This window comes from Micromonospora sp. NBC_01796, from assembly GCF_035917455.1.
Classification (GTDB): Bacteria; Actinomycetota; Actinomycetes; order Mycobacteriales; family Micromonosporaceae; genus Micromonospora_G.
In genome coordinates, this window is record NZ_CP109078.1 from 4,792,319 (window position 1) to 5,021,482 (window position 229,164).

Here is a 229,164-nt window from a genome sequence, read left to right on the forward strand (position 1 = left end):
TACCGCCCGCGCCGGCAGGCAGAGGACGAGTCGGACCTGGACTACCGGCCGCGCCGGGGTGCCGACGACGAAGCCGAGGCGGACTACCGCCCGCGCCGGCAGGCGGAGGACGACGCCGATCTCGACTACCGGCCCCGGCGAGGGGCGGACGACGAGGACGCCGACCTGGACTACCGGCCGCGCCGGGGAACGGGCGATCCGGCACCGGTGACCGACGACACCCCGACGCTGGTCAACCTGGACCTGCGGCGGGCGCTGCGGAAGGCCGGCGGGGACGGCTCGGGCCGCTCGGGCAAACGCAAGCGCGGCGCCGGGGACAGCGTGGACGAGGCGTACTGGCGGGAACTGCGGGGTGAGGCCAAGTGAGCAGGGCCACCGTGCCCCCGGTCGCCACCTTCGGCCCGCCCCGACTGACCGCCGGCTTCAGCGAGTACGGCCGGTTGGACCTGCTCGCCCACGAGGACGTACACGGTGAGCTGGAGTGGTTGTCGGTCGACGGGCTGATCAAGCTCGCCGAGGAGATGCAGCTCAAGGGGAAGGGCGGTGCGGGTTTCCCGTTCGCCCGCAAGGTCCGGGCCGTACTCGACTCGGCCCGCAAGCAGGCCCTGGCCCCGGTCGTGGTGGTCAACGCCACCGAGGGTGAGCCGGCGAGCTGGAAGGACAAGGTCCTGCTCACCAGGGCCCCGCACCTGATCCTGGACGGGGCGGCGATGGTCGCGTACGCCCTGGACGCGGACGAGATCGTGATCGGGGTCGCCGACGACGGGATCGGGGAGGCGTCGCTGGCCGCCGCCCTGGCCGAACGGCAGATGCCGGTGCCGACCGGGATCGTCACCGTCCCGCACCGGTTCATCTCCGGCGAGGGCGGCGCGCTGGTCAAGGGGATCAACGGCGAGGCGCACATCCCGCCCGGGGTGAAGAAGCGGGCCAGTGACTCGGGTGTCGCCGGCATGCCGACCCTGCTGTCCAACGCGGAGACGTACGCCCAGCTCGCCATCGCCGCCCGGCTCGGACCGTACGAGTATGCCGCGGTCGGGACCGACGACGAGCCCGGCACCGTGCTGCTCACGGTGACCGGCGCGGCGGCCCGGCCCGCGGTGGTGGAATGCCCCGCCGGTACGCCGCTCGCCGACATCCTCCGGCTCTGCGAGGTGCCCGAGGGGCCGGGTGTGCTGACCGGCGGTTACCACGGCCGGTGGATCACCGCCGAGGCGGCGGCCAAGGCGGTCATCTCCCGCAAGGGGTTCGCCGCGGTCAACGGCACCCTCGGCGCCGGCATCATGATCCCGCTCGGCCAGGACACCTGTCCGCTCGGCGAGGTCGCCCAGGTGGTCCAGTACCTCGCCGGTGAGTCCGCCGGCCAGTGTGGACCGTGCCGGCTCGGCCTGCCGGACCTGGCCCGGTCGGTGGACCTGATCGTCGCCGGCACCGCCGCCGCCGACGTCGTCCGGGCCGCCGCCGGTGCGGTACGCGGACGCGGCGCGTGCAGCCACCCGGACGGCACCTCCCGGTTCGCCACCTCCGCGATGGAGGTCTTCGCCGAGGATCTCGCCGCCCACGCCACCCGGGACGGGTGCGGCCGGCGGGTGAAGGGCGTGCTGGGGCTGCCCGCGAGTCCGGAGACGGTGTCGTCCAGCCGGCTGACGGTGGACTGGTCCCGGTGCGACGGGCACGGGCTCTGCGCCCACGTGGTGCCGGAGTTCATCCGGCTGGACGGCAACGGGTTCCCGTCGTTCCCGCCCACGCCGGTGCCGACCTGGCTCGAAGCCGGTGCCCGCAAGGCGGTACGGATGTGTCCCGCGCTCGCGTTGCGGCTGACCGACCCGAAGTAGTCCGGCCGTGCGGCACCACCCCCGTGGCGGTGCCGCACGTCGCTGGAATCCGGGTCAGCAGTAACGGTTCACGTGATCGGCCATGTTGCGGTACGGCGACACGTCGTTGTCCGTACGAATGCTCGCGCTGACCGAGAACAGGTACGGGTCGCCGCCGTGGCCGGCGGTGGTGTGGTTGAGGTACGAGACCGACCCGATCGAGATGTTGAAGTGCACCGACTCGGTCCGGTCGTGCCAGCCGTAGCTCGCCAGGTCCTGCCAGCCGCAGTCGGACAGCCGCCCGCGCGGGTAGCCGTAGTTGACCCGGTCGTAGAAGCAGAACCAGCCCGATTCGCAGTTCGGGCTGGCCAGGGTGCCGACCGGCGGTTCGAAGGTCAGCACGAACTTGCCACCGGCATAGCTGAGCTCGGTGGGGCCGATCTGCCGGCCGCCCGGATACGCGGCCAGGTGCTTGTCGATGTCGACCTGTACGGCGGTGGATGAGGCGGGGCCGTCCGATGGTCCGGCGGTGGCCGGGGGTGCGGCGGCGATGAGGGCGACGATCGCGATGATCGTGGCCATGACGGTGGCCGATCTGCTCCATTGGCGGGGGGTGGTTGCCATGGCAGCCTCCTCGGGTACGGGATTCCGTGCGGTGAGGGAGATCGGTCGGAGCCCGGATCCGACCTTCATCATATTGTGGCAAAGATGACGGTGAATGACTTGTCACGATTCATCTTCATGTTCTCGCAGGTCATGGCCGTTTCTCCGGGTCGAGATCGGTCATTTGTCGGATAGCCGACGCACGATCCGTCGGATTCTGTGCCGATGCCGCCTGACCAGGACGGTCACATCGGCGCCCGTACGGACATATTCATGGTGGGAGGAACGACATAGATCGTCGCCGGTGCTGTCCGTGCCGGCTGGCGAGAGGCATCGATCCCTCGAGGAGAGTCGGTGGGCGGCAACGGCGGCCGGGACGAGGCGTGGCACGACGCACTGCACCGGCGATTCTGGCCGGACGTGGTCCGGATGCTGGCGCGTGCGTTGGGCGGTAACGAAGGCGAGGCGGAAGACCTGGCACAGCAGACCTTCATGACCGCTTGGGACCGGCGGTCGTACGTACCGGACGAACCGAGGGCCTGGCTGTTCGCCACCGCGAACAACCACCTGCGCAACCACCGGCGGTGGAGCCGTCGGCACCCGATGGCGCTGGTCGAGATGGAGGTGATGGAGGTGGTGGCCGGTGCGGCCGAGGGCGAGGAGAGCGCGACCGTCTGCGACCGGCTGGACCTCGGGCGGGTCTGGGGACAGCTCAAGCCGGCCGAGCGCGAGGTGCTCCAACTCGCCTACCTGGACGGCCTGGACACCGCCGAGATCGCCCACGCGCTCGGCCTGTGGCAGGCGACCGTACGCAAGCGACGCTCCCGGGCACTGAGCCGGCTGCGCGGCTGGATGGTGGGGACCGCCGACCCGATGCTCACCGGAGCGGGTCGCCGAGGCGCGGGGGAGAGCAACGATGGCTGAGCACCACGACGAACAGACCGAGCGGCTGGTCCGGCGGCTGGTCGAGGCGAACGACCCGATGCGCGGCAAGCAGATCGGGCCGCCGAGGCGCAGCGCGGCCGAGTTGCGGCGGCTCGTCGACCAGCGCCGGGTCGACGGGCGGTGGCGGGCGACCAGCCGGCCCGGCGTACGGCTCCGGCTGGTCGCCCCGGCCGCCGCCGTGGTGCTCGGGATCACCGCGCTGGTGCTGGTCAACGCGCTGCCGGATGGGGCTGCCGGCCGTGGTGAGCGGACCGTGGTGGCGATGGCCGTCGCGCCGGCCGCGCTCGGGCTCCAGTTTCCCGGTCCGGCCGATCCGGCCGCCCCGTGGCTGCGGGAGCTGGCGGAACGGACCGCCGGGCTGGAGGAGACGGCCGGGACCGGGCGCTACACGTACCAGCACAGCCAGACCTGGTCGATCGAGGACACCGGCAGCGACCCGGACCGGGCGAACGCGGTGATCGCCCAGGACGAGCGGCTGTGGTGGGCGGAGGACGGGTCCGGCCGGGAGGAGATCACCGCCCTGCCGCCACAGGCGGGCAACACGGACGCGGCGCAGTGGCTGGACGGGCCGCCACCCGGCTCCGACGCCAACCTCGCCCGCACCGACTACCGCCCGGGGGAGATGGCCCTGGTCGTGGACGACCCGGCCACCGACCCGGCGGTGCTGACCCGACAACTGTCCGCGCACGAACCCTTCAGCAACGGCCCACAGGCCGTGATCCGGGCGGTGGCAGACCTGTACCGATTCCACGAGATGAGTCCCGCCTTGCGCGCCGCCGTACTGAACGTGCTGACCGAGACGAACGGGCTGGTGTACCGGGGGAGGGTGGTGGACAGGGCAGGCAGGACGGGTGTCGCGGTCAGCGTGGACAGCGACGCCGGTGCCACCCGCGACCTGGCCGTGCTGGACCCGGACACCGGCACCCTGCTCAGCTACGAGCAGGTGGCCCTGATCAGCCCGCCGCGTTCGGCCGTACGCGCCCCCGCGGTGATCTCCTATGTGCTCTACCTGGCCCACCAGCGCACCGACCAGCTCGGCTGAACCCCGGTTCGGGGCCGGGCCGCGTACGGCGGCCCCGCCCCGCCTGGATTGGAACGGGGGATAGACGGGTATCTCCGGCTGTCACGGGAGGTGGGCGCCATGACGGGGACAGAGGCCAACGTCGGACGGTTTCAACTGAGGGAACGCGCCCGGCATCGGCTGGGGCGCAGGATGGGACTGATCATCCTGCTCGTCGGACCGCTGGCCGGCCTGGCGATCATCATCGGCGGCCTGGTCGCCCTGGGGGACACACCGCCCGTCAACCTGATCCTGATCGGGGTCGGCGTGGCCCTGGTCACCTCGGCCCTGACCGGCGTCGTCTGGCTGGTGCAGCGGCGCAGAACCGACCCGCCGCTGATCCTGGGCGCCGACCCGGAGACTCGGCGGGCGGTGCACCGGGCGATCCGGGCCGGGCACAGCGACGACGCCCGGATCGACCTGCTGGCCCGCGACCTGATCGCGCGCAGCCCCGCCCAGACCTGGGTGCCCTGGGTGTACGTCGTACTGGCGCTGCTCCAGGTGGTGTTGCTCCTGCTCGGTGACCGGAGCACGGGGGATGTCATCCGTGCCCTGGTCACCGTGCCGTTCTTCGCCGTTGCCGCCGGCTACTTCTGGCAGCACCGCCGTCGGATGCGCCGGTACCGGGGCCTCTCCGCCTGAACCACCGCCGTCTGCCTGAACCGCCACCGCCACCGACCCCGTACGCGGGTCAGCGGCGGATCGGCATCAGGAGCGAGAACGAACGCTCGTCGTCCGGCTGCCGCAGCAGCAGCGGCCGGATCGGCCCGTCCAGGTCGAGTACGAGTTGCCCCCGGCCACCCGCGTCCAGCGCCTCCAGCAGGAACTCCCGGTTCACCCCGATCGACCCGGACGGGCCGTCCACCCCCGCCGGTGCGCCCGAGCCCGACGGTTCGGCCGGCGACCGGTCCGGATCCAGCACCGCCAGCGACCCGTCGGCGCCCACCGCCAGCATCGCCACCTCGCACGGGACGCCGTCGTACTCGCGTACCACGGTGGTGGTGTTCGCGGCGGTGAGCGCCGCACGCAGGGCCGGTACGTCCACGGTCACCCTGACTCCCCGGTCCCCGCCGAGCCGGTCGCCGAGCAGTCGCCGGTAGTCCGGGAAGTCGTAGTCGAGCGGTTCGCCCTGCACGGTCAGCCCGCCGGCCCGGATACCGACCTCGGAGCCGCCGAGCACCACCGTCACCGGTTCGTCGGTGCCGGAGCGCGCCCCGGCCAGCAGGCTCCGGGCCTGGTCGACGAAGGCGACCGGGGCGAGGACCCGGCGGCCCGGCCCGTCGACCACGCTCACCGGCGCCACGGCGACCGCGAGCCGGTACCTGTCGGTGGCCACCAGGTGCAGCACCGACTCCTCGATCTCGAACAGCACCGACCCGAGTACGGGCAACTCGGGGTCGTCGCCGACGGCGAACCGGACCGCGTCGAGCCCGGCGGCCAGCCCGGCGCGGGTGAGGGTCAGGTGGGTGGATCCGGTCATCAGGTTCTCCTCGTGGTCGAGCAGGGCATGGACCCGGGAGAGTTCACGGCGGGCATCGGTGAGACCGGCTTCCAGTCGGCGCAGGTGCCCGTCCAGCAGCCGGCGTACGACCACCGGCTCGGACCAGTGCCGGAGCACCAGGCCGATCTCGGCCAGCGGCAGGTTGACCCGGCGCAGGCGGGCCACCAGGCGGGCGGGTTCGAGCTGGTGTTGGGCGTACCAGCGGTAGCCGGTCTCCGGGTCGACCACGGCGGGCACCAGGATGCCGGCGCCGTCGTAGAACCGCAGGGCGCTGACGGTCAGGCCGCTGGCCCGGGCCATCTCCCCGATGCTGCGCATGTCGCTCTCCACGTCCGCTGATCCTGGGGGCTCGACCAGGTCGAGGGTCAACCCGCCGAACCTAGCCGGCGGCGGCGACCGCCCGACGCGCGGTCCGGTCCGGCGGGGGAGAGATTGTCGAGGTCAGCGCCTCGGCGGCCAGTAGACGCCGAGCACGTCGTAGCCGTCCGGGCGGTTGCCGGAGCGGCCGAGGTAGAACGCCGGGTCCCGGTCCGGACCACAGATCCGGCGCAGGAAGGCGGTGGTCAGGGCGTTGCGGAGCCGGTCGTCGGGGAGTCCGGCCAGCCGGTGTTGCAGGGCCGCGAACTCCCAGTCGACGATCGTGTGCTGGTGGCCGGGGCAGTCGTACCCGTTGCACCGGTAGCGGTACGCCCCGGTGAACCGGGGTGCGCAGAGCGGGCCACGGTCCTGGCGCCCGGTCGGGTCGAGGCGGTCGGCGTACGCGTCGAGCCGTCGGCGCTGTTCGATGGTCCAGTCCGGGTGCGGTGCCAGGACGAGCCCGTCGACCTGCCGGGGCCGGACCAGGGCGAGCGTGGGCCCGTCCGGTTGTGCCCGGCACACGGTCTCCCCGACGTACGGGTCCAGCCACGGCTGACGCCACTGCCACCGCTTGAGGTGGTGTTCGCGGACCAGGGTGTCCGGTACCGGCTGCCAGCTCTCCCGACCGAAGTCCGGGTCGGCCGGGCGGGCATCGACGCTGATGATGTCGTACGTGCCGAAGGCGGCGGCGGGGCCGAGTTCGCCGATCGGGATCGGGGCGAGCCGGATCCAGCCGGGGCGGTCCGGGTCCGCGCTGATGCCGGCCGCGTAGACCGTCCGGTCGGACCGGTCGGTGGGGCGGGGGGCGGTCTTGACGGTGACCAGGAGGCGCAGCCGGGTCACCTGCTCGGTGGTCCGCTGTGGGGCGGGGTGGGCCGGCGCGGGACCGGGGAGGTCGAGTTGGGTCACACGCACCCTCCGCCGGAGCCAATGTAGTCGTATGGGTACAACGATCCGAGCATGACATGGGTAACGGGTTTCGGCCACACGACAATTCGTCGGTACGTTAGCCGATTACCGGCAAACCGGGAACGGTCCCACGTATCCGGATTTCCGGCGGTGGATTCCGTTACCGCCCCACCATCATTCGACGATAGGTGGAAAGCGATATCACCAACATTCATTGACATGGATTTAACGAACGATAAGGTGCCCTTGGATCCCTTCTCCGCCCCCGAAAAGACAAGGACCAGGTGACCATGAGAGCCTCCCTCCTGTTGGCCCGCGTACTGTTTGTCGCCGGCCTCGTCGCAGCCGGCCTGACCTCGCCAACCGTGGCTACGGCGGCAACCGGCCCGCACTACGGCGCGGCCCCCGGCGCCACCTCGTCCGCCCCGGACGGCGTCGGCGTCCAGGTCGTCAATGGTCGCCCGGCGACCGAGAACTACTCGTTCATGGTGTACGTCTCCGGCTGCACCGGATCGCTGATCAATGCCAACTGGGCGGTCACCGCGAAACACTGCCCGACCCCGAGTTCGGTACGCGTCGGAAGCGTCAACCGCAGCAGTGGCGGCACCGTGGTGAGTGTCCTGCGGGGGGTCAACCACCCGACCAGTGACGTGAAACTTCTACAACTCGCGAGTTCGGTCAGCCACGCCCCGGCGCCGATCCCGACCACCTCCGGCGCGGTCGGTACGGCCACCCGGATCATCGGTTGGGGCCAGACCTGCCCGACCCGCGGCTGCGGTTCGGCCCCCCTGGTCGCCAACGAACTCGACACCTCGATCGTGGCCGACAGCCGGTGCAGTGGCATCAACGGCACGCTGGAGATCTGCACCAACAACACGAACGGCAACGCGGGTGCCTGCTACGGCGACTCGGGCGGCCCGCAGGTACGCAGCATCGGCGGCCGGTGGAACCTGATCGGGGCGACCAGCCGGGCCGGCAACAACAACCCGACCTGCGCCACCGGTCCCTCCATCTACGGTGACCTTCCCGCCATCCGCTCCTGGATCAACACCCAGGTCGGCGGCCTCCCCTCCTGACCCGGCACCCCGCACACGACCGCGGGCACGGCACGGCACCGGCTCAGGACAGCGACAGCACCCGGAAGGTGATCCCGGCACGGCGCAGACGCGCGGTCAGCGCGTCACCCATCGCCGCTGCCGGGGTCACCTGTCCGGCGGTGGGCGGCAGGTTGTCCAGGGTCAGGCAGAGAGCCGACTCGGCGAGCATCTTGGCGGTCTCGTCGTACCCGGGGTCACCGCCGACGACCTCGGTGACCACCCGGCGCCCGCCGCCGACACCGACGAACCGGAACGAGAACCACCCCCTGGCCCGCTGTTCGGCCGTCGGGCCCGCACCCGGGGCGGCCCGGCGCAGCAGCCACTCCCGGACCGGGGGGATCCGGACCAGGACGGCCAGTCCGGCGACCCCGACCACCGCGCCGACCAGCAGCGGCAGCCGCAACACGAGATGGTGCCGGAACCGGAAGTCGGGACCGTACCGGTCCAGGGCGGTGGCGGAACGGCCCACCACCACCGGGTCGAGCGAGGGCAGCGGCAGGACCCACCGGCGCAACTCGGCCGACCGGCCGGGGCGACCGGCGCCGGCGCGTACCCGGCGGGACCGCACCACCGGCTGGGCCCGCCGCCGGGCGCGGGCCGCTGCCGCCGCGCTCCGGCGCCGCGCCAACACCAGCAACACCGTCCGGTACGTCCCGGACGACGGCACCCCCCACGCCCGCAGATAACCGTCCACTGTGACCGGTACGTCCGCCGGCAGCTCCCCGACGGTGAGGTGCACGCCGAGGTCGGCGGGTACGCAGTCGAAGCCGCAGGCGTGCACCAGCCGCGCCCCGGTCCGGGTGGCCCGCTCGTGGTGGCGGACGTACATCAGGTCCACGAACTCCGGCTCACCGGTGATGTCGAGGTAGTCCGTCCCGGCCTCGGCGCAGGCGGCCACCACCGGCTCCCCGTGCTGCACGTACGGGCCGACGGTGCTGACCAACGTACGGGTGCTCGCGGCGAGCCGGTGCAGCGATCCGGGGTCGGCGGCGTCGGCCGGGAGCAGGGGCAGGTCACGCCAGGCCGGGTCGATCGCGGCGAGGGCGTCGCGCACCTCGGCCAGCCGCCGCGGGTTGCGCCCGGCCAACGCCCAGCGGAGCGTGTGCGGGGCGTGGCGGGCCAGGTACCGGGCGGTGAGGCCACCGGTGAACCCGGTCGCGCCGAACAGGACGATGTCGTACGGACGGGGCGTGGACACCCGAGCAGTGTCGCACCGGACACCGGGGGTCATCGCCGCCGTCCGGGCGGACCGTCGCGGGGCAGTGGGTGAACCGGTCTCCTCCGTCAGGGGTGAACTCCGGCGGGCCGGGTATCCGGGTCGCGCCCCGGGCGGAAGTCCGGGTCCAGGCTGTGCACGAACCAATGGATGTTGTCGTGTCCGCGGGGGTGGAACAGGATGCCCGAGGACCGGATCGGAGCCGGCGCCGCCGCGCCGCGCGGTCGTACCGGTGTGCTGGGGGAGGACAGGGTGGCCGTGGCGCCGCTGCTCGCCTCCAAGCTGGCGGTCGCGTCGCTGCCCGGCGCGGTGGTCGCCCGCCCCCGGCTGTTCGCGCTGCTGGAGGCCGGTGCCGCCGGCCCGGTCACGCTGGTGTCGGCCCCGGCCGGCTGGGGCAAGACCACCCTGCTCGGCTCCTGGTACCGGGCCCCGGACAACAACGGACACCGGGCCTGGCTCTCCCTCGAACCGGGCGACGGGGGAAGCCGGCTCTGGTCGTACCTGCGGGCCGCCGTCCGTGCCACCGACGACCCGCAGGGCGGTTCGCCGGCACCGGCCGTCGAGGGGGCGGACGAGCCGGTGGACCGGGACTTCCTCGACCACCTCGCCGCCGAGCTGAGCCGCCGGCCGGAGCCGGTCACGCTGGTCCTCGACGACTTCCACCGGATCGACGACCCGGACGTGGCCGACGGGCTCGAATTCCTGCTCCGGCACACCGGGGACCGGCTCCGGCTGGTCATCGGTGGGCGTACCGACCCGGCACTGGCGCTGCACCGGTGGCGGCTCAGCGGTGAGCTGACCGAGATCCGCGCGGCCGACCTGGCGTTCACCGCCGCGGAGGCCGCCGAACTGCTGACCGCGCACGGCATCAGCGTCCCCGCCGACCAGACCGAGGAGCTACGCGTACGGACGGAAGGCTGGCCGGCCGGTCTCCGGTTCGCCGCACTCGCCCTGCCAGGCCACCCCGACCCGGCCCGGTTCGTCGACGCCTTCGGGGGCGACGACTCCGCCGTGGCCGACTACCTGTCGGTGGAGGTGCTGGCCGGGCTGACCGACGAGGCGCGGGACGTGCTGCGCCGCGGGGCGGTCGCCGACCGGGTCACCGGTGACCTGGTCAACGCCCTGACCGGGCGGACCGACGGGGAACGGGTCCTGGCCGAGCTGGAACGGGACACCGGATTCGTGGTCGGCCTGGGCACCCGCCCGCCCGCCTACCGCTACCACCGGATGCTCGCCGAACTACTCCGGGCGCAGCAGCGGCTGCGTCCCGCCGACGAACTGCTCGACCTGCACCGACGGGCGGCCGGCTGGGCTGTGTCCCGGGAGTTGCCGGCCGAGGCACTCCGGCACGCCCTCGCCGCAGGGGAGTGGACCCGGGCCACCGGCGTACTCGCCGAGCACTGGCCCGAGCTGGTTCCGTACGCCCCGGCGCGGCCGGGCCCGCCGGCACCGAACCCACCGGCGCCCGAGGCGGTACGCGCCGAACCGGAACTCGCCCTGGCGTACGCCGTCGACGCGTTGGACCGGGGCAACCGGGCGGCGGCGAGCGGGTACCTGCGGCTGGCCGAGCGGCAGGGGTCCCAGCTCGACGGGGGTCGCCGGGACCGGTTCACGCTGATCGCCGCCGCGCTGCGGCTGGCCGGGGCGCAACTCGGCGGGGAGGTTCCGGAGGTGCTCGCCGCCGCCGCCCGGTTACGCGCACTGGCGTCCCCGCCCGGTGCGGGTGCCGGTCGCCCGCCGGTGGACCTGCGGGCGCGGGCGATCGCCCGTACCGCCGCCGGTGCGGTCCAACTCGCCACCGGGGACCTGGTCGCCGCCGAGACCGAGCTGAGCGGGGCACTGGCCGACGCGCACCGGGCCGGACTCGCCCGTACCGAACTCGCCTGCACCAGCCGGCTGGCCCTGGTCCGGGCGGTACGCGGACGGCTCGCCGCCGCCGAACGGGACGCCCGCCTGGTGGTCGGCGGCGCATTCGACGGTGACGTGCCGACCGACCACGGGCACGCCTACCTCGCCCTCGCCCTGATCGCCCTGCACCGGGACCACGCGGGCGACGCCGAGGCGAACCTGACCCTCGCCGGTAACCGGATCGAGCAGGGTCGTGAACCCGCCGTCGCCGCCGTCGCCGCCTGGATCCGGGCCCAACTCGGCCGGGACCGGGGCGACCTGACCGGCGCGTACCAGCTCCTGCTCGCCGGCCGGGCCCGGCTCGGTGAGCAGCACCGGGCCGAGCGGTTGTCGGACTGGCTGCTCGCGGGCGAGGCCGACCTGTGCACCGCGCACGGCGACCTGGGCCGCAGCCGGGAACTCCTGCTCGCCCCGCTGGACGAGGCCACCGGGCCGGCGGAGGCGCTCGCCGTCGCGCTGTCCCGGGCGTACCTGCACGCGGGGGACCTGGGTGCGGTGGCCCGTACGCTGCCGGACTGGGCCGGGCCGGACGCCGACGCCTGGCTGCTGCCGGTACGCCTGGAGGCGGGGCTGCTCGACGCGCTGACCGCCCGTGCGGCCGGCGACCACCGTCGGGCCGCCCGTACGTTGGAGGAGGTCCTGGTCCTGGCCGCGCCGGACGGGTTCCGCCGGGTGTTCACCCGGTCCGAGCCACCGGCCCGCGACCTGCTCGCCGCGCACCTCGACTCTGGTACGGCGTACTGGCCGATGGTCCGGGAACTGATCGCCACCGGTGCGGAGCAGAGCGGGCGCGACGCGATCACACCCACCGGCACCGACCGGCGGGACCGGGGCGGGCGGTTGGCCGCCGCGGTGCCGGGTCTGGGGGAGCCGCTGACCGACCGGGAACTCACCGTCCTGCGTTACCTGCAGAGCATCCTGTCCAACGTGGAGATCGCCGGTGAGCTGTCGGTCTCGGTCAACACGGTGAAGACGCACGTGCGCAACATCTACCGGAAGCTGGACGCGACCCGGCGGCGGGAAGCCGTCCGCCGGGCCCGTGAGCTGCGCCTGATCTGACCACTAACACGCGGATCGAGGGTCAGGTCGACGCCGCCTGGTCGACCGCCGCGAGCAGCTCCGGCAGCTCGTACGAGCCGTCGTAGCGGACCCCGTTGACGAAGAACGTCGGGGTGCCGTTGACCCCGCTGCGGATCCCGCCGACGAAGTCGCGCCGGACCCGGTCGAGGTGGACGTGCCGGGCGACCTCGTCGGCCACCTCGTCCTCCGGCAGCCCGAGCTGCTGGCACCCCATCGACAGGTGCACCGGGTCGAGCTGGTCCTGGTGCTCGAATATCCAGTCGTGCATGGCCCAGAACTGGTCCCGTACGCCCGCCGCCTCGACCGTCTCCGCCGCCAGTTCCGCGTACGGGTGCACGTTGCTGAGCGGGAAGTGCCGGAAGACCAGCCGTACCGTCTCGGGTCGCTGGCGGAGGAGTTCGTGCAGCCGGTGGTACGCCTGCCCGCAGTACGGGCACTGCAGGTCGGCGTACTCGACCAGGGTCACCGGTGCCTCCGCCGGCCCGCGTACGTGATCGTCGTCGGTGATCGGCACCCGCAGTTTGCTCGACGTGACCTGCATCGGTGTTGTCATCGGGCCTCCCCGTCGTGCTCGGTGTAACCCTGCCCGGCCACCACGGCCGGATCAGGAATGCTGCGTGACCACCGCGTCAGGCCCGCGCCTGCTGCCGGCTGGTGAGGGCGTCGAGCGCGTCGAGGATCCCGTCGGCGCCCGGGTTCACGTCCGTCGGCGAGACGTAACTCCAGCTCACCTGCGCCCGGGTGTCGAGCACGAACAGCGCCCGCTCGGCGTAGCCGTCCGGGCCGTAGACGCCGTACCGGCGGGCGACCGCGCCCTTCGGTTCGAAGTCGGACAGCAGGGGGAATTCGATCCCGGCACTCGCCGCGAAGGCTTTGTGGCACCAGACGCTGTCGACCGAGATGCCCAGCAGGGTCGCGTCGTACTGGTCGAACGCGGGCCGGGCGGCCTGGTAGAGCGCCATCTGGTCACCGCAGACCGGGCTCCAGTCCGCCGGGTAGAAGGCGAGCACCGTCGGCCGCCCCCGGGAATCCGCCAGGCTCACCCGCCGATCGAGCCCGGCCGGCAGGGTGAACTCCGGAGCCGGTTGTCCCGGTTGGAGTGCGCCGCTGGGATCAGTCATGTCTCTCATCCTCGCCCCGGGCCGGGTGACCCCGACTCACCCGATCCGGGTGGTACCCGCGCCCGCGTCCGGTGGAGTCTCACACCCGTACGGTGATGTGGTTGTCGACGGCCGCGACGCCCGGCGCGGACCAGGCCACCCGCTCGGCCTCCTGGCGTTCCAGCCACGAGTCGACGGCACCGGTGAGCACGATCAGGTCGCCCTGCACCTCGATGTCGATCCGGTCGACGTCGGTTTCGGCGCTGCGGATCAGCGCGTTGACCACGAGCTGTTCCAACTTGTCGGGCGACGGCAGACCGATCGGACGTACGTTGATCCCGTTGGTCACGCCACGGACGCTGGCCAACCGGCGGACCGTTCGTTCCGCGGCCCGCTTCTGGTACTCCCACCCGACGTCGCCGCGCAGCACCACCCAGCCGTTGGAGACGGTCACGTCCAGGTTCCCGACCGGCACGAAGGCGTCCCACTCCAGGGCACGGGTGGCAGCCAGGGCGATGTCACCGTCGCTCCGCTCGGCCGAGGACGGGAGCCGGACCTCGATGTCGTTGGCCACCGCCCGGACCCGGTTGATCCGGTGCGCGGACCGTTCCGCCGCCCACTTCTTGGCGTAGTTGTCCACCCACCCGGTGAGGGTCACCACCCCTTCCTGCACCGTCACGCCGATCTCGTTGGGCTGGACCCGGGGCTCCCACTCCAGTTCGTCGAGGACGTCGCGCTGGATTTCCTCGTCGCTGCGGGTGATCGTCCTCGCCGAGGTCATGGTCGTTCCTCCCGCGGGATAGATTGCGCATCGGCGAACCGCCGGGGTGTGCCGGTGGTGGCCGCGCTGTCACGGCCGATGTTCCGGCGTACCCGGGTGACGTCCCATCACCCGGGAAAGGTGAGGCCCGCCGGACCGGGCACGTGACAGGTCGCCGGCCGGTAGGGAATCATCGACTGTCGATCCGGCAGGTGTGTTGACGTGGGTGGAGGAGAGCGGATGACGACCGACGAGGTGACTGCGGGGGACCGGACGGCCGTGTCGGCCCCGGCGCCCGAGCAGCCGGTCGGGCCGCCGCGCGGCCGTGCCGTGTCACAACGGGTCGTACGCCTGCTGCGGCACGAGTGGACACTCGCCTCGCTCGGCGGGCTGCTGCTGGCCGTACTGCTCACCTGGCCGACGTTGCGCGACATCACCCAGACCATCCCGCAGGACACCGGCGACCCGGTCCTGCAGGCGTGGCAGGTCGCCTGGGGCGGGCACGCCCTGCTCACCGACCCCGTCCAGCTCTGGCACTCGAACACGTTCTTCCCCGAGCGCTACACGTACGCGTACTCCGACACCCTGCTCGGTTACGCCCCGCTCGGCATGATCGGTGAGGGGCCGGTCGCCGCGATCGTCCGTTACAACATCCTGTACGTGCTGGTCCACGCGCTCGCCTTCGTCGGTGCGTACGCCCTGGTCCGGCAGCTCGGTGCGAACCGGATCGGGGCCGCGCTGGCCGGGGTCGCGTTCGGGTACGCCCCGTGGAAGCTGGCCCAGGCGGGGCACCTGCACGTGCTCTCGATCGGCGGCATCGCCCTCGCCCTGGCCATGCTCGCCCGCGGCCACGGCTGGTCCCTGACGTACGGCTACCGGCCGGAGCTGCGCCGTCCGGGCTGGGCGGTGGCGGGTTGGCTGGTCGCCGCCTGGCAGATGACGCTCGGCTTCGGCATCGGCCTGCCGTTCGGGTACGCCCTGGCGGTGCTCTGCCTCGTGGTCGTGATCGGTTACCTCTGGTCCTGGTGGCGGCGCTCGGCCCGACCGGTCTTCGGCCGTCGGCTGCTCATCGCCGACCTGGTCGGTGGGGTGGTCTTCGCCGCGATCACGCTCGCCATGGCGTTGCCGTACCTGAAGGTGGTCGAGCAGAACCCGGACGGCCGCCGGACCCTGGCCCACCTGGAGCAGTTCTCCCCGCCGCTGCGGGGTTTCTTCACCGCGCCGCCGGAGTCGTGGCTCTGGGGGGAGCGGCACGCGGCGGCCCGGGAACTGCTGCCGTTCGCCGGTGAGATGACCCTGCTGCCCGGTGTGGTGCTGATCGGGCTCGCGTTCGCCGGGCTCTTCTTCTCCGCCTGGCGCGTACGTCACCGGGTGCTGCTCGCCGCCGGGGTGCTGGTGAGTGTGGCGCTCGCCGCCGGTACCAGCTTCGGCGGCGACGGCAGTCCGGGTTACGCCACCCTGTTCCTGCACCTGCCCGGCTGGGACGCGATCCGTACGCCGGGTCGGCTGATCCTCTGGACCACGCTCCTGCTCGGCATCCTCGCCGCCGGTGTGCTCAGCATGCTCGGCCGGGTCGAGTCGAGCGATCCGTCCCCGCCCGACGGTGTCGACGGCGACGCATCCGCGACGGACCGGGTCGACGGCGACGCATCCGCGACGGACCGGGTCGACGGCGACGCGTCCGTGCCCGACCGGGGCGCGCCCGACGGTGACGGTGACCGCGACCGATCCGTGGCGGAGGACGAGCCCGTGTCCGCCGCCGCCGTGCCGGCTCAGCAACCCGTGGCTGTCGGTGCCGGTGTTGCCAACGCGGTCATCCGGCCCGCGGTGCCGGTGGCGCAAACGGTGTCGGCACCGGAGCGGGTCCGGACGGTCCGGCCGGCGCGTCCGATGGCCGGCTGGGTGGTCCGACTCCTGACCCTGGTGCCGCTGGCCCTGGTGGTGCTCGAGGGGATCAACACCACCCCGCACGCACCGGTGCAGCCGCAACCGGCGGTGCTGCGCGGGATGGAGGGCCCACTGCTGGTGCTGCCGAGCGACGGGACGTTCGAGTTCACCATCATGCTCTGGTCGACCGACGGGTTCCCGAAGATCGCCAACGGTCTGGCGTCGTTCGTACCGCCGACGCAGCAACAGATCCGGGCGGTGACGCCGAGTTTCCCCGATCAGACGAGCGTGGCGTACCTGCGGCAGATCGGCATCCGGACAGTTGTCGTGCTACCCGAGTACGTGAACGGCACACCATGGCAGGATGTGCTCAACCGGGACACACAGGGGCTCGGGATCAGCCGTGAGGATATCGCCGGAGCGGTGGTGTTCCGGCTCGGCTGAGCTGGCCGGGGAGGTTTTGCGATGGACCGCCGAGTGGCCGCGCTGTTCGGCGGGATCGTGGCTGTGGGGCTGGGACCGGCGGTGTGGTTGGGTGGCACCCTGCTCCGCTCCGAGCCGTTGCCGGCGGCCCCGCTTCCGAGCGGTTCCGCCAGCGCCACGGCCTCGCCGACCGATTCCGCGTCGCCGGGTCTGCCGACCCCCGACCCCTCGGCGACGGTAGGCGTCCTCCTCCCGCCGGGACCGGACCGGAACCTTCCGGGGCGGACGCCGGCCGCCCCCGGCAAGCCGACCTCACCGACACCGACCGGTACGCGCCCCGCCACCACCGGGCCACCCGGACAGCCGACCTCGCCCCCGCCGGTCGACCCGACGACACCGCCGGAGTCGCCGGAGCCGCCGCCCACCCCGGACCCGACCGAGGGCGATCCCACCGAGTAACGGCAGCCCCCGCAGCCCCTTCACGGGTGTGGCAACACATTGCCGTCCATTCTTTAGTTTAAATACGCAACTATTGACAGCGCTGACCGGCGTGTGTGAGTGTCTGCACGAGACCGGTGCGGGAGCCAATCGTGCCCGGTGCGTGAGCCGAGGGCAGCTCCGCACCACCGTCATTCCTCGCTCATGCACGCGCTCGGCGCGGCAGTCGATGCCCCGTGCCCGCTCACCGGCATCGGCGCGCCCACGCGCTCCGTGCATGGCGGTTCTCCATCCCCAGTAACAGCGTCAGCGCTCAGAGGGAGCCGTACATGCGTAGAAGTCTCGCCAGCGCGCTCGCGGCCGTGGTTGTCGCCGGCGCGGTGGCCGTGGTGGCCCAGGTCGCCGTCAGCCCGTCCGCGTCACCGGCCGCGGCGGCCGCGTCCGAGCCGTACTCCTGGAAGAACGTCCGGATCGACGGCGGCGGCTTCGTGCCGGGCATCGTCTTCAATCCCACCGAACGCAACCTGATCTATGCCCGTACGGACATCGGCGGCGCCTACCGCTGGGAGCAGGGCAGCCAGTCCTGGACCCCGCTGCTCGACTGGGTCGGCTACGACAGGTGGGGCTGGAACGGGGTGCTCAGCATGGCCACCGACCCGGTCCAGACCAACCGGGTGTACGCCGCCGTCGGCATGTACACCAACGACTGGGACCCGAACCCGGGCGCCATCCTGCGTTCCACCGACAAGGGCGCGACCTGGCAGGCGACCGTCCTGCCGTTCAAGGTCGGCGGCAACATGCCCGGCCGGGGGCAGGGGGAGCGGCTGGCCGTCGACCCCAACCGGAACAGCACCGTCTACTACGGCGCCGAGGGCGGCAACGGCCTGTGGCGCAGCACCGACTACGGGGTCACCTGGGCCAAGGTGACCAACTTCCCCAACGTCGGCAACTACGCCCAGGACCCCAACGACCCGAACGGTTACCTGAACGGCAACCAGGGCGTCACCTGGGTCAACTTCGACCGCAGCACCGGTACGGCCGGCAACGCCACCCAGACCATCTACGTCGGGGTGGCCGACAAGCAGAACCCGGTCTACCGCAGCACCAACGGGGGCACCTCCTGGGAGCGGATCGCCGGCCAGCCCACCGGGTACCTGGCCCACAAGGGCGTGGTGGACCACGTCGGCGGCTTCCTCTACATCGCCACCAGCGACACCGGCGGCCCGTACGACGGGAACAAGGGTGACGTGTGGAAGTTCAACCGGGCGACCGGCGCGTGGACCCAGATCAGCCCGATCCCGTCGAGCAGCGCGGACGCGTACTTCGGGTACAGCGGGCTGACCATCGACCGGCAGAACCCGAACATCCTCATGGTCGCCACCCAGATCTCCTGGTGGCCGGACGCCATCTTCTGGCGCAGCACCGACGCCGGTGCGACCTGGACCCGGATCTGGGACTTCGGCAGCTATCCCAACCGGACCAAGCGCTACACGATGGACATCACCTCGGCGCCCTGGCTGAGCTTCGGCGCCAACCCGGCACCCCCGGAGGAGTCACCGAAGCTGGGCTGGATGAACGAGTCGCTGGAGATCGACCCGTTCGACGGCAACCGGATGATGTACGGCACCGGCGCCACCATCTACGGCACCACCAACCTCGGGAACTGGGACACCGGCGGCACCCTCACCATCCGGCCGATGGTCCGGGGGCTGGAGGAGACGGCGGTGCTCGACCTGGTCAGCCCGCCGACCGGCGCCCCGCTGGTCAGCGCGCTCGGTGACATCGGCGGCTTCCGGCACGCCAACCTGGACGCCGTACCGGCGATGATGTTCACCCAGCCGAACATGACCAGCACCACCAGCCTCGACTTCGCCGAGTCGAATCCGTCGATCATGGTCCGGGCCGGCAACTTCACCGACTCGGAACGGCCGAACGACAGCCACGTCGCCTTCTCCACCGACGGCGGGGCGAACTGGTTCCAGGCCCAGGAACCCGGCGGGATCAACAGCGGCGGTACGGTCGCCGCGGCGGCCAACGGGAGCCGGTTCGTCTGGGCGCCCGGTGACTCGGGCCAGCAGGTCGTCTACTCGGTCGGCTACGGCAACTCGTGGACCGCGTCGACCGGCGTACCGGCGAACGCGAAGATCGAGTCCGACCGGGTCAACCCGAACAAGTTCTACGCCTTCGGCGGCGGCCGGTTCTACGTCAGCACCAACGGGGGCGCGAGCTTCACCGCCAGCGCCGCCACCGGGCTCCCGAGCAGCGGGAACGTGCACTTCAAGGCGCTGCCCGGTGTCGAGGGGGACATCTGGCTGGCCGGCGGGGACAGCACCGGCGGCACCGGGATCTGGCACTCGACCAACTCCGGCGCGAGCTTCACCAGGCTGGGCAACGTGACCGGTGCGGTGAACATCGGGTTCGGCCGGGCGGCGCCGGGGCAGACGTACCCGGCGCTGTTCGCGTACGCGACGATCGACGGCAAGGCAGGGGTGTACCGCTCGGACAACGCCGGCGGGGTCTGGGTACGGATCAACGACGACCAGCACCAGTACGGCAACGCGGCCGAGGCGATCACCGGTGACCCCCGGATCTACGGCCGGGTGTACCTCGGCACCAACGGTCGGGGCATCCTCTACGCCGACCGGCTCGGTGGCCCGACCAACCCGCCGACGACTCCACCGACCAGCACACCGACGACGCGGCCACCGACGACTCCGCCGACCACCCCGCCCACCACTCGACCGCCGACGACTCCACCGACCACTCGACCGCCGACGACTCCGCCGACCACGGCACCGGCCGGGGGTTGCTCGGCGACGTACCGGGTGACCGGTTCCTGGCAGGGCGGGTTTCAGGCGGAGGTGACCGTACGCAACACCGGAACCACCCCGACCACCGGCTGGGCGGTGAACTGGACCTTCCCCAACGCCCAGACCATCAGCCAGATCTGGGGCGGTACGCACACCCAGAGCGGGTCGGGGGTGGTGGTCCGCAACGTCGGTTACAACGGCGCCCTGGCCCCCGACGCGACCACGACCTTCGGGTTCCTGGGCAGTTACACCGGCACCAACGGGGTGCCGAGTCCGGTTGGCTGCACCCGTAGCTGACGCACCGATCCGGGGCTGACACGAACCGTGGGGTCGCCCGCCGATGGTGCTGGCGGACGACCCCACGGTCAGCGCTTCCCGGTCCGGTCATGCCGGCCGGGGATAACCCGTTCAGTTGTGCAGGCGGACGCTGGGGTTCGGCGGGGTGACCTCGACGAACTCCACGCTCTCGGTCGTACTCGGATCCGCGCCCTCGCGGGCGATGACGGCGCGGGCGGCCGAGCCGGCGGCCCAGCCGATCGCGGCGCCGAGACCGGCTGCTCCGATGATCCAGAGCCAGGGCAGCCCCGGTCGCCGGCCGGCCAGTGCGGCGGAGGCCGCCGTGGCCCGCCGCCAGGCCTCGTCCGCGACCGAGCTGACCCGGTCGCCGGCCTCGTCGGCGAGGTGTGAGGTGCCCCGCCGGGCCGAGTGGGCGGTGTCCCGTGCGACGTGGCGCACGCTCTCGCCGGCCGAACCGAACGTGGCCTGCAGGTGCTGCCACGCCTGGTCGGCGATCTGTTCGGGCTTGCTGCGACGCGCCACCAGGTTCGTTCCGAACATCGTGGTACCTCCTCGGATGCCGAAAGCAGCGGGCACTTCGGACAGAGCCATCTGTTCGGCGCGGTTTCTGTTGCTTCGGAGGTGCCCGGACATGTTCGACCGCAAACCCGCGCGGACGGTTGGAAGTGGTGATGGAGGTCCGCTCGTCGGGGCGGGTGTCGACGGGAGAAGGGCTAGCGGATCAGGACAATCGACGTACCACGGGCGAAATCGTCATCGTCATCGTCGTCATCGTCGCCACCGGACCCGAATCCACAGGCCAGTACGAGGGCGAGCAGGACACCTACGCCAGCCAGGCCGAGCAACCGCTTCAGCATGATCAGTCCTCTCTCGGTGCACGCTGGTGGAGCGCGCCGGACGAGGCCCCGAGTCTAGGCGCCCACGTCCACCCTCATGAATGTCCGTTTCGCTCGCTGGCAGACGTGTCGCCGCGCACATTCTCCGCCGCTCACCGTACGCGTTAGGGCTGGTGGCGGGCGGGATGAGGGCGGTACGGGAGGGGTTGCGGTGGCGGGTGGGGACCGCGTCGGGGCGGTGGCTGACGGATCGGGGGATACCCTGATGGCCGGACGGCGCTGTAGGTGGCATCCTGGATCGTGAGAACATATGCTGACGAATGACCAGATAAGGACTGTTTTGTCGGACCGGCCGCATAGATTGCCGTGCCGGAGGGGTGGCGACCGGGGCCATCTGAGGAATACTCTCGGTCGCGGCCCGCGTACTGATGAAACGCCCGGATCTGGGCGAGTGGAGGTGCTCGCGTGAGCCTGTCGATCGCCAAGTCGATCCTGCCTGGTGGAGTCGTGGAGATCGCCCCGCGTGGCGAGATCGACGTCGACACCGCGTACGAGGTGCGCGAAGCTGTTGTCGGCCTGCTCGCGAAGGGGCGTCCGCCCCGGATCGAGCTCAACATGCGACTGGTCAGTTTCATCGACTCGGTCGGGATCAGCGCCATGGTCGCCGGTTTCCAGACCGCCGAGGTCAGCGGTGTGAAACTGGTCGTCACCGAGCCGAGCCGGTTCGTTCACCGGCAGCTCTGGGTCACCGGACTGCTCGGCCTCTTCGGCGCCCCCGAACCGTACTTCTCCGGGGCGGCTCCGACACCGGAACCGCAGCTTCCCGGCGCCTGAAACGATCCACCCTCCGTCACCGGCCGGCGTCGAACACCCCGGCCGGTGACGGAAACGGGTCAACCGCGCCGGCCCGACCCGTTCGAACCCGGGAGCTCGTCCGAGCCCGAAAGTCGGCCAGAGCCCGGAAGATCGCCCGAGCCCGACGGATCATCCAGCTCCGACAGGTCGACATCCGTCGCCTCCGTGATCGCCCGGACCGCGGTGACCGAGGCATAACCGGCCGCCAACCAGGCGACATCGGTGCCCGGACGCACCTGCTCGCCGGACTCCTCCAGAGCGGTCCGGACAAAGCCCCGCCCCGACTCGGCCACGGTCATCTGCACCTGCCCGAACCCGGCCAGGGCGCCGGCCCGTACGCCGAGCAGCTCCTCGTACGGCCGGTCCGGAGCGTTGACGTTCAGTACGCACTCCAGCGGTCCCGAGGTCAACCGGGGTAGCAGGTCAACCGCCACCCGGGCCGCCGTCGCCCAGTTGCGTACCTCGTCGCGGAACCGCCCGGACGAGGCCACCGCAGCACCGCCGCTGCCGGTGGTGCCCTCGCCGACGGAGAGCACGTCCAGCGAGACCGCCAGCGCGTGACACCCGTTCGCGGCGGCGGTGAAGGCCGCCCCGACCGTGCCCGAGTGGAGCACCGCCCGGCCCACGTTGGCGCCCCGGTTGACCCCGGACACGACCACCGTCGGCGGCGGCCCGAACGCGCCGTGGATCGCGATCAGGGTGATGAAGCCCGGCGAGCCGGCGACCCCGTACGCCGGGATCCCGGCCAGTTCCTCGATCTCGTGCTCCTCGACGACCACCCGACCCTCCCGCTCGGTCGCGATCATCGCCGCGCTGGTGCCGCTCGCCTCCTCGCTCGGCGCCGCCACCACCACGTCGTACCCCCGGTCGGCCACGGCGCGGGCCAGCCACCGGATGCCCGGCGCGGCGATCCCGTCGTCGTTGGTCACCAGGACCCGGACGGTCACGAGCCGGCCGCCCGTCCGGCGAAGTCGTCCGGTGTCATCCGGTCCTGCCGCCCGGACCCGATCGGGGCCAACTGGACCCGCTCCACCAGCCCGGCGATCGAGTCCTGCCGACCGGTGCCCAGCCCGTGCCGGGTCACGTTCAGCCCACCGGCCGCCGCCCCGGTACGCACCGCCAGTTCGAGATCCCCACCGGCGGCCAGTACGGCGGCCACCCCGGCGGTCATCGAGTCACCGGCCCCGCGCGGATCGATCGCCTCCAACCGGGGCATGTGGACCTCGTACACCTCGCCGTTGACCAGGGTCAGCGCCGGCTCGTCGGCCCGGCTGACCACCACCGACTCGGCACCGGTCGCGTGCAGCTCGTACAGCACCCGGGTCAGTTCGGCCTCGCTGTCGTCGTCGGCCATGCCGTCCCGGAGCAGTTCCTCGTGGCTGACCTTGAGGAACGAGACTCCGCTCTCGAGCACCGCGCGCAGGTGGTCACCGGACAGGTCGACCACCACCCGGCTGCCGTTGCGGCCCAGGTCGGCGGCGAGCCGCCGGTAGATGTCCGGCGGCACCAGGGACGGGTCACCCGGTCCGCTGAGCACACTGACCGGTGCCAGGAGGCCCTCGCCGAGCGCCAGGTTGTAGAGGTCGTCCAGCTCGTGCCGGTTGAGCGCGTGCCCCGGTACGTCGACGAGCTCGTCCCGCCGGCCGTCGCGGCGGTCGTGGACGTACCCGCCGCTGCTCGAATCCCGGCGGACCACCTTCAACTCGACGCCCTCGCTGGCCATCAGCGGTTCCAGCACCTGGCCGATCTCGCCACCGAGGCTGGCGCAGAGCACCACCCGGGTCCCGAGACAGGTGATCATGCGGGCCTGCCAGACCCCCTGACCACCGGGATGCAGATGGATCTCCGGTTCGTCGTTGGGCTGGTCGATCGTCACCGTCAGTTGTGGAGCGGGCGCGAAGACCATGACGTGGGCATTCATGCCCGCTACGTTTCCCTACCCGGCGAACGACAGGCGGCTGATTCGCGAACATCGCTGCACCGGAAGGTGGCGCCCGCGTTGTTCCGGTTCGGCCGTACGGGCTTTTCCGAGTGCCGTTCACGTGGTGCACTGTCCGGCAACCATCGACGCCCAACGCATCGATGCGCACGGAGTCGACGCCCACGGAGGAGAGCCGGTGCCGAAGCAGGACAACTTCCACTACACGGTGCAGGCGCGGTGCAGCCGGGCCGACGCCGTACGGCTGTTCGCCGACCTGAGCGCGCAGGCCGACCTGCACCCGCTGATCATCCGGGTCGAGCCCCGACCGGCCCGCCCCGGAGCGCTGCGCAGTTACACCATCTCCGACCGGCTCGCCTGGGGGCCGTTCACGTTCCGCACCTCGTACCAGGCCGACATCCTGACCGCGAACGAGGACGAGGTGGTGGCGGTCGCCCGGCAGTGGCCGAACACCACGGTCCGCAACCACGCCCGGCTGAGCTCGGAACCGGACGGGATCACCAGGATCGACGTACAGATCACGCTGTCGGCGCCGGGACCGCTGTTCGCGTACGCCTTCCGTCAGGCACGGACCGCGCACCTGGCCCTCGGGTCGCGGATCCAGGCCACGCTCGACGCCACCCCCACCGCCTGACGGCGGTGCCCGTCCCGGTCGGGACGGGCACCGCACGGCTGGCTCACCGCCAGGTGTCGGTCCAGGTGGCGGTGCAGGGCGAGTACGTCGGGGGGTTCCGGGTCCGGTTGGGATCGCTTTCCCAGATCACCTGGGACCCGTCCTTCTTGATGTACTTGTACTGCACGGGGGCGCTCGGCGGCAGGGTGACCGAGGCCCGCCAGACCGGGTACGCGGCCGACGAGAGCGGGACCGCGTTCGCCGGATCCCAGTTCCCGAGGGCCGCCGTGTTGCCGGTGACAAAAACGTTCTGCCCCCAGACGGTGGTGGCGTTGACCTCGAAGGTGACCGTGGTGGCGCCGACGCACTGCCCGGCCGGCGGGGTGGTCGTCCGGGTCGGCGTGGGTGTGGCGGTGGTACGGGCGTTGACGTGCAGCGCCAGCGCACCGTTCGCGGGCACGGTGGCGGTGAACTGACCGGCCGTGTTGACCGTGTACCGCGCCCCGGTGCAGTTGCCGGCGGAGAAGTCGCCGGCCATCACGTCGCAGTAGGTGCCCGCCGGCAGGCTGCTCTGGAACGTACGGGTGAGGGCGGTTCCGCCCCGGTTGAACGCCGCGTACGCGACGTTGCCCCGGCCGAACCCGATCTGGTTCGATCCGTTGCTCCACCAGTTGGTGACACCCGCCCCGGCGGCGGTGTTGCGCAGCCCGACCATGTTCGCCGTGGTCCGCCAGCGGTGCTCGCAGGCCCAGCCGCTGGCACAGTTGACCGCACCGGTGGTGCCGCCGCTCGCCGGGGGACCCGCCTCCGGGTCGGTGAACGTGAAGCTCGACATCACCTGCGGCACCCCGTACGGCCACGCGATCATGAACGCCTCGGCCAGCGCGTACGACGAACCGTTGTGGTAGGTCAGCTTCGCCCGGCCGTTGCGCTGGGTGTCGTGGTTGTCGACGAACGCGACCGCGTCGGCCGAGCCGAGCCGCATCGAGGAGGCGAGGTTGTTCAGGTTCGCCAGGTTCCCGTCGCGGAAGGCGGTGCCGACCACGTCGCCGTACCGGAACTCGGTGACGTCGCCGACCCCGGCGTACTCCTCGGGCGTGGGTTCACCGGCGCCGCCCTCGATGACCTCGGAGAAGACGTAGGGGTCGCCGGTCACCGGATTGACGATCGCCGCCAGGTCCGCGGCGGGCAGGTGCTTGGCCGCGTCGACCCGGAAGCCGTCCACGCCGAGCGAGACCAGGTCATTGAGGTACGCGACCAGCTTGCCGCGCACGTACGACGACTCGGTGTTCAGGTCGGACAGGTCCACCAGTTCGCAGTTCTGGATCTCCCACCGGTCGCCCCAGTTGGCGATGTCGTCGTTGCCGTTGCGCCCGCAGTGGTGGAAGTCGCCCGTCCCGTACGGCACCGCCGGGTACGCATAGTGGCTGTACGTCGACCCGCCGCTGCCGGACCCCGTGGACGCCCCACCGGCCATGTGGTTGACCACCGCGTCGACGTAGATCTTCACCCCGGCGTTGTGGCAGGTCTGCACCATGCTGGCGAAGGCGGCCCGGTTTCCCCGGCGGCTGGTCAACTGGTAGCTGACCGGCTGGTAGTCCTGCCACCACGGGTAGCCCCGACCGGGCAGTACGACGTGCTCCTGCGGTGGGGAGACCTGCACCCCGCCGAAGCCCTTCGGGCCGAGCACGGTGGTGCACTCGTTGGCGACCGACGCCCACGGCCACTGGAAGAGATGGACGATCACATCCTTGCTGCCCGGACTGGCCGGACTCGCGGTGGCCCGCTCGGCGGGTCGGCCGACCGCGCCGACGAGCAGCGCGGCGACCAGCAGGCCGGTGGTGAGCAGGGCGGTGGTGACGACGGCGTGGCTTCTTCGGACACCCATGGTGATCCTTCGCGGGGGAGAGCGACGCGGGACGGGAGGCAACCCTGCCCCAGTAACAGGCAGGACGACGTCGTGTTGCAGTTTGATGAACAATTTACTCCCGACAATGTCCCAAAAGGAAACGCGGCCGACCGGGGGGACGGCTCGTGTTGCCGTCGGGGGAGGGGCGTGAGAGTGTGCTGCACGCGCGGTGGGGTGGTTTCGCCGCTGAAGTCCTGACGTTCGCGGGAAAGTGGGTAATCCATGCGTTCGACCCGGTTCCTCGTCGCGACCTGCCTGGCCTCGGCCACGATCGCGCTCGGCGCCTGCGGAGGCGGATCGTCCGACGACAACTCGTCCGCTCCGGCCTCGCCCAGCGCGAGCGCGTCGACGACCGCCGGTGTCGAGCCCGGTACGTCGGGCAGCGCCATCCCCGGTTCCAGCGGCACCCCGGCGGCCGGCAACGCCATGCCGGCACCCGGTAGCACGGCCCCGGGCGGCGCGGCCCCGGCGCCCGGCGCTGCGGTCAACTGCACGGCCAAGGGGCTGAAGGCGGAGCTGACGGTCCAGCAGGCCGGCATGGCGATGCTGATCCTGACCAACGCCGGACGTTCTCCGTGTCGGGTCGAGGGCTGGGTCAACCTGCGGCTGGAGGCCGCCGACGGTGGTCTGTTGAAGGTCAGCCAGCAGCGGGTCAGTCAGCCCGGTGCGACCGTCGCCGCCGAACTCGACCCCGGAGAGTCCGCGTACGCCGGGATCAAGTGGACGACCTGCGCCAAGTCGGCGGGGGACTGCTCGGTCGCCACCACGGTCCGGGTCGGCCCGGCCGGTGACACCGATGTTGTCGTCGCCCACGTCACCGGCATCGACGGCGGCAACCAGACGGTCACCGAACTGCCGCTGAGCAGCGTGCAGATCGGCACGATCCAGCCCAGCCGGCAGGGCGTCGTCGCCTGGTGACGGGCCCGTCGCCGACGCCCATCGTCACGTCGACCGGTCAGCCGCGCGGGGCGTACATGATGATCGCGACGCCGACCAGGCAGATCGCGGCGCCGGTGAGGTCGTAGCGGTCCGGTCGGAACCTGTCCACGATCACGCCCCAGGCCAGCGACCCGGCGACGAACACCCCGCCGTACGCGGCCAGCACCCGACCGAAGTTCGGGTCCGGTTGGAAGGCGGCGACGAAGCCGTACCCGGCCAACGCCAGGATCCCGGCGGCGACGAAAAGCAGTCCGCGGTGCTCGCGTACGCCCTGCCAGACCAGCCACGCGCCACCGATCTCGGCGACGGCGGCGAGCAGGAACAGCAGCAGCGATCGGACGACGGTCACGGCTGCCATTGTCGGCCAGCCGGGCCGCGGACGGCGGTGGGGCTCCCCGAGACGGGGCCGGAAACGGCGGTGGGGCTCCCCGCGACGCGACGTGCGCGCCGTGGGGAGCCCCACCTGTCCCGGCGAACATCAGCCAGGGACCGGGGAAGCGATGGTCAGCCGGTGACCGTGAACGGGACGGTGACCGTCGACTGGCGGCCGTCGGCGGCGGTCGCGTTGACCCGTACCGTCGTCGCCGCGTTGCCGATGGCGTTCCAGACCTCCAGCTTGACGCAACCGTTCGCCAGGGCGGCGAACCCACCGGTGGCGGTCTTCACCCCGGCAGCCTGGGTGTACGTCTCCGTACCGACAACCGGGTCGGTGGCGAAGTAGTTGTACGTCTCCACCCGGCTGTAGTTGCCCGACCCGGTGAAGTCGTACGACACCCGGGCCTGTACCGCCGCGCCGACCGCGCCGCCCGCGTCCACGTGCAGGCTGAACGCGGTCGCACCCGAGTTGTACGCACCGGTCAGCCCGCAGACCGTGTGGACGACCGGGTTGTGCGGGGTGCCGTCCCAGTTGCCGTTGGCGGCCGGGATGGTGGTGGTGGCCGCGCCGGTGCCGGCGCTGCCGGACAGCGCCCCGCCGGAGCGGACGTAGAGCAGGTTCGAGCGGACCACCGGGCCGGTCGGCGTCGGCGTGACGGTCGGCGGCGGGGTCGTCGGCGGTGGTGTTGTTGTCGGAGGGGTCGTCGGCGGGACCGTCGGAGTGCCGGTGGGGTTGCCGATCCCGCCGTTGGCGTTCCCGCCGCTCCAGGTGAACGCACCCGTGGTGGCCGTCTTGCCGGCCGCGACGGTCAACGTACGGCCGTCGGAGAAGGTCACCGTGATCGGGTTGCGGGTGATGTTCGACGCCGCGTACGTCCGGACGCCGTTCTTGGTGTAGACCGCGTACAGCGGGGTGTTGGCGGTGACCGTGGTGTCCACCTGCCCCAGTGCTGCCAGGTTGCGCAGCCAGTGGAAGGTGTGCGCCCGGCTCTCACCCTCCTCGATCGCGTACGTCGGGTTGGCCCGGAAGCTGGCCAGCGCGGCGTCCGGCTCGGCCATCGCCCGGAACGACCAGAGGACGTCCTGCCACACCGTTGGTGGACCACCGTTGTTGGTGACCAGCTCGTTCCAGTTGGTGGTGACGTACGCGGGCTTGTAACCGAGGTAGTTCGAGCCACCGGTGATCGGGAGCATGTTGATGCCCTGGATCATCTCCGGCTCACCGGAGAACCAGGTGGCGTACGCGCCACCGTCGCCCCAGACCATGCCGACCGTCTTGTGCGCGAACGCGGCCGGGAAGTTGCTGTCGGCCGAGTCGAACCAGTACTCCTGGATCGCCTGCGCCTGGGTGGTGTAGATGAACAGCCCGGCGTCGCGTACGGCGGTGTTGCCGGTGGCCAGGCCCCACTGGATCAGGGCGGAGGCGAAGTTCATCCCCTCCGAGGAGGACTCCTGGTTGTTGCCGGCCATGAACGAGCCGTGTCCGGAGGCCCAGTCGTGCCCGGCGAAGATGTCGAAGTCACGCAGGAACGGGAACATCGGGTCGTTGCGGTCCGGGCTGTTCGCGTCCCGGATCAGGAGGTTGACCATGCCGCCGTACTGGCCGGTGGTGGCCCAGGTCGGGTCGAACTTGGCCAGCGTCGCCGCGGCGGCGATGTAGTAGCCGTAGTGGAAGTGGTGGTCGTTGAGTTCCAGGTCGGACCCGTACGAGGCGGGGTAGCCGACGAGCGTGCCCCAGGCCTGGTCGTAGTGGAACACCCGGGCGGTCTTGCCCGGCGAGGCGGTGAACCAGTCGTTGAGCCGGCTCCGGATCGCGTTCAGCAGGAGGTCCCGCTGGGCGGTCCGACCGAGCTGGTCGGCGATCTCGGCGAGCCGGGCGGCGCGACCGAGGCCCTTGCCGGTCCAGTAGGTGTCGTTGCCGAACCCGGCCAGCGGATCACCGGTGGCGACCTGGTCCAGATAGCCGCCGAGGGTCGCGAGGTCGGCCCCGCTGGAGGTGGCGACCGCCGGAATCTCCGGCAGCACCCCCTGGTAGCGGATGTTGGTGCTGAACGACGTCGCGCCGACCAGCGTCTTCATCGGACCACGCGGCGAGATGTACGTCTGCGCGAGCGGGGTGCCACCGGCCAGGTTCTTCCAGTGGTGCGGGTAGAGCGAGACGACCGTACCGCTGCCGGTGCCCTCGCGGGCGGTGGTGGTGAAGCCGTACGTGGCGGTCACGGTGCTGGTGGAGGCGTTGAAGCCCCACGAGACGCGGGTGCCGGTGACGTGGTTGTGGGCGTACTGGCCGTAGCTGGCCAGCAGGGCGGTGCGGTCGGCGGCCGAGCTGCTCGGGGTGGTCGGCAGGACCGCCACCGAGAAGTAGCCCCGTCCGGCGAGGGTCGAGGTGACCGTGTTCCCGCTGACCGTCCAGGTCGCCCCGGTCGGCGCGTACGCGACGTAGTCGTGCCCGCGTACGGTGAAGCCGAGCCGGCCGGCGGTGTTCGACCACACGGTCGGGGTGCTGGTCAGGCTGAGCTGGGCGTTGCCGCCGGTGGCCTGGGCGTACACGAACGGCAGCCCGTGCCCGACGGTGGCCTTCAGGGTCCGGGTCCCGTCCGACCAGTACGGCGTGACGGTCCAGTCGGTCCAGCCGTCCACCTTGACGTCGGGGGAGTTCAGCCCGGTCACGCCGAGGGTGAAGTCTGCGTTGTAGGTGTAGTGGTACTCGCCGGGTCCGGTCGGTGAACCGGAGATCCCCGCGGTGGTGGTGTACGAGACCCCGAGCCCGCCGGCAACCGGGTCGTACGACGCCGGGTGCGCGTGCAGCGGCTCGGAGTACGCGCAGTCGAGGCGCTTGAACAGCAGCGAGGACCACCAGTCGTTGGTGGGGACCGCGCCGGCCGGGGCGTTGGCGGTGACGTACCGCCGGGGGTTGGTGGAAAGGTCGGCGCAGCCGGACGGCGGTGCCGCCCCGGCCGGTCGGGTGGTGGCGTAGCTGCCGGCGCCGAGCGGGTCGGCGCCCGCACCACCGGCTATGGCGAAGGTGAGCCCACTGGCCACGAGCGCGACGGTCGCGCTGGCGGCCAGGAGTCGGCGGCGGAGGTTCTGGTGGGCCGGTCGCGGCCGGGTGTCCGGTTGGCCGCCGTCGTCGGGTACGACGTGGCGGAGGGACAGGTTCATGGTGCCTCCGGTCGGGGGACGGTCGTGCGCCCAAGGTTTCGCGCACATTAAGGGGGCGTTGCGTCAGAGCATCAGAGATGGTGGCTGCTGTCAATGTCTTGCCCCGTTCTTTGCGGGAGTACCGGTTCGGTAGGGGATCTCTGTTGACACTGCGCGGTCCGGCGGGCTAACTTTGAGAGAGCGCTCTCACGACCCCGCCGAGCGAGGTGGGAGCCTCGCTCGGCGGGTTACTCAGAGCTAGTGAAAGAGCGCTCTCTGCCATGCGCCCCACTTCACGGGATGCACCTGGGGCGCTATTCGCCGTGTACGGAGAACGCATTCTTGCCGCTCATTCCCTTCGGCAACAAGTGATCCGAAAAACCTTTCGAAAAACTGTTATCGGATCACTCGCCGCCGGTCGCCGTGGTCGTCGCCGGTGCCACTCGGGCGTGGTCAGCGCCGGTCGGTCGTGGTCAGCCGTGTGCGGCTGCCGCCGGTGCGTGCCGCTCCACCGGGTCGGCGCGAAGCTGCTCGGGGCGGCGCAGTGCGGTGAGCGTGACAAGGAGGGCGGCGACGAGCAACCCGGCGCCGACCGTGAAGGCCAGCCGGTAGCCACCGGTCAGCGCCACCGCCTCGCTCGCGCCCCCGCCCAGCAATCCGTCCGTACGGGTGGCCGCGAGGGTGGAGAGCACGGCGACCCCCAACGCCATGCCGAGCTGCTGGGTGGTGTTGAACAGTCCGGAGGCGAGCCCGGCGTTGTCGTCGCCCGCACCCGACATGCCGAGCGCGGTCAACGCCGGCAGGGCGAGCCCGAACCCCGAGGCGAGCAGCATCACCGGAAGCAGGTCGGTGACGTAGTCGGCGTGCACCGGGATCCGGCTCAGCCAGCCGAGCATCCCGATCAGCAGCAGGATGCCGGCCACCAGCACGTTCCGCTCGCCGAACCGGCGGTTGAGCCGGGCGGAGACACCGAGCGAGACCGCACCGATGACGGTCGCCGCCGGGAGCATCGCCAGGCCGGTCGCCGCGGCGCCGTACCCGCGTACCCGCTGGAGGTAGAGGGCGACCAGGATCTGGAACGAGAAGAGTGCCGCCACCATCAGCACCTGGACCAGGTTCGCCCCGGAAACGGCACGCGACCGGAAGATCCGCAACGGCATGAGCGGGTGACGCGCGGTCGCCTGGCGGACCACGAATCCGGCGAGCAGGGCGGCGGCGAGCGCACCGGAGCCGAGCGTACGGACCGAGGTCCACCCGTACGCGTCGACCTTGACGACGGTGAAGATGCCGAGCACCAGCCCGGCGGTGACCAGTACGGCACCGATGGCGTCGGCACCCGCGCCCAGCCCGAGCCCACGGTCGGCCGGCAGCACCCGCAGGGCGACCGCGAGCGCGGCGAGCCCGATCGGGAGGTTGATGAAGAAGATCCAGTGCCAGCTCAGCGAGTCGGTGAGCAGGCCGCCGAGCACCGAGCCGATCGAGGCCCCGGCGGCACCGGTGAAGCTGAAGACGGCGATCGCCCTGCCCCGTTCGGCGGGCTCGACGAAGAGCGTCACCAGGATGCCGAGGCTGACCGAGGCGCTCATCGCACTGCCGACGCCCTGGCCGAACCGGGCCGCGATCAGCACCCCGGGCGTGGTGGCCACGCCGGCCAGCAGCGAGGCCGCGGTGAAGACCGCGATCCCGGTGAGGAACAGCCGCCTGCGCCCGACCAGGTCGCCCAGCCGTCCGGCCAGCAGCAGCAGGCTGCCGAAGGGGACCAGGTAGGCGTTGACCACCCAGCTCAGGTCGGTCGGGGAGAAGCCGAGGTCGGCCTGGATCGCCGGCATCGCCACGGTGACGATGCTGCCGTCGAGGATGACCATCAGCATCCCGGTGGCGATGACCCCGAGGGCCAGCCAGCGGGTTCGGGTGGGGGGAGTGGACACGTCGGTCCTCCTGTCGTACGGACGTACTCGTACCGGTGACAGGAGGACCGTAGCAGATAGTTTTGTTAGAGACGATCTGTTAGTGAGCTAGTTCTTGGTCATGCCGTGGGCTAGTTCCCGCGCTGGCGGGCTCGGCGTACCGGTTGGGGGTGCTCGACCGGGCTGGCCAGATGCCCGGTGACCAGGCGGTCCAGGGCGCGCAGGAAGACCTTGCGCTCGTCGGCAGGAAGGGCGCCCAGTGCTTCCTCGTGCACCCGGTCGACGATCCGCTGACTCTGCTCGGCCACCCGCGCGCCCTCCGGGGTGACCGCGATGATCCGGGCCCGCCGGTCGGTGGCGGAGGCCCGGCGCTCGGCCAGCCCCGCCTTCTCCAGCGCGTCGACCGTCACCACCATCGTGGTCTTGTCCATGTCGCCCAGCTCGGCGAGCTGGATCTGGGTCCGCTCCTCCGCCAGGGCGTGCACCAGCACGCAGTGCATCCGCGCGGTGAGCCCGATCTCGGCGAGCGCCGCCGCCATCCGGGTCCGCAGCACATGGCTGGTGTGGTCCAGCAGGAACGACAGATCCGGTTCGGTCCGGGTCGGTGCCATCGCGGTCATGCCGACCAGCATAGCCAACTCGATCCGTGGCAGATCATCCAATAACAGACTTATCGCGGGTCCGGTCGACGCGGCCCACGCGGGTGGGTTGGAAGACCGGGGCGACTCAGGCGGGCGGGCCGAAGGAGAGGGCGAGGCGGACCGCGGCGTCGCGTACCGGGGTGAACCGGCGGGCCTGGGCGACCCGGCCGACCCGGTGCGAGAGCCGGGCCAACCGCTGGGTCGGCCGGCGGCGCAGGTTCTCGTACTCGGCCAGGCCGGCGGCGATCGAGGATCCGCCGATCAGGCACCGCCCGAGCGTCACCGCGTCGACCAGCGCCTCCCCGGCGCCCCGCCCCAGGTCGGGGGTCATCGCGTGGGCCGCGTCGCCGATCAGGACCACGTTCCCGTCGAGGTAAGTCGGTAGCGACGGGGCGAGATGGTAGAGGTCGTGGCGGAGGATCTCCGCGGGTCGGAGCCGGCTCAACACCTGCCGTACGCCCGCGTGCCAGTCACCGAACCTGGCCCGCAGTGCCGCCAACTCGCCCTCGGGGGAGCGTCCACCGGGCGGGGTCAGGGCGCTCGCGTACCAGTTGGTCCGGCCGTCCTCGCGCGGGGTGATGCCGAAGCGCTGCCCGCGACCCCAGGTTTCGTTCACCGAGTCGGTCGCCCCGTCCACGGTGCCCCGCCAGGCGGTGGCGCCCACGTACCGGGCGGCGCTGCCCGGACCGAAGATCGCGGTACGGGTGCGGCTGAACACGCCGTCGGCCGCCACCACCACGTCGAACCCGGTCCGGTACGCGGCCAGGTCGGTCACCGGGCTGTCGAAGGCGACCGTTCCGGGGGCGAGTGCCCCGGCGAGCAGCCCGAGCAGGGCCGGACGGGAGATCAGGTACACCGAGTCGCCGCTGCGTCGGGCCATCGCGCCCACGTCCAGGCGGGCGATCCGGGTCCCGTCCGGACGCAGGAAGTTGCCGTGGTGCTGCCGGGCGCCCCGCTGGCGTACCTCCTCGCCGAGCCCGAGTACGTCGAGCGCACGCAGCGATTCCGGCCACATCCCGAGCGCGGTGCCCGTGCCGACGGGGGTGGGTGCCTTCTCGCAGACCCGTACCGTCCAGCCGGCCCGTTGCAGCATGATCGCTGTCGCCAGTCCGCCGATTCCGCCGCCGATGATGCCCGCTCGCTGTGTCATGACCGGACCGTACTACGGCTGTAGTGTACTGTCACTACGACTGTAGTGAAATAGACTACGCATGTAGTCCGTTAGGGTGAGCGGATGTCGTCCCGGCAGGACCAACTCACCGACGCAGCCATCCGGGTACTCGGCGGACAGGGGCTGCGCCAGCTCACCCACCGGGCCGTCGACGCCGAGGCCGGGCTGCCCGCCGGTTCCGCGTCCAACCACTTTCGTACGCGCGACGCGCTGCTCACCGGCGTGGTCGCCCGACTGGCCGCCCTGGACCGGGCGGACTGGCAGGGGATGACCGGGGCGGTCCACCCCTCCGACCTCGACGAGCTGGCCCGGTTGCTCGCCGACTTCGTCCGGACGGCGGTCGGTGCGGGGCGGCTGCGTACCGTCGCCCGCCTCGCCCTCTGCCTGGACGCCGCGGTCCGCCCGCAGTTGCAGGCCGACCTCGGACAGGGCAACGCGGAGCTGGTCCGGTGGGGGGCGCCCTGGCTGCGCGCGGTCGGCTCACCGGACCCGGAACGGCACTGCCGGCTCATGCTGGACCACATGGACGGCGTGATCATGCACCAGCTCGCCTTCCCCGACCCGGACTTCGACCCCACCCCCGGCCTGCGTCTCCTGCTCGGCGCGATCGCGCCCCCCGCCGTCACGCACACCTGACCCACTGTCGGTGGTGGGCGCGGTCCCGACCGGCCCGGTCACCGCCACCGTGGGCGGGTGGGCGCGACTCGACCGGCCTGGTCACCGCCACTGTCGGCGGTGGGCGCGGCCCGACCGGACCGTGCCGTCCGGCATCCGGTACGGATCTTCCCGCGCAACTTTCTGTTGCGCCGCCGCCCGGGGCGGGTCTCCTGATCAGGAGGGGCGGTTGGTTCCCTCCCCGGCCGATCCGGTTCCGAGCCGACCCGGTCCGAGGCGAGCGGAGGAACCACGATGCGGGTTGCGGGAACCGCCGGTACGGATGTCTGACCTCCGGACCCCCGGCCGCCACAGCACCGAAGCCGCAGCGGCCGACCGTCAGTCACCCGAGCCGGCCCCGGTGCGGGAGTACACCGTTCCCCGGCAGCGCACCGGACACCGCCCCACCCTGCCCGACCGCTCCGACCGCTCCGACCGCTCCGACCGCTCCGACCGCTCCGACCCGGCCACCCGCCGGAACCGCCCCGGACAGTCGAACCAGGCCGCCGGCTCCGGTGCCGCCGTCCCCGCCGGTGCCTCCGGCCCCGCCAACGCCTACGGCCCCGCCGGCCTTCCCCGCCCGTCGGTTACCGCCGAAGGTCGCCGATCGCCATTGCCCGACGATGACGACTCACTGCCCCTCGCCGGCCACCGCTCACCGTCTCCAGCCGCCCACGGCTCGCCTTCCCCGGCCGGTGGCCGATCGCGGTCCCGTGCCGGGCACTCCGAATCGGAGTCCGGCCCGGTCACGGGTTGGCGGGGTGGTCACCGTCGGCCGGCCGGTCGCGGGGCGCGGATCGGCTCGATCGTCGCCGTTGTCCTCGGATGGCTCTTCGTGGTGCTGGTCGCACCGCAGATCACCCTGGGTCCGGGCTGGCGGTCGTTCGCGCTCTTCTGCCACCTGGCCTGTCTCGTGGTCGGCTTCGGAGCCGTACTCACGGTGGACTGGTTCAGCCTGCGCTGGCTGTTGCGCCGGGAACGGCTCGGCACCGTACTGGGGATGGCGCACGGGGCGCACCTGCTGATCTGGCTGGGGCTGCTGGGGCTGGTCGCCAGCGGTGCCGCTCTGCGCCCCGATACCTCATCCGGGCTGGTGCAGCTCAAGCTGCTCGCCGTACTCGCGGTGGGGATCAACGGGCTGTTCCTCGGCCGCGTACGCGACCGCCTGGTCAGCGTCGGCGACGCCCCCCTGTCCTGGCCCCACCTACTCCCCGGAGCCCTGGCCGCCACAGTCAGCCAACTCGGCTGGTGGACCGCAACAATCATCGGCTTCTGGAACGCCAACCCCTGATCCCCACCCCGTCCCCCGTACCCACCGTCGATCTTGCAGTTGTGGCGCCCGAATTTGTGTTGTCGGTCCGGGTTTGCGTACCGCCACAACTGCAAGATCGACGCGCTTTCGCGCCGACGCGCTTTCGCGCCGACGCGCTTTCGCGCCGACGCGCCTTCGCGGGGAGGGGTGGAGCGGGGGTTAGTTCACGGAGAGGTGGACGTGGTTGGTGTGGTTGCTGGAGGGGTCGCCGCCGCCGTTGTAGGCCTTCCAGCCGCTGCCGGGTAGCCAGATCTGCTTGAACCAGATCACGTAGAGCACACCGAGGCGGCTGGCGTTCTTGACGAAGTACGCGGCGAGGTTGTCGCCGTACGTCTTGTCGCCGCCGGTGGCGACCCCGCCGAAGCCGCCCTTCTCCGCCGCGAAGTCGCAGGCCCGGCCCTTCGGGTGTTCACCCGAGCCGCCGGTGCGGTGGCAGGAGACGAAGCGGGTGAAGCCCGCCGCCTTGGCCTGGTTCATGGCGTTCAGGGTGCGCGGGGTGATGCAGCCGGTGGTGGTCGGGTCGTTGACGCTGCACGACTCCTTCGGCCACGAGCCGTCCGAGTTGCGGGGTGCGGGCTTGGCCGTGGCGGCGGTGGTGGTGCCGGTGACCCCGGGGCTGGACCCGCCGCTGCCGGCGGCGGCCAGTGCCCGTTCGGCCTGCTGCTTGCGCTTGGCCATGATGTCGAGCTGCTTGCGCTGTTCCCGGATCTCGTTGTCGATCGCCGCCTTGGCCCGAGCCTCCTGGTCGCGTACCTCGATCAGGTTCCGGAGCTGGCGGTCCTCGTTGGCGGCGACCGTGCCCAGGGATGCGGCGCGGTCCAGGAAACCGTCCGGGGAGTTGCTGTTGAGCAGCGCGGTGAGGGGTCCCAGCCGGCCGGTGCGGTACGCCATGCCGGCCAGTTCGCCGACCGTCTGGGTACGGGTGACCAGCTCGGCCTCCAGTGTCCCCAGGTGTGCGGCGAGCTGCTGCTGTCGCTTGGTGGAGTTGTCCAGTGCCGCCTGGGCGTCGAGATAGCCCTTGGCCGCGACGTCGAGCTGCTCCCGGAGGCTGTCGCTGCCGCCCTCGTCGTCGGTGCCGCCGGGTGCGGCGGCGAGTACGGCGGTGCGCGACGGTGCGGGTGCGGCCAGCGCGGCGGCGGGGGTGAAGGCGCTGGCCAGCAGGGTGAGGGTGATCGCGATCGCGGTTCGGACCGCGCGCGGATAGCGGGGTCGTACGGGCGCCAACAATGGCATTCGGTGCACGTCCTTCCGTCAGCCGCCGACCGGGTTAGCTGACGGGTTCGGGACGGAAGATCCCTACCGCTGACGCGGATGCACCCCAATGACGCGATGGTTCCCCGGCTCGCATGTGCGATTAGGCGACGGTCACCGCAGGCGCCGGAGGGCGCCGCCCGGCGGAGACCGGTGCCGAGCCTACCGGCCGGGTCCAGTACGGACAGTGTTGGCGCGTCGGGCTTGCCAAATGAATCGAAGTGATATGCCGGATATAAACCGAAAATTTCACCCGGTCGGGGGACAAAAATTAAGGGCGAGGAAAGCGAAGAGTGGTCGGGTCCCGGTGCCGGTAAGGAGTGGACCCGATAGGGGCCGCCTACCGAAAGCCGGGCCGCGGTGCACCACCGACGACAGGTGTGAGGCGTACCCGATCGGGGTTCACCAGTCGGCGGGGCCGCAGTTCTCGGTCGCGCTGCCGGGCTCGACCTGGAGGGTGGCGTGGTTGATGTCGAAGTCGTCGTGCAGCGCACCGCGGGCGGCGGCCAGCACCGCGCCCACCTCGGCGCCGGCCGACAGGGTCAGGTGCGCCGAGGCGACCTCCATGCCCGAGGTGAGCGTCCAGACGTGCAGGTCGTGCACGTTGGCGACACCCGGTACGGCACAGAGCCGGGCCGCCACGGTGGGTACGTCGAGGTGCTCCGGCGCGGCCTGCACCAGGATCCGGACCGCGGCTCGGGCCAGTCGCCACGTCCGGGGCAGGATGAACAGGCCGATCGCGACCGCGACCACCGGGTCGGCCCACCACCAACCGGTGTTCGCGATCACCAGCGCCGCGACGATGACCCCGGCCGAGCCGAGCGTGTCGCCGAGCGCCTCCAGATAGGCCCCGCGCAGGTTGATGCTCTCCCGTGCCCCGGCGCGCAGCAGCGCGAAGGCCACCAGGTTGGCCAGCAGACCGAGGATGGCGACCACCAGCATCGGCCCGGCCAGCACGCTCGGGGGGTGGTCCTGGCCGAACCGGCGGGCCGCCTCGACCAGCACGTAGATCGCGACACCGAAGAGGAGCACCGCGTTGGCGAGCGCCGCGAGGACCTCCAGCCGGTAGAGGCCGAAGGTTCGCTGCGGGTCGTCGGTCGCGCGCCGGGTCGCGGTCATCGCGGCCAGCGCCATGCCGATCCCGAGTACGTCGGTGAACATGTGCCCGGCGTCGGAGAGCAGGGCCAGCGAGCCGGTGGCCAGGGCGGCGATCGCCTCGACGATCATGAACACGACGAGCAGCCCGAAGGCGGACCAGAGCCGTCCCCGGTGTCGCTCGGCGGCGCGCATCGACTGCGCGCCGTGGTCATGACCCGCTCCCACGCACACACCCTCCGTCGCCGGTCCCGCTATGGCCCAACATATGCTGATATCGCAATGTGTGCCAGCGGGTTGGCCAGGACCGGCACCGGGGAAGCCGGGCCGGCTCAGCCCTCGTTCGCCATGGCCGCCACGATCGGTGCCCGGCTCGCCCGGCGGGCCGGCAGCACGCCGGCCAGCACCGCCGCGCCGCAGGCCAGGCCCGTGCAGAGGGCGAGCTGCCCCACCGGTACGACCGGCAGCCCGTGCCCGTAGCTGCTGATCAGCCCGAGTGCCGCGGTCCAGCCGACCCCCACCCCCAGGGCGATCCCGGCCAGCGCGCCGACCAGCGCGATCAGCGCCGCCTCGGCGAGCAGCAGGCGTCCGAGTTGCCGCCGGGACAGCCCCAGCGCCCGGAGGGTCGCCGACTCCCGGGTCCGTTCGAAGACCGACAGGGAGAGCGTGTTGCTGATGCCGAACAGCGCGATCAGCACCGACATGCCGAGCAGGGCGGCGAAGATGCCGAGCAACTCGTCCAGCGAGGCCGACAACGCGTCCGCCTGGTCGGCCGCGCTGCTCAACCGCACCACCGGGTACGCCCGCAGCAGCCCGTCCAGCGCCTGCCGGCCGGCTGCCGTACCGACGCCGGGGGCCAGGTCGATCAGCAGCTGGTTCGCCGCACCGGCCCCGTACGCGGCGGTGAACTGGCCCCACTCGACCAGCGCCGCCCCACTCGTCGGCGCGTCGTCGTAGAGCGCGACCACGATCAGCGAGCCCGCCGGGTCCGCGCTGCCGGTGTCGTTCGGGGTGGTGGGAAGGCCGAGCGGGAACCGGTCACCCAGGCCGATGTTGCGGGCCTGGGCCACCCGGCGGTCCAATGCCACCGTGCCGGGCCGCAGGTCGGCCAGGTCACCGTCGGTCACCTCCGGCCGGATCGGCCCGCGCAACTGCTCCGGCGGCACCGACCAGACCCGTACCTGCGGGTCCGCCGGTGCGGGCGCCAACCGCACCTCGGCCACCGTCGCGAACGCCGGATCGGCCCGGAGTACGCCGGCCAGGTCCGCCGGCAGCGGACCGCGGGTCACCCCCGGTGTGCCGTCGACCCGTGCCCGGTCGAGCACGAAGTCCACCGGGAAGTTCTCGGTCAGCTCCCGACCGGTCTGGTCCCGGGCGGTCTCCAGCAGCACCGCGAACATCGACATCAGCGCCACCCCCACGGTCAGCGCCATGGTGGTCGCGGCGGCCCGGCGCGGGTTGCGCCGCGCGTTCACCACGGCCAGCCGGGCGACCGGTCCGAACAGCCGCCCCGGCAGCCATCCCAGTACGCCCACCGCGCGCGGCACCAGCAGCGGAGCCGCCACCACCGCCCCGAGGAAGACGATCATGCCGCCGCCGAGCACCAGCGGCAGCCCCGGAAAGGCCAGCGGCACCCCGACCACGATCGCCAGCAGGCCCGCCCCGGCCAGCCCGGCGGCGACCAGAACCCGGACCCGTCCGCGTCGACCGGTCGAACCACGCAACTCGGCGGTGGCGCTCCCGTGCAGCGCGGCCAGCGGCGGCACCCGCCCCGCGCCCAGCGCCGGTACGAGCGCCGCCAGCACCGCCACCAACGTGCCGAAGCCGATTGCCACCGCCACCGTCGGCCACCGCACCACCGGCGCGTGCAGCGGGATGTCGGTGGCGACCAGCTCCCGCCCCCAGATCAGCCCGTACCCGACCAGGAGGCTCATCGCCAGCCCGCCCAGCGACGCCAGCAGACCCAGCGCCAGCGCCTCCAGCAGGACCGCGGTCCCGACCTGCCGGCGGGAGGCGCCGACGCAGCGCAGCAGGCTCAGTTCGCGTACCCGCTGGGCGGCCAGGATGGCGAAGGTGTTGTAGATGACAAACGCCGACACGGTCAGCGAGACCAGCCCGAACCCGATCAGCACCGCCAGGAAACCGTCGACGTACTTGCCGGCCTGTTCGGCGAGCTGGTGCCGGAGCTGGTCGCCGGTGAGCACCGCCAACCGTGGATCGTCGGTCACCCGCGCCACCCGGTCGGCCAGCGTCTGCGGGTCGACACCCGGCTCGGCCCGGATCACCACCTGGGCGTACCGCTGGGTGCCGGTCAACCGGGTCAGGTCGGGTTCGGCCAGGGCCGCCACCGGGGAGCCGCCGAAGAGGCGGTTCACCCCGAGGTCCAGCACCCCGACCAGGGTCAGCCGGTGCGGCGTACCGGCCTGGTCGAGCAGGGTCACCGGGGCGCCGAGCGTGAAACCGGTGCCGGCCACCGTGGTCTTGTCCACCGCGACCTCACCGGCCGCCGAGGGCAGCCGCCCCGCCGCCACGTCGTACGGGGCGAGCGACGCCGTACCCGGCAGGGAGAGTCCATAACCGACGTGGCCCTGCTGGGTCAGCAGCCGGCCGTCCCGGTCGAGCAGGCCCAGCCAGGCGATCACCCGACCGTCCACCTCGGCCACCCCGTCGACCGCCCGGATCCGGGCCACCGTCTCGTCCGACACCAACGTCTCGGCGGGTTCCACCACCACATCCACGTTCCGGGCCGAGCGGGCCAGGTCGTCGTAGAAGGCGGCCCGCGCGGTGTCGCCGTAGACCAGCGTGCCGGCCAGGAAACTGACCCCGACCACCACCGCGAAGGCGGTCAACAGCAGCCGTACGGCATGGGCCCGCAGCCCGGCCACGGCCAGGCGCAGCAGCGGCCAGCTCACCCCGACCAGCGTCCCGTCATCGGCCAATGTTCCGTCACCGGCCCAATGCTCCGTCACCGGCCGCCCGTCCCGCCACGTCCGGACGTCCCGTCCCGCACAGCCGGGCAGACGGACCGGCCCCTCCGCTGCCCGGTGCCGCTCTGCCGTGCGGTGCCGCTCTGCGGTGCGGTGGCGACGGGCGGATCGACCGGGCAACATCGGACGCGGCACACACCGACATCAGCCGATGCCCGCCATAACGGCGGGGGAGGAGATCGAGGATGCGAGTTCGACCCCGTACCACCGTCCTGTTTGCCGCGATGACGCTGACCGGCGTACTGGTGGCCGCCGCCCCGGCCGCCGCCGCTCCGAGCGCCGAAACCGCGACTCCGGTCGCCACGAACCGAACCGGCACGATCTTCCCCGGTACGTTCGCGCTGCCGGACGGGTTCCAGCCGGAGGGGATCGCGATCGGGGCGCTGCCGTACGCCTTCTTCGGCTCGCGCGCCACCGGCGCCATCTACCGGGTCAGCCTGCTCACCGGCCGGGGTGAAGTGATCAACCCCGGTTCGGGCACCCCGTCCCTGGGGCTCAAGGTCGACCTGCGTGGGCGCCTGTTCGTCAGCGGCGGCAACACCGCCACCGGCGCCACCGCCCGGGTGGTCAACGCGTTCACCGGGGAACTGCTGGCCAGCTACCAGTTCAGCTCCGTACCGAGCTTCGTCAACGACGTGGTCCTCACCTCGGACGCGGCCTGGTTCACCGACTCGACCAACCCGGTCCTGTACAAGCTGCCGCTGAACCGGTGGGGCGGGCTGCCGGACGCCGACGAGGCGGAAACCCTGCCGCTGACCGGCGACATCGTCTACGGCGCCGGGGTCAACGCCAACGGCATCGTGACCACGCCGGACGGGCGCGGGCTGCTGATCGTGCAGTCCGGCACCGGCCTGCTCTTCCGGGTCGACCCGGCCACCGGGGTGACCCGGACCGTCGACCTCGGCGGGGAGTTGCTGACCAACGGCGACGGCCTGCTCCGCGAGGGACGCACCCTCTACGTGGTGCAGAACCGCCTGAACACCGTCGCCGTGTTCGAACTCGACCGCGCCGGCACCAGCGCCCGCCTGGTGGAGAAGGTGACCTCGCCGGCCTTCGACGTACCGACCACGGTGGCCGCGTACGCCAACCGCCTCTACCTGCCCAACGCCCGGTTCACCACCCCGCCGACCGCCACCACCCCGTACACCACCACGTCCATCCCCCGCCCCTGACGACGGCCGGCCCCCTTCCCGTCCCGACGGATGGGAAGGGGCCGTTCCGGGTCACCGTCGGACGTGTGACTAGCCTTCGGGGATGCCCGAGGTTGGTAGCCGCAGGCGGAACCAGCCCGCACCGCCACACGTGATCTTCGAAGCGCTCACCGAGCCGGACCGCGACCCGGCCCGCCCGTGGCTCCTGCTGCTCGACGACGAGCGGCGACCCCGGACCGTACGCGCCGAACGCCCGCAGCTCGTCGTCTGGTCGTCACTGTGGACGAAGCGCCCCGACGCGCTGGTCCGGTTCGACCTGCCCACCGACCGGGGCGGTTACGGCACGGACCTGCGCTGGACGCTGCTCGTCGACGAGCCACCGCCCGAGGCGGCCCTCCTCGGCCACCTGCGCAAGCGACTGAACCAGCTCATCAACGCGAACCTGCGGTACACCTTCGGCCAGTGACCCGCCCCAGGCGGGCGGGGGAGGGGGTCAGGGGCGGGGCGGGGTGTCGATGGTGGTCAGGCGCTGGGTGGCGCGGGAGAGGGCCACGTAGAGGGTGCGTACGCCGGACTCGGAGTCGGTACGGATCTCGGTGGGGGCGATCAGGGCGACCCCGTCGTACTCCATGCCCTTGGCCTGGAGGCTGGTGACCACCTGGAGGCGCGGTTCGGCCAGGTGTTCCAGCCAGCCGGCGACCTCGTCCCGGCGCGGCACCGGCGTGATCACCCCGACCGTCCCCTGGACCTCGGCGAGCAGGTCCGTCACCTCCCGGACGGTCGTCGCGGCCAGCTCCTCCGGCGTCACGACCAGCTCGATCGGCTCGACCCCGGTGGAACGCACCGCCGTCGGCAGCGGAAGGTCGGGGGCGACCTCCCGGATCACCGCGGCGGCCACCTCGAAGATCTCCGCCGGGTTGCGGTAGTTGGTGGAGAGGGTGAAGTCGTGTCGGGGGCGGCGACCGAGCGCCTTGTCCCGGGACTGGGACAGCTCGCGGGCATCCCCGGTCCAGGCGGTCTGGGCCGGGTCGCCGACCACGGTCCACGAGGCGAGCCGACCGCGCCGGCCGAGCATCCGCCACTGCATCGGGGACACGTCCTGGGACTCGTCCACCACCACGTGGGCGTACTCCTGGTAGTCCTCCGGGCGTTCGATGCGGGCCCGCTCGGCGCGCTGCCGGTCGGCGTACGTGCTCAGCTCGCGTACCCCACCGCCGAGCAGGTACGGGTCCCGCCGGCGCTTCGCCGCCCGCAGCGGCTTGCCGAGCAGCTCGTCCAACTCGTCCAGGATGGCCACGTCGGCGATGGTCGGCCCGTCGGCGTCCAGGGTTCGCCACGAGGCGCTCAGTGCCCGGATCTCCCGGTTGGACAGGATCCCCGACGCGTACGCCTGGAGCCGCTCCGGCCGGGTCATCCAGCCCATGACGTGCCACGGGTGCAGTTGCGGCCACCAGGCCCGGATGAAGTCCCGGAAATCGCCGCGTTCGGCCAGCTCGCCCTCGAACTCGCGGCGCTCCGGCAGCCGCCCGGCCCGCATCCGTTGCGCCTGGGTCCAGAGCGCGTTGAACAGCCCGTCGATGCCGGCCCGGCGTACCTCGTTGCGCCGGGCGCCACGGGGCAGCGCCCGGACCCGGATCGCGTCCAGTTCGCCGGCACCGAGCCGGAGCAACTCGCCCCGGTAGAGCAGGCGCAGCTCGTTGGGGCCGCCGGGGACGGTGTCGTGGGCGGCCCGCTCCAGCACCCGGCGCATCCGCAGCGAACCCTTGATCGCCGCGACCGAGGTCGGGTCCGTACGGGTGGCGACCACGCCGGGGAACAGTGACCCGAGCGAGTGCAGGGTGGCGGTCTCCTCACCGAGCGAGGGCAGTACGGAGGCGATGTACTCGACGAAGACCCCGGACGGACCGACCACCAGTACGCCGCCCCCGGCGAACCGGTTCCGGTCGGAGTAGAGCAGGTAGGCGGCCCGGTGCAGGGCGACCGCGGTCTTGCCGGTCCCCGGCCCGCCGGAGACGATCGTGACCCCGCCGGCGGGGGAGCGGATCGCCTCGTCCTGCTCGCGCTGGATGGTGGCGACGATGTCGCGCATGCCCCGTCCGGTCGCCTTGGCCAGCGAGGCGAGCAGTGCCCCGTCACCGACCACCCGCATGTCGGGCGGTGCGGCCCCCGGGTCGAGCAGGTCGTCCTCGATCCGGGTGACCTTCTCGTTGGCGGACTGGATCATGCGTCGCCGGACCACTCCCCGGGGGTCGGCGGGGGTCGCCTGGTAGAAGGCGGCGGCAGCGGGTGCCCGCCAGTCGATCACCAGCGGCTCGGCCCGCTCACCCCGTACGCCGAGCCGACCGACGTGCAGCACCTGCCGGTCGCGCAGGTCCAGCCGGCCGAAGACCAGCCCCTCGTGTTCGGCGTCGAGGGACTGCCGGCGCCGGGCGGCGTGGAAGACCATCGCGTCCCGTTCGACGAGCGCGCCGAAGTTGCCCACCCGGGCGAGCTGGTAACCCTCCTGCTCAGCCTGGACGGCGGTCTGGCGCAGCTGGGCCAGCCGGGCGTAGACCAGGTCGAGATGCCGCTGCTCGGCGGCCATCTCCTGTTGCAGGGTGGTGAGGTCGGTCAACGTGCAGACTCCCGGTTGGTCGGTCGCGGACCGCGACGCCGAGCCCGGTCGGATCGGCCGGGCGCAGGCGCGGACGCGCAGGATTGCCAGGATGCGAGGGTACGGGGTATCCGTCCGGTCGTTCCGCGCCGATCGCCCGATCGTGCCCCGACGGCGGGGCCGGACGTGTCGACCGCGCCCCGGACGAGGCTCCGCACCGGGCCCGTGGAGGGCCCGCACCAAGGCAACGGAACGGGTCCCCGGAATCTTCCCGCCGGGTCGATCAGTGCGGGTGGGGCCGTCGTTGGGCGGGGATCGGCGCGAGCGCGCGCCGGACAACCTCGAGCAGGGCGGCGTTCACCTCGTCCGGGCGTTCCAGCATGAGCATGTGCCCGGCGCCCGGACAGACCGTCAGCTCGGTGTCCGGGAGGGTCTCGACGATAGACTCGGTGCACCGGGGCGGGGTGAGCCGGTCCCGGTCGCCGACCAGGGCCGCCACCGGCAGGTCACCGAGGGTGGCGAGGGTGTCCAGGCGGTGCTGCCGGCCGATCGAGGACCGTAGCCCGCCGATCGCGACCAGCGCCGCGCGTGACACTGCCGAGGTGGTCAGCCGGATGTCCTCCGACGCGCAGTCGTCCCCGAACAGCAGCCAGCGCAGGCTGGGCCGCAGTGCCTGCAACAGCGGTTGCGGCGTACGCAGGCCTCCGCAGCGGGCCAGTACGCCGGCACCGGTGGTCTCGGCGAGCCGGATCAGCCAGGCGACCCGGGTGGGCAGGCCGTAACAGGTGTGGGTGTGGCCCTCGGCGGTGGTGGCGACGAAGACGAGTCCGGCGATCCTGGTGGCGAAGTCGTCCGGGTGGCGGTGGGCGTACTCCATGATCGTCATTCCGCCGAGCGAGTGTCCGACCAGCACCACGGGACCGGTCGGTGCCAACCGGTCGAGCAGTTCGGCGAGATCGTCGCCGAGCCGGGCCAGGGTGGCCGTACCGAGGTTGCTGACGCCGGACCGACCGTGCCCGCGGGCGTCGTAGCTGATGATCCGGACCGCGTCGCCCAGGTTCTCGACCAAGGCGGACACCTGTCGGTGCCAGGTCCGGTGGTCCAGGGTCCAGCCGTGCAGCAGCACCACGGTGATCGGTGCGGTGGCCGGTCCGACCTGCTCGACCTCCAACCGGATCCCGTCGGACAGCTCGACCCCGGCGGTACCGGGTCCGGCGGTACCGGGTCCGGCGGCGGCGAGCGCGTCGGGAGTGTCGAGCGGGGGCTCGGGAGTGTCGAGCGCGTCGGGGGTGCCGGGCGGCTCGGGGGCGGCCAGGGTGGCTGTCGCGGGGGCGGAACCGACCGGCTCGACCGGGATGCGCTGGGTCGGGGGGTGGTCAGACATGGCTACCTCCGGGTCGTCCGAGGGTTGCCGTACCCGCGGGTAACAAGCGTACCCGCGATCTTGGTCGGGCGTTCCGGTTGTTACCCGACGGTCATCCTGGGCAATCGCACCCTGACGAGGTGTCGGGAGCGGATGCATCAGAATGCGCGAAAAGCGACAAACGCCCCGGCCCGGCACGAAGCCGGACCGAGGCGTTCGCTCGGTTCAGTGCGATCAGGCGGTGAAGACGCCGGCCTCGACGAGCCGCTTGTCGGCGGTGTCCCAGCCCTCGCCCGGGAAGGCCGCAGCCAGGCCGGCGATCTCGGCGCGGATCTTGACAGCGTGGCCGGCACCGGCGAGCTGACGAAGCTCCTCGATGAAGGCGTCCGAGTCGGTGCGCACGTGCACGGTCTTGCCGTTGGTCAGGTTCCGCACGTAGGCGTGCTTGCCGCCGTTGAGCGGGATCAGGTACTTGAACTCGCCGAGCACGCTCAGGGCGCCACCCTGACCGGCCTGGCCGGCGCGGACTGACGCGCGCGCGGTCTTTGAGGTGTTGTTCGCCACGAAAGTGCTCCTTGCCAGACATAACGGGAGGACGGAATGCGCGGCGGCAACACGCCGGACGCGCCTTGGTGGCCGGGGGGCCGCCGAACTGCTGTTGGCGGCCTGGGCCACCGGATCCACGAACGCACGGCGACACAGGACGCCGAGTGAACTTTACACGACCGCGAGAGCCGTACGGCGACCGCGGCCTGTCGTGAGGAATGAACACCCCCTAGCGGTACGGCTATTCCGGCATGCCAAAATTCCGATTCTCTGGCGCACCATCCGTCACACGAGTCATCATGTGTTCCAGCATCGCCTGGTGATCGAGGTCGTAGGGGAAGACGCACCTCGCTCTCCGGGAGGTCACCGTGCCAACGCGTGGCGTCGTATACGTCCACTCGACCCCACTCGCCGTGTGTGCACACGTCGAGTGGGCGATCGCGCGCGTCCTTACCGTGCCGGTCAATCTGCACTGGACGGTTCAACCCGTCGATCCCGGCGCACGCCGGGCTGAGTGCAGTTGGTCCGGCCGGCCGGGGACGGGCGCGGAACTGGCTGCTGCCCTGCGGCAGTGGCCGATGATCCGTTTCGAGATCACCGAGGAGCCGAGCACCGGGGTCGACGGTGAGCGGTTCATGTACGTACCCGGACGCGGGCTGTTCCGGGCCACCACCGGCGCCGCCGGTGACATCCAGCTCGGCGAGGACCGGCTGCGCGCCATCATGGCGTCGGCACGGGCTCCCGAGGCACTGGCGCACGCCCTGGACAAGGCACTCGGCACGGCGTGGGACGCCGAGCTGGAGCCGTACCGGTACGCCGGTGACGGGGCTCCGGTGACGCTGCTCACCAGGGTCGGCTGACCGTGCGGGGGCGACCCGGTCAAGTTGCCCTGATAAGGGGGAAACTGATGGGATAGCGGGATGCCGACCCTCCTCCGGCGTACCATCGCCGCGCTTGCCGTACTGGCCGCGCTGACCGCGACCGGCTGTGCCGGTCGATCCGACCAGGGCACCACGGCGGGCGCGAGCCCCACCGTCCCGGCCAGCCCCACGGCCGGTCCGAGCCCCTCCGGCGGCCCGGATCCGGCAGCGCGGGCGGCCGAGCTGGTCGGCCGGCTGACCGACGAGGACCTGGTCGGCCAGGTGCTGATGCCGTACGCGTACGGCAGCTCGGCCACCAAGGTCACCCCCGGCTCGGCAACCGGGAACAAGGCGCTGGCCGGAGTCGAGACCCCGGCCGAGATGATCGCCAAGTACCGGCTGGGTGGGCTCATCCTGGTCGGGTTCTCCGCCGACGACCCCACCGGTAAGAACCAGGTCACCACGAACGTCGACAACGTCGCGCAGGTGCACGGGCTGACCGGCGGGTTGCAGGAGGCCGGCGCCAAGCTCGCCGCCGGCGCCGCCCCGCTCCTGATCGGCACCGACCAGGAGTTCGGTGTGGTCACCCGGATCGGCACCGGAGTGACGGTGCTGCCCAGCGCGATGGCCTTCGGCGCGGCCCGCAACCCCGGCCTCACCGAGGCCGCCTGGTCCGCCGCCGGCACCGAACTCGCCGCACTCGGCATCAACGTCGACTTCGCCCCCGACGCCGACGTACTCGGCGCGCACAGCGCGGTGATCGGGTCCCGGTCCTTCGGCGACGACCCCAAGGTCACCGGGGAACAGGTCGCCGCCGCCGTCCGGGGCCTGCAGGGCGCGGGAGTCGCCGCGACCCTCAAGCACTTCCCCGGCCACGGCCACACCGCCGCCGACTCGCACGACGACCTGCCGCAGCTCACCCAGGACCGGGCCGCGCTCGACAAGGGCGACCTGCCGCCGTTCACCACCGGTATCGCCGCCGGCGCCGGGCTGGTCATGTCCGGGCACCTGGACGTACGGGCGATCGACCCGGGGGTGCCGGCCACCTTCTCGCACAAGGTGCTCACCGACCTGCTCCGGGGGCAGCTCGGCTTCAAGGGCGTGGTGGTCACCGACGGGATGAACATGGCCCCTGCCATGCGCTACCCGCCGGGCGAGGCCGCGGTCCGGGCGATCAACGCCGGCAACGACCTGTTGCTGATGCCGCCGAACCTGACCCAGGCCTACGACGGGCTGCTGGCCGGCGTACGCGACGGGACGCTGCCCCGTACCCGGCTGGTCGAGGCGGTGACCCGGGTGCTGACGCTGAAGTTCACGCTCGCCGGGCGACCGGCCCCGGCGATGGCGACCCTGGACACGGCGGCGCACCGGGACGCCGCCCGGAAGGTGGCGAACGCGTCCGTGACCGCGCTGCGCGGCACCTGCGCCGAGGCGGCCGTGCACGGGCCGATCACGGTCACCGCCGCCAACGGGCGGGAGAAGACCGCCGCCACGCTCACCGACGCGCTCCGGGCCGCCGGTGCCACCGTGGTCGCCCAGGGCGGCACGGTCGTGCACCTGGTCGGGTACGGCGACGCCGCCTCCGACCTGAACACCGCCGCCGGGGTCACCGTCGCGATGGACACCCCGTACGTGCTCGACGCGGCCAAGTCGCCGGTCCTGCTGGCGACGTACTCGTCGACGGCGGTGTCGATGGCGGCACTGGCCGACGTGCTCGCCGGAAAGGCCCGACCGACCGGTCAGTCACCGGTGCCGGTGACCGGCCTGCCGCGCAGTTCCTGCACCGCCTGAGGAGTTCCGCCGGCCGTCGCCGGGGCCCGCTCGGGCGGCCTCGGCGACGTTGGTCGTCGGCCCGCCGGGATGCCGCTGCTGGTAGCGTTCGGAAGTCCGCCGGGTCGACCGGAACGGGGGGTGCGCGGGCCGTGACGCAACCGGGACCGGCGCTGTCCGTGGTCGTGCCGATGTTCAACGAGGAGACCGTGCTCCCGCTGCTGGTCGAGCGGCTCCGGACGGTCCTCGACGGGCTCGGCGAACCGTACGAGGTGGTCGCCGTCGACGACGGCAGCACCGACGGCACCGCCGCCGCGCTGGCCGGACTGCGGGCCCACTGGCCACAGCTACGGGTGCTGCGGCTGCGCCGCAACAGCGGGCACCAGGCGGCGCTCGTCGCCGGGGTGCTCCGGGCCGGCGGCGGGCACGTGGTCAGCCTCGACGCCGACCTCCAGGACCCGCCGGAGACCATCGCCGAAATGCTGCGGGTCGCCCGCGCCGGCCAGCTCGACATCGTGTACGGCGTGCGCGCCGACCGGCGTACCGACACGGTTTTCAAGCGGTGGACCGCCGGGCTGTACTACCGGCTGATGCGACGGCTCGTCGGCAAGCAGGTGCCCGCCCAGGCCGGTGACTTCCGGCTGCTCAGCCGGGCCGCGGTGGAGGCACTGCGGGAGTTGCCCGAGCGGACCCCGGTGCTCCGGCTGGTCGTACCCTGGCTCGGGTTTCCCAGCGGTGAGGTCACCTACCTGCGCGACGAACGGGCGGCCGGGCGGACCAAGTACCCGGTGTCCCGGATGGTCGGCCTCGCCGCCGACAGCGTGACCAGCTTCTCCGCCGCCCCGCTGCGCTTCGCCACCTGGCTCGGCCTGGCCGGCGTCGCGGTCTGCTCGCTGCTGGTGGTGGTCGCCGTGGTCGCGTACTTCTTCGGCGCGACGGTCAGCGGATGGCCCTCCCTGTACGTGGCGGTGCTCTTCCTCGGCGCCGTCCAGTTGCTCTGCCTCGGCCTACTGGGGGAGTACGTGGCCCGGATCTACACGGCGGTGCAGGGGCGGCCGGCGTACTTCGTCGCCAGCGACAGTGCCGACGGCCCGCCGGCAGGCCCGGCCACCGCTCCCACCGGCGGCGAACCCGCCGGCACGGCCGGTGACGGCGGCGTGGCAGCTCTCGCCGACACGCTCCGTTGACCGCCGTCGCCGCCGGGGCGTCGACCCTGGACACCCCGACCCGCCGGTCCACCCGCGCCCTCGACCAGCTCCGCCGGTACGCACCCGCCGTAGCGGTGTTCGTCGTCCTCGCGGCGATCCTGCTCGACGCCGGCACCCCGGCGGTCGACATCGCCCGCTACACCGGTTACGCCCTGCTCGGCGTGGTCCTCCCCGGCACCCTGGTCTACCGGGCGCTGCGGGCCCGACCGCACACCCTGGTCGAGGACCTGGCCGTCGGCGCCGCCGTCGGGCTGATCCTGGAACTGGCCGCCTGGGCCGTCCTCACCGGACTCGGGCTCGAACACTGGCTCCGGTACTGGCCGGTCGCCGTCCTGCTGCCGTTCCTCGCCGTACCCCGGCTGCGCCGGTGTTGGCGGGTACGCGGGTACACCCCGGTCCCGACCGGGTGGGCCTGGTCGGTGGCGGCCGTGGTGGTCGGCTTCACCGCGTACCTCGCCGAGTCGTTCCTCTACCGCAACCCGATCCTCCCCGTCGGGGAGGGCCAGGCGCAGTACATCGACCTGCCGTTCCAGCTCTCCATCGCGGGCGCCGCCACCCACCAGATGCCGCCGGACGTGCCGCAGGTGGCCGGCGAGCCACTGCACTACCACTGGTTCGGGTTCGCCCACATGGCGGCGGCGAGCCTGGTCAGCGGGGTGGACCTGCCGACGGTGTTCTTCCGGCTGGCCGTACCGGCGCTCTGCCTGCTCGCGGTGGTGCTGGTCGCGGTCGTCGGCTGGCGGATCACCGGGCGACCGTACGCGGGTGCGGTGGCGGCGGCGCTCATGTTCACCATCGGCGAGTTCGGCTACGAGAACGGGATCCGCCAGCTCTTCGGCACCCAGGCGACGTTCATCGTCTGGGGCAGCCCGTCGATGACGTACAGCTGGGTGTTGCTGTTGCCACTGATCGCGGTCCTGGCCGACCGGATCGGCCCGGCCCGCGGCGTGGCGGTCCCGCCGCTGGGGCGGGGCGCCTGGGTGCTCGCGGCGCTGCTGCTGGTCGCCTCGACCGGGGCGAAGGCCAGCTCGGTGCCGGTGGTCGTCGCCGCCCTCGCCCTGACCGCCCTGGTCACCCTCGTGGTACGCCGACGCCTGGCCTGGCCGGTCCTCGTCGCCGGGGCGCTGGCGCTGGCCGCCCAGGGGTTCGCCACCGCGATCCTGTTCGCGTTCGAGAGCCACGGGGTGACCGTCGACCCGTTCTCCGGCCTGCGCCCCTTCGTCGGTACGGTCGACCGCCCGGCCGGCACCACCGCCCTGCTCTGGGTCGCCGTCCTGCTCGCCTTCCTGGTCAACCTCCAGTTGCGGCTGGCCGGCATCGTCGCGCTGATCCGGTACCGCCGGTTCCGGCTCGAACCGGTGCAGGTGTTCCTGCTCGGCGGCGCGCTCGCCGGCCCGGCGATCTACCTGCTCGTCGGGCACCCCGGCAGCAGCAACCAGTACTTCATCCGGGCCGGTTTCGCGTTCGGGGTGATCGCCTCCGCCTGGGGGTACGCCGAACTGCTCGAACGGGCCCGGCTCTCGACCCGCAGCCGGATCCTGCTCGGGGTCGGCGCGGCCGGGTTCGCGCTCGTCCTGACCCTGATCCAGCTCGACCACCCGGCCGAGGTGTACGCCGCGCCGACCTGGGACGTGCTCCGGCCCCTGTTCTGGTGGGCGGCGGCGCTGGGCGGCCTCGCCGTACTCGGGGCGCTGCTCTGGCCGGTGCTGGCCGGACAGTGGCCCCGACTCCGGGGGCGGGGGGCGGCGATCCTGCTCACCGGCGTACTCGTCGCCGGGGCACCGGGACTGGTGCTGGACGCGGCGGCGGGGCGGCAGTACCCCAACGGCGGCGCGTACGCGGTGGTCCCGATGCCGCAGTCGCGCGTCGACGCCGCCCGCTGGGTGTACGAGCACAGCGACCCGGACGACATCGTCGCCACCAACGTGCACTGCCGAGCCATGGTCAACGGCTACTGCGACGCGCGCTCGTTCTGGCTGAGCGCGTACACCGAGCGCGCGGTCCTGGTCGAGGGGTGGTCGTTCGCGCCCCGGATGGTCGGGCTGCCCGGCGGTCCGTACGCCCCGTTCTGGGACCAGGAACGGTTGCAGGCCAACGACGAGGCGTTCACCGCCCCGACCCCGGAGGGCCTGGCCACCCTCCGCGACCGGTACGGCGTCCGCTGGCTGGTGGCGGACCGCAGCGTCGAGCAGGAGTCCCCCGACCTCTCCACCCTGGCCACCATCCGCTTCGACAACGGCAACCTAGCCGTCTACGAACTCCGCTGACGCGGGCTGCCATCACCCTGCCGCAGGGCGGTGGGCGCGGAGCATGAGGGAGACGCCGGGTAGGGACTTGACCGGCAGGTAGCGCTCGGCGGTGATCACCGCCCGGAGGCCGAGGTTGACCACACCGGGCAGTTCGTCGAGGTCGCTGCCGGTGGACTTGCGCCGGCGCCAGGCCGCCACCGGGCGGAGCATCACGTTCCAGCTCCACAGCTCGTCGACGACCAGACCGGCCTGCTCCAGGACCGAGACCAGCGAGGTCCGGTCGTAACGGCGTACGTGACCGACCGCGACGTCGTGCGCCGACCAGAGCCGCATGTCGCACGGTACGGCGATCAGCGCCGTCCCGCCCGGCCGGAGCGTACGCCGGATCTCCGCCGCGGCGAGCTGGTCCTCGTCGATGTGCTCGAGGATGTCGAACGCGACCACCAGCCCGAGGCTGGCCGACGGCAGGGGCAGTTGCCGGGCGTCGGCGCGCAGCACGTGCAGTCCGCGTTCGGCGGCCACCTGCGCGCCCTCGGGGCTGTACTCCAACGCCACCGGCCGCCACCCGTGCGCCCGCAGCACCCGGGTGTTGCCACCACCGGCCGCACCGATGTCCAACGCCCGGTCAGAGGTGCTCGTAGCGGCGGCTGCGGTCGGGCCCCGGCCGGCGGCGGCGAGCCGGCGCAGCGATCGGGCCAGCAGGGCCCGCCGCTCCCGGTACCACCAGTGGGTGTCCTCCAGGGCGGCCAGCTTGCGGATCTCGGTCGCTTCCACGGGGGTTCACCCTAATCGGACACCATCCCCCGCGGCGCTCAGCCCCCGGCGCTCCTGAACCGGTGTTTCCGTGATCCGGGAGAGTCCGGCCGGCGACAGCGAGCCGAACCCTTCGGGATCACGGTCGGGTCAGAGGGGGATGTTGCCGTGGGCGCCGCGGGCGGCCGGAGCGGCGGCGAGCGCCTCGGCGATCCGGCGACGGGTCTCCGTCGGCTGGATCACGTCGTCGACCACGCCGATCTCCAGCGCCCGGTTCACCCCACCGGCGGTCCTGACCTGTTCCTCGATCAGTTGCGCCCGCAGGGCGTCACGATCGGCGGGAGGGGTGGCGGCCAGCCGCTTGCGGTGCAGGATGTTCACCGCCGCCGCCGCGCCCATCACGGCGACCTCGGCGTTCGGCCAGGCGAAGACCGCCGTGGCGCCCAGTGCACGGGAGTTCATCGCGATGTACGCGCCGCCGTACGCCTTGCGGGTCACCAGGGTCACCCGGGGCACCACCGCCTCGGCGAACGCGTGCAGGAGCTTGGCGCCGCGACGTACCACGCCGTCCCACTCCTGGCCCAGGCCGGGCAGGTAACCGGGTACGTCGACCAGCACGATCAGCGGTACGCCGAGCGCGTCGCACATGCGCACGAACCGGGCCGCCTTCTCCGCGCTGGACGCGTCCAGGCAGCCGCCGAGCCGCAGCGGGTTGTTCGCGATCACGCCGACCGTACGACCGGCGAAGCGACCGAGGACGGTCACCACGTTCGGTGCCCACTTGGCGTGCAACTCCACCCCGGCGGCGTCCAGCAGCGCCTTCACCACCGGCTTCACGTCGTACGCCCGGTTCATCTCCGCCGGCATCAGCACGGCGAGGTCGTGCCCCTCCGGGGCGGTGGCCGGGACGTCGGCCGGGCTCAGCCGCCCCTGGCGACCCAGGAGGGCGGCCAGCTTCCGGGCCTCGGCCAGGGCCGACTCGTCGTCCTTGGTGGTCACGTGCACCACGCCGGAGCGGCGGCCGTGCGGCTCGGGGCCACCGAGGCGTTCCATGTCGACCTGCTCGCCGGTGACGCTGCGGACCACCTCCGGCCCGGTCACGAAGATCCGACCGGCACCGCTCATCACCACGATGTCGGTCAGCGCCGGCCCGTACGCGGCACCGCCGGCCGCCGGGCCGAGCACCACCGAGATCTGCGGCACCCGCCCGGAGGCGCGCACCATGGCGGCGAAGATCTGACCGACCGCGTCGAGTGCGACCACACCCTCGGCCAGCCGGGCGCCACCGGAGTGCCAGAGGCCGAGCACCGGCACCCGCTCGCGGACGGCGGTGTCGATCGCGTCGACGACGTGCTGGCACCCGACGGTGCCCATCGCACCACCCATCCGGGTGGCGTCGGTGGCGTACGCGACGGCGGGGGCGCCGTCGATCTCGCCCCGGGCCCAGAGCACGCCCGAGTCGTCGCGGGGCACCACCAGGCGCAGCGAGCCGGCGTCGAACAGGGCCCGGAGCCGCACCTCGGGGTCGCGGTGGTCGACGACGGCGGAGTCAGCGCTGACGGAAGTGGTGCTCACGTACGCCTCCGATCACACCCCGGTCGGGTACGCGGGCGTACCCGACCGGAGCAGGCAGTTGGTCTCAGGCCCGGGTGAAGATGAGAGCCACGTTGTGCCCGCCGAAGCCGAACGAGTTGTTCAGCGCCGCGGGGATGTCCAGGGCACGGGGCTTGTGGGCGACCACGTCGAGCAGGCCGTCCTCCGGGTCCTCGAGGTTGATCGTCGGCGGGACGATCGAGTCCCGGATGGACAGGATGGTGGCGATCGACTCGACCGCGCCGGCCGCGCCGAGCAGGTGCCCGATCAGCGACTTCGTGGCGGTCAGCACCGGGTGTTCGCCGAGGGCGGCCCGCAGTCCGGCCACCTCGAGCATGTCCCCGACCGGGGTGGAGGTCGCGTGCGCGTTGACGTGCACGATGTCCGACCGGTCGAGGCCGGCGTCGGCCAGCGCGAACCGGATGGCCCGCTTGAAGCCGGCGCCCTCCGGGTGCGGCTGGACGATGTCGTACCCGTCCGAGGTGATTCCGGCACCGGCGAGCCGGGCGTAGACCCGCGCGCCGCGGGCGGCGGCGTGGTCGGCCCGTTCGAGCACCAGCACACCGGCGCCCTCACCGAGGACGAACCCGTCCCGGCCCTTGTCCCAGGGGCGGGACGCGGTCTCCGGGTCGTCGTTGCGGATCGACATGGCCCGTGCCGAGGCGAAACCGGCGATCGGCAGCGGGTGGATGACCGCCTCGGTGCCACCGGCCATGACCACGTCGGCGCGACCCGACCTGATCATGTCCAGCCCGAGGGCGATCGCCTCCGCACCGGTCGCGCAGGCGCTCGCCACCGAGTGCACACCGGCCTGGGCGCCGAGTTCGAGCCCGACCCAGGCGGCCGGTCCGTTCGGCATGAGCATCGGGACGGTGTGCGGGGAGACCCGCCGCGCGCCCTTCGCTTCCAGGATGTCGTCCTGGGCGAGCAGGGTCTGCGCGCCACCGATGCCGGTGCCGACGCTGACCCCGAGCCGCTCCGGGTCGAGGCCGGAGTCGGCCAGCCCGGAGTCGGCCCAGGCCTGGTGGGCGGCGATCAGGGCGATCGCCTCGGACCGGTCGAGCCGGCGCAGCTTGACCCGGTCCAGGACCTCGGACGGGTCGACGGCCAGCTCGGCGGCGATCCGGACCGGCAGTTGCTCGGCCCACTCCTGGGTGAGCGGTCCCACCCCGGAGCGGCCGGCGAGCATGGCGTCCCAGGTCGACGCGACGTCCCCGCCGAGCGGGGTCGTCGCGCCGAGCCCGGTGACGACGACGTCGGGGCGAGTCATGATCAGGACTGCGCCTCAATGTAGGCGACCGCGTCGCCCACGGTCTTCAGGTTCTGTACCTCGTTGTCGGGGATCTTCACGCCGAACTTCTCCTCGGCCGCGACGACGACCTCGACCATGGAGAGCGAGTCGACGTCAAGGTCGTCGGTGAACGACTTCTCCTCGGCGACGTCGTCCGGGTTCACGCCGGCAACCTCTTCGAGGATCTCGGCGAGGCCGGCGGTGATCTCGTCACGGGTCGTCATGGTGCTGGTTTCCTCTCGATAAGTGGATCTGCGCTGGCGGACGATACCGCCTGCACCGGACCGTACGTGCCGGCCGGTGGGGTCTGACAACGGGTCTGCCCGCAGTGGCGTACCGGGCAGGGGCGGCTCAGGGGCAGCGGACGACCTGGCCGGCGTAGGTGAGACCGCCGCCGAAGCCGAAGAGCAGGACCGGGGCGCCCTTCGGGATGGCGCGCTGCTCGACCAGCTTCGACAGCGCCAGCGGTACGCTCGCCGCCGAGGTGTTGCCGGACTCGACGATGTCGCGGGCGATCACCGCGTTGGGCATGCCCAGCCGCTTGGCGATCCCCTCGATGATCCGCAGGTTGGCCTGGTGCGGGACGAACGCGGCGATGTCCTCCGGCGCCACCCCGGCCCGCTCGCAGGCCTGCAGGGCGAGCGGGGCGAGCGCGGTGGTGGCCCAGCGGAAGACCGTCTGGCCCTCCTGCTGGATGTACGGGCGCCAGCCCTCGATCCGTACGGCGTCGCTCTTCTCCGGCACCGAGCCCCAGACGACCGGGCCGATACCGGGGGTGTCGCCGTCGTCGTCCGCGCTGACCACCGCGGCACCGGCACCGTCACCGAAGATGATGCAGGTCGAGCGGTCGGTCCAGTCGGTGAAGTCGGAGAGCTTCTCGGCGCCGATGACCAGGGCGTTGCGGGCCGCTCCGGCGCGCAGCGCGTGGTCGACGGTGCCGAGGGCGTAGGAGAAGCCCGAGCAGGCGGTGTTCAGGTCGAACGCGCCGGGGGCGTTGATGCCGAGCTTGGCGGCGACCCGGCAGGCGACGTTCGGGCTGCGGTCGACCGAGGAGCAGGTGGCGACGACGACCAGGTCGATGTCGGCGGCGGTGAGCCCGGAGTTGGCCAGTGCGGTGTCGGCCGCCGCGGTGGCCATGTCGCTGACGGTCTCGCTGTCGGCGATCCGGCGGGTGACGATGCCGACCCGGTCCCGGATCCACTCGTCGTTGGTGTCGACGATCTTGGCCAGGTCGTCGTTGGTGAGGACCCTGGATGGCTGGTAGTGCCCCATGGCGACGATACGGCTCATGAGAGGTGTCCTCCGATGCGGGCGAGGGGTTGGCCCGGAGCGACCGGGTCGTCGGGTGAGGCGAGCCATTCGGTGAGCACGCCGGAGCAGTGTGCGGCCACGTCGGCCGGGCCCTGCCGGGTGGTCACGTGGCCGATGGACTGGCCGGACTTGATCGTGTCGCCCTCGTTGAGGTCGACGGCGGGTACGAACGTACCCGCGCTCGGCGCGACCACCACCCGGAACTGCATGGTGGGTTCGTGGCTGGGTGCCATTCCGTGCCGGGCGATCAGGTCGCGGGCGGCGGGCAGGTCGTCGGGGGTGTTGAGGGTCACGATCTCCGGGACCCCGGTGGCCTTGAGTTCGCGCTTGACCAGACCGGCGAGGGTGCCGGCCGGCGGAAGTTCGATCACGCCGGTGACACCGAGGTCGGCCAGGGTGGCCATGCACAGGTCCCAGCGCACCGGCGCGGTCACCTGCCGGACCAGCCGCTGGAGCATCTCCCGGCCGTGGTTGACCGCGGCGCCGTCGAGGTTGGACAGGAGCAGCCGGGCCGGGTCGCTCGGCACGATGCCGGCGGCGACGCTGGCGAGGGCCTGCTCGGCCGGGGCCATGTACGGGGTGTGGAAGGCGCCGGCGACCTGGAGCAGTCGTACCCGGGCACCGGTGGGCGGTTCGGCGGCGAACTTCTCCAGCCGGTCGACCGCACCGGCGGCGACGATCTGGCCGGCGCCGTTGTAGTTGGCCGGGTAGAGCCCGTGGGCCTCGATCGCGGCGGTGACCGTGTCGGCGTCGCCACCGAGTACGGCGGCCATGCCGGTCGGTTCGAGCGCGCACGCGGCGGCCATCTCCCGGCCGCGTACGCCGGCCAGGGTGATGGCGGCCTCGGGGGACAGTACGCCGGCCAGGGTGGCCGCCCCCAGCTCGCCGACGCTGTGGCCGGCGGTGAGGCCGACGTCGTACATCGGGAGGTGTTCGGCGGCGAGCAGCGCGGCGGCGATCAGCAGCGGCTGGGTGCGCGCGGTGTCCTTGATCTCGTCGGCGTCGGCGGTGGTGCCGAGGTGGACGAGGTCCACTCCGGCGAGCGCGGACCACCAGCGCAGTCGCGCCTCCGTGCCGGTCAGGTCGAGCCAGGGAGTGAGGAAGCCGGGCTTCTGTGAGCCCTGGCCAGGCGAGAGTACGGCGAGCACGGTTATGACTCTGCTGGATACTGGTCGGTCACGTGGTTGCCGCAAGTCACCAAACCACACTACGACCTTTGTGGGGTTCCTACAAAGATCGGCGGGAGTGATACGGGTTATGAACCCTTTGCGCTGAAGGCCCGTTCATGTCCCGGTGACGGGGGACCCGGTGCGGCCGGGTCCAGCCGGCCGATCGTCAACGCCATCCGCAACGCGAACGCGTCCCTCGGAGTCAGCGGCGAGAACCCGGTCACGTCCGCGACCCGGCGCAGACGGTAACGCACCGTGTTCGGATGGACGAACAGGGCGCGGGCGGCGCTCTCCAGCACCCCGCCGGCGGCGAAGAAGGCGTCCATCGTCTCCAGCAGCTCCCCGCCGGCCCGGACCAGCGGGGCGTACACGTCCTGCCGGAGCCCACGCCGGGCCTCGGAGTCGCCCGCGAGGGCCCGTTCCGGCAGCAGGTCGACCGCGGCCACCGGGCGCGGGGCGGCCGGCCACGCCGGTGCCGCCCGGTACCCGGACAGGGCCGCTCGGGCCGAGTCGGTCGCCTGGTCCAGGCTCGGCACCGCCGGGCCGACCACCACCGGACCCTCGCCGAACCCGCCGAGCAGCCGCGCGGTCGCGGTCAGCGGGTCCACCGCCCCGCCGAGGACCAGCACCAGCCGGTCGCCGTGCACCCCGCCGATCGTCTCCACCCCGATCCGCCGGGCGGCCCGGTAGACCGTGTGCAGCACCGCCGCGACCTCACCACCGGGGGAGCGGCCCACCGCAACCGCCACCGGCGGGGCGTCCGCCCAGCCCAACGCCGCTGCCCGGCTGGCCAGCACGTCGGAGGAGTCGCCGCGCAGCAGCGCGTCCACCAGCAGGGCCTGCAACCGGGCGTCCCAGGAGCCACGCGACTCGGCGGCGCGGGCGTACACCCGGGCGGCGGCGAACGCGATCTCGCGGGAGAACTTCAGCACCACCTCGCGGAGCAGCTGCTCCTCGCCGGGCGCGGCCAACTCCGGGACCTGCTCCTCGACCACGTCGATGGTCACCTTGATCAGGGCGACGGTCTGTTGCAGGCTGATCGACCTCGCCAGCGCCCGGGGCGCCGAGGCGAACACCTCGTCGGAGACCTCCTGCGGGCTCTCGCTGGCCCCACCGCCCTGCCGCAGCCACTCGACCAGGGAACTGACGCCGGCCTGGGCGACCAGCATCACCCAGGCCCGCTGCTCCGCCGGCAACCCCCGGAACCAGGGCAGGCTCTCGTCCATCCGGGCCATGCTGGCGGTGGCCAGGCTGCCCGCCGCCCGCTCGATCCGGCGCAGGGTGGCGGCCAACTCGCCGCCATCCGCCTCCGTCACCACCCCGCCACCCTGCCACGTCCCCACCGGGGCGTGCGGAAGGGCCCATCGCTTTCTCCGAACGAGGGCCCCGCCGAACACTCGGGACGACCCCGGCCGGTCGTGCCATCATGCTGGGATGATCGCCCGCCCACCGGTCGCCCTGCCGTTGCTCGCGCTGGCCGCCTTCCTGGCCCTGTTCGCGATGGTGGTCGGTGGCTGGGCGCCGCTGGAAAGCTTCGACGCCGCGGTCAGCGACGCCTTCCGGGGGTACGGAGACCAGCGCCCCGACCTGGTCTCGGTGCTGCGGATCGCCACCGACGTGGCCGCCACGGTGCCGTTCCTGGTCATCGGTGCGGTGGTCAGTGCCGGTCTGCTGGCCCGAGCCGAGCGCCGCCTCGCCGCGTGCTGTGCGGCCGTCACGGTGGTCGTACCGGTGCTGTGGAGCCTGATGCACTGGTGGGTGCACAGCCCCCGGCCGCTGAACGGTTTCGTGGTGGTGCACAGCAACGGCTTCCCCAGCGGGCACACCAGCAACGCGAGCGCGTTGGCGCTGGTGGCCGTACTCCTGCTCTGGCCCCGGTTCGCGCGGACCGGGCGGGTCGTCACGGTGTCGCTGGCGGCGGCGTTTGCGATCTTCATCGGACTGACCCGGCTGGCGTTGCTGGCGCACTGGCCGGCGGATGTGCTCGGTGGCTGGCTGCTGGCGCTCGCCGTGGTCCCCCCGGTGGCGTACGCCGTGGACCGTCTCGCCCCGCGCCCGCCCGTTCCCGCGCTGGCCGCGAACCGGGCGCCCCGCTGATTCCAGGGGATCCGACCCGTCCGATCCGGCCGGACTCTTCGTGATCAACAGGTGTCCCTCCGTCGATTGACGGAGTGCGGGTGCCGACGGGTCATCGATTCGTCGGATGGCAACGGACCGATGGTGTGGTGGGATCGACGGATGGCCGTACAGCGTCGTACGACCGGTCAGCGCGAGGTTCTGCCGAACCGGGGTTCGACGCGTAGCCGGGTCCGGTCCGCAGCGCCATCCTGATCTCCAGCCACGGCGGCGTCGGACCCGTCAACTTAGGCCAGTACGGTGAGAGTGCCTGGTACGGCTTGCCACAGTCCCGCGATGGTCACCACCACCGATGAGCTGGGCCGTTCCGGGGGACCGCCCACACGGCGACGGCGACAAAGAGCAAGAGGAGGCCGGATGGCGCACGGGGAGGCCGAGCATGGCTGCGCCCGCGGCGATCAGCCGCTGTTCCGGGGTGACCAGGACGAGCAGTCGACTTCCTTCACGGGTAAGCCGATGCGTTGGGTCTGCGGAGCAGTGCCGGCCGGAGCCGAGGTGGCACCCGGCTCCGGCGCGACCGGGGTGGGCGCTTCCGGCGTCGGCCCGGCGTTGACCGGCCCGGCCCCGGTCGGCGGTCCACCGATGGCGGAGCCGCTGGTGGACGACGGTGTGGTGGAGGTGGCGGTGGGTTCCCTGGTGCCCCGGCAGCGGATCGGCGACCCGGCCGGAACGTCCGTCACGACCAGCCCGGCGACCGGCGACACCGAGCCGGTGGACCCGGTCGACCAGGTCGGTGACGAGTTGCAGCGGGCGCCGTCCTGCCAGCCGGATCTGCCCGGATGGGCCGGTGGGCACCGGCACGGCGCGGTCCGGCCACGAGTACGCGGGGACCGGCGGCAGCGACCACCGGACCGGTGGTGCTGAGTTGACGGCCAGCCGTGCCCGGAAACCGGGTGCGGTGTCACCGCCCCCGGTGGTGTCAGCGGGTGCGGCGGCGGACCAGCAGCGAGATGCCGGCCAGGCAGATCGTGATCGCGACGACCACGGCACCGTTGAGCAGCAGCAGGCTGCGCAGGTCGGTGAGGACCCGGGAGAGGTCCTTGCCCGGGGTCAGGGAGTCTTCCTTGATCACCCGCTCGCCGCCGCCGATCCCGCCGTTGACCATGCTGGCCTGATTGGGCAGTGGCACCCCGGCGGCCTGCAACGTCTCGTTCATCGAGAGTCGGCCGAAGAACCAGGCCGGGGCGACGGTGGTGCCGTCGGGCTGCTTCGTCGGGCGGTACGCCCGAGGTCCGCCCTTGGCCAGCGGGTAGAGGTCGTAGGTCTGCTTCGCCACGTCGTCGGTCAGGACCGTCACGATGTACTTCGGGCCGAGGTCGCCGGCAGGCGGGGAACTGGTCTGTCCGGTGCCGCCCAGCCAGCCGACCTGGTCGAGCACGGCGGCGAAGATCTCCTGGTCGCCCTCGGCGCGGATGACCAGCGGGGCGGCGACCCCGTCGCCGGTGATGGTGACCGAGTTCGGTGCGGGTGCCGGTGCGGCGGACGCGGGGGTCGCCAGGCCGAGCCAGGAACCGACCGCGATCAGCAGCGCGGCGACGACCGTGAGTCGGTGCTTCTGCCCTCTGATCATCGCTGACCTCCCCGCCCCGTTCGATGGATGGCCTTGATGCAGGTCACGCACTGGTGTTGTTCGGAGTGCGGTCTGCTGCCGGGGCAGGTTCGTCGCGCTCACTACACAGACTCCGCAGAACGCCGCTCGGTTGCACCTGTTCGAGCAGTATTTGGAACTATCTGCGATCTAGGGTCGACTTAATGACGAGCCGTCGATCGGTGGCCGAATCGTATCTTCGCGGAGGACTCCATGGGGGGCAAATCAATCCGGGCCGCCGGCCTGCTGCTGGCCGCGATCGCCGGTGTGGCAAGCGTTGCGCTGACGGCGACGCCCGCCGCCGCGCACAACTCGCTGACCAGCAGCGATCCGAAAGACGGGGCCAGCCTGGCCAAGGCACCCGCTCAGGTGACCCTGACCTTCCTGGCCCGGCTCGACCCTCGGGCCACGAAAATCACCCTTACCGGACCGGATAACGTTTCGGCCGCAAGTGCCGCGCCGACCTTTTCCGGCTCCAAGGCCACGGTGGGGTTCCGGCCCGGACCAGCCGGCCTCTACACCGTCGGGTACGAGCTTCCATCCAGCGACGGCCACCCCATCAAGGGCAAAATCAAGTTCACCCTCACCGTAGGCACAACCCCCACCGAGCCCCCCACCCCATCGGCAACCCCAGCCGCAGCACCCACACCCACACCGTCCGCCACCACACCCGCCCCCGCCCTAACCCCACTGGCCGGCAGCGGCCAGGACAAGGACGGCGACTCAACCTGGTGGCCCTGGGCCATCGGCGCCGCCGTCGTACTGCTCGCAGCGCTGATCGGCACCCTGCTGACCCGACGCCACCGCTCCCGCACCACCTGACCAAGCAACCAACCGATCGATCCAGCCACTGAAGCAACTAAACCCTGACGAGCGAAAGGTGGGGGCCCGCCGTGCCCGCGGCGGGGATCAAGCCTGACGACCCAGAGCGGGCACGGCGGGCCCCCACCCACCAGAACAAAAGATCAGGGCAACCGAACCCGAGCCCCCCGCAACCGCGCGAGCGTACGCTCCCGCCCCAGCACCGTCAGCGACTCGAACAACGGCAGCCCTACCGTACGACCCGTCACCGCGACGCGTACCGGTGCCTGGGTCTTGCCGAGCTTCAACCCCCGCTCGGCGCCGACCTGCTCCAGCGTCGTCTTCAACGGCTCGGTGTCCCACGTCTCCAACGCCTCGAAGGCGGCGATCGCGGCGTCGAGCAGCTCGGCCGAGCCCTCCTTCATCGTCTTCGCCCAGGCCGCCTCGTCGATCAGCGGGCTGGCCAGGAAGAGGAAGTCGACGTTCGGCACGATCTCGCTCATGACCGCAATCCGGGTCTGGGCCAGTGCCGCCACCGCCGCGAACGCGGCCGGGTCGAACTCGTCCGGCTCCCAGGGCGGCGGGGCGATCGTGTCGGTGCCGGTCAGCCACGGCTGGCAGGTGGCGATGAACTCCTCGACCGGCAGGGCGCGGATGTAGTCGCCGTTGAAGGCGCGCAGCTTCTTCTCGTCGAAGAAGGCCGGTGAGGGGTTGACCTCCTCCAGCCGGAACTCCGACTCGATCACCGACCAGGGCACGATCTCCCGGTCGCCGGACGGCGCCCAGCCGAGCAGCATCAGGTAGTTGCGCATGGCCGAGGCCAGGTAGCCCTCGTCCTTGTACGCCTCTAGGGCCACCTTGTCGCGCCGCTTGGAGAGCTTCTGCCGCTTCTCGTTGACCACCACCGGCACGTGTGCCCAGATCGGGGGCTTCACCCCGAGGGCCTCCCAGAGCAGTTGCTGCTTGGGGGTGTTCGGCAGGTGCTCCTCGGCCCGGATGACGTGACTGATCTCCATGATCATGTCGTCCACGACGTTGGCCAGCAGGAAGACCGGCGACCCGTCGCCCCGGGCGATCACGAAGTCCTCGATCAGCCGGTTCTCGAAGGTCGGCTCGCCCCGGATCAGGTCGACCACCACGGTCTCGCCCTCGTCCGGCGTACGGAAGCGCAGCGCGCGACCCTCGCCCGGCCCGAGGTTCTTGTCGCGGTGGTAGCCGTCGTAACCCTGGTACTGCGAACCGGTGCGGGCCTGGACCGCCTCACGGGTGCAGTCGCAGTAGTAGGCGCGACCGAGGCCGTAGAGCTTCTCGGCGGCGGCCCGGTGCTGGTCGGCGTTGGCGGACTGGAAGTACGGGCCCTCGTAGCTGCCGCGTTCGATGCCGATCCACTCCAGCGCGGAGAGGATGCCCTCGGTCCATTCGGGCTTGTTCCGGGCAGCGTCGGTGTCCTCGACCCGGAGGACAAAAACACCGCCCTGTTGCCGGGCGTAGATCCAGTTCTGGAGGGCCGAGCGGGCACCGCCGACGTGGAACATGCCAGTCGGGGAGGGGGCGAAGCGTACGCGTACCGTCACGGGCCAAGCCTACGGGCGACCCCGTACGCCCCCGCCACCAGGTTTCCGAACGGTCCGATTATCGTCGCCTCCGGCCATCGCGCCGCTGACCAGGGCTGGTCAACGGTGCAGAACCGGTCGATCGGCGGCAACCGGCCGCAACGTGGACGAGAGCGGGCGAGGGGAGGCGCGGATGGTCCGGCTGGATGCCGTACGCCGGTTGGCTCCGGTGCGGCGGCTGGACTGGTCGGCGTGGCTGGCGCTCGGTCTGTTCGCCCTCGGTCTGGTGCTGCTCGCCACCGGGCTGGTGCCGGCGGCCGACGCCGACGCCACCCTGCACCGGATCGCCCCGATCCTGGTTTTCCTGTTCGCGGTGCTGATCCTGGCCGAGTTGGCCGCGCGGGCCGAGTTCTTCGACGTCCTGGCCGCCCGGATGGCGATCGCCGCACGGGGCAGCTATCCGGCGCTGTTCGGGCTGAGCGTGGCCCTGGCCGCGGCGACCACCATGATCCTCAACCTGGACACGACGGCGGTCCTGCTCACCCCGGTGATGCTGGCGGTCGCGGCCCGCGCCGGGATCGCCCCGCTGCCGCTGGCGATGACCACGATCTGGCTGGCGAACACGGCGAGCCTGCTTCTGCCGGTGTCGAACCTGACCAACCTGCTCGCCGCCGACCGGGTGGGTCTGCCGGTCCTCGGGTTCGCCGAGCGGATGGCGCTGCCGCAGCTCGCGGCGCTGGTGGCGACCGCGGCCTGCCTCTGGTTCTGCTACTGGCGCCGGGGGCTGCGATCCGAATCGCGCTACCAGCCGCCGCCGCGCTTTCACCCCCGCGACCTGGTCCTGTTCCGGGTGGCCGCGCTGACCTGCGGGTTCTTCGTGGTGGGCATCCTGGTCGGGGTGCCGATCGCGGTGGTGTCGGTGGTCGGCGCGGTGGTCCTGCTGGTGGCGTTCGCCGTCCGGGACCGGGCACAGGTGCGCTGGGCGCTGATCCCGTGGCGGCTGCTGGCCCTGGTCAGCGGGATGTTCCTGATCGTGGACGCGGTCGGCCGGCTCGGCCTGTCCCGGCTGCTGGGTGTCCTGGTCGGTGTCGATCCCGGCCTGGGTGGGGTGTGGCGGGCCGCGGCCACCGGCGGCGTACTGGCCAACCTGATCAACAACCTGCCGGCGTACGTGGCCGCCGAGGCGGTGGTCCCCCTCGGCCACACCAACCAGCTCCTCGGCCTGCTGATCGGGACCAACGCCGGACCGCTGGTGCTGCCCTGGGCGTCCCTGGCGACCCTGCTGTGGCTGGAACGGTGCCGGGCCGCCGGGTTGAGCCCACGCTGGCCGCGCTTCCTGCGTACGGGCGCGTTGACCGCGATCGTGACGGTCGCCGCCGCCGTGAGCGTCCTGCTCCTGGAACGGTGACGGCGGCTCAGGGTACGGAGCGGATGTTGACCACCAGGGCGCTGCCGAGCAGGGTGACGGCGGCGGTGACCGCGTACAGGGTGGGGTAGCCGCCGAGGTGGACCACGATCGGGGCGGAGAGCGCCGGCCCGAGCACCTGCGGGGCCGCATTGGCAATGTTGATCACGCCGAGGTCCTTGCCCCGGTCGGTGGCCACCGGCAGCACCTGCGTGATCAGGGCCGCGTCGACCGCCAGGTAGACGCCGTAACCGGCACCGAGCAGGAGTGCCGCGACCAGGGCGGCGGGCCAGATCGGCCAGGCGGCGAGCAGCAGGGCCGCCACCGCCATGATCACACCGGACCAGATGACAAAAACCTTCCGCCGCCCGGTCCGGTCCGACAGCCGTCCGGAGACGACGGCGGTGGCCATCATCCCGGCGGTGTAGAGCAGGATCAGGACCAGCAGGCCCGCTTCCGGGTCGCCGTGGCGGACCTTGTCCTGGAGGAAGTAGAGCAGGTAGAGGGTGCCGAGGGCGTTGCCCATCTGGACCAGGAACCGGGTCCCCCAAGCCCAGGCGAAGTCCGGGTGCCGGCGCGGGCTGATCCACATTCCGGCGATCAGTTCCCGCCACCGCAGCTCGGACCGGTGCGTACGCGGCAACGGGTCGTCCGGGGTGAGCAGGGCGAACGGGAGCGCCAGCAGCAGCAGCGCACCCGCGATCACCAGGTAACCGGCGCGGGTGCCGGTGACCACGGTGGTGACCAGGACCGCACCGACCACCAGCCCGAGCGCCTGCGGGATGCCGACCCACCCGGAGACCCCGCCCCGCTGCACCACCGGCACCCGGTCCGGGATGGCGGCGGTCAGGGCGGCGAGCATGGCGTTGAGGCTGAGCTGGGCGGCGACCCAGGCCAGGGCCACGCCGAGGATGGTCCGCTGCTGGGCGAGGAGCAGGAACGAACCGGCGGCGAGCAGTGCGCCGAGGACCGTCCAGACGTGCCGGCGCCCGACCGCCCGACCCCACAGCCGCAGGGAGGTACGGTCCGACAGCGCCCCGGCCAGCGGGTTCGCCAGTACTGCGGCGAGCGCCCCGAGCCCGGTCACCACCGCCAGCATCCCCTCCTTGCCGACCGGTGAGATCGACTCGACCTGCTGCGGGAGCAGGATCTGGATCGGGGTGAAGAACGCCATCCAGACGCCGAGGTTGGCGCCGAAGATCAGTGCGATCCAGCCACGGCGTACCGGGACGGTCGGTTCGGTGAGAGCGGCGGGCAGGGACGCCGGTACGGGCTGCACGGTGGTCATGCTTGACCGCTGATCAGGTCGTGGTACCAGGCGTACGAGGTTTTCGGGGTGCGAGCCTGGGTGTCGAAGTCGACGTGCACCAGGCCGAACCGTTTCGTGAACCCCTCGGCCCACTCGAAGTTGTCCAACAGCGACCAGACGTAGTAACCGCGTACGTCGACGCCGTCGGCCATCGCCCGGTGCAGTGCGCGCAGGTGCCCGTCGAGGTAGGCCACCCGTTCAGGATCGTCGCATCGACCGTCCGCGTCGATCGTGTCTTCGTACGAGCAGCCGCCCTCCGTGATGTGGATCGGGGGGAGGTTGTCGCCGTACTCGCGGTGCAGTCCGGTGAGCAGTTCGTGCAGCCCGTCCGGGTCGACCGGCCAGCCGAAGCTGGTGGTCGGGTAGCCGTCCAGCGGCACCAGGTCGAACGGGAGCGGGCTGTCCGGGTCGGTTGGCGCGCGTACGCCGGTGGGGTTGTAGTAGTTGACGCCGAGCGCGTCGATCGGCGCGGCGATGGTGTCGAGGTCGCTCGCGTGCACGATGGACGGGTCGGTGCCGGGGATCTCGGGGTAGCCGCGACCGAGGATCGGGTCGGTGAACAGCCGGTTGTGCAGGGCGTCGTAGGCCGCACCGGCGGCCCGGTCGTCGTCGGTGGAACCCTGGAGGCGGACCGGGGAGTAGTTGTTGGTGATGCCGATCGGGCTGGTGGTCAGGGCGCGCAGGGCGGTCACCGCGAGCCCGTGCCCGAGGAGTTGGTGGTGGGCGACCGGGAACGCGTCGAAGAGCTGCTGCCGGCCGGGGGCGTGGACGCCGAGCCCGTATCCGAAGCTCATGTGGACGAACGGTTCGTTGAGCGTGATCCAGAGTTTGACCCGGTCACCGAGCCGGCCGGCGACCAGGCTCGCGTAGTCGGCGAACCGCCCGGCGGTGTCGCGGGCCAGCCACCCGCCCCTGTCCTCGAGGGCCTGCGGCAGGTCCCAGTGGAACAGGGTGGCGACCGGGTCGATGCCCCGGTCGAGGAGGGCGTCGACCAGTCGGTCGTAGAAGTCGAGGCCGTCGGGGTTGGCCGGGCCGGTCCCGTCCGGCTGGACCCGGGGCCAGGCGATCGAGAAACGGTACGCCCCGACGCCGAGCCCGGCGAGCAGTTCGACGTCCTCGGCGTACCGGTGGTAGTGGTCGCAGGCGACGTCCCCGGTGCTCCCGTCGACGACCGTCCCGGGGGTGCGGGTGAAGGTGTCCCAGATCGACGGTCGGCGGCCGTCTTCGCTGGTCGCGCCCTCGATCTGGTACGCCGAGGTGGAGACGCCGAAGGTGAATCCGGCGGGAAACTCGGGCAGCCGAGCGCTCATCCACCCCTCCTCGAAACGCGAAAGTTGTTCGGACTGTAGTCCCTCGGCGTGTCGTTGGATAGGCGTCCGGTTTGGTGCCAATATGCGCATAAGCTCCGAATGTTCGTACGATGTCCTCAATGGAGGCAGCTAGAGATGATGCTCATTGAACGCAGCGTGCGGGTGGCAGCGAACATCGACGCGGTATGGGACGTGGTCCAGCGCGCCGAGCGGCTGCCGGCCTGGCTCGCTGGAGTACGCCAGGCCGAGGTCCTCTCGGGTGAGGGTTTCGGCCGGCGGCAACGTGTTCGGGTCATCCGTGGCCCGGCGGTGGACGCCGAGGTGATCGCCTACCAGGCACCCACGCTGATCGCCTGGCGCGAGCGGATCGAGGGGTCCGGCGCCCGCGCCGAGGCCCGTACCGAGGTCTACGTGGAACTCGCCCCCGACGGGGACGACGCCACCGCGGTCCGGCTGATCATGGTCCGGTGGCCCGCCGGCCCGATCCGCGGCGCCCTGCTGCGCTGGGGCATGCGGCGCGTCGGCGCCAACCTGGAAGGCTCACTGGAACGGCTCACCGGCCTCGCCACCGTGAGCTGATCCTCTCGACGGCCCGTCTTTTCGGTGTGGTGCTCGTGTCGCGCCGACGCGTTACGGAATGACGGTCTGCTGTCGGCGGCGGTGGCCGGCGACCTTGTGCCGGTTGCCGCACCGCTGCATCGAACACCAGCGCCGCCGGCCGGGGCGGGACGTGTCCAGGTAGAGCAGGGCACAGTTGTCCCCGGCGCACCTGCGTACCCGGTCGATGGCGGCGGTGCCGAAGATCCGTACCGCGTCGCGGGCGATCTCGGTGACGAACTGACCGGCGGTGACCGGCCGCTGCCAACCGGCCGCCCCGGTCACCGGATCCCACCTCGGCACCAGCCCACGCCCGCCCGCCAACTCGTTGATCACCGCCAACTCGGCCCCGAACCGCCCCCCGCCCACGGCCGGCGCGTCACCGGTCGACCCCTCGCCCGGCGAGCCGTCGGCGCCCGTCGTCGCCACGGTGAACGCGACCGACCAGATCGCCTCGCGGAGTCGCCTCAGGTCGGCCAGGTCCTCGGGACCGGCGTCGACCTCGGCCGGATCCACCCCGTGTGCCGCCAGGTCGAGCCGGCTGAGCGCGGCCCAGGTGACGATGTCGGCCGGGCTGTGCAGCACCTCGAACCTGGCCCGGAACCCCTCGCCGCCGGTGGTGCAGACCAGCTCCAGGCAGAGCGTTCCGGCGTCGAAGTCGAAGACCTGCCCGTCCGGGTGGTGCAGGGTGATGACGCCGGCCATGTAACCACAATAGGCGGTTACCGGACGGCCGTTCCAGGCGAGGGGAAACGGCGCGGGCCCGTCCGGCTGGGCTGGGGGATCCAGCCAGCGGACGGGCCCGCGTGGAGACGTACCCGGGGACTATCCGATCAGGAGTCGCCGCCGGTCTCGCCGACCGGAGCCGCCGAGATGTCGTTGATCGCGTACTTCTGGGCCGCCTCGGCCGGCACCGAGGCGGGTACTACACCGCGGAGCGCGAGCTGCCGCAGCGTCGCCACGGTGATCGACTCGGCGTCCACGTGGAAGTGCCGGCGCAGGGCGTGCCGGGTGTCGGACAGACCGAACCCGTCGGTGCCCAGCGACGTGTAGTCGCCCGGAACCCAGCGCGCGATCAGGTCCGGCACGGCCCGCATCCAGTCGCTGACCGCGACGACCGGGCCGGGCGCGTCGGCGAGCTTGCTGGCGATGTACGGCACCTTCGGCTCGCTGCCCGGGTGGAGCAGGTTGTACTCCTCGGCCTGCACCGCGTCCCGGCGCAGCTCGGTCCAGGAGGTGACCGACCAGACGTCGGCGGCCACACCCCAGTCCTGGGCCAGCAACTGCTGTGCCTTCAGGGCCCACTGGATGCCCGTACCCGAGGCCAGCAGGTTGGCCCGCGGGGTCTCGCCGCCCGCGGAGTTCGAGACCGACGGTGCCGGTGCGTAGCGGTAGATGCCCTTGAGCAGCCCCTCCACGTCGACGTCGGCGGGCTCGGCCGGCTGGAGGATCGGCTCGTTGTAGACGGTGAGGTAGTAGAAGATGTTCTCCGGGTCCTCGCCGTACATCCGGTGCAGGCCGTTCTCCAGGATGTGCGCCATCTCGAACGCGAACGCCGGGTCGTACGCGACGACGGCCGGGTTGGTCGCGGCGATCAGGTGCGAGTGGCCGTCCTCGTGCTGGAGGCCCTCACCGTTGAGCGTGGTCCGTCCCGCGGTGGCACCGAGGACGAAACCGCGCGCCATCTGGTCGGCGGCGGCCCAGAACGCGTCACCGGTGCGCTGGAAGCCGAACATCGAATAGAAGATGTACAGCGGGATCATCGGCTCGTCGTGGGTGGCGTACGACGACCCGGCGGCGGTGAACGAGGCGACCGAACCGGCCTCGTTGATCCCCTCGTGCAGGATCTGCCCGGTGGTCGACTCCTTGTAGGACAGGAACAGCTCCCGGTCGACCGAGGTGTACTTCTGCCCGTGCGGAGAGTAGATCTTCTGGGTCGGGAAGAGGGAGTCCATACCGAACGTACGGGCCTCGTCCGGGATGATCGGCACCCACCGCTTGCCGAACTCGCGGTCCTTCATCACGTCCTTGAGCAGGCGGACGAAGGCCATCGTGGTGGCGATCTTCTGCTTGCCCGAGCCGCGCTTGACGTCGGCGAACCGCTCCGGGCCGGGGATGGCCAGCTTCTTGCCCTCGGTCCGGCGCGACGGCAGGTAACCGCCGAGCTGCTGCCGACGCTCGCGCAGGTACGCCAGCTCCTCGGACTTCTCACCCGGGTGGTAGTACGGCGGCAGGTAGGGGTTGCTCTCCAGCGCGCTGTCCGGGATGTCCAGGTAGAGGCGGTCACGGAACGACTTCAGGTCGTCCAGGGTCAGCTTCTTCATCTGGTGCGTGGCGTTGCGGCCCTCGAAGTGCGAACCGAGCGTCCAGCCCTTGATGGTCTTGGCGAGGATCACGGTCGGCTGGCCGGTGTGCTCGGTGGCCGCCTTGTACGCCGCGTACAGCTTGCGGTAGTCGTGCCCGCCCCGCTTGAGGTTCCAGATCTCGTCGTCGCTCATGTGCTCGACGAGCTTGCGGGTGCGCTGGTCCCGACCGAAGAAGTGCTCCCGGACGTACGCGCCGGACTCGGCCTTGTACGTCTGGTAGTCACCGTCCGGAGTGGTGTTCATCAGGTTGACCAGTGCGCCGTCGGTGTCCGCGGCGAGCAGCGGGTCCCACTCCCGGCCCCAGACGACCTTGATCACGTTCCAGCCGGCGCCCCGGAAGAACGACTCCAGCTCCTGCATGACCTTGCCGTTACCGCGTACCGGGCCGTCCAGCCGCTGGAGGTTGCAGTTGATCACGAAGGTGAGGTTGTCGAGTTCCTCGCGGGCGGCCACGCCGATCGCGCCCAGCGACTCCGGCTCGTCCATCTCGCCGTCACCGAGGAACGCCCACACGTGCTGCTGGGACGTGTCCTTGATGCCACGGTTGTGCAGGTACCGGTTGAACCGGGCCTGGTAGATGGCGTTCATCCCGCCGAGACCCATGGAGACGGTGGGGAACTCCCAGAAGTCGGGCATCAGCCGCGGGTGCGGGTACGACGGCAGGCCGCCACCCGGATGCGACAGCTCCTGCCGGAACCCGTCGAGCTGGTGCTCGGACAGCCGTCCCTCCAGGTACGCGCGCGCGTACATACCGGGGGAGCCGTGGCCCTGGTAGAAGATGTGGTCGCCGCCACCCGGGTGGTTCTTGCCCCGGAAGAAGTGGTTGAAGCCCACCTCGTACAGCGAAGCGGAGCTGGCGTACGTCGAGATGTGTCCGCCGACGCCGATCTCCGGGCGCTGCGCGCGGTGCACGAGCATCGCCGCGTTCCACCGGATGTACGCCCGGATCCGGCGCTCGACGTGCTCGTCGCCGGGGAACCAGGGCTCGCGCTCCGGGGGGATCGTGTTGATGTAGTCGGTGGTGGTCAGCGGCGGTACCCCGACCTGGCGCTCTCTCGCGCGCTCCAGCAGACGGAGCATGACGTAGCGGGCGCGTTTGGCACCGCGCTCGTCGATCACTCCGTCAAGCGACTCGACCCATTCGCTGGTTTCTTCAGGGTCGATGTCCGGAAGCTGGCTCGGCAGGCCGTCGCTGATTACCGGGCGCTTGCGTTCCGTGGCCACAGGCGTTCCCTCGGTTGTGTGTGGGATTAGTCTCTGGCGCCATCCTGCCCCCTCATGCCCGGTTCCGTCACGCCTAGTGGCCGCAGACGCGACACTCGACACATGTACCCTCCAGTAACTTGGCGGCAACATGTTTGTCAGCTAACCGACGGTGGCGAAAGCTGGCGCCCGGTTTGTGGGAGGAACGGACCCTTCCCGACCACTCCGGCAGACTGTGCCCCATGCACACCGAAGTCATCACTGTCCGGACCGGCTCCCGTCCCGTGGTCCGGGACATCACCCGGGAAGCCCAGCGGTTCGTCGACGGTCAGGGCGACGGCCTGCTGCACGTCTTCGTCCCGCACGCGACCGCCGGACTGGCGCTCATCGAGACCGGCTCCGGGTCCGACGACGACCTGCTCAGCGCCCTGGACGACCTGCTGCCGACCGACGACCGCTGGCGGCACCGGCACGGCTCGCCCGGCCACGGCCGCGACCACGTTTTGCCCGCCTTCGTGCCCCCGTACGCGACGGTTCCGGTGCTCGCCGGGCAGTTGGCCCTCGGCACCTGGCAGTCGATCTGCCTGGTCGACCCGAACGGCGACAACCCCACCCGCCAGGTCCGCTTCTCCTTCCTCCCCGCCTGACCTCCCTGCCCCCACCCTTCAAAAACTCCGCACCCCCGAAGAACCCCCACCCCCTCCTCCGGGGGTCCCTCTTGTAGAGAAAGAGTGGCTATCCACCCTCGGATAACCACTCTTTCTCTACAAGAGTGCGGATCTTGGGGTTAGGGGCGGGCGGTCTCCTGCGCGGTGGTGTCGGGGGTGGCGAGGGACTGGCGCTGGGTGGCGGCCGGGGCGGGGTCGAGGGGGCGGTCGTAGGTCTGGTGGAGGCCGGGGACGCGGTCCTCGATCACGAACGAGGCGCGGGTGTACGCGGGGGCGTCCGGGGTGCTCACGTACGGCAGGACCTCGAAGTCGGCCTTCAGGTGCTCGTTGGTGATCTTCGTGAGGACGAAGCCCCGCTGGTTGTTGTAGAACCGCAGGTGCGGGTTGATCCCGAGGAACGGGTGCTCCGACGGGACCGAGTCGGCGCCGTCCCCGCCCGAGGTGATCGAGGAGCAGACCAGTTCGGTGCCGACCGTACGCGAGGTCGGGTCGGCGTAGTCGAGCTTGAGGTCACTGGCCCAGTGGGCGTGCACGTCGCCGGTGAGCACCACCGGGTTGCGTACGCCCGCGCCGAGCCAGCCCCGGGTGATCCGGTCACGGGAGGCGACGTACCCGTCCCAGGAGTCCATGCTGGTCACCGTCGCCGGGCCGGCGTTGTTGTCCCGCTGGGCGAAGAAGACCTGCTGGCCGAGGATGTCCCAGCGGGCCGACGAGCGGCGGAACCCGTCGATCAGCCACCGCTCCTGGGCGGCCCCGGTGATCGAACGGGCCGGGTCGACCGCCGCCGGGCAGTCCTTGTAACCGTCGCCGCACCCCTGGTCGTCCCGGTACTGCCGGGTGTCGAGCATGTGGAACGTGGCCAGCCGGCCCCACTGCACCCGCCGGTAGAGCTGCATGTCGATCCCGCGCGGGATCGACGTACGCCGCAGCGGCATGTTCTCGTAGTACGCCTGGAACGCCGCCGCCCGCCGGGCCGGGAACTCCGGGTCGGCCGCCTCGGGTACGTCGTCGGCCCAGTTGTTCTCCACCTCGTGGTCGTCGAAGACCACCAGCCACGGCGCCACCAGGTGGGCGGCCTGGAGGTCGGCGTCGGTCTTGTACTGAGCGTGCCGCTGCCGGTAGTTGGCCAGGGTGCGGGTCTCCGGACCCTCGTGGTCGCGCGGGTTCCCGCCGGGGATGTTGTACGTGTCCGGGGCGTACTCGTACTGGTAGTCGCCGAGGTGCAGGATCAGGTCCGGGTCGGCCTCGGCCAGCCGCTTGTACGCGGTGAAGTACCCGTGCTCGTACTGCGAGCAGGAGACGAACGCCATCGCCAGGGCCCCACCGACGCTCCACGGCGGGGGTGCGGTACGGGTCCGGCCGACCGGCGAGGTGTACCGCTCGACGTGGAACCGGTAGAAGTATTCGCGCCCGGCCGCCAGGCCGTCGAGTTCGACGTGGACACTGTGTGCCGCCTGCGGGCGGGCGAGCGCGGTGCCGGTGCGTACGACCCGGCGGAACCGCTCGTCGGCGGCGAGTTCCCAGCGGACCGGCACGGTACGGGCCGGCATGCCGCCGAGACCGTCCTCGGCCAGGGGCTGCGGGGCGAGCCGGGTCCAGAGCACGAACCCCTCGTGGTCGGGGTCACCGGAGGCCACCCCGAGCGTGAACGGGTCCTCCCGCAGCGGCCGAGCCGGCGTAGCACCGGCAGCGGCAGGCAACCCGCCCACCGCGCCGACGGCACCGACCGCCGCCCCACCGAGCAGCAGAGTACGTCGAGAAACTGACACGGAAATCTCCCCAGGATCCGGAAAACACGGACCCCCGCAGCCTCTCGATCTCCCGTTCACCCCCCACCGCCCCCGCCTTACCCCCAGCCGAACACCAGGCGAAGACTCCCGTCGATCTTGCAGTTGTGGTCGTCCACATAGGCCACGATTCCGACATACGAGGCACCACAACTGCAAGATCGCCGGGGGTCGGGGCGGGGGGCGGGACGGGGGTGGGGTTACACGGCGATGTCGCGGCGGGTGAAGAGGTAGGTGCCGGCGGCGACCAGGAGTGTTGTGGTGGCTAGGAGGAGTAACGGGCCGGTGGTTTGGAGGCCGTTCACCAAGGGGTCGCCGGACAGGTACCAGTGGAAGGGGGAGAGGTTCTGGGCCCAGGCGAGACCATCCACCTGGGGGAGGACGGAGTTGGCCAGGTAGGCGAGGACGGCTACGGCGGCTGCGCCGCCCAGGGCCGCTGCGCGGCTGCCGGTGGCGCCGCCGATGGCGAAGGCGAGCGCGCCGAAGGTGGCCCCGAACAGGGCGAGTTGGAGGCTGATCGCGGCCAGTGCGCCGGCCCCCACACCCTCGAACTCGGCCGGTCCGCTCAGGGCGATCATCACCAGGGCGAGCAGGCCGCAGATCAGCACCAACCCGAGCAGCAGGGCGGCGTACCGGTGCAGGGCGAGCCGGGCCCGGCCGACCGGGTGGGCGAGCAGCAGGTCGAGGGTCCCGGCCTCCTCGTCCCCCGCGATCGCGCGGGTGCCGGCGGCGATCGCGAAGACGGTCACCAGCAACGGTACGAGCAGCCCGTAGACGGCTCCGCCGAGGTAACCGGCGGCAGTGGTCAGGTCGCTGTAGTTGAACGCCTCCAGCAACCCTTCCGGGTACGCGGCCAGCGCCTCCGCCATCTCCGGGTTCTGCATCGTCGGCCAGAAGGACGCGTACATGGCGCCGACGGCGACGATCGCCACGGTCCAGCCGAACAGGGACCGGCGGGTGTCGAACAGAGCCTTCGTGAACGGGTTACGCAACAGCATGATGCGCCTCCTGCCCGCTATCGCTGTGCCCGGTCTCGCTGTAGTAGCCGAAGAACAACTCCTCCAGGTCGGGCTCCTCGGCCCGCAGACTCAGTACGGTGTGCCGGCTCGCCGCCTTGACCAGCGCGTCGGCCCGGCCGTCCAGCCGGCACCGCAGGGTGTGCCCGGCCACGGTCACGTCACTGATGTTCGGCAGCGAGGCGAACTCCTCCGTACCGACCGGCTCCTCGAACACGATCTCGACCTGGCGTACGGCGCGTTCGCGCAGCTCCTCGACCCGCTCGACGGTGATCAGCCGTCCCTCCCGGATGATCCCCACCCGGTCGGCGGTCTGCTGCACCTCGCTCATCACGTGCGAGGACATGAAGACGGTCTGCCCGGCGGCCTTCGCCTCCCGGACCATGGCGACGAACTCCTGTTGCAGGAACGGGTCCAGCCCGCTGGTCGGCTCGTCCAGGATGAGCAGCTCGGGGGAGTGCATGAACGCCTGCACCACACCGATCTTCTGCCGGTTGCCTTTGGACAGGCCCTTGATCCGGCGGTCGAGGTCGAGCCCGAGCCGCTGCGCGAGGTCGTCGATCCGGGACCGGGGCACCCCGCCGCGCAGGTTCCCGAGGTAGGTGAGCAGGTCCCGCCCGGTCTGCCGCCCGTCGACCACGAAGTCACCGGCGAGGTAACCGATCCGCCGACGCAGTTGTACGCCGTGGGTGCGCGGGTCGGCGCCGAGGACGCGTACGCGACCGGAGGTGGGGCGGATCAGGTCGAGCAGGATCCGGATGGTGGTGGACTTGCCGGAGCCGTTGGGGCCGAGGAACCCGTACACCTCACCGGGCTCGACCCGCAGGTCCAGTCCGGTCAGGCCACGGTTGCGGCCGTACGTCTTGGTGAGGTTCTCGGTGCTGATGGCCGATTCGGTCATCGGCCTCTCCTCTCCGATGGTGTTCGACGCGCCCGATGGTCTTCGGTGCGCCGCTAGCGGTCGCCCGCCTCCGGTCGCGCCATCTTCCGGGCGTGTTCGGTCTTGAACCGTTCGATGAAGCCGGGTAGCTCCCGTTCGACGAAGGCGTAGAGGTCGCGGGTATAGACGAGCCGGTCGGTCAGCGGTGACTGTTCGCCGCCGAGCAGTTCGATGCCCCGGTCCATCAGTTGACGGAAGAGGCGGAACCGTTCGGACTCGGCGACCCGGGTGAACGCGTCGGGCATGAGCTCCCAGGCGATGCCGCGCCGGCCGGGGTTGGCCACCTTCCGGACCAGGCCGGTGCTCTCCAACATCCGGATCCCGGTGCTGACCGAGCCCTTGGACAGGCCGGTCATCTCGGCGATCTCGGTGGCGGTCGCGTACGGCGGGTCGCAGATCAGGAGCCAACCGAGGACCTTGCCGTACGCGGGCGGCAGGCCCAGTCCGGTCAGCACGATGCCGGCGTCCTCGACGTAACGACGTTCGGGGGAGAACTCGACCACGGATCCTCGCTTGTTCCCAATGTTCAATGATTTGCAAACTAACCGTACGACGACCCGTCAAGCCCCTGCCCCACCCGCGCCCGCCGGAAGTCGCACCCACCGAAGACTCCGACACACCCCGCCCGGCCCGCTCATGATCGTTGCGCGCTCACCTGTCGGAACGGCGGCTCGGAGAACAGCTCAGCGCGCAACGATCATGGACGTGACCTTGGCGATAAGAGGGCGGTAGGTGGTCTATGCGCGGGTACCGTCCTGCCCATGGCGCAGATCGGCGACCCGGCCACGGCCCCCGCCCCGGCGGCCACGCCTGCCGCCGTGGCGGCGACGGCAGGCCCGGCGGGTGACGGTGGGCTGGCCGGTGAGGTGGTGCGCCGGATCATGCACGTGTCCGGGGCGATGCGGCACTTCATGGACCTCGACCTGGCCGAACTCGGACTGACCCCGGCGGTCGCGAACGCCCTGCACGAACTCGACCCGGACCGCCCCCTGCCCGCCCGTGACCTGGCCGAGCGGCTCGACTGCGACCCGTCGAACATCACCATGCTGGTGGACAAACTGGAGCGCCTCGGACTCGTACGCCGCCAGGTCGACCCGGCCGACCGCCGGCTGCGCACCCTGGTCGTCACCGACGAGGGTCGGGACGTACGCGAGCGGGTCGGGCGGATCATGTCGGACTCCCGACTCCTGGCCGGGCTGAGCGCCGACGAGTTGGCCACCCTGCGCACCCTGATGTGGAAGGTTTCCGACGGCGGCTGTCCGGAAGAACCCGCACTGGGCTGATCGGCGCGCCACATCCGCAGCGCGGCGACCGTGTCTGAGTGGTCAGTGGTGGCAGAAGTCGGTAATGCTGTCCGACGTGACCACCCCTCAAGATCTCGACGATCGGTTCCGGGAGGCGGTCGGCGGTCTGGTCGTACCCACCCCGGTACGCTCGGCCGACGGGCCGGTCCGCGACGGCGCCACGCTCACCGGCGTACGTGCCATGGAACTGTTCGACGCCCAGCTCACCAGCCGGCACCTCGACCTCGCCGCGCGTTGGCTGCGCAGCTTCGGTGAGGGCTTCTACACGATCGGTTCCGCCGGCCACGAGGGCAACGCCGCGGTGGCCGCCGCCGTACGCGCCACCGATCCTGCCCTGCTGCACTACCGCTCCGGTGCCTTCTACGCGGCCAGGATGGCCCAGGCTGCCGCCGTACCGGCGTTGGCGGGTGACGGTGACGGGGGCGACGAGGCTTCGAGCCCGGTATTCGGTGATCCGATCGCGAACGCTGCTCGGGACGTGCTGCGCGGGATCGTCGCCTCGGTGCAGGAGCCGATCGCCGGTGGCCGGCACAAGGTCTTCGGCAACGCCGCCCTCGACATCATCCCGACCACCTCCACCATCGCCTCCCACCTGCCCAGGGCGGTCGGGGTCGGGTTCGCCGTCGAACGCCTGCGCCGGGGTGCGGCCAACCCCGCCGCGCGGCACCGGGGCGGCAGCCCGAGCCGGCTCACCGACGCCCGTACGGCCGCCGCCGAGGCACGAGCGGCCTGGCCGGCGGACGCGATAGTGGTCTGCTCGTTCGGGGACGCCTCCGTCAACCACGCCAGCGCCACCGCCGCGTTCAACACGGCGGGCTGGTGCGACCACACCGGCCTGCGGATCCCCGTACTTTTCGTGTGCGAGGACAACGGGCTGGGGATCAGCGTCCGGTCACCGGACGGGTGGGTGGCCGCCGCGCTGTCCGCGAAGCCCGGCATCCGCTACTTCGCCGCCGACGGCTGCGACCTGGCCCAGGCGTACGACGTCGCCAGCGAGGCAGCAGCCTGGGTACGCCGGCACCGGCGCCCCGCCGTCCTGCACCTGTCCACGGTGCGGCTGATGGGACACGCGGGGGCGGACGCGGAGGTGGCGTACCGGCCGGCGAGCGAGTTGCAGCGGGACCTGGGACGGGACCCGCTGATCGGCACCGCCAAACTGATCGTGGAAGCGGGGCTGGCCACCCCGGAGCAGGTGATCGCGCGGTACGACGCGGTCGGCTGGCAGGTGCGCAAGGTGGCCGAGGAGGTCCTCGGCGAGGCCAAACTGACCACCGCCGCCGACATCGTCGCCCCGCTCGCCCCACGCCGGCCCGTACGCGTCTCCCGTACCGTCGCCGAGGCGGGGACCTGGGGGGCGGGACCGGGGGCCGCCGCACGGGCTGCCGCGTTCGGTGACCGGCTGCCCGAGGCGGCGGGACCGCTGACCCTGGCACAGACCATCAACGCGGCGCTGGCCGACGGGATGCTCGACTACCCGGGGATGACCGTCTTCGGCGAGGACGTCGCCGCCAAGGGCGGGGTGTACGGGGTGACGAAGGGGCTGCGGGACCGGTTCGGCGCCTCCAGGGTCTTCGACACGCTCCTGGACGAGACGAGCGTGCTCGGGTTGGGGCTCGGTGCCGGGCTGGGCGGGATGCTGCCGGTCCCGGAGATCCAGTACCTGGCGTACCTGCACAACGCCGAGGACCAGTTGCGCGGCGAGGCCGCCACCATGCAGTTCTTCTCCAAGGGGGCCTACCGGAACCCGATGGTGGTACGGGTGGCGGGGCTGGCGTACCAGGAGGGGTTCGGCGGGCACTTCCACAACGACAACTCGGTTGCCGTACTCCGGGATGTTCCCGGTCTTGTGCTCGCGGTCCCGTCGCGGCCCGACGACGCCGCGCCGATGCTGCGCTCGTGCCTGGCCAGTGCCGCGGTCGACGGGACCGTCTGCGTCTTCCTGGAGCCGATCGCGCTCTACCACACCCGTGATCTTTACTCTGACGGCGACGACGAGTGGTTGGCGCCCTACCTGGGGCCGGGTGGCTGGGCCAGCGGACACGTGCCGATCGGCCGGGCCAGGGTCTACGGCGTAGGGTCCGCCGAAGACATCACGATCATCACTTTCGGTAACGGCGTACGCATGTCCCTGCGAGCCGCCTCCCGGCTGGCCGAGGAGGGCATCGGGACGCGGGTGGTGGACCTGCGTTGGCTGGCCCCGCTGCCGGTCGCGGACATCTTCCGGGAGGCTTCCGCCACTGGTCGGGTGCTGGTCGTGGACGAGACACGCCGGTCCGGAGGGGTCGGTGAGGGCGTGGTCGCCGGCCTGGTGGATGCTGGATATGTGGGTGTTGTGCGACGCGTTGCGTCAATTGACTCGTTTGTACCCTTAGGTCCGGCTGCGCGCGAGGTGCTGGTGTCCGAAGATGCCATTACCCAGGGTGCCCGTACGCTGCTGGCACGGTAAATTCGCATCCACTCGGTGCGCCACTTGCGCCGAGCCGAACAACTGTGTGGACTCTGCCCTACCGGCACCGACTGGTGCCGGGTTGTAGCTGAGATGAGGAGGCACGCGACAGTGAGCGCGACCGCTGGTCAGGCCGCCGACGGAGTACGGAGCCTGGCGGACCGGTTCGGCATCGAGCCGGGCATGGTCGTCATGGAGATGGGTTACGACGAAGATGTCGACCAGGAACTCCGTGACGCCCTGACCGACCGCTGCGGAGAGCTGGTCGACGAGGACACCGACGAGGTGGTGGACGCCGTACTGGTCTGGTACCGGGACGGCGACGGCGACCTCTTCGAGCTTCTCGTGGATGCCCTCGGCCCACTGGCCGACAACGGCGTGGTGTGGCTGTTGACGCCCAAGGCCGGACGTGACGGCCACGTCGAGCCCAGTGAGGTGAGTGAGTCGGCACCAACCGCCGGCCTCCAGCAGACCTCCACGATCAACGCCGGCAAGGACTGGAGCGGGGCCCGTCTGGTCCTGCGCCGGGGAGCCAAAGTGAAGAAGTAGCGTCACCACCCAGTGCGGAGAAGGCGGGGTGCCGGTCGGGGGAGACCGGTGCTCGGTTGATCCGCGTGCCATTCGTGACAGGAGCCGATCCATGCCGATCGAGGTTGGTGCCCAGGCGCCCGACTTCGTGCTGAAGGACCAGAACAACCAGGAGGTACGCCTCTCGGACTTCCGGGAACGGCGGACCGTACTGCTGGTCTTCTACCCGCTGGCCTTCTCCGGCACCTGCCAGGGCGAGCTGTCCGAGGCACGCGACAACCTCGGCGAGTACGTCAACGACAACGTCCAGTTGTTGACGATCAGCGTCGACTCGGTTTACAGCCACAAGGTCTGGTCCATCGAGCAGGGCTACGAGTTCCCGCTCCTGGCCGACTTCTGGCCGCACGGCGAGGTGGCCCAGGCGTACGGCGTCTTCAACGACGTCAAGGGGTACGCCAACCGGGGCACCTTCGTGATCGACAGGGCGGGCGTGGTCCGCTTCGCCGAGATGAACGCCCCCGGCGAAGCCCGCGACCAGGCAGGCTGGCGCAAGGCGCTGGCCGTGGCCACCGCCTGAACAGGGTCTCAGCGTGGTCTTGGGAGGTTCCCCGCGTGGGGATGCGGGGAGCTTCCAAGATCTAAACCCCCGGGGTACGCCGCCTCAGGTGACCCGGAGCCACGCGGCAGGGTAAGCTTGCCGCCGCCGGACGCTGCACGTACGAGCGTTCCCGGGCGCGTAGCTCAGTGGGAGAGCACTCGCCTTACAAGCGAGGGGTCGCAGGTTCGAAACCTGCCGCGCCCACATAACTTCTTTGAACTGCGGAAGTGTTTGCAAAGCATGATGCCGAAGCGTTCGATCTGAGGTCGCGGTGAGGACTTTTGGGCGTCGGGCGGGACGATGATCAGTCCCGCGCGCGTCCGGCTAGAGACTCAACTCCCCGGATGGAGAAGGAGACCTCGTCGGGTTGCGGTACGGATCTGGGTGGTTTGCGCCCGCTATCCAGCCTGCCATCGACCCGCGTAAGTCGACCGAAGCCAGCTCCCGTCACGAGATGTCAACGGTGCAACCGACGTGGTGTGCCTGGTGGCCGTCCGCTCTTAGGGTGGGCGGGCCGATGGCAGGCGGAATTGCCAGAACTACTTAGGGGAAGGACTCGCAGAGTTTGGCGCCATGATTTCCTTCATGATGCGGTATAGAAACTCGCAGTTTGTCCCAGAGGCCTTCAGTTCGCCGCGAATGCTGGACAAGCCGCTTCCGGCAGTGCCCATGAATGCGACCGACACCCTGGAAGAGAGACTGGCTTCACCGGGATGGAAATCGGTCCTCTTCAAGCTAGAAAGTGCGATTGCGTTAGTGAACCGATAGAAATCCACACTATCTTCGGTCATGAAGTTGTGGGCTTCAGACATGAAGTCGGAAGAGAAGAACCAAGCGCTCTCGTAGATTCGTCCCTCCTTCCCGGTGACTTCGCTAATGAAAGCGCGGCCGATTTTCTGATCGTTGGGCAGCAAGTCTTGGGTTAGGGAGAACAGTTCCTGTATCCGTGACATTACGTTTATGGATACATCGATCCGCTCAAGGTATTGAACTATGTTTGAAGGAAGGCTCATGGGGTGTTTCCTCGCTTCCGAACCTCCATGATCATCCCTTCCATATAATGCAGAACATGTCCAAGGTAGTTGGGCAAGAACTCGGGACTTTCGTAGTCCCACTGCCATTTCTTATCGCGTGGCGTCGACCTGGAGCGCCGCTGTTCGTAGTAGTCATGAGTGAGTTTACGAATGACGTCCTGCAATTGTGTTGTTACCTGAATCTCCAGTCGAACACGAATAATTTCTGTGTCCCAGTCCAGCTTGGGAATTTCTAAGTCGAACCAGAGGTAGCAATGTGCTGCGTAGTAGCCTTCGTCGCGCGCTTCAAAGTCAGCCGCAAATTCATGCCCGTATTTCTCTGCAATTTCCTTCAGTTTCGCAACTAGAAACTGTACGCCATCTAGATACTTGACCACGACAGTGGTTCGTACAACATCATTAGTTGCTACGTACCAGTTGGCAGGTGTGATCCAGTTCTGGTCCGGTGGATGTGGCCACCGATCGTTGTTCAGTACATTCTTGCGATAAGTCTTGTCCAGGATTGAGTCATAGGGCTTCAGATATATGTTCGGTACATCCAGGTTGGCTAAAAGTCGGTAACCTGTAGCGATTGTGTATTCGTCGTTGAATTCGCGCAAGTTTGCTAAAATCGCCTGCCATGCTTCAGATGTCGCTACGTCGTTCCGAATCTTTGCACCTACCGTCTCGTAGCGCCCTTTTGTGGCAAGGGCATTACCGGCCGCTTGGTCCTTAGACGCAAGCCATTGTGGATACTCTCCCCATGCGGGACGATTTGCCTCTTTCGAGTCTTCCTCTGTGCCTACCACCGAGCGGGCCTCCACGGTACTTGATCAAATCATAAGTCGGCTGCGCGTGCCGTCCGCCTCTGGCATCAGATTCGCTTGCTTGTCTCGTGCTGAGGGTGAATCCATCAACGTCAGATGGCGGTTTGAGCACGCCGGGTGAACTCGCACTCACGACGGCTGCCCGACTTTACAACCAAAGGCTCCGTTGAGTCAGCCCCACCGGTCGGCTGACGGACAGCAAGCAACACGGCGGACAACGCGCTGCAACATGTCGCTCGGACCTTACCTTTTCTCTCCGCACATGCTGCCACCAGCCAGGATGGCTACGAGCTGATGTGGGTGAGTCTGGTGCAGTGGCAACCACGCCGACCCGACGAAAGACCTGAACTCCTGGGCCACCCCGACAACCGTCAAACTGAGCAAGGCCGAACAGGTCATCGCTCGCGACGCCACCGTCCGTATGGAGTGTCAAGGTTTCCTTGCCGCGGTGCTCCGGGCGCAAGCCTGCTCTAGGGGCGCGGATTGACGGCCTACGGGATGGTTGACGGTGGATTAGAACATTTCGCCCTGTAGTGGGCATCGGTTCTCGTAGGGACGAGCGCGGTGAGGCGCGTTGAGTGAGGCGGCGCTATCGATTGCCGAACTGGGACGGACGAACGTCGAGGCTGCTGCGGTGCGGGCGACCCACGTGGTAGATCTCGCCGCCTCGATCAATTCACCGCGGATCGAAACGGTACGCGACCTCCAGCGCCGTATCACTCCGTACGGTGGGGTATACGAAGTGCAGGCTTCACCGCCCATGCTGTCGAACTTCTGGGGGCTTGCCGCTTAGTCGGACGCTCAATCATGCTCCCTGAGCGCGAGTCGGCAAGGTAGCTGGAGAACCTGGGCCGTACGGCTTACTCCGATTGGTGCAAGGTGCAACTACCCTGCACCAATGCGAGTTGACTGGGGCAATGTGCCTGGGTGGATCGGATCTGCGTCCCTCTTGCTTGCCTTTCGGGTCTTCCTTCGAGATCGAACGGCTGCTGAACGAGCGCAAGTAGATGTTGTCGGTATCTGGTGGAAGACCGAACGCGAGTTCAGGTTCACGGGTGAGTCCCGCGTAGAGGAGTTCCGATTCAAGACCTATGTCCGCAATGGTAGTGACCTGCCCGTAGAAGTCACCTATGCTGCCTGCGAAATACGCACGCGTTGGTTGGTTCCTGACATCGGGCAGGCTTACCTCGATCGAGACCATCCGCAGTATCCCGGTGCTTGGTCTGTTCAGCCTGGGCTGCGGTTCGACCAAATGTTTATTGGTCCGATCCGCGTGCCTCCTCAGGAGACATGGGAGGCGGACTGGCAGAACCATAACGTTGCGCACCTGGCGCCGAACCAGGCTGTACAACTCGAACCATTCGTAGATGGAGTGCATTGCGTTCTTAACTGGGCCATCGTTACTGACAACGCGGGCCGGCGCTGGCTTACCCATCATCAGTACGGGCGGCGTGCGCGCCGGATGCGCTGGTACACCTGGGGTGGGGCATACTTGCCCCACTCCTACAAAGGCAAAGGTGCCCGTGCGGTAAATAAACTGTGGATTCGAGTCACTGAACGGTCAAAAGAATTGTCGGCGGCATTGGTCAAACTCGTGAAGGCCCGCTTGCGCGACTCGTAATGCACTACCTAGCTGCGGTTTGCTTCTTCGCAAAGCGTGCTGCGCGAGCCTTAGCAACTCGTTCTGGAGCTTGAAATACTTCTTCTAATACCTCGTCCATCAGGGTGAGCACCAAGTCGGTATCCTCGGGGGAGACGGGGTCTACGAAGTCCCCGTGAGCCATATCGTTCCCGAGATGTCTGACTTCGTGCGCGCCTTCCTTTACATATTCTCGAATCAATCCATTGGTATGCATCTGATCGATCTTGGAAACCAGGCTTCCGGTCGTTATGCCTTTTTGCTTTGCTGTTGCCTCGATTGCCGATCGGGCTAGTAGAACCGCGGCTCGGTATGCCTTGATGCTATTGCAGCGATACGCTTCATCTGCGGTTTCTGCGATGTGGTCCGGTACATCGCTAAACTGTTTACCGCCTACCTGTTCTGGCCACATTCGTAGAATTTTTCCGCTGCCATCTACGACTGTTATTACAAGCCCGTGGCATAATTCGTTGGCACACATCTCTACGCGCGTATGCAGTTGAGTCGTGCGGCCCATGTTGAATGCTAATGGGGGAGTTCCGAGGTTCTGGAGAGATTGGAAATTCGTCAATGAGTGGCAGAATGGGCAGGTGGTGGCGGCCATAGTCGGCAATGGTAACAGTCTTGGTTGACTTACGGGGTTTGCTGCCTGGAGGTAACCCCGGCGAGCCGACAGCGAGCGCGAGTACCGTCTCGGTCGGTCGTCCCTCAGAGCCGGGTGCGCTGGTGTCGTTGCGAGTCTCGTTCGGGCGACGGCTTGATGTACGCGCGGGACGTTGCTTTGACCAACTCGGGTCCGCTCGTTCGCGATTGCTGTCACCGGCATCCGTACCTGCTGAAGGTCCCCGCTGGCCTTGAGGTGTTCGTGACTTATTGATTTCTTGTGGGTACCGTCCGCATCGGTCTGAGTTGGCGCGAGTACCGTCAGAAGTCAGACGGCCGCGTGCGGGAGGGGGGATCTCATGGTCCTAGGAAGCGACGTTGGAATGACGCCGGGCCAGCGGATCAAGCTCTATCGTCAGCGAGCCGGTCTGACCCAGGAGGTGGCCGCGCAGCTCAAGGGCGTGACGGTGTCCGCCTGGCGAAAGTGGGAGTCTGGCGAGCGGTCGGTCACCTCGTTGGGTGATTGGATCGAGATCGCCCGGATCCTCAAGGTCCGGGACCTCTACCGGCTGACGGGCCTGCCGGTAGGCAGCCTCCCCGACGAACAGGCCGAACACGAAACCGTTGCGCCGGTACGTGCCGCGCTGCACTCATATACGCCGAGGCTTGACGGCCCGCCGGACCTGGATGGGCTGCGGCGGGGCATTGAGTGGGGCTGGAACGCCTGGTACGACTCCGGGGACCGGTACTCGCGTACGGGGTCGGTGTTACCGGAGCTGATCACTCGGGCTCGCGCGACCGTTGCAGTTGTCGACGGGGCAGCAGCGCCGGGAAGCGCAGCGGGCGACCGCTGATCTGATGATGCTGGTGCGGGCGTTCGGTAAGCGCATCGGTGCTCTGGACGTGTCGTTGCTCGGGGCTGACCGGGCGCTCGCTGCGGCCGGCGACGCTGACGATCCGATATACCGGGCCGCCGCCGCGTGGCACATGGCCAACGTCCTGTCGGCCGCCGGGCATGCCGAGGAATCCGGGGCGCTATGTCGTGACGCAGCCGCTGACCTGGCAAGGGTTGATGACCAGAACGAGGAGCGGATTGCCCTACTCGGGGCGCTGCACCTCATGCTCTCGGTACAGGAAGCGCGGTTGGGTAGCGACCGTCGGGCCGAGGCGGCGCTCGATTTCGCGGAGCGGACCGCCGCGACCACCGGCGAGACGCTGTGGCACCACCTTTACTTCGGGCCGATCAACGTCGGCGTGCACCGAGGCGCTGTCGCGTTGGAGCTGTCACGGCCGGCCGAGGCGCTGCGGATCGCGGAACGGGTCGACGTGACCCAGTCACCCAGCCGGGAGCGGCAGCACTCGCATTACATACACCTGGCCCGGGGATACGCGACCCAACGCGACGACCTGGCCTCTGTGTACATGTTGGTGCAGGCGGACCAGGCGATCCCTGAGGAGTCGCACCTCAACCTGGTCATGCGCGCGCTGGTGCGAGAACTCCTCGTACGCGAAACACCGACCACCCGACCGGAACTCCGGCCGTTGGCCCAGCGGATCGGCGTTGCCTAACTACCCCACTGCGGGGTAGTTCCACGTACCGTGGTCGCCTGTCAGTGACTACCGCCATACCTTCGGTGACGGACGTGGCGATCGACAGCCTTCCCGCTTTGAGCCTGCTCGATCGCCGCGTCCCTCATTCCAGAAGGGGCGTGCGCGATGCGATGGCGTTGGTTTGTGCGAGCTGCCGATGGGGTGCTCGACCATCCGGTATGGGACCTCACTTCACGGATTGCCGCCCTCGGCGGGCAGCGTGTATTGGATTTCGTACCGGTGTCCCGCCTTGACCATGACGGTTGCCTCGATCGGTCGGCCAGAGTCGCTGTAGACCACGCGGAACTGTCGCAGTACCGGCATGCTCGCGGGCAGCTTCAACGCCGCGAACTCCTCGACCGTGGCGAGTCGTGCTCCGACCTGGTCGACCGCGTTCCGAGGTGGGAGGCCGAGTTCGGTCAGTACGGTTGCCGCGCCGCCGCGAATCCGACCGTCTTCGGCGAGGCGGGTGCCGCGTGCGATGTCGACGGGGTAGTACGACCAGACCAGTTCGACGGGTTCGCCGTCGAGCAGGAGCAACTGGTGTCGCATCACCACCGGGTCGCCCTTGCCGATGGCGAATGCTGCGGCGACCTGCAACGGAGCGGGCCGTTCGCCCACCGCGATGAGCTGGCTCGATCCTGCCCGTCCGTCCCGGCTCGGGTCGTTGATCCACGGGTACGGCTGGCCGTCCGCAGCCGGGCGCGGGTAGTGGTCACCTCGGATCACGTACGGACGTTGGCCGGTGGCGAACACGCCTCGTCCGGTCTGGCCTTCGACAAAGCCCTCGTCCTTCAGGATGCGTAGCGCTCGCTGCACGGTCTGGTTGGTGACGCCGTACTGCTTGATGAGTGCGGCGGTTGCCGGGAGTTGTGCGCCGGGCGCGAGGTCTCCGGACAGGATGAGGGCGCGCAGGTCAGCCGCGATCTGTTGTTGCCGATCGCGGGTCTGCTCGCCCGTGGGCTCAGTCATCGAGGGATACCTGCATCTGGTAGGTGAAGCCGGGGGACAGTCGAGAGACAGTGTGGGTCACGACGTACTCGACCGGTGTGCCGTCTGTGTTCCGGCTCAGTCGCCTCATCACGAGCAGTGGCTCGTCCGCGTCGACACCGAGCAGCGTCCGTTGCGCCTCGGAGGGTTGGCGGGCGGTGATGTGTTCGGTGACGGTGGCCGCCGTGTGCCCGAGCTGCGCGAGCACGCCGATGGCGCCGCCCCGGATCTTCCGGTTCTCGGCGAGCGGGGTGCCGCCGGCCAGCCAGAACGGGTAGTAGGAGTCGGCCAGTTCTACGGACTGGTCGTCCTCCAGGATCAACCGGCGCCGAACCACGACCTGACCCTCCTCGCCCAGGCTGAGGGCGGTGCGGATGGGCGCTTCGGGAGTCAGCGTCTCGACGCCCAGGAGGCGCTGGGAGCCGGTACGGCCACGAGCGGCAGCCTCGTTCGCCCACGCGTCGCCGGCTCCGGGCGTGACGTAGGGGTCGGACGTGCTGGTCCAGCGCGGGGTGCTCATCGCTACTACCTCCAGATGTGGCCCTCGATCATGTTGCCCGATGCCGAGGCTGTTCGGTATCTGGACCGGCGTTGCCGGAGGCACTCCCTGCCTGCACACTCTTGTGACCTTACTACTAACTGTATAAGCTTCGGATCAACGGGAGGGTGTTCGGGACGAGCCCGTACCGGTGCCCTGTGCTCACGAAAAGGGAGGTACGCGATGCGATGGCGTTGGTTTGTGCGGGCTGCTGTCCAGCAGCCGGATCGGGTGGGGCCGGCGACGCAGTACGGGGGTCGGTCCGGTGGTTACCTGAGGGCGGCTGGGCCGGATGGTGCCGAGGCGCGGCCCGTACGCGGTGACGAGCCCGTTGTGGTCGAGCGGGCCGGGACCCGGGTGAGGTGGCCGGAGAACCGTGGGTCGCACTGGCGGTCGGTATGAGTGAGTCGAGTCCGATCCGTCTCACCTTCAGTCGGTCGCTGTGGCCTGCGTTGATGCAGCAGGCGCGCAATGTTGTCGCCGCGCACGAGGGCGGCAGGCTGTGTGACTACTGCATCGAGCCGGGTGACTGTGGGCGGCTTCGGGGCGCGCACAGTCGTCTGGCTGATCCGGAGATGCTGGCCGCCGAGCAGGAGGAGCGGTCGTGAGCGGGCTTTATGGCGTACGCCGGAATCACGCCGAGTCGGACGTGGCGCTGCTTCGGCCGCGGCATCGCGCCGACGGACCTCGTGCCGCACAGCCTGCCCGGACCCGCCCGACGGGGAGGTTCCGCCGCTGGTGGTGTCGCCTGTGGCCGTGGGCGGTGCGGCGGAGTGTGCCGGTGCCGGCCGCGTCCGGGCGCAGCGCGGTGCCGCCTCCGGGGTGGGCGGCGGCGCCGACCATGCACTCCGGGCCGCTGCTCACCTACGGGCAGCAGGTCGGATATCGGGTACGCCGACCAGGCGGTGACCGCCGATGAACGAAGTTTTCCCGGCTCGGCCCTGCGGGGACGAGCTGCCGATGGTGGTACACCTTCGGGCGTTGACGGGGTATCGGCCGGGGACGCCCCCGCCCATCGTCGGACCGGTCGAATGGTGACGCCGACCGGGGCGACCTCGTCCAGTGGGCTGCATCTGCCGCTCCGACCGCTGTGGATATGCCGGATTGACGCCTACCCTTGGCCGTGCGCGGATGCGCGACTCGACCTGACGAGCGGCTACCGCGACAAGACGATCAGTCTGACCCTCTTCCTCGCCTCCCAGTTCGTCGAAGCGCTCGGCGACCTGAACACGATCGACCCGGCCATCGGACCGCCACCCGACCCACGTGCGCTGTACGAGCGTTTCATCGGCTGGGTTCCGGCAAGGCGTACGCGATGAGCGGGCTGATCAAGGTGACCGTCAATCTGACCCCGGCGGCCGAGGCGGCACTGACCAGGCTCGGCGACGTGCACGCCAACCGGACCGACGCGGTCAACTTCGCGTTGCGGTTGGCCTCGCTGATGGCCGACCTGGCGCCCGAAGGGCACTTCACGATCGTCCAGCCGGACGGTACCCACGACCGCGTACACCTGATCTAGCGGTCCCAGCATCAGAGTTTGCCCTGCTTGCGCGTGCCTTACGTGCGTGCACCGGACCCGACGGAGTCACCGTTTGATGAGTCAGCACCCGGAGCCGGTCAACGCCGACGCCATCCGGGCCTCGGCCGACCTGACCTGGCAGCAGCACCAGGCCGGCGGCAACTCCTGGCACCCGGGCACCTGCCGGCAGTGCACCCCGGAAGGGTGCCCCCAACTGAACTGGGCAACCGCCGTACGGGCCGCCGGCCCGGCCCCTTCGGAATAGGTCGCTTGGCCGGCCTGCCGGTTTTGCCACGCTGGGCGGGACTCGGCGGGGGCGGTTCGGAGCTGTACGGTCTGAGCAGCGCGTTTGTGACGGGGGAGGGGCGGATGGCCGAGGAGATCACGTTCGAGGACGTTGCGCCGGTGGTGCCCGTACTCGACCTGGACGCCGCACTCGATCGTTACCGGCGGCTGGGCTTCACCGCTCACCCCTACGAGGGCGGCGAGCGGTACGGCTTCGTCGAGCGCGGCAACGTGTCACTGCACCTGACGGAGTGGGCCGAGCACGACCCCCTCCGTACGGCGGCAACGGTGTACCTCTACGTCTCCGACGCCGACGCCCTGCACACCGAATGGGCCGGGTCGGGTGTGGAGGGGCGCCTGCTCGAACCGCGCGACACCCCGTACGGCCTCCGGGAGTTCGCCTTTGTCGACCCGGACGGAACCCTGCACCGGGTCGGCTCCCCACTCCCTCGTCCGTAGTTGCCGGTGGTGAGGACGATGACGGCAGAGCTTGGAGCCGCTGAGGACGAGTACGCGTCCTCGTGGGAGGGAGTTGTCCTCCTTCCCGTCGAACCACCGCCGCTCTCCGACCGCGACGAGGTTTTCGTCGTTGACGGAGAGCGTTACAGGGAGCTGAGCGAGTCGGGCTGGGACGCCCTGATGGCATGGCTCGTGGGGATCTCACACCTGGCCCGCTATCCGGAACGACGGACTCAGCACGTGGATGTGACGGTCACCGACCGGCTCGGTCATGTTCAGGACCGGCACCAGGTGGCGCGAACCGCCGCCGACCAGGCAATCATCGACACGGAGGCAAACAGCTACCTCCGCGACGCGGGTATCCCTGAACGGCCATCGGGCTATCGCTGGTTCCAGCGGCTTCCGGATGGTCACGCTCTGGAGGACGTCGAAGGCGCTGTTGCGCAGGCATTTGAGGTGTCTCCCCCTCTGTCCATGCATCCTCGCCATGTCGCGCCGGTGATGCGCGATGCACTCGACAGGATCTACAGGCGCCAGCCGTAACCATGAGTGGTGTGACCGCGAAGGTATGGCCTAACCGACCTTTGTCATGTCCCACCGCTCGCTGCCACTGTTCATCTTCAAAAGACCAGAACCCGACAACCGCAACCGTACGGGGTACCAGCGACCGTCGGTGAACATCTGCCGCCCCCGGATGTCATTCCGGTTGAATTCCTCGATCACCAGAATCGTCTGGCCCGGACCGAAGTACGACGATGCGTTGGTGACGGTGCAGATCCCGACGCCATTTCTGAGCCGGAACGCGTACTCGCCCACGCCCCGTGGCCGCCCCGATCGCCACGCCCATTCGCCGTTGTACCGACCGTCGTCCACCCCACGTGCCTGCTGCCGGGGGTGACCGCCGAGCTGCGCGGGGTCCGGGGGAGCGCCGGATGACCCGCGACCGAGTCTGAGCGCCCAGTAGATGGCGAGGACGCCGAGGGACCCCGCCACGACCCCGTTCCTGCCTGCGCCGGGTGGCGTGACGGACGGGGCGAAGGAGAGCACGAAGACCGCGGCCACGTGCATGCCGAGCGCCCAGAAGCCAAAGTATCGGCCGAAAACCACGCTGAGGATGCGCCCGATGAGTTTGTTCAATCCTGGTATGGCCACGTGTGCCAAGGCAAAGATGAACATGAGGAGGAAGCCGCCACCGGCGGTGAATACTGCTCCCGCCACGGCACCGGAGCCGAAGGTCTCGACGTAATCCGACATCTGATGTCTCCCGCTCGCCGGAGGGGCCTCGTGGGGGTGCGGGTCATTGCGTCGTATCAATGGTTCGGAAATCAAATACTAGCGATGTCGCACCGCGTTGAAAGGTACGGACGGGCCCTACCCGGCGGCAGGGTGGTCGAAGCCGTCAGCCGATCAGCGGGGCGTGGACGACCCGTCGGCGCGGAACACCTCGACTGAGGTGGACGGGTGCTCCCGTCGGCTGGGCGTGGCAGACGTTGCGGCGGGCGTACATCACCGGGCGGGTACGTACATCGAATTTGATGTAAGAGATTGACGCGTTACCCGGCCCGGCGGGTTGGTCGGGGGTGGCCCAGCTCGAAGTTGCCGTGATCGTTGCTCGCTCAGGCACGTTGCTGCCGGCGTGTGACGTGCGTGAGGGAGCAACGATCATCGGATCCGGGGGCGGTCAGAGGTTGGTCAGGCTCTCGGCGGCGTCGCTGTAGCGGCCACCCTGGACCTGGATTGTGGAGGCGGCGCTGTCGATCTCGGCGAGTTCGTCGGGGGACAGGTCGATGTCGGCGGCGGCCAGGTTCTCGTCCAGTCGGTGCGGTTTGGTGGTGCCGGGGATCGGGACGATCCACGGCTGCTGCGCCAGGAGCCAGGCCAGGGCGATCTGGCCGGGGGTGGCGCCCCTGCGCTCGCCGATGCCGGTGAGCAGGTCGACCACGGCCCGGTTGTGTTCGAGGGCGTCCGGCGCGAACCTCGGGATGCTGCTGCGGATGTCGTTGCTCGGGTCGAAGCTGGTCGACGCGGTGATGGTGCCGGTGAGGAAGCCCCGGCCGAGCGGGCTGAACGGTACGAAGCCGATGCCCAGCTCCGCGCACGTGGCCAGCACGTCCTCCTCGGGGCGACGCCACCACAGCGAATATTCGCTCTGTACGGCGGCGACCGGCTGGACGGCGTGCGCGCGTCGGATCGTCCCGGCCGCCGCCTCGGAGAGGCCGAAGTGTTTCACCTTGCCGGCCTCGATCAGCTCCCCGACCGTGCCCGCGACGTCCTCGATCGGCACCTGCGGGTCGACCCGGTGCTGGTAGTAGAGGTCGATGGTGTCGACACCGAGGCGGCGCAACGAGCCCTCGACGACCTTCCGGATGTGGTCGGGGCGGCTGATCACCCGCCCGGTCGACTTGAGCTCGACCGGGTCGATGTCCCAGCCGAACTTGGTCGCGATCACCACCTGGTCCCGGTACGGCGCCAGCGCCTCACCGACAAGTTCCTCGTTGACGTACGGGCCGTAGACCTCGGCGGTGTCGAAGAAGGTCACGCCACGGTCGACGGCGGCGCGGACCAGGGAGATCATTTCCTGCCGGTCGGGCCGGTCGCTGTATCCGCTGCTCATGCCCATGCAGCCGAGACCGATGGCGGAGACCCGGGGGCCGTTGGTGCCGAGGGTGCGCTTGTCCATGGTTCAACACGTTAGTAGGCCGCGCGGATCGCCGGGAGTGTCCGGCAGGGCCTCCCGGCAGGGGCTCCGGCCTGGCATAGGACCTAGTTGATATCCGAAGGACATTCACGATTGACCGGCCGGACGGTTCCCCTGGGCGCGCGTACACGTTTTGATCGAGGGTAGCGCGATCGTCACTAAAAGGAGTGGAGTCATCGCCATGAGCCGCAACCAGGAGCCGATCAACGCGGGCGTGATCCGTGCGTCCGCCGACCTGACCTGGCAGCAGCACCAGCCCGGTGGCAACAGCTGGCAACCCGGCACCTGCCGGCAGTGCACCCGCGACGGTTGCCCCCAACTGACCTGGGCGACCCGCGTACGCGCCAGCGGTCTGGCGGCACAGCGCAACGTCGGGTGATCGGCCCGCCCCGCCGGTTCCCGTGATGCCGTCGGGAGGCGGTGCGGGAACGGGCGATCGGGGTCGGATCCGGTCGACGCATGCGGGCGGCGAGGTTCGGGTCGCAGGCGAGTAACTCGGTTGGGGCTTACATCTTCTTTGATGTTTTTACATCGAAGAAGATGTAAGAACTCGACGCGTTATGCCGGTTCGGCGGAGGAACGGGTGTGTGGTCCCCGGCCCGACGCAGGCCGCCGGTGGCGAACGTGCGGCAGGGGCCGGCGACCGGCAGTCCGAGCAGATCCCGGAGGGCGCCTCGCGCTGATCGTCGGCTGCCGTTGCGCACTGTCAACGGTGTGGTCGTGCGCCTCGGGCAGCCGACGATCAGCGACGCGGACCCACCCTATCCGTTGCCGCCGGGCCGGTTCGAAGCCAGCGGCTGGGCGGGCACACGGGTCGGCGGTCAGCGCCCCTGCGCCTGTGTCTCGGCGTCGGCGCGGGCTCCGGCGGCGCGGAGGGTGCTGATGGTGGCACTGAGGTGTTCCAGGTCGCGCTTCGGGAGCGCCGAGCCGAGCCGTACGTCGAGTTCGTTCTCGACCGTGGTGGTGGCCCTGGCGAGGAGGGACTCTCCGGCGGGGGTCAGCTCGATGATCGAGGAGCGCCGGTCCTCGGGGTGCGGCCGGCGTACGCACAGCCCGTTCGCCTCGATCCGGTCGACGCTCTTGCTGGCCGCCCCGACCGTGATCGACACCTCCCGGGCCAGGTCGTACACCCGGCACCCCCGCGTACGGGAGATCACCTGCATCAGGTCGTACCTGCCCAGCGGGAGATCGAACTCGGCGCGCAGCCGCTGGTCGACCGCGTTCCACAGCTCGGTCTCCAGGCGTACCAGGTCGGTGAAGAGCTGCTTGAGGTTCATCACACCGCACTTAGATTCCGTGGAATTAACTTCCGTGGCAACGTGTTGGGCCGGAGGCACCACCACGTCGAGTCTAGGTAGTGAGCCCCTCGGGGGTTCGGATGGAGATGGATCATGAGCAGGGAACAGCGGGTCGCGCTCGACCAGATGATCCGGCAGGCGCCGCCGAGCCACACCCTGGCCGAACAGCGGGCCGGGTACGACCGGATGATGCGGGCCCTGCCGCTGGCCGAGGGAGCCAGCGCCAAGGTGTCGACGCTCGGGGGCGTACCCGTGGTCGACATCGAGCGGACCGGAGCCGACGACGTCATCCTCTACCTGCACGGTGGCGCGTACACGCTGGGCAGCGCCGAGGCGTTCGCGGGGCTCTCGTCCGATCTCGGCCGCCGGGCGGGAGCGCGGGTGGTGAACGTCGACTACCGGTTGGCGCCGGAGCATCCGTACCCGGCGGCGCTCGAAGACGCGGTGGCCGCGTACCGGGGGCTGCTCGACAGCGGCGTACCGGCGAACCGGATCGCGATTGCCGGTGACTCCGCCGGCGGCGGCCTGGCCCTGGCAACCCTGGTGAAGTTGAAGAGTGAGGGGGTTTCGCTGCCGGTCGCGGCCTTCGTGATCTCCCCGTGGGCCGACCTGACGCTGAGCGGGGCGAGCATGAGCGGCAAGCGTGCGGTCGAGCCGATCCTCGGCGAGGAGGGCCTGCGGGAGCGGGTCGCCGGGTACGCCGGCACCCACAGTGTCAAGGACCCGCTGATCAGCCCCGTCTTCGCGGACCTGGCCGGGCTGCCGCCGCTGCTGATCCAGGTCGGATCGCACGAGATCCTGCTCGACGACGCGACCCGGCTCGCCACGGTGGCGGCGAGCGCCGATGTGGCGGTGACGCTCGAGGTGACGCCGGAGGTCCCGCACGTGTTCCACTCGTTCGCGGCCGTACTCGAAGAGGGGGACGCCGCCCTGAGCAGGGCGGGCGCCTTTTTGCGTACCCGGTTCTCCGCATAGCCGTCCGGGGTGGCGGCGGCGCGGGGACAACGTTGGCCCCGCGCCGCCGGGTCCCGCCTCAGCTCTGAGGCTCGATCCAGATGTTGCGGTAACGGACGTTGGCGCCAGCGTCGCCGTGGTCCTGGAGCTTGATCGGGCCGATCGCCGGGCTCTCGGCGGCACCGCCACCCGTCGACCCGTCGATCTCGACGTTGTTGTGCACCACGACGCCGTTCCAGACCACGGTCACCCGGGCGTTCTCGGTCTTGGTGGTCCCGTTCCACCGGGCCGCCCGGAACGTGATCTCGTACGTCTGCCAGGTCTCCGGCGCCGTCGCCCGGTTACTGTCCGGGGCCCGCTTCTGGTAGAAACCGCCGCACTCGTTGTCGGCCGGCGTGGTGTCGCCGAACGAGTCCAGGACCTGCAACTCGTACCGGTCCTGGAGGTAGATGCCGCTGTTGCCGCGCGCCTGGCCGGTCACCTCCGGCGGCAGGTTCGGGATCCAGAACTCGGCGTGCAGCTTGAAGTCACCGAAGCTCTGCTTCGTCCGCAGATCCCCACCGAGCACCTCGGCCGAACCGTTCGACACCGGCCAGGTCGGCGCGGCCCCGTTGGTGTGCTCCCAGTTCGCCGACAGGTTCGTGCCGTCGAACAGGTTGATCCGGGTCGGCGGCGCTGCCGTCCCGTACGCCTCGAACTCGTAGATCCGGGCCGCGTTGTCGGTGGTGCTGGTCGGCGCGGTGATGTTCAGCCGGATGTAGCGGGCCTGGACCGCGGTGATGTTGTGGGTGGTGGTCGACGCGGTGTTGCCGGTGACCGTGGCCGCCGTCGACCAGGTGGTGCCGTTGGTGCTGGTCGCGATCGTGAAGTCACGGGTGTTCCAGGCGGTGTTCTCCCCGCCCGCACCCGCGTGCGCGACCACGAACCGGCTCACCGACTGGGCCTGGCCCAGGTCGACCTGGAGCCACTTCGAGGTGCCGAGGGAACACCACTTGTCCAGGCCGCCGCCGGTGACGCTGCCGTTGACCGCCTTTGCCGGGGCCTCGTTGGCGTTGCACGAGGAGTCGGCGGTCGCAGGCTTGCCCAGGGCCAGGTTCGTGGTCGGCGGCGGAGCCGAAGTGCCGTACGCCTCGAACTCGTAGATCCGCGCGGCGTTGCCGCCGGCCTGCTCACCGGCGGTGATGTTCACCCGGACGTACCTTGCCTGGACCGGGGTGATGGTGTGGGTGGTGGTCGAGGCGGTGTTGCCGGTCACCGTGGCGGCCGTGGTCCAGGTGGTGCCGTTGGTGCTGGTCGCGAGGGTGAAGTCGCGGGTGTTCCAGGACGCCTGCTCCCCACCGGCCCCGGCGTGCTGGAGCACCAGGCGGCTCACCGTCTGGGCCTGGCCCAGGTCGACCTGGAGCCACTTCGAGGTGCCGGTCGAGCACCACTTGTCCAGGGTGCCGCCGGTGACGCTGCCGTTGACGGCCTTCGCCGGGCCCTCGTCGGCCTTGCAGGAGGAGTCGGCGGTGGCGATCTTGCCCAGTGCCAGGTTCGGCTGGGCGGCGGTGCCGGGGATGTTGTTCAGGGTGTACCAGGCCTCGGTGCTCCACAGCGACTGGCCGGTGTTCGAGGTGAACGGGCGGGGTGAACGGACGTACACCACCCGGTCGGGCTGGAGGCCGTTGATCACCAGGTTGACCTTCTTCCCGTCGGCCGACAGGGTCGCCGAGGAGACGGTCAGGGTCTGCAGGTTCAGCTTCGGGCCGCCGTACGCGGCGGTCGGCTGGTAACGCCACTGCTGCACCTTGTACGAGGTGGCCAGCGCCGCCGCGGTCGCCGCCGACAGGGGCTGGGTGTACTCCATCTCGAAACCGGTCGGCGTCGCCCGCATCGCCAGGATGTCGAACGTGTTCGCCCCGTTCGGGGTCAGCTTCTGCAGGCCGTAGCTGAGCTTGCCCTCCTGGCCCCAGTTCCCGCCCGCACCCAGGCCACCGGCGTAGATCGCGCCGTCCGGCCCCTGGGTCAGCTCGGTCACCCCGGCCTCCAGGCCCTGGGTCAACCGGAACAGGGCGCCCTGGTACTCGCCGTTGACCTTCTCCAGGTACGCCCGCTGGATCCCGCCGTACGTCACGTCGCTGATCAGCATCTGACCGGCGAAGGTGCCGGTGTTCAGGTAGACCGGGGTGCTCGGTGAGTTCGCGATCTCGTTCTGCGGCATCCACAGCACCGGCTGGGTCACCGGGCGGGAGTCGAACGGGCCCGCCGGGTTCATGTAGTGGTTGAAGAACCGGTCCTGCTTGACGTGCAGCAGCTTCGACGACGGCAGCCAACCGCCCTGGTTGTCGGTGACGAAGATGCCTCCCTCCGGACCCCACCCGATCCCGTGCGGCGTACGCAGACCGCCCGCGACGTAACTGACCGCGCCGGTGGTCCGGTTCACCTTGATGGTGGTGCCCCGGTTGGGGGCCGGCTGCGGGTCGGTGGTGTTCCCGCCCAGGTTGATCGAGACGGAGAGGTTGAGGTAGAAGAACCCGTCCTGGTAGAGCAGGCCGAACCCGAACTCGTGGAAGTTGCCGCCGAACGGCCAGGTCGCGACCGTACGGTAGTTGTCGGTCACCCCGTCGCCGTTGGTGTCGTTGAGTTCGGTCAGCCGGTGTTTCTCCGACACGTAGATCTTGCCGTCCACGATCTTGATCCCCTGCGGTTCCCGGAGCCCGCTCGCCACCCGCTGCGTGGTCACCTGGCCGGGGCCGGTGTTGCCGGTGGTGTTGCCCAGGACCCAGACCTCGCCGAGCAGGTTGTCGGTGCCGCCCCAGGTGGTGATCGCGAGCCGGCCGTCGGGGAAGAAGTCCATCCCGGTGACCTGCGGCTGGAAGCCGGTCGGGCGCAGGTTCGTCAGGTTGTAGCTCGGGTGGACCGAGGTCAGCGGCAGCCCGTCACCGGGGGTGTCGGTGCTCGCCTCGCACTGCTTCTGACCGGGGGCGGTCACCCGTACGACACCGGAGTCGGTGCTGAGCACCGAGTTGGGCACCAGGACGTACGACGAGGCGCCCGGCGGCTGCCAGTGCAGGGTGATCTGCTGGTCCGCGCCGCGCTCGAAGTGGTCGATGCGCAGCGAGTGGTAGCCCGCGGTCAGGCTGATCGAGCCGTCGACCGGCGGGTTCGCGCCGTGCAGGCCGTCGTGGTCGATGACCACGGTGCTGTCGATGGTCAGCCGGGACCCGTCGTCACTGAACAGCCGGAAGTTGTACGTACCCGCCTGGGGGACGTTGATGTTGCCGATCACCTGGGTGACGAAGTTGTCGGCGATCCCGCCGAAGTCCGCGGTGGTGGTCCAGTTGATCGTCGGCATCAGCTTGTCGATGTTCGGGGTCTGCCCCGGCTTCAGTACGCAGATCTCCTCCAGCGGCACCTGCACGTCGAAGACCCGCAGGGTGACGCCGGGCTCCTGCGGCGGAGGGGCCAGCGCCGACAGTGGGCCTGTGGCGTGGACCGGCGCCGCGGCGCGGATCGGGCCCGCCGAGGCGGGCGAGGGCAGGGTGGCGGGTATTACCAGGGCGAGGGAGGCAACTGCGAGGGCATGGCGAAGCCATCGTCTGTCCATGGTGTCTCCTGGGCGCGGTGGGACGGGACGGTCCACATGCGACGCGCCGTCGACAACTGGCCCGGAGACACCGACTCGGAGGCCAGCCACGCCGACGATGTAACTTCGCCGATACGTCGCGCTGAGGTTGGCGTCACACTAATCGACAAACGTCGAATTTTCTATGCCTTTCGCGGCGACCGCCACAACTTCCGATCGACGGATACAAAAGTCCCGGCGGATGGCGGCCGTACCCGCCGGCCGGGGCGCGGTGGTGTTCAATGTAGACGCGCGCGAACCGTGGGAGGTATCACCGATGTCCGAGGTCGCCGTCGCGATCGAACCGCAGACACCCGTCGCGGCCGAACGGCTCGACGCACTCGCCGGAGGGCTCGCCGACGACCTCCGTACCATCCGTGGGCTCCGGATCGGGCACGCGGGATCCACCGCGATCGGCCCCGGCAAGTCGCCCCAGGCGTGGGAACTCGGCATGCTCGTGGTCAGCGGTGTCTTCTCCGCCGCCACCATGGGGGCGGTCGCCCAGATCGTGGTCGCGTACGTCAACCGGGCCAACGCGCGGTCGATCAGGCTGCGCAGCGGCGAGAACGAGGTCGAGATCACCGGCTCGACCCGGCTCGACGACCCGGCCCTGGTCGCCCAGCTCGAGAAGATCTTCGGCACCGGGTCTGCTCCGCTGAGCACCGCGCCCGCTCCGCCGGGCGGCGGGGACGGGCCACGGGCGGTCGAGGGCGAACAACGCGCCGACACCGATCGCTGAGTCACGATGGGACGCCGCCTCGCCCTGCTGATCGCCAACGACCGGTACATCGACGAGTCGCTGTCGGACCTGTACGCGCCGCGCGACGAGGCCCGCGATCTGTCCAGCCTGCTGTCGGACGCCGACGTCGGCGCGTTCGACCACACCGTACTGCTGGAGAACGAGTCCAAGAGCGCGGTCGAGCGGGCGATCGAGTCGATGCTGCGTACCGCCGGGCCCGAGGACCTGTTCCTGCTCTACTTCTCCGGTCACGGGATCCGCAGCAACAAACGCGGCCGGCTCTACCTGGCGGTGGCCAACACCGAACTCGACGCCCTGTCGTCCACCGCCATCTCCGCCTCCTTCGTCCGCGAACTCCTCGACGAGTCCGACGCCGCCAGCTCGGTCATCCTGCTCGACTGCTGCTACAGCGGCGCCTTCGACGGCCAGGGCCTCAAGTCCACCGACGACCTCCCGATCGACGGTGAACTGAGCGCCGGCTACGGGCGTTACGTCATCACCGCCACCAACTCCGTCGAGCGGGCCGACGACGGCCGCCCGGCCACCGAGATCACCCCACGGCTGCGGTCCGCGTTCACCGAGACGATCATCCAGGGGCTGGGAACCGGCGCCGCCGACATCACCGGGATCGGCCGGATCACCCCCGAAGACCTCTGGCGGTACGTGCGGATGGAGCTGCCCCGGCGGGCGCCCAACCAGTCACCGTGCCAGTTCGGCCGGGCCAGCGACGAGGTCCACATCGCCCTGTCCCGGGACGGGCACCACCGCCAGCGCCGTCACCGCGACCAGCGGGAGATCCGCCTCGGTGACCTGCTCGGTCCGCTCGAACCCAGCGACGACGTACGCCTCTGCGCCACCGAATGGCGCCGGCGCGGGCTGCTCAAGGTGCCGATCGGGCAGGCGCAGCGGATCGACCAACCGGCCGGCGAACCAGTCTGGCTCGACCTCGCCGCCACCGAGGGGCACCTGCTGCTCGTCGGGCGCGCCGGCACCGGCAAGACCACCCTGCTGCGCACCATCATCGGCGGGCTCGCCCTCACCCACACCGACCACGAGGTGGCGTTCTACTGCCTCGAATCCGGCGGCAACTGGCTCGGCCCGATGCGCCGGCTGCCACACGTACGGGCGGTGGTCGGTGACGACGAGGTGGGCGAGGTCGGCAAACTGCTCGACCACCTCGAACAGGACGTGCTGCGGCGCAAGCAACTGTTCCGCGAACACGAGCTGGAATCACCGACCAGCCTGCGCGCCAAGCGGGCCATGCTGGACTCCGGACCGTACCCGGACGTTTTTCTCGTGGTCGACCGCTGGCAGGACTTCGCCACGCTGATCCACGACTTCGCCCCGAGGGTCATCGACCTCGCCAACAAGGGCCTCGGGTACGGCATGCACGTCGTCGTACTCGACCGGAGCTGGCGGACCATCCCCGAGGAACTGCGCGAACTGCCCCAGTCGCGGATCGAGACCCGGCTGACCCAACCGCACGAGTCGCTGGTCAACCCGGACCACGCCGGCCGGCTGCCGAACCTCCCCGGCTGGGCAATCCACGGCCGGCAGACCTTCCGCATCGCCCTGCCCGACCTGACCCCGAGCGAGGTCGACGTCGACACCGAACCGGTGGACGGCGCACCCGACGGCGCGGTCCTGCTGGTCTCGACGATCGCCGAGGCGTGGCAGCCACCGGGGCCGTCCGGCGACCGAACGCCGGGAGGGACCATCGACGGACTACCCCCGTGGGGAGAGAACGGCGGCGTACCACGCGGGGTGGTGGTGCCGCAGACCGATCCGGGTGACCCGACGAGCGCGGTGGAAACGGCGGAGACGCCGGGAACGGTCGCGCCACCCAGCGAGGTCCTGACCGTGCTCGGCGTGCCGAACTACGCCGCGCTGCTGGAGTTCACCGGCGCCGGGACCCCGAGCGGCGCCGACTACCTGCGGGTGCCGATCGGGCTCGACGAGCACGGGGGGCCCGTACAGCTCGACATCAAGGAGGCCGCGCAGGGCGGTGACGGGCCGCACGGCCTGCTCGTCGGCGCGACCGGGTCCGGCAAGAGCGAACTGCTCCGTACGCTGGTCACGGCGTTGGCGATGCGGCACACGCCGGACCAGCTGAACTTCCTCCTGATCGACTACAAGGGCGGGAACACCTTCAGACCACTGGGCCAGCTCCCGCACACCGCCGCGGTCATCGCCAACCTCGCCGACGACCTGTCGCTGGTCGAGCGGGCGGCCGAGGCGTTGCAGAGCGAGCTTCGGCGCCGGCAGGAGGTGCTGCGCGAAGCCGGCAACGTGGGCGGCCGGTGGGAGTACGAACGGGCCCGGCAGACCAACCCGAAGCTGCCTCCGATGCCCACCCTGCTGGTGATCTGCGAGGAGTTCGCCGAACTGCTCGCCGCCAGGCCGGACTTCGTCGACGTGTTCATCCTGATCGGACGGATCGGACGCAGCCTCGGCGTACATCTGCTCCTGGCCAGCCAGCGGATCGAGGAGGGCCGGCTGCGGGGCCTGGAAAGCCACCTGTCGTACCGGATCGGGTTGCGCACCTTCTCCGCCTCGGAGTCCCGGGCGGTCCTCGGGGTGGCCGACGCGTACGAACTGCCCACCGCCCCCGGTCACGGCTACCTCAGGGTCGGCCAGGACCTGACCCGCTTCCACGCCGGGTACGTCTCCGGCCCGTACCTCGCCCACGTATCGCCGCCGCTGGCCGGTGACCGCGAACTGGGCGACAGCACCGTCCTCGACGTGGTGATCTCGCGGCTGCGCGGCTCCGGAACACCCGCCCGCCCGATCTGGCTGCCGCCGCTCGACGAACCGCCCGGCCTCGACAGGCTGATGAACCTGGTCGAAGACCCGGAACTCGGCCTGCGCGCGGCCGAACGTCACCTGCTGACCGTGCCGGTGGGCATCGTCGACCTGCCCTTGGAGCAGCGCCAGGACCGGCTCCTGCTCGACTTCGCCGCCCCGACCAGCAACCTCGCCGTCGTCGGTGCGCCCCGCAGTGGCAAGAGCACCCTGGTCGCCTCGGTCATCGCCGCGCTCGCGCTCACCCACACCCCACGCGAGGTGCAGTTCTACTGCCTCGACTTCGGTGGCGGGTCGCTGGCGAACCTGGCGAGCCTGCCGCACCTGTCCGGGCTCGCCACCCGCCGCGAACCCGATGCCGTACGCCGTACCGTCGCCGAGGTCGAGAACATCGTCGACGAGCGCGAGGCGCTGTTCGGCCGGCTGGGCATCGACTCGATCGGTGCGTACCGGGACCGGCGGGCGTCCGGTGAGTTTCCCGAGGACCCGTTCGGGGACCTGTTCCTGGTGGCGGACGGTTGGAGCGCCCTGCGCCAGGACTACGAGGAGCTTGAGGAGGCGATCTTCACCCTCGCCGCCCGGGGACCGGGAGTCGGGGTGCACGTCATCCTCACCGCCGTCCGGTGGACGGAGATCCGACCGGCCCTGCGCGACCTGCTCGGCATCCGGCTGGAGCTGCGGCTCTCCGACCCGACCGAGTCGGAGGTCGATCGCCGGGTGGCGCGCAACGTGCCGGGTCACCGGCCCGGCCGGGGTCTGACCGCCGACAAGCGGCACTTCGTCGCCGCCGCACCCCGGATCGGCGAGGGCGGACCGACGCACCGGGAACAGGCCGAGGCGACCACCGCCCTGGCCCGCCGGATCCGCGAGTGCTGGCCCGGACAACCCGCGCCGAGCGTACGGCTGCTTCCCCGTACGCTCACCGCCGACGACCTGGCCAGGGTGGTCGACCCGGACCGGCCGGGGCTGCCGATCGGGGTGAACGAGGCCGCCCTCGCCCCGGTGTACCTCGAACCCTCGATCGACCCGCACCTGCTGGTCTTCGGCGACGCCGAGTGCGGCAAGTCGAACCTGCTGCGGCACATCGCCCGGACCATCGTGGCCCGGCACACCCCGGCCGAGGCGCGGATCGTCATCGCCGACTACCGGCGCAGCCTGCTCCGGGCGATCGAGGGTGAACACCTCATCGGCTACGCCGCGTCCCACCAGGCATTCAGCGAGATACTGGGCCAGGTCCGCTCGGTGATGCAGGAGCGGCTCCCGGGAGCCGACATCACCCCGGCCCAGCTCCGGGACCGGACCTGGTGGCGGGGACCGGAGCTGTACCTGCTGGTGGACGACTACGACCTGGTCGCGACCGGTGGCGGCAACCCGCTGGCGGCCCTGATCGACCTGCTGCCGCAGGCCCGCGACCTCGGCCTGCACCTGATCCTGGCCCGCCGGGTCGCCGGGGTGGCACGGGCCCAGTACGAGCCGGTCCTGCAACGCCTGCGCGAACTGGACACTCCGGGGCTGCTGATGTCCGGCAACCGCGAGGAGGGTGCGGTGCTCGGCTCGATCCGCCCCACCCCGCTGCCACCGGGCCGGGGCACGCTGGTCCGGCGCCGGGACGGCGTACAGGTCGTGCAGACCGCACTCGCCGAACCCTGAGCCCCGCGTACCCCGGCCGCTCCGCGCCCGCCCGTCCGGCCCCGGTCAGTCCACGTCGGTGCAGACGTCGTGGGTGGTGCCGTGCGCCATCGTGATGGTCTTGTCGAACGTCGGGGTGAACTCGACCATGAACACTCCGTCGACTATCCACAGGCCACGCGGCAGGGAGCCGGCGTTCTCCCGGAAGCCGAGCAGGACCGGCCCGGTGACGTACCAGGTCATCGAGCCGTCGGTGGCGTACTCGACCAGCGAGGTGCCGCTCGCGTCCGCCGTGCTGGTGGCACCGGTCTCGAGGTTCGTGATCTCGTTGATCAACGCACCCGTGTACAGCTCCCGCTTGGGCGAGCCGTCCGGATACACCGCCAGGACCAGCTTGCGGACCTCGTCCACCACCGGCTGCACCCGTACGGCGAAATCACAGCGCGCCCCCGCGGGCATCTCGAACGCCTCCTGCGGTGCCGGCACCCAGCCGCCGGGCCACCCGCCTCCGGTGCCGGCCGGTGCGGCGGACGCCGTGGCGGGCACGGTCGCCACCAGCAGCGCCGCCGCGATCGCTCCGATGCTCAGTCTCCAACGCATGATCACTCCAGGTCTGTCCGAAAGCATGACCGGATCAGCATTTCCCGCCCCGATCACCACGTCCTGACCGTCCGGTGACGCCGGAACACCCCTACCGGCCGACCGGGGCACCGGGACTCACCATCGGCTGACCGGGGCGGCAACCGTCCCCGGCGGCCAGGCTGTCAGTGTGGGTATGGAATTCCGACTGCTCGGCCCGTTCGAAGCCCGCCACGACGGTCACCCCGTCGACATCGGCAGCCGTCGCCAGGAGCGGTGCATCCTCGCCGTCCTCCTGCTCGACACGGGCCGCGTGGTCAGCACCGACCGGCTCATCGACCTGCTGTGGAACGGGCGCCCGCCGGTGTCGTTCCGCAGCGCTGTGCACACGTACATCGGTCGGCTCCGGGCGGCACTGACCCCGTACCGGGTACGGATCATCACGCGCGGGGACGGCTACCTGGTGGAGGCGGAGGGGCACCGGGTCGACGTGGCGGAGTTCACCCGGCTCACCTCCCTGGCCGGCACGACCACCGACCTGGGTGAACGTGTACGGCTGCTCGACCGGGCGTTGTCGCTCTGGCGTGGACCGCTGCTCGCCGACACCGCCGACGACGAACTCCGGGAACGGCTGGACGGCCCGATCGAGGAACTCCGGCTGACCGGCATCGAGTCGCGGGCGCAGGCCCAGCTCGCCCTGGGACAGCACACCCTCGTGGTCGGCGACCTGACCCCGCTGGTCGACCGGTTCCCGACCCGGGAACAGCTCGTCGCGACCCTGATGACCGCCCTGTACCGGGCCTCCCGCCAGGCCGACGCGCTGCTGCTCTACCGGACGACCCGGCAACGACTGGTGGACGACCTCGGAGTCGAACCGGGGCCGAAGCTGCGGGAGGTGCACCAACGGATCCTGCTCGACGACCGCCGACTCGACCGACCCGGTCGGCCCGCGTACGAGGTGCGGGTGCGCGACGAAGCCCTGCCGTGGAACGTGGGCGGGCATCCGGCGTTGGAGTTCTGCAACACGTTCGCCGGTTGGGGACAGGAGCCGCCGCTGCCCGGTTCGGAATGGCTGCGCGCGTACCGGACCGTGGCGGTCTGGGCCGGGTACGTCGGACTTCTCGACGACGTCGAGGTGAGCCGGCTGGTCGAACTCGCCCGACGGGACCCCGGTACGGCAGCCACCGTGCTCGACGAGGTTCGCGCACTGCGTACCCGGTTGTATGCCTGCCTGACCGACCCCGACGACCGGCGGGCGTTCGACGCGGTGGCCCGGTCCGCGGAGGCCGCCGCGAAAACGCTGGTCTTCGGGCGCGACGTGGACGGCGTCGGGCGGTGGCGCCCGGCCGCCGCCGCGGGCCTGCGATCACCCCTGTACGCGGTCGCGTGGAGCGCCGCCGAACTGCTGGCCGATCCGCGCCGGCTCACCATCCGGATGTGCCCCGACCCGCGCTGCGGCTGGCTGTTCCTCGACGAGACCGGGCTGCGCCGGTGGTGCAGCCTCGCGGCCTGCGGCCCGTCGGTGCCGACCGTCCCCTGCCGTCCCGCCCGGCAGAGCAACGGCGACCGGTCGGGTTTCGGGACCTCCGCGAAGTGGGCACCTGGTTGGTGACAACGACCACGACGGCCGGGAGGTCCTGGTGACCACGTACGGGTTCCACGCATCGCACGAGCAGCTTCCGCCGAGCGAGTTGCTGCGTCAGGTCCAGGCAGCGCAGCAGGCGGGGTTCAGCCGGGCGATGTGCTCGGACCACTTCGCCCCGTTCGGCCCCGAGCAGGGCGAGTCCGGGTTCGCGTGGTCCTGGCTGGGCGCCGCACTGGCCAGCACCGACCTGCCGTTCGGTGTGGTCAACGCACCGGGCCAGCGGTACCACCCGGCGATCATCGCCCAGGCCGCAGCCACCCTGGCCGAGATGTTCCCGGACCGGTTCTGGATGGCGGTCGGCAGCGGGGAACTGGTCAACGAGCACATCACCGGCGAACGGTGGCCGGCCAAGGACGAGCGCAACGCCCGCCTGCTCGAATCGGTGCAGATCATGCGGGCCCTGTTCGCGGGCGAGACGGTCAGCCACCGGGGCCTGGTCACCGTCGACCGGGCGAGACTCTGGACGCTGCCGGCGTCACCCCCGGCGATCTTCGGTGCGGCGGTCACCCCGGAGACCGCCCGGTGGGTCGGCTCCTGGGCCGACGGACTGATCACCGTGAACCGGCCGGTGGAACAGCTCCGACCGGTGATCGAGGCATACCGCGAGGGCGGTGGCGCGGGCAAGCCGGTCAAGTTGCAGGTGCACCTGTGCTGGGACCGGGACGAGGAGAAGGCACTGCGGATCGCGCACGAGCAGTGGCGTACCGGGATCCTCGGCAGTGACGTGGCCTGGGATCTGGCCATGCCGGCCGAGTTCGCCCGCGCCACCGCGTACGTCCGCCCCGACGACATGCGCGAACACGTCCTGATCTCGAACGACCCCGCCCGCCACACCCACTGGCTGAACGAGTACGCCGACCTCGGCTTCGACGAGATCTACCTGCACCACGTAGGCCTCGACCAACGCGACTTCCTCGAGACCTTCGCCACCCACGTCCTTCCCGACCTCACCTGACCACCCCCTCCACCCCCAAGATCCGCCCTCTTGTAGAGAACGAGGCGCAATCCGGCGAACGATTGCCACTCTTTCTCTACAAGAGGGGCCTGCTCTACGGGGTGGGGTGTTCGCGGTCGGCGGTGCGGCCGAGGGCGACCATTCGGAGGGTGTGCTCGCGTCGTCTCAGTAGGAGCAGCGCGATCAGGAGCGTCAGTAGGGGGACGGTGGCGAGCGCCAACCACTGGGCCGGCACGAGGTAGATCGGGTGACCCATGTTCATGTTGGACACCGCCCACCCGTCGAGGGTCTGCTCGACCAGCACGACCAGTGCGACGACCGGTGCGAGCAGGACCGCGATCCGCCGGCGTACCGGTCCGTCCATGGTGGCCACCGTGACGAGCAGGGCGAGTACGGCCGCCGCGAGGAACGCCAGGTAGAACATGACCTGGGCGTCGGAACCGGAGGCCAGTTCGAGATTGGGACGCGGCACCTTGTTGTCGTGCAGGTGGAACACGTAGAACGTCGCGCCGTTCGCGCCGATGTTGTCGCTGGCGAGCCGGTTGATCAGGAAGACCGCGTCGATCGTCGCCAGGGCCAGCACGATCGTCAGGAGTCGACGGATGCCGAGCACTACGAGCGCGCGGCGACGCGGTGCCCGTACTGTGACCGCGACGGCGGCGACCAGTGCCAGCGGGATTTGCCACAGGGCGCTCACGGCTGGTACGGGATCGGTGTCGTACTGCGACGGGACCAGGGCGACCTCGGTGAGCAGTGCCGCCCAGACGAGCACGATCGCCGGCCGGCGCAGTCCAACCAGCAGGGCGAGGCTGACCGCCGCCCAGGTGCCGACCGGTAACCAGTCGATCGCATCGACTCCGTCGCCACCGTACGGGTAGTAGCGCTGTCCCAGCGTCGGTGCGAGGTTCGATATCAGGGCGTGGCCGTTCATGGTGAGCAGGGTGAGTGCGGCCAGCAGGCCGGTCACCGCCGCCGCGTCGGGCCAGGCCCGGTCGGTCAGCCCGTGGGCGGTCCAGCCCAGCCGGGCCCGCAACCCGGCGACGACCAGGTTGGCGGTGTCGCCGATGCCGGGGTGCCGCTGGCCGGGTCGGGCGTCGTCGAGCAGTACGCCGAGCATCTCGTCCTCGTAGCGGCGGCGGTGCTCCCAGGGGTAGACGGCGAGCAGCCGCCGGTAGCGGGTCTCCAGATCCCGGCCGGTCATCCGACGCCTCCCTCGGCGAGCAGGTCACGGCGGCGCAGCCGGCTGCCGGCCGTGTTCGCGTTGTGCCGCAGGCGGGCGGCCTCCTCGGCGAGCCGTCGCGCGCCCAGGGCGGTGAGGCGGTAGTAGCGGCGCAGCCGGGACTGCACCACCTCCTCGCGGTCGACCTCGATCAGGCCCTCGGTCCGGAGCCGGTCGAGTACGGCGTAGAGGGTGCCGGCGCGCAGCTTGACCCGGCCGTCGGAGATCTCCAGGACGTCCCCGATCACGCCGTATCCGTGCTGGGGTGTCTCGGCCAGCGCGGTGAGAATCAGGAACGTCGGTTCCGTGAGTGGTGGACTACTCATGTCGGCAGCATATACCGAGCGACGGTATATGCAGGGCCCCGAGGCGGCCGACGGTTGATCGCCGGTCCGACGTCAGGGCAGCGCGAAGAGTGAAGTAACTTCAAATTTGCCTTAACTGCGGCTTTTTCGTGTTGATGCACCGAGCGGCGGTCTTTAGGTTTTCCCTGCGACGGCTACCGCGTTTGTCGCGGTTGACCCGCATCTGCCGTCGCGGTTGACCCGCAACTGCCGTCGCGGTTGACCCGCAACTGCTGTCGCGGTTGACCCGCATCCGCCAGCGGGCGACGCCGAATGATTCAAGGGAGTTCCATGGGCATCTCACGACGGTCGGTCCTCGCCTCCGCGCTGGTGGGAGCCGGCCTCGGAGGTTCGGCGTACCTGGCCGGACCGGCGTCGGCGGCCAGCGGACCGGGCGATGTCGTCGGAAAGATCACCGTCGGCTACCAGGGCTGGTTCGCGTGCGCCGGCGACGGGGCGCCGATCAACGGCTGGTGGCACTGGAGCGAGAACTGGTCCCAGTCCCCGTCACCGAGCAACAACGTGATCAAGGGCTGGCCGGACATGCGCGAGTACACGAACGTGTACCGGACCGCGTACCCGAACTTCGGCAACGGGCAGCCGGCGACCCTGTTCTCCTCGTACGACCAGCAGACCGTCGACACCCACTTCACGTGGATGCAGCAGTACGGCTGCGACACCGCGGCCCTGCAACGCTTCAACCCGAACAGCTCCGAGGGGCCGACCCGCGACGCCATGGCGGCCAGGGTCCGCAGCGCGGCGGAACGCACCGGGCGCAAGTTCTACATCATGTACGACGTCACGAACTGGACGAACATGCAGTCGGAGATCAAGGCCGACTGGACCGGCAAGATGTCCGTCCACACCGGATCGTCGGCGTACGCCCGGCAGAACGGCAAGCCCGTCGTCTGCGTCTGGGGCTTCGGCTTCAACGACCCCGGCCGCCCGTTCGGCGCGGCGGCCTGCCTCGACGTGGTCAACTGGTTCAAGGCCCAGGGCTGCTACGTCATCGGGGGTGTGCCGACGCACTGGCGGTCCGGTAACGAGGACTCCCGGCCCGGCTTCGGTGACGTCTACCGCGCCTTCCACATGCTCTCCCCGTGGATGGTCGGGCGGATCGGCAACACCGCCGACTCGGACCGGTTCTACGCCAACGTCAACCAGGCCGACCAGGCCGACTGTGACGCGAACGGGATCGACTACCAGCCGTGCGTACTTCCCGGCGACCTGACCGAGGGCCAGCGGGCGCACGGCGACTTCATGTGGCGGCAGTTCTACAACATGGTCCGGCTCGGCGCCCAGGGCATCTACATCTCCATGTTCGACGAGTACGGCGAGGGCAACCACATCGCCAAGAACGCCGAGAACGCCTCGATGGTGCCGGTCGGGATCACCATGCCCTCGCTCGACGAGGACGGGACCGTGTGCTCCTCCGACTACTACCTGCGGCTCACCGCCGACGGGGGCCGGATGCTCAAGAAGCAGTTGGCGCTGACCGCCACCCGTCCGACCCCGCCGGTGGTCGGTGGCCCGGTCGTCGGGACCGGGATCAGCCTGCGCTCGCGGGCCAACAACCTCTTCGTCTCGGCCGGCACCGGTGGCGACTCCGCCCTGATCGCGAACGCGTCCGGTGCGGGTGCCGCCGAACAGTTCGACCGGGTGGACCTCGGCGACGGCGGGATCGCCCTGCGGTGTCGGGCCAACGGGAAACTGGTCACCGCCGAGGACGCGGGTGACGGCCCGCTGGTCGCGAACCGTACGGCGGCCGGACCGTGGGAGTCGTTCACCCTGGTGCAGAACCCGAACGGCACGGTCAGCCTGCTCGCCCGGATCAACAGCAGCTACGTCTGCGCCGAGGGTGGTGGATCGAGCGCGCTGGTCGCCAACCGGACCGCGATCGGCCCCTGGGAACAGTTCGACCTGATCACCGCCTGACCCGCAAGTCGGACACCCACCCTCCGGGCAGGCATGGAGAGCGGCTGAGCGGGTACGCCGCACTCCAGCACCGGAGGGTGGGTGGAGATGTCGAGGGGTGACGAACCGACCATCGGCGTGATCGGGTCGTACGGTGGCCGCAACCTCGGCGACGAGGCGATCCTCACCGGCATCCTCGGGGACGTGCGCGCCGCCCGCCCGGAGGCGCGGATCATCGTCTTCTCCCGCAACCCCGAGCACACCGCGCACGCGCATCCGGGGGTCGAACCGGCGGCCTGGGACGGGATCCGGCGGGCCGACTCGGCGGCCACGGTCGCCCGGCTCGACCTGCTGATCCTCGGCGGCGGCGGGATCCTCTACGACAGCGAGGCCCGGCGTTACCTGCGGCTGGTCCTGGCCGCACAGGAGCGGGGCCTGCCGGTGTTCACGTACGCGGTGGGTGCGGGTCCGTTGACCGACTCGATCGACTGCTCGATGGTGCAGCAGAGCCTCGACGGAGCCGTCGGGGTGACCGTACGCGACGACGAGTCGCAGTTGGTGCTCGAGGGGATCGGGGTGAACACCCCGATCACGGTCACCGCGGACCCCGCCTTCCTGCTCGAACCGGAGGAGTTCCCGGTGGAGTGGCTGCGCCGGGAGGGCGTACGTCCAGGACGGCGGCTGGTCGGGATGAGCGTACGGGAGCCGGGGCGGGCCGCCTCCCGCCTCGACGTCGACGGTTACCACCGGCTCCTGGCCCAGATCGGCGACTTCCTGGTCCGGCGGCTGGAGGCGAACGTCCTGTTCGTCCCGATGGAGCGCGACGACATCAAGCACTCGCACGGGGTCCTGTCCCACATGACCGCACCGGACCGGGGTCGGATCCTGCACGGCGACTACTCGCCCCGGCAGCTACTGGGGCTGATGTCGCATTTCGACATGGCAGTCGGGATGCGACTGCACTTCCTGATTTTCGCCGCCATGTCCGGCGTACCGTTCCTGCCGTTGCCGTACGCGGGAAAGGTCTTCGACTTTGCCCAGCGGATCGGGGTGCCGGCGCTCAGCGGGCTGGCCCGGGAGGTCGAGGGGCCGCTGCTGGCCGAGGTCGACCAGCTCTGGGACGAGCGGGAGGAACGCGCTGCCGACACCGCCCGCCGGGTCGACGAGGTACGCGAACAGGCCCGGCTCACCAGCCAGCTCGTGACCCCGCTGCTGAAGGGCCTCTGATCGCGGCGGTTCCGACGTTCAGGACGCCGGGCCGCGCCAGCGGTAGACCCAGGGCGGGCCGTCGTCCAGGACCGACTCCAGCTCGTACATCTCGGCCTTGGCCAGGCCGCCCTCGCCGAGGTGCGGGTGGACCAGCGGCGGGCGACCGTGCGCGTCCAACTCGACGGTGACCACGCCACCGTCGGCCACCCCGCCCTCCAGCGGTACCTGTGCCGTCGCTCCCATGCCACCATCTAACCCGCCGGCCGGGACCGCCCGCAGCGGATCGCCCCGGTCCCGCAGGCCCGCACCGATCGGGGCGGCTCGGGCTCAGCCGGTCAGGTCGCGGATCCAGCGCACCTCGGTCGCGCACTCCTGGTAGCCGAACCACTTGTTGATCGCGAGCATCGGTTCGTTGCCGCTGTCGTTGTTGGTGAACGCCTCGGTGTAGCCGGCCGCGCCGGCCCGGTGCAGCGAGGCGGACTTCGCCAGCTTCGCCAACCCCCGCCGCCGGTAGGCGCGGCGGGTGCCGGCCATCCCGGACATGTAGCGGGTGTCGCCGTCGGTGATCGCGAGGCTGAACGCGGCCACCTCGCCGTCCACGGTCACCACCGAGGTGAGTTCCCGGTCGTGCTCCGGGTGCAACCAGTACTGGCTCAACCACACGTCGTAGCTGATCGGCTCGATGTTCACGTCGTCCGGCTCGTCCATGGCCGCCTCGTTGTCGGCCACCCAGATGCCCCGCAGGTCGTCGCCGAAGCTGGCCCCGGTGCGTACCTCGACGCCGGGCGGGCAGGACGGCATCGGGGGCAGCGAACCGTCGTCGAGCGCCAGCCGCTGGAAGTGCGCCGAACGGCCACGCCGGTACCCGTTGCGCTCGGCGAATCCGATCGACCGGTCGTCGTCCAGGGACCAGCAGAAGTTGGTCCGGGCGTCGAGCCCGGTCACGTACGCCTCACCGGCCGCCAGCAGCGCGCGGCCGGCACCCCGGCCGCGCCGGTCCGGGTGGACGTAGATGTTCAGGTACGCCTGACCGGGCTCGCTGCTGTCGTAGTAGATCCCGGTCCGCGCACAGCCCAGGAGCTGCCCGTCCGCCTCGGCCAGCAGCAGCCGGTGGTGCTGGGCTTCGGGCGCGGTCTCCACCTGCCAGCGCAACGCCCGTGGCGTCACCACGAGGTACGGCAACACGGCGCGCAACACCGACGCGGCGGCCTCGGTATCGGCCTCGGCGGTCGGGCTGTCGAGCCGGAACTCGCGGATCGTCACACTCATGTGCCCGTACGGTACGGACGAACCGGGCCGAACGCCCGTCAATTTCCGGCGACGACCGGCGTACGCCAGACCACGTTGTCGAGCCACTCCTCGATCGCGGTGACGACCCGACCGAGCACCTCCGCCGACCCGGCCAGCGGTCCGGGGACGTACATCCCGTGGTCGGCGTCGGGCACCTCCAGCACGTACGGCGAGAGCTGGCGGGCGAGTGCACCGTCCCACGCCGGGTCGGCGGTCCCCCCGATCAGCAGGGTCGGCGCGGTGGCCCGGCGCAGTTGCGCGGCGACCGGCTCGACGGTGAGCAGCGGGGTGAGCCAGACCGCCGGCAGTCCCCGGTCGGCGGCGAGTGGTGCGGCGTGCGTCCCGAGCGACTTGCCGATCAGCAGCGGCGGGTCACCGGGCGTCCCGGCGGTCAGCTCGTCCAGGACCGGCGTCACGTGCGCGGCGACCCAGTCGAAGAGTTCCTCCGGCGGGACCTCCCTCGGGTTCCCGGTCCAGGAGATCGGATGCGGCCGGGCGCCGCGGGCCTCGGCCGCGTCCGCGGCGTACATCAACAGGGGCGCCTGCGGGCCGTACCCGCCGCCCGGGACGATGACGGCGTTGCGCTGGTTCGTCGACTCGGTCACCCGGCCGAGGCTAGCCGGGCGGCCCGTCCGGCGGGGGGCGGAACCGACCGGCGGGGCGTGCTGGACGGTCACGGCGGAGAGGCCGGTTACACCGGACCGTCCGTCCGTCGGGGTGGGTCCGCCGGATGACTAGCCTGGGATGTTAGGAAGGGACCCTTCCTGCTTCGAGAACGACGAGAAGGGCCCTTCCTTGCGGGTGATCCACGGGCTTTGGCTGCGCGGTGGGCGGCTGGCGCTCTGGGGCGAGGACTCGACCCTGGTCGCGCCGGTGGTCCGGCGATCGGGTCGGGCACCGAGGGAGCGGGCGCATCCGTACGCCGCCGGTCACGCCGTCCTGGCCGAGGTGCTCGACGAGGTCGCCGCGAAGGCCGCGACCAGCACCGCGCTGCTCACCCTGCCGACCCGCGCCGGCCTCCCGGTCGACTCACCGGAACTGATCCGGGCCGACCAGGCCGAGCCGGGTCGGGCGACCCTCACCCTGGCCGGGTGGCGGGTCCCGACCCTGGAGTACGACGCCGACCACGCCCTGCCGGTGCTCCTGGCCCTCGCCGACGATCCGACCGTGGTCCGGGGCGGCACCCTGCGGCTGATCGAGGAACTGGCCGGTTTCGCCGCCGACCTGGTCGGGCGGGGGCGGACCCTGCCCGGCGTACGCACCGGCACCGACGGCACCGGCCCGGCCACCGCCGTCTGGCGTCCGCTGCTCACCGGTGCCGACGCGGCCCGGGTACGGGCACTGGCCATGGCGCTGCCCCCGGCGGCACGGGCGGCCGAACCGGACCTCTCCGTCGCCGTACTCGTCGCCGACGCCCTGGACACGCTCACCGACGCCGCCGCCCGTACGGCCCTGGAGGGCGTACGCCTGATCGACTCGCGGGCCACCGGGGTGTCGGTGGGCGTACGGGCCTGGTTGCGGGCGCTCACCGGGCGGCAGCGCCGGTTCGACATCGCACCGGACGCGCTCGGCACCCTGGTCACGGAACTCGACACCTGGCAGCGTGACGCCGCCGGCAGCCAGGTACGGGCCTGCTTCCGGCTGGTCGAGCCACCGGCACCGGACCCGGAGGAGATCGGGGCCGAGGCGGTGGACGGCGTCGGGATCGAGGTTGACACCGACGGCGGCTGGCGGGTCGAGTTCGCGCTCCAGTCGGCCGACGAACCGAGCCTGGTCGTCGGGGCCGACCGGATCTGGCAGTCCCGGGGCGGGCTGCGGGCGCTGGCCCGGCACCTCGACGCGCCACAGGAGACGCTCCTGGCGGAGCTGGGCCGGGCCAGCCGGCTCTGGCCGGAGCTGACCGACGCGCTGCGTACGGCCGCACCGGACGGGTTGGCGCTGGACACCGAGGGGGCGCACCGGTTCCTGCGGGACGGGGCGCCGGTCCTGCACGCCGCCGGGTTCGGGGTGCTGCTCCCGTCGTGGTGGTCCCGGCCCAGCGCCCGGCTCGGGGCCAGGTTGCAGGCGAAGAGCCGGACCGCGCCGGGCACCGTCGCCGCGCGCAGCTCGCTCGGCCTGGACGCGCTGGTCGACTACAAGTGGGAGCTGGCCCTCGGCGACCAGCCGCTGTCCGGCCGGGAACTGCGCGACCTGGCCAAGCTCAAGACCCCGCTGGTACGCCTGCGCGGGCAGTGGGTCGAGTTGGACGCCCGCCGGCTGGCGGCAGGGCTGCGGCTGCTCCGGGACAGCGGCGAGCTGACCGTCGCCGACCTGCTGCGCCTGGGGTTGGAGAGCGCGGACGAGCCGGACGCGTTGCCGGTGCTGACCGTCGGCGCCGACGGGGCGCTCGGTGACCTGCTCGCCGGGCAGGCCGAGCGGCACCTGACCCCGCGCGACGAGCCGGAGGGGTTCCGGGGGACGCTGCGGCCGTACCAGAAGCGGGGTCTGGCCTGGTTGGCGTTCCTCCAGTCGCTCGGCCTGGGTGGGGTGCTCGCCGACGACATGGGGCTGGGCAAGACCGTGCAGTTGCTGGCGCTGCTCGCCGGTGACGGGCCGACCGACGGGCCGACGCTGCTGGTCTGCCCGATGTCGCTGGTCGGCAACTGGCAGCGGGAGGCGGCGAAGTTCGCGCCGGAGCTGCGCGTACACGTGCACCACGGTGCCGAGCGGGCGCGCGGGGAGACGTTCACCGCGGCCGTGCGGGACGCGGACCTGGTCCTGACCACCTACTCGGTCGCGGCGCGGGACGCGGCGGCGTTGGCCGAGGTCGACTGGCACCGGCTGGTGGTGGACGAGGCGCAGGCGATCAAGAACGCGGCGACCCGGCAGGCCGCCGCGGTCCGGGCACTGCCCGCCCGGCACCGGATCGCGGTCACCGGTACGCCGGTGGAGAACCGGCTCGCCGACCTGTGGTCGATCATGGAGTTCGCCAATCCCGGCCTGCTCGGCACCGCCTCGGCGTTCCGCAAGCGGTACGCGGTCCCGATCGAGCGGCACGGTGACGACGCCGCCGCCGAGCGGTTGCGCCGGTTCACCGGCCCGTTCGTGTTACGCCGCACCAAGACCGACAAGTCGATCATCTCCGATCTGCCGGAGAAGCTGGAGATGGAGGTGCTCTGCAACCTCACCGCCGAACAGGGCTCGCTCTACCAGGCGGTGGTCGACGACATGATGGCCAGGATCGAGTCCAGTACGGGGATCGAGCGCCGGGGCCTGGTGCTGGCCACGATGACCAAGCTCAAGCAGGTCTGCAACCACCCGGCGCAACTGCTGCGCGACGGCTCCGCGCTGACCGGCCGGTCGGGCAAGCTGGCCCGGCTGGAGGAGATCGTGGACGAGGTCCTGGCGGCGGGGGAGAAGGCCCTGCTGTTCACCCAGTACGCCGAGTTCGGCAACATGCTCCGGGCGCAGCTCTCGGCCCGGCTCGGCCGGGAGGTCCTCTACCTGCACGGCGGCGTCGCCAAGGCCGAGCGGGACACCCTGGTGACCCGGTTCCAGTCCGACGACGGCCCGCCGCTGTTCGTCCTCTCGATCAAGGCCGGTGGGACCGGGCTGACCCTGACCGCCGCCAACCACGTGGTGCACGTCGACCGGTGGTGGAACCCGGCGGTCGAGGACCAGGCCACCGACCGGGCGTTCCGGATCGGGCAGCGCCGGGCGGTCCAGGTACGCAAGTTCGTCTGCGCCGGCACGGTCGAGGAGAAGATCGCCGCGATGATCAACGAGAAGCGCGGTCTGGCCGCGAAGATCGTCGGCACCGGCGAGCAGTGGGTGACCGAACTGTCCACAACGGAACTACGCGGCCTGTTCGCCCTGGAAGCCGGGGCGGTGGCCGAGTGACCGAGCAGAGCACCGGATCCGGACGGTTCGCCGACTACGGGCGCCCCCGCAAGGTCGACGGCGGACTGCGGGCGCGTACGGCCCGTGGCTCGATCGGGGCGTCCTGGTGGTCCCGCCGGTTCGTCGACGTACTGGAGTCGTTCGCGCTCGGCACCAGGCTCACCCGTGGCCGGGCGTACGCCCGCGCGGGGCAGGTGCTGTCGCTGGAGGTCGCGCCGGGACTGGTGACGGCGGTGGTGCAGGGCTCACGGCCGAAGCCGTACCAGGTGACGGTGCGACTGCACCCGTACCCGGAACCGGTCTGGACCGGGATCGAGACGGTCCTCGCCGGTCAGGCGCTGTTCAGCGCCCAACTACTGGCCGGGGACCTGCCGCCGGAACTGGAACGGGTGTTCGCCGAGGCGGACGCGCCGCTGTTCCCGAGCGTGATCGACGACCTGACGATGCGCTGCAACTGCCCGGACTTCGCGGTGCCGTGCAAGCACCTCGCCGCCTCGTTCTACCTGCTCGCCGAGGCGTTCGACGCGGACCCGTTCCAGTTGCTGCACTGGCGCGGCCGTACCCGTGCCGAACTGCTCGACCGGCTGCGCGAACTCCGCACCGGCCACCCGTCCGTCGAGCCGGTCGGCCCGTCCGACGAGTACGCCGACCCGGTGCCGGCCGAGCCACTGCCGGGACTGGAACGTCCGGCGGTGCCGGTCGCCGGTGCCGGACTGGCCCTGGCCGACCTGCCCGACCTCGCACCGGCCACGGCGGTCGACCGCTACTGGCAACCACCGGTGCCGCTGCCGGATCCGGTGCCGATCCTGGCCACCGAACCCGACCTGCTGCTGCGCCAACTCGGCGCTCCCGGTGCCCCGATCGGCGGCCCCGGACTGGTCGAGCGTCTGCGGCGGGCGTACGACCGGTTCGGCCAACCCGCACCGTGACGACCCGCGCGTGCCGACGGTGAACCGGCACGGGTGACGCCGGGGTCAATGGTGCAACCGGCGGACCCGCCAGGCCAGCACGCTGGCGGCGGCGAGCACGACCGGCGCTATCACGGCCGCCAACCAACCGCCGATGACAACCACGGCCGGTACGGCGCTCCAGAGCACGACGGTCAACAGGAGCAGAAGTCTGCCCCGGCGGTGCTGGGCACGATCGCTGAGCCGGGCGACGAAGTCCGGGTCGCTGATTCTCAGCTGGCGGGTGATCTCGTCGAACCGACGCTGATCCTCTTTGCTGAGCATGGCGGCAGCCTTCCCCTCACGCGTCAACTGTCCGGGGCGGGGATACCCGATCCGTAGCCGCTCTCACTCCCGCTCCCGATCGCCTGCGTTCCAGCGCTCGGATTGCCGCAGGTTTTACTTATTCCCACCTTAAGTTTGCCTTTACCGCCGAATCCCGGTCCGTGCTACGAGCAGGTTACGGATCCCTTCGTAACCACCGGCCCGGCGACATCGGTGCTGCTGGCGACCGTTGCCGTGCGCCCCGGTCGAAACCGCGCGCCGGTGATTCCCCTTCAGGGTTGCTTAAGTCGCTGCTGGAGGGCGGTTTCGGCGACCTTGAAGCGGATCGGCGGCTTGGTTACTTTGCCGTAGCAACCCCCCTCAGTAACCGCCGCCGGATCACCGCCCCTGCCGTTTACGCGGCTGAATCCGGCGCGCCTCAGCAGACGGATTGGTACATGGCTGACCAGAATGTGCCACCACGCCGATCGCGTGACGACAGCCCTTGGGACGGTCGACCCCAGCCCGGCGCCGACGGATACCGGGCCGCGCCCGGCCAGTCCGCGTACGGCCGCCCGGCCCCCGGATCCGACGCGTACCCGGACGCGCGCTACCCGCAGTCGGCGGGTCACCAGCAGTACCCCGGCTACCCCCAGCCGGGCCACCCGCAGCGTGGCCCGCAGCACCCCGACCAGTACGTGGACCAGTGGACCCAGGAGCACCGCGCCGGTGGCACCGGGCACCGGGGCCCGCAGTGGGTCGGTCCGGAGGGCTTGGAGCCGCAGGGCCGCGACCCGTACGCCGGGCCGTCGCAGCTTCCCGAACTGGACGACGACGGTGAGCCGGGCAAGCGCAACGTCGGGCGTCGCCGGGCCCTGGTCGCGCTGACCGGTGCCGCCGCGGTGGTGGCCGGTGCCGGTGCGATCGCGATGGCCTCGCGCGGCACCGAACTGGGCGACAAGATCCTCGGCAACACCCCGTTCGGTGGCGGCAACGGCAACGCGACCGCCGCCGCGATCACCGACGGGACCGCCGACCGCCCCAGCGGACAGCAGCCGAGCACGGTGCGTACCTACACCGAGCAGAACGAGAGCTACATGGGCTCCCGGGCCGGGGCCGAGCTGAAGAAGAACGCGCCGGCCAGTGGTCGTACCCTCGCCGGCCCGGCCTCCGCAGCGGCCGAGACCGAGGTCACGGTCAAGACGGTGCTCGCCAAGGACCCGATCCGGCACCTCGCCACCCGGGCCACCTTCGGCGCCACCCCCAAGGTCCTCGCCGAGATCAAGACCATGGGGATCGACGAGTGGCTGCGCTGGCAGCTCGATCCGGACAAGATCGCGCCGACCAAGGGTGAGCTGAAGCTCTCCGAGCTGCCCACCCTGAACCTGTCGATCAAGCAGCTCCGGGAACGCCGCGACACGGTCAAGGACGTCGACAACTCCGACAACGAGTTCGTCTGGGCGTCGGTCGCCCGCCAGATCTGGTCCGACCGGCAGCTCTTCGAGGTCATGGTCGACTTCTGGAACGACTTCCTGCACGTCGCCGCGTTCTTCGACGGCGGTGACATCACCCGCTCGACGTTCGACCGGGACGTGATCCGCAAGCACGCCCTGGGAAACTACGCGGACATGCTGGTCGCCGCGAACACCCACCCGGCGCTGATCGTCTACCTGAACCAGAACGAGTCGCACAAGGACGCGATCAACGAGAACCTGGCCCGGGAGAACCTGGAGCTGTACTCGGTCGGCGTCGACGGCGGCTACACCGAGATGGACGTACGGCAGGCCGCGATGCTCCAGACCGGCCTCGGCGTGGACAAGGACGAGTACGTCTACCGCGCCAACCGGCACTACGTCGGCAAGGTCAGCATCCTCGGCTTCAACAGCGACAACAGCTCCGCCGAGGGCGGCGAGTCGGTGATCAAGGCGTACCTGAAGCACCTCGCCCTGCACCCCTCGACCGCGAACTACATCGCGCAGAGCCTGGCCACCCGGTTCGTCTCGGACACCCCGCCGAAGTCCCTGGTCGAGCGCCTGGCCAAGACGTACACGGCCAACAAGGGTGCGATCAGGCCGACCCTGATGACCCTGTTCAGCTCCACCGAGTTCTGGGGCTCCGTCGGCCAGAAGGTACGCCGCCCGATGGAGTACCTGGTCGCCACGTACCGGGTGCTCGGCATGCAGCCGGACCCGTCGCCGGACTACCAGAAGCGGGCCGACCTCAGGCGGACCCCGTTCGCGGACGGGCTGAACCAGCTCAGGAACAAGATGGAGGAGCTGGGCCAGTTCCCCGCCGGCCTCTCCACCCCGAACGGCTACCCGGACGTCTACGTCGCCTGGACCTCCGCCGGGACCATGGTCAACGGCTGGAACGAAGCCCACGACGTGATCAACGGCAACCGGAAGGTCTTCTCCTACACCAAGCCGGACAAACTGGTGGCGGCCCCGCCGGCCACCGCGGGCGCCTACCTCGACGCCCTGTCGCTGCGGTTGGTGCACCAGAAGCTGACGGACAAGGAAAAGTCCCTGATTCTCGGCATCGCCGGGGTGACCGCCGACGCGAAGGTCGACGCCACGTTCAACGGCGCGATCACCGCCATCGCGCGGGCGCTTCTCGCCTCCCCCCAGCACCACCTCCGGTGAGCTAACAGTGGAGAAGACTGTGCACTCGTACCCCCTGCACCCCGACTGCCCCGACCTGCGGCGTCTCGCCCCGAACCGGACCGAGGCCGTGCTGCGCGCCGAGCACGCCGCGGTGACGGCCGAGAACGCCGCCGTACGCGAGCAGTTCCTCAACCTGTCCGAAGTGGAGGAGGCCCAGCAGGACGGGCGCGGCGTCACCCGCCGTACGTTCGTCGCCGGTGCCGCCGCCACGGTGACCGCCCTGGCCACCACCCAGTTCGTCTCGACCCAGGCATCGTTCGCCGCCACCCCCGGCGGCACCCTGATCCACGTCTTCCTCTACGGCGGGCTGGACGGGCTGAGCCTGGTCGCGCCGGACAACGACCCGGTCCTCAGCAAGGCCCGCCCCGACCTGCTGCTCGGCACCGACTCGCTCGCCCTGGACCGCGGGTTCAAGCTGACCAGCGCGTTCGCCCCGTTGCAGAAGTTCCTGGACGCCGGGCAGCTCGGCTTCGTACCGGCCGCCTCCGACCCTCGGGTGTCGCGCAGCCACTTCCAGGCCGCGGACGCCTGCAACCTCGGTGGCCTGCCGAACGAGACCGGTGGCCGGGGCTGGCTGGACAGCCTGGTCGACGCCCTCGGGCCGGGCACCGCGTTCCGCAGCGTCGGTGTCGGCAGCACCCTGCCGCGCTCGCTGGTCGGCAACAACAGCGCCCTGTCGCTGAACAACGTCGGCTCGCTCGGCTTCAACGGCGACGGCCGGTTCAAGGACGCCACCGCCAGGGCCATCCAGGGCCTCTTCACCGGGATCAACCACCCGGTGGAGGAGTCGGTGATCGCCGGGCTGGGCGCGCTGAAGACCGCGCAGCAGTTGGCCGCCAAGCCGTACGCCCCGGCCGAGGGGGCCGAGTACACCGGCATCGGTAACTCGTTCCGTACCCTGGCCCAGCTCATCAAGGGCGGCGCCAACGTACGGGTGGCGACCATCGGCATGGGCGGCTACGACACCCACGAGAACCAGGGCACGGCGGCCGGCGGTCAGCTCCACAACCGGCTGGGCGAGCTGGCCAAGGGCATGGCGGCGTTCTTCACCGACCTCGGCCCGTTGGCCGCCGACGTGACCATCATGGTCAGCAGCGAGTTCGGTCGCCGGGTCGCCTCGAACAGCGGCGGCACCGACCACGGCCACGGTGGCGTGGTCACCATCCTGTCCGGCAAGAAGCTGGCCGGTTCCCTGCTCGGCAACTGGAACGGGCTGGACAAGCTCGACAGCGGTGACGTGCCCGAGTACAACAACATGTTCAACGTGTACGGGTCGGTGGCCCAGGGCCGCTTCGGCCTGACCGACGCCGAGGTGAAGAAGATGTTCCCCCGTCAGACCTTCACCCCGGTCAAGCTGTACGCGTGACAAACCGGTCGACCTCCACTGGCCACCGTTCCGGGGACTACTCCCGGGACGGTGGCCAGCAGCCGTACGTCTACGCCGACGACGCCCGTTGGACCGACGAGACCCGCTACCCCGAACAGCCCCGCCGTACCGAACAGCCCCGGTCGGGCGGGCAGCAGACCCGGCCGGCGCGGTCGGATCCGCCTGCGGGCGTACCGAACGAGGTGCCGGAGCAGCGGGGGCCGGTGGGCCGGTGGGTGGTCGTCCTCCTGCTCTGGGTGGGGCTGCTGGCCGCGGTGGTGCCGTGGTGGCTGGACACCGAGCCCGGTGCGGTGAACAGCGAGCACGCCGCCCTCACCGCCGCCGGCCGGATCAGCGGCCTGATCGCCGGTTACCTGCTCCTGGTCCAGGTGCTGCTGATGAGCCGGCTGCGGTCGCTGGAGCGGTGGATCGGCGCCGAGCAGCTCAGCCGGTGGCACCGCGACATCGGCGGCACCGTGTTCGTCGCGGTGCTGGCACACGTTGGCCTCATCCTCGCCGGCTACGCCGGCCTGGAACGCAAGACGCTGCTAGCCGAGGCGACCACCCTCCTGCGCGACTACGAGGACATGCTCGCCGCGTTCGGCGCCGCCGCCATCATCGTCCTGCTCGGGTTCACCGGGATCCGGTTCGTCCGCAACGCACTGCCGTACGAGTTCTGGTACTACCTGCACCTGAGCAGTTACGCCGTACTGCTGCTCGGTTTCGGCCACCAGTTCACGTACGGCCAGCAGTTGTTCCGGCCCGGACCGGTGCGGACCGGTTGGATCGCCGTGTACGTCCTGGTGATCGCGGCCGTCGTCTGGGGTCGGGTGTTCACCCCGCTGTGGCTGAACCTGCGGTACCGGCTGCGCGTCGCCGACGTGGTGGCGGAGAGCCGGGACACCATCTCGATCTACCTGACCGGTCGGAACCTGGACCGGTTGCAGGTGCTCGCCGGGCAGTTCTTCCGGTGGCGGTTCCTCTCCGCCGGGCGCTGGTGGCAGTCGCACCCGTTCTCGCTCTCCGCCGCCCGCAACGGCCGCTGGCTGCGGCTGACCGTGAAGGTGGTCGGCGGGCACACGGCCGAGCTGCGCCGGCTGCGTCCCGGCACCCGGGTCTGGGCCTCCGGCCCGTCCGGTACGTTCACCGCCGCGCACCGGGTCGCCGAGCGGTCGCTGCTGATCGCCGGGGGGAGCGGGATCTCCCCGATCCGGGCCCTGCTGGAGGAGTTGCCGCCCGGTGCCGCCCTGATCTACCGGGCCAGCACCCCGGACGACCTGCTGCTCCGGCGGGAGCTGGACTGGCTGGCCGAGGCCCGGGAGACCGAGATGTGGTACGTCCTCGGTTCCCGCAACGACCCCGGTCCGCAGCAGATCTTCACCGCCCGTGGCCTGCGCCGGCTGGTGCCCGACCTGACCGAGCGGGACGTCTACCTCTGCGGGCCGGCGGGTCTGGTCCGCGAGTCGGTCCGGGCGCTGCGTCGTGCAGGGGTGCCGCGCCGGCAGATCCACCTGGCCACGTTCGAACTCTGACGGAGGTTGCACCGTTGCGTCGCGCCATTCTCGGCATCACCGGTCTTGCCGCGAGCACCACCCTGCTGGTGGTGCTCAAGGGCGGGCCGGCGACGACCGCGACCGCCCAGGACGTACCGGTCGGGACGGCGGGTGCGTCGACCGACCCGAGCGCCGGTGCCCCGCCGGAGCCGACCCCGGACCCGGCCGATGGCGGTGCGCAACCGACCGTGTCCGGTAAGCCGGGTGCGCCGAGCGGATCACCCGGAAAGTCACCGTCGAAGACCCCGACCGGCAAGCCCACGTCGAAGGCGCCGACCGGTGGGGGAGCGCCCACCACCACCAAGGCACCCCCGCCGCCGGCCAGCGGCCCCCGCAAGATCGACGGTTCGGTGACACCCGCGGCCGACTTCGGCCTGGTCCAGGTGCAGATCACCGTCTCCGGTGACCGGGTCACCAACGTCATCGCGCTGGAACTGCCGGGCGAGACGGCCACCTCGGAGGGGAACAGCGACCGGGTGGACCGGGCCTACAGCGGGACCGGCGGGCAGGCGGTCACGGCGGCGAACCAGGGCCGGCTGCCGGACACCGTCAGCGGGGCGACCGCGACCAGTTCGGCGTACCGGCGGTCGTTGCAGGCCGCCCTGGACAAGATGTGAGGTCGGCGTGACCAGCGTACGGACCAGGCCGGGGCTGCGCCGGGTCGAGTTCGTCATGGGTACGGCGATCAGCCTCGACCTCGCCGACGACCTGCCCCCGGAGCGCCTCGACCAGCTCGCCGAGCAGGTTTTCGGCTGGATGCGCGAGGTCGACCAGCGGTTCAGCACGTTCAAGGCCGACAGCGAGGTGAGCCGGTTCGACCGGGGCGAGGTGGTGCTCTCCGACGCGTCGGCGGACCTGCGGGCCACCCTGGAACGCTGCGCCGACCTGTGGGGCGACACCGACGGTTTCTTCGACGCGTACGCCACCGGCCGGTTCGACCCGTCCGGGTACGTCAAGGGCTGGTCGGCCCAGGTCGCCTCGGACCGGCTGGTGGCCGCCGGGGCGCCGAACCACTGCGTCAACGCCGGTGGTGACGTCCGGGTACGCGGCCTGTCCAGTTCCGGCGAGCCGTGGCGGGTCGGGGTGCAGGACCCGTGGGACCCGAGCCGGGTCGCGCTGGTGGTGCACGGGACCGACCTGGCGGTCGCCACCTCCGGCGTCTACGAGCGGGGGCACCACGTGATCGACCCGCGCCGGGGCACCCCGGCCCGGGGCCTGCGTTCGGTGACGGTGGTCGGCACCGACCTCGGCACCGCCGACGCGTACGCGACCGCGGCGCTGGCGATGGGGCAGGCCGGAGTGAGCTGGCTCGGCCGGTTGTCCGGGTACGAGTGGGCCGTGGTCACCGACGACCGGCGTACGCCCCGGTCCGACCGCCTGCCGATCACGGACTGACGTACCGTGGTGGGCCGGGTCAGCGCACGGGGCGGTGGGTCCCGGCTGGTCGGGAGCCGGTCGGCCGAGGACCGCCGGGGCGGGATCCCTTCGGTCGGGTCCCCGCCCACCGGCACGGCGGTGAGCCGGTGGCCGGCTCCGCCCCGTCCATACCGCCGGAGGCCGGCGGTGTCTCGTCAGTTCGCATGTCATCCCCCGTGTGCGCGCCGGCTCGGTTTGCCTCTTGCGGTCCCGACCTCGGCTGTGCTACCTGCGTTAACGACCGTTACCTCGGCGGGTCGCTGCATGCCGCGCGCCGACTCGCCCGGACCGGCGTGGGAGCCGGGCGCCACGCGGTGCGGTGGTTCAGTAGCCGCGCCGGGGAGCGGGCAGCCGTCCGGGCAGCAGGGCGACCGGGATCGCCGGGGTGTGCGCCTGCAACGCGTCGACCAGGAGTTCCTGCACGGCGTACGAGTCGGGAAGCTGCCAGCGGACCTCCTCCGGCGGCACCACCCAGCGCACGGTTCCCTCGGGCAGCCGGGTCGGCGGGGCGGGGATCCAGGAGCCGGGACCGTGCCGGACCACGTACAGGCACTGGTCGAGTTCCGGTCGGAGCGGGTCACCGGGGCGGACCAGGAACATCCAACGCCCGCCCGGGGTGAGTGCGACCGGGCCGCGTACCTGGTCGTGGCCGGGGATGGTCACGCCGGGGTGGGGCCGGGAGGCGTCGAGTACGTGCTGGCCGAGGTACGCCGGCACCTCCAGGACGTCGAAGGTGTAGCCGGTGGCGAGCAGTACGGCGTGCGGCCGTACCCGCCACCAGGCGCCGACCCGGGCCGGGTCGGAACTGGCGGCTCCCTCCCACTCCTCCAGGGCGGGGTGGCAGCCGGTGGTGGGGCAGCCGGCCCGGCCGCAGACGAAGCGCTGCCGGTTGAGGAAGGCGCCGGGGGTCACCTCCCAGCCGTGCATGGCGTACCGGACGGCGACCCGCCTCAGGCGTACCCGTTCCAGGGTGGTCAGGCGGGTGATGGGCGGTCGGGTGGTCCCCCACATGGCACGCAGCTCCTCTCGGGGTCGATCAAGGTGAGATCGATGGAGTGGCACCGTCACCGGCGCCGGGCGTATTCGTTGCTCCTGGCATAAAGCCACTTGCAACTTGCATCGAAAAGTACGAGCACCAAACGGGGGTCAGACGCACAGAATGTGCGACCGGCACATAGCGAACAAAACGCACAATGGATCTCGTACGGCAACGAAGCGTACATCTGAAAAGTGAGCCCGATACATACCCGACAGAGCTCGACCGGCCCGGACCGCCGGCATGGCAAAGGGGAGGAACGGACGTGGACGAGCTGCCCATCGGGCGCCGCGTCGCCTATTGGCGTGGTCGACGCAAGTTGTCCCAGCAGGTCTTCGCCGACCGCCTCGGCAAGTCCAAGAGCTGGGTGGACAAGGTCGAACGCGGGGTACGCCGGCTGGACAAGTTCTCCGTCCTCTACGAGATCGCCGACGTGCTCACCATCGACGTACAGCTCCTGCTCGGCAAGGACCCGGAACGGCGTACCGATGCCCTGAACTGCATCGACGAGGTCGAGGTCGAGGAGATCCGGGCCGCACTGGAGCGGTACGTCTCGATGAGCAAGTACTTCGACGCGCAGGTGGTCCCGCCGCCCCTGCCGGAGTTCCGCAAGGCGGTCAGCCACGCCTGGCTGACGTACCAGTACGCGCGCTACGGCGTACTGACCCGGGCGCTGCCGAAGCTGCTGCGCGACGCGCAGGCGGCGGACGCGTACTACACCGGCGACGACGGGCAACTCGCCGCGAGCCTGCTCGGGCAGGTCTACCAGATCGCCTCGTCGGCCCTGCGCAAGCTGGGTGAGCACGAGCTGGCCTGGCTCGCCGCCGACCGCTCCATGGCCGTCTCCGTACGCGCCGACGACCAGTTGCTCGCCGGGGTGGCCACGTACCGGGTCGGCAACGCCCTGCTTGCCCTGGGCCGGGCCCGGTCGGCGCTGGAGGTCAACGTCAACATCGCCAACCGGCTCGCCCCCGGCGGCACCAACGGCGCCGACCCGGACCGGCTCTCGGTGTACGGCATGCTCCTGCTCCAGGGTGCGATGGCCGCCGCCCGGCTGGGCGACAACGCCACCGTCCGGGACCTGATCCGGGGCGCCGAGGAGGCGTCGAACGCGCTCGGCTCGGACCAGAACTACTACTGGACCAGTTTCGGTCCGACCAACCTGGAACTGCACCGGGCGGCGGCGGCGGTGGAGCTGGGTGAGGGCCGGCAGGCGGTCGAGACCCACGAGCAGCGGATCGACAAGCGGAGGTTCGCCGCCCTGCTCCCCGAGCGGCGGGCCCACCACCTGCTCGACATCGCCCGCGGCTTCGCCCAGATCGGGGACGTGAGCAGCGCGGGGGAGATGCTGGTCGACGGCGACCGGCTGGCCCCCTCGGAGATCCGGTGCCGGCCGATCGCGCACGAGGTGATGTCCGACATCCTCCGTCGCACACGTGGTGCGCCGCCCGCGCCGATTGCGGAGTTGGCTGAGCACATGGGTGTCGGCATATGAGTGGGTTGGTGGCCGGATGACCGGGCAACCCCAGCGCAGAGTCCTGTACGTGATCGCCTGTGGGTCCCCGTTGGCCCGCAACGTCGACCGGCTGGTGGCACTCGCCCAGCAGGACGGCTGGGTGGTCTGCGTGGTGAGTACGCCGGACGGGCGCAAGTTCGTCGACGTACCGGCGATCGAGGAGCAGACCGGTTATCCGGTCCGTTCGACGTACAAGTCCCCGGGTGATCCGGACCTGCTGCCGCCGGCCGACGCGATGATCGTCGCCCCGGCCACGGTCAACACGGTCAACAAGTGGGCGGTCGGGATCACCGACAGCCTCGCCCTGGGCTTGTTGATCGAGGGACAGGGGTTGGGGCTGCCGATCGTGGCGATGCCGTTCACCAACGCCGCCATGGCCACCCACCCGGCCTTCCGGACCAGCCTGGACCGGCTGCGCGGGTGGGACGTGACGGTGCTGTTCGGCGACGACGTGCTGCCGCCGTTCGCCCCCGGCAGCGGTGCGCACTACCTCGACCAGTACCCCTGGGAGCTGGGGCGCGACGCCCTGCGGGCCCGATGCGCGGTCAACGGCCTCCCCGGCTGAGCGCCCCGACCGGCCCGGCCCCGGCCCGGTCGGCGGTGGTGCGACCGGACCGACCGGGCGAACCGGCCGGGCCGATCGAGCCGGCACCACGGTCGACGGGCCGACGCCGGTAAGCTGGGCCGCCGTGGGAACAACTGGATCCGAGACGTCGAGCGTGGCCGAAGTGGTGGCCGCGCTGGACCGTCGTTACCCGCCGGCCTGGGCCGAGCAGTGGGATCGGGTCGGGTTGGTGCTCGGCGACCCCGAGGCGCCCGTACGCCGGGTCGCCTGCGTGGTCGACTGCGTGCCGGAGACCGTGGCCGAGGCACTGGCCCGGGGGGCGGACCTGATCGTCGCCCACCATCCGCTGCTGCTGCGCGGAGTGTCGTCGGTCGCGGCGACGACGTACAAGGGTCGGATCGTGCACCAGTTGATCAAAAACGACGTCGCCCTGTACGTCGCGCACACCAACGCCGACGTCGCCGACCCGGGCGTCTCCGACGCGCTCGCCGCCCGGCTCGGCCTCACCGACCTGCGCCCGCTGCGTCCGGCCACCGGCCCGGCGGCGGGAGCGGGACGGGGCGCCGGGCGGATCGGCCGGCTGCCCCGACCGATGACGCTGACCGACCTGACCCGGTACGCGGCCGACGCGCTCCCGCCCACCACCTGGGGCGTACGCGCCGCCGGTGACCCGGACCGGGTGATCCACACCATCGCGGTCAGCGGCGGCGCGGGCGACGGTTACCTCGACGACGCGCGCACCGCCGGGGTGGACGCCTTCCTCACCGCCGACCTGCGTCACCACCCCGCCAGCGAGTACCTGGCCGAGGGCGGCCCGGCGCTGCTGGACGCCGCCCACTGGGCCACCGAACGTCCCTGGTTGGATGATCTCGCGGCCCACCTGCGGGAACACCTGCCCGTCAGCGCGTACGTGTCCGACCTGGACACCGACCCGTGGACGGTCCGGGCCGGATCGCCGTCCCACGGCGCCCCCGCACCACCCGTCACCCCCGTACCTTCGCCTGTGGCCGCCGTACCTCCCGTGCACGCCGCATCCCCCGTGGACAAGGAGCACCTTCTGTGAAGGCCAACCCGCAAGAGCAGCGTCGCCTGCTGGACCTGCAAGCGATCGACACCCAGCTCGCCCAGCTCGCGCACCGGCGCCGCACCCTGCCGGAGCACGCGGAGTTGGAGGCGCTGGCCCGGCAGCTCTCCGCGCTCGAGGACGAGCGGGTACGCGCCCAGGTGGCGGTCGACGACCTCGACCGGGACATCAACCGGATGGAAAAGGACATCGACCAGGTTCGGGCCCGCAAGGACCGGGACCAGGCACGGTTGACCGTCGGTTCCGGCCCGGCCCGCGAACTGGAGGCGATCCAGCACGAGCTCAACTCGCTCAACCGGCGGCAGAGCGAGCTGGAGGACACCGAGCTGGAGCTGATGGAGCAGCGGGAAACCGCCCAGGGTGTGCTGGACGGGATCCTGGAGCGGTTGACCACGACCCGGGAGACGCGCGAGGCGACCGAGCAGCGGCGGGCCCAGTCGCTGGCCGACATCGCCAAGGAGGAGGAGTTCAAGGCCGGCGCGCGGCAGCCGCTCTCAGCGGACCTCCCGGCGGACCTGGTGGCCCTCTACGACAAGATCCGCGAGACCTCCGGTGGGCTCGGCGCGGCGCTGATGACCCACGGCCGGTGCGGCGGGTGCCGGCTGGAGCTCTACGGCGCCGACCTGGCCCGGATCAAGGCGGCGGCGCCGGACGAGGTGGTGCGCTGCGAGGAGTGCCGGCGGATCATGGTCCGGACCGCCGAGTCGGGGTTGTGACCGTGTCAGCCCGTCGGCGCCGGAACCGGGCCGAGGTCCACCGTCCGGAGCCCGTGGATCGGGTGCTCGAATGAGCCGCCGGCTGCGGGTGGTGATGGAGGCCGACGGCGGGGCGCGGGGCAATCCGGGTCCGGCCGGCTTCGGCGCGGTGGTCCGGGACGCCGAGTCCGGCGAGGTCCTGGCCGAGCGGTCCGAGTCGATCGGGGTGGCCACGAACAACGTCGCCGAGTACCGGGGCCTGATCGCCGGTCTGGAGGCCGCCGTCGAGCTGGGGGCCGCCGAGATCGACGTACGGATGGACTCCAAGCTCGTCGTCGAGCAGATGTCGGGCCGGTGGCAGATCAAGAACCACGGGCTGCGCCCGCTGGCGGCGCAGGCGGCCACCCTGGTCCGCAAGTTCGAGTCGGTGCGGTACCAGTGGATCCCGCGCGACCAGAACCGGCACGCGGACGCGCTGGCGAACGCGGCGATGGACCTGGCGGCGGGCAGGCCGGAGGTTGCCGAGGCCGGTGCCCTGACCGGGCCGGACGCCTCCGCCCGGGCCCGTGCGCGGGAGGTCGCCGCCCAGGGCTCGACCACCCGCAGTTCGTGGGAGCCGAGGCCGGCGTCGACCGCGACCCGGCTGCTGCTGGTCCGCCACGGCGAGACCGAGCGGACCGCCGAGCGCCGCTACTCCGGCCGGGGCGACGTGCCGCTCTCCGAACGCGGCCTGGCCCAGGCGCGGGCGACGGCCGCCCGGGTGGCCGGGCTGGCACCCTCGGCCGCGGTCGTGGTCAGCTCACCCCTGTCCCGGTGTACGGCCACCGCCGCGATCATCGCCGAGCAGCTCGGCGGCAAACCGGTGGGGATCGAGCCGGACCTGATCGAGTGCGACTTCGGTCGCTGGGAGGGGCACACCTTCGCCGAGGTGCAGGAACGCTGGCCGGGGGAGATGGACGCCTGGCTGGCCTCGCCGGCCGTCGCCCCGCCGGGCGGGGAGTCGTTCCGGGCGGTGACCGGTCGGGTCCGTCGGGCCCAGTCGGCGCTGCTGGCGGCGTACCCGGGGGAGACGGTGGTGGTGGTCTCGCACGTGTCGCCGTTGAAGATCCTGCTCCGGGACGCGCTCGCGGCCGGTGACGCCTTCCTGCACCGCCTCTACCTGGAGCCCGCCGGACTGTCCATCGTGGACTTCTGGCCGGACGGGGGCGTGGCCGTACGCACCGTCAACGACACCGCCCACCTGACCACGATCTAGGCGGTGTGCGGGGCGACGGCGGTGAGGTGGGTGAGCACCAGTCGGGCGAAGGTCGGTCCGTCGTCCACCCACGGGTAGTGGCCGGCCCGGTCCTGCACGACAAGTTCGCCGTACGGGAACAGGTCGGTCAGCGCCCGTGCGGCCGGTGGCGCCGGCATCGGGTCCAGCTCACCGGCCAGCACCAGCACCGGTACGTCCAGCGTCGCCAACGCGGCGCGTACCGCTGCGGTGTCCGGTTCGAAGCCGGCGTAGAAGCCCTCGGTGGCGGCGTCGGCCCGTTCCCAGGCGTCGGCCTCGCGGTGGGCGCGGGCGCGTTCGTCCCACCGGCCGTAGCTGAACGGGGCGGCGGCGAGCCGAAGTGCGGCGGTGTCGGCCAGGCTGGCCCCGCCGGCCACCGCCTCCTGCCAGGTGGCCCGTGCCGCTCGGGCGCCCCGGTACCACCATTCGCCGGCCCGGGCGGCGAGGGCGTCGTCCTGCCCGACCGGCTCGGTCCCGGTGGCCCGCAGGGCCGGGGTGATCAGGAGTAGCCGTTCCAGTCGGTCCGGGAACCGGGCGGCGTAGAGCTGGGCCAGGTCACCACCGGCGGAGTGGCCGAGCAGGCTCATCCGGTCCAGGCCGAGGTGTTGCCGGAGTGCCTCGACGTCGTCGACCAGTCGGTCGCACCGGTAGCTGGCCGGATCGGCCGGCACCTCGGACTCGCCGGTCCCCCGGTGGTCCAACATGATCAGAGTCCGGTACGCGGAGAGCCCGCCGAGTTTGTCCAGATAGGACGACGCGCGTCCGGGGCCGCCCGGTAGGCAGACCAGCGGTGGCCCGGCACCGTGCACGTGGTAGGTCAACTCGGTCGCGTCGTACGAGGGGAACCTCGGCACCCGACCAGCATGCCAGAGTCAGGGCTTGACCGCAGCAGGTGATCAGCAGATCATCGATCTGCAAGGTTTCCTTACAGATCTCAGCTCCTCAGGAGTGTGGATGAATAACCGTCTCGCCCGTCGACTCGGTGTCCTCGTCGTCACCGCGTCTCTGCTGCTCACCGCCGCTCCGCCCACCGTCGCGCAGGCCACCGGCACCAACCGGGCCTCGGACGGTTACTACAAGGTCGGCTACTTCACCCAGTGGGGCATCTACGGCCGGGCGTTCCCGGTCAAGAAGCTCGACACCTCCGGCGCCGCCGCCCGGCTCACCCACGTCAACTACGCGTTCGGCAACGTCACCGAGGACGGCAAGTGCTACGTGGACGGTGGGCCGGGCGAGGGTGACGCCTGGGCCGACTACCAGCGGCCGGTCCCGGCCGAGGAAAGTGTGGACGGGGTCGCCGACGCGCCCGGCCAGGCCCTGAACGGCAACTTCAACCAGCTCGCCAAGCTCAAGGCCAAGCACCCCGACCTGAAGGTGCTGATCTCGCTCGGCGGCTGGTCCTGGTCGACGTACTTCTCCAACGCCGCCGCGACCGACGCCTCCCGCAAGGCGTTCGTCTCCTCCTGCATCGACCTCTATCTCAAGGGCAACCTGCCGGGCACCGCCCCCGGCACGGCCGCCGGTGTCTTCGACGGGATCGACCTGGACTGGGAGTGGCCGGGATCGGCCGGCGAGCCGGGCAACGTGATCCGCGCCGAGGACAAGCAGAACTTCACCAAGCTGCTCGCCGAGTTCCGCAAGCAGCTCGACGCGTACGGCAAGAAGCAGCGCGAGCACTACGAGCTGACCGCGTTCCTGCCCGCCGCCCCGGCGACCATCGACGCCGGCTTCGAGGGCAACAAGATCTTCAAGTACCTGGACTTCGCCACCGTGCAGGGTTACGACTTCCACGGCGGCTGGGACGCCCGCGCCAACCAGCAGTCCGCGCTGCGGGTGCCGGCGGGTGCGCCGGACAACCCGGACTTCTCCGTCGAGGTCGCGATCAACGCCTGGCTCGACCGGGGTGCTCCGGCCCGCAAGCTGGTCCTCGGGGTCCCGTACTACGGGCGGGGTTGGACCGGGATCACCGGCGGCGGCAACGGGCTCTTCGGCCCCGCCACCGGCCCCGCACCGGCCACCTTCGAGGCCGGGTACGAGGACTACAAGGTGCTGAAGAACCTGGCAGGCAACGGCTACACCGTGCACCGCGACCTGCGCGCCGGGCACGCCTGGCTGTTCGACGGCACGACCCTCTGGACGTACGACGACCCGGCGGTGGTGCTGCAGAAGGCGCTCTACATCCGGACCAAGGGACTGGGCGGGGCGATGATCTGGTCGCTCGACGGTGACGACGACAACGCGTCACTGACCCGGACGCTCTCCCTCGGACTCTGGACCTTCTGAGCTACCGGGAAAGCGTCGCCACCTGCACCTGCTTGACGGCTGCCCCGTCGACCACCCGGTCGGCGGGGCAGTCCTCGTATCGGCCGTTCGGCGCAGCGCGCTCGCCGTTCGGCGCACCACCTCCGCCGTCGGTACGTGATGGCGGTCACAGCCTCGATAACCTCCGGCCGCGTACGAGATCAGAACCGCTGGTGGAGGTGTGCGATGAGCGAACCAGAATCGGCCAACCCCGGTACGGCGGACCCACCGGATCCGGCCGGTACGCCCGAGGCCCCCGCTCCCACTCCCGAACCGGTGCCGGTGGCGGCCTCGAAGGCCGGCGACCGCAGCCCGTGGAACTGGCTCCTCTTCCTGCCGATCCTGGTCCCGCTGATGACACCCCTGTTCAACCAGGACTCACCCCGGCTGTTCGGCTTCCCGGTCTTCTACTGGCTGCAACTGGCCTTCATCCTGCTCGGCGTCACCACCACCACGGTGGTCTACCAGCTCACGAAGCGGCGGGGGTGAGCCCACATGTGGCGCGACCATCTCACTGAGATCATCATTTTCACCCTGCTGTTCCTGCTGGTCAGCGGCATGGGCTTCGTCGCCGCCCGGTGGCGGGCACCGAAGGACATGGCCCACCTGGACGAATGGGGGCTGGGCGGGCGCAGCTTCGGCGGCTGGATCACCTGGTTCCTGGTCGGCGGGGACCTCTACACCGCGTACACCTTCGTTGCCGTACCGGCGCTGCTGTTCGGGGCGGGGGCGGCCGGCTTCTTCGCGGTGCCGTACACGATCATCGTCTATCCGTTGATCTTCCTGGTGGTGGTCCGGCTCTGGTCGGTGTCGCACCGGCACGGATTCGTCACCCCGGCCGACTTCGTCCGGACCCGGTTCGGGTCACCACTGCTCGCCCTGCTGATCGCGATCACCGGCATCGCCGCCACCATGCCGTACATCGCGCTGCAGCTCGTCGGGATCGAGGCGGTGCTCAAGACGATGGGCGTGACCGGGGAGAGCACCATCGCCCGGCACCTGCCGATCATCGTCGCGTTCGCCATCCTCGCCGCCTACACCTACCAGTCCGGACTGCGGGCACCGGCGCTGATCGCGTTCGTCAAGGACATACTGATCTACATCGTGATCCTGGTGGCGATCATCTACCTGCCGTACAAGTTGGGGGGTTGGGGGGAGATCTTCGACGCGGCGGACGCCAAGTTCGACGCGAGCGCCGCGCCGGGTGACGGCACGCTGCTCAACGCCAACAACCAGATCCAGTACGTCACCCTCGCGCTCGGCTCCGCGCTCGCCCTGTTCCTCTACCCGCACAGCATCACCGGCATCCTTGCCAGCAAAAACCGGGACGTGATCAAGCGGAACATGTCCGCGCTGCCGGCCTACAGTCTGCTGCTCGGGTTGATCGCCCTGCTCGGTTACATGGCCATCGCGGCCGGGGTGAAGCCGCTGCCCGGCGCGACCGAGGGCAGCGTCGACAACAACACCGTGGTCCCGTTGCTCTTCGAGCAGCAGTTCCCGAGCTGGTTCGCCGGCATCGCGTTCGCCGCCATCGGCATCGGCGCCCTGGTCCCGGCCGCGATCATGTCGATCGCGGCGGCGAACCTGTTCACCCGCAACATCTACAAGGAGTACCTGAAGCGGGACGCCTCCCCGGCCCAGGAGGCGCACGTCTCGAAGATCGCCTCCCTGGTGGTCAAGGTCGGCGCGGTCGCCTGCATCGTCTTCCTCGACCCGCAGTTCTCCATCGACCTGCAACTCATCGGCGGCGTGATCATCCTCCAGACCCTGCCGGCGGTGGCGCTCGGTCTCTACACCCGCTGGTTCCACCGGGGCGCCCTGATCGCCGGCTGGGCCGCCGGCATGGGTCTGGGCATGTGGATGCTCTACCAGATCCCGAACGCCGCTTCGAAGCGCGCCCACTTCGGCGGCTCCAACTTCCCCCTGGAGAAGTTCGGCCTCGACACCCCCAAGACCATCTACGTAGGACTGGTGGCGGTCGCCCTCAACCTCCTGGTAGCCACCATCCTCACCCTGATCCTGCGCGCCCTACGGATAACCGAGGGCCCCGACGGCACCACCCGCAACGACTACTTCGCCGACGAAAACGACCCCCACCCCATCCCCACCCAACGCACCGAAACCCCCACCCCGGCAGAACCCATCGCCTAACCGCCCCCGGCTCCCCCGGCTCCCCCCGGCTCTCCCCGGCTTTTCCCGGCCCCCCGGCCCCCCGGCTCTCCCGGTTGATCATGAAGTTAGCGCCGGATTTCGGCTTGATTCATGTCGCTAACTTCATGGTCAACGGCGGGGGTGGACGGGGGTGGACGGGGTGGGGGTGGGGTGGGAGGGTGGTGGGGTGGATGGGGTTGATGCTTCGGGTGGGCGGGGGGTGCAGGTCAATCAGGGGGGCGTCAACAGTCAGCAGAACAACTTTTACGTGCAGGCCGGGCCGCCGGTCGGGTGGCCGCAGCGGGTGGGGGTGGTGCCCGCGCTGGCATCGGCGTTCCAGGACCGCGCCGGGCTCCGCGCCACGATCGAAACCAGCCGTACGCGCCACAGCGGCGCCGTGTCCACTCAGGTCCTGACCGGAGGGGGCGGGGTCGGCAAGTCACAACTCGCCGCCGCGTACGCCATCGAGGCCGCCCGGGACGGCGTCGACCTGCTGGTATGGGTCGACGCCAGCGGACCCGACGCGGTGGTGGCCGCGTACGCGCAGACCGCTGGCCGCGTACAGGCTCCCGGTGGGGGTGGCTCCGACGCCGTCGTGGCGGCACGGGCGCTGCTGGACTGGTTGGCCACCACCGAACGTACGTGGCTGATCGTCCTCGACGACATCACCGAGCCGGAGCGGATCGAGCTGTGGTGGCCGACCGGTGCCACCGGCAACGGACGGGTGCTCGCCACCACCCGCCGCCGCGACGCCATCCTCTCCGACCACGGCCGGACCGTGATCGACGTCGACGTGTACGACGAACCCGAATCCGCCGGCTACCTCGCCGAACGGCTCACCGCCGCCGGAGCGCCGCACCTGCTCGACACCGGCGCCCGCCCGCTCACCACGGCACTGGGGCACCTGCCGCTGGCCCTGTCGCACGCTGCCGCGTACATGGTCAACGAGGCGGTCGGGTGTGCCGCGTACCTCGGTCTGTTCACCGACCGGCGGTCGCAGCTCGACGCCGTGCTGCCGTCGACCACCGACTCCCGGGGCTGGCGCCGGTCGATCGGCGCCACCCTGCTCGTCGCCCTCGACGCCGCCCAGGCATGCGAACCCGTCGGCCTGGCGCTGCCCGCACTCCGGTTGGCGGCCGTGCTCGACCCGGCCGGACACCCCGACAAGCTCTGGACCGACGCCGCCGTCGTCGCTCACCTGAGCAGGCACAACCCGGCGCCGGACCGGGGCGTGACCGTCAGCCGGGCGCGGGCCGCGATGCGCCTGCTGCACCGGTACGGACTGCTCGCCCACGACCCGCGAACCGGACCCCGCGCGGTACGCGTGCACGCCCTCACCGCCCGAGCCGTACGCGAAACCACCCCGCCGGCCGAACTGGAAGCCGCCATCCAGGCCGTCGCGGACGCCCTGCTCGACGCCTGGCCCGACCCGGACACCCACCCCGACCAGGCAGAACTGGTCGCCGCGCTGCGTACGAACACGGCGGCGCTGATCGACAACACCGCAGGTGGGTTGTGGTATCCCGACCCGCCGGTGGTCCTACTCACGCTCGGGGACAGCCTGTTGGCCGGCGGACTGCACCAGGCCGCGATCCGCTACTGGGAGCACCTGATCTCCGTCACCGGACGGCTGGTCGGCCACCGGCATCCGGGCATGGCAACCCTCTGGCTCGGTCTTGCCGACGCCTACCGGCACAGCGGTCGTACCGCCGAGGCGATCACCATCGAGGAGCAGATGGTCGCCGACCGGGAGCGCAACCTCGGTGACCAGCACCCGAACACCCTGTCCGCCCGGATCAACCTGGCCGCGTCGTACTGGCAGGCCGGGCGCGTTACCGAGGCGATCACGATCGAGGAGCGGGTGGTCGTCGACAACGCGCAGGTGCTCGGCGACCTGCACCCGAACACCCTGACCGCGCGGATGAACCTCGCCGCCTCCTACCGGGTCGCCGACCGGCACGCCGAGGCGATCGAGCTTGCCGAACGGGTGGCCGCGGACTGTGTCGAGGTCCAGGGCGACGAGCACCCGCAGACGCTGACCGTGCTCGGCAACCTCGCCTCCTCGTACCGGGAGGCGGGGCGGGTCGCCGAGGCGATCCCGATCGCGGAACGGGTGCTGGCCGCCAGCGAGCGGACCCTCGGCGAGGGGCACCCCGAGACCGTGACCGCGCGGGCCAACCTCGCCGCCTCGTACGCGGACGCCGGGCGAATCACCGAGGCAATCCCCATGCTCGAACGGGTGATCAACGACAACGGCCGGGTGTACGACGAAGCGCACCCGAGCGGACCGAACGCGAGGCTCGCCCTCGCCGGCCTCTACTGGAAGGCCGAGCGGACCGGCGAGGCGATAGCCACGCTCGAACGGCTGCTCGCCGACAGCACCCGGTTCGTCGGTGAACAGCACCCGCAGACCGTGAAGCTGGCCGCCGCACTGCGCGAGTGGAAATCGATCGTTTCCGGAGCACAGCCGTGAGGGTGGGGTCCCCGGGCGCGCTTTCCGGTGCTAGCTAGATCAGGAGCAGGCCGATGGTCGTACCGAAGGCCACGATCAAGCCCTTGAGCACGGCCGGCGGCAACCGGCGGGCGACCCGCGCGCCGAGGTAACCGCCGACCAGGGTGGCGGGCGCGACGATGGCGACGGCTGCCCAGTCGACCGGCCCGAACGCGGAGAAGATCGCCACCGTGGTCAGCCCGACCACCGCCGAGATCACGTTCTTCAGGGCGCTGACCCGGGCCAGGGTTTCGTCCAGCACCAGGGCGAGACCGGCCACCAGCATCACGCCGAGGGCGGCACCGAAGTAGCCCCCGTACACCGAACCGAGCGCGACCATGCCCTGGAGGGTGAGCGTACGGCGGCGCGGCCCCAGGTCCGCCGGATGCCCGACCAGGCGGCGCAGCCGATCCTGAAACGCGAGTACGGCCGTCGCGCCGAGGACCAGGATCGGGATGACGATCTTGAATGCGTCCTCGGAGGTGTTCAGCAGCAGCGCGCCCCCGGCGGCGGCACCGAGCACGGCGGTGGGGAGCAGCGGCAGCAGCCGCCGATAGTCGGGCAGGTCATCCTTACTGCCGGCAACCGCAGCCAGATAACCCGGACAAACCGACACGGAATTGGTCACGTTAGCCTGGATCGGCGGCAGTCCGACCGCGATCAGCGCCGGGAAAGTGATCAGCGACCCGCCACCGGCGACCGCGTTGATGGTGCCCGCGGCGAGCCCAGCGGCGAGCAGCAGGCCCGCGTCGAGGAAGTCCATCGCTGCCGAGAGTAACGACCGGTCAGGTACGGGCAGCGTCACTCCCGGCGGCTCTGTGACGCCGTCGACAAGTAGACTTGCCGGCGCGACGGACGAGTTGACCGGGCGGTCGCGTCGACGGGGTCGAACCCGTCGCCGAGGAACGTCCGGACTCCACAGGGCAGGGTGGTTGTTAACGGCAACCCGGGGCGACCCGCGGGACAGTGCCACAGAAAACAAACCGCCGGGCAGAGTCTGCCGAGCTGACAAGCGCGGTAGTGACGCCAGGTAAGGGTGAAACGGTGGGGTAAGAGCCCACCAGCACCCCGGGTGACCGGGGTGGCTAGGTAAACCCCGCCCGGAGCAAGGCCAAGACAGGGCCATCACCGCGAGGTGACGGCCCGCGCAGACGCTTGAGGGCTGCCCGCCCGATGTCTGCGGGTAGGCCGCTGGAGCCTGCCGGCAACGGCAGGCCGAGATGGATGGCCGCCGCCGGCGACACCGGCAACGGTGCCGCCGGGCACAGAATCCGGCGTACAGGTCGACTCGTCCGTCGCCCTCCTGGTCACGGTCTCGATGAGGGCTCTGACCTGCCAATTCTCTTGGCGTTATTGGTCATCGTTGGGCGATCCCGGTCGGCATCCGGCGGCCCGGACAGCTCCGCTTACCGCGGCATGTCCTCGTGTGCCGGTGCTCGGTGGGATAGGCAGCCGAGCGGAGATCTGCGATCCGGTCCTGGCCCATGGCTATGCCCTCACGCCGGATGGGTCTGCTCGCTCGGGGCATGCAGACGACACCGGCCAAGTCCATCAGAAATCCGACAGCATCAATGCTGCGGGCAAGGTTCGCATAGGCCTAGCAGCCAAGCTGCTCGCGAGCGGCCAAAATGCCGGAAGTTGAGCCGCCACACCCGAACGAGCAAGCATTGGCAACCACCAAACATGCACGTACCGTAATCAATCGGTGATCTAGAGCGATGACGATCTGGATGGTGGTCTGAGCATGGCAGGGAACACCCACAGAGCGAACTGCGCCAATGCCCAGAGGCCCGGCTGTGAGTGCTCCGGCTGCGGCGGCTCGCTGCACGGTTGGCGAGGGTGGACAACACTCGCCGCGGGCCCGCGACAGGTACGCGACGAGTTGCGGCGCGAACTCGAGCACGGCGTAAAAACAGACCGACGGTCCGGGAGCCTGAGCTTCAACGCCCACAATCGGCGGACCTATCTCAACCTGGCGCGCCTGGACATCGCCGATCACCTGTGGACTACCGGCCCGCGCCCGGTGCTGGACGTCCGAATGCCACCTGATGTTGACACCGCCGACCTGGCGTCCGTGTCATCCGACTTCGACCGGGTGAACGTCTTTGCCAAAGCGATCATGGAGGACACTTGGGACGAGATTTCAATAGAGATCGATAACCTTGTCCAGAACGAGCCGAACGCCAGGGAAGTCAAGAAAAGTTTGGCCAATCACGCCTGGTGCGGCTTGCTGGTGGCCCTGATTCAGTTGATCGAGAAGACCAACAAGGCTATCGACTTACTCAGCGACGCGGCCAGGCAGTTCGTCAAGAACGCGTTGTCACAGCACTTCAAGTCGGGGATCTCCCGGCTGGTTGCCGACGCCGTCATCAGCATCGTCGTGGACAAGGTGTGGTCAGCCTTGAAAAGGCTGTTGGAAGCCCACTTCCCCCTCCTAGGTGCAGACACTCTGCGCGTCCTCCGAATACTGACCGTATACACCTGCCCTTCCGTAGAACAGCACCCAGATGTCTACAAGCACGCCGTCGAACCGCTCATGGGGGACACCCACGAGATCATTGGAGAGGAGGTCAAGACGCAGGTAAGCGCCCTCTTCGCCGCATGGTGGGGGCGTGCCTGATTGGCGCTCGAGGTGCTCGTGCCGGCAATTAGCCGGCTTGGGACCTCGTCGGCCGGTGCCCGCAGCAGCGCGACCCGCGCGAAGGATCCTGCATCCGGAGCGGTACCGTGTCGTCCCGGCTGAGGGGAGATATCTATGGCGAAGGGCCCGCTCCAGCGGAGCTTCCCGGAACTCGACTTGGATACGTTTTGGGACGACAGCGACTACGCGATGCGCGCCTACGTTGACGGGCCGCCGTCTGACGGGTTGGTCGCATCAGTTGAGGTGGAACTGGGCTTCCGGTTGCCGGCGCTGTACGTGGCCCTTATGCGGTTGCACAACGGCGGGATGCCCCGCAACACCTGCTGCCCGGCGCCGAAAAGGACCACGTGGGCCGACGACCATGTCGCCGTGTCCGGGATCATGGGAATTGGGCGGCAGAAGGATTATTCGCTGGCGGGTAGCGCTGGTAGCCGCTTTTGGATCGACGAGTGGGGTTATCCCGCGATCGGGGTGTATTTCGCTGACTGTCCCTCTGCGGGGCACGACATGATCGCGTCGACTACCGAGACTGCGGACCCGGCGGCGAGCCGCAGGTGGTCCATGTCGACCAGGAAAGTCGACTACCGGGTCACCGTACTGGCGCCGAACTTCGTGAGCTTCGTTCAAGCCCTGCGGCCGGAAGAGGACTACGACGTCGAGGACTGACTGCCTCGGGACGGGCGTTGGGCAGCGGATGCAGCCCACAGCCCCTTGACCCTACCGAGCCGGGGACCCACGCCGGACCTCCGTCGGCTTCGGTTCTGCCGGGGCCGGCTCCGGCGTCGTACTCAGGCTTTGTCCACCATTGCGCGGGCCAGAATGCGAAGGCGATCGACCACGTCCGGTCGACCGGCCCAGCCACTCTCTTCCCACTCCTCCAGAGCATAGAACAGCTCGAGCTCGTGCTCCTGGAGCGGTCGCAGCTCCACGACCTTGTTCATCGCCGTCCTGAAGGCGTAGGTGTAATCGACCACCGACAGGTCGCCGCGCAAGAAGGACACTGCAGCTGCTTGGATGCCTGGATCAACTGGCGTGCTCACCACGGCATCATTGCTCAGGAGCGCGAGGCGCCCTTCGGGGAGGGGACGATCGCCGGGGGCAACGCTGTCACTGAGTGCACTGGCCTGCTTCAGCGCGCCGCTCTCGTTCAGGCGACTTCCCAGGCTTCGGTTGTGCAGGCCTCTTCGAAGTGCCACCAGCCCTTCGCCTCACCCTCGATCAGGAACGCCTTGATCCGTGGAAGGTCCGCCCCGGCCGGCACGGTGAGCGCGACGAGAGGAAGTTCCTCGCTGAACACCTCGCCGCCGAGGCCAAGTGGTGCAACGAGGTCGTGCACCGCCTGGGCGCTTCGCCCGAGCGGGCCGTCGGGGATCGGAAGAATCCGTACCGTGCAGTTGCCGGACGACTCGACGCGGCCGGTAGCCCAACGGAGTCCGGCGGGGTCTGCCTCGAAGCGTACGAGGTCGCCCTCGGCCACACCGTCCTGGAGGAACGGAACGTTGCTGATGCGAGCGGTGTCAGCACCGACGGCCATGGCCCACAGGCCCTCGGTGTCGTAGGGAAGCCACCCTTCGCGCGGGACGAACCGGAACCAGATCTTGACGTACTCGTCCTCGGATGGCCGGCTCCGGTCCGGTGCGGTTGCGCTCACGTACGACATGATCGCCCGGCGGCGTCACGTACGCCGGGCGCGGCGGCGGGTGATCGCCGTACGGAGCACGAGCCCGATGCCGCCGGCAAGCAGGACGCCGCCCCCGGCCAACCCGAGCTTCATGAGGCGGTTGGACGCCGCCACCTCCCGGTTGAACTGCTCCGCCATCTCGGGCGTCGGGTCCTGGTACGGCATGTTGACTCCCGAGCAACACGCGATCAACGGAAGCAGGAACCCGCCGGCAATCAGGAGCCACCCGAATCCCGAAACGATCCTCGTCCGTCTTACACGGACACGGTCGTCTGGAGCGCTCGGGTTCATGCTCGCCCCGACTCACCCTCGTCACCGGCGAGGCGCATCGCCACGAACTCTTCCCCCAGGATCTCGCGCAGCCGTCCGCGAGCGGCTTCCAACCGCGCACTGTAGTCCGGGGAGAAGATGAGCGGGTCCGACTTCAACATGCCGTCGAGGACGTAGATGGCCGACCACACCGTCGGGTCCCGGTCGACGATGCGGTCGAAGTCTTTGCTGCCCATCACCTCGTACAGCCAGTGCGACAGGACGAATGCCTGGTCCCGGCTGAACGTCACGGTAACTTGATCACCCGACATGCCCGGGAGAGTAGCCGGCGTCCGCCAGCCCGTTCGCCGGGAGACGCGTGCGGTCAGGCGTACTTCCATTTGGTGTTGGGGTTGCGGGGTTTGGGGTTGCCGGCGCGGTTGAGCGGATGCCTGGTTGCCCTGCGTACGAGGGCTTCGGCATCAGGGGACAGGAGCAGGGGCATCAGGCGGCGGAGCCAGATCGCGCTCTGGTCGAGGGTGTCGCGTACGGCTTGGGGGGTGTGGGCCTTGCGGGTGACCAGGTGTCGGGGCGCGAATTCGGCGGCCTCGACCAGGTCCGGCAGTTCCGCCTTGGCGGGCCAGTCGCGCCGGAGCAGGTCGACGCTGACCGAGATGCTGGTGCCGGCCCCGTCACCCGACTCGAGAAACACCCACACCCACAGGTCCGGTCGCTTGTAGAGGACGCCCGGCAGGAGCAGTTCGCTGTATTCCGGCTCGGCCGTGTGGTAGGCGTCCACGAGGAACTGGAAGCGTCGCCGGACCTCGGTTTCGAAGAAGATCGGCTGCTGCCTGGCCACTGTGCCGGCCCCTCAGACCGACATCCCGATGACCCGGTCCGGTTTCACCCGGACAACCAACCGGAGTACGTCGTCCGACTCCGGCGGCGGGTCCACGCCGAGGTACTTGTGCGAGACCGTACGCGGTAGCAACTTCTCCGGGTCCGCGACCAGCTCGACCGTTCCGCGAATCTCCACCGACCGGTACGGGTCCTCCAGGTCGAAGACCGTGAGGCTGATCCGCGGGTCACGGGCGAGGTTGCGCGCCTTCTGCCGTCCGGCGGTGGTGGAGAAGAGGACGGTGTCGTCGTCCCGGAGGATCCAGACCACCGAGGTCTGCGGTCCGCCGTCCCGGTTCAGGGTGGCCACGGTGGCGAAGTTCCGCCCGTCGAGCAGCTTGCGTATCTCCTCGTTGAACTCCACCGGCACGGTCTGCCTCCACTCGATCGCGTCGCTACTCCACTCCATCGAGTAGAACAGCTGTATCGGTCGACTCCTTCCCGCGATGGGGGGCTGCTCTGGTCGTCAGATTGACTGTGGTTTTTCTGGCGGTTCACCCGGGAACAGTGTCTTGCCGAACTGATCAAGATGCCACCCCTCGGGCCACAGGCTGGGGAACGGGCGGTTGCTGTTGACAACCACGTTGTCGAACCAGACCTCTCCGTCCCCGCTCGTACCGCCGAACCAGGCATCGCCCTCGAAAGTCGTGTCACTAAACCACGCCTTGCCGTCGAACGTCGCCCGGTCGAACCATGCACCCGCGCCGAATCCCGATCGAGCGAAGGTTGCGTCGCCGCGGAAAGTCGCCGATCCGAACCATGCGTCGCCGCCGAAGACAACGCTGTCGAACACCGCGTCGCCGCTGAACGTCGATTCTCCGAAAGCGACACGCCCGCTGAACGTCGCCCCACCGAATACCGCATCGGTTCTGAACATAGATCCGGCGAAGTCGGGTCCGATAGCAGGGCCGAACCGTTCGAAGTCTCCGGCCCCCGAGAACCTGCCGTACACGGCGGTCCCCCGGAACGTTGCACTCGCGAACATGGCACTGCCAGTGAACGTCGCCCCGGCGAACCAGGCACCGTCCCTGAACACCACACTGCCGAAGGACGCTCCATCGCTGAAGGTCGCGCCATTGAAGCGAGCGATGTCGGCGAACGTAGCACCGTCGAACTCGGCGTCGCCGGTAAACCTTGCGCCGTCGAATCCTGCTTCACCGATGAACGCCGCTCCGTCGAAGGTTGCCCGGTGGAGGTGACAGCCAGTCATGTCAAAATCGATCAGGACGGCTTCGGTGAGGTCGAGGATCACCGGGCCCCAGTGGATCGGATCTGGTCTGCCACCCCGTACGCCCGGTTTCAGGTGGCGGGCGAGGATGCGCTGTGCGGTGAGGCGCACCTGCCGTTCCTCGCGTGAGTCTTCTTCCGGCCTAGCCGACGAGTCACCGCTCGGCACATGAGTCTCGTCGGTAGCGGGTTCCGTTGTAACGCTCCCCGAGACGGTGCCGGGCCGTTCGGGCGCGAGGTAAGGCATCCGTAGATAGGCGCAGAGCACGTCAACAATGCTCTGCCGGTGCATCGGGTTGTCTTGAGCCAGCCGTTCCAGTGCATAGAGGCCGGCAAGCCGAACGGGAGCCTTTTCGGAACCGAGCTGGTCAGCGGCCTTGACGTACAGCTCCGTGATTCGTCGCTCGGCTGCGTCGTACTCAGTTGCCTGCTGCGTTCGTTCTGCGAGCTGCTGCCGCCGTAGGGCCAGCACCAGCGCGAGTACGGCCGCAACACCCGCGCCAATCGATAAACCGGTTCGGATTGTCTCGACCCGGAGCTGTGCCCGCTCCACAGCTCCACCCGCAGTCGGCACCCCGCCCTGTAGCGCCCACGTTGCTACCACGGTGATCACCGCGACCACAGTGCCTCCGGCGAGGATGGTCCAGGGCGGAATCGGTCTCAGTGACTGCTGTGGCGGCAGCGCCGTAGTGAATGCCTCATCCTGGAGTTTTCGATGCCGATGCAGGATCCACCCCAGGATGAGGCAGCCCACTCCCGGCACTGCCAGCACCAGCGTCGGCGTATGCGCCGTCAACGTGGTCGCAAGGCTCGACCACCACGGCGCCGGCACCAGTCCCAACGCTGCGAGGGACAGGACCGACCCACCGATAACGGCGACAACCAGCGGGCGAAGCCTCATCCAGAGTGGCTTCGCCATCATGTCGGCTGTCGTGAGCGGATGATTTTCGATGTTGAGGATCGGGGTCCGCGGTTCAGGCTTGGTACGGCGTAGCGTCACCGGCACGGTCTCGTCCTCCTGGCTGACACTCTGAGCCCGCTTCACCATCTACGCCGACGATGCTATCCGTCAGCTCCTTCCCGTCCTCCCAGACCTTTTGCCGCTGGGCGTACTCGGCGAAGATCCGCGCGAGGCCGCCGTGTTGTTCTCGCACTGCCAGGAACTGGTCCAGCAGCTCGAACATCAGGTCGAGCGCCGCCGTCTCGACGGCGGGGGTGAAGGCACGGGGGCTGCGCTCGTAGTACGTCGGGTCCGCGAGTTGCACGACCATGCTGGACCATCCGAGAGAGCTGTTCGCACCGATCCGGAGCTGTAGCCACTCGCGGAAACCTTCGAGCAGCATCCAGCCGGTGCCGGCGTCGCACCCGGTCACGAGGGCGGCCGTTTCCCAGTACGTCCGGACGCCGTACATGCCCGGTCGCAGGTGGACCAGACGGAACAGCTCGCGGTAGTTGGTCAGCACTGCTCGCACCTCGGTCACTCGTCAGCCCGGCCCGGTCGGTGATGCCGGTGCGCAGCACCGGCGTCAGGCCGAGATTGAGTGGATCTTCGCACGGGCGGGGGAGCCCGCTCGGCGGTGCAGTCGGGAACGGCGTCAGGTGAGGTCGATCGCCCGGCGCCAGGCGGCTCGGGCCGCGTCGAGGTCGCCGAGCGCCCGGTACGCCAAACCGAGCACCACCCGGTACGAGTCCGCCGCGTTCCGGTCGCCGAGTTCGTCAAAACGCTCCACCGCCGTACGCAGATGAGCCAGGGCTTCCTCGGGTGCACCGGCGTCGAGCAGGGTGACCCCGAGTTCGGCGAGCACGTACGCCTCACCCTCGCGCATGCCGTGACGCCGGACCAGGGTCAGGCACCGCTGGTGGGTGTCGAGTGCCTCGTCGTACCGGCCGGTCGAGGACTGGCAGCGCGCCTTCTGGTGCAGCAGCATCGTCCGGGAGCCGTCGTCGCCGGGTTGCAGCAGGTTCTCGGCCGTGGCGACCACCGACAGGCCCTCCTCACCCCGTTTCTGGGTGGCCAGGCACTTGGCCAGGTTGATCCGCGCGGCCATGCACCCGGCCGGATCGTCCAGGTCGGAGAAGAGCTTCAACGACGCCTCGTGCACCTCGATCGCGGCGACCGGTCTGGCCTGGCAGAACAGCAGGAGCCCGAGCAGGTTCAGGACCTGCGCCTCGGCGCGTACGTCACCGAGGTTGTGTGCGAGCGCCGACGCCCGGCTCAACTGCGTCCCGGCCTCGTCGAAGTCGCTGCGCAGGGTGGCGAGCTGACCGAGCGGCATCCGGGCGACCAGCTCCGTCGCCGGGTCACGGTCGCGTTCGGCAAGCTCCAGGACCGCGTACGCCAACCGGTGGCCCTCGTCCCACTCACCCGACGCCCGCAGGTACGGGCCGAGCGCGGTCGCGATGTCGGTCAGCACCGCCGGGTCCACCGGAGCCCGTGACCGTACCGCCCGGAGCACCGCCGCCACCACCAGGTGGCACTCGCCGGCCAGCCACTGCCGGGCCTGCTCGGCGTCCTCGAACCGGCCGGCCGGTACGCCCTGACCGGCCTGTCGCGCGTCCCGTACCAGGGTCCGGTACGCCTCGGCCAGCCGCCCGAGCAGCAGGCCGGTGATCCCGTCCGGATCGTCGCGGGTGGACTTTTCCTGGGCGAAGAGCTGGACCAGGTCGTGGTAGCGGTATCGCCCCGACCGGGGCGAGCCGAGCAGCCGGGTGTCGACCAGTTCCTCGGCGATGCCGGCCGCCGTTGTCGGGTCGACGTCGAGCATGGCGGCCACCACGTCGACCGACAGCTCACCCAGCTCGGCCCGGGACAGGTGCCGGAACGCGGTCGCCCCGGCGGCGCTCAGCGCCCGGTAGCTCAGCTCCAGGCTGGCCCGTACCTCCTGGTCCGCGACCCTGAGTTCCTCCAGCCGGCGGTGGCCGGCGGCCAGCCGGGCGGCGAGGTCTGCGACCGTCCAGTTCGGACGTGCGGCGAGCCGGGCGGCGGCCAGGCGGACCGCGAGCGGTAGCCGCCCGCAGGCGTCGATGACCTCGGCCGCGGCGGCCGGGTCGGCGGCGACGCGACCCGCGCCGGAGACGGCTCGGAGTAGGTCCAGGCTCTCGTCCCGGTCGAAGACGTCGAGGTCGACGGCGACGGTGGCGGGCAGACCGGTCAGCGGTTCGCGGCTGGTGACCAGCACCGCGACCGGTCCGGTGCCGGGCAGCAGGGACAGGATGGCGCCGGCGTCGGGGACGTTGTCCAGCAGCACCAGGATCGCCCGGTCGGACAGGAGCGAACGCCACAGGCCGGTCCGTTCCGCCGGGTCGGTCGGCACCCCGGGCGGGGGCACGCCGAGCGCCCGCAGGAACGCCCCGACGACCCGGATCGGGTCCACCGGTTCGGCCTGGATGCCGCGCAGGTCCGCGAAGAGCTGCCCGTCGGGGTAGTCGGTGCGCAGCAGGTGGGCGACGTGCAGCGCGAGACTGGTCTTGCCGACGCCGGCCATGCCGGTGATCGCGGCGACGGCCGGGTTCCCACCGGAGGGCCGCAACGCCGCGACCAGCCGGGTGACGAGCGCCGCCCGACCGACGAAGTCGGGCAGGTCGGCGGGGAGTTGGGCGGGCCGGGCGGGTGCGGATGACATGGGTGCGTTGGCCGGGGCGGCGGTGCCGATGGTGCCGCGCAGGATCGCCCGGTGCAGGTCCCGCAACTCCGGCCCCGGGTCCGCGCCCAGCTCGTCGGCCAACCGGGTCTGGACCAGGCTGTAGTGGTCGAGCGCCTCGGCGCCCCGCCCGGCGGCCACCAACGCCCGCATCAGGGTCGCCGACAGCGGTTCCACCAGGGGATGCGCGGCGGTCAGCTCGGTGAGCTGCCCGATCACCCCGTCCGGGTTACCGATCCGCAGCTCCGCCCGCGCCCAGGACAGCACCGCGTCGAGGCGGCGCCGCTGCCACCCTTCGCGTACCTGGTCGACCCAGTCGCCGGAGAGGTCGGCCAGGGCGTCGCCGCGCCACAGCCGCAGCGCCCGCCGCAGCAGCAGGGCCCGCCGCTCGTCCGGCAGTCGGTCGGTCGCGGCCTGCGCCACCAGCGCCTCGAACCGGTGTACGTCGACCCGCCCGGCCTCGGTCTCCAGCAGGTAACCGCCGGATCGGCGGACGAGCGTCGCGGGCGCGTCGGCGCGGGCCAGCAACTGCCGGATCCGGGCGATGTAGACGTGCAGGGTGTGCCGCCCGCGCTGCGGTGGTGCCGTACCCCACACCCGGCTCATCAGCGCGTCCGTGGAGACGGTCCGGCCGACGTCGACGGCGAGCGCCGCCAGCACCGCACGCTGCCGGGGCGGCCCGGCGTCGAGCAGGCCGCCGTCGATCCACACCTCGACCGGTCCGAGGAGCCGCAACTCCACCCGCTGCCTCCGCTTCGCGCCCGGCTGGTCGCCGTACACCGGGCTTGACCTGTGCTTTTGATGTTTCGCCAAGAAAAGGCCGACCTCTGTCGCCGATCCTCGTCAGCAGAACGGTGAACGTCAATGCGATACCCGACCAACGGAACGGAGCACGTATGCGCAAGCACCTGTCCGGACTTCTCGGCCTGGCGCTGGTGGGGGTACTGGCGGCGACCGCCGTCCCCGCACCGGCGGGCGCCGCCCCGGCCGCCGAGCCGGCCGTGGCCGTCGACCCCGTCGTGTCGGCGAACCAGACGGTCGAGCAGCAGATCGACCGGATGCTGAGTTTCCCCGGCGCCAAGCGGATCGACCGGTACACCGTCGAGATGACCGAGGGGGCCTTCGTCACCGTTCCGGACCCGTCCGGCGGTGCGAGCACCATGGCCAACTGCGGCTACTACTACCTCTGCCTCTGGTCCGAGCACGGCTTCGTCGGGCCCCGGATCACGTTCACCGTCTGCGGTCGCGGGGTGGAGAACTTCGGACCGTGGCCGTTCCCGGACGGTGGCATCTGGAGCGACAAGGTGTCGTCGATCATGAACAACCAGAGCAGCGGGACCTGGTCCGGTTTCTACGACTGGCGGTCCGACGGCGGCGGCTGGGACGACCTCAAGTTCCTCAAGGCGTACGGCTACTGGCGGGACCTCAGCAAGGACAAGGCCGACGACGGCTCCCACATGAACGACCGGATCGACGCCGTACAGACCTGCTGACCGGAGAACACCGACCCGGAAGGGGAAACATGTTGCGAAACGTTCGGTCACACCGACCCGAGCGCGGTGCGATCACCGTGGTCTCCGCCCTGCTCCTGCTCCTGGCGACGGCCGTACTGGCGGTGGTCCTGCCCGGGACCGCCCAGGCCGCCACGCCGGTCTGCAACAACCTGACCTACATCTCCGCCCCGAGCCAACCGCCGAGCGACATGCACGTGCCCACGTACGGCGCACAGACCGGGAACAAGGAGTGCCACCTGTCGCGCGGTCACCAGGGCCTCGCGGTGAAGGTGCTCCAGGAGGCGCTGAACAGTTGCTACAGCCGAGGGCTGCTGCTCGACGGCAAGTACGGCCAGAACACGTACAACGCGGTGCTCTGGGTGCAGCGGGACATCAACGCCACCTGGGAATGGGCGAACATCGCCGAGGACGGCGGTTACGGGCCGCAGACCCGGGCCTGGATGGGGTTCGCCATCTTCGGCAAGAACGGCGGCCCGATGATGCAGGGCTGCTACTTCCCGGGCTGATCCCTAGCCGGATGCCGGTCGGAGTCCTCAACGGGGAACTCCGGCCGGCGTCGTCCGAACCGTTCGATCACCGCTAGGTCGGGTAATGTAGCGCTATGCAGCCCGAGGTGACGCTGGGGATCAACGAGGCCGCGCCCGCCCGGGACCGGCTGCTGCTGGCCGCCGCGCAGCTCATGGAGGGCGGCGACCGGTCCTTCTCCACCCGGGCGATCTGCGACCTGGCCGGGGTGACCGCGCCCACCCTCTACCACCACTTCGGCAGCAAGCAGGGGCTGGTCGACGCGGTGATCCACCACGGGTTCACCCAGTACGTCTCACCCGCCGGGTCGCCCGAACTCTCCGACGACCCCGTACGCGACCTGCGCGACGGATGGGACAGGCACGTCGACTTCGGTCTGCAACACCCCAACTTCTACGCCCTGCTCTACGGGGACGTCGTACCCGGACGGCCGTGCGCGATCACCGGTCCCGCGACCGACATGCTGGTCCGGCTGCTGGACGAGGCGGCCCGGCGCGGCCTGCTCCGGGTGCCACCGGCCGAGGCCGCCGGGCAGATCCTGGCCGCCAACGTCGGTGTGACCCTCAGCCTGATCACCCAACCCGAGGACGGCTGGGACCTCCGGCTCTCCGAACGGGTACGCGAGGCGATCCTCGGCGGGATCCTGATCGCACCGCAGCACCGGGTGACCGGCGGCGGGGACTCGTCGCGTACGACCGCGGCGATCGCCCTGCTCGCCGCGCTCGACCGGGACCCCGCCGGGCTCACCCCCGGCGAGCTGACCCTGATGCGCGAACTGCTCACCCGGCTCGGAAGCTGACCCGGCCGCCGCCCCTGCTCCGGCATAACCCCTGGTCGGGCGGGTAGCCAGCACCGATTCGACGACTCCGTCGAGACGGTGACGGCACGGCACTGTTGGGGGCTGGTTATGACGCAGAATCCGAATGCCGGTGACGGTCGGGCGGCAAAGGTGCAGGCTGCCAAACAGGGCGCCGCGCAGACCGGTCAGCAGGTATCGCAGGCGGGCGGTCAGCTGGCGCACAGCGCCGTCGACCAGAGCCGGGACGTGGCCAACGAGGCCAGCCGGCAGGCACGGCAACTGATGGAACAGGCGTCGAACCAGCTCAAGCAGCAGGCCAACGAGCAGCAGCATCGTGCGGCCGATGGTCTGCGGGCGCTCGCCGACGAACTGCAGACGATGTCCGAGCGGACCGAGCAGCAGGGCGTCGCCACCGATCTCGTACGGCACGCGGCCGACCGCGCCCACCAGGCCGCGCAATGGCTCGACCAGCGCGAACCGGGCACGGTGGTGAGCGAGGTACGCGACTACGCCCGGCGTAACCCCGGCATCTTCCTGGCCGGCGCCGCGGTCGCCGGGATCCTCGCCGGTCGGCTGGGCAAGAGCATGCGCTCCATGCAGAGCGGCGGCGACATGCACGAGGACGGCCATCGCGGCGACGGCCACCGCCAGGGCGGCGGGTCCGGGACGATGTCGGACTACCGGCCGGGCGAGTCGACCGCGCCGGGGGCGTCGTTCCAGAGCACCGCGCGCGGCAACGTCGACGAGGAAGCGGACCCGGGGGTGCCGGCCGCAGACTCGCGACCCGGAGGAGCACGGCTGTGAGCGCGGCGGCCGGTGGCGCGAGAGCCGCCCAGGAGCGGGAGCGGGACCCTGGGCAGGCGTCGATCGGCGAACTGCTCACCGCGATCACCCGGGACACCTCGACCCTGGTACGCCAGGAGATCCAGTTGGCCAAGGCGGAGGCCCGAGCCGAGGTACGCAGCGCGGTCAAGGTCGCCGGCATGTTCGGCGGCGCCGCCCTCGGCGGGTTCATGGTGCTCCTGTTCCTCTCGTACGCGATGTGGTGGGGGCTGTCGAACGTGATCGACCAGGGGTGGTCCGCCCTGATAGTCGCGGCGGTCTGGGCGGTCATCGCGGCGGTGCTGATCACCATGGCCCGCCAGCGGATGCGGGGCCTCAAGGCCCTGCCGCAGACATCGGGATCGGTCCGGCGGATACCGGACGCGGTCAAGGCCGGGGGAGACCACCGAACGGGGGGACACCAGTGAGCAGCATGGATCCGGATCAGATCCGAGCCAACATCGAGGACACCCAGGACGACCTGGGTCGCAACGTCAACGCGCTCGGGGACAAGGTGAACCCACGCCACCAGGCACGCCAACAGGTCGACCGGGCCCGCGGCACCTGGCAGAGGGTCAAGGAGAACGTGATGGGAAGCGCCGCACACGCCCGGGACGCGTCCATGCACGCGGCCGACGTCTCCGAGGGGCGAATCTCGCAGGCATCCTCCGCGACGGCCAACCGGGCGCAGGACATGGGCCACGCGACCAGCGCCCGCGCGCAGGAGATGGGCCATGCCACGAGTGATCGGATCCACGGGTTGGGCCAGAACGCCCAGCAGCAGACGCAGGGCCACCCGCTCGCCGCGGGTCTCGTCGCGTTCGGCCTCGGTGTGCTCGCCTCCGCGCTGCTGCCGTCGAGCGATCGGGAGCGTCGGGTGGCGGGACAACTGCGCAGCCGGGCGACCGAGCACTCCGGCGACCTCAAGCAGCAGGCGACGAACATGGCCAAGCAGGCGCAGGACAACCTGCGCGGACCGGCGCAGCAGGCCGCCGAGTCGGTCAGGTCGAAGGCCACCCAGGGCGCCGGGTCCCTGCGTGACCAGGCCCAGTCGACCGGGCAGAACCTGCGCGGGCAGGCCCAGCAGACCGCGAACGACGTACGCCAGAAGTAAGCCGGCGGGTACGGGGCGGCCCGGTCAGGCGCCGGTCATCGCGTGCGGCGCGGTGACCGGCTTCGACTCCGGTGACCCGTGCTGCCGCAGGAAGATGCTGAGTACGACCAGCACCCCGACGGCGAGGAACTCGCTCTGCCAGTTCTGCATCGACTGGAACCAGAAGTCACTGGTCCGCATGAACTGCCAGGCGCTGATCGACGCCGCCCCGCTCTGCAACGCCTGCTGCTCGTTGTATTCGGCGGTCCCGCCGAACAGGTGCCCCACGAACGAGCCGGCGAAGAGCAGCAGCAGGGCGATGGAGAGGCTGTTGCGGTAGACCACCAGGGCCAGACCGCGTACGTGCACCGGCCACGGTGAGTCGGGTTTGGCGTGGTCGGGTCGGTCGTCCGGGCGGTCCGATTCCTGCTCGGGCTTCGACTCCGCCGAGCCGCGCTGCACCAGGTACGCGGTCAGCAGGACGTAACCGCCCATCTGGAGGAACTCCGACTCCCAGTTCTCGAACACCGCCTCGGCGAAGTGGCCCGTACCGAGGTAGGCCAGGTAGCCCTCGGGGCCGAGCCCGTACTGGGTCAGTTCCTCGTTGCGGGTCTGCCATCCGAAAACGCTCTGCAGGATGAGGAAGAGCAGGAAGGCCCCGAACATCGTCACCGAGAGCGCGTTGCTCCGCAGCCAGCGTTTCATCTCCGGCTCCTCTCACCGAACGGTCACCTTCTGCCCAACCGTGGTGAAGGGGAAACGCGCAGCTCAGCGTGTTGCCGGTGAGTCGTACCGCAGGGAGTCGGAAGTCGTACCGCGAGGAGTCGGAAGTCGTACCGCAGGGAGTCGACGGGGTCAGTCGGCGTTCGGCCAGGGTGAGGAACCGATCACCACTCCGTACAGGGTGTGGTCGACCAGGAGGGCGGCCTGCTCGCGGAGGACCCGGCGGTTGCGACCGATGCCGAGCTTCGGTGCGGCGACCGCCTCGAAGACCGCCCAGAAGACGAAGCCGTACACCGGTCCGATCCACGCCCGGCGCCGTATCCGTCGGGGGAGCAGGCCGAAGAACGCACCGCCGCCCGCGCCGACCGTCCAGTGGATGAGTTCCACCAGCGCCGGTCGCCGGTTCACCGGCACCCGGTTGAACAGGGCCGGCGCGACGTGCTTCAGCAACTGCTCCGGCGGGGTCTGCTGGACCAGGCCGAACGAGGTGGTGGCCTGCCGTACGCCGGACATCGCCATCGCGCCGATCGCGCCCCGGGCCGCCGCCCGCCCGGTGCTGGCCATCAACCGTCGAACCCGCTGCCTGCCGTCCACCGGGCCTCCCTCGTACGGGCACCGTCCGGTCCCGGCCGGTGCTACCCGCCCGGCTCCCGGACAAACCTCGGGCGGTTCCGAACGGGCCGGGTTTCGGGGTGCCGGCACCGGGCAGACAGGCGACATGCCGGAGGAGACGGGGCAGACGGGCAACACCTCGGAGGAGCGGACGGACACCGCCGCCAGCGTCACCGTCTACGAGAACGGCCCGTTGCTGGTCCGGGGCGAGTTCACCCTGCGTACGGCACTGGGCGGGACGGTGGACCCCGGTCGGGACACGATCGCGCTCTGCCGGTGCGGCAAGTCGTCGCTCAAACCGTTCTGCGACGGTACGCACAAGGCGATCGGCTTCCGGGCCGCCGCCGACCCCGATCCCCGTCCGGACGCCGGTGCCGATTCCCGTCCGGATGCCGGTGGGGACAGCTCAGCGGGTGCGTTGTAACCACCGTTGGCTGTGCGCGGCGGTCCGGATCCGGCGCCCGGCGTACGGGACGCCACCCCGACCGAACCGCAGCCCCAACGCCGCCCAACTGCACACCGCCCGTTCCAGGACCCAGAGCGGCGCGAGCAGTGAGCCGCGGACCGGGAAGACGTGCCGACCGCCGGACCTGCGGCGCCCCCGCTCGGCCAGGGCCACCACCGTGGCGACCGCCACCGGGAGCAGCCGCCGGTCGAGCCGGCCCAACGCGACCGCCGCCGGCAGCACGGCCAGGAACGTCAGCATCCGGGGTGGCATGGCCAGGTCGTCGTAGGCCTGGCGGACCCGCTGGGACCAGAACCGGCGCGCGGTCGGCGGCAGGCGGCGGACGTACAGGTCCGGGGGGCAGGACTCGACGCCACCGAATCCGCGTACGGTCCGGAGCAGTTCCAGGTTCTCGAACAGGACGTCCCCGTCGTAGCCGCCCATCGCCAGGACGGTCGAGCGGCGCAATCCGAAGGTGCCCGGATAGTCCTCGCCGACCGCGCGGTTGAGCAGCGTACGGCCGGTGTCCCAGCAGGCGTGCCAGGGCAGCGGGTCGAAGTAGTTCTGCGGGCGTACCAGGTCGGCGCGGGCGAGCAGCCGGCACACCGTACGGAGGTTGTCGTCGTCGTAGCGGACATCGTCGTCGGCGACCACCAGCCGCTCGTGCCGGGCCAACCGGATCCCGGTCAGGACCCCGTTGACCTTCCCGTTGCGGTAACGCAGTGCCGGGTCCGGGGCGAGGTGCCGGACCAGGGCGGGCCAGCAGGCGGCGTGCCGGTCGAACAGTTCCGGCGGTGAGCCGTCGATCACGGTCACCGACACCCGCTCGGACAACCAGCGCAGGTATCCGGTCAGCTCCGCGCACCCGTCGTCGTCGGACCAGCGCAGGGGCAGGATGTACTCCACCGGCAGCCGGCCGGTGCCGAGGTCGGTCGGTCGCGTGGTCGGACCGCCGGCAGCCGGTCGGGTGGTGGTCAATGGCCCGCCGCCAGCGGCAGCCGCAACGACGACCGGTCGGCCGCCCAGCAGCCCAGGACGTGTTCGGCGACCAGTCCGTCGAGCTTCAGGCAGCAGGCGGCACCGAACAGCACGTCGGCCGTACGCGCCGGTTCGGTGAGCGCGAACGAACCGCACAGGTCGTACGCGGCGATCTGCTCGTGCACCGCGTCGGCCTCGACGTGCTCGTCGTAGAACCGGGTGGCGGTGGGTGTGCCGCCGAGCCGGCGCAGGGCGTCGCCGTACCGGCGGTTCGGCAACGAGGAGGTCATCTCGAACGCGGCGAGGTGACCGAGCAGGGCGCCACGCCACCGCCGGTGCAGGCCGAACAGGGAGATGAGGTTGTTGGCGGCCAGCGTGACCGCCGGGACCGAGTCGACGTACCCGCCGTAGCCGGTGTCCAGGCCCAGCCAGTTCATCGTGTCGCGGAACAACTCGGCGTGCATCCTGGGTAGCTGGCCCCGGCCGTACTCGTCCATCTGGATCTCGACCAGCGCGGCCTTGGCCGGTCCGTCCAGCCGGGGGATGCCCCAGGTGTGCGGGTCGGCCTCCCTGAGGTGGTACACCGAACGCTGGGTGACGAACTCGCGGAACCGGTCCAGGTCGGTCTCCCGGTGCAGGGCGGTCGCGAGCGACGGGCCGTCGTCCGCCGCCACCAGCGCGGTCAGACCTTCGGGTACGGCACCCGGCTCGACCGCCGGCAGCGGTCCGACCGCACGGCGCAGCGCCGCCTCGAACCGGCGTTCCGCCGCCGCCCGTACGGCGAGCAGCGACGAGTCCCACTCCCACCGTTCGTCGACGCCGTCGAAGCCCCGGTAGTGCAGCTCGTAACAGACGAAGAGGAACAGTTGCAGATCCTCGTCGGAAAGCGGGTCGGTGCCGGCGTCGGGACCGGTGGTGTCGCGGTCGGTGTCGGGCCACCAGCGGTCGGCGTCGCCCGGTAACCCGCCGACGATCCCGGTCAGCGCTTCGACCAGCATCGCCGAGGCGGGTCCCCGGGCGGTGGGTAGTCTCATCCGCTCCCCTACGGTGGCGGGCCCACCTGCGGTGACGGCCCCGGACGGCGACAAAAGCCGGTGGTTCCCACCGCGTACGGGGTCAAACCCGGGGGAGACGGAGTGCCGCTGTTCAGCCGACCGGGCGACGCACGGTGTAGATGCGGAGGTTGCCGTAGGTGGTGGTGCTCACCAGGTCCCAACCCTCGGTCGACCAGGCGGTGAGCAGGGCGACCGGGTGGATACCGCCGAGTTGGTGGGTCTTGCCGTTCGAGTCGACCCACTCCCGCACCACCGCCGGACCGTGCAGCGCGCATTGGGAGACGATTTCGGCGTACTCGTAGCGAGACATGATCCGATGATGTGACCGCGCGACGACCCCGGCCATCAGCCGACCAGCCGATCCCCAGTGCCGCCGCTCACTGGTCGTGCAGTCCCGTGGCGGAGTCGAGCCAGTCGTCGAGATCCCGGTGTCGCCCCAACCCGACCGCCGCGAACTCGTCGTCGTGCTCGCCGCGTACGACGCCCAACCGGTGCAACGCCGCCGAGATCGGGCTGCGGGTCGACGCGGTACGCCGACCGAGCGGTTCGTCGCGGGTACGCGGCAGGGGTGGTTCGGCGCAGGGTCCGTACACCAGGGTTCCGCCGTGCCAGACGGCCGCGCACTGGGTGCCGACGCCGCCGAAGTACTCCGCCTCGACGTACGCGACCGGTCCGCCCGCCGACCACGACATCAGGGTCCGGTCGAAGCCACCGGGCATGAACTCGAAACCGGCCGGCACCACCGGTGAACCGTCGCCGACCTCGTCGCGGAACTCGTCCGTCATCGGCAGCAGCGACAGTCCCTGTGTCAGCGACACCGTCGCCGCCCGCGTCACCCGGCCGAGCAGGTCCGAGCCGCCGATCACCGCCACCAGGTGGTACCCCATGGCGGACGAGGTTACCGATCCGGGCCGGTGGGAGCGGCTGCGGGCGTACCGGTGGCGGATATTTTTTTCCGGGCCCGGATCGGCCGCCGCCGGGCCGTCCGGGATGCGGACCTTGCGCGATTGCCTTTAATAGCAAGCATTTCCCGGATAGGAACCGAGTCCGCAGATTCCTCACCTGCGGAAACGGAAGTTATCTACTGTGGAGAAGACTCCGACTTTTTGTGCGAAAAGGTAGCGCTCCAGTTACTTTCCGGTGCACAGTTATCACATGAGCGACAGCGGAAGTGGTGAGCGGTACTTCTGGTGCCTCCGACACCACCGGGTCGAGACGGATGCCGACGTGTGTGCGGCGCGCTACGTCCTCGGTCCGTACGCCTCGGCACACGACGCGGAGCACGCGCTGGAGAAGGTCCGGCAACGCAACGAGGAGTGGGACGCCGAGGACGCCCGTTGGGCCGGGGAGGAGAGGTAGCGGCGTGGCGCAGAGCCCGCGTCGTCGAAGTACTCCGCGGTCTCCACAAGGAGACCCCCGAGAGCATGTCCCGCAAGGAGGACCCAGATGGCCGAAGCAGTAAAGGCCACCAGCCGCCCGGCTGCCAAACGTACCGGCGCGAAGACCACGTCGGCCCGTAAGACCACCGGCGCGAAGAAGACCACGGCCGCACGCAAGAGCACCGGCGTGGCCAAGAAGACGTCGCCGGCCCGAGCGACCGGGGCCCGCACGGCGGCCACCCGGGCGACCGCGACCCGGCCCGCGACGGCCAAGAAGGCGCCGGCCAAGAAGGCGCCGGCGAAGAAGGCCGCGACCAAGACGACAACGGCCAGGAAGACCGTTGCGTCGAAGGCCGCGACCGCCCGGAAGAAGGCGACCTCGGCGGCGACCCGGGCCGCCGGCGCGGTGAAGAAGACCGCGGCGAAGAAGGCACCCGCGAAGCGGGCGACACCGGCCAAGTCCACGCCGGCCAGGTCGACCGCGACCCGGTCGACGGCGACGAAGTCCGCGGTGAAGAAGACCGTGGGAGCGAAGAAGACCACGGCGAAGAAGGCCCCGGCGAAGAAGGCCACCGCGACCCGGTCGACCGCTCCGGGCACCCGCGCGACCGCGAAGAAGGCACCGGCCAAGAAGGCCACCACCGCGAAGTCGACCACCTCGCGCGCGGCCACCGGCGCCCGCAAGACCACCGTTGGCGCGGCCAAGAAGGCTCCCGCCAAGTCGACGGGCACGCGTACGGCAACCGCCACGCGTACGCCCGCGAAGAAGATCACCGCGCGCAAGGCGCCGGCCAAGAAGGTCGCCGCGCGTCAGGCGCCGGCGAAGAAGTCGACCCGGGCGACCGTACGCAAGGCGGCCGGCTGACAAACCGGTGCCGGGCGCTCCGGCATGTTCTCGCGTCGCGCTGATAAGAATGACCCGTGGTGATCAGACGTGTAGTTGCGCCCCGCATCGACTTCAGCGCGTTGCGCCGCGAACTGGAACTGCCCACGCGGTTCCCGGTCGCGGCGCAACGCGAGGCCGACGAGGCGGCGACCGCCCCACCGGGGGCGGCTGCCGACCGGACCGACATCCCGTTCGTCACCATCGACCCGGCCAGCTCGCGCGACCTGGACCAGGCGATGTCCCTGACCCGGCGCCCCGGCGGCGGCTACCGGGTCCACTACGCGATCGCCGACGTGGCGGCCCACGTCCGCCCCGGCGGTGAACTCGAGGCGGAAACCTGGCGGCGCGGGCAGACCATCTACCTGCCCGACGGCAACATCCCGCTGCACCCGCCGACGCTCAGCGAGGGCGCGGCGAGCCTGCTGCCCGACGTCGACCGGGCGGCGGTCGTCTGGACCATCGACCTGGCCGCCGACGGCGAGACCGTCGCCGTCGGCCTGGAACGCGCACGGGTACGCAGCCGCGCCAAGCTCGACTACGTCGGCGTGCAGGCCGACGCCGACGCGGGCCGGCTCGCCGAACCGATCGCCCTGCTCCCCGAACTCGGCAAGCTCCTGATCGCCCGTGGGCTGGACCGGGGCGCGATCAACCTGCCGCTGCCGGAGCAGGACATCGAGCCGGAGGACGGCGGGTGGCGGCTGGTGCTGCGGGCACCGGTGCCGATGGAGGACTACAACGCGCAGATCTCCCTGCTGACCGGGATGGCCGCCGGGGATCTGATGCTCGCCGGTGGCGTGGGCCTGCTGCGTACGATGCCGACCCCGAAGCCGGAGGCGGTGGCCCGACTGCGTACGGCGGCGGGCGTGCTCGGCATCGACTGGCCGGACGGCGCGAGCGTCGGGCAGGTGCTCGCCACCATCGACCCGGCGCAGCCCAGAGCCGCCGCGTTCCTCGACCACGCCGCCGAGCTGATGCGCGGCGCCGGCTACACCGCGTTCGACGGGGACCTGCCCGCCGACCCCCGGCACGGCGCGGTGGGCGCGGCGTACGCGCACGTGACCGCGCCACTGCGCCGGCTCGCCGACCGTTACGTCACCGAGGTGTGCCTCGCCCTGCACGCCGGTACGGCGGTTCCCGACTGGGCCCGTACGGCCCTGCCGCAACTGCCCGGGGTGATGTCCGGGACCGACCGGGTCGCCTCGGCCGCGACCCGGGCCGCGGTGGAGCTGACCGAGGCGGTGCTGCTGGAGGACCGGGTGGGGGAGACCTTCGAGGCCGGGGTCCTCGACGTCGACCGCGTACCCGCGCCGCCCGCGACCGGTGCGACCACGGACGCCGCCGCGCCCGCGCCGGTGGTCCGGCAGTCGGGTAAACCGGCCCGCCGGCCGGGCGGGACCGTCGCACTCGACGAGCCACCGGTACGCGCCCGCTGCGAGGGCGACCTGCCCCTGGGCGAACGGGTACGCGTACGCCTGGTCACCGCCGACCCGGTCGCCCGCAAGGTCCTCTTCGCCCTGGACTGACCGCGCCGGCCGGAACGGCACCGCCGGTCGCGACGACCGCGCCAGCCGGCCGAACGGGCGGTTTGGCAGGATGCGGGTATGGCATACGAGGCGAGCGAACTGCCCGACGTTTCCGGGCTCACCGTCGGCATCATCGGCGGAACCGGCGACCAGGGGCGGGGGCTGGCCTACCGGTTCGCCCGCGCGGGGCAGCGGGTCCTGATCGGCTCCCGGTCGGCGGAGCGGGCGGCACAGTCGGCGAAGGAGATCGCCGCGCTGCCCGGAGTCCCCGCCGACGCCGACCTCACCGGTGCCGACAACAACACCGTCTGCGCCGAGTCCGACGTGGTCGTCATCGCCGTGCCGTGGGACGGGCACCACGACACCGTCGCCGCGCTCCGTGAACCCCTGGTCGGCAAGATCGTGGTGGACTGCGTCAACCCGCTCGGTTTCGACAAGCAGGGCCCGTACGCGCTGCGGGTGGAGGAGGGCAGCGCCGTGCAGCAGGCCGCCGCCCTGCTGCCGGAGTCGCGGGTCTGTGCCGCGTTCAACCACGTGAGCGCGCCGCTGCTGGCCGACCCGGAGATCGACCGGATCGACCTGGACGTGCTGATCTGCACCGAGGAACGGGAACTCGTCGGGATCGTGGGCGCGCTCGCCGCCCGGATCCCCGGCATGCGCGGGATCTACGCCGGCCGGCTGCGCAACGCCCACCAGGTCGAGGCGTTCACCGCGAACCTGATCGCGATCAACAAGCGGTACCGGTCGCACGCCGGGATCCGGGTCACCGACGTCTGAACCGTCCGCCGGGGGTGTGGGACCACCACACCCCCGGACGGGCAGCTCAGAACGTGTGCTCGGCGCTCGGGAAACCGCCGTCGCGTACCTCGGCGGCGAACTGCCGGGTGGCCGAGGTGAGCACCCCGGACAGGTCGGCGTACCGCTTGACGAACCGGGGTGCCTTGCCCGTACGCAGACCGGCCATGTCCTGCCAGACCAGCACCTGGGCGTCGGTGTCCGGGCCGGCGCCGATGCCGATCGTCGGAATCCCCACCTCCGCGGTGACCCGCTTGGCGACCTCGCCCGGCACCATCTCCAGCACCACCGAGAACGCGCCCGCCTCGGCCACCGCACGGGCGTCGGCCAGCACCTCTTCGGCCGCGTCGCCGCGACCCTGCACCCGGTACCCGCCGATGGTGTGCTCGCTCTGCGGGGTGAAACCGACGTGCCCCATCACCGGAATACCGGCGGTGGTCAGGGCCTCGATCTGGGCGGCGACCCGACGGCCGCCCTCCAGCTTCACCGCGTGGCAGCCGCCCTCCTTCATGAACCGCACCGCCGTACGCAGCGCCTGGGTCGGCCCCTCCTCGTACGAGCCGAACGGCAGGTCGGCGACGACGAGCGCGTACCGGGTCGCCCGGACCACCGCCCGGACCAGCGGGAGCAACTCGTCCACGGTCACCGGGACGGTGGTCTCGTAGCCGAAGACGTTGTTCGCCGCCGAGTCGCCGACCAGCAGCACCGGAATGCCGGCCTGGTCGAAGATCGACGCGGTGTACTGGTCGTACGAGGTGAGCATCGCCCACCGTTCGCCGCGCTCGCGGGCGACGGCCAGATCACGGGTACGGATCCGCCGGCTCGCCGGTCCGCCGTACAGCGCGGTCACCTCGGGTTCGGCCGGGTCGGTCCCCGGCGTCGCCGGCTTGTTTCCCTGCTCGGACATGACGACTCCTTCCACCTCGAGGCCGCGCTCGCGGTCCCCGGGTCCACGTCGATCGTCGCACCGTGTTGCCGGACCCGGTCAGAGTGCAGTGGAGGATTTCACACCTCTCGGGCGGTTCAACCGCGCTCCCGCCACCGGTTGGTGATCGGCAGCCGGCGGTCCCGGCCGAACGCCTTGATGGTGATTTTGGTGCCGGGCGCCGACTGCCGGCGCTTGTACTCGGCGGTATCCACCATTCGCAGCACCCGGTCGAGAATTGCCGGATCGTGCCCGGCCGCGACCAGATCCTCCCGGCCCTGATCCCCGTCGACGTAACCGACCAGGATCGGATCGAGGACCGAATAGTCGGGCAACGAGTCGCTGTCGAGCTGCCCCGGGCTCAGTTCCGCGCTCGGCGGTTTCTGGATCGAGTTCTCCGGGATCGGCGGCTGCTCGCCACGGGCGACCGCGTCCGCGTTGCGCCAGCTCGCCAACTGCCAGACCAGCGACTTCCACACGTCCTTGAGCGGGTTGTAACCGCCGACCGAGTCGCCGTAGAGGGTGGAGTAGCCGACCGCCAGTTCGCTCTTGTTGCCGGTGGTGAGGACGAGGTGCCCCTCCTGGTTCGACAGGGCCATCAGAATCACCCCGCGTACGCGCGCCTGGAGGTTCTCCACCGCCAGCCCGGACAGCGACATGTTGGCCAGGAAACCGTCGACCATCGGCTGGATCGGCTCCACCCGGTAGTCCAGCCCGGTCCGTTTGGCCAGGTCGGCGGCGTCGTCGCGGGAGTGCCCGGACGAGTGGTGGCTCGGCAGCGACACCCCGACCACCCGGTCCGGGCCGAGGGCGTCGACCGCGATCGCGGCGACCACCGCCGAGTCGATGCCGCCGGAGAGCCCGAGCACGATCGACGGGAAACCGTTCTTGTTGACGTAGTCGCGCAGTCCGAGCACCAGCGCCGACCAGACCTCCGCCTCGTCGGCGACCCGTTCGGCGACACCACCGTCGGCGGGTGGTCCGGCGGGTGCGGGCAGGGTGTCGGTGACCGCCACCCGGGCGATCCGCATGGTGGTCCGTCCGTCGCCCGCCGTGTACCGGGTTCCGGCGGCCACCTCGTCGGTGGTCCCGGTGGCCGTGACGACCTCGTCGGTGTCCCGGTCGGTGGTGGCACCGGGCAGGTCCACGTCGTGTACGAGCAGGTGCTCGACGAACTGCGGGGCGCGGGCCAGCAGGGTCCCGTCGGCGGCGACGACCATCGAGTCACCGTCGAAGACCAGCTCGTCCTGGCCGCCGACCATGTTGACGTACGCGACCGTGGCGCCCGCCTCGGCGGCCCGGCGCCGGACCAGCGGCAGCCGTACGTCGTCCTTGTTCCGCTCGTACGGCGAGCCGTTGATGTTGACGACCAGGCCGACCCCGGCCCGGCGGGCGACCGCGAACGGCCCCCCGGCCTGCCACAGGTCCTCGCAGATGGTGAGCCCGACGTCGACCCCGCCGACCCGGACCACGGTCAGGGTGTCACCGGCTACGAAGTAGCGGTCCTCGTCGAAGACGCCGTAGTTGGGCAGGTGGTGCTTGAAGTAGGTCGCCGCCACCGTCCCGCCGTGCAGTACGGCGAGGGCGTTGCGCGGGCCTCGGGTCCGGTGCGGGCCGGTGCCGGAGGTGGCCGGTCCACCGTCGGCGGTCTCGCCGCCCGCCACCGCCCCGTCGGCGGTCTGCCCGAACTCGTCCGAGTCGAGGTAACCGACCAGCACCGGTACGGCACCGAGCCCGTCGGCCTGGAGGTCGGCGGCGAGCCGGCGCAGGGCGGCCCGGGAGGCGGTCACGAACGACTTGCGGAACACCAGGTCCTCGACCGGGTAGCCGGTCAGCATCATCTCCGGGAAGACGACGAGCTGCGCACCGGCGGTCACGGCGGTACGGCTGGTCCGGCGTACCGTCTCGGCATTGCCGGTCAGGTCTCCGACGGTGGGGTTCACCTGGGCGAGAGCGAGGCGCAGGGTGGGCATGTCCTCATCTTGCCGCGCCGCCGTCGCGTTCGCTCGCGCCGGGGGCGTAAGGAAGGGCAGGTGGTCAGGCTTTGGTTTGCCGACCAGGGCTGCCGGAAAACCCTTGTCCTCGTATCTTTGGGGATGGAAGGCCATTAACGGGACAGTCGCCGTCCCGGCGTACCGGGCGCGACGGAGATCACGTAACGTCGGCGTAACGAGGTCGGGTAAGACTGGTCCGCTAGGTCGGGGGTCGGCTGGCCAGGTCAAGCAGGAGTGTCACGAGGGGTTGAAGTGGACCGTCAGCAGGAGTTTGTGCTCCGCACCCTGGAAGAGCGCGACATCCGGTTCGTCCGGTTGTGGTTCACCGACGTACTCGGCACGCTGAAGAGCGTCTCGGTCGCGCCGGCCGAACTGGAAGCGGCCTTCGAGGAGGGCATCGGCTTCGACGGTTCCGCCATCGAGGGCTTCGCCCGGGTCTTCGAATCCGACATGGTCGCGATGCCCGATCCGACCACGTTCCAGGTGTTCCCGTTCGAGGGCGGGGTGAGCGGCGAGAGCGCCCGGATGTTCTGCGACATCCTGCTGCCCGACGGCACCCCCTCCTGGGCCGACCCGCGCCACGTCCTGCGCCGCGCGCTGTCCCGGGCCGCCGAGAAGGGCTTTACCTTCTACACCCACCCCGAGATCGAGTTCTTCCTGCTCGAGAACGGCCCCAACGACGGCTCGGTCCCGGTCCCGGTCGACGCCGGTGGCTACTTCGAGCACACCACGCACGCCATCGCCCGCGACTTCCGCCGCCAGGCGGTCCTGTCGCTGGAGCGGATCGGCATCTCGGTCGAGTTCAGCCACCACGAGGTCGCCCCCGGCCAGCAGGAGATAGACCTCCGCTACGCCGACGCGCTCACCACCGCCGACAACATCATGACCTTCCGGCACGTGATCAAAGAGGTGGCGCTCTCCACCGGGGTCCAGGCCAGCTTCATGCCGAAGCCCTTCACCGACCAGCCGGGCAGCGGCATGCACACCCACCTGTCCCTGTTCGAGGGCGAGCGCAACGCCTTCCACGACGGCGGCGACCCGTCGAAGCTCTCCAAGGTCGCCCGCGCGTTCATCGCCGGGCTCCTGGTGCACGCCCGTGAGTACACGGCGGTCACCAACCAGTGGGTCAACTCGTACAAGCGGCTGTTCCCGCAGGCACTGCCGGACCGGATCACCGAGTCCCCGGCGTACGTCTGCTGGGGGCACCTGAACCGGTCTGCCCTGGTCCGGGTCCCGGCGTACGGCAAGCCGAACTCGGCCCGGGTGGAGGTCCGGTCGCTGGACTCGGCGACCAACCCGTACCTCGCCTTCGCGGTGCTGCTCGGCGCCGGCCTCAAGGGCATCGAGGAGGGCTACGAGCTGCCGCCGGGCGCCGAGGACGACGTCTGGTCGCTGTCCAACGCCGAGCGCAAGGCGATGGGGTACGAGGCCCTGCCGGAGAACCTCTCCGAGGCGATCGACGTGATGGCGGGTTCGGAACTGGTCGCCGAGGTGCTCGGTGAGCACGTCTTCGACTTCTTCCTGCGCAACAAGCGGGCCGAGTGGGAGCAGTACCGCCGCGAGGTCACCCCGTACGAGCGCCAGCGTTACCTCGGCGCCCTCTGATCCTCCGGCGGTAATCGCACGTGGCGCGGCGGGGCGTGACGGCGGCAGAATGATGCCGTGACGAGCGTTCCCGCACAGCCAGCGGCACCACCCACCGAGACACCCGCCGTGACCGGCGACGCGTCCACTGTGGTGACCACGACGACCGGCACCGTGGTCACCACCGCCGAGACTCAGGTGGTGGCGGTGACCGGTGATGCCACGGTCGAGGTGGCGACGGACGCGCCGACGGTGGCGGTGTCGGCCGACCTGCCGACGGTCGCCGTGACCACCCGACCGGGTCCGACGAAGGTACGGATCGAGACCCCCGGCGCGACCATCGACATCGAGGCCCACGAACCACTCGGTGAGGTGGTGGCCACCGCCCTGCGCCTGTTCCACGAGGCCGGCGGCTGGCCCCGGGAGCAGACCCGCTCCGCCGGCTTCGCCCAAACGGAGCGCCGCGACTTCCCCCCGCCCCAGTCCAGCTCGATGCCGTACGCCCCCGGCGCCTACCCCGTCCAGTCACCCTGACCGACGAGCCCACCCCGTGATCACGAAGGGTTCGGCTCGCCATAGCAGGCCGAACCCTTCGTGATCAGGGTGCCGGCCGAGGGGAGGCCGGCGAGGGGTGGGGGGTTACTTGGGTTGGGCGGCGCCGGGCTGGGGGGCGCCGGGGCGGCCGTGGCCGCCGAAGCCGCCGGGCAGGATGTTGGCGTCGAGGGCGGCGGTGATCGCGTCGGCCTGCTCCTGGGTGAGCTTGCCGTCCTTGACCGCCTGGGCCAGCCGATCCTTGATCTTGGCCTGCCAGTCGACCTTCTGGTCGCCCTTCTGGCCGCCCTGCGGCTTGGCGTCGGACTTGTGCTGCTCCCGGAGCTTGTCCAGGGCGGCGGTCACCTTGTCGGTGGAGATGCCCAGTTCCTTGGCCAGGTCCTCGGCGAAGGCACCCGAGTGTCCGGGCCGCCCCTGCTGGTCGCCCTGGTCGCCGGGAGCCGGGGCGGCGGGGGCCGGTGCGGTGGTCGAGTTCGAGGTCGACGGTGCCGGGGTGGGGTCCTCGGCGAACGCGACGGTCGGTACGGCGATCCCGACCGCGAGTACGCCGGCAGCGGCGAGCCCGCCGAGCGCGGTTTTTCTGGAGATGGTCCTGAACATCGAAACCCCCATGATCGGTGTGTGGTGCACGACCCACCCACCGTCACGTACCGACCTGGACGAACCCCGTGCCGAACCTATGCGCAGCCTGTGAATTAGCCCTGAAAACCGAATTGTTGGTATAAAACCGGACAGTCGGGAAGCTGGACAGCGAGGAAGCCGAACTCAGCTCACGGCGGGGGAAACCGTCAGGGTGCCGGCGGTCGTGTCGAGCGTGGCGGGCGTACCGACCGGGACGGTGCGCTGGCCGTGGCCGTGCCCGATCGGGAGCCCGCCGAGCACCGGCACACCCAGGTCGCCGAGGCGTTCGGCGATCACGTCCGCGACGCTCACCGCCCAGTCGTCGGCGCAGTTGGTGAACTGGCCCACCGCCACCCCGGCGACCCCGTCCAGGACTCCGGTCCGGCGGAGCTGGGTGAGCATCCGGTCCACCTTGTACGGCGGCTCCTCGATGTCCTCGATCAACAGGATCGCCCCGGTCAGGTCCGGCATGTCGGGGGTGCCGAGCGACGCCACCACCAGGCACAGGTTGCCGCCGATCAGCGGGCCGGTGGCCGTACCGGGGACGAGCACCGGGGCGGTCTCCTCGGTGGGCAGCCGGGTGACCGTGGCCGGCTCGGTGGTCATCATTGCGCGGCGCAGCGACTCGGCCGAGTCCGCCGGGGTGCGCTGGTCCAGCCAGGCGGCACCCGGACCGTGCACGGTGGCGAGCCGAGCGCCCCGCCAGAGCGCGAACTGCAACGCGGTGATGTCGGAGAAGCCGGCCACCACCTTCGGGTCGGCGCGTACCGCCGCCATGTCGATCGCGTCGACCATCCGCTGCGCGCCGTAACCGCCACGGGTGCAGAGCACACCGCGTACGTCCGGGTCGGCGAAGGCGGCGTTCATGTCGGCGGCACGCAGCTCGTCGGAGCCGGCCAGGTAACCCTGCTGGGCGTACGCGTTCGGTGCCAGCACCGGCCGCAGCCCCCAGCCGGTGAGCAGTTCCAGCCCCCGGGCCACCCGCTCCGGCCTGGTCGGGCCGGACGGCGAGACCAGCATCACCCGGTCGCCGGGGCGCAACGCGGGCGGGCGTACGGGCGCAGCCCCGGCCAGCGGGACGGCGGTCACGGGTCGGACATCGGTCATGGGGTGCCAGCCTATCCGGATCAACTTCGGCCACCGGATAGCCTCGACGTCGTGGCAACCGCTCTGGTGATCGAGAATGACCCGACGGACGACCTCCGTCGGCTGGGGGAGTGGCTGACCGAGGCCGGTCTCGACCTGCACGTGCTCCGGCCGCATGCCGGTGACGCCCTGCCCGAGGACCTGTCCGGCTTCGAGGCGCTGGTGGTGCTCGGCGGGCAGCAGCAGGCGTACCCGCTGCCCGACGGCAGCCCGGGAGCGCCCTGGTTCCCGCAGTTGGAGGGACTGCTGCGCAAGGCCGTGCGCTACCACCTGCCCACCCTGGCGATCTGCCTCGGTGCGCAGCTCCTGGCGACCGCGCACGCCGGCACCGTCGAGCGCAGCGAATCCGGGCCGGAGGTGGGTCCGGGGGTGGTCGGCAAGCGGGACGCCGCCGACCGCGACCCGCTGTTCATGTGGGTGCCGCTGATTCCCGACGTGCTCCAGTGGCACCACGACGAGATCACCGAGCTGCCGCGCGGCGCGGTGCTGCTCGCCGCCTCGACCCGCTACCCGAACCAGGCGTTCCGCCTCGGTGACCGGGCCTGGGGGCTCCAGTTCCACATCGAGGCCGACACCGACATGATCGCGGACTGGGCGACCGACTCGGAGGTCCTGGCCGAGCTGGGCTACGACCGGGACGCCGTCATCGCCGCCGCGGACGCGGTGATGGCCGACGTGGAAGAGGCCTGGCAGCCCTTTGCCGTACGCTTCGCCGCCCTGGCCCAGGGTGAGCTCGACGTGCCGGCACCCCGGCTCGACCTGCCGTTGCTCGGGCCGCAGGAGCCGCGGTGACCAGACCGACCAGCGCACACGGCCGGCTCGTCCGGTACGGCTTCGGTACCGCCGACGGTGACCACGGTTCCCGCGCGGCGGACCTGCTCGGGGAGACCGGGCTCGGGCTCTGGGACGACGCCGCGCAGGAGCCGGTGGACGACGTCGCCGCCGACCTGATCACGGCTCTGTCCCGGGCCGCCGACGCCGACCTGGCCCTGCGCCAGTTGCACCGCCTGGTCGAGGCGGAACGGCGGGCGGCGGCCCCGGACAGCGACGCGGAGTCGGTGGTGCTGGGCGCGTTGGCCGTCGATCCGGGGCTGCGCCGCCGGCTGGTGGCCGTACTCGGGGCGTCGTCGGCGTTGGGTGATCACCTGGTGGCGAACCCGGACCAGTGGCGGGTGCTGGTCACCGGTGCGGACGGGCTCGCGCCACGGGCCGACGGGACGTTGTACGACGGCACCCTGCCCGGTGCCGTACTGCCGCCGCTGCCGGTGGTGGCCGCGCTGCGGCGGGCGTACCGGTTGAGTCTGCTGCGGATCGCGGCGGCCGACCTGACCGGCGGACAGGGCCTGGAGCAGACCATGTCGGCGCTCTCCGCGCTCGCCGACGCCACCCTCGGTGCCGCGTACGACATCGCGGTGGCCGAGTTGCCGCCCGGTACGACGCTGCCCCGGCTGGCCGTGGTGGCGATGGGCAAGTGCGGGGGCGGGGAACTCAACTACGTCTCCGACGTCGACGTCATCTTCGTCGCCGCCACCGACGACGACCTGACCGCCGCGACCACGATCGCCACCCGGCTGATCAACATCTGTGGACTGGTCGCCTGGCCGGTCGACGCGGCGTTGCGCCCCGAGGGCAACCGGGGACCGCTGGTCCGTACGCTCGCCAGCCACCTCGCCTACTACCGGCGGTGGGCCCGTACGTGGGAGTTCCAGGCGCTGTTGAAGGCCCGCCCGGCCGCCGGTGACCTCGGCCTGGCGAGTGAGTGGATCGAGCAGCTCGCGCCGCTGGTCTGGACCGCCGCCGAGCGCCCCGAGGCGGTCGAGGACGTCCGGTCGATGCGGCGCCGGATCATCGACAACATCCCGGCCCGCGAGCTGGAACGCGAGATCAAGCGCGGACCCGGCGGGTTGCGCGACATCGAGTTCGCCATCCAGTTGCTGCAACTGGTGCACGGTCGCGGCGACGAGTCGCTGCGCGCCTGCGGCACCATTCCGGCCCTGCGGGCACTGGTCGCCGGTGGTTACGTCGGCCGGGCCGACGGTGAGTCGCTGCTGCGCGGTTACCGGTTCCTGCGTGCGGTCGAGCACCGGCTGCAACTACAGGGCCTGCGGCGTACGCACACCGTGCCGACCGAGCCGCAGGCGTTGCGCTGGTTGGCGCACGCCCTCGGCTACACCGCCACCCCGGAGCGGGACGCGGTCGAGGCGTTCCGGGCCGAGTGGGTCACCCACGCCACCGAGGTACGCCGGCTGCACATCAAGATCTTCTACCGGCCGTTGCTGGAGGCGGTCGCCCGGGTCAACACCGACGGGCTGCGGCTGACCCCGGAGGCGGCCAAGCACCGGCTGGAGATCCTCGGCTTCGGTGATCCGACCAGGGCGTTGCAGCACCTCCAGGCGCTCACCGGCGGCGTGTCCCGGACCGCCGCGATCCAGCGCACCCTGCTGCCGGTGCTGCTCCAGGAGTTCGCCGACGCACCCGAACCGGACCGGGGGCTGCTCAACTACCGCCAGGTGTCGGACAAGCTCGGCAGCACCCCGTGGTACCTGCGCCTGCTGCGTGACGAGGGGCCGGTGGCCCGGCGGCTCGCCCGTACCCTGGCCCTGTCCCGGTACGTCGCCGACCTGCTCGCCCGCGACCCGGAGTCGCTGCGGCTGCTCGCCGACGACACCGAACTGGTCCCGCGTGACCCGGCCGTCCTGCGCGACGGGTTCCTCGCCGCCGCCAACCGGCACCTGCCCGGACGGGGTCCCCAGCCGGCCGACCCGGCCGCCGCGATCAGCGCGGTCCGGGCGCTGCGCCGCCGGGAGCTGATCCGGCTCGCCTGCGCCGACGTACTGCACTCCGCCGGTTCGCTGGCCCCGCCGTCATCGGACACCGAGGTCGCGCCCACTCCGGCGGTGGCCGGGGAGTCCGACATCATCGGCACCGGGGCGGCGCTGAGCGCGGTCACCGACATGACCCTGGCCGCCGCGCTCCAGGTCGCCCGCGCGGCCGTACCGGAGCTGCCCGGACTGCGGTTCGCCGTGATCGGCATGGGCCGGCTCGGCGGCTACGAGCAGAACTACTTCTCCGACGCCGACGTGCTGTTCGTCTACGACCCGCCGCCGGGGGTGGCCGAGAGCACGGCCAGCGCCGCCGCGCACGCCATCGCCGAGGAACTGCGCCGGCTGCTCGGCACGCCGACGGCGGACCCGCCGCTCGGCGTCGACGCGGACCTGCGCCCCGAGGGCCGTCAGGGTCCACTGGTACGCAGCATCGCCGCCTACGCCCAGTACTACGCCCGCTGGTCGAAGGTGTGGGAGGCGCAGGCGCTGCTGCGCGCCCGGTTCGTCTGCGGCGACGCCGACCTTGGCCGGGAGTTCGAGCTGATGGTCGACCCGGTCCGCTACCCGGAGCTGGGGCTGAACCGCGCCCAGGTGACCGAGATCCGGCGGATCAAGGCACGGGTGGAGACCGAGCGGCTGCCCCGGGGAGCCGACCCGGCCACCCACACCAAGCTCGGCCGGGGCGGGCTCGCCGACGTCGAGTGGGCGGTGCAGCTCGTCCAGCTCCGGCACGCCGGTACGGTCCCCGAACTGCGCGGTACGCGTACCCTCGACGCGCTCGGCGCGGCCTGCGACGCCAAGCTGATCGATCCGTCCGACGCTACCGTGATGGCCGCCGGCTGGACCCTGGCCGCCCGCGTACGCAACGCGTTGATGCTGGTCCGGGGGCGGGCCGGCGACCAGTTGCCCCGGCACGGGGTGGAGTTGGCGGGCGTGGTCCGGCTGCTCGGCGGCCACGATCCGGGGGAGTTCCTGGACCACTACCTGCGTACCGCGCGACGGTCGCGGGCCGCCGTGGAGCGCGTACTCGATGCCTGACCGGCGCCGCCCGGCGGTGGCCGGACAGGTCCGGGCCGCCGGTGGCCGGATCCGTTCCGTCGGCGGCCCGGTCCGGGTGGCGGGTGTGGCGGCGCTGGTGCTGGCGGTCGCCTTCCTGCTGGCCCCGAACATGGGCACCGACCTGGCCGCCCAGGTGGCACGGGCCAACTTCGTGGACCGGTTCGGGGCCACCCCGATCGACCTCGGCTGGTACGGAGGCATCAACCAGTTCGGCTACAGCCTGTTCACCGCCGCCCTCGGCGCCACCTTCGGCGTACGGGTGGTCGGTGCGGTCGCCGCGGTCGGCTCGGCGTTGGCCTTCGCCTGGCTGCTGGTGGTGGCCCGCGCCCGACGCCCGGTGTTCGGTGCGCTGCTCGGTGCCGTGGTGCTGGTCGGCAACCTGGTCAGCGGCCGGATCACCTTCGCCATCGGCCTGCTGCTCGGCCTGCTCGCCCTCTGCACGGTCGCGGCTGCCGGCGGCTTCGGGCGCTCGACGGCGGCCGGCGGGCGGAACACCGGACGGTCGGTGGGCGGGAGGCGTGTCGGTTGGCTGGTGGGAGCCGGGGTGTTGGCCGCGTTGAGCACGTGGGCCAGCCCGGTGGCGGGACTGTTCCTCGGGTTGGCCGGCGGGGCGTTGCTGCTGGCCAACCTGCTGCGCCCGGTCCGTCCGGCGCCGCCGCGTACGGGAGCCCGGCGTGCCGGTCGGTGGCGGTCGATCCGTTGGCGCTCGGGTGAGGGGCTGACCGGGGCGCTGGTGCTCTGTGTTGGGCCGGCGGTCGCGTTGGCGCCGATGGCGCTGCTGTTCGGCAACGGCGGGGTGCAGCCGTACAGCTTCGAGTCGATGCGTACCAATGTGGTGTTGTCGCTGGTGGTGCTGGTGGTCGTGCCGCGCCGGTGGCGGGCGGTCAAGGTCGGGGCCGCGCTGACCGTGGTGCTGCTTGTCGGCGCCTACTACCTGGACAGCCCCGTCGGCTCGAACGCGCTGCGGCTGTCGATGCTGTTCGCCCTGCCGGTGCTGGCGGCCTTCGCCGACCTGCGGTGGCGCTGGTTGGTGCCGCTGCTGGCGCTCGCCGTCTGGTGGCAGAATCCGGTGATGGTCGCCGACCTGACCAGGGCCGGTTCGACCGAGAGCCGAGCGGCGTTCTACCGGCCGCTGGTCGACGAACTGGACCGGCGCGGGCCGATCGGCCGGGTCGAGGTGGTCCCGCTGCGGGACCACTGGGAATCGACGTACGTGGCACCGACCGTCCCCCTCGCGCGTGGCTGGGAACGCCAGGTCGACGTGGACCGCAACCCGCTGTTCTACCGCGACAACCTCGACGTGAACGAGTACGTCGACTGGCTGCGTCACAACGCCGTGAGTTACGTGGCCATCGCCCCGAACAGTCCACCCGACCTGTACGCCCGCGACGAAGCCGCCCTGGTCAACGCCGGTCTCCCGGAACTGCGTGAGGTGTGGCGCGACGCGACCTGGCGGCTGTACGCGGTGGCGGATCCGTCGCCACTGGTTGCCGCGCCCGGCGAACTGGCCGACTCGACGCCGGAGGCGGTGACCTTCACGGCCGAGGGAGCGGGTGAGGTGCTGCTGCGGGTGCACTGGTCGCGTTTCCTCAGCGTGACCGGGCCGGACGCCTGCCTGCGGGCCACCGACGACGGCTGGACGACCGTACGGGTCAGCGGCGGCACCTACCGGGTCAGCAGCGACTTGATCGACTCCGGCCCGCACTGCTGACACCTGCGCTGGACAGAGCGACGCCCCCCGACGTCGGGTCGGAGGCGGGGGCGTGTCGAAACTGTTGTCAGTGCTGCTTGGCGAGGCCGACGAACGCCCGCCATGTGTCCGGGCCGAAGGTCAGCACCGGGCCGGACTGGTCCTTGCTGTCCCGGACGAGAACGCGGTTGGTGAGGTTGTCGGCCACCTCCACGCAGTTTCCCTGATTCCCGCTGCTGCGGGAGGACTTCCGCCAGTGCGGCACGGCGATCGGCTCCATGACTCCGCTACCTCCAGAATCAGCTCGGGATTGGACGTCTGGGGAGAGCGTACTTGTGGACGGCCCCTCGGCTCTCTCGGACGAGGTCAACGATGGCTTCGGTTCGGCCCCGGACACAGCAACGCCCCCGCACTGTTGGTACGGAGGCGCGCGCGAGGGTTGCTACTGCTGCTTGGCGAGGCCGACGAACGCCCGCCATGCGTCCGGGCCGAAGGTCAGCACCGGGCCGGACTGGTCCTTGCTGTCACGGACGAGAACGCGGTTGGTGAGGTTGTCGGCCACCTCCACGCAGTCTCCCTGATTGGTCCCGCTGCGGGTGCTCTTGCGCCACTGAGGGGCGAGGTCAGTCATGATCGTTGATCGCCTTCGCTATGAGGTCTCTTGACAGGTTCACCGGCAGGGCCAGCCCGGCGACGATCTCCCACGCTACTTCCAGCCGATTCAGGTCTTCTCCCTCCACCACCAGTCGCCCGCGTAACTGGTCATCGACGTAGCCTGCCCGATCCTTCCCGGGGAGCGTCGCGAGGACGAACGCCCCCTGAAGGCCAGCATGAAGGCCGGCGCTCCGAGGCACAACCAGGATCTGCACCCTCGGCCGCTCGCTCATGTCCAGCAGGTGCTTGAGTTGGGGACCGAGGACGTCGGGTGGGCCGCAGGTGAGCGCAAACTCGCCTAGCACGGCCGACAGCATCGGAGCATTTTCCTGGTCGACGGTGACGGCTTGGCGTTCGAGGCGAACCTGCGTCGTTCGGTCGACCTCCTCCTGCGACAGCCGACCGCTGTGCAGCAGGGCGCGGGCGTACGACTCTGTCTGGAGCAGACCGGGGACCAGCATCGGCTGGAACGTGCGTAACAGCACCGATCGCTGCTCGTGGTCGGTCCATGGCCGTAGCCATGTCGGGCGCGCGTCGTCGCGGGCGTCGGCGGCGGCCCGCTGGACCTTGTCGCCGCTGCCGAACAGGGTGTCCAACTGGATGGCGGTGTCAGGTTGGGGGACCAGTCGGCCGCTCTCGATGGCTGCGATCAGCGACCCGCTGACGTTGATCGCGGTCCCGGCCTGGTCCTGGGTGATGCCGAGCTTGGCTCGCTCTGTCTTGAGGATTTCCCGGAGCTTATTCACGTAATACTCCCGACTACGGATTACTGCACTGTAGACGCCGGTACTGACAACCGATTCCATTCCGATGACGGATGCCAATAGTCCAGAGTAGATGAAGACGGAGATTTGCATTGGCCCTGCCGCATCGAGGGGAAGCACCCCCGACGCTTCCCCCGGGGCTGCTCCGTCCGGCGGGGACCGCCCAAGAAACGCTGTTGGGTGGCGGGCGGTCCCCGCCTCTAATTCCAACTTGAGGGGTGATCAGATGAGGCTTCGCGATTGGCGCCGGCCATGGTGAGAGTCGGTGATGTCATCAACGCCGAGGAGGGCGATTACCGGCGGGACAGGGAGCCCGCCTATCGGGACAGCATGGGCGATCTCCATCTGCGGGTGACGCACGTTCCGATGGACGCCGGGGCGTACGACACCGAGTGGGTGACCGTACGCGGCATCGAAAAGCCGATGGGAAAGCCCGAGTTGCCCGAGGCCGCGTACGCGATTCGTCGCCGCGTTCTCGCGGACGTCGAGCAGCCGGCGCCGACCGGACCGGTCTGGTGATGGACGGCGAGCCGGTGGCGGACAGGGTCGCCAACCACGTCGCGCTGCCGCAGCTCTGGATCTGCCGCGTGGACGCCTACCCCTGGCCGTGCGCGGACGCGCGGCTGAACCTGCTCGCGGGTTTCAACGGGCGGCTACTTGCCCTGAACCTGTACCTGGCGCCCCTGTTCGTCGAGGCCCTGACCGACCTGTCCGCGATCGCCCCGGACCTGGCCGACCCGCCGGACCCCCGCGCGATCTACGAGCGCTTCATGGGCTGGGTGCCGTCGCGAAGGCATGGGGGAGCGACCTCGTGACGTTGGACGACGCGATGGGCGCCCCGCACCGACCGGGCGACGACTGGCGTTGCAAGGACGACGCCGAGGAGTGGCCCTGTCCTGTGTTCCGGCGCCGGATGTGGACGCTTTACCGCCGCAATCGGCCTCAACTGATCGACGTGATGACACGGTTCCGCGACAAGGCGTTGCGCGAGGTGGACGGCATGACTCCGGAGTTGGCCGAGGCCCGCTGGGCCTGCCCCGTTTTGACGGACATCCGAGATCAGGGGACCTGGGGTCTCCGGGAGGATGTCCAGCATCATGGAGAGCATGGGAAAGAAGCGGCCGCGGCCTCGGCGTTCGTTCACGCCGGAGTTCAAGGCCGAGATCGTCGAGTTGTGTCAGCGTGGTGACCGCACGCTCCGGCAGGTCAGCCAGGACTTCGACCTGACCGAGACGGCAGTGCGTGAGTGGGTCAAGCAGGCCGAACTCGACACCGGCGTCCGCGCCGATGGGCTGACCACCGACGAACGGGCCGAACTCGCACAGCTGCGCAAAGAGAACCGCAGGCTGCGCGAAGACGTCGATGTGCTCAAACGGGCAACGGCTTTCTTCGCGAAGGAGACCCGGTGAACGTCTTCCCGTTCATCGCCGCGGAGCAGGCCGGCAAGCACAACGTTAAACGTGCCTGCGAACTGCTCGAGGTCTCCCGATCCGCCTACTACCAGCAGAAAACCGGCACCCAGTCGCAGCGCGAGCGGGTCGATGCCCGGCTCACCGACAAGATCACCGTGCTGCACGAACGGTCCAAGGGCACCTACGGGGCGCCGCGGATCCACGCTGACCTCACCGAACAGGGGCTACGGCACGGCCGCAAACGCGTCGCCCGGCTGATGCGCATCGCCGGACTCGCCGGCAAGAGCCCACGCCGCTGGCGCACGACCACAATCCCGGATCCGGCCGCCGGGCTCCGACCTGACCTGGTCGGCCGCGATTTCCGTGTTGATCCTGGCGTAATCGATACCCGCTGGTGCGGCGACATCACCTACATCAACACGTGGCAGGGCTGGCTCTACCTGGCCACTGTCATCGATCTCGCATCACGCCGGGTCGTCGGCTGGGCCGTGGCCGACAACCTCAAGACCGACCTGGTCGACGCCGCCCTCGCCGACGCTGTCGCACGCCGCCGACCCGAGCCCGGGCTGGTGTTTCATTCCGACCGTGGCACGCAATACGTCAGCGCCCAGCACACCCGCCTGGCACACCGTCACGACATCCGCCTGTCCGTCGGCCGGCGCGGACAGTGCTGGGACAACGCAGTCGCCGAGTCGTTCTTCGCCACCATCAAAACCGAACTCCTGCACCGCCAGGCCTGGCCCACCCACCAAGCCGCCCGCCAGGCCATATTCGAATACATCGAGGGCTGGTACAACACCCGCCGCCGACACTCAACCCTCGGCTACCTCAGCCCTGCGGCCTTCGAGACCACCAGCTCACAACCGCTACCGATCGACCGAGCCGCCTAACTAAGATCAACACAACGACCCTGTCCGTCGAAACGGGTCAAGCCCACGCTTCATCGGCTGGGTGCACGACCCGCCGGTCCGCCGTCGACTGCGAGCAATCTGAATGAGTGTTCGAGGACGTGATCCGGGCCGTCCGCGTTCGCTCCAGACAGGAACTCTCGGACGCCGCACTAGGGTGTGGGGATGACGACACCCCGGGAGGCGGAGACGCGCATCGGTCCGATCGGCGCGCTGCTCTGCCGAGTGATGTTCCTGGCGATCTGGCTGCCCGGACCGGTCCTGCTGTACGTGGCCGTATCGCAGGGCCCGAGTCTGTCTACCGGGGACTTCTGGGGTCTGCTCGCCGGGGGCGTACTGGCGACGCTCGTCGGGGGCGGCTTCGGAGTTTGGGGCTTGCGCCTGGTCACCCGCTCGCGACGCGACATGCGGCGGCTAGCCGCTACCGGTGTCGCGGCGACGGCGGAAGTTCTCGCGGTGGCCGACCACCTGGGTGGGGAGGAAACCGGGCTGGAACTCCGCGTCCGGATCAGTGGTTCCGGGTTCGCCACCTTCGAGGCCGAGACGATCCGCGCTGTCGACCCGGCCCTCGTGCCCGGAGTGGTTCTGGCCGCAGTCGTGGACCCGGACGAACGCATCTTCGCGTTCTTGTAGCCGTCATGCTGACCGTGAAACGGTCGAGTTGCCATTCAGGTTGACGCAAGCCACCGGGTCACCTCGTCGGTGAGGACCACCTCGTACGGCAGATTTTTCAGGTCTTCCGCGGTGACCTCCAGACCGCGAGCCCGAGCCAATTCGGCCAACCATGACCAGGGATGCGCCTCGCCGCACTCGTCGTCGTCCGGAAGCACGGTGAGCAACACGTTCTCGATGACGCCGTCCCGAGTCTCGTGGAGCGGGATCGCACCATTTCCCGGGGCGCCGGTCGATCTCGCGGCGATGCTGTAGCCGCGATCCGCGTGCAGGAGCACACGCCGGCCGTCTTCCAACGTCGCGAACTCACTGACCAGGAAGCTCTGGCTACTCACATCATCGGTGGGTGCCGTTCTCAGATCACAGAGGGCGCCCAGGCCCGTGACACGGCCGGGTTCGACGCGGGGAAGATTTTCGGGGGCGGAATAGGCCCCCGGGTACGGGCTCCAACCGAATTTCCCGCCGCTCATTTCCCGTCAGAACTCGACCGAGCGGGTGCCGAGGCGCTCCTCGAGGTCTCCCGGCTGCTGCAAGCCGGCCGCGAAGGCGCCCGCCGCCCAGCTCTGGTATCGAGGCTTGCCGAGCTGAGCCGTGAAGGTGGCGGACTGGGGTGGGAATTCGTTGTCGTCGGGGAGGGTGATGGCGTTCACCCAGCCCTTCATCTCGACCAGGGCGCCACGGTCGAACTTCGCGACACGGGTGGCGAACGCGGTGACGAAGTCGTCCAGTTCCGCGTCCGGGATGGCGCGGTTGACGTATCCGTACCGCTCGGCGAGGTCGCCGTCGAAGTCCTCGGCGCCGACCAGGATTTCCAGGGCGCGACCGCGACCGACCAGACGCGGCAGGCGGGCCGGGGCACCGCCGCCCGGCGGGGCGCCCGCGCTCAATTCGAACTGGCCGATCAGGGTGCGCTCCCGGCTCGCGAAACGGATGTCGGTCGCCAGGAGGAACTCGCTGCCGGCCCCGCGTGCCCGACCGCGGATCTTGCTGATCGTCACGACGGGAAGCTTGCTCAGCCGCACCATGATGTCGACGAAGGGCTGCTGACCGGTGACCGGCGGCGGCTGGTCGGCCAGGACCGAAAGGTCATCGGCGAGATCCCAGTGCGCGATGAAGTAGTCGGGATTCGCGCTCTCGAACACGATGACGGTCAGCTCGGGATCGTTCTCGGCCGCATCGAGAAGTGCGCGCATTTCGACGATCATCTGTCCGCCGATGACATTGACCGGCGGATTGTCGAGCGAGGCACGCCAGAACGACGGCGACTCCTTGGTGATGTTGATCTGTGCCATGCGACGAGTATGTGCAGAACGCCAGGTGGATGGACGCGGAACTGTGCTCGGTAAGCCTTACGGGATCTCCGCGCTACAGCCCCTGACCAGGGCCTCCGGGTGGCCATGGCACGATGGTCGCCGTGCCCCGGTTCCGTCTCGTCCGCTACGCCGGCCTGGCCGGGGCGATTCTGCTGGCGGTCGGGGCCCGGTTCGGCGGAGTGCTGCCGCAGTGGCGCGCCGGGGTCACCCCGGCCGGCATCTGGCAGGGCGAACACGGGCCGCTGATCCTCGGCTGCTGGTTGGTCGGGACCGCCCTGCTCGCCGGTGCCTGGTGGGCCGCCCGCGACGGCGTGCCGTCGACCCGGTGGGTGTACGTCACCACCGGGCTCTGGCTCCTGCCGCTGCTCGCCGCGCCGCCGCTGGGCAGCCGCGACGTCTACTCGTACGCCTGCCAGGGGGCGGTGCTGCACGACGGGGGAAACCCGTACGCCGGGGGTGTACGGGAGTTCGGGTGCCCGTGGCTGGACTCGGTGTCGCCGACGTGGCAGGACAGCCCGGCGCCGTACGGGCCGGTGTTCGTCCTGCTCGCCGGGCTGGCGGTGGCGATCGGCGGGACCCTCGTCGGCACCCTGGCGGTGCTGCGCCTGTACGCCGTGCTCGGAGTCGCCCTCACCGCCGCCTGCCTGCCCGCGTTCGCCCGCCGCTGCGGGGTGGCGCCGCAGCGGGCGCTCTGGCTGCTGCTCGGTTGCCCGATCGTGGCCGTGCACCTGGTCTCCGGGGCGCACAACGACGCGCTGATGGTGGGACTCCTGACCGCCGGGCTGCTGGTGACCGTGGTCGGGCGGGGACGCCCGCTGCCGCTGTTCGCCGGGGGAGTGCTGCTCGGGCTGGCGGTCGGAGTGAAGGTCACCGCCGGGGTGGTGATCCCGTTCGCGATGCTCGCCGCGCTGGCCGGGGCGTACCGGGTGCGGGCGCTGTTGCGGGACGGGGTGCCGGTGGCGGCGGGGGCGGCGTTTGCCGTACTCGCCGTGACAGGGGTGTCGGGGCTGGGCTGGGGCTGGGTCGACGGGCTCCTACGCAGCGGCGACTCGGTGCAGTGGACCTCACCGCCGACCGCCTTCGGGTTGACCGTCGACTACGCCGGCCGGCTGTTCGGGGCCGACCTCGACGCCGTGCCGGTGACCCGGCTGGTGGGGTTGGGGCTGCTCGCCGTACTCCTGGTGGTGCTCTGGTGGCGGGCCCGGCACGCGGACCCGGTCCTCGGCGCGGGTCTGGCGCTGGCCGCCACGGTCGCCCTCGCCCCGGTCTTCCACCCCTGGTACGCGACCTGGCCCCTGGCGGTTGCGGCGGCGACCGCGATCGCGGGCCGGTGGCTGGTCGTACCCGGTTTGTTGATCTCGTTCCTGACCCTGCCCGACGGGACCAACCTGGCCCGGTTCAGCAAACTGCCCGGCGCCCTGGCGATGACCGCGTTCGTGCTGGTCGTGGCGGTGCTCGGGGTGCGTGCGGCGCGGCGGCGCCGGGTGGCACCGGACCGCCCGGAGCTGGCGGAGGCGGCCCCGAGCGGGCGCTAGTGGAACACCAGACGGTTTGCCGGGCAAGGCAGGCCAGCTCGGCCGGAAGTGGACACCTCCGGCCGAGCTGGGCGGGCTTATGAACCCGCGACGCCCTGGGACACGGGGCCACACTTCTCGTCGAGCCCGTTTACCCCCTTGCGCTCGCACACCTCCATCGAGACCCACCTGCCCGCTGGGACGTAGACGTTGACCGGTGTGGAGCAGGTGCCGCTGCCGCCATCGGCATGCCGTTCGATGGTCCCCCCGCCCTGCCACCAGATGTAGCCGACGGCGCGGCGGGCGTCACCGGCGCCGAAGTCGCAGACCTGGAACGACGAGTACTGCCCGGTGTTGCTCCACGTCGCATACCCGTAGCCGTTGTAGTAATCGTCGTACGACTCGGCATACAGGGGCGTTGCCGCCAGGGCGGCGGCCGGGGACGCCACCAGGCCGGTGACCGTGAGCACCACCGCCATCAGCGCGCCACCGAACCAGCGTGACTTCTTCCGAATCATCCGTACACCTCCATCGACGACGACCGGGATGGTCGTGATCAACATGATCGTCGCCGTTGATCGACGGTGGGAGGTGTTCGAACGAGCCCGAACAACTTCGAACGCTGCGGGCGTTGGGGTCGGCCGTTGGCCGGATCAGACCTGCTTCGGCAGGGTGAGGATCTCGGCTCCGTCGTCGGTGATGGCGATCGTGTGCTCGCTGTGCGCCGTGCGGCAGCCGGTCGCGCTCCGGAGGGTCCAGCCGTCGGCGTCGGTGACGAGCCTGGCGGTGTCCGCCATGATCCACGGCTCCAGGGCCAGCAGCAGCCCGGGGCGGAGTTTGTACCCGCGACCGGGCCGCCCCGTGTTCGCGACGTGCGGGTCCTGGTGCATCGTCGATCCGACGCCGTGGCCGCCGAACTCGGTGTTGACCTGGTATCCCGCCTCGTTGAGGACCGAACCGATGGCGTGGGAGATGTCACCGATGCGGGCTCCGGGGCCGGCTGCGGCTATCCCCGCGCTCAACGCGCGCTCGGTCGCGTCGATCATCGCGACGCTCTCCGGGGGCTGCACGTCGCCCACGATGAAGCTGATCGCGGAGTCGGCGACAACTCCGCCCAGGGAGACGGCGAGGTCGAGCGACAGCAGGTCGCCGTTGGCGAGCGGGTAGTCGTACGGCAGGCCGTGGAGCACGGCGTCGTTGACCGAGGTGCAGATGTAGTGGCCGAACGGCCCGCGCCCGAAGGACGGCTCGTAGTCGACGTAGCAGGACTGTGCCCCGGCCTCGATGATCATGGCCTGGGCCCACCGGTCGATGTCCAGCAGGTTGGTGCCGACCGTGCTGCGGCTCTTCAGGGTCTGCAAGATGCCGGCGACCAGGGCGCCTGTCGCCTTCGCTCGGGGCAGGTCGGTGGGGCTCAGGATCTCGATCATGGGGCGCCTTACTCGTACGGCCAATAAGTATCCCGGCCATATTATCCCGGTACTAGAATCGGTGCCATGGTCAGGTTGCCGCTCACACCCGAAGAGGTCGAGCGCGGACAGCGCCTCGGCGCTCTCCTGCGTCGAGCCAGGGGGCAGCGTTCGATGCTCCTCACCGCGCTGGACGCGGGCGTCTCGCCGGAGACCCTTCGGAAGATCGAGTCCGGTCGGGTGGCCACGCCCGCTTTCCCGACCATCGCCGCGATCGCCGACGTCCTCGGCCTCTCCCTCGACGCGGTGTGGTCGGAAATCAACCGGTCGGCCGGCGGGGTCGAACTGGCAAGATCGAACAGCGCCGCAGCTCAGCGGTTGGCCTCGTAGGTCCCGAAGCCGCAGCCCCGTCGCGCGATACGGGAGCGTCGTAAAAATCCTCGTCGGGCGTGCATCGTTCGAGGGGCCGGCGACCGTTCTACCCGTGTCGGAGGGAGCGGCCGCTTGAAACAAGATGACGAGGACGCATTCCGGGAGTTCGTGGCGTCGCGCATGCTGGCGCTTCGGAGGCTGGCGTACGTGACGTGCGGGGACTGGCACGCGGCAGAGGACGCGGTGGCCAACGCCCTGGCGAAGCTGTATCCCCGGTGGGCGCGCCTGGAACGGCCGGACCTGTACGCCCAGACCATGGTGTTCCGGGCGGCGATCGACGAGACCCGCCGGCCGTGGTGGCGCCGGGAGCGGTCGGCCAGCGACCGGATGCCCGACATCGCCCAGCCCGACCTCAGTGGCGCCACCGACGAACGCCTGCTGGTACGAGCGGCACTACGGGCTGTGCCGACTCGGCAGCGGGCGGTGCTGGTCCTGCGGTACTACCTCGGCATGTCGGCCGAGGAAGCCGCGGATGTGCTCGGCGTACGAGCCGCAACAGTCAGGAGCCAGACGAGCAGAGGTCTGGCCAATCTCCGTACGGCGCTGGCCGCCGGAGGCGTGGTCCTTGATGAACCGTCGGAACTTGGAGCGTGGACCGATGCGAATGCAGAACCTGGTGGAGCTGGCGACCTCCGAGCCACCGCCGCTGCGTTACACCGTTGACGAGATCGTGGAGTCGGGACAGCGGGGCCAGCGTCGTCGCCGGCTCGGCTGGGCGGCATCCGGGGCGACGGCGGTGGCGGTGCTCGGCGTCGTGGCCGCCGTGACGATCCCGTCGCTCACCGGAACGGCGTCGGTGGAAACGGCCAGCCCGTCCGGCCCCAACGCGGGCGCGTTGTCCGGGACGACGCAGACCGTTCCGGTGGCGGCGGAGCCGTTCACGTTCACGTTCGGCGCGTACCAGGTCGGGAAGCTGCGGGTGGCGCAGCCGATCATCGTGTCGACCGCGTACCAGCTCGCCCCGGTGTACGCGGACGGCCTGACCACCAACGACAAGGCGAGCGACCCGAAACAGGAGCCGTCACGGTCGCCGAGCCTGTACGCCTACCTCACCGTCTACCGGCCCGGCGCCTACGACCCGACGAAGCTGGCCGGTGCCCGGCAGGTGACCATCGGCGACCGGCGGGGACTGGAGGTCGACGGCTCGGAGGCGGGGACCCGGACCCTCGCCTGGGAGTACAACACGAACGCCTGGGCGGTGATCGACGCCCGCTCCTCCGAGGCCGACTACCCGGCCGCGGAGGACCTGCGGGAGCTGGCCGCAGGGTTGCGCGGCAGCACGCCGACCGAGGCGAAAATCCCGATCAAGATGGCGTACGTGCCGTCCGGATACCAGCTCGACGAGGTCGGGATGCACGCGATGACCGGCCTGAACGGGATCGCCGGCGCCCGGGACGGTGACTACGCGGGACTGCTGTTCAGCGACCCCGCCCTGCCGACGACCGGCCTCACCGAACCGTACGGCGGTGTCGAGGGCGCCGACCCGCCCGGAAGTTTCCTCGTCTTCGTCGTACCCGCCGCGAACTCCAACCAGCAGCCCTCCTCCGGAGTCACCTGCCTGAACGGCTTCTGCAACCGGTGGGCCGCGAACGGCACGGTGAACCTGCAGGTCGCGAGCGGTGGCCGGCTGTCGAACACCGAGATGGCGAACATCCTCAACGGCATCACGCTCGGGAACGTGCAGGACGACACCACCTGGACCGAGGTGGGCGCCGCGATCTCCTGACGGCACCTCCCGCATCGACGGCCACCCACCAATCGTGGGTGGCCGTCGTCGCTGTCGCGAATCTGCAAGAAATCCTCAAGTTCTTTCCGGGCCGAGCGTGATCCATCGATGCCCGTGCGACGGTCTACCCGCCGTCGCACCACTCCTTCGCCCGGGGGCCGTCGATGTTCACCTTGCGCCGCAACAGAAACAGGCACGTCAACCGTCTACTGAGGACAGTCACGCCGTTCGTCGCGTTCGTGCTCGCCTCGGCGCTGCTTGCCGGCACCGGGGACGCGGTCGCGGCTCTGCCGGCGCCGCAGCCGGGCACCGGACGTGGCGACAACCACCGCCCCGAGCCCGCCCCGCAGCAGCGGTGGCGGTCGGCCGGCGGGGAGAGCCACCTGACCGGGGAGCGGGTCAACCGGAACCTGCCCCCGTCGCAGCGGTCCCGCTACCCGGTGCGCGAGCTCGACCAGAAGCCGGCGGCGGGCACCAACACCGCCTCCGTGGTCGAGCCGCCCGCGTCGACCGCGCGCGGCTTCGACCGGGCCACCAGCCGCGAGCTGCCCGCCGAGCGCGGGGAGTTCGAGCGGACGTACGCCAACGCCGACGGCACCACCACCAGCGAGTTCTCCGGCGCCCCGATCAACAAGCGGCTGGCCGACGGAAGCTGGGCCCCGATCGTCGACACCGCCCTCGCGGCGCAGCGCGTCGACCTGCCGGTGGACCCCGGCGGCGCCGACAGCAGCATGTACGTCCAGGGTGGCAGCTCCGCCTCCGGCAGTTCCGAACTGCGGGTCGGTGCGATGTCCGGCGGGAACGCGGCCTCGTACCTCAAGTTCAACGGGCTCAGCGGCCGGTTGCAGAACCACACCATCTACGGCGTGCAGCTCCAGGTGGTCAACTACGACTCCGGGTCCTGCCGGCCGCGCTCGGTCAGCGTGCACCCGGTCACCGGCTCCTGGACGGCCGGCTCCGGTTACTCGTACCCGGGTCCGGCGGTGGGCGGGGCCCTGGCCAGCCGTTCCTTCGCCCACGGTTACATCACCACCGGGCAGTCGTCGTCGGCGTGCCCGGCCGCCGCCGAGCTGATCGATCTCGGGGTCGCCGGTCGGGACCTGGTGCAGCGCTGGGTGAAGGGCACCCAGGCCAACAACGGGCTCTCCCTGCGTGCCTCCACGTCGGACTCGTCGGCGTGGAAACGGTTCGCCGGGTCCGGCACCGCCAACCCGCCGAGGCTGTACGTCACGCACAGCCCGTACAACGCCAAGTACGCCATCCCGAAGCCCGTTCCGGAGCCGCCGGTGCTCCAGAACCAGGCCGGCAAGGTCAAGGTCACGGTCACCAACCTCAGCGCCGACGCCTGGGCACCCGGCTCGTACTACCTGGCCTACCGGGCGTACAACTCGGCGACGGGGGCGGCGGTCGGGCAGCAGCGGGCCGCCGACCTGACCGCCACGGTGGCCAGGGGCGGGAAGGTGACGCTGGACGCCACCATCAAGGCGATGCCGCCGGGCACCTACTTCCTCGACTTCACGATGGTGCGTACCGGTGGGGTGGTCTTCACCGACCACCAGGTGCCGCCGGGCCGGATCGTGCTCAAGGTGATCGACATCCCGCCGGTGGTGCAGGCGCTGTACCCGCCCAACGGTTACCAGGCGCCGACCCTGACCCCGCAGCTCTGGGCCCAGGCGCTGGACATCGACGCCCCGCCCGGACTCGCCCTGCGTTTCAAGTACGAGGTCTGCCGGCGCGACGCCACCGGCAACCCGGTCGAGTGTTTCAACTCCGGCTACCTGACCAGCACCGCCTGGACCGTGCCGGCGGGCAAACTGCGGTGGAGCGAGAGCTACCAGTGGCGGGTGTACGTCAAGGACGCCACCACCGAGGTCGTCTCCCCGTACTCGACGGTCCTGGCGGACGTACCGCAGCCGGAGATCGTCTCCCGGATCGCCGGTGCCCCGTACGGCACCCAGGACCGGGAGTTCGACGCCCAGGTCGGCAACTTCACCACCGCCGCGGTGGACGCCACGATCACCACCGTCGGCCCCGAGCTGAACCTCGTCCGGACCTACAACAGCCTCGACCCGCGCCGGGACTCCGCCTTCGGGGCCGGCTGGACCACCCGGTACGACATGCGCCTGGTCCCCGACGACGACGGCAGCGGAAACGTGGTGATCACGTACCCGGACGGGCAGGCGGTCCGGTTCGGCCGCAACCCCGACGGCACGTACGCCGCACCGTCCGGCCGGACCGCGACCCTGACCGCCGACACCAGCGGGTGGAGGCTCGCCGACAAGGCCGGCAGCACCTACCAGTTCGCCACCACCGGGCGGCTCAACAAGATCACCGACACCAGCCTCCGGTCGGTGACGCTCACCTACAACACCACCGACGGCCGGCTCGCCAAGGCGCAGGTGGCGACGAGCACCACCAACACCGCCGGGCGGGCGCTCTATTTCACCTGGTCCGGTGGGCACGTGGCGAGCGTGCGTACGGACCCGGTCAACGGGACCGCGCTCACCTGGAACTACACCTACACCGGTGACGTGCTCACCCGGGTCTGCGCCCCCGGCAACCTCTGCACCAACTACGCGTACACGGCCGGTTCGCACTACCGCAGCGCGGTCCTCGACTCCCGGCCGGAGTCGTACTGGCGGCTGGGGGAGGACGAGGGGACCGGGGCCGGCAGTGAGGTCGCGCTGAACCTCGGCAAGGACGCCGGCACGTACCGCACGGTCACCCTCGGCACCGCCGGTGCGCTCGCCGGCGGCGCGGGAACCGCCGCCACCTTCAACGGCACCTCGTCCTCGGTCGAACTGCCCAAGGGCACGCTGAAGAAGAGCCGGGACGGCGCGGTCGAACTGTGGTTCAGGTCGACCACCACCGGCACCGGCGGCCCGCTGCTCGGCTACCAGGACAAGGCCCTGGGCAGCGCGTCCACGGTCGGCGTACCGCTGCTCTACGTCGGCACCGACGGCCGGCTGCGCGGGCAGTTCCGGACCGCCGGGATCAACCCGCTCGCCTCGGCCGGTACGGTCAACGACGGGCGGTGGCACCACGTGGTGCTCTCCACCATGTCCGACGTGCAGACCCTCTACCTCGACGGGGTGAAGGCCGGTGAACTGACCGGCAGGGTGCTCGACCACTCGACGCTGACGTTCAACCAGATCGGTGCCGCGTACGCCACCACCCCGACGTCCTGGCCCGGCTGGGGAACCACCGCGCAGCGGCACTTCAACGGTGCGATCGACGAGGTGGCGCTCTACTCCCGCCCGCTCGGCCCGGCCGCGGTGACCGCCCACTACCGGTACGGCCTCAACCAGGCCGACCAGCTCACCACGGTCACCCTGCCCAGCGGCAAGACCGCCGCCACCGTCGCCTACGACGTCAACCTGGACCGGATCGCCGAGTACACCGACAACCACGGCGGACTCTGGAAGATCGGCGCCCCGGCGGTGTACGGCGGCGACGACGACCTGCGCCGCAGTGTCCAGGTCCTCGACCCGGCCAACCGCCCGCACCTGTACGAGTACGACGCCCTCGCCGGCCGGCTCCTGCGCAGCGGGACCCCGCTCGGGTTGGAGACCCGCCCGGAGGACCGGCCCGTTCCGCCGACCCCGACCCCGTCACCGCCGCAGGAGGTCTGCTCCCGCCCGGACCCGGCCGACCCGGCGTTCTGCACCATCATCCCCGGCGGTTCCGGCGGTCCGGTGTTCGTGTCGCACCCGCTGGACGGGATGGCGATCCGGACCTTCTCGTACGACGACAACGGGTTCCAGAACGTCGTCACCAACGAGAACGGCGACGCGGTGACGATGACGTTCGACGACCGGGGCAACGTCACCTCGCGCAGGACCTGCCGGACCAGCACCCAGTGCAACACCAGCTACGACAGGTACCCGGCGACGGTGACGAACCCGTTCGACCCGCGCAACGACCTGCCGATCGAGAGCCGGGACGGGCGGTCGGCGAGCGCCACCGACAACACGTACCGGACCACGTTCACGTACCACCCGTCGGGGCAGCTCGCGGCGCAGACGAACCCGGACGGAAGTTCGGTCAGCCACACGTACACCACCGGGGCGGAACCGGCGGCCGGTGGCGGCACCATGCCGGCCGGGCTCGTACTGACCTCGACCGACGCCCGCGGCAAGATCACCCGGTACGGGTACTTCGCCAACGGTGACCTGGCCCGGACCACCGAACCGTCCGGGCTCGTCACCAACAGCACGTACGACGTGCTCGGGCGGAAGATCACCGACACCGAGATCTCGGACAGCTTCCCCGCCGGGGTCACCACCACCTACACCTACGACGCCCTGTCCCGCCCGGTCAGCACCACCGAACCGGCGACCACCGACCCGATCGGCGGGGTACGGCACCAGCAGCGGTCCACCCAGACCTACGACAGCGACGGCAACGTGGCCCGGGTCGACGTGCAGGACGTCCTCGGCACCGACACCGCCCGCTCCACCGTCTGGGAGTACGACGAGTTCAACCGGCCCGAGCGGGTGACCGACGCCGAGGGCAACGAGACCGCGTACACCTACGACCGGTTCGGCAACCGTACGTCCATGGTGGACCCGGCCGGGAACCGGTACGACTACGCGTACACCGCCCGCAACGACATCGCCGAGGTGCGCCTGCGGGCCTGGACCGGCGACCCGGCCGGCGCGCCACCGACCGGCGACTACCTGGTCCTGCACTCGTACTCCTACGACCTCGCCGGGCGGACCGCCAGCGACACCGACGCCATGGGCCGCCGGGTGGAGTACCAGTACTACGGCGACGACTCGCTGCACCGGGTGGTGCTGAAGAACTTCCGCAACCCGGACGGCAGCACCCGTGACTACGTGGTCGAGGAGAACACGTACGACGGCGCCGGCAACCTGCTCGGGCAGGTCGCCGGAAACGGGCGGGTGGTGACCGCGCAGACCGTCGACCGGGTCGGCAAGGTGCTGACCACCGTCTCCGACCCCGGCGGGCTGGACCGGACCACCACCTACAGCTACGACCAGAACGGCAACGTGCTCCGGGCCAGCACCTCCGGCAAAGCGTCGAACGTGCCCTGGATCATGCCGGCCACCGCCGAGGTCGTCGACTACACCTACGACGACACCGGCAACACCATCCGGGAGACCGCCACCAACGGAACCACCACCCAGGTCACCACGTACGCCTACGACCAGCGCGGACTCCTGCTCAGCGAGACCGACCCGCGCGGGAACGTCACCGGTGCCGACCCGGCCGCGTACACCAGCCGGTACAGCTACGACGAACTCGGCCGGCAGGTCGCCGCCCGCGCTCCGGCGGTGGCGGCGGAGAGCGGCGGGCAGGCGGCGACCACGGTCACCCCGACCCGGCAGTTCGGCTACAACACCTTCGACGAGCGGGTCGCGACCTCCGACGAACTCGGCCGGGTCAGCCGGGCGACGTACGACCGGGTCGGCCGGCAGACCAGTCTCAGCGCGCCCCGGTACTTCGGCCCCGGCACCATCGCCGAGATCACCCCCACCGTGACGTCCCGCTACGACCCGCTGGGCAACGTGGTGGAGGAGACCGACCCGCGCGGCGGCATCACCCGGTACGGCTACGACCAGCTCGGCCGGATGACCGTACGGGACGAGCCGGTCCGGACCAACACCGAACGCGCGGTGTGGCGGTACGAGTACACCCGTACCGGTGAGGTGTTGTCGGTGACCGACCCGACCGGCGGCCGGACCGAGTCCACCTACGACGACCTGGACCGCCAGCTCACCGCCACCCAGGTCGAACGCCGTCCGACGCTGGACCGGATGACCACCCGGTACGCCTACGACGACTCCGGCAACCTGACCGAGGTGACCAGCCCGACCGGGGCGAAGAGCCTGTTCGGCTACGACGCGGTCGGCGGGCTGACCCGCAGCACCGACGCCTCCGGGGTCGCCGTCCAGTACGGCTACGACCACGCCGGCCGGCAGGTACGCACCAGCGACAGCCTCGGCCGTACGTCGCAGCGGATCTTCGACGCCCTCGGCCAGGTGAGCAGCGAATCCGACCTCAAGTCGGACGGAACCGTGCTCCGGACCGAGCGGTACCGCTACGACCCGGCCGGCAACCTGATCGCCTCCGTCGACCCGCTCGACGTCACCACCACCTACGAGTACGACGCCGCGAACCAGCTCGTGAAGCAGATCGAACCCGTCGACCCGACCACCTCGATCACCACCACCTTCGGCTACGACGCGGCCGGGAACCGCAGCCGGTACACCGACGGGCGCGGCAACAGCACCATCTTCACCGTCAACTCGCTCGGCCTGCCCGAGTCGGTGATCGAACCGTCCACCCCGGCGCATCCCGCGGCAACCGACCGGACCTGGACCGTCGCGTACGACGGCGGCGGAAACCCGATCCGGATGACCTCGCCCGGCGGGGTGGTCCGGCTCCAGACGTACGACGCGGGCGGGCGGCTGGAGCGGGAGACCGGTGACGGCACGAACTCCGGCACCGCGACCCGGCAACTCGGGTACGACCCGCTCGGCCGGCTCACCTCGGTCAACGCCCCCGGCGGGACCGACACCTTCGGTTACAACGACCGGGGTGACCTGCTCACCTCGGCCGGACCGTCGGGCAACGCCAGCTTCGGCTACGACCGTGACGGCAACCTGGCCAGCCGTACCGACGCGGCGGGTTCGGCGGTCTTCGGTTACCGCAACGCCCGCCTCGACACGGTGAAGGACGGGATCACCGGCACCACCCAGACCCTCGGGTACGACGCGGCCGGTGCGCTGAAGACGATCGACTACGGCTCCGGCCGGGTGCGTACCTACACCTTCGACGACCTGGGCCGGGTCGCCTCCGACACGCTGCGCAACGCCGCCGCCCAGTCGGTCGGCTCGACCAGCTACCGCTACGACACCAACGACCAACCGATCGGCAAGACCACCACCGGTACGGCCGGCGCCGGTGACAACACCTACCGGTACGACCAGGCGGGCCGACTGCGCGAGTGGACCAGCGCCGGCGGAACCGTCGGGTACGACTGGGACGCCTCCGGCAACCGGATCCGGGCGGGGGCGAAGACCAGCACCTTCGACGCCCGCAACCGGCTGCTGAACGACGGGGACTACAGCTACGCGTACACCCCGCGCGGCACCCTGGCGTCGAAGACCAGTTCCGGGCTGACCGAGACGTTCGACTTCGACGCCTTCGACCGGCTGATCTCGGCGGCCGGGCAGAACTACGCGTACGACGGGCTGGACCGGGTGGCGTCGCGCAACGGTGCCGGGTTCAGCTACGCCGGGCTCGACGACTCGGTGGTCTCCGACGGCACCGAACGGTACGCCCGGGGCGCCGCCGACGAGCTGCTCGCCGTCGCCGTCGGGAGCGAGAAGCAGATCGCCCTCAGCGACCAGCACGGTGACGTGACGATCGGGTTCGACCCGGCGAACACGGCCCTGACCGGGGCGAGCGACTCGACCGCGTACGACCCGTTCGGAAAGGTGACCGCCCGTACCGGCGACACCGGCAACCTGGGCTTCCAGGGCGACTGGACCGACCCGGTGACCAGCCAGGTCAACATGGGCGCCCGCTGGTACGACCCCGGCACCGGCGCCTTCACCTCCCGCGACAGCGTCGACTACGTCGAGGGCGACTCGATCCTCGCCAACCGGTACGTCTACGCGGCCGGCGACCCGCTCGGCTTCACCGACCCGGACGGGCACTGGCCCTCCTGTGGCTGGTGCAAGAAGGCGGCGAAGAAGGTCGGCGGGGCGATCAAGTCCGGGGCGAAGGCGGTCGGTCGGGCGATCTCCACCGCGGCCAGTTACGCCTGGTCGGGGATCCGGACGGCGGCCAGCTACGCCTGGTCGGCGATCAAAACGGCGGCGTCGGCGATCTCCTCGGCCGCGAAGTGGGTCTACAAGAAGGCCAAGGACGCGGTGAAGTACGTCGCCAGGAAGGTCTCCGCCGGGGTCCGCTGGGTCGCCAGCAAGGTCGCCTCGGCCGGGGCGGCGGCGGCCCGCTGGGCGAAACAACGGGCCGAGGAGGTACGCCGGGCGGCGGCGGAACGGGCCCGGCAGATCACCAGGGTGGCCAGGGCGGCGGTCGCGTACGCGGCGAAGCACAACCCGCTGCCGGCGATCAGGGCGGCACTCAGGCCGCTCGCCTCCGGGCTGAAGACCCTCGTGTCGGCCGCCGCGCACCTGCCCGCCGCAGTGGTCGCGGTGACCCGTGACGTGGTCGCCGACGTGGCCAAGTCGGTGGACGTGATCTACCAGGCGGCGGTGAAGGTCGCCGGGAACGTGATCGAGGACGTCTCCCGGGCGGTGGATGCGGTGGTCGACCTGGCCCAGGCGGCTGCCCCGTACCTCAAGGCGGGGTTGAAGATAGCGGCCGACATGGTCGGCGTCACCGACCTCGTCGCCTGCGTCACCAAGGGCGACCTGGAGGCGTGCGCCTGGACGGTCGCGACGGTCGCCGGCACCCTCGCGGGTGGGGTCGGCGGCGGCGCGGTCCGGGCGGCGCGGGCCGGCTCGCTCGCGGCCAAGCACGCCGACGAGGCGGTCGACCTGGTGAAGGCGGCCAAGGGCGCGAAGGGCGCCAGCAGGTCCGACGGTGCGGTGAAGCAGCTCGCCTCCTGCCCGGTGAACAGTTTCACCGCCGACACCCGGGTACGGATGGCCGACGGCAGCACCAGGCCGATCAGCGAGGTCAAGACAGGCGAGCGGGTCCTCGCGTCCGATCCGACCACCGGGGTCAGCGGCGCCCGTACGGTCACCGACCTGATCATCGGCGCCGGTGACAAGAACCTGGTCGAGGTCACCGTGGACGACGCCGGCACCCGCGCGTCGGTCACCGCCACCGAGGGGCACCCGTTCTGGGTGGCAGGTGAGCGGCGGTGGGTCAAGGCCGGCGAACTGGTCGCGGGCCAGCGGATCGGGACCGCCGACGGTGCCTCCGCGACGGTCTCGGCAACTCGTCGGTGGACCGAGCCGGAACGGGTGTTCAACCTGACCGTCGACGGGCTGCACACGTACTACGTGGTCGCCGGTGGCCGGGACCTGCTGGTGCACAACGACGAGTGCCCGAAGCGGGCCGCGTTGGACCGGGTGAGCAACCTGGACGACATCGACAACCAGTTGGGCCGGGTCAGGGCCGAGGACACGCACGAGATCGTCGGCGTCCCGAACGCGCAGAAGCCGTTCAGCCGGGGCGGCAACCGTGGCGACCTGCGGCACAACCAGCCAGAAATCATCCGCTACACCTCGGACGCGCCGAGTAGCGGCAGCAGAGGGAAGTTCGCGCTGTTCAGGGCCTTCCAGATCCTGCGCGGCGTGGTCAGGCACGGCAATGACTAGGGAGGTTGACTTGTCCAGAACAGAGTTTGTCCGGGTACGACCGATGCGACTGCTGGCCGTACTGGCGGTGTTGCTGGCGGCGGTGGTCGTGGTGCTGGCACCACGACCGGCCCCGGCGCTGGCCGACGCCGCCGGAGTGGGCGGGGACTTCGTGGCCTTCCCCACGCCCCGCGCGGTGCTCGACACCCGTACCGGGATCGGCGGGGTGACCGGCGTACGGGGACCGGCGAGCACCACCACGTTCCCGGTGCTGGGGGTCAACTCGATCCCCGCCTCCGGGGTCAGCGCGGTGCTGGTACGGATCGCGCCCCAGGCGGCGACGGCCACCACCTACCTGACCCTCTACCCCGACGGGACCACCCGACCCGGCACCTCGAACATCAACGTGACCGCCGGGCAGAACATCTCCAACACCGCCATCACGAAGGTGGGGGCCAACGGCAGGGTCGCCGTCTACAACAGCGCCGGCAACACCGGCATCCTGGTCGAGGTCCAGGGCTACTTCACCAGCACGCCCGGCACCACCGGGGGTGGGCTGGTGCCGATCCCGCAGACCCGGATCTTCGACACCCGCAACGGCACCGGGACCACGACCGGGGCGATGGCGGCCGGGGCGAGCCGTACCTTCACCGTCACCGGCGCGGTCGTACCGGCCGGCGCCCAGGCGGTCTACGGCACCATCACCGTCGGCGGCGCCACCGCCGCCGGTTGGCTCGCCGCCGCACCGGCCGGCACCACCACCGGGGTCGGCCTGCTGAACTACGAGGACGGGGCGGCCACCAACAGCGGTGCCACCTTCAAACTCGCCGCGGACGGGCGGGTCACCCTGATCAACAAGGGTTCCAGTGCGGTCGACGTGTTCATCGACCTGAAGGCGTACTTCGGGGCGAGCCCGACCGCCGGCGCCGGGTTCCGGCCGGTCAACACCCGGTTGTACGACAGCCGCAACTTTGCCCAGGTCGGCGCGAACGCCACCGTCGACGTGCAGGTGGCGGGCACCAACGGGCTGCCGCTGCGCGGGGTCGCCGCGGTGGCGGTGGACGTCGAGTCGAACAGCACCGGCGAGGGCGGCTTCCTCAAGATGTGGGGCGTCGGCGACGTCGAGGCACCGAACTCGTTCGCCAACCGGGCCGCCGGCATCACCCGGTCCGCCCTGTCGTTCGTGAAACCCGGCACCGACGGCAAGATCCGGATCCGGAACTCCAGCAACAAGCCGGCCAACCTGATCGTCGACCTGCAGGGCTGGTTCGCCGACCCGATCCCGGCCGTCCCGGTGGCCCAGTACGCCCCGACGACCGTGCTCCAGGGCACGCCCCAGGCCGGCGCGACCGCCAGCATGATCGAGTACGCCTACGTGGACAACATCGGTCGGGTCGTCTCCGGCCACCAGACCGACCCGGACAACTTCGGCTCGGTGCAGTGGACGGTGCTCTCCGGCAACGAGGCGCTCACCGGCCGCCCCGCCCTGACCCAGCTCACCGACGGCCGGGTGCAACTCGCCGCGCAGCACGCCGGCAGCAACATCTGGGTGAACAGCCAGACCGCGGTCAACTCGGCCACCTGGAAGACCTTCTCCGACCTGGGCGGGTCGATGGCGGCCCCACCGGCGATGACCCGCCTCACCACCGGCACGACGGTGCTGTTCGCCGTCGACGTGGACGGGAAGCTCTGGGCGTACGCGCAGACCGGGGCGGTGCCGTACTGGCGCAACCTCGGTGACCAGAACCTGGTCGGTACGCCCGTACTGGCGGCGGTCAACGGCGGCGTACAGGTCTTCGGCGTCGACACCACCGGTGCGGTCAAGACGATCAGGTACGCCACCGACGGCGCCGTCTCGGCCTGGACCAGCCTCGGCGGCTCCGGTGCCACCGGGACCCCCTCGGTGGTCCTCTACCCCGGTTACCGGCTCCGGGTCTTCGTACGCGCCGCCGACGGGACCATCGCCACCAAGCTCCAGGACGCCACCGGTGGCACCTGGCCGGCGACCTGGACCCAGGTCGGCACCCTGGCGGCGGCGGGTGCGCCGGCCGCGATCCTCGACCCGGTGCTCGGCCGTACGGCGGTGGTGGTCCGGGGCACCGACGACACGATCTACCGCAGTTTCGAGACCGCCCAGGGGACCGGCGTGTTCGGTGAGTGGGCGCCGGTGTTCGACTTCCCCGATCCGGCCGCCTCCGATCCGACCGTCGCTCCGCTGACCAACGTCAACGGCCAGACCTGGATCATCGTGTTCCGCAACATCAACAACGCCAGCCGGGTGTACGTCGCCAGCGACCTGCCCGCAGCCCGTGCGTCCGGCGCCAACGCGTCCGGCGCCAAGCAGCAGGCCGCCGACGCTGACCCGAGGGCAGCCACCGCACCGGAGCGGACCTTCCGCGCCGTGACGTTGCCCGCCCCGCCCCCGCAGAGCTGACCGGTCACCGACTCCACCGGTACCGGTCCGACGGCCTCCGACCCGCCCCGCCCGGGCAGGTCGGAGGCCGCCCGCACCATCCCATCGGCGGTGAAGCGCCTCTTGTAGAGAAAGTGCTGCTTCGGGGCGCGGAATAAGCCCTCTTTCTCTACAAGAGGCGCTTGGGGTGAGGGGAAATACGGCGAGCCGCCGACGCCCGGAGGGCGTCGGCGGCTCGCCGTGGTGTTGCTCGTTCAGCAGTCGTAGTACATGGCGAACTCGTGCGGGGTCGGGCGCAGGCGGACCGGGTCGATCTCGTTGGTGCGCTTGTAGTCGACCCAGGTGGAGACGAGGTCGGGGGTGAAGACGCCACCCTCGAGCAGGTAGTCGTGGTCGGCTTCGAGGGAGTCGAGCACCTCGGACAGCGAACCCGGAACCTGCTTGACCGAGCCCCACTCCTCCGGCGGGAGGTCGTAGAGGTCCTTGTCGATCGGCGTCGGCGGCTCGATCTTGCTCTTGATGCCGTCGAGGCCGGCCATCATCATGGCCGAGAAGGCCAGGTAGACGTTGGCGGACGGGTCCGGGACCCGGAACTCGACCCGCTTGGCCTTCGGGTTGCTGCCGGTCACCGGGATACGGGTGCAGGCGGAGCGGTTGCGCTGCGAGTAGACCAGGTTGACCGGGGCCTCGTAGCCCGGCACCAGCCGGCGGTACGAGTTGACCGTCGGGTTGGTGAACGCGAGCAGCGACGGGGCGTGGTGCAGCAGACCGCCGATGTACCAGCGGGCGGTGTCCGACAGGCCGGCGTAACCGGTCTCGTCGTAGAACAGCGGCTCGCCACCGAGCCAGAGGCTCTGGTGGGTGTGCATGCCGGAACCGTTGTCACCGAACAGCGGCTTCGGCATGAAGGTCGCGGTCTTGCCGGCGGCCCAGGCCTGGTTCTTGACGATGTACTTGAAGAGCTGGAGCTGGTCACCGGCGTGCAGCAGGGTCGAGAACTTGTAGTTGATCTCGGCCTGGCCGGCGGTGCCCACCTCGTGGTGCGAGCGCTCCACGGTGAAGCCGGTGTCGATCAGCCGGCGGACGATCTGGTCGCGCAGGTCGGCGTAGTGGTCGACCGGCGGCACCGGGAAGTAACCGCCCTTGTACGCGGTCTTGTAACCCCGGTTGCCGCCCTCCTCCTCGCGGCCGGTGTTCCAGGCGCCCTCGATCGAGTCGATGTAGTAGAAGGCCTGGTTCGCCGAGGTCTCGTGGCGGATCGAGTCGAAGATGTAGAACTCCGCCTCGGCGCCGAAGTAGGCGGTGTCGGCGATGCCGCTCGCGGCCAGGTAGGCCTCGGCCTTCTTCGCCACGTTGCGCGGGTCCCGGGAGTACGCCTCGCGGGTGAACGGGTCGTGGATGAAGAAGTTGAGCGCCAGGGTCTTCTCCACCCGGAACGGGTCGATGAAGGCGGTGGCGACGTCGGGGAGCAGCAGCATGTCCGACTCGTGGATCGCCTGGAAACCACGGATCGACGATCCGTCGAAGGCGAGACCGTCGGTGAAGACACTGTCGTCGAACGACTCGACCGGCAGGTTGAAGTGCTGCATCACGCCCGGCAGGTCACAGAAACGTACATCGACGAACTTTACGTCCTCGTTCTTGAGGTATCGCAGGAGTTCCTCGGGATTGGCGAACACACATCCTCCTGGCACGTCCACGGGGTGGCTAGGCTGGTGGGGACGCTATGACCATGCGGTTGCCCGAGCATGTCTCTTATGTTTCTGCCGTGTTACGTCATTTGCGGAGCGTGATCCCCACTGGTTGGCCGTGGTCGGGTCCCCCGCTCGGACGATACCCCGCCGAGGCCGCAGGCGGCAGTGCTCGGACTCCGTGTCGCGGCCCGGGACCGGGCGGAACCCGTCGAGGGCCGGCCGGTGCCGGGGTGCCGTACGGTCCCCGATACCCTGACTCTCCGTGGCGATTCAGGATGGAAGCATGGCCCTCAGCCCGGCTACGGATCCGGCCTTCGTGCCGCCGAGCCTCGCCCGCCGGTTCGGTGCGCTGGTCATCGACTGGGTGCTCTGCCTGCTGGTGGCGAACTTCATCGGCGACCCGGTACGCGACGGCTGGCCCCCGGTCGCGGTCCTGATCGGCGTGTACGGCTTCTTCGTCGGCCTGTTCGCCCAGACGCCGGGCATGTTCGTCACCCGACTGCGCTGCGTCGCGTACGCCGACGGCGGCCGGATCGGGGTGATCCGGGGACTGGTCCGGGGCGTCCTGGTGTCGCTGGTCATCCCCGTACTGATCATGGACGAGCGTCGGCGCGGCTGGCACGATCGGGCGGTCGGCTCGGTGATCGTCACGGCCCCGTCGACCACCGCCACCCCGGCAGGTTGACCGGATCCGTCCGCAACCGGGCGTGATTGTGTCTTCTGACGCTGGCCGCACCGGGTCAGGATCGAGCCATGGATAAAGCACTTCTTGTCATCGACGTCCAGGAGTCGTTCCGGCAGCGGCCGATCTGGCGGGCGAGTTCCAACCCCGACATCGTCGACCGGGTCTCCCGGCTGGTCGACACCGCCCGCAACGACGGCGACCTGGTCGTCTGGGTCCTGCACAGCGAGCCCGGCACCGGGGACGTCTTCGACCCGGCGAACGGTCACGTACGCCTGATCGAACCGCTCCGGACCGAGCCCGGCGACCCGGTGCTGACCAAGACCTCCCGCAACGCCTTCACCACTACCAACCTGCAACAACTCCTCACCACCAGGGGCATCCGGGAACTGGTCGTCTGCGGCATCCAGACCGAGCAGTGCTGCGAGACCACCGCCAGGGTGGCCAACGACCTCGGCTTCGACGTCACCTTCGTGATCGACGCCACCGCCACTTTCCCGATCCAGCACCGGAACGCCCCGGCCGGGCGGTCGGTGGAGGAGATCCTGGCCGACCCGACCACGCTCGGGACCGCCGACATCCTCGACCGGACCGAGTACGCGCTCGCCGGGCGGTTCGCCACCATCCGTACCGTGGACGAGGTGACCGGCGCGGTTCCGGTCGTACCGGTCGGCTGACCGGATCGTGACCCAGGTCGTCTTCCTGCTCGTACCCCAGGTGCACCTGCTGGACCTGGCCGGGCCCGCCCAGGTCTTCTCGACCGCGGCGACTCTCGGGTACGACTACCGGCTGCACTATCTCGGCGAGCAGGAAGACGTACCGACCGCGCAGGGGCTGCCCGTACGGACCGTTGTCGAGCCGCCGCGACTCGGACCGGAGGACCTGATCGTCGTACCCGGATGGCGGGCGCCGACGATCGACCGCAACGGGCAGTTGATGCCCGGCACGCTGCGGTGGCTGGCCGACCACCACGCGGCCGGCGGCACCGTGGCCAGCGTCTGCGCGGGCGCGGACGCCCTCGGCCGGGCCGGACTGCTCGACGGGCGGCGCTGCACCACCCACCACGAGGTGCAGGACGAACTCGCCCGGCGCTACCCGAGGGCGACCGTGGTCCGCGACGTGCTCTACGTGGTCGACGGCCGGGTGGTCACCTCGGCCGGCATCGCCAGCGGGATCGACCTGGCGTTGCACCTGGTCGCCACCAGGCACGGCCCCGGCGCCGCCGGGCGGATCGCCCGTTCGATGGTGGTCTACGCCCGACGCAACGGCAACGAGCAGCAGGCCAGCGCCATGCTGCGGCACCGGGCCCACCTCAGCGACGCGGTCCACCGGGCCCAGGACCAGATCGACGCCCGGTACGGCGAGACGCTGCCGCTGACGGAACTGGCCACCGGAGCAGGGGTCAGCGAACGGACCCTGACCCGGCTCTTCGTCCGGACGACCGGGCTGACCCCGCTGCGCTACCAGCAACTACTCCGGCTGGAGCGGGCCGAACACCTGATCGGGCACGGTGCGACCGTGGAGTCGGCGGCCCGTACGGTCGGGTTCGCCGACGCCCGGATGCTCCGCCGGCTGCGCGCCCGCGCCTGAGCCCTGCCCGGTGGTACGCCGGGGTCAGCGACCCCGGGTCTGGCGGAACGCGCCCTTGGCCGGGCGCATGTTCTTCGGGATCGCGCCCTTGGGCATCTGCGGCCGGGCGGTGAGCGCCTTGAGCCGGCGGTCGAGCGCGTTCACGTCCTTGCCGCTCAGGTTGCGCGGCAGCCGCATCAGCGTCATCCGGAGCTTGCGGATGGGCAGCTCACCCTCGGCCTGACCGAGGGTGTAGTCGTAGAGCGGGGCGTTGCCGATCACCTTCGCCAGCCGCCGCTTCTCCTGGCCGAGCAGCCCGCGCACCCGCTGCGGGTTTCCCTCGGCCAGCAGGACCACGCCGGCCCGGCAGAGCACCAGGTGGACCATGTCCATCTGGGTGGTCGAGCTGACCGCCGGGGTCACCCGCCAGTCACCCCGCATGCTCTCCAGGATCTGCGGTGCGGCGCCCGGCTGCCCCTCGGCGGCGTTCATCATCGCCCGGTTCGACCGCAGGTTCAGCACGATCAGCACGGCGAGCACGGTCAGCAGGATGCCGATCGGGATCCAGATCCAACCCCAGAACAAAAACGCGACCACGGTCAGGGCGAGCGGGATCAGTACGGCGCCGGCCGCGAGCGGGACGAACCACTTGTCCTGTTTCGCGGTGAACGAGAACACCATGCCGATCTGCTTCAGCCGCTGGCCGAACGACACCTTCTCCTGGGGTTTTGCCATGCGTGAAAGTGTAGTGGGCGGCGCGGATCTCGTTCACCCGCGGCCACCGGTCCCGGCGCCGCCCACCTCCGACCGCCCGGCGGCTACCGGGTCCGCTCGCCGGTACGCGAACCGCTCGGCTGCTTCGGCAGCACCGGCGCCGACCGTCCGGTGCCGTGGTTCCCCGAACCCGAACCCGAGCCGGAGTCCTTCTCCTCGTGGTACTCCTCCTCGACGTTGACCTGCCACACGTCGTGGGTGGTGCCGTCGAGGATGTTCTCCGCGGTCAGCATCGCGGTCAGCATCGAGTGGTCCTGGTTGTTGTACCGGTGCATCCCGTTACGCCCGACCGGGTGCACGTTCGGCACCGCCTCGGCCAGCCAGCCCCGGATCGTGTTGATCGCGTCCTCGTACCCCTCGTCGTAGACCGGGTACGCCTTCGGCATCCGGACCACGTACCCGGCGCTGACCGCACCCGGCGTGGCCAGGCCCAGTCGCTCCAACTCCTCGGTGCCGAGCGCGACCAGATCGGTGTCGTCCTGCTCCCACAGGTCGTCGCCCTCGAAGACGAAGTACTCCAGCCCCAGGCAGGTGAAACCGTCCCGGACCAGGTACGGCGACCAGGAGCCGAAGTTCTGGATCCGGCCGACCCGTACGCCGGGGGTGTGCACGTAGATCCAGTTGTCGGGGAACCCGGCCTCGGCCGGAACCACCAGGGCGATGGTGAGGAAGTCGCGGTAGCGCAGGGCCTCGGCCGCGGCCAGGACCTCCGGCGGTGCCGGCGGGTCCATGATCTGCACCAACTGGGACAGCGGCATGGTCGACACGACGTGGTCGGCGTCGTACCGCTTCGCCCCGTCGGCGTCGGTCACGGTCACCCCGACCGCCCGACCCTCGGCCCGGTGTACGGCCGTCGCCCACGACTGCATAGTGACCGTGCCACCGGCCTTGGTCACGTGCTCGGCGGCCCGCTCCCACATCATGCCGGGGCCGAACTTCGGGTACTGGAACTCCTCGATCAGGCTGGTGATGTCCTTCTGGTTGCGCTTGGGCAGCAACGCGTTGATCACCGCACTGGAGAGCGAGAGGTTCTTGATCCGCTGGGCCGCCCAGGCCGCCTGCAACTCGGTGGCGGGCATCCCCCACAGCTTCTCGGTGTACGTCTTGAAGAACTTGGTGTAGAGCCGGGTGCCGAACCGGGCCGACGTCCAGCCCTCGAAGTGGCTCTGGTCCTTCGGCGGGTTGATCCGCGCCCACGCGTACGAGCCGACGCACCGGACCGCCTCGAACACCCCCAGGTTGCGCAGCGCGTTGCCGGCCTTGAGCGGGTAGTCGAACAGCTTGCCGTCGTAGTAGATGCGGCTCATCCGGGGCCGGAGCAGGAAGTCCTCGTCCGGCAGGATCTCGTGCCACAACGCCTCGACCTGCGAGACCTTGGTGAAGAACCGGTGCCCGCCGATGTCGAAACGCCAGCCGTCCCGCTCCACCGTGCGGCTGATCCCCCCGACCACGTCGTCTGCCTCGAAGACCTGCACCGAGGCGTTCCGCTTGGTCAGCGCGTACGCCGCGGTCAGTCCGGCCGGGCCGGCTCCGATGATCACGGTATGGGGCGTGGTCGCCATGATGCTATTCATCACCTTCGACGCGTTGGCGGCAACCCCGGTACCGAAACAGACCGATGCCCGTCAATGCGTGCGCGGTCGCCACGGGCCCGCTGGGGCTGAGGCTGGACGGCCGGAATCTAACACGTGTGACGGGTTTCGGACGTGCTGCGTCCCCACGAACAAAAGCGACCGGGGTGCGTGCCACGCCCGTTTCGGCGTAACGCGCACCCCGGTTCGGCGTACGGAAAAGAGGTCAGCCGGCGAGCGCGGCGACGCTGCCCTGCCGGGCGTCGAGCGCCTGCTGGTACAGCCGACCCGCCCGGTACGACGAGCGCACCAGCGGCCCGCTCATCACCCCGGCGAAACCGATCTGCTCCGCCTCGGCGGCCAGCTCGACGAACTCCTCCGGCTTCACCCAACGCTCCACCGGGTGGTGGCGCGGGGTCGGGCGCAGGTACTGCGTGATGGTGATCAGCTCGCAGCCGGCCGCGTGCAGGTCGCGCAGCGCCTGGGAGATCTCCTCGCGCTGCTCGCCCAGCCCGAGGATCAGGTTGGACTTGGTCACCAGACCGGCCGCACGGGCCTGGGTGATGACGTCCAGGGACCGCTCGTAACGGAAACCGGGCCGGATCCGCTTGAAGATCCGGGGCACGGTCTCCACGTTGTGGGCCAGGACCTCCGGCCGGGAACCGAACACCTCGGCGAGCTGCTGCGGGTCGCCGTTGAAGTCGGGGATCAGCAACTCGACGCCGCAACCGCCCTGGAGGGCGTGGATCTGGCGGACCGTCTCGGCGTAGAGCCAGGCACCACCGTCGGGCAGGTCGTCGCGGGCCACCCCGGTCACCGTCGCGTACCGCAGGCCCATGGTGGCGACCGACTCACCGACCCGGCGCGGCTCGTCGGCGTCGAACTCGGCCGGCTTGCCGGTGTCGATCTGGCAGAAGTCGCAACGGCGGGTGCACTGGTCACCGCCGATGAGGAAGGTCGCCTCGCGGTCTTCCCAACACTCGTAGATGTTGGGGCAGCCGGCCTCCTGACAGACCGTGTGCAGCCCCTCCCGGGAGACCAGGCTGCGAAGCTGGGTGTACTCCGGACCCATCTTCGCCTTGACCTTGATCCACGGCGGCTTCCGCTCGATCGGCGTCGCCGCGTTGCGCGCCTCGACGCGGAGCAGGCGGCGCCCCTCGGGTGCCGCGGGTCCGGTGGTCCGAGGGCCCGAAGCGGTGGCGACGTTGCCGGCCGGCTGCGGCGCGGCAGTCGGCGTTCCGGATTGCTCGATGGTCACGAATCCGAGCCTACGCGTAGCAGGTGGTCGGTGGCGGCGTAGGCGACGGGGCTCACTACCCGTTGGTTGTGATCGCACTCACCCACCCCCGGAGAAACCCGCTCCCGGGCCCGACCGGCGCCTGTTAGGGTCTCCCGCAACAGCGACGACGGAGCCGAGTAACGGTACGACCAGCGGGGCGCAGAGAGTCACCGGTAGCTGCGAAGGTGACACCCGTCCGGGCCGTGAAGACCCTCCTGAGCTGCGGGAAGAACGATGTCGGGGCCGCAGGCCACGGCATCCAGTAGAGCCCGCCGACCGGCCCACGTCACGGGCGACGAAAGAGGCCGTCGACGGTTCGCCGCCCGACGGCGAAGGTGTGGTGGCACCGCGAGGTTCCCGCTCGCCCACACCTCCCTGGGGATCGCGTTGCGATTGACGAGGAGGTAACACCACATGCGACGCGTCCTTTCCACCTCCCTGCCCACCCAGGTCGGCGAAACCGTCACCGTTGCCGGCTGGCTGCACCGCCGCCGGCTGCTCAAATCGGTGGCGTTCCTGATCGTGCGCGACGCCGGTGGGCTGACCCAGGTCGTGGTCACCGACCCGGAGCTACGGGCCCGGCTGACCGAACTGCCCGAGGAGACCGTGGTCGAGGTCATCGGCGAGGTCGCCGCGAACCCCGCCGCGCCCGCCGGGGTCGAGCTGGTGAAGCCTTCGGTACGCCTGCTCGGCGAACCCGCCGTACCGCCGCCGTTCGACCTGTACCGGCCGGCCCTGGCCGCCACCCTGCCGACCCAACTCGACCACGCCTCGGTGGCGCTGCGCCACCCGACCCGGTCGGCGCCGCTACGGATCTCCGCCGCCGCCGTGGCCGGTTTCCGGGCCACCCTGGACAACCGCGACTTCGTCGAGGTGCAGACCCCGAAACTGGTCGCCGGCGCGACCGAGAGCGGGGCGAACGTCTTCGCCCTCGACTACTTCGGGCGGCCCGCGTACCTGGCCCAGTCGCCGCAGTTCTACAAGCAGCTGATGGTCGGCGTCTTCGAGCGGGTGTACGAGGTCGGGCCGGTGTTCCGCGCCGAACCGCACGACACCGCCCGCCACCTGGCCCAGTACACCTCACTCGACGTCGAGTTCGGGTTCGTCGACGACCACCGGGACGTGATGGGGATGCTGCGCGAGGTGCTCGCCGGCATGCTCGACTCGGTTGCCGTACGGGCTGCCGGTGCGGTGGCCACCCTCGGGATCGAACTGCCGTCGGTGCCGGCCGAGATCCCGTCGGTGCACTTCACCGAGGCACTGCGGATCGCCGGTGCCGAGCCGGACGAACCCGACCTCGCCCCCGCCCACGAACGGGCACTGGGGGAGTGGGCCCGCGCCGAGTACGGCTCCGACTTCCTCTTCGTCACCGGCTACCCGATGGCGAAGCGACCCTTCTACACCCACCCGGCCCGACCGGGCAGCCCCGAACACCGGCCGGCGCGTACGGGTGCGGTGGAGCCGGCGTACTCGAACGGGTTCGACCTGCTCTTCCGTGGGGTCGAACTGGTCACCGGCGGTCAGCGCCTGCACCGGCACGCCGACTACCTGGCGGCCCTCGCCGCCCGGGGCGAGCCGGTCGGGCCGGTCGAGACCTACGTGGCGGCGTTCCGGCACGGGATGCCGCCGCACGGCGGGTTCGCGATCGGGCTGGAACGGTTCGTCTCCCGGCTGACCGGTGCCGCCAACGTCCGTGAGGTCACCGCCTTCCCGCGCGACCTGCACCGGCTGACCCCGTAGCCGCCCGTCGAACCGGAAGTGCCCCGGGTGTGGTGCAACCCGGGGCACTTCTCGACGCGGTGAGTAGGGGCTAGCCGAGCAGGGTCGGCAGGCGGTGTTCGACCAGGGGGAGCAGATCGGCCACGGTCACCCGGCGGCCGAGTTCGGCGGTGAGCGAGGTGACACCGGCGTCGCGGATCCCGCACGGCACGATCTGGTCGAAAGCGCCCAGGTCGCAGTCGCAGTTGATGGAGAACCCGTGCAGGGTCACGCCACGGGCCACCCGGATGCCGAGAGCGGCGACCTTCCGGGCCGGACCGCGCTCGTCCTGCGCCACCCAGACCCCGCTGCGGCCGTCGATCCGTACCGTGGGCAGGCCCACCTCGGCGCAGACCTCCATCAGCATGTCCTCGGTCCGCCGCACGTACGCGACCACGTCCACCGGATCCGGCAGCTTCACGATCGGGTAGCCGACGAGCTGCCCCGGCCCGTGCCAGGTCAGCTTCCCGCCCCGGTCGACGTCGATCACCGGAGTGCCGTCGATCGGCCGGTCGGCCGGCTCGGTGCGCTTGCCCGCGGTGTAGACGCTCGGGTGTTCCAGCAGCAGGACCGTGTCCGGCTGCTCACCGGCGACCACCGCCGCGTGCAGACGGCGCTGTTCCTCCCAGGCGGCCAGATAGTCGATCTCGCCGACGTGGACGGCCCGCAGGCCGGAAATAGTGCTGGTCACGCCCTCCAGACTAGTCCCGCCCAGCGTCAAAACCCCCGGTGACCGTGCTCACCGCGACCCGGCTGGTTTCCATGATCATGAAGAGTTCGGCTCGTTATAGGCGGCCGAAGTCTTCGTGATCACGGGAGGGCCGGGCTGTGGATGGGGTGGCGTGTCGTCCACAGGGGGAGGGGGAGGGGTGGCGGGAGAGGGGACGGGGGGACAGGGTTTCTCGGGTGTTCGATGAGTTGGTTGTTCGGCAGCACGGGGTGCTGACACGGGCGCAGGCGTACGCGTGTGGGCTGAGCAAGGCGCAGGTGGAAGCGCGAGTACGGGGCGGGCGGTGGCGGTTCCTGTTCGGGCGGGTCCTCGCCACGTTCACCGGTACCCCGCCTCGGGAGGCGCTGCTCTGGGCTGCGGTGTTGCGGGCCGGACGGGGTGCCGTACTCAGTCACGAGACGGCGGGGGAACTTCAGGGACTGGTCGACCGTCCGTCCGACCCGGTTCGGTTGACCGTTCCCGCCGACCGCCGGATCAGCGCTGTGGCCGGGATCGTGGTGCACCTCTCGGCCCGAGCGGCGGCGGCGCGACATCCGACTCGGTTGCCGCCGCAGACCCGGATCGAGGAGACGGTGCTCGACCTGACCCAGCAGGCGGGCACCCTCGATGACGCACTGGGCTGGTTGGCCCGCGCCTGTGGCCGGCGACTCACCACCGCCGACCGGATCCGGAAGGCGATCGGCGGGCGGGCGAAGCTGCGCTGGCGTACGGAACTGCTCGCGGCGCTCGGCGACACCGCCGACGGATGCCATTCACTGCTGGAGTTGCGCTACCTGCGTGACGTCGAGCGGGCGCACGGGCTGCCGACCGGCGTACGCCAGGCGGTGCGCCCCCGCCGTGGCGGCCGGTGGTACGACGACGTCGCCTACGACGCCTGGCGCACCCGCGTGGAACTCGACGGCCGGGCCGCGCATCCGCCCGACCGGCGCTGGCGCGACACCCATCGCGACAACGCCGCCGCAGCAGCCGGCGAAACCACCCTGCGCTACGGCTGGACCGACGTCACCCGAACGCCCTGTGCCACCGCCCACCAGGTGGCACAGGTACTCCGCCACCACGGCTGGCCCCGCCAACCCCGCCCCTGCGGCCCGAACTGCCCGATCCCTCCGTGATCCCGAAGACTTCGGCCGGCTATGGCGAGCCGAACTCTTCCGGATCACGGCGGGGGTCACGCCGGGGGGAGGGGCCAGAGGTAGACGTCGTCGGCGCGTTGGGGTGGGCCGAGGAGGGCGGTGGCGGTTTGGCGGAGGGCGTCTACGTGGACGGGGTACTTGGCGCCGTGTACGCGGTCGGCGAGCACCACCACCTCGACCCGCCAGTGGCGCAGGTCGGCGCGGGCGGTGGCCCGGTCGGCGTCGCTGATCGGTGGCACGACGCCGGTCTGTGCGACCTCGGCGAACAGGGCGTCGGTGAACCGGGGGACCGGGCCGATCCGGCCCCGCCCGTCCGGGCCGCCGGGGCCGAGGAAGAAGCCGGACGGGATGGCGAACTCGCCCTGCCGGTGGGCGAGGGCGTACGCCTGCCAGCGCTGCCCGTCCGGGGTCACGTCGAGGGTGAACGGCAGCGGTGCCAGTACGCCGTTCGCGCTGACGTACTCGCGCCAGTCGCCGGAGGTGATGAACCTCGGGATCGGTTCCCGTTCGATCGTCAGCAGGCTCACCGGCAGCAGCGGCAGGAGGGCGACCGCGAAGCCGACCGTCCAGCCGATCCGAACCCGCCGGTCCAGCCGCGCCTTCGCCAGGTGCTCCACCGCGTACGCGAGCAGCAGGCCGAGTACGGGTGCCACCACCAGGGCGAGTCGGGACGGCAGTGCGGCGTTGAACACCGGCAGCTTGCCGAGCAGCGCGTACGGCAGCGGAAAGTCGAGGATGTGGCCGTCGACCTTGATCCTGGGTCCCCAGGACAGGACGGCGAAGACCGTGGCGGTGACCGCGAGGGCCCGCAGGGTGGCCCGGCGTCCGGCGTCGGCGTGCCGCCAGAGCAGGGCGAGGCAGAGCACCGCGAGGATCAGCAGCGGCAGCCCGAAGAACGAGTTCTCCTCGGTCGGGTTGGGTGCGAGCGAGGAGTCCAGTCCGGCCACGCCGGCCAGCGACCGGGCCGGGAAGGCACCGAAGGCGAGGATGTCCTCGGCGTGGATCCGGGGGTCGAAGCCGGTGCCGTGGTAACGCTGCGGGCCGAGGAAGTGCAACCACAACGGGTACGACAGCAGGGCGAACGCCACCGCCCCGGCAACGGCGAGCCCGCGCAGGAAGGTGGGCAGGGCGGCCCGTGCCTGCGCCCGCCGGCTCCGGTCCAGTGACCAGGTGCCGAGCCACACCGCGCAGGCCAGGGCGGTGAAGAACAGTCCCTCGGCGGCGATCGAGAACGTCACCGCGACCAGCACCCCGAGTACGACGCCGTTGCGTACCCAGCGTCCCTGCGCGTGCAGGTTCAGGACCCGCCAGAGCAGGAGCGGGACCAGCCAGCCGGCGGTCCAGTTCAGGTGGGCGTTGGCGTGCGACACCATGCCGGGGGCGAAGCCGATGAAGAGCCCGCCGAGCAGGGCCGCCGGGCGGTGCCGGACCAGGTGCCGGGAGAGCAGCCAGTACCAGGCGAGCGCGGTCGCGGCCAGGTTGAGCGTGAGTACGACCAGGAAGGTCGCCGGTGGCCCGATCAGGTACGTCAGCGGGGCGAAGACCACGGCGTACACGGTGATCGAGGTGTTGACCGCGAGGTTGACCCCGTCGGGTGCGTTGAGCAGCGACGTGAACAACGGGTCGGCGCCGTGAGTGAACGCGTGCGCACCGTAGGCGAGCAGCCATTCGAAGAGGGCCTGGTCGCTGGAGTTGACCGTGATCGCCCGGCCGTTCGGGTCGCCCCACAGGCCACTGGTCACCCAGACCGCGAGGGCCACCGCCGCGACGAGGGCGAGCAGGTCAACCCGCCTGTCCCGGGGCGCCCCGGTCGGTCGTACGGGTGGTGGCGGCGGGTCGGAACCGGCCGGCGTCGGCCCGGCGACCAGGGACGAGGAGATCGGCACGGGGCGGACGTTACCAATTCTCGTCCGACACGCCCGCGTTGCGCCTAGCCTTGACTGGCTTACTGAAAATGACTATCAATTCAATTGATAGCCGATGCTGTGGCGGAAAGGTCCGTACCGTGAAGATTTCTTTTGTTGGCAAGGGCGGAAGTGGCAAGACCACCCTGGCCGCGCTGTTCGCCCGCCACCTGGCCGGGGCGTCGACATCGCTGCTCGCCGTCGACGCCGACATCAACCAACACCTGGCCGCCGCGCTCGGCGCGACCGAACACGAGGCGCTCACCCTGCCCGCGCTCGGCGACCACCTCGGCGAGATCAAGGAGTACCTGCGCGGTGACAACCCGCGCATCACCTCGGCGGCGGCGATGGTCAAGACCACCCCGCCCGGCCGGGGCTCCCGGCTGCTCCCGGTCACCGGGGCCAACCCGCTCTACGACACCCTGGTCCGCGAGGTGGGCGGGATCCGGCTCGCGGTGACCGGCCCGTTCAGCACCGAGGACCTCGGGGTGGCCTGTTACCACTCCAAGGTCGGCGCGGTGGAACTGCTGCTCAACCACCTGGTCGACGGCCCCGGCGAGTACGTCCTGGTGGACATGACCGCCGGCGCCGACTCGTTCGCCTCCGGCCTGTTCACCCGCTTCGACACCACGTTCCTGGTCTGCGAACCGACCCTGCGCAGCATCGGCGTCTACCGCCAGTACGTCGGCTACGCCCGCGAGTACGGCGTACGGGTGCACGTGGTCGGCAACAAGGTGGACGACGAGTCCGACGTCGAGTTCCTCACCGAACACGTCGGCGCGGACCTGCTCACCTGGATCGGCCGGTCGGCGTACGTCAAGGCCGCCGAGCGGGGCACACCGCAACCGATCTCCGCCCTGGAGCCGGCCAACCTCGGTGCGCTCGAACTGATGCGCGCCACCGTCGACGAGGGCGGCAAGGACTGGGGCACCTACACCCGGCAGGCGGTCGAATTCCACCTGCGCAACGCGACCGCCTGGGCCAACGACCGGGTCGGCGAGGACCTCGCCGGCCAGGTCGACCCGGACTTCGTACTCGGCCCGACGGCGGTGGACCTCGCCGGTCGGGCCGGATGACGACTCCACCCGCACAACCGACAAGCCCCATGACAGAAGGAGAGAGCATGTCCCTCGACGTTTCCGCCGCGCTGCTGGAGCGGGCCGAGGCCGGTCAGGTCGACGACAACGAGTTCGTCGACTGTGTCCGGACCTCACTGCCGTACGCCTGGACCGTGGTTTCCGACGTGGCCGCCCGGTCGGCGGACCCGGCGGTCGAGTTCGCCGACCACGCGGTCCCGCCGCCGAGCGAGGCCGAGCGCGGGCAACTGCTGCGCGCCCTGGCCAGCGACGCCATCCGGGGCGGTCTGGAGCGCCACTTCGGAGTGAAGCTCGCGTTCCAGAACTGCCACCGGGTCGCCGCGTTCAAGCTCGGCGCGGTCGGCGGCGACACCTACCGGCGGTTCATCTCCCCGCTCGCCCAGCTACGCAACCAGTCCCCGGAGCTACGCGACTGCTGACCACGCACGCAGGGGTTCCCGGTCGGTGCGACCGGGGACCCCTGCGGTGTCGCGGCGGCGGGAGGGGCACATGCCGGCGTAGGTGAATATGTGACTGCCAACCATGTCATGGCGCCGTCATGCGGACGTAACGTTCCGGCAACTCGGGGGTGACTCAGTTCACAATTCATCGTCAGGAGACGCCGTGCGCCGCCGCCCATCAGCGTTACTCACCCGGATCGTCCGCGCCGCCGCCGTACCCGTGCTCATCGCCGCGGCGGTCCTCACCGGAGCCGCGCCCGCCCAGGCCGCCAGCCTCACCCAGGTCACCGGCTTCGGCAGCAACCCCGGCAACCTCGGCATGTACGCCTACCGCCCGGACGGCCTGCCGTCGAACGCGCCCCTGGTGGTCGCGTTGCACGGCTGCACCCAGGACGCCAACGGCTACTACACCAACTCCGGTTGGAAGAAGTTCGCCGACCAGTGGAAGTTCGCCGTCATCTTCCCGCAGACCAGCGCGTCCAACGCGGCGAACGCCTGCTTCAACTGGTTCCTCACCGGGGACACCACCCGGGGCCAGGGTGAACCGGCCTCGATCAAGCAGATGGTCGACTACTCGGTGGCCAACTACGGGACCAACCCGGCCCGGGTCTACGTCACCGGCCTGTCCGCCGGTGGGGCGATGACCGCGGCGATGCTCGCCACCTACCCCGACGTGTTCGCCGCCGGTTCGGTGGTCGCCGGGCTGCCGTACCGCTGCGCGACCTCGCAGACCAACGCGTACACCTGCATGTACTCGACGGTCAGCAAGACCCCGCAGCAGTGGGGCGACCTGGTCCGCGCCGGCTACTCCGGCTACACCGGCCCCCGCCCCCGGGTGTCGATCTGGCACGGTCGCTCCGACGCGGTCGTCGTACCGGCCAACGGCACCGAACTGCGCGACCAGTTCACCAACGTGGCGGGCGTCTCCCAGACCCCGACCAGCACCTCTACCCTGCCGGCCAACACCACCCTCGAGGTGTACGGAAACGACGCCGTACGGCTCTACCAGGTGGCGAGCATGGGCCACGGCACCCCGGTCGACCCGGGCTCCGGCGCGGACCAGTGCGGCACCGCTGCGGCGTACTTCCTGGACACCATCTGCTCGGCGTACCGGGACGCGCTCTTCTTCGGCCTCGACGGCGGCTCCACCGATCCGGGCAACCCCGGTCAGCCGGGCGCGCCGGCCACCCCCACCGGCCTCGCCGTCACCGGCACCACCGCCAGCTCGGTCTCGCTGAACTGGGGCGCGGCGAGCGGGGCGAGCGGCTACCACGTCTACCGCAACGGCAGCCGGGTGACCACGACCGCCGTGGGCAGCGCCGCCTACACCGACTCCGGTCTGACCGCCGGAACCACCTACTCGTACGCGGTCAGCGCGGTGAACTCCGCCGGCACCGAGAGCGCCCGTTCCGCCACGGTCTCCGCGACCACCACCGGTGGCACCACGCCCCCGGTCTGCGTCACCGCGACCAACTACGCCCACGTGCAGGCCGGTCGCGCCTACCAGTCCGGCGGGTACGCGTACGCCAACGGCTCCGCCCAGCGGATGGGCCTCTACAACACCTTCTACACCTCGACCCTGAAGCAGACCGGCCCCAACTACTGGGTCATCGGCTGCTGAACCCCCGTCGGTCGGAAAGGGCTCCCCGTCATCGATGACGGGGAGCCCTTTCTCGTTGCCGTCAGTCGTCGAGGGCGGCGCGCAGGGCACCGGGAAGGTCCGGGTGCCGGTACGTGAACCCGGCTCGGGGCAGCACCCCCGGCAGCACCCGGGAACTGGTCAGCGCCTCGACCGCGAGCCCGCCGAGCAGGATCCGCAGGGCGAAGCCGGGAATCGGGAGGACCGCGGGCCGGTGCAGGGCGGCACCGAGTTCCCGGGTGAACTCGTTGTTGGTGACCGGCGCCGGACCCACCACGTTGACCGGTCCCGCGATGTCGTCACGGTCCAGCAGGAACTCCACCGCCCCCAGCCAGTCGGCCAGCGAGATCCACGGCATCCACTGCCGGCCGCCGGCCAGCGGGCCGCCGATGCCGAGCCGGAACGGCAGGAGCTGCGGCTTGAGGAAACCGGCCTCCCGGTGCAGGGCGTACCCGGTGCGCAGCCGGACCACGCGTACGCCGGCACTCTCCGCCGGCCCGGTCGCCGCCTCCCAGACCCGGCACATGTCGGCGAGGAAACCGTCGCCGGCCGGGGTCTCCTCGGTGACCGTCCGATCGCCGGTGTCGCCGTACCAGCCGATCGCGGAGGCGTTCACCAGGACCGCCGGCCGGTCGGTCGGGGGCAGGGCGGCGATCGTCTCGGCCAGCGTCCGGGTGGTGTCCACCCGACTGGTACGCAGCAGTTCGCGGTACCGGTCGGTCCACCGCTGGTCGCCGACTCCGGCGCCGGCCAGGTTGACCACCGCCCCGGTGCCGGCGAGTGCCGTCGGGTCGAGCTGTCCGGCCGCCGGATTCCACTGCACCTGACCGGGGTCGCGCGGGGGATGGCGTACGAGTTGGACGACCTCGTGGCCGCCGGCCCGGAGCCGTTCGATCAGCCGACTGCCGAGGAAGCCGGATGCACCGGCGGCAAGGATCCGCATGCGTCCATCCTGGCAGAGCCCCCGACCGCCGCACGGCGGGCAGCCCGCAAACGGCCACCGGCAGCCTCCTGGAACGGGTCGGGGACCGCGGGGCATCCGCCCCGCGGTCCCCGAGGACCGTGCTGTGTGGTGCCGGTCAGGCCAGTTCGGCCTCGAAGTTGCCGGCCTCCAGCCGCTCCTTCACCGCGGTGAGGAAGCGGGCCGCGTCGGCGCCGTCGACCAGTCGGTGGTCGTAGGAGAGCGCCAGGTAGACCATCGACCGGGGCGCGATGACCTCGCCCAGGTTCGGGTCGTTGACCACGACGGCCCGCTTGACCACCGCGCCGGTGCCGAGGATGGCCGCCTGCGGTGCCGGCACGATCGGGGTGTCGAAGAGCGCCCCCCGGCTGCCGGTGTTGGTGATCGTGAAGGTGGCGCCGGAGATCTCGTCCGGGCTGATCTTGTTGGACCGGGTCCGCTCGGCGACGTCCGCGATCCGCCGGGCCAGGCCGGCGAGGTTGAGGTCACCGGCGTCCTTGATCACCGGTACGAGCAGGCCCTTCTCGGTGTCGACCGCGATGCCCAGGTTCTCGCCCGCCGGGTACGTGATGGTGCCCGCGTCCAGGTCGATCGACGCGTTCACCACCGGGTACGTCTTCAGCGCCTCCACCGCGGCGAGCGCGAAGAAGGGGAGGAAGGAGAGCTTGACGCCGTGCTTGGCCACGAAGTCGTTCTTGGCCTGCTGGCGCAACCGGGCGATCTTGGTGACGTCCACCTCGACCACGGTGGTGAGCTGCGCGGAACTCTGGAGCGACTCGAACATCCGCCGGGCGATGGTGGCCCGGGTCCGGGTGAGCTTCTCGGTCCGGCCCCGCAGCGGGCTCGGCTCGGCCTTCGCGGCGGCCGGCTTGGCAGCCGCCGGAGCGGCAGCAGCGGCCGGAGCCGGGCGGGCCGCCGCGGCACGGGCCTTCTCCGCCGCCTCCAGCACGTCCTGCTTGCGGATCCTGCCGCCCACACCGGTGCCGGTGACCGTCGACAGGTCGACGCCCTGGTCACTGGCGAGCCGGCGGACCAGCGGGGTGACGTAGCCGGCGACGTCCTCGCCGTTGGTCTGCGCGACCGGGGCGGGCGCCGGCCGGGCTGCCGGAGCCGCCTGCTCGGTCTGCACCGGCTTGGTGGACTGCTCGGCCTCGGCCACCGGGGCGGCGTACGACGCACCGGAGACCTGGTCGGGCTGGGCCGCCGGGGCCTGCTCGGCCTTGGGCGCCGGAGCCGGTTCTGCCTTGGCGGGGGCCGGGGTCGGCTCCGGGGCCGGGGTCGCGGCCGGTGCGGCGCCTGCCGTACCGATCACGGCGAGGTCGGCGCCGACAGCGGCGGTCTCGTCCTCGGCGACCTTGATCTCCAGAAGCGTGCCGGCGGCCGGCGACGGGATCTCGGTGTCCACCTTGTCGGTGGAGACCTCGAGCAGCGGCTCGTCGGCCTCGACGGTGTCGCCGACGGCCTTGAGCCACCGGGTGACCGTGCCCTCGGTGACGCTCTCGCCGAGAGCGGGCATCTTGAGTACGGTGCCGCCACCGGTGGCCGGGGCGGTCGCCGCCGGTGCGGGCTCGGCCGCGGCCGGCTCCGGTGCGGGGGCAGCCGCCTGCGGCTCCTCCGCGACCGGCTCGTCCTCGGCGGGTGCCTGCTGGGCGGGCGGGGCGGCCTCGGGAGCCGGGGCGCTGTCGCCGGCCGACTCGTCCTCACCGGAGATGACGGCGAGTTCGCTACCGACCTCGGCGGTCTCGTCCTCGCTCACCACGATCCGGCTCAGCACGCCGGCCGCGGGGGAGGGGATCTCGGTGTCGACCTTGTCGGTCGACACCTCGAGCAGCGGCTCGTCGACCTCGACCCGGTCGCCCTCCTGCTTCAGCCAGCGCGTGACGGTGCCCTCGGTGACGCTCTCGCCGAGCCGGGGCATGGTGACCGATACCGGCATCTCTCAAGACTCCTTCGTGGCCTTTGCGATGGTCACCCGGTTGCCGCCGGGTGTCGCGGAAGATCTGGTGCTGTCAGGCGTGCGCGTGCAACGGCTTGCCGGCCAGGGCGAGGAACGCCTCGCCGAGGGCCTCGGTCTGGGTCGGGTGGGCGTGTACGAGCTGCGCCACGTCGGCCGGGTACGCCTCCCAGTTGAAGATCAACTGAGCCTCGCCGACCAACTCGCCGACCCGGGCGCCGACCATGTGTACGCCGACCACCGGCCCGTCCTCCACCCGTACCAGCTTGACGAAGCCGGCCGTCTTGAGGATCTGGCTCTTGCCGTTGCCGCCGAGGTTGTAGTTGTACGTCGACACCTTGTCGGCGCCGTACTTCTCCTTGGCCTTCGCCTCGGTGAGGCCGACGGAGGCAAGCTCGGGGTCGGAGTAGGTGACCCGCGGGATGCCGTTCTCGTCGATCACGGCGGGGTTCAGCCCGGCGATCTCCTCCGCGACGAAGATGCCCTGCTGGAAACCGCGGTGGGCGAGCTGGAGGCCGGGGACGATGTCACCGACGGCGAAGATGTTCGCCACCCCGGTACGCAGCCGCTCGTCGGTCAGCACGAAGCCCCGGTCGACCTTGACGCCCTGCTCCTCGTAACCGAGGTTGGCGGTGGTCGGGCCACGGCCGACCGCGACCAGCAGCAGCTCGGCCTCGAAGGTCTCGCCGCCCTCGATGGTCGCCTTGACCCCGGTCTCGGTCCGCTCGACCTTCTCGAACCGCTTGCCGGTCTTGAAGTTGATGCCGCGCTTGCGGAAGGCGCGCTCGAGGGCCTTCGAGGACTCCTCGTCCTCGGCGGCGACCAGTCGGGGCAGCGCCTCGATGATCGTCACGTCCACCCCGAACGAGCGCCACACGCTGGCGAACTCGACGCCGATGACGCCGCCGCCCAGGACGATCGCGGAACTCGGCACCCGGTCGAGCACCAGGGCGTGGTCACTGGTGATCACCCGCTCGCCGTCGACCTCGAGGCCGGGCAGGCTGCGGGCGTACGAGCCGCTGGCCAGGATGATGTTGCGTCCGGTGTAGCGGCGGCCGTCCACCTCGACGGTGTCCGGGCCGACCAGCTTGCCGTGCCCCTCCACGACGGTGATCTTCGCGCTCTTGATCAGGCCCTGGAGGCCCTTGTAGAGGCGGGAGATGACCCCGTCCTTGTACGCGTTCACCCCGGACATGTCGACCCCGATCAGCTCGGCCTTGATGCCGAACTGCTCGGACTCGCGGGTCTGGTCGGCGATCTCCGCCGCGTGCAGCAGAGCCTTCGTGGGGATGCACCCGTTGTGCAGGCAGGTCCCACCGAGCTTGCCCTTTTCGATCAGCGCGACCGACAGGTCCAGCTGCGCGGCGCGCAGCGCCGCCGCGTACCCCCCGCTGCCACCGCCGAGAATGACAACATCGAAGGTTTCGCCGTTCGGCTCGCTCACAGTTAACTCCCAGGTCGCGTCGCTGCCACGAGGGCCATGCCAATGGAAACGGGCATTTCGTCCTCACCGACCGTTGCATTCCGGCCGGATACCTTCTACCTGGGCCATCTTGTCACTTGCAGTCCCGCGCCGCGTAACTGAGGTGCCCAAGGACACGTCCGTTCCACGTACTCTTTGCCCAACCACCGGACACGGCCGGCACGGGTGGGCGGGAGGAGAAGAGCGGGTGGCCTGGTTTAGGCGCCGCAAGCAGGGCGGCAACGCGGCAGGTGATCGCGTTGCGAACCGCGGGGACGTGGAGCACCTGGAGCAGTTCGTCAAGTCGAGACGGGGTGTCGAGGCGTTCATCGAGCCGCGTACGACGGTGACCGAGACGACAGTGATGTTGATCGCGTCGGACGGGGAGTGGACCCGGCGCCGGATCGACAGCCCGGAGGGCGCCCGCCGGTTCGCCCACAAGATGGCGATCCCGATCTACGACGTCCGACTGGTCGGCTACCCGCAGCGGATGCGCGACTTCAACGAACGCCGCAAGAGAAATGCGGGTGCCTGAGCCGCATCGGAAGTGCGACGACCCCCGGCCGAGCGTGGCCGGGGGTCGGTTCGCGTGTGGCGGTCAGTTGTTGGCGGCGATGTCCTCGACCAGGTGCAGCAGGGTCCGTACCGGGACCGCGGTCCCGCCCTTGGTCCAGTAACCGGTCGGCTCACCCGAGTGGTAACTCGGGCCGGCGATGTCGATGTGCGCCCAGTCGACCCCGTCGGTGACGAACTCGCGCAGGAAGACGCCGCCCTGCAGCATGTGACCGGCCCGGTCCATGCCCGCGTTGACCTGGGAGATGTCGGCGACGTCCGAGTCCATGCCCTTGCGTACGTCCTCCGGCAGCGGCATCGGCCAGGCCGGCTCGCCGACCGCGTCACCGGCGGTGCGTACCCGGGTGCACAGCTCCGGCGTACCCATCACCCCGGCGACCCGCTTGCCCAGCGCGACCACCTGGCCACCGGTCAGGGTGGAGGTCTCCAGCAGGTAGTCGCAGCCGTCCGCGCAGGCCCGGGCGATCGCGTCGGCCAGGATCATCCGGCCCTCGGCGTCGGTGTTGAGCACCTCGACCCGCTTGCCGTCGAACATGGTGACCACGTCGCCGGGGCGGTAGCTGCTCGCCGACGGCATGTTCTCCGCCATCGGCAGGTACGCCTGGACCGACACGGCCGGCTTCAGCTCCGCGATGGCGAGCATGGTGGCGGCGACCGCCGCCGCGCCGGCCATGTCGGACTTCATCTCCCACATGCCCTGCGCCGGCTTGATCGAGACGCCACCGGTGTCGAAGGTGATGCCCTTGCCGACGAGCGCGATCCGCTTCCCGGCCCCGGCGGTGCCGGCCGGGGGCTGGTAGCTCAGCTTGACCAGCCGCGGCGGGGCGTCCGAGCCCTGCCCGACCGCGACGATGCCGCCGTAACCACCGTCCGCGAGGGCCTTCTCGTCCAGCACCTCGACGGTCAGCCCGGCCGCGTTGGCGGCGGCCACCACCGAGTCGGCGAACGACGGCGGGCGCAGCTCGTTCGGGGCGGTGTTCACCCAGTCCCGGGTCCGGGCGACGGCGGCGGCGACCACGGTCGCGCGGGCGATCTCGGCGCGGGCGGTCGCGTCGGCGGCGTCCGGCACGTGCACCGAAACCTCCACCACCGGGGTACGGCGGGTCGGCTGCGGGCGGGTCTTGTAACCGGTGAACCGGTAACCGCCGATGAGCGCGCCCTCGGCCACCGCGCGCAGCGCGGCCGGGGCGTCCTCGTCGTCCGGCACCGGCAGGCTCAGCGCCACCCGGTCCGCGCCGGCCAGGGCCCGGATCGCGGACCCCGCCGCCCGGCGCAGGATTTCCGGGGCGGGGGCGGCACCGGTCGGCTCGGCACCCAGGCCCACGGCCACGACCAGCGGTGCGGTCACCGTACCGAGCGTTGCGAGCTTGATCACCTCGCCCGGGGCGCCGGTCGCGCCGAGCAGGGCCAGGGTCTCGGTCAGGCGCCCGTCGAACGCGGCGGCGATGCTCTCCGCCCCGGTCGCCAGCAGCAGCGTGCCGGCGTACCCGCCGGGCCCCTCACCCCCGGTGTCCGCGGATCCGCTCTGGCTGTGCACGCCGATGACAAGAGCGTCGACGGGAAGCTCCGCGGGGTCGGTGTCGACCAGGCTGAGGGTGGTGCTGGGCGATGTCACTCGGCGTCTCCGGACGGGCTTGGCCGGCCGCGTTGTGCGCGGTCCGGCGACGAAGGTCTCCGGCGAACCTACCCGCCGGAGAGGTCGGCTGTCCCAGCGACTGTCGCCGAAGGGATCCCGCCGATGTTAATCACCAGGTCGAGCCCCGGTGAGCCAGGAGGGCGCCCCCCGGTAAGTTGCCAACCATGACCGACCTGACCACGCCCGCCGCCGACGCGCTGCTCCGCTCACCCCTGCACGAGCGGCACGCCGCGCTGGGCGCCAAGTTCGCCGCCTTCGGCGGCTGGTCCATGCCGCTGGAGTACGCCGGCGGCGGGGTGCTCAAGGAGCACACCGCGGTCCGCGAGGCGGTCGGCGTGTTCGACGTCTCCCACCTGGGCAAGGCGCGGGTCACCGGTCCCGGTGCGGCCGACTTCGTCAACGCCTGCCTCAGCAACGACCTGGGCCGGATCGGCCCCGGCCGGGCCCAGTACACGCTCTGCTGCGACGAGGCCACCGGCGGCGTGGTGGACGACATCATCGCCTACCTCTACGGCGACGAGCACGTCTTCCTCATCCCGAACGCGGCCAACACCGCCGAGGTGGTCCGCCGCCTGCGCGCCGCCGCCCCCGCCGGGGTCACCGTCACCGACGAACACCGGGCGTACGCGGTCCTCGCGGTGCAGGGGCCGCGCTCGGCCGACCTGCTCGGCGCGCTCGGCCTGCCGACCGAACACGACTACATGAGCTTCTCCACCGCCACCCTCGCGGTCGGCGACGGCGAGCCGGTCGAACTGGTGGTGTGCCGGACCGGATACACCGGCGAACACGGGTACGAACTCGTCGTACCCGAGGCCGGGGCGACCGCGGTCTGGGACGCCCTGTTCGCCGCCGGTGAGCCGTACGGGCTGCGGGCCTGCGGGTTGGCCGCCCGGGACACGCTGCGTACCGAGATGGGCTACCCGCTGCACGGGCAGGACCTGTCGCTGGAGATCACCCCGGTCCAGGCCCGGTCCGGCTGGGCGGTCGGCTGGAACAAGCCCGCCTTCTGGGGCCGGGACGCGCTGCTGGCGGAGAAGGCGGCCGGACCGCGCCGGCTGCTCTGGGGGCTCGCCGCACAGGACCGGGGCATCCCGCGTCCGGGGATGCGGGTCCTCGCCGGTGACGCCGGGGTCGGCACGGTCACCAGCGGCACGTTCTCCCCGACCAACAAGTCCGGGATCGGGCTCGCCCTGCTGGACACCGACGCCGGGCTCGCCGAGGGCGCGACCGTCGAGGTCGACGTACGCGGCCGGCGCTCGGTGATGAAGGTGGTCCGGCCCCCGTTCGTGCAACCGTCCGTCCGCTGACCGCCGATCGGCGCGCCGGGGACCGGTCCGCCGATCGGGACCACCGGACCGGCTCAGCCGTTGCGGCCGGAGTCCAGTACGGCCTGGGTCCAGCCGCCCTCGACGACCGTGCCCCGGTCCAGTAGCGCCCAGTCGACGACGTCGGCGGTCGCGATCACGACCGGGGCACCGATCCGGACCGCCGGGTCGGCTACCGCGTCGCAGGCGCTGGTGCCGTGGATCAGCTCCGGGCGGTGCCAGGAGTCGACGCCGGCCCAGACGTACTCGGGGCCCTCGGCGGTGACCAGGCCGTACTTGATCAGCAGTTGCAGGTCACCGGCGAGCGAGCCGCCGACGAACCGGTCCCGTACCCCGGTCAGGCCGGCGCGGGCGGTGGCGACGGCCCGCGCCATCGCGTCGTCGCTGCGGTCGTAGCGGATGTCGGAGCGGGGAGCGCCGAACAGGGTGGTGCAGATGCCGGCGAAGTACCGGCTGGGCGGACCCTGGTGCCCGATCGGGGGGAGCAGGGTCAGGAACGAGTCGGCCTCGGGATCGGTGGCCGGGTCGAGTTCCAGCCGCAGGGCGGCCGGGCCGGCGGCGTCGGACTGGCGCGGATAGCCGTACGCGACCGCGATGTCGTGGTCGGTGACGGTGGTGACCACCGGCAGTTGCACGAAGGCGGGCACCTCGATCCCGTTCAGCCCGTCGGTCCAGGTACGCAGCAGTCGCCGGGCGACCCCGGTCATCACCGCACCCCAGCCCCGGGTCAGGTGCCCCGGCACCTCCTGGGCCTGGAGTTCCAGCAGCCCGAACCGGCGCAGGCCCTTGGTGGTGAACCAGAGCCCGCCCTCGGCGGTCGAGTACGGCACCAGCACCCAGTCGACCAGCCGGACCCGGCCCTCGGCGTCGGGCAGCGACCGCAGCGCGGTGGCCGGTTCGAGGAACTGCAGGCCGAACACGTCGACCAGGTCCCCGCCGACCGCGTCCGCCATCGCCGCGCCGACCGCCCGGGCCGCCCACTCGTGCGCCGGTGGCCAGCCCGGCCGGTAGCTCGCCTGGATCACCACCAGGTTGTTGGCGGCGGCGAGCCGGGCGAGTTGTTCGTCGGTGGCGCCGAACGCGGTGAGCAGGTCCGGCGGCAGGTGCGGGAACTCCGACACCGGCCGCAGGTCGACGGTCATCAGCGGGCTGTCCAGCATCTGCCGGGTGAGGTCGTGGACCAGTTCGGTGACCCGGTCGCCGAGTGCCGCCATGGCCTGGGCCGGGGTCACCTCGGGCGGGGTCGAGACCGGTACCAGGTAGGTCGCGGAGAGCGACTCCGGCACCGGCAGAGGCAGGAAATCGTCCGTAATGATCATGACGTGCCCCGCTCGACGAAAAGTAGTGATTCTCTTTCGCGAACGCTACCGAAGATGTCCGGCCGGATCAGCCGGTCAGCACCAGACCGAGGTAGACCAGCGTGGTGACCAGCTCGACCTGGGCACCGAGGACGTCACCGGTGATCCCACCGAACCGCCGTACGGTATGGCGCAGCACCACCAGCCCGCCGACCAGGGCGAGGCCGACCACGACCGGGCCCTGCCACGGGCGGCCCGGCACGGCCGCCACCGCCACACCCGCGACGGCGACGGTGGCCACCGCCAGCGGCACCCGCCCGACGGTCCCGGCGACCAGCGCGCCCAGTCCCTCCGGCCGGGCGGCCGGCACACCCCGCCGGCAGGCCCAGGTCACCGCCAGCCGGCCGGCCGCGCTCGCGGTGACCACGGTCGCCAGCAGGGCCGGCCAGCTCCGGTCCGGCAGCGCCGCGAGCACGCCGACCTGGATCAGGAGTACGAGCACGAGCGCCGCGACCCCGAACGGGCCCACGTCGGGCTTCTTCATGATCTCCAGCGCCGCCGGCCCGGACCGGTACGACCCGAGCGCGTCGACGGTGTCGGCGAGCCCGTCCAGGTGCAGTCCCCGGGTGAACAGGGCTCCGGCGGCGACCGTCACCGCCCCCGCGACCAGCTCCGGGGCACCGGCGGCGGTCGCCCCGAGCAGGATCGCGGCGAGCACCGTACCGAGCAGTGCACCGGTGGCGGGGGCGAGCGTCATCGCCACCGCCGCCGTCTCCCGGTCCACCCTGCCCGTACGCAGCGGCAGGGTGGTGAACGTGGTCAGCGCCAGCCGGGCGCCGGCCGGAATCCTGCGTTCAGGCACCGCGCGAGGCGCCGTCGCCGGCCCGCGCGTCGAATCCCTCGGCCCGTGTTCCGGTGCCGCCCGCCTGCTCGCTGTCCGGACCGGTTCGGTCCTCGGCCCAGGCCCGGTTGTCCGGGTCGCCGGTGGGGGACCAGTCGGGTCGGGCGGGGCCGGGGCCCGCCGGCTCCGGCTCGTCGAACTCGCCGTCGTCGCCGGTCCCGTGCCGGCCGGGTTCGGCACCGAAGCGCTGTTCGTCACCGTCGGGGTGTTCGTCCCCGTCCGGTGATCCGTGCCGGCCCGGCTGCTCGCCGGTGGCCGGCGCCTCGTCCTCCGGTTCGGCCCAGCCGCTCGGTGCCAGGGACGGGTGCCCGCCCACCGACCCGGCCAGGGTCAGCGCCGTACGCAGCAGTGGCAGGGTGGCCAGCGCGGTCGCCCCCTCGCCCAGGTCGAGCTTCAGGTCGAGCAGCGGGGTCAGCCCGAGCACGTCGGCCGCGAGCCGGACCGCCGGATGTCCGCCGTGGTCCGGCAGCAGGCACCAGTGCCGGGACTGCCCGGCGAGATCACGGCTCACCATCCCGGCGGCCACGCCGACCGGACCGTCGAGCAGGACCGGCGTACGCCGGGCGGTCGCACCGAGCAGGATGCCGGCGGCGATCGCGACGTCGCCCCCGCCCAGCTCGGCCAGGATGTCCTTGGGTCCGCGCGGGCTGCGCCGGCTGCGGTGCAGGGCGTCGCGTACGGTCGCGCAGCGGATCATCCAGGCCGCGTCGTCCACCTGGCTGCCGGGGCTGATCACCCGTCCGAGTACGGCGGCCGGCTCGGCACCCGCGGTCGCGGCGAGCACGGCCGCGGTGGCGGCCTCGGTGCCGGCCCCGCAGGAGGCGAGCACGATCACCTCGACCCCGTCGTCCACCGCCTCCTCGGCCAGCCGCCAGCCGTAACGCAGGGCGGACTCGACGGCCTCGGCGGTCAGCGCCGGTCCGTCCTCGATCGGGGCGGCGGTCGGCGCGTCCACCACCTGGAGGCTCGCGCCGACCCCGGCGGCGAGCCGGGCGAGCGGGCCCCTGCCGGCGCGGGCCTGGTCGGCGCGCCGGCCGGACTCACCCGGTACGGTCCCGGCGGCGCTGCCACCGTCGTGGTCACCGTGCAGCAGGAGTACGCGTACCGACCGCCACGGGCGCGGGGTCGGGGTGCCCTGGGTGCCGGCGGCGAAGCCGACCACCCGTTCGAGGTTGCCGAGCCCGGCACCGGGCAGGTCGAGCGTGGCGAGCCGGTCGATCGCCTGCGGACCGGCGTACTCGTCCGGCATCGGCAGGTCCATCCCGGTCTGGATGACCAGTCCGGTGGCGACCATCGGGAGCATCATTGTCGGCGCGGACCAGGGCGAGCTGTCGGCCGGTTTCTCCGGTTCCGGCTCGGGCAGGTGCGGCGTGACCACGTCCGGCGAGGCGACCCGGTTCGACACGTCCGGCGCGGCGACCGGCTGTTCGGTGGCGATCTCGGTGCTGGCCGGTGCGCTCCGGGTCGGGCCGGACTGGCTGGGTACGACCACGTTCGGCTGGGCCGGGCCGGGCTTGAGCCAGGTGGGCTGCCCGGCGACCACCAGGACCACCGCGTCACAGACCTCGGCGACCACCTGGTTCGTGGTGCCGAGGGCGTCGGTGAACGCCCGCCCGATGGTGGTCGTCGGCACCAGGGAGAGCCCGACCTCCGGGCTCACCAGGACCAGCCGGGCGGTGCAGTCCCGGATCGCGGCGGCGAGTTCGGCGATCGTGACCCGGTCGTCGGCGGGCTGGTGAACCGGGTCGAGCAGTACGGTCACCCAGCCGCCGAGGTCGTCGACGAGCAGCGTCTCGTCCGGCCCGGAGCCGGCGATCAGCTCGGCCAGCCGGGACGGATCCTCGGCCGTCTCCTCGGTGGTCCAGCCGGTCGGCCGGCGCAGTTGGTGGGCCTCGATCCGGGCGGCCCACTCCGGGTCGTCCGGTTCGGCCTGCCGCGCGGTCGCGACATAACGGACAGCGGTCGTGTCGCGTACGAGCGACTCGGCGAACTCGGATTTGCCGGAGCGGATCCCGCCGAGCACGAGAACCGTGTTCCAACCGTCAACGGACATGTCCGTACCTTAGAGCGCCCAGCCGGGGATTCGCCTGGGAGGTCGGTCCACCATCGGCGACAACCACACCCCGGCGGCGAGGTATCCCGGTTCGTGCCCTATCCGACCGGTCCGGCGGCGGTGCCGGTTGTGGTCGGGGCGCCGGACCGGTCCGGGCGCGACGCCCGCGGGCCCGCGCCGAACCCCCCACCCCGCCGATCTAGGGCAAATGCGTGCTTGTTGATCTCCATCCACCACCATATGCCCTAGATCGCGGGTGACCCGGCGGTGGTGGGGGTGGGGGGTGGGGCTGCTGCGGGCGATCGACGGTCGCCGCCGGACGGCTAGGCTGGCGGGGTCCGTCGGGGACATCGGTGAGGGGAGACGCAAGATGCCGTGGAGCTGGCGGTACGAGGGCACGGACGGCCAGGCGGTGAGCGGGCCGGACGAGACGTTCGGCAGCCAAGCCGACGCCGAGTCCTGGATCGGCCAGGCCTGGCGTGAACTTTCCGCGTCCGGAGTGACCACGGTGATCCTGCTGGAGGACGAGCGGGTCGAGTACCGGATGAGCCTGCAACCGGTCGCCGAGTGAGTCTGATGGGCTTCGAACACTCGGGCCGCGAACGGCTCGTACTCGGGGTGCCCAGGGAGGCGTTCCGGCCGAGCCCCATCTTCCTGGCCCTGGTCGCCCTCTTCGTGACCAGCGGCGTACTGAGCTGGAACCAGTTCGGTAACGTCCGGTTCGACGTGTTCCTCTTTGTCGTCTCCGGCTGGCTGGTCTCCCTCTGCCTGCACGAGTACGCCCACGCGATCGTCGCCTTCCGCGCCGGGGACCGGGGAGTGGCCCACCGCGGCTACCTCACCCTCAACCCGCTGAAGTACAGCCACCCGCTGCTGTCGATCGTCTTCCCGGTGGTGATCGTCCTGCTCGGCGGCATCGGCCTGCCCGGCGGGGCGGTCTGGGTCGACCACCACCAGATCCCCGGACGGCTGCGGCACACCCTGGTCAGCCTCGCCGGTCCGGCGACCAACGTCCTCTTCGCCCTGGTCCTGGTGCTCCCGTTCGCGTTCACCCTGGACATCGGCGCGCACCCGGAGTTCTGGGCCGGGGTCGCCCTGCTCGGCTTCCTCCAGCTCACCGCGAGCGTGCTCAACCTGCTGCCGGTGCCGGGGCTGGACGGCGGCAACATGCTCTACCCGTGGCTCTCGCCGCAGTGGCGGCGCGGCTACGACCTGATGGCCCCGTACGGCTTCCTGCTGCTGTTCGCCCTGCTCTGGAACCCGCGGATCAGCAACTGGTTCTTCTCGGTGGTGTTCACCGTCGGCGACTGGATCGGCCTGCCCAGCCCGCTCTACGCCGCCGGTTACGACCTGATCCGGTTCTGGCAGGACTGGATGTGACCCGTCCTGCCGTGACGGCGATGCGTCCGTGACGGCGTCCCGGCACCCGCCGCGAGAGCGGGTGCCGGGACGGCACGACTACGGGCGGGCCGGGCTCTGCGTCTTGGCCGGGTCCCGTTCGGTGATCGGCGAAACGATCTCGTCGATCGCCTTGAGCAGGTCGGCGTCGA

General features: G+C 70.8%; 204 protein-coding genes, 1 tRNA gene, 1 other RNA gene, 2 pseudogenes and 1 riboswitch (2 of these 209 only partly in view). Of the genes and pseudogenes, 109 read left to right on the plus strand and 99 right to left on the minus strand.

The window, feature by feature from the left end; genetic code table 11:
- On the plus strand, positions 1-366 hold the final stretch of the coding sequence (locus OIE47_RS22205; protein WP_326556455.1) for a hypothetical protein. 1,263 nt of this gene lie to the left of the window's left edge; the window shows 366 of its 1,629 coding nt (coding positions 1,264-1,629); its start codon lies off the left edge, out of view; the stop codon is at positions 364-366.
- Positions 363-1,832, plus strand: coding sequence for a ferredoxin (locus OIE47_RS22210; protein ID WP_326556456.1), 1,470 nt, complete (start codon positions 363-365; stop codon positions 1,830-1,832). The genes OIE47_RS22205 and OIE47_RS22210 overlap by 4 nt, the downstream gene beginning before the upstream one ends.
- A 54-nt stretch (positions 1,833-1,886) precedes the next feature.
- Here OIE47_RS22210 and OIE47_RS22215 read toward each other — a convergent pair whose 3' ends face one another.
- Positions 1,887-2,435: a hypothetical protein gene (locus OIE47_RS22215; protein ID WP_326556457.1), complete on the minus strand. Its 549-nt coding sequence runs from the start codon at positions 2,433-2,435 to the stop codon at positions 1,887-1,889.
- 333 nt (positions 2,436-2,768) lie between these two features.
- On the opposite strand from OIE47_RS22215, the gene OIE47_RS22220 reads away from it, so the two are divergent.
- The 3 genes from OIE47_RS22220 (at position 2,769) to OIE47_RS22230 (ending at position 5,061) form a co-directional block, all read left to right on the plus strand.
- Positions 2,769-3,338, plus strand: coding sequence for an RNA polymerase sigma factor (locus OIE47_RS22220; protein WP_326556458.1), 570 nt, complete (start codon positions 2,769-2,771; stop codon positions 3,336-3,338).
- The gene (locus OIE47_RS22225) at positions 3,331-4,401 is read left to right on the plus strand and encodes a CU044_5270 family protein (protein ID WP_326556459.1); all 1,071 of its coding nucleotides are present in this window, start codon (positions 3,331-3,333) and stop codon (positions 4,399-4,401) included. The genes OIE47_RS22220 and OIE47_RS22225 overlap by 8 nt, the downstream gene beginning before the upstream one ends.
- 99 nt (positions 4,402-4,500) lie before the next feature.
- Positions 4,501-5,061, plus strand: coding sequence for a hypothetical protein (locus OIE47_RS22230; RefSeq protein ID WP_326556460.1), 561 nt, complete (start codon positions 4,501-4,503; stop codon positions 5,059-5,061).
- Positions 5,062-5,110: 49 nt separating this feature from the next.
- Here the strand turns inward: OIE47_RS22230 and OIE47_RS22235 are convergent, their stop codons facing one another.
- Both OIE47_RS22235 and OIE47_RS22240 read right to left on the minus strand, forming a co-directional pair.
- Positions 5,111-6,238 (minus strand): DNA polymerase III subunit beta family protein, encoded by a 1,128-nt coding sequence (locus OIE47_RS22235; RefSeq protein ID WP_326563196.1) that lies wholly within the window; start codon positions 6,236-6,238, stop codon positions 5,111-5,113.
- Between the two features lie 123 nt (positions 6,239-6,361).
- A complete protein-coding gene (locus OIE47_RS22240; RefSeq protein ID WP_326556461.1) occupies positions 6,362-7,186 on the minus strand; it encodes a hypothetical protein in 825 nt (274 codons plus the stop codon).
- A gap of 290 nt (positions 7,187-7,476) precedes the next feature.
- Between OIE47_RS22240 and OIE47_RS22245 the strand changes: the two genes are divergently transcribed.
- Positions 7,477-8,262 (plus strand): S1 family peptidase, encoded by a 786-nt coding sequence (locus tag OIE47_RS22245; protein WP_326556462.1) that lies wholly within the window; start codon positions 7,477-7,479, stop codon positions 8,260-8,262.
- Between the two features lie 43 nt (positions 8,263-8,305).
- Here the strand turns inward: OIE47_RS22245 and OIE47_RS22250 are convergent, their stop codons facing one another.
- A complete protein-coding gene (locus OIE47_RS22250) occupies positions 8,306-9,481 on the minus strand; it encodes a saccharopine dehydrogenase family protein (RefSeq protein WP_326556463.1) in 1,176 nt (391 codons plus the stop codon).
- 198 nt (positions 9,482-9,679) lie between these two features.
- Here OIE47_RS22250 and OIE47_RS22255 point away from each other — a divergent pair, with 198 nt between their 5' ends.
- The gene (locus OIE47_RS22255; protein ID WP_326556464.1) at positions 9,680-12,466 is read left to right on the plus strand and encodes a LuxR C-terminal-related transcriptional regulator; all 2,787 of its coding nucleotides are present in this window, start codon (positions 9,680-9,682) and stop codon (positions 12,464-12,466) included.
- Between the two features lie 22 nt (positions 12,467-12,488).
- Here the strand turns inward: OIE47_RS22255 and OIE47_RS22260 are convergent, their stop codons facing one another.
- The 3 genes from OIE47_RS22260 to OIE47_RS22270 all read right to left on the minus strand — a co-directional run bounded on the left by OIE47_RS22260 (position 12,489) and on the right by OIE47_RS22270 (position 14,368).
- A complete protein-coding gene (locus OIE47_RS22260; RefSeq protein WP_326556465.1) occupies positions 12,489-13,040 on the minus strand; it encodes a DsbA family protein in 552 nt (183 codons plus the stop codon).
- Between the two features lie 76 nt (positions 13,041-13,116).
- A complete protein-coding gene (locus OIE47_RS22265) occupies positions 13,117-13,608 on the minus strand; it encodes a redoxin domain-containing protein (RefSeq protein WP_326556466.1) in 492 nt (163 codons plus the stop codon).
- A 79-nt stretch (positions 13,609-13,687) separates the two neighbouring features.
- Entirely contained in the window at positions 13,688-14,368 is a 681-nt protein-coding gene (locus OIE47_RS22270; RefSeq protein ID WP_326556467.1) for a BON domain-containing protein, read from the minus strand.
- Between the two features lie 234 nt (positions 14,369-14,602).
- Here OIE47_RS22270 and OIE47_RS22275 point away from each other — a divergent pair, with 234 nt between their 5' ends.
- From OIE47_RS22275 to OIE47_RS22285, 3 genes are all read left to right on the plus strand, one after another.
- The gene (locus tag OIE47_RS22275; protein WP_442792182.1) at positions 14,603-16,678 is read left to right on the plus strand and encodes a hypothetical protein; all 2,076 of its coding nucleotides are present in this window, start codon (positions 14,603-14,605) and stop codon (positions 16,676-16,678) included.
- 21 nt (positions 16,679-16,699) lie between these two features.
- A complete protein-coding gene (locus OIE47_RS22280) occupies positions 16,700-17,116 on the plus strand; it encodes a hypothetical protein (protein ID WP_326556469.1) in 417 nt (138 codons plus the stop codon).
- A 308-nt stretch (positions 17,117-17,424) separates the two neighbouring features.
- Positions 17,425-20,202: a cellulose-binding domain-containing protein gene (locus OIE47_RS22285; protein ID WP_326556470.1), complete on the plus strand. Its 2,778-nt coding sequence runs from the start codon at positions 17,425-17,427 to the stop codon at positions 20,200-20,202.
- Positions 20,203-20,313: 111 nt separating this feature from the next.
- Here the strand turns inward: OIE47_RS22285 and OIE47_RS22290 are convergent, their stop codons facing one another.
- Together OIE47_RS22290 and OIE47_RS22295 are read right to left on the minus strand one after the other, a co-directional pair.
- Complete coding sequence (locus tag OIE47_RS22290; protein ID WP_326556471.1) at positions 20,314-20,742, minus strand: hypothetical protein; 429 nt, start codon at positions 20,740-20,742, stop codon at positions 20,314-20,316.
- Positions 20,743-20,915: 173 nt separating this feature from the next.
- Positions 20,916-21,059: a hypothetical protein gene (locus OIE47_RS22295; protein WP_326556472.1), complete on the minus strand. Its 144-nt coding sequence runs from the start codon at positions 21,057-21,059 to the stop codon at positions 20,916-20,918.
- A gap of 444 nt (positions 21,060-21,503) precedes the next feature.
- On the opposite strand from OIE47_RS22295, the gene OIE47_RS22300 reads away from it, so the two are divergent.
- On the plus strand, positions 21,504-21,872 hold the full coding sequence (locus tag OIE47_RS22300) for an STAS domain-containing protein (protein WP_326556473.1): 369 nt from the start codon (positions 21,504-21,506) through the stop codon (positions 21,870-21,872).
- A gap of 59 nt (positions 21,873-21,931) precedes the next feature.
- On the opposite strand, the gene surE is transcribed toward OIE47_RS22300, so the two are convergent.
- Both surE and OIE47_RS22310 read right to left on the minus strand, forming a co-directional pair.
- Entirely contained in the window at positions 21,932-22,840 is a 909-nt protein-coding gene (gene surE, locus OIE47_RS22305; protein ID WP_326556474.1) for a 5'/3'-nucleotidase SurE, read from the minus strand.
- Positions 22,837-23,814 carry a PfkB family carbohydrate kinase gene (locus OIE47_RS22310; RefSeq protein ID WP_326556475.1) on the minus strand — a complete coding sequence of 326 codons (978 nt, stop codon included), beginning with the start codon at positions 23,812-23,814 and terminating at the stop codon, positions 22,837-22,839. The genes surE and OIE47_RS22310 overlap by 4 nt, the downstream gene beginning before the upstream one ends.
- A gap of 196 nt (positions 23,815-24,010) precedes the next feature.
- Between OIE47_RS22310 and OIE47_RS22315 the strand changes: the two genes are divergently transcribed.
- Positions 24,011-24,466: an SRPBCC family protein gene (locus OIE47_RS22315; protein ID WP_326556476.1), complete on the plus strand. Its 456-nt coding sequence runs from the start codon at positions 24,011-24,013 to the stop codon at positions 24,464-24,466.
- Between the two features lie 43 nt (positions 24,467-24,509).
- Here the strand turns inward: OIE47_RS22315 and OIE47_RS22320 are convergent, their stop codons facing one another.
- Positions 24,510-26,333: a carbohydrate-binding module family 20 domain-containing protein gene (locus OIE47_RS22320; protein WP_326556477.1), complete on the minus strand. Its 1,824-nt coding sequence runs from the start codon at positions 26,331-26,333 to the stop codon at positions 24,510-24,512.
- A gap of 243 nt (positions 26,334-26,576) precedes the next feature.
- Between OIE47_RS22320 and OIE47_RS22325 the strand changes: the two genes are divergently transcribed.
- Entirely contained in the window at positions 26,577-27,272 is a 696-nt protein-coding gene (locus OIE47_RS22325; RefSeq protein WP_326556478.1) for a DUF4232 domain-containing protein, read from the plus strand.
- 37 nt (positions 27,273-27,309) lie between these two features.
- Here the strand turns inward: OIE47_RS22325 and OIE47_RS22330 are convergent, their stop codons facing one another.
- From OIE47_RS22330 to OIE47_RS22350, 5 genes are all read right to left on the minus strand, one after another.
- Positions 27,310-27,642: a YnfA family protein gene (locus OIE47_RS22330; protein WP_326556479.1), complete on the minus strand. Its 333-nt coding sequence runs from the start codon at positions 27,640-27,642 to the stop codon at positions 27,310-27,312.
- A gap of 155 nt (positions 27,643-27,797) precedes the next feature.
- Positions 27,798-30,830: a glycosyl hydrolase gene (locus OIE47_RS22335; protein WP_326556480.1), complete on the minus strand. Its 3,033-nt coding sequence runs from the start codon at positions 30,828-30,830 to the stop codon at positions 27,798-27,800.
- Positions 30,831-31,282: 452 nt separating this feature from the next.
- Complete coding sequence (locus OIE47_RS22340; RefSeq protein WP_326556481.1) at positions 31,283-32,737, minus strand: MFS transporter; 1,455 nt, start codon at positions 32,735-32,737, stop codon at positions 31,283-31,285.
- A 110-nt stretch (positions 32,738-32,847) separates the two neighbouring features.
- Positions 32,848-33,336, minus strand: coding sequence for a MarR family winged helix-turn-helix transcriptional regulator (locus OIE47_RS22345; protein ID WP_326556482.1), 489 nt, complete (start codon positions 33,334-33,336; stop codon positions 32,848-32,850).
- 106 nt (positions 33,337-33,442) lie between these two features.
- A complete protein-coding gene (locus OIE47_RS22350; RefSeq protein WP_326556483.1) occupies positions 33,443-34,507 on the minus strand; it encodes an FAD-dependent monooxygenase in 1,065 nt (354 codons plus the stop codon).
- A gap of 84 nt (positions 34,508-34,591) precedes the next feature.
- On the opposite strand from OIE47_RS22350, the gene OIE47_RS22355 reads away from it, so the two are divergent.
- The 3 genes from OIE47_RS22355 (at position 34,592) to OIE47_RS22365 (ending at position 36,473) form a co-directional block, all read left to right on the plus strand.
- On the plus strand, positions 34,592-35,164 hold the full coding sequence (locus OIE47_RS22355; protein WP_326556484.1) for a TetR/AcrR family transcriptional regulator: 573 nt from the start codon (positions 34,592-34,594) through the stop codon (positions 35,162-35,164).
- A gap of 57 nt (positions 35,165-35,221) precedes the next feature.
- On the plus strand, positions 35,222-35,359 hold the full coding sequence (locus OIE47_RS22360; RefSeq protein WP_326556485.1) for a hypothetical protein: 138 nt from the start codon (positions 35,222-35,224) through the stop codon (positions 35,357-35,359).
- Positions 35,360-35,465: 106 nt separating this feature from the next.
- Positions 35,466-36,473, plus strand: coding sequence for a hypothetical protein (locus tag OIE47_RS22365; RefSeq protein WP_326556486.1), 1,008 nt, complete (start codon positions 35,466-35,468; stop codon positions 36,471-36,473).
- Between the two features lie 180 nt (positions 36,474-36,653).
- Here OIE47_RS22365 and OIE47_RS22370 read toward each other — a convergent pair whose 3' ends face one another.
- From OIE47_RS22370 to OIE47_RS22380, 3 genes are all read right to left on the minus strand, one after another.
- Positions 36,654-37,718, minus strand: a complete 1,065-nt coding sequence (locus tag OIE47_RS22370; protein ID WP_326563197.1) for a coiled-coil domain-containing protein — start codon at positions 37,716-37,718, stop codon at positions 36,654-36,656.
- Positions 37,719-37,734: 16 nt separating this feature from the next.
- Positions 37,735-37,865: riboswitch (cyclic di-AMP (ydaO/yuaA leader) on the minus strand.
- 282 nt (positions 37,866-38,147) lie between these two features.
- Positions 38,148-39,068 carry a cation diffusion facilitator family transporter gene (locus OIE47_RS22375; RefSeq protein WP_442791978.1) on the minus strand — a complete coding sequence of 307 codons (921 nt, stop codon included), beginning with the start codon at positions 39,066-39,068 and terminating at the stop codon, positions 38,148-38,150.
- A gap of 104 nt (positions 39,069-39,172) precedes the next feature.
- Entirely contained in the window at positions 39,173-41,809 is a 2,637-nt protein-coding gene (locus OIE47_RS22380; RefSeq protein WP_326556487.1) for an ABC transporter permease, read from the minus strand.
- Positions 41,810-42,012: 203 nt separating this feature from the next.
- On the opposite strand from OIE47_RS22380, the gene OIE47_RS22385 reads away from it, so the two are divergent.
- Together OIE47_RS22385 and OIE47_RS22390 are read left to right on the plus strand one after the other, a co-directional pair.
- Complete coding sequence (locus tag OIE47_RS22385) at positions 42,013-42,999, plus strand: superoxide dismutase (RefSeq protein ID WP_326556488.1); 987 nt, start codon at positions 42,013-42,015, stop codon at positions 42,997-42,999.
- 82 nt (positions 43,000-43,081) lie between these two features.
- Positions 43,082-43,444 (plus strand): hypothetical protein, encoded by a 363-nt coding sequence (locus OIE47_RS22390; protein WP_326556489.1) that lies wholly within the window; start codon positions 43,082-43,084, stop codon positions 43,442-43,444.
- Positions 43,445-43,471: 27 nt separating this feature from the next.
- On the opposite strand, the gene OIE47_RS22395 is transcribed toward OIE47_RS22390, so the two are convergent.
- The 3 genes from OIE47_RS22395 to OIE47_RS22405 form a co-directional block, all read right to left on the minus strand.
- On the minus strand, positions 43,472-45,592 hold the full coding sequence (locus OIE47_RS22395) for a HelD family protein (protein ID WP_326556490.1): 2,121 nt from the start codon (positions 45,590-45,592) through the stop codon (positions 43,472-43,474).
- A 262-nt stretch (positions 45,593-45,854) separates the two neighbouring features.
- Positions 45,855-46,955: an alpha/beta fold hydrolase gene (locus tag OIE47_RS22400; RefSeq protein ID WP_326556491.1), complete on the minus strand. Its 1,101-nt coding sequence runs from the start codon at positions 46,953-46,955 to the stop codon at positions 45,855-45,857.
- Positions 46,956-47,168: 213 nt separating this feature from the next.
- Positions 47,169-47,498, minus strand: coding sequence for a hypothetical protein (locus OIE47_RS22405; RefSeq protein WP_326556492.1), 330 nt, complete (start codon positions 47,496-47,498; stop codon positions 47,169-47,171).
- A 350-nt stretch (positions 47,499-47,848) separates the two neighbouring features.
- Between OIE47_RS22405 and OIE47_RS22410 the strand changes: the two genes are divergently transcribed.
- The 4 genes from OIE47_RS22410 to OIE47_RS22425 all read left to right on the plus strand — a co-directional run bounded on the left by OIE47_RS22410 (position 47,849) and on the right by OIE47_RS22425 (position 53,585).
- Positions 47,849-48,340, plus strand: coding sequence for a DUF3145 domain-containing protein (locus OIE47_RS22410; RefSeq protein WP_326556493.1), 492 nt, complete (start codon positions 47,849-47,851; stop codon positions 48,338-48,340).
- Between the two features lie 60 nt (positions 48,341-48,400).
- Positions 48,401-50,131: a glycoside hydrolase family 3 protein gene (locus OIE47_RS22415; protein ID WP_326556494.1), complete on the plus strand. Its 1,731-nt coding sequence runs from the start codon at positions 48,401-48,403 to the stop codon at positions 50,129-50,131.
- A 131-nt stretch (positions 50,132-50,262) separates the two neighbouring features.
- Positions 50,263-51,297, plus strand: coding sequence for a glycosyltransferase family 2 protein (locus tag OIE47_RS22420; RefSeq protein WP_326556495.1), 1,035 nt, complete (start codon positions 50,263-50,265; stop codon positions 51,295-51,297).
- Complete coding sequence (locus OIE47_RS22425) at positions 51,294-53,585, plus strand: hypothetical protein (RefSeq protein WP_326556496.1); 2,292 nt, start codon at positions 51,294-51,296, stop codon at positions 53,583-53,585. The genes OIE47_RS22420 and OIE47_RS22425 overlap by 4 nt, the downstream gene beginning before the upstream one ends.
- A gap of 12 nt (positions 53,586-53,597) precedes the next feature.
- On the opposite strand, the gene OIE47_RS22430 is transcribed toward OIE47_RS22425, so the two are convergent.
- The 7 genes from OIE47_RS22430 to OIE47_RS22460 all read right to left on the minus strand — a co-directional run bounded on the left by OIE47_RS22430 (position 53,598) and on the right by OIE47_RS22460 (position 61,000).
- A complete protein-coding gene (locus OIE47_RS22430; RefSeq protein ID WP_326556497.1) occupies positions 53,598-54,341 on the minus strand; it encodes a class I SAM-dependent methyltransferase in 744 nt (247 codons plus the stop codon).
- Positions 54,342-54,470: 129 nt separating this feature from the next.
- Positions 54,471-55,895 carry an acyl-CoA carboxylase subunit beta gene (locus OIE47_RS22435; protein ID WP_326556498.1) on the minus strand — a complete coding sequence of 475 codons (1,425 nt, stop codon included), beginning with the start codon at positions 55,893-55,895 and terminating at the stop codon, positions 54,471-54,473.
- A 64-nt stretch (positions 55,896-55,959) separates the two neighbouring features.
- Complete coding sequence (gene fabF / locus OIE47_RS22440; RefSeq protein WP_326556499.1) at positions 55,960-57,183, minus strand: beta-ketoacyl-ACP synthase II; 1,224 nt, start codon at positions 57,181-57,183, stop codon at positions 55,960-55,962.
- Between the two features lie 2 nt (positions 57,184-57,185).
- Complete coding sequence (locus OIE47_RS22445) at positions 57,186-57,428, minus strand: acyl carrier protein (protein WP_326556500.1); 243 nt, start codon at positions 57,426-57,428, stop codon at positions 57,186-57,188.
- A gap of 127 nt (positions 57,429-57,555) precedes the next feature.
- Positions 57,556-58,494 carry a beta-ketoacyl-ACP synthase III gene (locus OIE47_RS22450; RefSeq protein WP_326556501.1) on the minus strand — a complete coding sequence of 313 codons (939 nt, stop codon included), beginning with the start codon at positions 58,492-58,494 and terminating at the stop codon, positions 57,556-57,558.
- On the minus strand, positions 58,491-59,663 hold the full coding sequence (locus OIE47_RS22455; protein ID WP_326556502.1) for an acyltransferase domain-containing protein: 1,173 nt from the start codon (positions 59,661-59,663) through the stop codon (positions 58,491-58,493). The genes OIE47_RS22450 and OIE47_RS22455 overlap by 4 nt, the downstream gene beginning before the upstream one ends.
- A gap of 107 nt (positions 59,664-59,770) precedes the next feature.
- A complete protein-coding gene (locus tag OIE47_RS22460; RefSeq protein WP_326556503.1) occupies positions 59,771-61,000 on the minus strand; it encodes a PucR family transcriptional regulator in 1,230 nt (409 codons plus the stop codon).
- A 118-nt stretch (positions 61,001-61,118) separates the two neighbouring features.
- Here OIE47_RS22460 and OIE47_RS22465 point away from each other — a divergent pair, with 118 nt between their 5' ends.
- Positions 61,119-61,781 (plus strand): phosphatase PAP2 family protein, encoded by a 663-nt coding sequence (locus OIE47_RS22465; RefSeq protein WP_326556504.1) that lies wholly within the window; start codon positions 61,119-61,121, stop codon positions 61,779-61,781.
- A 396-nt stretch (positions 61,782-62,177) separates the two neighbouring features.
- Positions 62,178-62,684: a hypothetical protein gene (locus OIE47_RS22470; protein WP_326563349.1), complete on the plus strand. Its 507-nt coding sequence runs from the start codon at positions 62,178-62,180 to the stop codon at positions 62,682-62,684.
- Between the two features lie 55 nt (positions 62,685-62,739).
- Here the strand turns inward: OIE47_RS22470 and OIE47_RS22475 are convergent, their stop codons facing one another.
- Positions 62,740-63,390: a hypothetical protein gene (locus OIE47_RS22475; RefSeq protein WP_326556505.1), complete on the minus strand. Its 651-nt coding sequence runs from the start codon at positions 63,388-63,390 to the stop codon at positions 62,740-62,742.
- Between the two features lie 231 nt (positions 63,391-63,621).
- Between OIE47_RS22475 and OIE47_RS22480 the strand changes: the two genes are divergently transcribed.
- Entirely contained in the window at positions 63,622-64,230 is a 609-nt protein-coding gene (locus tag OIE47_RS22480) for a copper resistance CopC family protein (protein WP_326556506.1), read from the plus strand.
- A gap of 143 nt (positions 64,231-64,373) precedes the next feature.
- Here OIE47_RS22480 and gltX read toward each other — a convergent pair whose 3' ends face one another.
- Positions 64,374-65,783 carry a glutamate--tRNA ligase gene (gene gltX, locus OIE47_RS22485; RefSeq protein WP_326556507.1) on the minus strand — a complete coding sequence of 470 codons (1,410 nt, stop codon included), beginning with the start codon at positions 65,781-65,783 and terminating at the stop codon, positions 64,374-64,376.
- A gap of 172 nt (positions 65,784-65,955) precedes the next feature.
- Here gltX and OIE47_RS22490 point away from each other — a divergent pair, with 172 nt between their 5' ends.
- Positions 65,956-67,170 carry an SLC13 family permease gene (locus tag OIE47_RS22490; RefSeq protein WP_326556508.1) on the plus strand — a complete coding sequence of 405 codons (1,215 nt, stop codon included), beginning with the start codon at positions 65,956-65,958 and terminating at the stop codon, positions 67,168-67,170.
- A 7-nt stretch (positions 67,171-67,177) separates the two neighbouring features.
- On the opposite strand, the gene OIE47_RS22495 is transcribed toward OIE47_RS22490, so the two are convergent.
- Both OIE47_RS22495 and OIE47_RS22500 read right to left on the minus strand, forming a co-directional pair.
- Complete coding sequence (locus tag OIE47_RS22495; protein WP_326556509.1) at positions 67,178-68,455, minus strand: MFS transporter; 1,278 nt, start codon at positions 68,453-68,455, stop codon at positions 67,178-67,180.
- Positions 68,452-69,786, minus strand: a complete 1,335-nt coding sequence (locus OIE47_RS22500) for a GH1 family beta-glucosidase (RefSeq protein WP_326556510.1) — start codon at positions 69,784-69,786, stop codon at positions 68,452-68,454. The genes OIE47_RS22495 and OIE47_RS22500 overlap by 4 nt, the downstream gene beginning before the upstream one ends.
- 135 nt (positions 69,787-69,921) lie before the next feature.
- Here OIE47_RS22500 and OIE47_RS22505 point away from each other — a divergent pair, with 135 nt between their 5' ends.
- Positions 69,922-70,365: an SRPBCC family protein gene (locus OIE47_RS22505; RefSeq protein ID WP_326556511.1), complete on the plus strand. Its 444-nt coding sequence runs from the start codon at positions 69,922-69,924 to the stop codon at positions 70,363-70,365.
- Between the two features lie 51 nt (positions 70,366-70,416).
- Here the strand turns inward: OIE47_RS22505 and OIE47_RS22510 are convergent, their stop codons facing one another.
- Together OIE47_RS22510 and aceE are read right to left on the minus strand one after the other, a co-directional pair.
- Complete coding sequence (locus OIE47_RS22510; RefSeq protein ID WP_326556512.1) at positions 70,417-71,088, minus strand: CGNR zinc finger domain-containing protein; 672 nt, start codon at positions 71,086-71,088, stop codon at positions 70,417-70,419.
- 128 nt (positions 71,089-71,216) lie between these two features.
- Positions 71,217-73,973 (minus strand): pyruvate dehydrogenase (acetyl-transferring), homodimeric type, encoded by a 2,757-nt coding sequence (gene aceE, locus OIE47_RS22515; protein WP_326556513.1) that lies wholly within the window; start codon positions 73,971-73,973, stop codon positions 71,217-71,219.
- A 221-nt stretch (positions 73,974-74,194) separates the two neighbouring features.
- On the opposite strand from aceE, the gene OIE47_RS22520 reads away from it, so the two are divergent.
- Positions 74,195-74,599, plus strand: a complete 405-nt coding sequence (locus OIE47_RS22520; RefSeq protein WP_326556514.1) for a YjbQ family protein — start codon at positions 74,195-74,197, stop codon at positions 74,597-74,599.
- 140 nt (positions 74,600-74,739) lie between these two features.
- Here OIE47_RS22520 and OIE47_RS22525 read toward each other — a convergent pair whose 3' ends face one another.
- The 4 genes from OIE47_RS22525 to OIE47_RS22540 all read right to left on the minus strand — a co-directional run bounded on the left by OIE47_RS22525 (position 74,740) and on the right by OIE47_RS22540 (position 78,866).
- Positions 74,740-76,389, minus strand: a complete 1,650-nt coding sequence (locus OIE47_RS22525) for an alkaline phosphatase D family protein (protein ID WP_326556515.1) — start codon at positions 76,387-76,389, stop codon at positions 74,740-74,742.
- Between the two features lie 218 nt (positions 76,390-76,607).
- Entirely contained in the window at positions 76,608-77,405 is a 798-nt protein-coding gene (locus OIE47_RS22530; protein ID WP_326556516.1) for an ABC transporter permease, read from the minus strand.
- The gene (locus tag OIE47_RS22535) at positions 77,392-78,324 is read right to left on the minus strand and encodes an ABC transporter ATP-binding protein (protein WP_326556517.1); all 933 of its coding nucleotides are present in this window, start codon (positions 78,322-78,324) and stop codon (positions 77,392-77,394) included. The genes OIE47_RS22530 and OIE47_RS22535 overlap by 14 nt, the downstream gene beginning before the upstream one ends.
- Positions 78,325-78,377: 53 nt before the next feature.
- On the minus strand, positions 78,378-78,866 hold the full coding sequence (locus OIE47_RS22540) for a GbsR/MarR family transcriptional regulator (RefSeq protein WP_326556518.1): 489 nt from the start codon (positions 78,864-78,866) through the stop codon (positions 78,378-78,380).
- A 378-nt stretch (positions 78,867-79,244) separates the two neighbouring features.
- On the opposite strand from OIE47_RS22540, the gene OIE47_RS22545 reads away from it, so the two are divergent.
- From OIE47_RS22545 to OIE47_RS22565, 5 genes are all read left to right on the plus strand, one after another.
- Positions 79,245-79,646, plus strand: a complete 402-nt coding sequence (locus tag OIE47_RS22545; protein ID WP_326563199.1) for a MarR family winged helix-turn-helix transcriptional regulator — start codon at positions 79,245-79,247, stop codon at positions 79,644-79,646.
- Between the two features lie 202 nt (positions 79,647-79,848).
- Positions 79,849-82,113, plus strand: a complete 2,265-nt coding sequence (locus OIE47_RS22550; RefSeq protein ID WP_442792183.1) for a transketolase C-terminal domain-containing protein — start codon at positions 79,849-79,851, stop codon at positions 82,111-82,113.
- A 111-nt stretch (positions 82,114-82,224) separates the two neighbouring features.
- The gene (locus tag OIE47_RS22555; protein ID WP_326556520.1) at positions 82,225-82,662 is read left to right on the plus strand and encodes a DUF3052 domain-containing protein; all 438 of its coding nucleotides are present in this window, start codon (positions 82,225-82,227) and stop codon (positions 82,660-82,662) included.
- 91 nt (positions 82,663-82,753) lie between these two features.
- Entirely contained in the window at positions 82,754-83,218 is a 465-nt protein-coding gene (locus OIE47_RS22560; RefSeq protein WP_326556521.1) for a peroxiredoxin, read from the plus strand.
- A 153-nt stretch (positions 83,219-83,371) separates the two neighbouring features.
- Positions 83,372-83,443: transfer RNA gene (locus OIE47_RS22565), tRNA-Val, on the plus strand.
- A 335-nt stretch (positions 83,444-83,778) separates the two neighbouring features.
- Here the strand turns inward: OIE47_RS22565 and OIE47_RS22570 are convergent.
- The gene (locus OIE47_RS22570; protein ID WP_326556522.1) at positions 83,779-84,252 is read right to left on the minus strand and encodes a hypothetical protein; all 474 of its coding nucleotides are present in this window, start codon (positions 84,250-84,252) and stop codon (positions 83,779-83,781) included.
- Positions 84,249-85,076 carry a hypothetical protein gene (locus OIE47_RS22575; RefSeq protein ID WP_326556523.1) on the minus strand — a complete coding sequence of 276 codons (828 nt, stop codon included), beginning with the start codon at positions 85,074-85,076 and terminating at the stop codon, positions 84,249-84,251. Before OIE47_RS22575 ends, OIE47_RS22570 begins: the two co-directional genes overlap by 4 nt.
- A gap of 577 nt (positions 85,077-85,653) precedes the next feature.
- On the opposite strand from OIE47_RS22575, the gene OIE47_RS22580 reads away from it, so the two are divergent.
- Complete coding sequence (locus OIE47_RS22580) at positions 85,654-85,872, plus strand: hypothetical protein (RefSeq protein ID WP_326556524.1); 219 nt, start codon at positions 85,654-85,656, stop codon at positions 85,870-85,872.
- Positions 85,873-85,977: 105 nt separating this feature from the next.
- A complete protein-coding gene (locus OIE47_RS22585; protein WP_326556525.1) occupies positions 85,978-86,700 on the plus strand; it encodes a hypothetical protein in 723 nt (240 codons plus the stop codon).
- 4 nt (positions 86,701-86,704) lie between these two features.
- Here OIE47_RS22585 and OIE47_RS22590 read toward each other — a convergent pair whose 3' ends face one another.
- Complete coding sequence (locus OIE47_RS22590) at positions 86,705-87,322, minus strand: DUF4145 domain-containing protein (protein ID WP_326556526.1); 618 nt, start codon at positions 87,320-87,322, stop codon at positions 86,705-86,707.
- A gap of 382 nt (positions 87,323-87,704) precedes the next feature.
- On the opposite strand from OIE47_RS22590, the pseudogene OIE47_RS22595 reads away from it, so the two are divergent.
- Positions 87,705-88,890: pseudogene (locus OIE47_RS22595) on the plus strand (helix-turn-helix domain-containing protein).
- A 213-nt stretch (positions 88,891-89,103) separates the two neighbouring features.
- On the opposite strand, the gene OIE47_RS22600 reads toward OIE47_RS22595, so the two are convergent.
- A complete protein-coding gene (locus tag OIE47_RS22600; RefSeq protein ID WP_326556527.1) occupies positions 89,104-89,883 on the minus strand; it encodes a GntR family transcriptional regulator in 780 nt (259 codons plus the stop codon).
- Positions 89,876-90,421 (minus strand): UTRA domain-containing protein, encoded by a 546-nt coding sequence (locus OIE47_RS22605; RefSeq protein ID WP_326556528.1) that lies wholly within the window; start codon positions 90,419-90,421, stop codon positions 89,876-89,878. Before OIE47_RS22605 ends, OIE47_RS22600 begins: the two co-directional genes overlap by 8 nt.
- 473 nt (positions 90,422-90,894) lie before the next feature.
- Between OIE47_RS22605 and OIE47_RS22610 the strand changes: the two genes are divergently transcribed.
- From OIE47_RS22610 to OIE47_RS22640, 7 genes are all read left to right on the plus strand, one after another.
- Positions 90,895-91,047, plus strand: a complete 153-nt coding sequence (locus OIE47_RS22610; RefSeq protein WP_326556529.1) for a hypothetical protein — start codon at positions 90,895-90,897, stop codon at positions 91,045-91,047.
- 173 nt (positions 91,048-91,220) lie between these two features.
- On the plus strand, positions 91,221-91,358 hold the full coding sequence (locus OIE47_RS22615; protein ID WP_326556530.1) for a hypothetical protein: 138 nt from the start codon (positions 91,221-91,223) through the stop codon (positions 91,356-91,358).
- 112 nt (positions 91,359-91,470) lie between these two features.
- Positions 91,471-91,758 carry a hypothetical protein gene (locus OIE47_RS22620; protein WP_326556531.1) on the plus strand — a complete coding sequence of 96 codons (288 nt, stop codon included), beginning with the start codon at positions 91,471-91,473 and terminating at the stop codon, positions 91,756-91,758.
- Positions 91,755-91,958: a hypothetical protein gene (locus tag OIE47_RS22625; RefSeq protein ID WP_326556532.1), complete on the plus strand. Its 204-nt coding sequence runs from the start codon at positions 91,755-91,757 to the stop codon at positions 91,956-91,958. The genes OIE47_RS22620 and OIE47_RS22625 overlap by 4 nt, the downstream gene beginning before the upstream one ends.
- Positions 91,959-92,034: 76 nt before the next feature.
- Positions 92,035-92,223, plus strand: a complete 189-nt coding sequence (locus tag OIE47_RS22630; RefSeq protein ID WP_326556533.1) for a hypothetical protein — start codon at positions 92,035-92,037, stop codon at positions 92,221-92,223.
- Between the two features lie 104 nt (positions 92,224-92,327).
- Positions 92,328-92,702: a bleomycin resistance protein gene (locus OIE47_RS22635; protein ID WP_326556534.1), complete on the plus strand. Its 375-nt coding sequence runs from the start codon at positions 92,328-92,330 to the stop codon at positions 92,700-92,702.
- 18 nt (positions 92,703-92,720) lie between these two features.
- Positions 92,721-93,245, plus strand: coding sequence for a DUF5956 family protein (locus tag OIE47_RS22640; RefSeq protein WP_326556535.1), 525 nt, complete (start codon positions 92,721-92,723; stop codon positions 93,243-93,245).
- Positions 93,246-93,275: 30 nt separating this feature from the next.
- Here OIE47_RS22640 and OIE47_RS22645 read toward each other — a convergent pair whose 3' ends face one another.
- On the minus strand, positions 93,276-93,956 hold the full coding sequence (locus OIE47_RS22645; RefSeq protein ID WP_326556536.1) for a hypothetical protein: 681 nt from the start codon (positions 93,954-93,956) through the stop codon (positions 93,276-93,278).
- Between the two features lie 427 nt (positions 93,957-94,383).
- Positions 94,384-95,382: an aldo/keto reductase gene (locus OIE47_RS22650; protein WP_326556537.1), complete on the minus strand. Its 999-nt coding sequence runs from the start codon at positions 95,380-95,382 to the stop codon at positions 94,384-94,386.
- A gap of 199 nt (positions 95,383-95,581) precedes the next feature.
- Here OIE47_RS22650 and OIE47_RS22655 point away from each other — a divergent pair, with 199 nt between their 5' ends.
- The gene (locus OIE47_RS22655) at positions 95,582-95,779 is read left to right on the plus strand and encodes a hypothetical protein (protein WP_326556538.1); all 198 of its coding nucleotides are present in this window, start codon (positions 95,582-95,584) and stop codon (positions 95,777-95,779) included.
- Between the two features lie 442 nt (positions 95,780-96,221).
- Here OIE47_RS22655 and OIE47_RS22660 read toward each other — a convergent pair whose 3' ends face one another.
- Positions 96,222-96,677: a MarR family winged helix-turn-helix transcriptional regulator gene (locus OIE47_RS22660; protein ID WP_326556539.1), complete on the minus strand. Its 456-nt coding sequence runs from the start codon at positions 96,675-96,677 to the stop codon at positions 96,222-96,224.
- Positions 96,678-96,791: 114 nt separating this feature from the next.
- Between OIE47_RS22660 and OIE47_RS22665 the strand changes: the two genes are divergently transcribed.
- Positions 96,792-97,673, plus strand: a complete 882-nt coding sequence (locus OIE47_RS22665) for an alpha/beta hydrolase (protein ID WP_326556540.1) — start codon at positions 96,792-96,794, stop codon at positions 97,671-97,673.
- Positions 97,674-97,731: 58 nt separating this feature from the next.
- Here OIE47_RS22665 and OIE47_RS22670 read toward each other — a convergent pair whose 3' ends face one another.
- Positions 97,732-101,238 (minus strand): discoidin domain-containing protein, encoded by a 3,507-nt coding sequence (locus tag OIE47_RS22670; RefSeq protein WP_326556541.1) that lies wholly within the window; start codon positions 101,236-101,238, stop codon positions 97,732-97,734.
- A 295-nt stretch (positions 101,239-101,533) separates the two neighbouring features.
- On the opposite strand from OIE47_RS22670, the gene OIE47_RS22675 reads away from it, so the two are divergent.
- Together OIE47_RS22675 and eccCb are read left to right on the plus strand one after the other, a co-directional pair.
- Positions 101,534-101,995: a hypothetical protein gene (locus OIE47_RS22675; RefSeq protein WP_326556542.1), complete on the plus strand. Its 462-nt coding sequence runs from the start codon at positions 101,534-101,536 to the stop codon at positions 101,993-101,995.
- 6 nt (positions 101,996-102,001) lie between these two features.
- The gene (gene eccCb / locus OIE47_RS22680; RefSeq protein WP_326556543.1) at positions 102,002-106,447 is read left to right on the plus strand and encodes a type VII secretion protein EccCb; all 4,446 of its coding nucleotides are present in this window, start codon (positions 102,002-102,004) and stop codon (positions 106,445-106,447) included.
- 45 nt (positions 106,448-106,492) lie between these two features.
- On the opposite strand, the gene OIE47_RS22685 is transcribed toward eccCb, so the two are convergent.
- Complete coding sequence (locus OIE47_RS22685) at positions 106,493-107,026, minus strand: hypothetical protein (RefSeq protein ID WP_326556544.1); 534 nt, start codon at positions 107,024-107,026, stop codon at positions 106,493-106,495.
- Between the two features lie 175 nt (positions 107,027-107,201).
- Here OIE47_RS22685 and OIE47_RS22690 point away from each other — a divergent pair, with 175 nt between their 5' ends.
- Together OIE47_RS22690 and OIE47_RS22695 are read left to right on the plus strand one after the other, a co-directional pair.
- Positions 107,202-108,617 (plus strand): BTAD domain-containing putative transcriptional regulator, encoded by a 1,416-nt coding sequence (locus OIE47_RS22690; RefSeq protein ID WP_326563200.1) that lies wholly within the window; start codon positions 107,202-107,204, stop codon positions 108,615-108,617.
- Positions 108,618-108,645: 28 nt separating this feature from the next.
- Positions 108,646-109,605, plus strand: coding sequence for a TIGR03885 family FMN-dependent LLM class oxidoreductase (locus OIE47_RS22695; protein ID WP_326556545.1), 960 nt, complete (start codon positions 108,646-108,648; stop codon positions 109,603-109,605).
- Positions 109,606-109,699: 94 nt separating this feature from the next.
- On the opposite strand, the gene OIE47_RS22700 is transcribed toward OIE47_RS22695, so the two are convergent.
- A complete protein-coding gene (locus OIE47_RS22700) occupies positions 109,700-110,806 on the minus strand; it encodes a hypothetical protein (protein WP_326556546.1) in 1,107 nt (368 codons plus the stop codon).
- Entirely contained in the window at positions 110,803-111,150 is a 348-nt protein-coding gene (locus tag OIE47_RS22705; protein WP_326556547.1) for a PadR family transcriptional regulator, read from the minus strand. The genes OIE47_RS22700 and OIE47_RS22705 overlap by 4 nt, the downstream gene beginning before the upstream one ends.
- A gap of 309 nt (positions 111,151-111,459) precedes the next feature.
- On the opposite strand from OIE47_RS22705, the gene OIE47_RS22710 reads away from it, so the two are divergent.
- On the plus strand, positions 111,460-113,103 hold the full coding sequence (locus OIE47_RS22710; protein ID WP_326556548.1) for a lectin: 1,644 nt from the start codon (positions 111,460-111,462) through the stop codon (positions 113,101-113,103).
- A gap of 87 nt (positions 113,104-113,190) precedes the next feature.
- The gene (locus OIE47_RS22715; protein WP_326556549.1) at positions 113,191-114,309 is read left to right on the plus strand and encodes a polysaccharide pyruvyl transferase family protein; all 1,119 of its coding nucleotides are present in this window, start codon (positions 113,191-113,193) and stop codon (positions 114,307-114,309) included.
- Between the two features lie 18 nt (positions 114,310-114,327).
- Here OIE47_RS22715 and OIE47_RS22720 read toward each other — a convergent pair whose 3' ends face one another.
- From OIE47_RS22720 to OIE47_RS22730, 3 genes are all read right to left on the minus strand, one after another.
- Positions 114,328-114,534 (minus strand): hypothetical protein, encoded by a 207-nt coding sequence (locus OIE47_RS22720; RefSeq protein ID WP_326556550.1) that lies wholly within the window; start codon positions 114,532-114,534, stop codon positions 114,328-114,330.
- A gap of 84 nt (positions 114,535-114,618) precedes the next feature.
- Entirely contained in the window at positions 114,619-115,560 is a 942-nt protein-coding gene (locus tag OIE47_RS22725) for a GNAT family N-acetyltransferase (protein WP_326556551.1), read from the minus strand.
- 38 nt (positions 115,561-115,598) lie between these two features.
- Entirely contained in the window at positions 115,599-116,186 is a 588-nt protein-coding gene (locus OIE47_RS22730; protein ID WP_326556552.1) for an alpha/beta hydrolase, read from the minus strand.
- A 139-nt stretch (positions 116,187-116,325) separates the two neighbouring features.
- Between OIE47_RS22730 and OIE47_RS22735 the strand changes: the two genes are divergently transcribed.
- Together OIE47_RS22735 and OIE47_RS22740 are read left to right on the plus strand one after the other, a co-directional pair.
- On the plus strand, positions 116,326-119,460 hold the full coding sequence (locus OIE47_RS22735) for a DEAD/DEAH box helicase (RefSeq protein ID WP_442791979.1): 3,135 nt from the start codon (positions 116,326-116,328) through the stop codon (positions 119,458-119,460).
- Positions 119,457-120,389, plus strand: a complete 933-nt coding sequence (locus OIE47_RS22740) for an SWIM zinc finger family protein (protein ID WP_326556554.1) — start codon at positions 119,457-119,459, stop codon at positions 120,387-120,389. Before OIE47_RS22735 ends, OIE47_RS22740 begins: the two co-directional genes overlap by 4 nt.
- Before the next feature lie 45 nt (positions 120,390-120,434).
- Here the strand turns inward: OIE47_RS22740 and OIE47_RS22745 are convergent, their stop codons facing one another.
- Entirely contained in the window at positions 120,435-120,692 is a 258-nt protein-coding gene (locus OIE47_RS22745; RefSeq protein ID WP_326556555.1) for a DUF3040 domain-containing protein, read from the minus strand.
- A 437-nt stretch (positions 120,693-121,129) separates the two neighbouring features.
- Between OIE47_RS22745 and OIE47_RS22750 the strand changes: the two genes are divergently transcribed.
- Genes OIE47_RS22750 through OIE47_RS22770 form a run of 5 tightly spaced genes read left to right on the plus strand, consistent with a single transcriptional unit; the run spans position 121,130 to position 127,648 of the window.
- Positions 121,130-123,313, plus strand: a complete 2,184-nt coding sequence (locus tag OIE47_RS22750; protein WP_326556556.1) for a DUF1800 family protein — start codon at positions 121,130-121,132, stop codon at positions 123,311-123,313.
- 7 nt (positions 123,314-123,320) lie between these two features.
- Positions 123,321-124,700, plus strand: a complete 1,380-nt coding sequence (locus OIE47_RS22755) for a DUF1501 domain-containing protein (RefSeq protein ID WP_326556557.1) — start codon at positions 123,321-123,323, stop codon at positions 124,698-124,700.
- Positions 124,697-126,232, plus strand: coding sequence for a ferredoxin reductase family protein (locus OIE47_RS22760; protein ID WP_326556558.1), 1,536 nt, complete (start codon positions 124,697-124,699; stop codon positions 126,230-126,232). Before OIE47_RS22755 ends, OIE47_RS22760 begins: the two co-directional genes overlap by 4 nt.
- Before the next feature lie 14 nt (positions 126,233-126,246).
- Positions 126,247-126,870, plus strand: a complete 624-nt coding sequence (locus OIE47_RS22765; protein WP_326556559.1) for an FMN-binding protein — start codon at positions 126,247-126,249, stop codon at positions 126,868-126,870.
- 55 nt (positions 126,871-126,925) lie between these two features.
- Positions 126,926-127,648, plus strand: a complete 723-nt coding sequence (locus OIE47_RS22770) for an FAD:protein FMN transferase (protein WP_326563201.1) — start codon at positions 126,926-126,928, stop codon at positions 127,646-127,648.
- 345 nt (positions 127,649-127,993) lie between these two features.
- On the opposite strand, the gene OIE47_RS22775 is transcribed toward OIE47_RS22770, so the two are convergent.
- Entirely contained in the window at positions 127,994-128,680 is a 687-nt protein-coding gene (locus OIE47_RS22775; protein ID WP_326556560.1) for a bifunctional DNA primase/polymerase, read from the minus strand.
- 290 nt (positions 128,681-128,970) lie between these two features.
- Between OIE47_RS22775 and OIE47_RS22780 the strand changes: the two genes are divergently transcribed.
- From OIE47_RS22780 to OIE47_RS22800, 5 genes are all read left to right on the plus strand, one after another.
- Positions 128,971-130,200 (plus strand): helix-turn-helix domain-containing protein, encoded by a 1,230-nt coding sequence (locus OIE47_RS22780; RefSeq protein WP_326556561.1) that lies wholly within the window; start codon positions 128,971-128,973, stop codon positions 130,198-130,200.
- Between the two features lie 16 nt (positions 130,201-130,216).
- Positions 130,217-130,786, plus strand: a complete 570-nt coding sequence (locus OIE47_RS22785) for a flavoprotein (protein ID WP_326556562.1) — start codon at positions 130,217-130,219, stop codon at positions 130,784-130,786.
- A gap of 163 nt (positions 130,787-130,949) precedes the next feature.
- The gene (locus tag OIE47_RS22790) at positions 130,950-131,849 is read left to right on the plus strand and encodes a Nif3-like dinuclear metal center hexameric protein (protein WP_326563202.1); all 900 of its coding nucleotides are present in this window, start codon (positions 130,950-130,952) and stop codon (positions 131,847-131,849) included.
- Entirely contained in the window at positions 131,846-132,586 is a 741-nt protein-coding gene (locus tag OIE47_RS22795) for a zinc ribbon domain-containing protein (protein ID WP_326556563.1), read from the plus strand. Before OIE47_RS22790 ends, OIE47_RS22795 begins: the two co-directional genes overlap by 4 nt.
- A 70-nt stretch (positions 132,587-132,656) precedes the next feature.
- On the plus strand, positions 132,657-133,820 hold the full coding sequence (locus OIE47_RS22800; RefSeq protein ID WP_326556564.1) for a bifunctional RNase H/acid phosphatase: 1,164 nt from the start codon (positions 132,657-132,659) through the stop codon (positions 133,818-133,820).
- Here OIE47_RS22800 and OIE47_RS22805 read toward each other — a convergent pair.
- Positions 133,817-134,692: an alpha/beta fold hydrolase gene (locus OIE47_RS22805; RefSeq protein ID WP_326556565.1), complete on the minus strand. Its 876-nt coding sequence runs from the start codon at positions 134,690-134,692 to the stop codon at positions 133,817-133,819. The two genes, OIE47_RS22800 and OIE47_RS22805, sit on opposite strands and share 4 nt — an antisense overlap.
- A 100-nt stretch (positions 134,693-134,792) precedes the next feature.
- On the opposite strand from OIE47_RS22805, the gene OIE47_RS22810 reads away from it, so the two are divergent.
- The 4 genes from OIE47_RS22810 to fxsT all read left to right on the plus strand — a co-directional run bounded on the left by OIE47_RS22810 (position 134,793) and on the right by fxsT (position 140,763).
- On the plus strand, positions 134,793-136,121 hold the full coding sequence (locus OIE47_RS22810; protein WP_326556566.1) for a glycoside hydrolase family 18 protein: 1,329 nt from the start codon (positions 134,793-134,795) through the stop codon (positions 136,119-136,121).
- Positions 136,122-136,415: 294 nt separating this feature from the next.
- A complete protein-coding gene (locus OIE47_RS22815; RefSeq protein ID WP_326563203.1) occupies positions 136,416-136,628 on the plus strand; it encodes a DUF3311 domain-containing protein in 213 nt (70 codons plus the stop codon).
- 6 nt (positions 136,629-136,634) lie between these two features.
- Positions 136,635-138,290, plus strand: coding sequence for a monocarboxylate uptake permease MctP (gene mctP / locus OIE47_RS22820; protein WP_326556567.1), 1,656 nt, complete (start codon positions 136,635-136,637; stop codon positions 138,288-138,290).
- A 220-nt stretch (positions 138,291-138,510) separates the two neighbouring features.
- Entirely contained in the window at positions 138,511-140,763 is a 2,253-nt protein-coding gene (gene fxsT, locus OIE47_RS22825; RefSeq protein WP_326556568.1) for an FxSxx-COOH system tetratricopeptide repeat protein, read from the plus strand.
- A gap of 34 nt (positions 140,764-140,797) precedes the next feature.
- Here the strand turns inward: fxsT and OIE47_RS22830 are convergent, their stop codons facing one another.
- Entirely contained in the window at positions 140,798-141,544 is a 747-nt protein-coding gene (locus tag OIE47_RS22830; RefSeq protein WP_326556569.1) for a sulfite exporter TauE/SafE family protein, read from the minus strand.
- A gap of 93 nt (positions 141,545-141,637) precedes the next feature.
- On the opposite strand from OIE47_RS22830, the gene rnpB reads away from it, so the two are divergent.
- The 3 genes from rnpB (at position 141,638) to OIE47_RS22845 (ending at position 144,088) form a co-directional block, all read left to right on the plus strand.
- An RNA gene (gene rnpB, locus OIE47_RS22835) (RNase P RNA component class A) lies at positions 141,638-142,076 on the plus strand.
- 449 nt (positions 142,077-142,525) lie between these two features.
- Positions 142,526-143,401 (plus strand): hypothetical protein, encoded by an 876-nt coding sequence (locus OIE47_RS22840; protein ID WP_326556570.1) that lies wholly within the window; start codon positions 142,526-142,528, stop codon positions 143,399-143,401.
- A gap of 135 nt (positions 143,402-143,536) precedes the next feature.
- Positions 143,537-144,088, plus strand: a complete 552-nt coding sequence (locus OIE47_RS22845) for an SMI1/KNR4 family protein (RefSeq protein ID WP_326556571.1) — start codon at positions 143,537-143,539, stop codon at positions 144,086-144,088.
- Between the two features lie 122 nt (positions 144,089-144,210).
- Here the strand turns inward: OIE47_RS22845 and OIE47_RS22850 are convergent, their stop codons facing one another.
- The 9 genes from OIE47_RS22850 to OIE47_RS22890 all read right to left on the minus strand — a co-directional run bounded on the left by OIE47_RS22850 (position 144,211) and on the right by OIE47_RS22890 (position 151,897).
- Positions 144,211-144,618, minus strand: coding sequence for a hypothetical protein (locus tag OIE47_RS22850; protein WP_326563350.1), 408 nt, complete (start codon positions 144,616-144,618; stop codon positions 144,211-144,213).
- Positions 144,570-145,073, minus strand: a complete 504-nt coding sequence (locus OIE47_RS22855; RefSeq protein ID WP_326556572.1) for a DUF4265 domain-containing protein — start codon at positions 145,071-145,073, stop codon at positions 144,570-144,572. The genes OIE47_RS22850 and OIE47_RS22855 overlap by 49 nt, the downstream gene beginning before the upstream one ends.
- A gap of 24 nt (positions 145,074-145,097) precedes the next feature.
- Complete coding sequence (locus OIE47_RS22860) at positions 145,098-145,268, minus strand: hypothetical protein (protein WP_326556573.1); 171 nt, start codon at positions 145,266-145,268, stop codon at positions 145,098-145,100.
- Positions 145,269-145,390: 122 nt separating this feature from the next.
- Positions 145,391-145,684 (minus strand): hypothetical protein, encoded by a 294-nt coding sequence (locus OIE47_RS22865; RefSeq protein ID WP_326556574.1) that lies wholly within the window; start codon positions 145,682-145,684, stop codon positions 145,391-145,393.
- Between the two features lie 53 nt (positions 145,685-145,737).
- Positions 145,738-146,211, minus strand: coding sequence for a hypothetical protein (locus OIE47_RS22870; RefSeq protein ID WP_326556575.1), 474 nt, complete (start codon positions 146,209-146,211; stop codon positions 145,738-145,740).
- A 12-nt stretch (positions 146,212-146,223) separates the two neighbouring features.
- Positions 146,224-146,658 (minus strand): PPOX class F420-dependent oxidoreductase, encoded by a 435-nt coding sequence (locus OIE47_RS22875; protein ID WP_326556576.1) that lies wholly within the window; start codon positions 146,656-146,658, stop codon positions 146,224-146,226.
- A gap of 57 nt (positions 146,659-146,715) precedes the next feature.
- The gene (locus OIE47_RS22880; protein WP_326556577.1) at positions 146,716-148,524 is read right to left on the minus strand and encodes a pentapeptide repeat-containing protein; all 1,809 of its coding nucleotides are present in this window, start codon (positions 148,522-148,524) and stop codon (positions 146,716-146,718) included.
- Positions 148,451-148,939, minus strand: coding sequence for a hypothetical protein (locus OIE47_RS22885; RefSeq protein ID WP_326556578.1), 489 nt, complete (start codon positions 148,937-148,939; stop codon positions 148,451-148,453). Before OIE47_RS22885 ends, OIE47_RS22880 begins: the two co-directional genes overlap by 74 nt.
- A gap of 132 nt (positions 148,940-149,071) precedes the next feature.
- Positions 149,072-151,897, minus strand: coding sequence for an AfsR/SARP family transcriptional regulator (locus tag OIE47_RS22890; protein WP_326556579.1), 2,826 nt, complete (start codon positions 151,895-151,897; stop codon positions 149,072-149,074).
- 116 nt (positions 151,898-152,013) lie between these two features.
- Between OIE47_RS22890 and OIE47_RS22895 the strand changes: the two genes are divergently transcribed.
- From OIE47_RS22895 to OIE47_RS22920, 6 genes are all read left to right on the plus strand, one after another.
- The gene (locus OIE47_RS22895; RefSeq protein ID WP_326556580.1) at positions 152,014-152,610 is read left to right on the plus strand and encodes a peptidase inhibitor family I36 protein; all 597 of its coding nucleotides are present in this window, start codon (positions 152,014-152,016) and stop codon (positions 152,608-152,610) included.
- 29 nt (positions 152,611-152,639) lie between these two features.
- A complete protein-coding gene (locus tag OIE47_RS22900) occupies positions 152,640-153,137 on the plus strand; it encodes a peptidoglycan-binding domain-containing protein (RefSeq protein ID WP_326556581.1) in 498 nt (165 codons plus the stop codon).
- Between the two features lie 95 nt (positions 153,138-153,232).
- Entirely contained in the window at positions 153,233-153,955 is a 723-nt protein-coding gene (locus tag OIE47_RS22905) for a TetR/AcrR family transcriptional regulator (RefSeq protein ID WP_326556582.1), read from the plus strand.
- 108 nt (positions 153,956-154,063) lie between these two features.
- The gene (locus OIE47_RS22910; protein WP_326556583.1) at positions 154,064-154,759 is read left to right on the plus strand and encodes a hypothetical protein; all 696 of its coding nucleotides are present in this window, start codon (positions 154,064-154,066) and stop codon (positions 154,757-154,759) included.
- Positions 154,756-155,205, plus strand: a complete 450-nt coding sequence (locus OIE47_RS22915) for a phage holin family protein (protein ID WP_326556584.1) — start codon at positions 154,756-154,758, stop codon at positions 155,203-155,205. The genes OIE47_RS22910 and OIE47_RS22915 overlap by 4 nt, the downstream gene beginning before the upstream one ends.
- A gap of 5 nt (positions 155,206-155,210) precedes the next feature.
- Positions 155,211-155,891, plus strand: coding sequence for a DUF3618 domain-containing protein (locus OIE47_RS22920; protein WP_326556585.1), 681 nt, complete (start codon positions 155,211-155,213; stop codon positions 155,889-155,891).
- Between the two features lie 24 nt (positions 155,892-155,915).
- Here the strand turns inward: OIE47_RS22920 and OIE47_RS22925 are convergent, their stop codons facing one another.
- Positions 155,916-156,575 (minus strand): DUF6766 family protein, encoded by a 660-nt coding sequence (locus OIE47_RS22925; RefSeq protein WP_326556586.1) that lies wholly within the window; start codon positions 156,573-156,575, stop codon positions 155,916-155,918.
- Between the two features lie 150 nt (positions 156,576-156,725).
- Positions 156,726-157,187, minus strand: a complete 462-nt coding sequence (locus OIE47_RS22930; protein ID WP_326556587.1) for a DUF6789 family protein — start codon at positions 157,185-157,187, stop codon at positions 156,726-156,728.
- Between the two features lie 124 nt (positions 157,188-157,311).
- Between OIE47_RS22930 and OIE47_RS22935 the strand changes: the two genes are divergently transcribed.
- On the plus strand, positions 157,312-157,629 hold the full coding sequence (locus OIE47_RS22935) for a CDGSH iron-sulfur domain-containing protein (RefSeq protein ID WP_326556588.1): 318 nt from the start codon (positions 157,312-157,314) through the stop codon (positions 157,627-157,629).
- Here the strand turns inward: OIE47_RS22935 and OIE47_RS22940 are convergent.
- The 4 genes from OIE47_RS22940 to OIE47_RS22955 form a co-directional block, all read right to left on the minus strand.
- A complete protein-coding gene (locus OIE47_RS22940) occupies positions 157,612-158,628 on the minus strand; it encodes a glycosyltransferase (protein ID WP_326556589.1) in 1,017 nt (338 codons plus the stop codon). The two genes, OIE47_RS22935 and OIE47_RS22940, sit on opposite strands and share 18 nt — an antisense overlap.
- Positions 158,625-159,662, minus strand: a complete 1,038-nt coding sequence (locus OIE47_RS22945) for an iron-containing redox enzyme family protein (RefSeq protein ID WP_326556590.1) — start codon at positions 159,660-159,662, stop codon at positions 158,625-158,627. The genes OIE47_RS22940 and OIE47_RS22945 overlap by 4 nt, the downstream gene beginning before the upstream one ends.
- Before the next feature lie 112 nt (positions 159,663-159,774).
- Positions 159,775-159,993: a hypothetical protein gene (locus OIE47_RS22950; RefSeq protein ID WP_326556591.1), complete on the minus strand. Its 219-nt coding sequence runs from the start codon at positions 159,991-159,993 to the stop codon at positions 159,775-159,777.
- Between the two features lie 67 nt (positions 159,994-160,060).
- Complete coding sequence (locus tag OIE47_RS22955; RefSeq protein ID WP_326556592.1) at positions 160,061-160,570, minus strand: hypothetical protein; 510 nt, start codon at positions 160,568-160,570, stop codon at positions 160,061-160,063.
- A 268-nt stretch (positions 160,571-160,838) separates the two neighbouring features.
- Here OIE47_RS22955 and OIE47_RS22960 point away from each other — a divergent pair, with 268 nt between their 5' ends.
- From OIE47_RS22960 to npdG, 4 genes are all read left to right on the plus strand, one after another.
- On the plus strand, positions 160,839-161,042 hold the full coding sequence (locus OIE47_RS22960; protein ID WP_326556593.1) for a hypothetical protein: 204 nt from the start codon (positions 160,839-160,841) through the stop codon (positions 161,040-161,042).
- An 87-nt stretch (positions 161,043-161,129) separates the two neighbouring features.
- Positions 161,130-161,927, plus strand: coding sequence for a histone (locus OIE47_RS22965; RefSeq protein ID WP_326556594.1), 798 nt, complete (start codon positions 161,130-161,132; stop codon positions 161,925-161,927).
- Positions 161,928-161,983: 56 nt separating this feature from the next.
- Positions 161,984-163,471 carry an RNB domain-containing ribonuclease gene (locus OIE47_RS22970; protein ID WP_326556595.1) on the plus strand — a complete coding sequence of 496 codons (1,488 nt, stop codon included), beginning with the start codon at positions 161,984-161,986 and terminating at the stop codon, positions 163,469-163,471.
- Positions 163,472-163,549: 78 nt separating this feature from the next.
- Positions 163,550-164,248, plus strand: a complete 699-nt coding sequence (npdG, locus tag OIE47_RS22975; protein WP_326556596.1) for an NADPH-dependent F420 reductase — start codon at positions 163,550-163,552, stop codon at positions 164,246-164,248.
- A gap of 46 nt (positions 164,249-164,294) precedes the next feature.
- Here npdG and panB read toward each other — a convergent pair whose 3' ends face one another.
- The gene (panB, locus tag OIE47_RS22980) at positions 164,295-165,173 is read right to left on the minus strand and encodes a 3-methyl-2-oxobutanoate hydroxymethyltransferase (protein ID WP_326556597.1); all 879 of its coding nucleotides are present in this window, start codon (positions 165,171-165,173) and stop codon (positions 164,295-164,297) included.
- 116 nt (positions 165,174-165,289) lie between these two features.
- A complete protein-coding gene (locus OIE47_RS22985) occupies positions 165,290-167,164 on the minus strand; it encodes an NAD+ synthase (RefSeq protein ID WP_326556598.1) in 1,875 nt (624 codons plus the stop codon).
- 273 nt (positions 167,165-167,437) lie between these two features.
- Here OIE47_RS22985 and glnA (OIE47_RS22990) point away from each other — a divergent pair, with 273 nt between their 5' ends.
- On the plus strand, positions 167,438-168,790 hold the full coding sequence (gene glnA, locus OIE47_RS22990) for a type I glutamate--ammonia ligase (protein ID WP_326556599.1): 1,353 nt from the start codon (positions 167,438-167,440) through the stop codon (positions 168,788-168,790).
- 57 nt (positions 168,791-168,847) lie between these two features.
- Positions 168,848-169,303: a hypothetical protein gene (locus tag OIE47_RS22995; RefSeq protein ID WP_326556600.1), complete on the plus strand. Its 456-nt coding sequence runs from the start codon at positions 168,848-168,850 to the stop codon at positions 169,301-169,303.
- Between the two features lie 105 nt (positions 169,304-169,408).
- On the opposite strand, the gene OIE47_RS23000 is transcribed toward OIE47_RS22995, so the two are convergent.
- The gene (locus tag OIE47_RS23000; protein WP_326556601.1) at positions 169,409-169,921 is read right to left on the minus strand and encodes a hypothetical protein; all 513 of its coding nucleotides are present in this window, start codon (positions 169,919-169,921) and stop codon (positions 169,409-169,411) included.
- Between the two features lie 165 nt (positions 169,922-170,086).
- Positions 170,087-171,049, minus strand: a complete 963-nt coding sequence (locus tag OIE47_RS23005; RefSeq protein ID WP_326556602.1) for a S66 peptidase family protein — start codon at positions 171,047-171,049, stop codon at positions 170,087-170,089.
- A gap of 51 nt (positions 171,050-171,100) precedes the next feature.
- On the opposite strand from OIE47_RS23005, the gene OIE47_RS23010 reads away from it, so the two are divergent.
- The 3 genes from OIE47_RS23010 to OIE47_RS23020 are packed head-to-tail and all read left to right on the plus strand — an operon-like array spanning position 171,101 to position 176,683.
- On the plus strand, positions 171,101-171,880 hold the full coding sequence (locus OIE47_RS23010) for a type 1 glutamine amidotransferase (protein ID WP_326556603.1): 780 nt from the start codon (positions 171,101-171,103) through the stop codon (positions 171,878-171,880).
- Positions 171,877-174,951, plus strand: coding sequence for a bifunctional [glutamine synthetase] adenylyltransferase/[glutamine synthetase]-adenylyl-L-tyrosine phosphorylase (locus tag OIE47_RS23015; protein ID WP_326556604.1), 3,075 nt, complete (start codon positions 171,877-171,879; stop codon positions 174,949-174,951). The genes OIE47_RS23010 and OIE47_RS23015 overlap by 4 nt, the downstream gene beginning before the upstream one ends.
- Positions 174,944-176,683 (plus strand): hypothetical protein, encoded by a 1,740-nt coding sequence (locus tag OIE47_RS23020; protein WP_326556605.1) that lies wholly within the window; start codon positions 174,944-174,946, stop codon positions 176,681-176,683. Before OIE47_RS23015 ends, OIE47_RS23020 begins: the two co-directional genes overlap by 8 nt.
- Before the next feature lie 67 nt (positions 176,684-176,750).
- Here the strand turns inward: OIE47_RS23020 and OIE47_RS23025 are convergent, their stop codons facing one another.
- From OIE47_RS23025 to OIE47_RS23035, 3 genes are all read right to left on the minus strand, one after another.
- Complete coding sequence (locus OIE47_RS23025) at positions 176,751-176,942, minus strand: DUF397 domain-containing protein (RefSeq protein WP_326556606.1); 192 nt, start codon at positions 176,940-176,942, stop codon at positions 176,751-176,753.
- Positions 176,943-177,104: 162 nt separating this feature from the next.
- Positions 177,105-177,293: a DUF397 domain-containing protein gene (locus OIE47_RS23030; RefSeq protein WP_326556607.1), complete on the minus strand. Its 189-nt coding sequence runs from the start codon at positions 177,291-177,293 to the stop codon at positions 177,105-177,107.
- Positions 177,286-178,062: a helix-turn-helix domain-containing protein gene (locus tag OIE47_RS23035; RefSeq protein ID WP_326556608.1), complete on the minus strand. Its 777-nt coding sequence runs from the start codon at positions 178,060-178,062 to the stop codon at positions 177,286-177,288. The genes OIE47_RS23030 and OIE47_RS23035 overlap by 8 nt, the downstream gene beginning before the upstream one ends.
- Before the next feature lie 258 nt (positions 178,063-178,320).
- Here OIE47_RS23035 and OIE47_RS23040 point away from each other — a divergent pair, with 258 nt between their 5' ends.
- From OIE47_RS23040 to OIE47_RS23060, 5 genes are all read left to right on the plus strand, one after another.
- Complete coding sequence (locus OIE47_RS23040; protein ID WP_326556609.1) at positions 178,321-178,599, plus strand: hypothetical protein; 279 nt, start codon at positions 178,321-178,323, stop codon at positions 178,597-178,599.
- Positions 178,599-178,895 (plus strand): hypothetical protein, encoded by a 297-nt coding sequence (locus tag OIE47_RS23045; protein ID WP_326556610.1) that lies wholly within the window; start codon positions 178,599-178,601, stop codon positions 178,893-178,895. Before OIE47_RS23040 ends, OIE47_RS23045 begins: the two co-directional genes overlap by 1 nt.
- A 291-nt stretch (positions 178,896-179,186) precedes the next feature.
- On the plus strand, positions 179,187-179,489 hold the full coding sequence (locus OIE47_RS23050; RefSeq protein WP_185755210.1) for a transposase: 303 nt from the start codon (positions 179,187-179,189) through the stop codon (positions 179,487-179,489).
- Entirely contained in the window at positions 179,486-180,382 is an 897-nt protein-coding gene (locus tag OIE47_RS23055) for an IS3 family transposase (protein ID WP_326556611.1), read from the plus strand. The genes OIE47_RS23050 and OIE47_RS23055 overlap by 4 nt, the downstream gene beginning before the upstream one ends.
- A 183-nt stretch (positions 180,383-180,565) precedes the next feature.
- Positions 180,566-181,033, plus strand: a complete 468-nt coding sequence (locus OIE47_RS23060) for a hypothetical protein (RefSeq protein ID WP_326556612.1) — start codon at positions 180,566-180,568, stop codon at positions 181,031-181,033.
- 35 nt (positions 181,034-181,068) lie between these two features.
- Here OIE47_RS23060 and OIE47_RS23065 read toward each other — a convergent pair whose 3' ends face one another.
- Both OIE47_RS23065 and OIE47_RS23070 read right to left on the minus strand, forming a co-directional pair.
- Positions 181,069-181,542, minus strand: a complete 474-nt coding sequence (locus OIE47_RS23065) for a hypothetical protein (protein ID WP_326556613.1) — start codon at positions 181,540-181,542, stop codon at positions 181,069-181,071.
- A gap of 6 nt (positions 181,543-181,548) precedes the next feature.
- Positions 181,549-182,364 carry an enoyl-CoA hydratase/isomerase family protein gene (locus tag OIE47_RS23070; protein ID WP_326556614.1) on the minus strand — a complete coding sequence of 272 codons (816 nt, stop codon included), beginning with the start codon at positions 182,362-182,364 and terminating at the stop codon, positions 181,549-181,551.
- A 113-nt stretch (positions 182,365-182,477) separates the two neighbouring features.
- On the opposite strand from OIE47_RS23070, the gene mptB reads away from it, so the two are divergent.
- Positions 182,478-183,920, plus strand: coding sequence for a polyprenol phosphomannose-dependent alpha 1,6 mannosyltransferase MptB (gene mptB / locus OIE47_RS23075; RefSeq protein ID WP_326556615.1), 1,443 nt, complete (start codon positions 182,478-182,480; stop codon positions 183,918-183,920).
- A gap of 77 nt (positions 183,921-183,997) precedes the next feature.
- Here mptB and OIE47_RS23080 read toward each other — a convergent pair whose 3' ends face one another.
- Both OIE47_RS23080 and map read right to left on the minus strand, forming a co-directional pair.
- Positions 183,998-184,417: a hypothetical protein gene (locus OIE47_RS23080; protein ID WP_326556616.1), complete on the minus strand. Its 420-nt coding sequence runs from the start codon at positions 184,415-184,417 to the stop codon at positions 183,998-184,000.
- Positions 184,418-184,552: 135 nt separating this feature from the next.
- Entirely contained in the window at positions 184,553-185,329 is a 777-nt protein-coding gene (gene map, locus OIE47_RS23085; RefSeq protein WP_326556617.1) for a type I methionyl aminopeptidase, read from the minus strand.
- Positions 185,330-185,395: 66 nt separating this feature from the next.
- On the opposite strand from map, the gene OIE47_RS23090 reads away from it, so the two are divergent.
- The 5 genes from OIE47_RS23090 (at position 185,396) to OIE47_RS23110 (ending at position 199,202) form a co-directional block, all read left to right on the plus strand.
- Positions 185,396-185,698 (plus strand): helix-turn-helix domain-containing protein, encoded by a 303-nt coding sequence (locus OIE47_RS23090; RefSeq protein WP_326556618.1) that lies wholly within the window; start codon positions 185,396-185,398, stop codon positions 185,696-185,698.
- Positions 185,699-185,812: 114 nt separating this feature from the next.
- A complete protein-coding gene (locus tag OIE47_RS23095; RefSeq protein WP_326556619.1) occupies positions 185,813-186,403 on the plus strand; it encodes a SigE family RNA polymerase sigma factor in 591 nt (196 codons plus the stop codon).
- Positions 186,339-187,466: a hypothetical protein gene (locus OIE47_RS23100; RefSeq protein ID WP_326556620.1), complete on the plus strand. Its 1,128-nt coding sequence runs from the start codon at positions 186,339-186,341 to the stop codon at positions 187,464-187,466. The genes OIE47_RS23095 and OIE47_RS23100 overlap by 65 nt, the downstream gene beginning before the upstream one ends.
- Before the next feature lie 164 nt (positions 187,467-187,630).
- Positions 187,631-196,789, plus strand: a complete 9,159-nt coding sequence (locus tag OIE47_RS23105; RefSeq protein ID WP_326556621.1) for a polymorphic toxin-type HINT domain-containing protein — start codon at positions 187,631-187,633, stop codon at positions 196,787-196,789.
- A 10-nt stretch (positions 196,790-196,799) separates the two neighbouring features.
- A complete protein-coding gene (locus OIE47_RS23110) occupies positions 196,800-199,202 on the plus strand; it encodes a hypothetical protein (protein WP_326556622.1) in 2,403 nt (800 codons plus the stop codon).
- A 233-nt stretch (positions 199,203-199,435) separates the two neighbouring features.
- On the opposite strand, the gene glnA (OIE47_RS23115) is transcribed toward OIE47_RS23110, so the two are convergent.
- Positions 199,436-200,860: a type I glutamate--ammonia ligase gene (gene glnA / locus OIE47_RS23115; RefSeq protein ID WP_326556623.1), complete on the minus strand. Its 1,425-nt coding sequence runs from the start codon at positions 200,858-200,860 to the stop codon at positions 199,436-199,438.
- A gap of 298 nt (positions 200,861-201,158) precedes the next feature.
- Here glnA (OIE47_RS23115) and OIE47_RS23120 point away from each other — a divergent pair, with 298 nt between their 5' ends.
- The 3 genes from OIE47_RS23120 to OIE47_RS23130 all read left to right on the plus strand — a co-directional run bounded on the left by OIE47_RS23120 (position 201,159) and on the right by OIE47_RS23130 (position 203,147).
- A complete protein-coding gene (locus OIE47_RS23120) occupies positions 201,159-201,560 on the plus strand; it encodes an RDD family protein (RefSeq protein WP_326563204.1) in 402 nt (133 codons plus the stop codon).
- Positions 201,561-201,628: 68 nt separating this feature from the next.
- Complete coding sequence (locus OIE47_RS23125) at positions 201,629-202,234, plus strand: cysteine hydrolase family protein (RefSeq protein WP_326556624.1); 606 nt, start codon at positions 201,629-201,631, stop codon at positions 202,232-202,234.
- Between the two features lie 7 nt (positions 202,235-202,241).
- Positions 202,242-203,147: a GlxA family transcriptional regulator gene (locus tag OIE47_RS23130; RefSeq protein WP_326556625.1), complete on the plus strand. Its 906-nt coding sequence runs from the start codon at positions 202,242-202,244 to the stop codon at positions 203,145-203,147.
- A gap of 24 nt (positions 203,148-203,171) precedes the next feature.
- Here the strand turns inward: OIE47_RS23130 and OIE47_RS23135 are convergent, their stop codons facing one another.
- The 3 genes from OIE47_RS23135 to lipA all read right to left on the minus strand — a co-directional run bounded on the left by OIE47_RS23135 (position 203,172) and on the right by lipA (position 206,729).
- On the minus strand, positions 203,172-203,861 hold the full coding sequence (locus tag OIE47_RS23135; protein WP_326556626.1) for a DUF4191 domain-containing protein: 690 nt from the start codon (positions 203,859-203,861) through the stop codon (positions 203,172-203,174).
- An 83-nt stretch (positions 203,862-203,944) separates the two neighbouring features.
- Positions 203,945-205,462, minus strand: coding sequence for an NAD(P)/FAD-dependent oxidoreductase (locus OIE47_RS23140; protein ID WP_326556627.1), 1,518 nt, complete (start codon positions 205,460-205,462; stop codon positions 203,945-203,947).
- A gap of 235 nt (positions 205,463-205,697) precedes the next feature.
- Positions 205,698-206,729, minus strand: coding sequence for a lipoyl synthase (gene lipA / locus OIE47_RS23145; RefSeq protein WP_326556628.1), 1,032 nt, complete (start codon positions 206,727-206,729; stop codon positions 205,698-205,700).
- Between the two features lie 435 nt (positions 206,730-207,164).
- Here lipA and aspS point away from each other — a divergent pair, with 435 nt between their 5' ends.
- Positions 207,165-208,490: an aspartate--tRNA(Asn) ligase gene (gene aspS, locus OIE47_RS23150; RefSeq protein ID WP_326556629.1), complete on the plus strand. Its 1,326-nt coding sequence runs from the start codon at positions 207,165-207,167 to the stop codon at positions 208,488-208,490.
- A gap of 70 nt (positions 208,491-208,560) precedes the next feature.
- On the opposite strand, the gene lipB is transcribed toward aspS, so the two are convergent.
- Positions 208,561-209,199, minus strand: coding sequence for a lipoyl(octanoyl) transferase LipB (gene lipB / locus OIE47_RS23155; RefSeq protein WP_326556630.1), 639 nt, complete (start codon positions 209,197-209,199; stop codon positions 208,561-208,563).
- Positions 209,200-209,414: 215 nt separating this feature from the next.
- Here lipB and OIE47_RS23160 point away from each other — a divergent pair, with 215 nt between their 5' ends.
- On the plus strand, positions 209,415-210,350 hold the full coding sequence (locus tag OIE47_RS23160) for a hypothetical protein (protein WP_326556631.1): 936 nt from the start codon (positions 209,415-209,417) through the stop codon (positions 210,348-210,350).
- A gap of 56 nt (positions 210,351-210,406) precedes the next feature.
- On the opposite strand, the gene OIE47_RS23165 is transcribed toward OIE47_RS23160, so the two are convergent.
- Complete coding sequence (locus OIE47_RS23165; protein WP_442791980.1) at positions 210,407-212,257, minus strand: DUF2079 domain-containing protein; 1,851 nt, start codon at positions 212,255-212,257, stop codon at positions 210,407-210,409.
- Between the two features lie 119 nt (positions 212,258-212,376).
- Here OIE47_RS23165 and OIE47_RS23170 point away from each other — a divergent pair, with 119 nt between their 5' ends.
- The 3 genes from OIE47_RS23170 to OIE47_RS23180 all read left to right on the plus strand — a co-directional run bounded on the left by OIE47_RS23170 (position 212,377) and on the right by OIE47_RS23180 (position 215,433).
- Positions 212,377-213,351 carry an ATP-binding protein gene (locus OIE47_RS23170; RefSeq protein WP_326556632.1) on the plus strand — a complete coding sequence of 325 codons (975 nt, stop codon included), beginning with the start codon at positions 212,377-212,379 and terminating at the stop codon, positions 213,349-213,351.
- A gap of 47 nt (positions 213,352-213,398) precedes the next feature.
- Complete coding sequence (locus OIE47_RS23175; RefSeq protein ID WP_326556633.1) at positions 213,399-213,791, plus strand: SCO5389 family protein; 393 nt, start codon at positions 213,399-213,401, stop codon at positions 213,789-213,791.
- A gap of 184 nt (positions 213,792-213,975) precedes the next feature.
- On the plus strand, positions 213,976-215,433 hold the full coding sequence (locus OIE47_RS23180; RefSeq protein WP_326556634.1) for an extracellular catalytic domain type 1 short-chain-length polyhydroxyalkanoate depolymerase: 1,458 nt from the start codon (positions 213,976-213,978) through the stop codon (positions 215,431-215,433).
- A 61-nt stretch (positions 215,434-215,494) separates the two neighbouring features.
- Here OIE47_RS23180 and OIE47_RS23185 read toward each other — a convergent pair whose 3' ends face one another.
- The 3 genes from OIE47_RS23185 to lpdA all read right to left on the minus strand — a co-directional run bounded on the left by OIE47_RS23185 (position 215,495) and on the right by lpdA (position 219,810).
- Positions 215,495-216,394 carry a TIGR01777 family oxidoreductase gene (locus OIE47_RS23185; RefSeq protein WP_326556635.1) on the minus strand — a complete coding sequence of 300 codons (900 nt, stop codon included), beginning with the start codon at positions 216,392-216,394 and terminating at the stop codon, positions 215,495-215,497.
- A 136-nt stretch (positions 216,395-216,530) separates the two neighbouring features.
- Entirely contained in the window at positions 216,531-218,348 is a 1,818-nt protein-coding gene (gene sucB, locus OIE47_RS23190) for a 2-oxoglutarate dehydrogenase, E2 component, dihydrolipoamide succinyltransferase (protein ID WP_326556636.1), read from the minus strand.
- A gap of 73 nt (positions 218,349-218,421) precedes the next feature.
- Positions 218,422-219,810 carry a dihydrolipoyl dehydrogenase gene (lpdA, locus tag OIE47_RS23195; protein ID WP_326556637.1) on the minus strand — a complete coding sequence of 463 codons (1,389 nt, stop codon included), beginning with the start codon at positions 219,808-219,810 and terminating at the stop codon, positions 218,422-218,424.
- 226 nt (positions 219,811-220,036) lie between these two features.
- Between lpdA and OIE47_RS23200 the strand changes: the two genes are divergently transcribed.
- Positions 220,037-220,363 (plus strand): hypothetical protein, encoded by a 327-nt coding sequence (locus OIE47_RS23200; protein ID WP_326556638.1) that lies wholly within the window; start codon positions 220,037-220,039, stop codon positions 220,361-220,363.
- A gap of 63 nt (positions 220,364-220,426) precedes the next feature.
- On the opposite strand, the gene OIE47_RS23205 is transcribed toward OIE47_RS23200, so the two are convergent.
- Complete coding sequence (locus tag OIE47_RS23205; RefSeq protein ID WP_326556639.1) at positions 220,427-222,016, minus strand: leucyl aminopeptidase; 1,590 nt, start codon at positions 222,014-222,016, stop codon at positions 220,427-220,429.
- A 185-nt stretch (positions 222,017-222,201) separates the two neighbouring features.
- Here OIE47_RS23205 and gcvT point away from each other — a divergent pair, with 185 nt between their 5' ends.
- Complete coding sequence (gcvT, locus tag OIE47_RS23210; RefSeq protein ID WP_326556640.1) at positions 222,202-223,344, plus strand: glycine cleavage system aminomethyltransferase GcvT; 1,143 nt, start codon at positions 222,202-222,204, stop codon at positions 223,342-223,344.
- Between the two features lie 53 nt (positions 223,345-223,397).
- Here the strand turns inward: gcvT and OIE47_RS23215 are convergent, their stop codons facing one another.
- The 3 genes and pseudogenes from OIE47_RS23215 to OIE47_RS23225 all read right to left on the minus strand — a co-directional run.
- Complete coding sequence (locus OIE47_RS23215) at positions 223,398-224,681, minus strand: DUF2314 domain-containing protein (RefSeq protein WP_326556641.1); 1,284 nt, start codon at positions 224,679-224,681, stop codon at positions 223,398-223,400.
- Between the two features lie 67 nt (positions 224,682-224,748).
- Positions 224,749-225,522: an adenosylcobinamide-GDP ribazoletransferase gene (locus OIE47_RS23220; protein WP_326556642.1), complete on the minus strand. Its 774-nt coding sequence runs from the start codon at positions 225,520-225,522 to the stop codon at positions 224,749-224,751.
- A 103-nt stretch (positions 225,523-225,625) separates the two neighbouring features.
- Positions 225,626-227,614 (minus strand): annotated as a pseudogene (locus OIE47_RS23225) (bifunctional adenosylcobinamide kinase/adenosylcobinamide-phosphate guanylyltransferase); the annotation flags it as partial.
- A gap of 370 nt (positions 227,615-227,984) precedes the next feature.
- On the opposite strand from OIE47_RS23225, the gene OIE47_RS23230 reads away from it, so the two are divergent.
- Both OIE47_RS23230 and OIE47_RS23235 read left to right on the plus strand, forming a co-directional pair.
- Positions 227,985-228,185, plus strand: a complete 201-nt coding sequence (locus OIE47_RS23230; protein WP_326556643.1) for a hypothetical protein — start codon at positions 227,985-227,987, stop codon at positions 228,183-228,185.
- A 5-nt stretch (positions 228,186-228,190) separates the two neighbouring features.
- Positions 228,191-228,994, plus strand: a complete 804-nt coding sequence (locus OIE47_RS23235) for a site-2 protease family protein (RefSeq protein ID WP_326556644.1) — start codon at positions 228,191-228,193, stop codon at positions 228,992-228,994.
- Positions 228,995-229,072: 78 nt separating this feature from the next.
- Here the strand turns inward: OIE47_RS23235 and OIE47_RS23240 are convergent, their stop codons facing one another.
- On the minus strand, positions 229,073-229,164 hold the final stretch of the coding sequence (locus OIE47_RS23240) for an aldo/keto reductase family protein (protein ID WP_326556645.1). Its footprint extends 904 nt past the window's final position; the window shows 92 of its 996 coding nt (coding positions 905-996); the start codon falls outside the window, past its right edge; its stop codon occupies positions 229,073-229,075.

What these genes read in the sequence shown, in the direction of transcription:
- OIE47_RS22215 (WP_326556457.1), bottom strand. Translation starts at nt 2,435, where the DNA reads ATGGCAACCACCCCCCGCCAATGGAGCAGATCGGCCACCGTCATGGCC.
- OIE47_RS22225 (WP_326556459.1), top strand. Translation starts at nt 3,331, where the DNA reads ATGGCTGAGCACCACGACGAACAGACCGAGCGGCTGGTCCGGCGGCTG.
- OIE47_RS22230 (WP_326556460.1), top strand. Translation starts at nt 4,501, where the DNA reads ATGACGGGGACAGAGGCCAACGTCGGACGGTTTCAACTGAGGGAACGC.
- OIE47_RS22235 (WP_326563196.1), bottom strand. Translation starts at nt 6,238, where the DNA reads ATGCGCAGCATCGGGGAGATGGCCCGGGCCAGCGGCCTGACCGTCAGC.
- OIE47_RS22245 (WP_326556462.1), top strand. Translation starts at nt 7,477, where the DNA reads ATGAGAGCCTCCCTCCTGTTGGCCCGCGTACTGTTTGTCGCCGGCCTC.
- OIE47_RS22255 (WP_326556464.1), top strand. Translation starts at nt 9,680, where the DNA reads ATGCCCGAGGACCGGATCGGAGCCGGCGCCGCCGCGCCGCGCGGTCGT.
- OIE47_RS22260 (WP_326556465.1), bottom strand. Translation starts at nt 13,040, where the DNA reads ATGACAACACCGATGCAGGTCACGTCGAGCAAACTGCGGGTGCCGATC.
- OIE47_RS22265 (WP_326556466.1), bottom strand. Translation starts at nt 13,608, where the DNA reads ATGACTGATCCCAGCGGCGCACTCCAACCGGGACAACCGGCTCCGGAG.
- OIE47_RS22270 (WP_326556467.1), bottom strand. Translation starts at nt 14,368, where the DNA reads ATGACCTCGGCGAGGACGATCACCCGCAGCGACGAGGAAATCCAGCGC.
- OIE47_RS22280 (WP_326556469.1), top strand. Translation starts at nt 16,700, where the DNA reads ATGGACCGCCGAGTGGCCGCGCTGTTCGGCGGGATCGTGGCTGTGGGG.
- OIE47_RS22285 (WP_326556470.1), top strand. Translation starts at nt 17,425, where the DNA reads ATGCGTAGAAGTCTCGCCAGCGCGCTCGCGGCCGTGGTTGTCGCCGGC.
- OIE47_RS22290 (WP_326556471.1), bottom strand. Translation starts at nt 20,742, where the DNA reads ATGTTCGGAACGAACCTGGTGGCGCGTCGCAGCAAGCCCGAACAGATC.
- OIE47_RS22295 (WP_326556472.1), bottom strand. Translation starts at nt 21,059, where the DNA reads ATGCTGAAGCGGTTGCTCGGCCTGGCTGGCGTAGGTGTCCTGCTCGCC.
- OIE47_RS22310 (WP_326556475.1), bottom strand. Translation starts at nt 23,814, where the DNA reads ATGAATGCCCACGTCATGGTCTTCGCGCCCGCTCCACAACTGACGGTG.
- OIE47_RS22320 (WP_326556477.1), bottom strand. Translation starts at nt 26,333, where the DNA reads ATGGGTGTCCGAAGAAGCCACGCCGTCGTCACCACCGCCCTGCTCACC.
- OIE47_RS22325 (WP_326556478.1), top strand. Translation starts at nt 26,577, where the DNA reads ATGCGTTCGACCCGGTTCCTCGTCGCGACCTGCCTGGCCTCGGCCACG.
- OIE47_RS22335 (WP_326556480.1), bottom strand. Translation starts at nt 30,830, where the DNA reads ATGAACCTGTCCCTCCGCCACGTCGTACCCGACGACGGCGGCCAACCG.
- OIE47_RS22345 (WP_326556482.1), bottom strand. Translation starts at nt 33,336, where the DNA reads ATGACCGCGATGGCACCGACCCGGACCGAACCGGATCTGTCGTTCCTG.
- OIE47_RS22350 (WP_326556483.1), bottom strand. Translation starts at nt 34,507, where the DNA reads ATGACACAGCGAGCGGGCATCATCGGCGGCGGAATCGGCGGACTGGCG.
- OIE47_RS22355 (WP_326556484.1), top strand. Translation starts at nt 34,592, where the DNA reads ATGTCGTCCCGGCAGGACCAACTCACCGACGCAGCCATCCGGGTACTC.
- OIE47_RS22365 (WP_326556486.1), top strand. Translation starts at nt 35,466, where the DNA reads ATGTCTGACCTCCGGACCCCCGGCCGCCACAGCACCGAAGCCGCAGCG.
- OIE47_RS22385 (WP_326556488.1), top strand. Translation starts at nt 42,013, where the DNA reads ATGCGAGTTCGACCCCGTACCACCGTCCTGTTTGCCGCGATGACGCTG.
- OIE47_RS22390 (WP_326556489.1), top strand. Translation starts at nt 43,082, where the DNA reads ATGCCCGAGGTTGGTAGCCGCAGGCGGAACCAGCCCGCACCGCCACAC.
- OIE47_RS22400 (WP_326556491.1), bottom strand. Translation starts at nt 46,955, where the DNA reads ATGTCTGACCACCCCCCGACCCAGCGCATCCCGGTCGAGCCGGTCGGT.
- OIE47_RS22415 (WP_326556494.1), top strand. Translation starts at nt 48,401, where the DNA reads ATGCCGACCCTCCTCCGGCGTACCATCGCCGCGCTTGCCGTACTGGCC.
- fabF (WP_326556499.1), bottom strand. Translation starts at nt 57,183, where the DNA reads ATGACTCGCCCCGACGTCGTCGTCACCGGGCTCGGCGCGACGACCCCG.
- OIE47_RS22445 (WP_326556500.1), bottom strand. Translation starts at nt 57,428, where the DNA reads ATGACGACCCGTGACGAGATCACCGCCGGCCTCGCCGAGATCCTCGAA.
- OIE47_RS22450 (WP_326556501.1), bottom strand. Translation starts at nt 58,494, where the DNA reads ATGAGCCGTATCGTCGCCATGGGGCACTACCAGCCATCCAGGGTCCTC.
- OIE47_RS22465 (WP_326556504.1), top strand. Translation starts at nt 61,119, where the DNA reads ATGATCGCCCGCCCACCGGTCGCCCTGCCGTTGCTCGCGCTGGCCGCC.
- OIE47_RS22470 (WP_326563349.1), top strand. Translation starts at nt 62,178, where the DNA reads ATGGCGCACGGGGAGGCCGAGCATGGCTGCGCCCGCGGCGATCAGCCG.
- OIE47_RS22475 (WP_326556505.1), bottom strand. Translation starts at nt 63,390, where the DNA reads ATGATCAGAGGGCAGAAGCACCGACTCACGGTCGTCGCCGCGCTGCTG.
- OIE47_RS22480 (WP_326556506.1), top strand. Translation starts at nt 63,622, where the DNA reads ATGGGGGGCAAATCAATCCGGGCCGCCGGCCTGCTGCTGGCCGCGATC.
- OIE47_RS22490 (WP_326556508.1), top strand. Translation starts at nt 65,956, where the DNA reads ATGGTCCGGCTGGATGCCGTACGCCGGTTGGCTCCGGTGCGGCGGCTG.
- OIE47_RS22495 (WP_326556509.1), bottom strand. Translation starts at nt 68,455, where the DNA reads ATGACCACCGTGCAGCCCGTACCGGCGTCCCTGCCCGCCGCTCTCACC.
- OIE47_RS22500 (WP_326556510.1), bottom strand. Translation starts at nt 69,786, where the DNA reads ATGAGCGCTCGGCTGCCCGAGTTTCCCGCCGGATTCACCTTCGGCGTC.
- OIE47_RS22505 (WP_326556511.1), top strand. Translation starts at nt 69,922, where the DNA reads ATGATGCTCATTGAACGCAGCGTGCGGGTGGCAGCGAACATCGACGCG.
- OIE47_RS22510 (WP_326556512.1), bottom strand. Translation starts at nt 71,088, where the DNA reads ATGGCCGGCGTCATCACCCTGCACCACCCGGACGGGCAGGTCTTCGAC.
- OIE47_RS22520 (WP_326556514.1), top strand. Translation starts at nt 74,195, where the DNA reads ATGCACACCGAAGTCATCACTGTCCGGACCGGCTCCCGTCCCGTGGTC.
- OIE47_RS22530 (WP_326556516.1), bottom strand. Translation starts at nt 77,405, where the DNA reads ATGCTGTTGCGTAACCCGTTCACGAAGGCTCTGTTCGACACCCGCCGG.
- OIE47_RS22535 (WP_326556517.1), bottom strand. Translation starts at nt 78,324, where the DNA reads ATGACCGAATCGGCCATCAGCACCGAGAACCTCACCAAGACGTACGGC.
- OIE47_RS22545 (WP_326563199.1), top strand. Translation starts at nt 79,245, where the DNA reads ATGCACGTGTCCGGGGCGATGCGGCACTTCATGGACCTCGACCTGGCC.
- OIE47_RS22550 (WP_442792183.1), top strand. Translation starts at nt 79,849, where the DNA reads ATGGAACTGTTCGACGCCCAGCTCACCAGCCGGCACCTCGACCTCGCC.
- OIE47_RS22560 (WP_326556521.1), top strand. Translation starts at nt 82,754, where the DNA reads ATGCCGATCGAGGTTGGTGCCCAGGCGCCCGACTTCGTGCTGAAGGAC.
- OIE47_RS22570 (WP_326556522.1), bottom strand. Translation starts at nt 84,252, where the DNA reads ATGAGCCTTCCTTCAAACATAGTTCAATACCTTGAGCGGATCGATGTA.
- OIE47_RS22585 (WP_326556525.1), top strand. Translation starts at nt 85,978, where the DNA reads ATGCGAGTTGACTGGGGCAATGTGCCTGGGTGGATCGGATCTGCGTCC.
- OIE47_RS22590 (WP_326556526.1), bottom strand. Translation starts at nt 87,322, where the DNA reads ATGGCCGCCACCACCTGCCCATTCTGCCACTCATTGACGAATTTCCAA.
- OIE47_RS22600 (WP_326556527.1), bottom strand. Translation starts at nt 89,883, where the DNA reads ATGACTGAGCCCACGGGCGAGCAGACCCGCGATCGGCAACAACAGATC.
- OIE47_RS22605 (WP_326556528.1), bottom strand. Translation starts at nt 90,421, where the DNA reads ATGAGCACCCCGCGCTGGACCAGCACGTCCGACCCCTACGTCACGCCC.
- OIE47_RS22610 (WP_326556529.1), top strand. Translation starts at nt 90,895, where the DNA reads ATGCAGCAGGCGCGCAATGTTGTCGCCGCGCACGAGGGCGGCAGGCTG.
- OIE47_RS22620 (WP_326556531.1), top strand. Translation starts at nt 91,471, where the DNA reads ATGGTGACGCCGACCGGGGCGACCTCGTCCAGTGGGCTGCATCTGCCG.
- OIE47_RS22625 (WP_326556532.1), top strand. Translation starts at nt 91,755, where the DNA reads ATGAGCGGGCTGATCAAGGTGACCGTCAATCTGACCCCGGCGGCCGAG.
- OIE47_RS22630 (WP_326556533.1), top strand. Translation starts at nt 92,035, where the DNA reads ATGAGTCAGCACCCGGAGCCGGTCAACGCCGACGCCATCCGGGCCTCG.
- OIE47_RS22635 (WP_326556534.1), top strand. Translation starts at nt 92,328, where the DNA reads ATGGCCGAGGAGATCACGTTCGAGGACGTTGCGCCGGTGGTGCCCGTA.
- OIE47_RS22640 (WP_326556535.1), top strand. Translation starts at nt 92,721, where the DNA reads ATGACGGCAGAGCTTGGAGCCGCTGAGGACGAGTACGCGTCCTCGTGG.
- OIE47_RS22645 (WP_326556536.1), bottom strand. Translation starts at nt 93,956, where the DNA reads ATGTCGGATTACGTCGAGACCTTCGGCTCCGGTGCCGTGGCGGGAGCA.
- OIE47_RS22650 (WP_326556537.1), bottom strand. Translation starts at nt 95,382, where the DNA reads ATGGACAAGCGCACCCTCGGCACCAACGGCCCCCGGGTCTCCGCCATC.
- OIE47_RS22655 (WP_326556538.1), top strand. Translation starts at nt 95,582, where the DNA reads ATGAGCCGCAACCAGGAGCCGATCAACGCGGGCGTGATCCGTGCGTCC.
- OIE47_RS22660 (WP_326556539.1), bottom strand. Translation starts at nt 96,677, where the DNA reads ATGAACCTCAAGCAGCTCTTCACCGACCTGGTACGCCTGGAGACCGAG.
- OIE47_RS22665 (WP_326556540.1), top strand. Translation starts at nt 96,792, where the DNA reads ATGAGCAGGGAACAGCGGGTCGCGCTCGACCAGATGATCCGGCAGGCG.
- OIE47_RS22670 (WP_326556541.1), bottom strand. Translation starts at nt 101,238, where the DNA reads ATGGACAGACGATGGCTTCGCCATGCCCTCGCAGTTGCCTCCCTCGCC.
- OIE47_RS22675 (WP_326556542.1), top strand. Translation starts at nt 101,534, where the DNA reads ATGTCCGAGGTCGCCGTCGCGATCGAACCGCAGACACCCGTCGCGGCC.
- eccCb (WP_326556543.1), top strand. Translation starts at nt 102,002, where the DNA reads ATGGGACGCCGCCTCGCCCTGCTGATCGCCAACGACCGGTACATCGAC.
- OIE47_RS22685 (WP_326556544.1), bottom strand. Translation starts at nt 107,026, where the DNA reads ATGCGTTGGAGACTGAGCATCGGAGCGATCGCGGCGGCGCTGCTGGTG.
- OIE47_RS22690 (WP_326563200.1), top strand. Translation starts at nt 107,202, where the DNA reads ATGGAATTCCGACTGCTCGGCCCGTTCGAAGCCCGCCACGACGGTCAC.
- OIE47_RS22700 (WP_326556546.1), bottom strand. Translation starts at nt 110,806, where the DNA reads ATGACCGGCCGGGATCTGGAGACCCGCTACCGGCGGCTGCTCGCCGTC.
- OIE47_RS22705 (WP_326556547.1), bottom strand. Translation starts at nt 111,150, where the DNA reads ATGAGTAGTCCACCACTCACGGAACCGACGTTCCTGATTCTCACCGCG.
- OIE47_RS22710 (WP_326556548.1), top strand. Translation starts at nt 111,460, where the DNA reads ATGGGCATCTCACGACGGTCGGTCCTCGCCTCCGCGCTGGTGGGAGCC.
- OIE47_RS22715 (WP_326556549.1), top strand. Translation starts at nt 113,191, where the DNA reads ATGTCGAGGGGTGACGAACCGACCATCGGCGTGATCGGGTCGTACGGT.
- OIE47_RS22720 (WP_326556550.1), bottom strand. Translation starts at nt 114,534, where the DNA reads ATGGGAGCGACGGCACAGGTACCGCTGGAGGGCGGGGTGGCCGACGGT.
- OIE47_RS22725 (WP_326556551.1), bottom strand. Translation starts at nt 115,560, where the DNA reads ATGAGTGTGACGATCCGCGAGTTCCGGCTCGACAGCCCGACCGCCGAG.
- OIE47_RS22735 (WP_442791979.1), top strand. Translation starts at nt 116,326, where the DNA reads ATGTTAGGAAGGGACCCTTCCTGCTTCGAGAACGACGAGAAGGGCCCT.
- OIE47_RS22745 (WP_326556555.1), bottom strand. Translation starts at nt 120,692, where the DNA reads ATGCTCAGCAAAGAGGATCAGCGTCGGTTCGACGAGATCACCCGCCAG.
- OIE47_RS22750 (WP_326556556.1), top strand. Translation starts at nt 121,130, where the DNA reads ATGGCTGACCAGAATGTGCCACCACGCCGATCGCGTGACGACAGCCCT.
- OIE47_RS22770 (WP_326563201.1), top strand. Translation starts at nt 126,926, where the DNA reads ATGGGTACGGCGATCAGCCTCGACCTCGCCGACGACCTGCCCCCGGAG.
- OIE47_RS22775 (WP_326556560.1), bottom strand. Translation starts at nt 128,680, where the DNA reads ATGTGGGGGACCACCCGACCGCCCATCACCCGCCTGACCACCCTGGAA.
- OIE47_RS22785 (WP_326556562.1), top strand. Translation starts at nt 130,217, where the DNA reads ATGACCGGGCAACCCCAGCGCAGAGTCCTGTACGTGATCGCCTGTGGG.
- OIE47_RS22800 (WP_326556564.1), top strand. Translation starts at nt 132,657, where the DNA reads ATGAGCCGCCGGCTGCGGGTGGTGATGGAGGCCGACGGCGGGGCGCGG.
- OIE47_RS22810 (WP_326556566.1), top strand. Translation starts at nt 134,793, where the DNA reads ATGAATAACCGTCTCGCCCGTCGACTCGGTGTCCTCGTCGTCACCGCG.
- mctP (WP_326556567.1), top strand. Translation starts at nt 136,635, where the DNA reads ATGTGGCGCGACCATCTCACTGAGATCATCATTTTCACCCTGCTGTTC.
- OIE47_RS22830 (WP_326556569.1), bottom strand. Translation starts at nt 141,544, where the DNA reads ATGGACTTCCTCGACGCGGGCCTGCTGCTCGCCGCTGGGCTCGCCGCG.
- OIE47_RS22840 (WP_326556570.1), top strand. Translation starts at nt 142,526, where the DNA reads ATGGCAGGGAACACCCACAGAGCGAACTGCGCCAATGCCCAGAGGCCC.
- OIE47_RS22845 (WP_326556571.1), top strand. Translation starts at nt 143,537, where the DNA reads ATGGCGAAGGGCCCGCTCCAGCGGAGCTTCCCGGAACTCGACTTGGAT.
- OIE47_RS22860 (WP_326556573.1), bottom strand. Translation starts at nt 145,268, where the DNA reads ATGCCGTACCAGGACCCGACGCCCGAGATGGCGGAGCAGTTCAACCGG.
- OIE47_RS22865 (WP_326556574.1), bottom strand. Translation starts at nt 145,684, where the DNA reads ATGTCGGGTGATCAAGTTACCGTGACGTTCAGCCGGGACCAGGCATTC.
- OIE47_RS22875 (WP_326556576.1), bottom strand. Translation starts at nt 146,658, where the DNA reads ATGGAGTGGAGTAGCGACGCGATCGAGTGGAGGCAGACCGTGCCGGTG.
- OIE47_RS22880 (WP_326556577.1), bottom strand. Translation starts at nt 148,524, where the DNA reads ATGGTGAAGCGGGCTCAGAGTGTCAGCCAGGAGGACGAGACCGTGCCG.
- OIE47_RS22895 (WP_326556580.1), top strand. Translation starts at nt 152,014, where the DNA reads ATGCGCAAGCACCTGTCCGGACTTCTCGGCCTGGCGCTGGTGGGGGTA.
- OIE47_RS22900 (WP_326556581.1), top strand. Translation starts at nt 152,640, where the DNA reads ATGTTGCGAAACGTTCGGTCACACCGACCCGAGCGCGGTGCGATCACC.
- OIE47_RS22905 (WP_326556582.1), top strand. Translation starts at nt 153,233, where the DNA reads ATGCAGCCCGAGGTGACGCTGGGGATCAACGAGGCCGCGCCCGCCCGG.
- OIE47_RS22910 (WP_326556583.1), top strand. Translation starts at nt 154,064, where the DNA reads ATGACGCAGAATCCGAATGCCGGTGACGGTCGGGCGGCAAAGGTGCAG.
- OIE47_RS22920 (WP_326556585.1), top strand. Translation starts at nt 155,211, where the DNA reads ATGGATCCGGATCAGATCCGAGCCAACATCGAGGACACCCAGGACGAC.
- OIE47_RS22925 (WP_326556586.1), bottom strand. Translation starts at nt 156,575, where the DNA reads ATGAAACGCTGGCTGCGGAGCAACGCGCTCTCGGTGACGATGTTCGGG.
- OIE47_RS22935 (WP_326556588.1), top strand. Translation starts at nt 157,312, where the DNA reads ATGCCGGAGGAGACGGGGCAGACGGGCAACACCTCGGAGGAGCGGACG.
- OIE47_RS22945 (WP_326556590.1), bottom strand. Translation starts at nt 159,662, where the DNA reads ATGAGACTACCCACCGCCCGGGGACCCGCCTCGGCGATGCTGGTCGAA.
- OIE47_RS22950 (WP_326556591.1), bottom strand. Translation starts at nt 159,993, where the DNA reads ATGTCTCGCTACGAGTACGCCGAAATCGTCTCCCAATGCGCGCTGCAC.
- OIE47_RS22955 (WP_326556592.1), bottom strand. Translation starts at nt 160,570, where the DNA reads ATGGGGTACCACCTGGTGGCGGTGATCGGCGGCTCGGACCTGCTCGGC.
- OIE47_RS22960 (WP_326556593.1), top strand. Translation starts at nt 160,839, where the DNA reads ATGAGCGACAGCGGAAGTGGTGAGCGGTACTTCTGGTGCCTCCGACAC.
- OIE47_RS22965 (WP_326556594.1), top strand. Translation starts at nt 161,130, where the DNA reads ATGGCCGAAGCAGTAAAGGCCACCAGCCGCCCGGCTGCCAAACGTACC.
- npdG (WP_326556596.1), top strand. Translation starts at nt 163,550, where the DNA reads ATGGCATACGAGGCGAGCGAACTGCCCGACGTTTCCGGGCTCACCGTC.
- panB (WP_326556597.1), bottom strand. Translation starts at nt 165,173, where the DNA reads ATGTCCGAGCAGGGAAACAAGCCGGCGACGCCGGGGACCGACCCGGCC.
- OIE47_RS22985 (WP_326556598.1), bottom strand. Translation starts at nt 167,164, where the DNA reads ATGCCCACCCTGCGCCTCGCTCTCGCCCAGGTGAACCCCACCGTCGGA.
- OIE47_RS23000 (WP_326556601.1), bottom strand. Translation starts at nt 169,921, where the DNA reads ATGTTCAGGACCATCTCCAGAAAAACCGCGCTCGGCGGGCTCGCCGCT.
- OIE47_RS23005 (WP_326556602.1), bottom strand. Translation starts at nt 171,049, where the DNA reads ATGACCGATGTCCGACCCGTGACCGCCGTCCCGCTGGCCGGGGCTGCG.
- OIE47_RS23020 (WP_326556605.1), top strand. Translation starts at nt 174,944, where the DNA reads ATGCCTGACCGGCGCCGCCCGGCGGTGGCCGGACAGGTCCGGGCCGCC.
- OIE47_RS23025 (WP_326556606.1), bottom strand. Translation starts at nt 176,942, where the DNA reads ATGGAGCCGATCGCCGTGCCGCACTGGCGGAAGTCCTCCCGCAGCAGC.
- OIE47_RS23030 (WP_326556607.1), bottom strand. Translation starts at nt 177,293, where the DNA reads ATGACTGACCTCGCCCCTCAGTGGCGCAAGAGCACCCGCAGCGGGACC.
- OIE47_RS23045 (WP_326556610.1), top strand. Translation starts at nt 178,599, where the DNA reads ATGGACGGCGAGCCGGTGGCGGACAGGGTCGCCAACCACGTCGCGCTG.
- OIE47_RS23050 (WP_185755210.1), top strand. Translation starts at nt 179,187, where the DNA reads ATGGGAAAGAAGCGGCCGCGGCCTCGGCGTTCGTTCACGCCGGAGTTC.
- OIE47_RS23060 (WP_326556612.1), top strand. Translation starts at nt 180,566, where the DNA reads ATGACGACACCCCGGGAGGCGGAGACGCGCATCGGTCCGATCGGCGCG.
- OIE47_RS23065 (WP_326556613.1), bottom strand. Translation starts at nt 181,542, where the DNA reads ATGAGCGGCGGGAAATTCGGTTGGAGCCCGTACCCGGGGGCCTATTCC.
- OIE47_RS23070 (WP_326556614.1), bottom strand. Translation starts at nt 182,364, where the DNA reads ATGGCACAGATCAACATCACCAAGGAGTCGCCGTCGTTCTGGCGTGCC.
- mptB (WP_326556615.1), top strand. Translation starts at nt 182,478, where the DNA reads ATGGTCGCCGTGCCCCGGTTCCGTCTCGTCCGCTACGCCGGCCTGGCC.
- OIE47_RS23080 (WP_326556616.1), bottom strand. Translation starts at nt 184,417, where the DNA reads ATGATTCGGAAGAAGTCACGCTGGTTCGGTGGCGCGCTGATGGCGGTG.
- map (WP_326556617.1), bottom strand. Translation starts at nt 185,329, where the DNA reads ATGATCGAGATCCTGAGCCCCACCGACCTGCCCCGAGCGAAGGCGACA.
- OIE47_RS23090 (WP_326556618.1), top strand. Translation starts at nt 185,396, where the DNA reads ATGGTCAGGTTGCCGCTCACACCCGAAGAGGTCGAGCGCGGACAGCGC.
- OIE47_RS23100 (WP_326556620.1), top strand. Translation starts at nt 186,339, where the DNA reads ATGCGAATGCAGAACCTGGTGGAGCTGGCGACCTCCGAGCCACCGCCG.
- OIE47_RS23105 (WP_326556621.1), top strand. Translation starts at nt 187,631, where the DNA reads ATGTTCACCTTGCGCCGCAACAGAAACAGGCACGTCAACCGTCTACTG.
- OIE47_RS23120 (WP_326563204.1), top strand. Translation starts at nt 201,159, where the DNA reads ATGGCCCTCAGCCCGGCTACGGATCCGGCCTTCGTGCCGCCGAGCCTC.
- OIE47_RS23125 (WP_326556624.1), top strand. Translation starts at nt 201,629, where the DNA reads ATGGATAAAGCACTTCTTGTCATCGACGTCCAGGAGTCGTTCCGGCAG.
- OIE47_RS23135 (WP_326556626.1), bottom strand. Translation starts at nt 203,861, where the DNA reads ATGGCAAAACCCCAGGAGAAGGTGTCGTTCGGCCAGCGGCTGAAGCAG.
- OIE47_RS23140 (WP_326556627.1), bottom strand. Translation starts at nt 205,462, where the DNA reads ATGGCGACCACGCCCCATACCGTGATCATCGGAGCCGGCCCGGCCGGA.
- aspS (WP_326556629.1), top strand. Translation starts at nt 207,165, where the DNA reads ATGCGACGCGTCCTTTCCACCTCCCTGCCCACCCAGGTCGGCGAAACC.
- OIE47_RS23175 (WP_326556633.1), top strand. Translation starts at nt 213,399, where the DNA reads ATGTCCCTCGACGTTTCCGCCGCGCTGCTGGAGCGGGCCGAGGCCGGT.
- OIE47_RS23185 (WP_326556635.1), bottom strand. Translation starts at nt 216,394, where the DNA reads ATGCGGATCCTTGCCGCCGGTGCATCCGGCTTCCTCGGCAGTCGGCTG.
- sucB (WP_326556636.1), bottom strand. Translation starts at nt 218,348, where the DNA reads ATGCCGGTATCGGTCACCATGCCCCGGCTCGGCGAGAGCGTCACCGAG.
- gcvT (WP_326556640.1), top strand. Translation starts at nt 222,202, where the DNA reads ATGACCGACCTGACCACGCCCGCCGCCGACGCGCTGCTCCGCTCACCC.
- OIE47_RS23215 (WP_326556641.1), bottom strand. Translation starts at nt 224,681, where the DNA reads ATGATCATTACGGACGATTTCCTGCCTCTGCCGGTGCCGGAGTCGCTC.
- OIE47_RS23230 (WP_326556643.1), top strand. Translation starts at nt 227,985, where the DNA reads ATGCCGTGGAGCTGGCGGTACGAGGGCACGGACGGCCAGGCGGTGAGC.
- OIE47_RS23235 (WP_326556644.1), top strand. Translation starts at nt 228,191, where the DNA reads ATGGGCTTCGAACACTCGGGCCGCGAACGGCTCGTACTCGGGGTGCCC.